Origin of the sequence: Streptomyces roseifaciens, assembly GCF_001445655.1 — a bacterium.
Classification (GTDB): domain Bacteria; phylum Actinomycetota; class Actinomycetes; order Streptomycetales; family Streptomycetaceae; genus Streptomyces; species Streptomyces aureoversilis.
This window is the reverse complement of the sequence record NZ_LNBE01000002.1, coordinates 859,626-1,090,311: the sequence shown is the minus strand read 5'-3', so window position 1 is coordinate 1,090,311 and position 230,686 is coordinate 859,626. Positions and strand designations below refer to the sequence as shown.

Sequence of the window (230,686 nt, the reverse complement as noted above, 5' to 3'; positions counted from 1 at the left end):
GCCCGGCCGCGTCCCGCATGTACCGCACGGGCGATCTCGTGCGGAGGCGTTCCGACGGGTCCCTCGATTTCCTGGGCCGGGCCGACGACCAGGTGAAGATCCGAGGATTCCGGATCGAGCCGGGTGAGGTCGAAGCCGTGCTGTCCGAGCACCCCGGCCTCGCCCAGGCCGCCGTCGTCGCCCATGAGCACCGGCCGGGGGACACCCGTCTCGTCGCCTACGCGGTGCCGGTGAAGGCGGCCGGACCTGCGAGCGAGGAAGCGAGCGAGGAGCCGGCGGAGACACGAACCGAGACACGGACCGACACGCAGGCCGCGGCAAAGGCCGACGCGAAGGCCGGCGCACATGCCGAAGCACAGCAGGTCGGCGAATGGGAGTCGATCTACGACTCGCTCTACGAGGACGCCGCCGCGCACCAGGCCGGGTCGAACTTCGCGGGGTGGAACAGCAGCTACGACGGTCAGCCCATTCCGCTGGCCGAGATGCAGGAATGGCGTGCCGCCACGATCGAGCGCATCCTGTCGCTACGGCCCCGCAGGGTGCTGGAGATCGGCGTCGGCACCGGGCTGCTCCTGGGACCGGTGGCCCCGCAGTGCGAGGAGTACTGGGCGACCGACTTCTCCGCCTCGGCCATCGAGGCGCTACGGGCACAGGTCGACCGTGACCCCGGGCCGGCCGGGCGGGTGACGCTGCGGCACCAGCCGGCGCATGTCTTCGACGGCCTGCCGGCCGGTTTCTTCGACACCGTGATCATCAATTCGGTCGTGCAGTACTTCCCCAGCTCCCGCTATCTGGTCGAGGTGCTGCGGAAGGCGACGGAACTGGTGGTCCCCGGCGGGGCCGTGTTCGTCGGCGACGTCCGCAACCTTCGCCTCCAGCGGTGCTTCCACACCGCCGTTCAACTGCACTCCCCCGACCCCTCGAAGGATGCGGCCCGCGTCCGCCGAGCGGTGGAGCAGAACGTGGCGCGGGACAAGGAACTGCTCGTCGCCCCGGAGTTCTTCACGGCACTGCAGCACGCGGTCGCCGGTGTCGACGGCGTCGATCTGCGCGTCAAACGCGGCCGGCACCACAACGAGCTGACCCGGCACCGCTATGACGTCGTACTCCACAAACAGCCCAAGGCTCCCCACACGCTGAGCGAGGCGCCCCGCCTGCACTGGGGACAGGACGTCGACGGGCAACGGGGGCTGCAGGAACTGCGCGAGCATCTGTCCGCCCGGCGCCCCGGCCGGCTGCGGCTCGTGGGAGTCCCCAACGCCCGCCTGTCCGGTGAACTCGCCGCGATGCGCCTGCTGGACGACGGCAGCGAGATCGACGTGCCCCTGCATCAACTCGCCGATGCCGAGGGGAAGGGCCCCGACGCCCACCCCGGCCCCGTCCCCTGCCCCGACCCCGACCCCGAAGCCTTCCACGAACTCGGTGCAGAACTCGGCTACTGGGTCGCCGTGACGTGGTCGGGCACAGACAGCCACGGCACCCTCGACGTCGTCTTCCTCGACGCCGAACACGCCACGTCGGCGACGCCCGTGGACACGTACGTGCCCACCACCACCGAGCACAGGGAACTCTCGGCCTACACCAACGACCCCGACGCCGGCCGGCGGTCCGCCGCCCTGGTCACCGCCCTGCGCTCGTACCTGCGGGACCGGCTCCCGGACTACATGCAACCGGCCGCCGTCGTCATGCTCGACGGCCTGCCGCTGACCACCAACGGCAAGCTCGACCGCGCGGCCCTGCCTGCACCGGACTTCGGCGCGGCGTCGACCGGCCGCGCACCGCGCACCGCCCAGGAGGAGCGCCTGTGCGGACTGTTCGCGGACGTCCTCGGCCTGTCCGCCGTCGGCGTCGACGACAGCTTCTTCGACCTCGGCGGGCATTCCCTGCTGGCCACCCGGCTGGCCGGCAGGGTCAGGTCGGAGCTGGGCATCGAGCTCCCGGTCCGCCTGCTCTTCGAGGCGCCGACCGTCGCGGGCCTCGCCGAGCGGCTCGGCACGACGCGTCCGGCCCGGCCGGCGCTGCGCCCGGTGGCCCGCCCGGAAGAGATCCCGCTGTCCTTCGCCCAGCGCCGGCTGTGGTTCCTGCACCGGCTGGAGGGCCCCGGCGCGACGTACAACGTTCCGCTGGCGGTCCGCCTGTCGGGCGTCGTGGACCACGACGCGCTCGCGGCGGCGCTGGCCGACGTGGTCGGCCGGCACGAGAGCCTGCGCACCACGTTCCCCGAGGACTCCGGGCGGCCGCGCCAGCTCGTCCTCGACGCGGCGGACGCCTCTCCGGTGCTGGAGGTCTCCGAGGCCGGGGCGGCCGACGAGGCGAAGCTGGCGGAGAAGGTGGCCGAGGCGGTCCGGTACGAGTTCGACCTGGCCACCGAGCAGCCGTTGCGCGCCTCGCTGTTCACCCGCGGCCCGCGGGAACACGTGCTGGTGCTCGTACTGCACCACATCGCGGGTGACGGGTGGTCGCTGGCGCCGTTGGCCAGGGACCTGGGCACCGCCTACCGCGCGCGGGTCACGGGCACCGATCCCGCGTGGTCGCCGCTGCCGGTCCAGTACGCCGACTACACGCTCTGGCAGCGCGAGCTGCTCGGCGACGAAGGGGGCGCACAAGAGGGCGGGGAGGGGACGGAAGGGGGCGAGGGAAGCCTGGCGGCGCAGCAGCTCGCGTACTGGCGGAACGCCCTCGCGGGCCTCCCCGACCACCTGGAGCTGCCCGGCGACCGCCCGCGCCCGGCAGTGGCCGGCCACCGAGGCGCCGACCGGACCTTCACGCTGAGTGCGGAGCTGCACCGGGGACTCGTCGACCTCGCGAAGCAGCACCGGGCGAGCGTGTTCATGGTCGCCCAGGCGGCGCTGGCGGCCCTGCTCACCCGGCTGGGCGCGGGCACGGACATACCGATCGGCTCCCCGATCGCCGGGCGCACGGACGAGAGTCTGGACGACCTCGTCGGCTTCTTCGTCAACACGCTGGTGCTGCGCACCGACACCTCCGGCAACCCGAGCTTCCGGACGCTGCTGGAGCAGGTCCGGGAGACCGACCTGGCCGCCTACGCCCACCAGGACCTGCCGTTCGAACGACTGGTGGAGGACCTCCGGCCCGCTCGTTCGCTGGCCTATCACCCGCTGTTCCAGGTCGCGCTGGCCTTCCACAACACCTCCGAGCCCGACCTGGACCTGCCGGGCCTGCGGGCCGAGGCCGAGGGCGTGCGGACCGGCACCACCAAGTTCGACCTCACCGTCGAGCTCACCGAGCGCCGGGAGGCCGGGAGCGGTGCCGCCGGCGGCATGGACGGCCTCGTCGAGTACAGCACCGACCTGTTCGACGCCGCCTCCGTACGGACCCTGATCAGCAGGTACCGGCGGCTGCTGGAAGCCGTCGTGGCCGACCCCGACCAGCCGATCGGCCGGATCGACATCCTCGGCCAGGAGGAGCGCGAGCACCTGCTGGTGAAGTGGAACGAAACCGCACGGCCCGTACCGGAGTCCGATCTGCCCACGCTGTTCGAGGCACGGGCCGCGCTCAGCCCCGGGGCCCCCGCCGTGGTGTCCGAGGACGCCGGGCCTGACCGCGCCGGGCCTGACCGCACTGAGCCGAACCGCACCGGGTCTGCCCACGCCGAGCTGACCTACCACGAGCTCAACGCCCGGGCGAACCGGCTCGCGCACTTCCTGATCGCGCGGGGTGCCGGCCCCGAACGCGTCGTGGCCGTTTCCCTGCCGCGTTCGGCGGAGCTGGTCGTGGCGCTGCTGGCGGTGCTCAAGACCGGCGCGGCCTACCTCCCCCTCGATCCGGCCCAGCCCGCCGAGCGGACCGCGTTCATGCTCGACGACGCGCGGCCGGTGACCGTACTGACCACCGCCGAGGGCGGGCCCGTACTGCCGCCGCACACGCCCCGGACGGTGCTGGACGAGCTCGACGCGGCCGGCGCCCTGGACACCTGCCCGAGCACCGACCCCGACCGGACGGACCGGCTCACCCCGCTCCACCCGGCCTACGTCATCTACACCTCCGGTTCCACGGGCCGGCCGAAGGGCGTTGCGGTCCCGCACACCGCGATCGTGAACCGCCTCCACTGGATGCAGGACGAATACCGCCTCGACGCCACCGACCGCGTCCTGCAGAAGACGCCCTTCACCTTCGACGTCTCCGTCTGGGAGTTCTTCTGGCCCCTGATCGAGGGCGCGACGCTGGTCGTCGCGAAGCCCGAGGGCCACAAGGACCCCGCCCACCTCGCCGGCCTGATCCGCACCGAACAGGTGACCACGGTCCATTTCGTACCGTCGATGCTGCACGCCTTCCTGGAAACACCGGCGGCGAAGGACTGCCGGACGCTGCGCCAGGTGTTCTGCAGCGGCGAAGCACTGCCGGCCGAACTGATCACACGGTTCCAAAGCACGTCGGACGCGCGGCTGTACAACCTCTACGGGCCGACCGAGGCCGCCGTCGACGTCACGGCCTGGGCATGCCCTCGGGACTTCACCGGACCCGTGTCGATCGGTACGCCGATCTCGAACACGCGCGTCCACGTGCTGGACGACGCCCTGCAGCTCGCACCGCAGGGCGTCGTGGGCGAGCTGTACCTGGCTGGACGGGGGCTGGCCCGCGGGTACGTGAACCGGCCCGGAATGACGGCCCTGCGGTTCGTGCCCGATCCTTTCGGCCCGCCGGGCTCGCGCATGTACCGCACGGGAGACCTGGCACGCCGCCGTCCGGACGGAACGCTGGAGTTCCTGGGCCGGGCGGACGACCAGGTGAAGGTCCGGGGCTTCCGCATCGAACCCGGCGAGATCGAGGCGGCGCTGGCACGCCACCCCGGCGTGGCCCGCGCCGCAGTGACGCTCAGGGAGGACGGCCCGTCGGGGCAGTGGCTCGTGGCGTACGTGGTGCCTGCCGCGCCCGCCGCCGGTGCCGCCGCAGCCGGCACAGGACTGCGGGAAGTGGATGCCGCGGGGCTGCGAGAACACGTGCAGGGCCTGCTGCCGGACCACATGGTCCCGGCTGCCTTCGTGGTGCTGGACGAGCTGCCCTTGCTGCCCAACGGAAAGCTGGACCGCGCGGCCCTCCCCGCACCCCATGTCACTCCAGCCCCCGGAGGACGGCCGCCGCGTACGCCCCGGGAGAGGATCCTGTCCGGCCTCTTCGCCGAGCTGCTGGGCGTGGCCGAGGTCGGTGCCGAGGACGGCTTCTTCGCACTGGGCGGGGACAGCATCGTCTCCATTCAGCTGGTGTCCCGGGCACGCGAAGCGGGCCTGGTCATCAGCCCTCGCGACGTGTTCCTGCACCAGACGGCAGCAGCTCTGGCCGCGGTTGCCGTCGACGAGAACGGAGTGGACGCCGAGCCCGGTCCGCCGCTGCTCTCGCTGACGCCGGACCAGCGCGACCGGCTGGCGGAGGCCTGGGGTGACGGCCCGTCGGCGCTGCAGGAGGTTCTCCCGCTCTCGCCCCTTCAAGAGGGCTTGCTCTTCCACACGCTGTTCGATCAGCAGACACCGGACGTGTACACCGTTCAGCTGGTCTTCGACCTCCAGGGGCGTCTCGACGCCGAAGCGCTGCGGGCGGCGGTGGCGGCGCTGCTGCGCCGGCACCCGAATCTGCGGGCGGGGTTCCTGCAACAGGATGCCGGTCAGCCCCTGCAGGTGATCCCGCACGAGGTGGAGTTGCCGTGGCGTGAGGTGGACCTGAGCAGCAGCGGCGACGGCCAGGAGCAGGAGGAGAAGCAGGAGGAGGAGCTGGCTCGGCTGGTGGACGAGGACCGGGCCCGGCGTTTCGATCCGGCGCGCCCACCTTTGTTGCGCTTCACGCTGATCCGGCGCGCTCCCGAGCAGCATTCCCTGGTGTTCCTGAGCCACCACCTCCTGATCGACGGGTGGTCGCTGCCGAACCTCGTCCAAGAGCTGTTCGCTCTGTACTCGCGGCGCGGGAACGACGCCGGCCTGCCGCCCGTCGTGCCGTACCGGAACTACCTGGCCTGGCTGGCGGGACAGGACCGGGGCGCGGCCGGGGAAGCCTGGCGGGAGGCGCTGGCGGGGGTGGAGGAGCCGACGTTGCTGGCCCCGGCCGGTGCCGGCGGTACGGTGACGCCGCCCGAGGAGGTGGTGTGGGAGCTGCCGGAGGAGCTGACCTCGGCGCTGGCGGGTGTGGCGCGTGGTCACGGACTGACGCTCAACACCGTGGTCCAGGGAGTCTGGGGAGCCCTGCTGGGGCGCGCGCTGAACCGGCACGACGTGGTCTTCGGAGCCACCGTCTCGGGTCGTACTCCGGAGATCCCGGGCGTCGAGGACATGGTGGGGCTGTTCATCAACACCCTGCCCGTACGCGTGCGCTGGGGCGCGTCCGAGTCGTGGTCGGACATGCTGGCGCGGCTCCAGGACGAACAGTCGAAGCTGCTGGAGCACCAGCATCTGGGGCTGGCGGAGATCCAGCACGTGACGGGGATGCGCGAGCTGTTCGACACCACCACGGTGTTCGAGAACTATCCCCTCGACACGGACGCCGTCCAGGCGGCCCTGGCGGACGTGCAGGTGACGGGTCTGACCGCCCACGACGCCACGCACTACCCGCTGACCCTCATCGCGTTCCCGGGCAGGAGCCTGCGGTTCTCGCTCGGCTACCGGCCGGATCTGTTCACGCCGGACGCGGCCGAGGAGATCGCGGCACGCCTCAACCGGCTGTTCGAGGCGGTGGCCGCCGACCCCGGACGGCCCATCGGGCAGGCCGACGTGCTGACCGCCGGGGAACGGCACCGGCTGCTGGTGGAGTGGAACAGCAGGGAACAAGCGGTGCCGCCGCCGGCGAGCAGCCTGCCGGAACTGCTGCAGGCGCAGGTCGCCCGCACGCCGGGAAAGGCTGCCGTGATCTTCCGGGACACCGCGGTGTCCTATGCGGAACTCAACGCACGGGCCAACCGGCTGGCGCGGGAGCTGGTCCGGCGGGGGATCGGCCCCGAGCAGGTCGTCGCCCTCCTCCTGCCCAGGTCGGTCGAGCTGCTGGTGGCCGTCCTCGCGGTGCTCAAGGCGGGAGCGGCATACCTGCCGCTCGATCCGGAACACCCGGCCGAGCGCATCTCCTTCATCCTGGACGACGCCGAGGCGGCGCTGGTACTGACGGCCTCCAAGGTGAAGGCCGGAGGTCCGGCGGGGGCTGTCGGTTCTGCGGCGGCTGGTGGTTCTGCGGGGACCGTGCCGCGCATGATGCTCGACCAACAGGACACCAGGGCTGTCGTCGACGGCTTGCCCGACGCCGACCTGTCCGACGCCGACCGGATCCGCCCCCTCTCGCCGCACCACCTGGCCTACGTGATCTACACGTCGGGTTCCACCGGCAGGCCCAAGGGCGTCGGCATGCCGTGTCATGGGCTGGTGAACCTGCTGGCCTGGCAGAAGACGGCCATGCCGACCGGCGAAGGCGCAGGCGAGGGTGAAAGCAAGGGCGAGGAAGGTCGTACGGCACAGTTCACGACGATCAGCTTCGACGTATCGGTGCAGGAGATCCTCGGGGCTCTGACGTCCGGTCGCACACTGGTGGTCACCACCGACGAGGTCCGCCGTGACGCCGATGAGCTCGTCCGCTGGCTGGAGCAGCACGAGATCAGTGAGTTGTTCGCCCCGAACCTGGTCGTGGACGCGGTGTGCACGGCAGCGGTCGAGCAGGGTCGGCGGCTTCCGGCGCTGCGGCACATCGCGCAGGCCGGGGAAGCACTGGCCCTGACGGATGCAGTGCGTCAGTTCTTCAGCGAGGGCACCCGGCTGCTGCACAACCACTACGGTCCCACTGAAACGCATGTCGCGACCGCGTACCACCTGCCGGAGCGCACCTCGGAGTGGCCGTCGGCGGCGCCGATCGGTGCCCCGATCCCCCATGCGCGGGTGTACGTGCTGGACGGCGGTCTGCGGCTGGTTCCGCCGGGTGTGGTGGGTGAGTTGTACGTAGCCGGAGCCGGGGTGGCACGGGGGTACGTGAACCGCCCCGGTATGACGGCTGAGCGGTTCGTGGCGGATCCGTTCGGCCCGGCCGGCTCGCGGATGTACCGCACCGGGGACCTGGTCCGCTGGACCCCCGAAGGCGAGCTGGCCTTCCTCGGCCGGGCCGACGACCAGGTGAAGGTCCGCGGCTACCGGATCGAGCTCGGCGAGATCGAAGCCGCCCTCTCCCACCACCCCGAACTCGTGCAGGCGGTCGTCGTCGCCCAGGATCGGCAGCCCTCGGGCAAGCGCCTCGTGGCGTACGTGGTACCGGTGGCCGGGTCCACCGTGGACTTCGCAGGCTTGCGGGACTTCGCCGGGCGTACAGCACTGCCGGACTACATGATCCCGGCCGTGTTCGTCCTCCTGGACGAGCTGCCCTTGCTGCCGAACGGAAAGCTGGACCGGGCAGCGTTGCCGGCCCCCGGGGCCGGTGCAGCGCCGACTTCGCGTGCTCCGCGCACGCCCCAGGAAGAACTCCTCTGCAGCCTTTTCGCCCAGGTGCTCGACGTACCCGAAGTCGGCGCCGAGGACGACTTCTTCGAGCTGGGCGGACACTCGCTCCTCGCCACCCGTCTGATCAGCCGGATCCGCTCGGCATGGGGTGTCGAGCTGTCCGTCCGCGCGCTCTTCGACGCCCCCACCGTCGCGGGCCTCGCCGAGCAGCTCTCCGGGCACTCGCGCACACGCGTCCCGTTGCGCGCGACGGCACGGCCGGAGGAAGTCCCGCTGTCCTTCGCGCAGCGTCGGCTGTGGTTCCTCAACCAGCTGGAAGGCCCGAGCCCGACGTACAACCTCCCTCTGTTCGTGCGCCTGTCCGGCGCAGCGGACGCGGACGTCCTGGAGGCGGCTCTGGGCGACGTCCTCCACCGGCATGAGAGCCTGCGAACGGTGTTCCCGGAGGCACAGGGCGTGCCGCGGCAGCATGTCGTCGCCACCCTGCCGCGTCCCGTCCTCGAAGTCGTGCGGACCGGCGAGGCGGACCTGGCCGCGGTCCTGAGGGCGGCGGCCCGCCACCCCTTCGACCTCGCCGCGGAGCTGCCGGTCCGGGCCTGGCTCTTCACCCTGGGCGCTCGGGACCATGTGCTGGCGCTCGTGGTGCACCACATCGCGGCCGACGGCTGGTCGCTGGCGCCGCTGGCGCGTGACCTCGGCGTGGCATACGCCGCGCGCTCTCAGGGCGAGGCGCCGTCCTGGCCGCCGCTGCCGGTGCAGTACACCGACTACACGCTCTGGCAGCAGGACGTGCTCGGCAGCGAGAACGACCCGGACAGCCTGATCTCCCGGCAGCTGGCCTACTGGCGCAGCGCCCTGGACGGGCTGCCCGACCAGCTCGGTCTGCCCACCGATCGCCCTCGGCCCGCCGTCGCCGGCTACCGCGGGGAGTCGGTCGCGTTCCGGATCGAGCCGGAGCTGCACCGCGCCCTGGTCTCCCTCGCTCACGGCAACCAGGTCAGCCTGTTCATGGTGCTGCAAGCCGCGGTCGCCGCCCTGCTGACGCGCCTGGGCGCGGGAACGGACATCCCCCTCGGCAGCCCGATCGCCGGTCGCACGGACGAGGCGCTGGACGAGTTGGTCGGCTTCTTCGTCAACACGCTGGTGCTGCGCACCGACACCTCCGGCAACCCGAGCTTCCGGACGCTGCTGGAGCGGGTCCGGGAGACCGACCTGGCTGCGTACGCCCATCAGGACGTGCCGTTCGAACGGCTGGTGGAGCTGCTCAATCCGGACCGGTCGCTCGCCCGCCACCCGCTGTTCCAGGTGATGCTGGCCTTCCAGAACACCCCGGAGGCCGGCCCCGAGCTCGCCGGGCTCGACTGCGCCCTCGAGCCCGTCGAGGCCGGCGTCGCCAAGCTGGACCTGACCATCAACGTACGGGAAACCAGGTCGGGCGACGGCCGCCCGGACGGCCTCGAAGGCAGCATCGACTACAGCACCGACCTGTTCGACCGGTGCACGATCGAGCCGATGGTGACGCGGCTGCGCCTGCTGCTGGAGGCGGTCACCGCGCATCCCGAGCAGCCGCTGGACCGGGTCGACGTGCTGACCGCGGAGGAGCGGCACCGGCTGCTGGTGGAGTGGAACGCCACCGACCGGGACGTCCCCGCCACCACGCTCCCCGAGCTGTTCGAGGCTCAGGCGGCCCGGACACCGGACGCGACGGCGGTGGTGTTCCAGGACGTCGAACTGTCCTACGCAGAGCTCAACGCCCGGGCCAACCAGCTGGCTCGGTATCTCGTCGGCCGGGGGGCGGGACCGGAAGCCCTGATCGGCCTCGCCGTGCCCCGCTCGGCCGAGATGATGGTGGCCCTGCTGGGGGTGCTCAAGGCCGGAGCCGCCTACCTCCCCGTGGATCCGGGATACCCGGCCGACCGGATCACGTTCATGCTGTCCGATGCCCGCCCTGTGATGTGGCTGACGACGCGTGCGGCCGCCGACGGCCTGCCCCGGACGGAGACACCGCTGATCGTGGTCGACCTGCCCGCGACGAGCGCGGACATCGGCCGCCGGGCAACGGGGGACCTCGGCACTGCGGAATGTGAGGCGGAACGCCGGGCGGACGGCGACAGGGCCGGTGCGGACCATCCGGCGTACGTCATCTACACCTCGGGCTCCACCGGCCGGCCGAAGGGAACGGTGGTCTCCCACCGCAGTGCCGGGAACCTGGTGCGCTGGGCCGTGACGGAGTTCGGCTCCGGGCAGCTGTCCCGGGTGCTCGCCTCGACGTCGCTGAGCTTCGACGTCTCCGTCTTCGAGATGTTCGGGCCGCTGACGTCCGGCGGAACCATCGAGATCGTGCGCGACGTGCTTGCCCTGACCGAGCGCCCCGGGGACCGCGGCTGGGCCGGCAGCTTGGTCAGCACGGTGCCGTCGGCCTTGTCGCAGCTCCTCGCCAACGACGTGAAGATCACGGCCGATACGGTGGTCCTGGCGGGCGAAGCACTCCCGGCCCGCGCCGTTCGTGACGTCCGCACGGCCCTCCCGGGCTGCCGCGTCGCGAACATCTACGGCCCCACGGAGGCCACCGTCTACGCGACGGCCTGGTACGCGGGCGACGACCCGGACGCCACACCGCTGATCGGCGCTCCGATCTCCAATGTGCGGGCGTACGTGCTGGACGGCGGTCTGCGGCTGGTGCCTCCGGGCGTGGTGGGCGAGCTGTATCTGGCCGGGGCCGGGGTGGCGAGGGGATACGTGAATCGCCCCGGACTGACGGCTGAGCGGTTCGTGGCGGATCCGTTCGGCCCGGCAGGCTCGCGGATGTACCGCACCGGGGACCTGGTCCGCTGGACCCCCGAAGGCGAGCTGGCCTTCCTCGGCCGGGCCGACGACCAGGTGAAGGTCCGCGGCTACCGGATCGAGCTCGGCGAGATCGAGACCGTCCTCTCCCGCCACCCCGATCTGCTGCGGGCCGTCGTCGTCGCCCAGGAGCACGAGCCTTCCGGGAAGCGCCTCGTAGCGTATGTGGTGCCGGTGACCGGGGCCACCGTGGACGTCGCAGCCTTGCGGGGCTTTGTGCGGAGCGCGCTGCCGGACTACATGGTCCCCGCGGTGTTCGTACTCCTCGACGAGCTGCCCCTGCTGCCGAACGGGAAACTGAACCGGGCAGCGTTGCCGGCACCCGGCCTCTCCGCGGTGCCGAGGAGCCGGGCCCCGCGCACGTCCCGGGAAGAACTGCTCTGCAACCTCTTCGCCCAAGTGCTGGACGCCTCCGAGGTGGGCGCCGAGGACAACTTCTTCGAGCTGGGCGGCGACAGCATCATGTCCATCCAGCTCGTCTCCAGGGCCCGTGCCGCCGGGCTGGCCATGAGCACCAAGGACGTCTTCCGGCACCAGACCCCTGCCGGGCTCGCGGGCGTCGTCGCCGCGAGCGAGGAGCACGGACACCCTTCGGATCTCGGTGTCGGCCGGATACCGGCCACACCGATCATGCACTGGCTGCGGGAGCAGGAGCAGCAGGGGCTCGCTCTCGACCGGTTCGGCCAGATGGTTCTGCTGGCCACTCCCCCGGGCCTGACCGGGCAGCAGCTGACCGGCGCCGTGCAAGCCGTCATCGATCACCACGATGCCCTGCGGAGTCGCTTGGAACGGTCGGCCGACGGTGAGTGGTCGCTGTACAGCAGCCCTCGTGGCTGTGTGATCGCAGCGGACCTGATCCGGTGGGTCGACGTCAGTGATCAGGACGAGCGCGCACTGGCCGGTGGGTCGGTCGCGGACGAGGCCCGTCAAGCGCGCGGTCGGCTGCGGCCCGGCGACGGGGTGATGGTGCAGGCGGTGTGGTTCGATGCCGGACCTGCCCGCCCGGGCCGGCTGCTGTTGGTGCTCCACCACTTGGTGGTGGACGGAGTGTCCTGGCGCATTCTGCTGCCGGACCTGGCTTCCGCCGCCGCAGCGATCGCAGCGGACCGCGTCGTGGACCTGGCTCCCGTACCGACGTCGTTCCGCCGGTGGGCCGAGCTGCTCGTGGAGCAGGCTCAGGAGCCGAAGCGCGTCGCCGAGGCGGCGTGGTGGGAACAGGTCCTCCATGATCCGGGTGTGCTGCCGGCCGGTCGGCTGCGTACGCAGGAGCGGTCCACGCGGTCCTTGGTGGTCACGGTTCCTCCGGGACGCGCAGTGTCCTTGCTGTCTGATGTGCCGGTTGCGTTCCACTCCAACGTCAACGACGTCCTGTTGACGGCTCTGGCCGTCGCGGTCCTGGTCTGGCATCAGCGCCGCGGAAAGGCCGGGGCGGAGCTGCTGGTCGATGTGGAAGGGCATGGCCGGGACGAGTTCGTTCCCGGTGTGGACGCGTCGCGCACGGTGGGCTGGTTCACCAGCCTGTTCCCCGTACGGGTCGACCTGCACGGCATCGACCTCGATCAGGTGCTGGCCGGGGAACAAGCCGCCGGTCAGGCACTCAAAGCAGTCAAGGAGCAGCTTCGGGCGGTCCCGGACCACGGCATCGGATACGGGCTCGCCCGCCACCTCAACCCGGACACGCGGAAACGGCTGTCACACCTGGCCGCTCCACAGGTGGGATTCAACTACCTGGGACGATTCTCCGCGGCGGACACCGGTGAGTGGGGCGTGGCCGAGGAAGCCGACGCCCTCTTCGACCCGGATGACGCCACGCTGCCGCCGGTCCATCACCTCGAAGTCAATGCCCTCGCCACGGACCGTGCCGAGGGGCCCGAGCTGGTGGTCTCCTGGACGTGGAACGAGCAGGCGCTGTCGGAGAAGGATCTGCACGAGCTCACGGACCTGTGGTCTCAGGCGCTGGACGCCTTCATCACCCACGCCGGCCGGCCCGGAGCCGGCGGCTGGACGCCCTCGGACCTCCCGCTGGTTTCGCTGGACCAGGCCGAGATCGACGCGCTGGAAGCGGAGTGGGGAGTACAGGAATGAGGAAGCCGGGTCTTCAGGACGTCCTTCCGCTCTCGCCGCTGCAGGAGGGGCTGCTCTTTCACGCGGTCTACGATGCCCGCACGCCTGATACGTACGCGGTTCAAGTGGCCCTCGACCTCGAAGGTGCACTGGATACCGGTGTTCTGCGTGCGGCTGCCGAAGGGCTGCTCCGCCGGCACGCGAACCTGCGGGCTGCCTTTCTCCAGCGCGGGGAAGGCCGTCCGGTGCAGGTGATCCCGCGTGAGGTGGTGCTGCCCTGGCGTGATGTGGACCTGAGCGACAGCAGCGATCAGGAGCAGGAGCTGGCCCGGCTGCTCGCCGAGGACCGCGCCCGACGCTTCGACCCTGCACGCCCCCCACTGCTCCGCTTCACCCTCATCCGCACCGGCCCCGAACAACACCGCTTGGTGTTCACCCACCACCACCTTCTCCTCGACGGCTGGTCACTCCCCATCCTCATGAGTGAACTCTTCACCCTCTACGCCCACAAGGGAGCCGACACCGCACTCCCACCCCCCGTCCCCTACCGCAACTACCTCACCTGGCTCGCAGCCCAGGACCGCGACGCAGCCGAGAAAGCCTGGCAGGAAGCGCTGACCGGCGTGGAAGAGCCCACGCTGCTTGCCGTGACCCATCGCAACGACCACTCCTCGGTGGCTCCGGAAGTGCTGCGCGTCGCACTGCCGGAAGAGTCGACGTCGGCGTTGGCGATGATGGCGCGCGGCCGCGGGCTGACGCTCAACACCGTGGTCCAGGGCGTCTGGGGAGTCCTGCTGGGGCGTCTGCTCGGCCGGAACGACGTGGTCTTCGGCGGTGTCGTCTCCGGTCGTGGGCCGGAGGTTGCGGATGTCGAGCACATGGTGGGGCTGTTCATCAACACGGTGCCGGTCCGGGTGCGATGGGGTCGGACCGAGTCGTGGGCGGACATGCTGGCCCGGTTGCAGGACGAGCAGTCGGGCCTGATGGAGCACCGGCATCTGGGGCTGACCGGGATCCAGCAGCTGATGGGGATGCGGGAGCTGTTCGACACCACGACCGTTTTCGAGAACTACCCCATGGATGCCTCGGCTCTGGAGAAGCTCGGCTCCGGTCTGCGGGTACGGAACGTCGACGCGAGCGACGGCACCCACTACCCGCTCAGCCTCGCGGTGATCCCCGGGCGCAGTCTGCACCTGCGCCTGAAATACCGGCCGGATCTGGTGGAACGGGACGCGGTCGAGGCGATTGCGGCGCGGCTCCGCCTGCTCCTGGAATCCGTCGTCGCCGATCCCGGGCGCCTCGTCGGGCAGAGCGACATCCTGACCGCCGGGGAACGCCATCGGCTGCTGGTGGAGTGGAACGACACGGCGCACCCCGTACCGTCGGCGAGCCTGCCGGAGTTGTTTCAGGAGCAGGCGGCCCGTACGCCCGAGCGTCCGGCCGTGCGTTTCGAGGACACGGCTCTGTCGTATGCGGAGCTCAACGCCCGGGCGAATCGGCTCGCTCACCACTTGATCGCGCGGGGAGTCGGACCGGAGGACGTCGTGGCGGTGGTGCTGCCGCGTTCGGTCGAGCTTCTGGTGGCACTGCTCGGTGTGCTCAAGGCGGGGGCGGCATATCTGCCGGTGGATCCGGCGTACCCGTCCGAACGTCTGGCGCTCGTGCTCGGTGACATTCGACCTGCGGTGGTCCTGGACGCCGCTGGAATGACCGACGACATGAGCCGGTACCCGGACGCGGATCCCGGCGACGCCGACCGTGTCGCCCCGCTTTCGCCGGCCAACCCGGCCTATGTCATCCACACCTCCGGATCCACCGGCGTCCCCAAGGGCGTTGCGGTGGAGCACCGGTCGCTGACGGACTATCTGGTCTGGGCCCGCGAGGCCTATCCGAGTGCGCGCGGAACAGTGCTCCTGCACTCCTCGGCGGCCTTCGACATGACTGTGACGGCCCTCTTCGTACCTCTGCTGGTCGGCGGCTGCATTCACCTCGCAGCGCTCGAGGAGGGCTCGCTTCCCCGAGAGGGACTGGTGGGGGCCCGGCCCACGTTCTTCAAGGGCACGCCGAGCCATCTGGCCCTGCTCAACGCCTTGCCCGAGGAGTTCTCCCCCACCGAGGAACTGCTGCTCGCCGGTGAGGCGCTGCTGGGCGAGCCGCTTGCGGAGTGGCGTCGCCGGCATCCGTCGGTGACGGTGTTCAACGTCTACGGTCCGACCGAGACCACGGTCAGCTGTGCCCAGTACCGGATCGCCCCCGGTGCCGCCCTGCCGCCGGGAGGCGTGCCCATCGGCCGCCCGATCGGGAATACGCGGGTGTATGTGCTGGACGGTGGCCTGCGGTTGGTACCGCCGGGTGTGGTGGGCGAGCTGTACGTGGCCGGGGCGGGGATGGCGCGGGCGTATGTGAATCGCCCCGGTATGACGGCTGGGCGGTTCGTGGCGGATCCGTTCGGCCCGGCCGGCTCGCGGATGTACCGCACCGGGGACCTGGTCCGCTGGAGCCCCGAAGGCGAACTGGTCTTTACGGGCCGTGCCGACGACCAGGTGAAGGTCCGCGGCTACCGGATCGAACCGGGTGAGATCGAAGCCGCCCTCTGCCGTCACCCCGACGTAGCGCGCGCGGTCGTCGTCGCCGAGGAGCACAAGCCCTCCGGGAAGCGCCTCGTAGCGTATGTGGTGCCGGTGCCCGGGGCCACCGTGGATGTCGCAGCGTTGCGGGGCTTTGTGCGGAGCGCGCTGCCGGACTACATGGTCCCCGCGGTGTTCGTACTCCTCGACGAGCTGCCCTTGCTGCCGAACGGAAAGCTGGACCGGGCGGCATTGCCCGCACCCGTGGCCGGTGCAGCGCCGGCCACGCGTGCTCCGCGCACGCCCCAGGAAGAACTCCTCTGCGGCCTCTTCGCCCAAGTGCTGGACGCCCCCGAGGTGGGCGCCGAGGACAACTTCTTCGAGCTGGGCGGCGACAGCATCATGTCCATCCAGCTCGTGTCCAAGGCCCGGGCCGCAGGCCTGGTCTTCTCCCTCCGCGACGTGTTCATGCAGAAGACTCCTGCGGCTCTGGCCCTGGCCGTGGCTGCTGCGGCGGACGGGAAGAGCGAGCTCGTCAGTGAAGGGCCCGATGCCGGCATCGGCCGACTGCCGCTGACGCCGATCATGCACCGGCTGCGGGAACGCGGGGGTTCGCTCGATCAGTTCCACCAGACGGTGCTCCTGACTGTTCCCGCTGATCTCGGCATGGCTCGCCTCACCGCGGCGGTGCAGGCCGTACTGGATCACCACGACGTGCTGCGGATGAGGCTGATCAGGCATCCGGACAGCGAGTGGCAGCTGGAGATCGCCCCACGTGCCACGATCACGGCGAGCTCCTGCATCCGCCGTGCGGACGTGACAGGGCTTGACAGGACGGGCCTGCGCGCGGCGATCGCTGCAGATGGCGCTGCCGCGGTGCGGCGGTTGGCTCCCGGCGACGGGGCGATGATCCAGGTGGTGTGGTTCGATGCCGGGTCCGCTCGTCCGGGCCGGCTGCTGTTGGTACTGCACCACTTGGTGGTGGACGGAGTGTCCTGGCGCATTCTGCTGCCGGACCTGGCTTCCGCCGCCGCAGCGATCGCAGCGGACCGCGTCGTGGACCTGGCTCCCGTACCGACGTCGTTCCGCCGGTGGGCCGAGCTGCTCGTGGAACAGGCTCAGGAGCCGAAGCGCGTCGCCGAGGCTGCATGGTGGGAACAGGTTCTCGACGGTCCGAGCGCAATGCTGGCCAGTCGGCCGCCCCAGGAGAACGACACGACGCGGTCCTTCGTCATGACGATTCCTCCGGCACGAGCAGCATCGTTGCTGGCGGACGTGCCGGTTGCCTTCCACTCCAACGTCAACGACGTCCTGTTGACGGCTCTGGCAGTAGCGGTGCTGGCCCGGCATCAGCAGCGAGGAAGGCCGGGGGCGGAGCTGCTGGTCGACCTGGAGGCACACGGCCGGGACGAGTTCGTTCCCGGTGTGGACGCGTCGCGCACGGTGGGCTGGTTCACCAGCCTGTTCCCCGTACGGGTCGACCTCCATGGCATCGACCTCGGCCAGGTGCTGGCCGGGAAACAAGCCGCCGGTCAGGCACTCAAAGCAGTCAAGGAACAGCTTCGGGCGGTCCCGGACCACGGCATCGGATACGGGCTCGCCCGCCACCTCAACCCGGACACGCGGAAACGGCTGTCACACCTGGCCACTCCACAGGTGGGATTCAACTACCTGGGACGCATCTCCACGGCGGACACCGGGCGGTGGACCGTAGCGGAGGAAGCCGACGCCCTCTTCGACCCGGCCGGCACCGACCTGCCGGGGCCGGCGCACCACCTCGACGTCAACGTCCTCGCCAGGGACGGCGCCCAGGGACCCGAGCTCGTGGCCTCCTGGACATGGAACGGACAGGCTCTGTCCGAGACGGACGTCCATGAACTCTCGGACCTGTGGTCCCGGGCACTGGACGCACTCATCACCCACACCCGCCGACCCGGAGCGGGCGGCTGGACGCCGTCGGACCTCCCGCTCGTCTCGCTGACACAGAGCCGGCTCGATCGTCTCGTCGAGTCCCGGGCGGAGGGGGCGGGCCTTGAGGAGATCCTGCCGCTGTCGCCGCTGCAGGAGGGCCTGCTCTTCCACACGGCATTTGATGCACAGGCACCCGATGTCTACGCCGTCCAGCTGATCCTCGGTCTCCAAGGACGGCTCGACGTGACGGCGCTGCAGGCCGCGGCGGCGGCGTTGTTGCGTCGGCACGCGAACCTACGGGCGGGCTTCTGGCAGGAGGATGGGGAACACCCCGTGCAGGTGATTCCACGTGAGGTGGTGCTGCCCTGGCGTGAGGTGGACCTGAGCGACAACAGCGATCAGGAGCAGGAGCTGGCCCGGCTGCTCGCCGAGGACCGCGCCCGACGCTTCGATCCTGCACACCCCCCACTGCTCCGCTTCACCCTCATCCGCACCGGCCCCACGCAACACCGCTTGGTATTCACCCACCACCACCTGCTTCTCGACGGCTGGTCGCTCCCCATCCTCATGAGCGAACTCTTCACCCTCTACACCCACGACGGAGCCGACACCGCCCTCCCACCCGCCATCCCCTACCGCAACTACCTCACCTGGCTCACAGCACAGGACCACGACGCAGCCAAGAAAGCCTGGCAGGAAGCACTGATCGGCCTGGAAGAGCCCACGCTGCTGGCTACGGCCGGCTCGGCCGGCGGAGCAGTCCTGCCCGCCGAGGTGACGGGTGAGCTGTCGGAGACGCTGACCGCGGCATTGATGACTTGGGCTCGCCGGCACGAGTTGACGCCCAACACCGTCGTCCAGGGCGTCTGGGGAGTCCTGCTGGGGCGCCTGCTCGACCGGCGCGACGTGGTCTTCGGCGCCACGGTCTCCGGCCGCCCGCCGGAGGTCGCCGGTGTCGAGGACATGGTGGGTCTGTTCATCAACACCTTGCCCGTACGCGTGCGCTGGGACGAATCCGAGTCGTGGGCGGAGCTGCTGACCCGGCTCCAGGAAGAACAGTCGGCGCTGCTGGAGCACCAGCATCTGGGCCTGGCCGAGATCCAGCAGCTGGCCGGTGCGCGCACGCTGTTCGACACGACCACCGTGTTCGAGAGCTATCCGGTCGACAGCGGGGCGCTGGAGAAGTCCGGTCCTGCCTTGCGGCTGGTGGACATCGAAGCCGCCGACGGAACCCACTACCCCCTCAGCCTCGCCGTGATTCCCGGTCGCGGTCTGCGGCTGCGCCTGCAGTACCGGCCGGATGCGGTGGAGCGGGATGCGGCCGAGACCCTCGTGACACGGCTGCGGCTGCTGCTGGAGGCAGTGGTCACGCACCCCGGGCAGGCCATCGGGCACGTCGATCTACTGACTGCCGAGGAGCGGCTCCGTCTCCTGCCGAAGCGCGGCAATGCCCGAGCACGGCCCTCGGCGGAGCCCGATTCGAGCGGCTTGCTCCCCGCCCTGTTCGAGGCTCAAGCGCAACAGTCGCCCGCGGCCGCCGCCGTCCTGCACGAAGGCGTGGAGATCTCGTACGCGGAGCTGAATGCGCGGGCGAATCAGCTCGCTCGCGTGCTGGTCCGGTGCGGTGTCGGTCCTGAGCGGGTGGTGGCCGTGGCGCTGCCCCGGTCGGTGCATATGGTGACCGGCCTGCTGGCGGTACTCAAGGCGGGCGGCGTGTATCTGCCCGTGGATCCGGAGTATCCGGCGGAGCGGATCGCGTTCATGCTGGCCGATGCCCGGCCCGCCTGCGTCCTCTCCGATGCCGCGACTGCAGCGGTCCTGCCGGACCCGGGCGAGGTGCCCTCCGTACTCGTCGACCGGCTCGACCTCGACCGGGAGGACGCTCGTGACCTCACCGACGCGGACCGGCCGGGGCCGTTGTCCCCGGATCAGCTGGCCTATGTGATCTACACGTCGGGTTCAACGGGTCGCCCGAAGGGCGTCATGATGCCGGGCGGCGCGCTGGGGAACCTGCTGGCCTGGCATGCCGCGGCGGTGCCGGCCGGGCCTGGCGTACGGGTCGCCCAGTTCACCGCGATCAGCTTCGACGTGTCGGTCCAGGAGATCCTGTCGACGCTGGTGTCCGGCGCGTGCCTGGTGGTTCCTCCCGAGGACGTCCGCCGTGACGCGGCGGCCTTCGTGGCGTGGTTGCGGCGGCACGAGGTCGGCAAGCTGTTCGCACCGAGCCTGGTGATCGAGGCGCTGTGCGAGGCGGCTGCCGAGAGCGGAGAGCCCTTGCCCGCGTTGACGGACGTGGCGCAGGCCGGTGAGGCGCTGCGGTTGAGCGAGCCGGTCCGCCGGTTCCACCGGGGTGTACGGCGCCGGTTGCACAACCACTACGGGCCGGCCGAGACACACGTGGTGACCGCGTTCACCCTGCCGGGAGAGGAAGCGGACTGGCCGGCCGCGGCGCCGATCGGCCGACCGGTCCTCAACACCGGGGTGTACGTGCTGGACTCCGGCCTGCGGCTGGCGCCACCGGGCGTGGTCGGGGAGCTGTACCTGGCAGGCGCGCAACTGGCTCGTGGCTATCTGCAGCGCCCGGGGTTGACCGCCGGGCGGTTCGTGGCCGATCCGTTCGGCGGCCCGGGGACGCGGATGTACCGCACCGGGGACCTGGTGCGATGGAACGCCGCCGGGCACCTGGAGTACATCGGCCGAGCGGACCGGCAGGTCAAGGTCCGCGGGTTCCGCATCGAGCCCGGCGAGATCGAGGCGGCCCTCGCCCGGCACGAGGACGTCGGTCAGGCCGCCGTGCTGGCCAGGGAGGACCGGCCGGGCGACACGCGCCTGGTGGCTTACGTGGTGCCCGGGCCGGGACGGCAGGTGCGGCCTTCCGAGCTGCGTCGGCACCTGGCGGCACTTCTGCCGGATCACATGGTTCCTGCCGTCGTGATCGGGCTCGGCGCCCTGCCTCTGACCCCCAACGGGAAGCTGGACCGGGACGCCTTGCCGGCGCCTGAGACGGGCGCGCCGTCCGCCGGCGGGGTCCCCAGGAACTCCCGGGAGGAGGTCCTGGCCGGCCTGTTCGCCGAGGTGCTGCGATTGCCGTCGGTGGGGATCGACGACGACTTCTTCGCGCTGGGCGGGCACTCGCTCCTCGCCACCCGCCTGATCAACCGGATCCGCTCGGTACGGGGCGTCGAGCTGCCGGTCCGGGCCCTTTTCGAGGCGCCCACCGTCGCCGGACTGGCAGCGGTCGTCGACGCCGCCGAGAAGCCCTCTTCCGGCTCCGGCACCGACCCGGCGGACGGCATCGACTTCCGCGCCGAAGCGGTGCTCGATCCGGCGATCACGGCCGAGGGCTGCCGGCCCGCCGACCCCCGGGTGAACAGCGCTCCCCGGCACATCCTCCTCACCGGCGCCACCGGGTTCCTCGGCTCCTTCCTCCTCCGCGAGCTGCTGGACCGGACGGAAGCCCATGTGTGGTGTCCGGTGCGAGCGGCGGACGACGAAGAGGCCGGTGAGCGGCTGCGAGCCGGCCTGGCTGCGTACGGGCTCTGGGACGAGGCCCTGCGCGGGCGCATCGTCGCCGTGGCAGGAGACCTGGAGAAGCCGCTGCTGGGCCTGACCGAGGAGCGGTTCGCCCTGCTGGCGGACCGGATCGAGGTCATTTACCACAATGGCGCGCGGGTGAACATCGTCGACTCGTACGCAAGGCTGAAGGCCGCCAACGTCCTGGGTACCCGCGAAGTCATACGCCTGGCCGCCACCGAGCGCGTCAAACCGCTGCACTACATTTCCAGTTCGGCTGCCGCGGTGGGGCGGGACCGGACTCCGGACGTCGTCCGGGAAAGCCGTCGCGTTGCGCCGGATTCCGTGGCGGCGAACGGGTACGTCGCCACCAAGTGGGTGGCCGAGGAACTGGTGCGAGCAGCCCGGGAGCGGGGTGTCCCCACCGTCATCTACCGGCCGAGCCGGGTCAGCGGGCACACCGGCACGGGTGCCTGTACGACGGGGGACGCGCTGTGGACGATGGTCCGGGCCGTCATCGAGTTGCGTGCCGCGCCCGACCGGACCGTACGGGAAGGGATGCGGTTCGATGTCGACCTCGTGCCGGTCGACCATGTGGCCAGGGCGATCGTGCACCTCGGCCGGCAGCCGGAGTCGGAGGGCAAGGTCTTTCACGTGACCAATCCGGAGCCGCTGGGCTTCGACGCGTTGATCGACTGCCTTCGGCGGCTCGGCTACGACGTGGCGAGCCTGCCCTACGAGGAGTGGAAGCACGTACTCCTCGGCGCCGCCGACGGAAAGGCTTCGCTGGCCCCCGCCGCGCTGCTGGCACAGGGGCTGCAGGTCGGGGTCGCCAGCCCGCGCTACGACCGGTGCAACACGGAGCACGGTCTCGCGGGCTCAGGGATCACGTGTCCCGTCGTCGGCGACGACCTGGTCGCGAAGTACGTCGAGTACTTCGTCGGCACGGGGTTCTTTCCCGAACCGACGGCCGGAGGAGAAGGCGAAACGTTGCAACGTTGCACGCGAGGAAGGACAGGACATGACCAATCCATTCGATGACGACAACGGGCGTTTCCACGTGCTCGTCAACGACGAGGGCCAGCACTCGCTGTGGCCGGTCTTCGCGACCGTCCCCGAGGGGTGGTCCGTCGCCCTGGAGGACCAGGACCGGGCGACCTGCCTCGAGTACGTGGAGCAGCACTGGACCGACATGCGGCCCAGGAGCCTCGTCGAGGCGATGAACGCGGCGCCCCGGAAGGGCCCCGCCGCCTGATCCCTGTCCATCGTCGGTCATCCGGCGGCGCCGAGCGCGCCCTGCGGCCCGGCTCCGTCGAAGGCCTGCTTCCGAAGGGGTTCACTCACGCGTCCCCGAGGCCTCGCGCCGGGTGAAGCGGTGCCACCAGTGGCGGCGCCGGGGGTGGACGGCGCGGCCCAGCCTGCGGCCCAGGAGCAGATAGCCCAGCAGGGCGCCCGCGGTGTTGAGGAGCACGTCGTCGATGTCGAAGGCCCGGCCCGTGATGAGGGCGCCCTGGACCAGCTCGACCAGCAGCATCACCACCGCCGTGACGGCGGCGACGCGGACCGGTCCCCGGGCGCGCGGCACCAGTACCGGCAGCAGCAGACCGAACGGAATGCCCAGCGCTATGTTGCCGCCGATCTGCTTGACGGTGTCCCGGAAGGCCGGCCGGGAGAGATAGTCGCGGATGGAGTCGCCTGGGCGCAGATTGCTGTGCGTCAGCGATTCCGAGGCGGCGGAGGGTTCCAGGGTCAGCCGGGCCAGCACCACGCCGAAGGCCACCATCCCCGCGAAGGCCAGCAGCATGACCACGATGCGTAACGGCCGTGTGAGACGGCGCCCGCCGCCGGCCTCCGCACGGTCCTCGGTGTCCTTCTCGGCCTTGCTGTGCGGGTCCTCGCGCGCCATCACGCCCTCCGTCAGCATTCGCCTGCCTGCCTCTTCGGTTACCCCTGGCGGAATGCGGTACGCCCACGGGCCACGGATACGACCTGGTACGCCGGGCGCGTGTTGCACACCGCCGTGATGGGAGGTGTCCTGGTGGCAGACGGGAGCCGTGGCCGGGAGTCGCGACCCCAGGCGCCTCCCCGGCGCCGGGGGCCCCGCCCGGGCTGCGCCCGGCGGCCGATGTCCCCGCCCCCACGACCCGCGGAGGAGTTCCCGTGAAACGACACCGCCTCGGCGCAGACCCTGACACTCGTCGCCGACCGCACGTACCACAGCGTGTTCCGAGGCTGCGACGGAACCTCGTCCGGCCCCGGCTTCATCGCCTTCTCGAGCGCCCTCCTCGCCCGGGGCACCTGATCGCCCCGGCCCCGCCGGGTGACGCCGGTCCGCCGTGCGGCGGAGTCGGGTGGTCCGCGCGGGGGATGTGTCCCGGCCTGTCTGTCGCAGAGCCTTTCATCTGAAAGTGCGGCGGACATACGGAGGTTGTGGTGCCTGTTTCCACCAGCTCGCGGACACGTGTCGGTGCCGGGCAACCGCCCGATGCCCGTGCAGGGACGACGTGGTGGCGGCGATGGCCGGCGTGGGCGCCCCACGCCGCCCCCGTGTGGGGCGCGGTGTACGCGGTCGTTCAGACCGCCTGGGCGGCGATGGGGACCAGCGTGCCCGTGAAACCGCACGCGACCTACGCGCCGGCGGTCCAACTCGCGCTCGCCGCCCTCGCCGTGCTGGGCGGCGCCGCGGCCTGGGCCACCACCCGGCCGCTCGGCAGACCTGGTCGGGTGGTGATGTCGGCGCTGCTCGCCGCTGCCATCCTCGTCTTCGGGGTGGGCGCGCTGGGCGTGGTGATGATCGTCGTGGCGCTGGTGACGCTCTCCGGGATCGAGAGCGCCACCGGAGCGGTCCACACCCTGCTGAACGCAGCCGGCGCCGCCGTCCTGCTGATGGCCGTGGTGGCGTATCGCCGCAGGCGGCAGGGCAGCTGCCCGCGGTGCGGGCATCCGCATGCCGGGGCCGTCGACGCCGCGCCGGTCCACCCGGGCGCCTCCACGGCCTCGGCGCGGACCCAGGTGACGGCGTACGTCCTCATGTGCGGCCTGCTGCCGTGGGCGGGCGTCAAGACCGTCTGGACGCTGGGCGGCGACGCGCTGGGCGTCACGGCGGAGGGCTGGGGAAAGCTGAACGAGGACGCCGGGGCCGCCAAGGCGCTCGCCTCGGTCGGGCTCGACGTGTCGGTGATGGCCGCGCTGCTCGGGGTCTTCCTGCTGACAGGGCTGATGTACCGGTGGGGGATGGTCTTCCCCCGCTGGACGCTGTTCCTGTCCGGGCGCCGGGTCCCGCGCCTGCTGCCGCTGGTCCCGGCCTGGCTGACAGGCGGCGCCCTGTCGGTGTACGGGGTGGTCCTCAACGTCATGGTTCTGCTCAGCGTCACCGGGGTGACATCGCCTGTCGAGCCGAAGCCGCCGTTCGACACCAGCGCGTCCCTGACCTGGATGGTGTGGTTCGGCGGCCTGGCCTTCGCGGGCTTGGGCTTCGCCCTCATCGTGGCGGCCCGCTCCTACGCGGCCCGCACCCGCTACATCTGCGCGGGGGGGGGCGGAGGCGGCGGCCTGATGGCTGAGGCGGGTGTACGGCCGCGGGCCCGGTCGTAATTCGCTTGCCCTGGTCACGGATCAAAGCTGCACTGTGGCCGGGCACCGCGAGCCGTGGTGCCGGTATTTCGAGGAGGCAGCAGCGGCAATGGAGATTCGTTCCACGACCGATGAGGACCTTGACGTCTTCGTCGACACGGTCCATACCGCGTTCGGGCGCTTCCCGGAAACCCCGGTCGACGGCGGCGGGCTCTGGTGGTCGGCGCTCGAGATGGACCGCTGCCTGCTCGCCCTGACGGCGGACGGGCGGCCCGTCGGCACCGCCGCCGCGCACTCCTTCGAGCTCACCCTGCCCGGTGAGACCCTCGTCCCGGCCGCCGGGGTGACCGCCGTCGGCGTCCTGCCCTCGCACCGGCGCCAGGGCGTGCTCAGCGCGATGATGCGGCATCAGCTCACCGAGCTGCGGGCCCGCGGGGAGTTCCTCTCCGTGCTGCTGGCCTCCGAGGCCCCGATCTACGGCAGGTTCGGCTACGGACCGGCGACCTATACGGCGCAGCTGACGGTGCCGCGCCACAAGGCCGCCCTCGCCGTTCCCCGGGCGCGCGCAGTGGCCGATGCACCGGCGACCGGCCCGGACAACGGCTCGGTCGAGGTGCTGCGTCGTGCCGGGTGCGGTGCGATCCTGGAAGAGGTCTACGACCGGTATCGCCGCGCCCAGCCCGGCGCGCTGTCCCGGCCGCACCGCTGGTGGGCCTTGCGCGCGGGGCAGCCCCCGATCTCGCCGGCGCCGCGCTACGTCGCCGTTCACCGTGACGCCGACGGCGTCCCGGACGGGTACGCCAGCTATTCGATCGGCGAGCACCAGACGTTGACGGTCGACGAGACCATCGCCACCGACGACACGGTCTTCACGGCCCTGGCCCGGTTCGTACTCGGACACGACCTGGTCACTCAGGTCGTCTTCAAGCACGTCCCGCCCGACCACCCGCTGCGCTGGCAGTTCGCGGACTTCCGCGCCGCCCAGGTGAACGACGACACCGACTGGCTCTGGGTGCGGCTGCTGGACGTCCCGCGTGCGCTGACCGCGCGCGGCTGGTTCACGGACGGCGAGCTCGTCCTCGACGTCGCGGACCCGTTCCTCGGCGAGCACGGCCGCTACCTGCTGACCGTCCGGGACGGCAAGGCCGACTGCGTCCCGACGGACCGGGAGCCCGACCTGTCCCTGGACGTGAGCGACCTGGGCTCGGTCCACCTCGGCGGCACCGCCCCGAGCACGCTCGTGCGTGCCGGACACATCCGGGCCCACCGCCCGGGCGCAGCCGCCCTCGCCGACGCCCTCTTCCGCGCCGAGCGCTCCCCGCACTGCCTGCACTGGTTCTGACCGCGCGCTCGCCGACCCGGGCCCGGGAGCCGCTTTGCACCGTGGCGTGACCCGAAGTGCCCGCCCGGTGAGAGGCGGGCGCTGTCGTACGCCGTGGCATCAGGGCCTGCGGTACTCGCCCTTGGCGGACACGGCCTCGAAGGTGCACTCCTCGCTGATCGTGGTGGAGCTGCGGGCACCCAGCGACTCCCACGCCGTGGTGTGCCGCACGACCTGCCCCAGGACCCGGCAGGCGTAGACCATGCGGACCTGGCTGGCGGATCCCTTGCCCTTGCAGGTGACCCATACGGCGGTGTTGGCCCGGTGACCCTGACAGCTCGGCGGGGTCCATGCCTTCTCGGTACCGCTCGTTCCGGCTTGCGCGGCGGGGGCGAGGGCGAACCCGGCCGCGCCGAGGGAGAGGGCGGCGACGGCGGTGGCTACGCGTCTGAACACGATGGCTCCTTGTGCCTCAAGTGGAAGGTGAGCCTCGGCCCCGATGGTCCTCGGGGTGGCCCGGGACGAGCTTGTGAGCACCGGCGAAACCGGGTCAATGCCGTGGTCCGTCCCGGACGCGGAAACCGTGTCCGGCCTGGTGGCGGGCTTTGTCCGGGCCTTGTCCGGACAGGTTGGCCGGTTCGCGGATTGCGGCCCCGGGCGGCGCCCGGAACCATTCCGGCATGAGGGGGACGGGCAGACAGCTGCGCAGGGCACGCGACGCGGGCGAGTTCACGGACCGCATGCGGCGGCTCAAGGAGCGATCGGGCCTGACCTACCGGGAGCTGGAACAGCGGGCGCAGGACCGCGGCGAGGTCCTCCCCCGCAGCACCCTCTCGGACGTACTGCAACGCCAGTCCCTGCCCCGGCCGGAACTGCTCGTCGCGTTCCTTCACGTGTGCGGGGTGGAGGACGAGCGCGAGATCGCGGCCTGGCTGGAGACGCGGACCCGTATAGAGGGCGCGTCGGGCAGCAGGCGACGCCTCCGGTCCAAGCCGTTGGCCGCCGCCGTGGCCGTGATCGCCGTTCTCCTGCTGGCGGCGGGCGTGTGGACGCTGCTGCCCGACGACGAAGGGGAGGCACGTACGCCGGCCGCCGCGGCGGTTCGGGGCTGGGTGGAGATCCGCCCGGCCCGGGCCCCGCACCTGTGCCTGACGGAGGGGCGCGACCGCAGTGGGGCGTACACCAGTGCGATCGCCGCCCAACGCCCTTGCAAGGAGGCGAGGCCGCCGCACACCTACCTCAAGCCGGTGCACGACGGCCCCGACGCCCCGCACTACATCGAATGGCACCACCCGACACACGGCAGGGGTTGCCTGACGATCCGGCGCAGCGCCCCGGCGAAGGGCATGCTCGAACCTTGGGACGCGTGCACCCGCGCCAACAAGGACCAGCAGTTCCGCGTAGAGCCCGCCGGCACCGAGTCGCGCTACCGGCTGCGCGCGGAGTCCACGTCCCAGTGCATCGGCATCTCCTCCGACGACACCCGCCCGGAGGCAGAAGCCGTCGAGAAACGGTGCGCTGACGGACCGGAGCAGCAATTCCTGATCAAGAACGTGGCCTGACCGGCCCGGTCGCTGCGCGAAACGGCCGCTGCTGCCGGCGTTGACCGCTTCGGCCTTCAGTAGGTGGGACTGCCCGAGGGGACGGGCGCGACGGTGCGGTCACCGAATGCGGTCCACGGCCGCCAGCCGCTGCCGGGCCGGGCCTGTACACGGGTGCGTATCCGCCCTTCGGCGGTGACGGCGAAGACGTGCATCCGTCCGGTGGCGTCGACCGTGGCCGTGGGCAGGGCGGCGAGCCGGACGCCGGGTTCGCCGAAGTCGTCGGCGGGTTCCCAGCTGCCGCCGGGGGCGACCTGCCGGCGGTGGTCGAGCCGGGCGCCGCCGGGAGACAGGGCGAAGGCGTCGAGCCTGCCGTCGGCGTCGGCGACGAGCGCCGGGGCCGTGGCGGTCCAGCCGAACATCGGCTGCCAGCCGTCCCAGCCTCCGCTCGGCAGGGTCTGACGCCGGGAGAACGTCGCCACACCGGACGGGGCCGTCGCGGCGACGGTGAGCCTGCCGCTGCCGTCGCGTGCCACGCGTGGCGCAGTGCCGGCCGCGGTGCCGAAGCGGCTCCACTGCGCCCAGGGGCCGTTGGGTGTCTCCTGCCACCGGTGGTAGATCCCGGAGCCACCGGGCGAGAGGGCGAAGACTTCCAGCCGTCCGTCGGCGTTGGCCGCGACGACGGGCGGTGCGCCTGCGGGCCCGCCGAAGCCGCCGTCCCACGCGTCCCAGGTCAGCGATCCGGGTGAGGCCTGCCGTCGCCGGGCGACGGCGGTGCCGCCCGGGCCGAGCGCGAAGACCTCCAGTCTGCCGTCGGCGTTGCGGGCGACGGCGGGGGCTGCGCCTGCCGCGCCGCCGAACTCCTCCCAGTCGTGCCAGCCGCCGTCCGGCCGCTGCACCCGGTGGTGCAGGCCGGCACCGCCCGGGGCGAGGGAGAACACCTCCAGTCGGCCGTCGGTGTTGCGGCCGAGCGTGGGGACCGCCCCGGCCGACCCGCCGAACGGCTCCCACGGCGACCACGTGTCGGCCTGCGGGTCGAGCTGGACGCGTCGCAGTACCGAACCGTCGCTCGCGTCCAGCGCGAAGACGGTCAGCCGGCCGTCGACATCCAGTCCGGCGACGGGGTTGTCCACGCTCTGCCAGGGCGGTGGTGTGTCCCGCCACTGCAAGGGGGCGAGGTACAGCCCCTGGTGGAACCAGCCCGCGGCGCTCCCGTGCCACTCCTGTCCGTCGTGGACCACCTCGACCGCGTGACCGGGCACGTGGCCGGCGTATCCGCCGAGGTCGAAGGAGAACGGGTTCCGGGACGCGAACACGTCGGTGCCGTCGTAGCCGTTGCGGGGCCCGATGAACAGGTAGTACCAGCCGTCCCGCTCGACGACGAAGGGCGACTCGGTGACCGATACCGTCGCGGCGGTGGTCGCGTCGGTGAACGCGATTCCCGGTTCACTCCAGTGCAACAGGTCGTCGGAGCGCCGGAAGGCCACCACGTGCCGGCCGTCCTGGCCGGACAGTTCGGTGTAGAACATCACCCATTGTCCGGCGATCCTCACCACCATCGGGTCGCGGGCCACGCGCCCCCGGAAGAGCGGGCCTGTCGGGACCCGCGTCCAGGTGAACAGGTCGGCCGAGGTGGCGAGGTTGATCGCGGCACCGCTCCGGCCGCCGGCGGCGTAGAACATCCAGTACGTGCCGCCTGCCTCGATGACGTGCGGCGCCCACAGGTGTTCCTCGCCGAAGTAGGCCGGGTCGACGGTCAGCGCGTCGGCGTGCGTGGTCCACGGTCCGTACGGATCCGGGGCGGAGGCGTGGGCGAAGGAGACCTCGGCCGCGCTGTCGGGGGCCTGGCCGGCAGGCGCGACGGCACCGACGATGCCGAACAGGTGCCACCGGCCGGCCGCCTTGATCAGCGTGTGGTCGTTCAGGTAGCGCCGCCCACCGGGGGTGGACGGATCGTGGACGTGCGTGAAGGGCCCCACGCCGAGCCACGGGTGGGGCGGGGGCGGCGCAGCGGTGGCGACCGCGCCGCCCACGGCTCCCGGCAGCGCGAGTGCGCCCGCCGCGGCGCAGCCCTGGAGCAGACGGCGTCTGCTGATCGGATGCATGGGTCCTCCCGCAGGGGTGCCGCGGCCGGCCGGGCCTCGTCGCCCCGGCCGGCCGCGGGTGTCGGGTCATTTGACGGGCGGGCCGGCGGTGCTGTTGAGCCAGGCCCATTCGGACCAGGTGCTGAAGCCGGTCTGCCACCTGTGGTGGACCCCGGCCTGGCTCGTCCCGAAGACCTCGATGCGACCGTCGGCATTCGCCGTGGCGCTGATCCCGGTGCCGCCGGTTCCGAAGTTGTCCCAGTCGGCATAAGGAGCGTTCGCGCCCTTCTGCCAGATGTGTGCGGCGGTCTCACCGTTGATGGCGAAGACCTCCACACGCCCGTCGGGACTGCGGTCGCTGGTGAGCTGGGAATTCGCAGGGCCGTGCGTCGGCTCCCAGCCCGACCAACTGGTCGGTCCCGTCTGGTACCTGTGGAACACCCCTACCGGACCGGAGGCGAACACCTCCAGGCGGCCGTCCGCGTTGTGGTCGACGGTCACGTCATGACCGCCGCCACCGAAGTCCTCCCACTGTGACCAGCCACCATTGACAGCCGTCTGGTACTGATGCTGGAACGTGCTCCCATTGAGCGCGAACACCTCAAGGCGGCCGTCGACAGCCTTCTCCATCTTCACCCGGCTGTCGGCAGGACCACCGCCGGAAGGCTCCCAGGTCGACCAGCCGCTGTTCGGAGCAGCCTGATACCGGTGGAACACTCCCTTCGGCCCCGAAGCGAACACCTCGATACGGCCATCGGCGTTGACCCCGGCGGCCACGCTGTTCCCGCCGGTACCGAACGCCTCCCAGTCCGACCAGGCGCCGGACGGGGAGAGCTGATAGCGGTGCTGGGCAACGTCGCCATTGATCGCGAACGCCTCCAGACGCCCGTCGGCATTCGGCGCGATCGCGAGCTGCGCATTGCCGGGGCCGCCCAGCCGCTCCCACTCCGACCAGCCGCCGTTGACCTGGGACTGCCAGGCGTGGTGCACCCCGTCGGCCCCGGCCGCGAACACCTCCAGCCGGCCGTCGGCCGACCGGGCCGACACCACCCGGCCGGACTCCTGGGGGTACACCAACGGCGCGGGGCCGGGGCCCGGATGCCCGAGACGCGCCACCGCGGCGCGTGCCTCGTCCATGTGCCGCAGGTGATGGCCCATGACGTACGTGGACCACGGCTGCCAGTTCTTCCCCTCGTTGGAGATGCGGTAGGCCGCGTTCGCGTTGCACTGGGCGTCGTAGGCGCAGGCGTCGTCGACCTCCGCATGCCAGTAGTTGTTGATCTGCCACAGCCCGCGGTCGGTCGACGCGGGGGTGTTGCCCGTCGTGTTGGACGCGGACGGGTTGCAGCTCGACTCGGCCAGTGCGACCGCGACGGCGAGTTCCAGGGCCTCGCCGCGCCAGCCCGCGTTGTAGCCGACTTGGGCGCACAGGTCGCTCGCGTCCGCTCGTGCCGGTGAGGCGCCGGCGACCAGGCCCGCCGCGGCGAGCAGCGGAGCCAGGACCGACACGACGATACGGCGGCAGGCGCCTCCGGCCGGCGAGGCCGTTCTCGCTCGCCGGGAGCCCAGGATCGATATCAACTGCTGCCCCTTCAGGTGGCCGGTCATTTCACGGGGGGACCGGAGGTGCTGTTCACCCAGGTCCATTGCGACCAGGTGCTGAACCCGGTCTGCCACTTGTGGTGGACCCCCGCCTGGCTGGTGCCGAAGACCTCGATGCGGCCGTCGGCATTGGTGGCGGCGGTGATCTCGGTTCCGCCGGTGCCGAAGTCGTCCCAGTCGCTGTAGGGAGCGTTCGCGTCCTTCTGCCAGATGTGCGCGGCGGTCTCACCGTTGATGGCGAAGACCTCGACACGCCCGTCGGCGGTGCGGTCGCTCGTGAGCCGGGAATTCGCAGGGCCTCGCGTGGGCTCCCACTCCGACCAACTGGTGGGGCTCGTCTGGTACCTGTGGAACACCCCCACGGGCCCCGAAGCGAACACCTCGAGACGACCGTCGGCATTGTGGTCGACGGTCACGTCGTGACCGCCACCGCCGAAGTCCTCCCACGGCGACCAGCCGCCGTTGACGGCGGTCTGGTACTGGTGCTGGAAGACGTTCCCGTTGAGGGCGAACACCTCGAGCCGGCCGTCGGGGGCCTTCTCCATCTTCACCCGGCTGCCGGCGGGGCCACCGCCCGTGGGCTCCCACTCCGACCAACCGCTGTTGGGCGCGGTCTGATACCGGTGGAAGACGCCCACCGGACCGGAGGCGAACACCTCGATACGGCCGTCGGCGTTGACTCCGGCAGCGACGGTGGTTCCACCGGTTCCGAAGTTCTCCCAGTCCGACCAGGCGCCGGACGGCGTCAGCTGGTATCGGTGCTGGACGGTGTCGCCGTTGGCCGCGAACGCCTCCAGCCGCCCATCGGCATTGGGAGCGACCGCGAGCTGCGCGTTACCGGGTCCGCCCAGCCGCTCCCACTCCGACCAGCCGCCGTTGACCTGGGTCTGCCAGGCGTGGTGCACCCCGTCGGCTCCGGCCGCGAAGATCTCCAGCCGGCCGTCGGCCGACCGCGCCGACACCACCCGGCCCGACTCCACCGGATACACCAGCGGCGGGGGCCCGGGGCGTTGGCCCGGCGTGCACGGTATGGTCACGCCGCGTTCTGCGAGGTAGGGAACGGGGTCGATGCCATGATTCATGCTGGTGTCGCGTCGCACCCGCAGGTGGAGGTGGGGACCGTCGGCCTGGCCTTCGGCGCCCATGAGCGCGATGCGCTGACCGGCCGTCACCCGGTCGCCCACGGCGACGTCGCGACGGTACATGTGCCCGTACTCGGTCACCGTTCCGTCGGGGTGCAGGATGCGGATCCACTGTCCGTAGCCGTCGGCGGGACCCGAGTTGATGACCTCGCCGTCGCCCACGGCATGGATCGGAGTGCCGTAGTTGCTGGCGATGTCGATGCCGTCGTGATCGCGAGCGCCGCCGTAGGGATCGGAGATGAAGCCGACCGTCGGGCAGGAGGCGGCGAATCCGGCTGCCTGGGCTCGCGCGGCGGCCGGGGACGTCGTCACCAACGACGGCAATACGGTGACTGCCGCCGCGAGAACGAGGCGCAGCGCACGTCTGGAAAGACCGTCTAGCACGTGGCGTCCTTCCCCCTCGGGGTCATGTCGGAACGGACGGGTGAGGTACGGTCGCGGGTCGTCCGAGCGACGGCTCGCGCACCGGCGGGGTGGACGCTAGCCACGGCTGCCCGGTGAGGGCATCGGGAACGCTACGGGTTGACAAGGTTGCGCCCGCGGCGACCGGGGGCCGGGGGCCGGCGGATATTTGGTGGCCATCGCCACAAGATCCACTTACCCTCAGGGAAGATTTCAAGATCGTCTTCAGGAAAAGTGAGTTTTGTACATGAAGTTGACCCGCGTGTCGCTCCTCGTCGTCGCCGCCGCCATCGCGCCGGCCGTCCTGCTCTCCACCCCGGCGCTCGCCGCCGGTGCGGTGCAGGCTCCCGTTACGGCGCCGGCCTCGGCAACCCAGGGCAACACCAGCGACTCGGACAACCAGGTCGCCATCGTCCAGCTCGTCTCGAAGTACCCCGGCGCGGCGATGAAGGAAGGCGCCAGGGCCGCCCTCAAGGGCACCCCTGAGGACCGCGTCCGCTTCCTGGAGTCCGGTCAGTTCGTCGCCCGCGACTCGGACAACCAGGTCGCCATCGTCCAGCTGGTCTCCAAGAACCCCTCCCCGGAGTTCAAGGCCGCGGCGAAGAAGGCCCTCAACGGCACGCCCGAGGACCGCGTCCGCTTCCTCGCCGAGCACCAGTAGGACCTACCGGCTCCCCGAGCCGTGACACCTCTGAGGCCCGCAGTAATTACTGCGGGCCTCAGGTGTCGTAACAGGATCACGGCCTGGACTTCGGAGTGGGGCGCGCCTCCGCCACACGGGGGAGCCGGTTCCTGCTCGCGCGTGATTCCCGCTCGCCCACGGCCGACCAGAGTGGACGCATGGCGATCAGAGCGACGACTACGACGAGCCCGACCGGCCCCACAGCCCCCACAGCCCCCACATACAAGGCAAGTTCAGCCAGTGCGCAGCCGGGCCCGGCGGGCGCCACGGCGTCCGGCGGGACCGAGCACCCCGTGCCGCTCTGGGCGGAACGCATCGCCCGGCTCCTCCCCCTCCTCGCCCTGCCGGTGTGCCTGTGGCGGCTGCCCATCGGCTTCGACTTCCCGATGGGCGCGGACGCGGCCCCGATGTCGTGGACCCGGTGGGCCAACGTGTCCTACGTCGTCACGCTCAGCCTGCTGTCCGAGGCGTTCGCGCTGCTGTGCCGCGGCCTGGTGCGGCCGTGGGGCGAGGTGGTGCCGCGCTGGGTGCCGGTGCTGCGCGGCAGGCGCATACCCCCGTTCGCGGTGATCGTGCCCGCCGCTCTCATGGGGGCGCTCTTCACCGCACTGCTGGTCCAGTGGGTGCTCTGCACGTTCCACCTCACGGGCTTCTCCGATGTCCCGTACACCAGCGGGTGGTGGCGGCTACTGGCCGCCGTGGTCAGCGGCCTGATGGCGCTGTGGGGACCGCTGATCCTCGCCCTGACGTACGGCTACTACCGGCGCCGGTGCCGTACGGCCGCGTGAGCGCGGCCCGTCCTACCTCCCCTCAGGCACCCGCCCGGCCGGCTACCGGCGCCTGCGCACACGGATCCCGCGGCTGCTCCCTGTGACATCCTCGGTGACGTGACGAGCGAACCTGTCAAGGACGAGGAGTCCGGCGTCGCACCCGACGTCGTCGCGCCGGCCAAGGTCGTGGCCGCGTTACGCGCCGAGAACGAGCGCCTGCGCCACCAGGCGTCCACCGCGGCCGTGCTGGAGCGCGCCAAAGGCTTTCTGATGGCACGGTCGGGGTGCTCGGCTGCAGAAGCACACGAGGAACTGACCCGGCGGGCGCGAGCCGGCGGCCGCACGCTGACCGAGGAGTGCTGGATCGCCCTCGGTGACATCCCGCAGGCGCCCCACCCGCCCTTCCTCCCCGTCCAGGGCGTCACGGACGTTCCCGACGTCCCGGACCAGGGTTCCCCGGGGCCGTCCCGACCGACGCGTCACGGCCCGGCCCCCGCCGCCGCCGGGCAGGCGGCCGGGCAGGCGCTGGAATCCGGCACGGAGCCGCGCCCGCCCTCCCGCACCGCGCTCCTCGGCAACCTCAGCAAGGCACTCACCGGTGCCACCTGCCCGCAGGACGTCGCGGAACGGCTGCTGGACCACCTGGCCGGTTCCCCGGTCCGGGCCGACGCCGTCCTCCTCTTCTCCCTCACCGTGCACGACGCCCTGGAACTCGCCGGGCACGCCGGCACCGGGGCCGCGGTCGCCGCCCAGTGGCGGTCCGTGCCGCCCGTCGGCGGCATCGCCGCCCTGGACACGATCCGCCGCGGCGAAGCCGTGTGGCTGGAGGACCCGGCACAGGACGCACAGCGCTACCACCTGATCGGGCAGCCGCCGCAGAAATGGCGCACCCGCGCCTGGCTCCCGGTCACCACCGGCGGCAGGGTCACCGCGGCCCTCGGCGTCCTGCGCACCGTGGACGCCCCCTTCGGCGAGGACGTGCGCGAGCTGCTGCAGTCCGTCGCCCGGCTGTGCGCCGGGAGCCTCCGCGCAGGGGAGGTACGTCCGGGGCCGCTCCGGCTGAAGGGACAACCCGGTCCGTCCACGTGGTCCGGAAGGTCCGGGGCCCCGGAGGCGCCCGGAGGGTGCGCGCCGGCCGGGCAGCCCGTACAGCCCGGCTGCCCGGGAGGGCCCGAAGCCGGCACGACCGCACTCGTCCAGGCCGTCCTCGACGTCCTCCAGGGCCCCGCCATCCTCCTCACCCCGCTGCGGTCACCGTCGGGTGACGTCGAGGACTTCCGCATCGACGCCGCCGCGCCGCAATCCGTCGATGTCGCCGGCCGACGCGGCCGCCGGCTGGTCGGGCTGCGGGTCCTGGAGTGCTACCCCGCCGTGGCCGGCGCCGATGTCTGGCAGGGCTGCCTGCGGACACTCGCCACGGGGACGCCGTACGAGGGCGAGCCCTTCACCTACGAGGGGGTCGTCGCCGGCCTGCGGCAACGCTCCGTCTTCTCCGTCCGTGCAGTGAAACTCGGTGACGCCCTCGTGGTCACCTGGACGGGCCACGACGACGTCGCCCGGCAGCAGGCCCTGCTGGCCGACCTGCAGCGGCTCGGCAACCTCGGCTGGACGGACTGGAACCTCGTCACGGGCGCCATCACCTGGTCACCCCAGGTCCACGCCGTCCTCGACCGCGACCCGGAAGCGGGCCCGCTGCCCCTCGACGCCTTCCCCGGTGACGTCCTGCCCGAGGACGCCCCGGGCTTCACCGGCGCGCTCCGGCAGCTCCTGGGCGCGGGCACCCCCGTCGACCACCAGGTCCGGATCACGACGCGGGGAGGTGTCCGGCACCTGCGGGTCGTCGCCGAGGCGGTGCCGGACGCCCACGGCACCCCCGTCGAAGTGCACGGTTTCGTCCAGGACGTCACAGCGCATCGCACCGCCGAACTGGCCCTGACGGAGACCCGGCAGGCCGTCCTGGCCCAGCGCAACGTCCTGCAGGAGGAACGGACGGTCGCCGCCCGCCTGCAGCACGCCCTTCTGCCGCTGCCCGGGCAGTCGCTGAACCTGGGCGATCTGCGCGTCGACGTCGCCTACCTCCCCTCCCACGACGACATCAACGTGGGCGGCGACTGGTACAGCGCCCTCGAAATGCCGGGCGGCGGCGTGCTCTTCGCGGTCGGCGACGTGGCCGGACACGGCATCGACGCGGTGGCCACGATGGCCCAGCTGCGGTTCACGGCCAAGGGCATGGTCGTCACCGGCTCGTCGCTCACCGGTGCGCTGCACCGGCTCAACACCCTGCTCCTGCACACCCGCGACCACCATGCCACCGCCACCCTCGTGCTCGGCCGCTACGACCCCGCCGACCGCTGCCTGACCTGGGTCCAGGCGGGCCATCCACCGCCCTTGCTCGTGCGCCACGGGAAGGCGCAGTTCCTCTCCCCGCCCGAGGGCATACTGCTCGGCGCCACGCTGCGGCCCTCCTTCGACGAGGCCGTGTGCCGGATCGCACCCGGCGACCACCTGCTGCTGTACACCGACGGCCTGATCGAACGCCCCAGGGAACACTTGGACAAGGGGCTCGGCCGTCTCGCCCGCGCCGCCGAGACCGAACTGTCCACGGACGGCTCCGGCTCGCTCGACACCCTGCTGGCCCGTCTCCTCCCGGACGAACAGCGCGACGACGTGTGCCTCCTGGACATCCACCTGCCCGCATCCGCCTGACGAGCGATCTTCGCGAGGCTCCGGCGACGAATCCGGAGGAGGACCCCCGGGCGCCTCGCCGTCGCACGTGGCGTAGCCCTGCATCGCGGGCATTGCGTCGGCCGCCGTAGGCCGGGGCTCCGGATGCCCCGGCCTCGCTGCGCCGGGGTCTGGCCGCGCCGATCGACGCGTGCTACGAAGAGGCATGGCGACATCGAGGGACATGCCCGGGACGATCCCGGACGCCGCCCACCGGGTCGGAGCCCGTCCCCCGGCCGGGCAGGCCGCCGGGGCGTACGACGCGGTGATCGTCGGCGGTGGTCACAACGGTCTGGTCGCCGCCGCCTATCTGGCCCGCGCCGGACGCCGCGTGATCGTCCTGGAACGCCTCGGCCGAACCGGCGGTGCCGCCGTCTCCACGCGCCTCTTCCCCGGCTTCGACGCCCGGGTCTCGCGCTACGCCTATCTCGTCGGACTGCTGCCCCGAAAGATCGTGAAGGACCTCGGGCTGCGCTTCACCGTCCGCAGGCGCGCAGTCTCCTCCTACTCCCCCACCGTGCGCGGCGGGCGGCCCACCGGCCTTCTGGTGGAACGCGATCAGTCCCGCACCCGCGCGTCGTTCGCCCGGCTCACGGGATCGGACAAGGAATTCGACTCCTGGCAGCGGTTCCACGGCATGACCCGGCACGTGGCCGAGCGGGTCTTCCCCACCCTCACCGAGCCGCTTCCCACCCGCGCCGGACTCCGCGCCCGGATCGATGACCGGTCCGCCTGGGAAGCCCTTTTCGAGCGACCCCTCGGCGAGGCCATCGAGGCCGCTTTCCAGGACGACCTCGTGCGCGGCATGGTGCTCACCGATGCCCTCGTGGGCACGTTCACCCATGCCCAGGACACCACGCTGCGCCAGAACCGCTGTTTCCTCTACCACGTCATCGGCGGCGGCACCGGTGACTGGAACGTCCCCGTGGGCGGCATGGGGGCACTGACCGACGCCCTCGCCGACGCGGCCCGCTCCGCCGGCGCACACATCCTCACGGAGTGCGAGGCGACGCACATCGCCACGGACGGCCGTACGGCCGAGGTGACCTCCACACGGGGTGTGTTCGCGGCGCGGCACGTCCTGGTCAACGCCTCCCCGTACGAACTGGCCCGGCTCCTGGGCGAGGAGCCCCCGCCGCCGGCCGAGGGCTCCCAGCTCAAGGTCAACATGCTGCTGCGACGCCTGCCCCGGCTACGCGACACCGCCGTCGAGCCGCGCACCGCCTTCTCGGGGACCTTCCACATCAGTGAGGGGTACGAGGAGCTGGAGACCGCCTACGAGCAGGCGTCCACCGGCCGGCTCCCCTCCGCCCCGCCCTCGGAGATCTACTGCCACTCCCTCACGGACCCCTCCGTCCTCGGCCCCGCACTGGCCCGCGAGGGGTACCACACCCTCACCCTCTTCGGGCTCCACACGCCCGCCCGGCTGTTCACCACCGACCACGACGCCACCCGGGAGCGACTGCTCCGGGCCACGCTGGAACAGCTCGACTCCCACCTCGCCGAGCCCCTCGCCGACTGCCTGGCCGTCGGCAGCGACGGCCGCCCGTGCATCGAGGCCAAGAGCCCCCTGGACCTCGAGCGGGAACTAGGGCTACCAGGCGGCAACATCTTCCACTCCGCACTCGAATTCCCCTGCACGGACAACAGTGACGAGGTCTCGGCGGCCGCCCGGTGGGGCGTGGAGACCGCCCACCCCAACATCCTCCTGTGTGGTTCGGGCGCGGCACGCGGCGGCCTGGTCAGCGGCATCCCCGGCCACAACGCGGCCATGGCCGCGCTGAGCCACTGACCTCGCCGCAACGACCGCGCTCCGTCCCTCAGGACTGCGAGGCCGCCCGTCCGAGGGCCCGCTCGATGCGTACGGCCACATCGTGCCACGGGCGACACGGCACGACAGGCACCCCGTGGAGCGCGGCCTGGTCGGCGAGCCATTGTGAGTACCGGGCGCTGACCTGGGCTCTATGGGTCTGAAGACCGCTGTTCGGCTCGCGGGCGGCATAGTTGGCGGTGATCTGCTCCGGATCGTCCTCGTGCAGGAAGACGGCCCGTATGTCACGGCCGATCACCGCGCCTTCCTCTACGGCGCGGGCGGCGGCGGCCGGGGTGAGGTAGTCACCTTCGATGACCGCCGGCACGTCGATGGTCAACCGGTTGTCCACGACGCCGAGGAGGGCGGGCTGCAACGCGTCGGCCGTGGCGATCTGCAACTCCACCACACGGTCGACGTCGAGCACGGAGGTGTCAGGTATCCCGTCGAAGCAGTGCAGGCCGGGGTGCTGTTCAACAGTGGTGAGGCGTTGGACCGCGCTGACCACGTCGTCGAACTCGACCACGAACGCGCCGCTCGACCGCGCCAACCGGGCGGCGGCCCGGCTCTTGCCCACGCCCGAAGCGCCGCCGAGGAGAAGGACGTCCCACGATGAGTCGATCATGCTCAGACCGTATACGGACGGGGTTGGAAGAAAGGCCGGCGGCTGTTCCGACAAGACAGGCCCGCCGTCCGCAATATGGCAATGTCCCCTCGCGGGAGGGGACATTGTGGACTACTTGGCGCGCACCTTGCGGCCCTTTGGCGGCTCACATTCCTTCGCGGCTGCGATGAAGGGCTTGAGCGCATCATGGAGCTTATTCAGCGAGTCGGGCCCGAGCTCGATCTGGTAATACTGGACAGACGGGACCAATCTGGTTTCGAATTCGCTGCTTCCGTCCTCGTCGTCCTTCGCGGCCCCGACCCGCACGTCCATACCCGGAACTGCGAAGGTGTGCAGATGGACATCCCCGGTCACGGTCGGATCGAGGTCGTCGTAGGCTTCCACCTTCACCCATGTCTCCTGGGTGATGGACTGGTCTCCCACCGTCAATGTTCTGCCTCCCTTCCGCACACCCGTCTCACCTTGTCGCGATTCGTCTACCTCAATAAATCTGGTGCCCATCAGCGCCCCTTCTCAAGAACAATCAAATCCTATCCGCTGCTGGGGAGTTGCACTCAATCGGGAAGACGCCGGGAGGCCTCCACGGTTCCCGGACGTCCTTTGACTGCAGTCTCAATGGGTGAGTCGGCGGCAGCAGATGAGGGTTCGTTCGATGCTGGTGAGGGTCAGGAAGCAGCTGCGAAGACGAGAGGGCTTCGCCCCGTGATGCCTGCGGGGGTGCATGCGGTCAGAGCCAGCCACGCCGGGCCGCCTGGACGCCTGCCTGGAAGCGGGTCGTGGCGCCCAGCCGGGTCAGCAGTGCCGAGACGCGGCGCACGACGGTGCGGCGGCCCAGGCCCAGGCGCCTGGCGATCGCGTCGTCCGTGGCACCGCTGGCCATGAGTGTGAGGATCTGCCGGTCGCGGGTGTCGAGCTGCGGGCCGATGCCCGCAGCCGACACCGGAACGGCGAGCTTCCACAGGGACTCGAACACCTTGGACAGCGTCTGGAACAGGCCGGACGGGCGGACGAGGAGGGAGACGAGGCCCGGGTGGTCGTCGGCGACGACGGTGACCACCGCCAGGTCGCCGTCACGGATGGCGAGTTTGATGGGCGGGTCGTCCAGGGCCCGCGCCTGCTCTCCGGCCTCGATCATGCGCGCCATGTTGGGCCCCGCGACCGGGTCGGCGAACGCTGTGCCGTGGTAAATGGTGCGGTAGACGACTCCGGCGGCCATGCGCTCGCGCTGGATCGTCTCCTGCTCCAGGTAGTGGTCGGGCGTCCCGGAGTACGGCGGGACGTCGATGACCCGGAGCTCGTGGCGCGCCGCCAGCTGCAGTTGCCGGCTGATCACGAGCAGGCGCACGGAGTCCTCGACGACCTCCAGCGCGCCGTAGTGACCGGCTTCCCGCCGGGCGAACCGGTAGAGCTGCTCCAGCTCCGTGCCCGCCCGGCGCAGGGCCGACCGCAGGGCCGCGTCGCGCTGCAGCAGCACCTCGACGACCTGCGTGGGCGGCAACGCCTCCCAGAGGGCCTCCCCGGCGGCGGAGCCCGTCGCCATGACGATGTTCTCGGCGGCGAGTTCCTCCAGCACCGCCGTGACGGCGGACTCGCTCAGACCGGACCGGGCCGCCAGCCGCCCCAGGGGCTCGCCCGGATGGCCGACCAGGGACCGGTACACACGTCCGCGCTCGGAGGCCGGGTCCAACACGTCGTGCACGACTCTCCCCTCGCCGTACTCGAACGCCGGGCAACCCGACCACCGAACCTTACAGCGGGAGTGGCACACCTGCGCCAGTGGCCCAAGTAGGCCGCCTTGCCGTATGGCGCGGGGCCGGTCGCTGCGATGAGATTCCCGGTGTCCGGCCGAACCACTGTTCCCCGACACCCAGCCCACCGCGAGGACTCCGATGAGATCAGTCCTGCCCTCCTGGCTCCTGCCTTCCCGGCTTCCGCCTTCCCGGCCTCCCTTCCTTCCGCTGCCGCGTGTGCGGAGGGCGGTGGATGCCGTGACCGCCGTCGTCGCCGCCGTCGCCGTCGCGGTTCTCGTTCTGGTGGGCCTGCCGCTGCCGGCCGCCCACGCCGCCGAGGCCCCGGTCCCGCCCCCGATGCACGACGGCTTCGGCCTCACCCGGACGGGCCCGGTCACCGGCACGGCCACCAACTTCGTCGTCACGGTCACCACACCCCAGGTCGCCGGGGAGCACCGCATCCGCATCCTGCTCCCGCGCGACTACACGGCCGAGACCACCCGCCGTTACCCGGTCCTGTACTTTCTGCACGGCGCCTCCGACGACCCCGGCAACCCGAACCTGGCCTACCCCGCCCTCACCGCCGCCCAGTCGATGATCACCGTCATCCCCGACGGCGGCCGCCGCGGCTGGTACACCGACTGGCGCGACCAGGACACCGCCGCCGGCGCCCAGAACTGGGAGACCTTCCACATCAGCCAGGTCATCCCCTACATCGACGCCAACCTCCGCACCCTCACCGGCAAACAGAACCGCGCCGTCGCCGGCCTGTCCATGGGCGGCTTCGGCGCCCTCCACTACGCCCAGCGCCACCCCGGCCTCTTCGGCCAGGTCGCCTCCCTCTCCGGCGCCACCGACCTCTCCGCCAACCACCTCGTCATGCGCGGAGCCGTCGTCGCCACCCTCACCAACGCCGGTGCCGCGCTGTGCGGTTCCAGTGGCCCCACCTGCTCCCTCGACTTCGGGCCCACGGTCTCCAGCGACGCGATCTTCGGCTCCCCGTACCCGATACTCAACGCCGACCGGCTCTGGAACGAGGCCGACCCGTCCTCCCACATGGACCGCCTGGAGGGCATGGGCGTCGCGCTCTACACCGGGGACGGCAACGGCAACCCCGCCGAACCGGAGTTCTGGGTCAGATCGGCGGCGCAGCACGCCAAGGACGGCCTGGACCGGCTCGGCCACCCGTACCACTACGTCGACTACGGCAACGGCTCCGGCTGGGGCGGGGCGTGCGACGGCGGCCACAACTACGGCTGCTGGGCGCAGGACCTCGTGGACTACGTCCCGCGCCTGGAAGCGGCCTTCGCCTCCGCCGCCTGACCCGCCCGCAGCACCCCCGGAATCCCTTGTAGGGAAAGACGATTGAAGGGAAAGACGTTGTCTCTCGGGAAATGGTCGAGACGTACGAGGACGAGCGTGCTCGGCGCGCTCGGGCTGATGGCCGCGCTGCTCACGGTGGCGCCGCCCGCCAGTGCCGACGTGCCGGCGTTCGAGCTGCGTCCGCTGGTCCCGGCCGGCGCGGACTACGACCAGCGGCTCAGGGCCGAGGTCGAGTACTGGACCCTGGACAAGATGGCCGCCGCCGGCCTCAACCACGAGGACCAGGACGCGGCCCCGCCGCCGGGAGGCTGGGACGACCTCAGCAAACCGTGGCCGCGGAAGGCCGGGCTGATCTCCCGCACCGCCGGCAAGATCTTCATGGAGACCAAGGATCTGGACAACGGCACCGTCGCCCGGTCCTCGTGCTCCGGCAACGTGGTGACCGGCGCCAACGAAAGCACCGTGCTCACCGCTGCGCACTGCGTGCGCGTCCACACCCCCTTCGGTCTGGGGTGGGGGAACACGGTCGTCACCAACATGGTCTTCGTGCCGGGGTTCAACGGGGCGAACCTGCCCCGCCGCACCACCAGCACCGCACTTCCCGGCAAGGACATCGCGCCGTACGGGGTCTGGGGCGTGACGCGCGAGTTCTTCACCAAGACCTGGAGTGAGAGCGCCGACTGGCTGCTCGGGCACGACATGGCCGCGATCCTGGTGGACAACCCCGACGAGCCGCGGCCGATCGCCCAGGTCACCGGCGCACAGCGGATCGCCTTCGACCAGCCGCAGAGCCAGCAGCACCACGTATTCGGCTACCCCACCATCAACGAGCGCAACTACTACCGCCCCGGCAACGTGTCCTCGGGCCTCCAGCGCACCTTCGACGGCCGTTCCCTGATGGTGGCGCAGGGCACCTCCTGGGCGGACCCGGTCTACTACAGCGACGTGATGCGCGGCGCGCTGTCGCCGGGGACCAGCGGCGGCCCCCTGCTGGCCGGCCTCGACCCCGCCACCGGCGAGGGCGTCCAGGTCGGGGTCTTCTCCCGCTACGACGACCCGGGGCAGATCATCGGCATCATCGGCTGGCTGCAGGGCCCCAACCTGAGCTCCACCCACCTCGGTGCCGAGGAGCGGGCCGTCTACGACTTCGCCCAGTCGGCCGACCCGGCGGGCGGACCGTCGTCGGCCGGCGCGCGCACGTCCTCCGCGGGCACGTCCTCCGCGCACAAGGCCGCGCCCGCAGGCGCCGCGCCCCGCGGCACGAAGGGGTGACGGTGGGCGAGAGGAACCGCCGGAGCCCGGGTCGTGAGGACGCCGTGCACCGGAACTACGCCGACGCGATCCGCCGGCAGGCCGCCGACCGCTCCACCCGGACCCGCACGGCGGTGACGTTCGTGCACGACTTCGACGCCGCCGACGGCCGCACGTCCCTCACGTACGAGCAGCTGGACCTCCGGGCGCGGTCGATCGCGGCCGCGCTCCTCCGGAGGTGTGCTCCGGGCGATCGCGCGCTGCTGCTCCACCCCGAGGGGCCGGAGTGCGTCGTGGCCTTCCTGGGATGCCTGTACGCGGGCGTCATCGCGGTTCCCTCGCCCCTGCCCGGCCGGTTCCGGCCACAGCAGCGGCGCGTCACCGCCATCGCCACCGATGCGGGGACCGCCCTCGTCCTCACCAGCGCCGCAAGCCTGCCGGAGGTCACCGCGTGGGCGGAGAGCCTGAGCGGGGAGAGCCTGGGTGGCGAACGCTGCGGCGTCCTGCTCACCGACTGCCTCGGCACCGTGCCCCCCGACGCGGCCGGAGCACTGGTCGACACGGATCCGGCCCCGTCCCCGGCCCCGGCTCTCGACCACGACACCGTCGCCCTGCTGCAGTACACCTCGGGATCCACCGGCGACCCCAAGGGCGTCGTCGTCACCCACGGCAACCTCCTGCACAACGCCGACAGCATCCGGCGCGCGTTCGGCGTCGACCGCACCACGGTCTTCGGCTCGTGGATCCCGCACTACCACGACATGGGACTCCTGGGCATGGTCCTGCCCGCGCTCGCCCTGGGCGCGTCCTCCGTGATGATGGGTCCCACCGGATTCCTCAAGCGGCCCCACCGGTGGCTGCGCATGATGGACGAGTTCGGCGTCAACGTCTCCGCAGCCCCGGACTTCGCCTACGAGCTGTGCACCCGCAGAGTCACCGACGAGCAACTGGCCGGGCTCGACCTGTCCCGCTGGCGCATCGCCTGCAACGGATCCGAGCCGGTGCGGCCCGCCACCCTCACCGACTTCGCCAAGCGCTTCGCCCCGGCCGGGCTGCGGGCCGACGTCTTCAAGCCCAGTTACGGCCTGGCCGAGGCCACGGTCTTCGTCAGCACCCCCGCCGGCCGGGATCCGGTCGTGCGCCGCTTCGACGAGGGACGCCTGGCCGCCGGCGCCCTCGTCCCCGCCGCTGCCGCTGCCGCTGCCGCAGGGCCCGGCGCCGGGGCCGCCACCACCGAGCTCGTCTCCTGCGGCTACCCAGCCGACTTCGAAGTCACCATCGTCGACCCCGCCACCCTGCGGCCGGTGCCCGACGGGACGGTCGGCGAGATCTGGCTGCGCGGCGACAGTGTCGCCCGCGGCTACTGGAACGCCCCGGAGGCCACCGACCGGGTCTTCCGCGCGACGCTCGCGGAGCCTGTGGCCGGTGCCGGTGGACCCGCCGCCGGCGCCGCCGGGCCCGCCCCCGGCACCGGGCACCGCGCGGAGGGGACGGACCGGGCGGACGGCCATCTGCGCACCGGGGACCTCGGCGCCGTACTCGACGGCGAACTCTTCGTCACCGGGCGCATCAAGGAGATGATCATCCTGCGCGGCCGCAACCTCTACCCGCAGGACATCGAGTACGAGGTCCGCGACCGGCACGCCCCGCTGCAGGGCCTGTGCGGCGCCGCCTTCACCGTGCCCGTCGGCGGTGCCGGGGGACCGGGCGGCCGACGCGAGGACGAGGCCCTCGTCCTCGTGCACGAGATCCGGGGCCGTCACGGCCGCGCGGACCTCGAACAGCTGACCGCCTCGGTCAGGAACACCGTCTTCCAGGGCTTCGGGGCGCACCTGGGCGGCCTGGTGCTCGTCCGCCGGGGTACCGTCCCGCGCACCACCAGCGGGAAGATCCAGCGGCTGCGCACCCGCGAACTGCTGTGCTCCGGGGAGCTCCGGCCCGTGCACACCGCGCTCGGCCCGGCCCTGGCGCGCACCGTGCCGCTGAGCGCGGAGGACGCGACCGGCCGGGCCGGCGCGACACCGGAGGACGTGCGCCGTGTCCCATGACGACTCCGTGAGCTCACGCCACTCCATGAGCTCGCGCCGCTCCGCGGTCTCCGGCGGCCCGTTGGGCTCCTATGCCCCCGCGGTCTCCCACAGCCCCACAACCTCACGCATCCCCGCGACCTCCTACGGCCTCGCGACCACCTACGACTCCGTGATCGCCCTCGACGCCTTCCTGGACCGGCCCTGGGCCGGCGAGACCCCGTTCGCCCGGGCCGAGCTCTCCGCCCTCGACCGCCGGGAGGCGTTCCCCGCCACGGCCTGCGCCGCCCTCGACTCCTTCGGCCTGTGCTCCTTCTACGTGGACGTCCGCCACGGCGGTCGCATGCGCGACATGGCCGAGCTGGTCCAGCTGCAGCGCACCGTGGCGCGCCGTGACCTGACCGTCGCCGTCGCCCACGGCAAGACGTTCCTGGGCGCCGCACCCGTCTGGGTCGCGGGGGCACACGAGCAGGCGTCCCGGCTCGCGCGGGCCGTCCGCAGCGGCGGCGTCGTCTCCTGGGCCCTCACCGAACGCGACCACGGCAGCGACCTGCTCGCCGGGGAGCTCACGGCCCGCCCCTGCGAGGGCGGGTGGCGGCTCGACGGCGAGAAGTGGCTCATCAACAACGCGACGCGCGGTCGTTACCTGTGCGTCCTCGCCCGCACGGCGGACGCCGGCGGCCCCCGGGGCTTCAGCCTGCTCCTGGTCGACAAGACCCGGCTGGCGCCCGGCTCGTACCGCACCCTGCCGAAGGTGCGCACCCACGGCATCCGGGGCGCGGACATCAGCGGCATCGTCTTCGACGGGGCGGTCGTCCCCGGCACCGCGCTCGTCGGCGAGTCCGGCGCCGGTGTCGAGACGGTCCTCACGTCCCTCCAGCTCACGCGCACCCTGTGCACCTCCCTCTCGCTCGGCGCCCTCGACCACGGCCTGGACATCGCCGTCCGGTACGCCCGGAGCCGCGTCCTGTACGGGCGCACGCTCGCCGAGCTGCCGCGGGTCCGCCGCATCCTGGGGCGGGCCGCCGCCACCCTGGCCGTCGCGGAGTCGGTGGTGGACGTCGCGGCCCGCAGCATCCACACGCTCACCTCCGAGCTGAGCGTCGTCTCCGCCGTCACCAAGGCCCTCGTCCCGAGTCTCGTCCAGGACAGCCTGGACACGCTCGCCGAACTCCTGGGCGTGCGCGGCTTCCTGAGCGAGTCCTACGCGGACGGCGCGTTCGCCAAGCTGGAGCGGGACCACCGCATCGTGGCGGTCTTCGACGGCAGCACCGCCGTCAACCGCAGCCTGCTCGTCGATCACTTCCCCGCCCTGTCCCGGGCCTGGCGCAAGGGGACGGCCGACCGGGACGCCGTGGCCCGGACGGTGCCCGGCGCCCCCGTCCTTCCCTTCGACCCGGCGCGGCTGAGGATGCTGTCGACCCGCGGCTGCAGCCTCGTCCAGCTGCTCCCCGAGGCCGCCGGACGGCTGAGGCGCGCCGCCGGGGAGGGCCTGGTGCCGTGGGAGGCGTCCCGCGCGGCCGACGAGCTCGTCGCCTTCGCCGACGCGCTCCACACCGGTCTCGGCGAACAGAAGCGCGCTCCCCGCACCGTTCCGCAGGCCGCCTTCGACCTCGCCGAGCAGTACGAACTGTGCTTCGCCGGAGCGGCCCTGATCCACCTGTACCTGGCCGGTGCCGGCACCCCGCACGACGTCCTGCGGCTGTCCGCGGGCCTGGCGCTCGTCCTCAACCGCCTCGGCCATCCCCTCGGCGAGGCCCGTGCCGAGGCCTTCGACCACCTGGCCGACCGGCTGCTGTGCGAGCGGCAGCCGCCGCAGGCCGACGGCGCCCCCGCGCCCGCCAGGCCGGAAGCCACCGGCACGCCACCGGCTTCCGGCGGCACTCCACCGGCCCCGCCACGACGCGGGCCCGTACGAAGGGGCGTCTCGTGACCTCGACTCCCGCGGCGACCGCCTGCACGGACCGGGCGCACGCGCTCGACCGGGTCCTCGGCGACCCCGCCGACCCCGGCAACCCCCTCGGCTTCGCCGCCGTGCTCGCGGCCGACGAACGCGGCGAGATGCTCGCGGAGGGCGAGGAGGCCCTGGACGCGTTCGGCCTCAACGAGGAGTTCGTGCCCGCAGCGTTCGGCGGCCGCCTCACCCGCCTCGACCGGCTCGTCGACGTCATGCGCACCGTCTACCGGCGCGACCCCTGCCTGGGTCTCGGCTACGGCGCCAGTTCCTTCATCGCCGGCGTCAACGTCTGGACCGCGGGCGGCGACGACCACTGCCGGGCGGCCGCGGCCCTGCTGCGGGGCGGCGGGCGCATCGCCGTCGCCTACCACGAGCTGGCCCACGGCAACGACATGGCGGGCACCGAGTTCAGCGCCCTGCCGGGCAGCGACGGGACGACGCTCCTCCTCAACGGGCGCAAGGAGGTCGTCACCAACCTCCGGCGCGCCGAAGCGGTGGTGGTCTTCGCCCGCACGTCGACGGCGCGCGGCAGCCGCAGCCACTCCCAGGTCTACGTCGACAAGTCGCTGCTGCCTGCCCGGCGCGTCACCTACCTGCCGCGCTACCGCACCACCGGCATGCGCGGGGTCCAGCTCGGCGGCGTCGAGTTCCGCGACTGCCCGGTGCCCGCGCGCGCCGTCCTCGGCGGTGAGGGGCTGGGCCTGGAGACGGCCCTGCGCTCGTTCCAGGTGACGCGCACCACCCTCGCGGCCATGTCCACGGCGGTCGTCGAGACGGCGCTGGACGTCACCCTGCGCCACGTCCGCAACCGCCGCCTCTACGGCAGGACCGCCGCCGACCTGCCCCACGTGCGCTCCGTCCTCACCGGGGCCTTCGCCGACCTGCTCACCGCGGACTGCTTCGCCACCATCGCCACACGGGCGCTGCAGCTGCTGCCCGCCGAGACCGCCGTCCACGCCCAAGCAGTGAAGTACTTCGTGTCCAAAGCGCTCATGGACGCCGTGAACAGGCTCTCCTCCGTCCTCGGCGCCCATTTCTACCTCCGCGAGGGCCCCGGCGCGATCTTCCAGAAGCTGCTGCGCGACCTCCAGCCCGTCGGGTTCGGGCATGCGGCGCGCGCCGCCTGCCAGGTGTCGCTCCTGCCGCAGCTCCCCCTGCTGGCCCGCCGCTCCTGGCTCCGCGACGCCGCCGCCACTCCCGCCGGGCTGTTCCGGCCGGGGGCGGAGCTGCCGCCCATGGACTTCCGCGCCCTGGCCCTCACCGCCGGCGGACGCGAGAGCCTGAGCACCTCGCTGGCCAGGGGGCTCGCCGCCATGCCCGACGGCGACGGGCCCGCCCACCGCGCGCTCGCGGAGCACGGGGAGCACTTCGCCGCGGAGCTCGCCGCACTCGCCGGGGAGTGCTCGGTGCTCCGGCCCGGCGAACTGTCCGTCATGGCGCGGTCGTCCAGCTACGACCTCACGACGCGCTACGTGAACGTGCTCGTCGCCGCGGCCTGCTTCGGGACCTGGCGCGAGGCGTGGCCGGGCCGTGAGGCGGGCGCCATGGACTCCGGTCTCGCGGACCCCGTCTGGGCAGCCGCGGCGCTGCACCGGCTGCGTGCCCCTCTCGGCGCCGCGCCCCCCACGCTGCCGCCGTACCTGGAGGACGCCCTGTGGGAACGGCTGCTGCACCGGCACGAGCACGCGCTCGGCTACGGGCTGCTCCCGCGGACCCCGCGCACGGCCACGTGATACGGGCGGCGGCCGGCCCGCATGGCATCCCGGTGTCCCGCACGGCACCACTGTCCCCCACTGAATCCCGTGAAACTGAAACCCGTGAAAAAGGAGAGAACATGGCTGATCCGACGGCCGAGCACGGCAGACACGACAGACACGACAGAGACGCCCTCCGGGACTGGCTCCTCGGCCTGGTCGCCGAGCACGTGCAGCTGCCCCGCGAGGACATCGCGTCGCACGTCCCGCTCAGCGACTACGGCCTGGACTCCGTCTACGCCCTGTCCGTCGCGGCGGAGATAGAGGACCGCTTCGGCATCGACGTCGACCCCACCATGATGTGGGACAACCCGACGATCGACGCACTCGTCGAGGCCGTCACCAAGGAACTCGCCCAGGGCACGTGACCGGGACGCCCGCAACCCCCGCCCGTGACACCACCGAGTGAAGGGGACACGTGTCCGACCACCGTCATCGCCACCGTCACCACGACCTCACCGTCCTCCGCCCCGCCACCGTCGCCCAGACCGGCATCTGGGCCGCGCAGCAGCAGGCGCCGGACGACCCGCTCTACAACTGCGCCGTCGCCATCGCCCTCGACGGGACGCTCGACCACGACGCCCTGCGCCGCTCCGTGGCCCGGGCGGTCGCCGAGGCCGACACCCTGCGGACGCGCTTCCACGCCACAGACAACGGCGTCGGCCTCACCGTGGAACCCGCGGGTGAGACCGGGGAAACAGAGGAGGCGGGGAAGGGCCTGCTCGGCGTCGTCGACCTCTCCGGCCACGCGCAGCCGGAGGCCGCGGCCGAGCAGCTGATGGACGAGGACCTCCGCACCGCGACCGACCTGGCGACCGAGGCCCCCTGCACGCACGTCCTGTTCGTCCTCGGCCCCCAACGCAGCCTCCTCTACTTCCGGTACCACCACATCGCCCTGGACGGCTTCGGCCAGTACCTCCACTGCCGGCGCCTCGCCGAGCTGTACACCGCGTACGAGAGCGGGCGCGATCCGGCACCGTCCGCCGCCGCCCCGCTGGCCGGGCTGCTCGACGAGACAGCCGCCTACCTCTCCTCGCCGGACCGCGCCGCGGACGCCGCGTTCTGGCGGGACGAGTTCGCCGCACCGCCCCAGGGCACCCCGCTGACCGGGCGCGCCGCGTCCTCCGGCGGGACAGTGGGCGGCACCGCACTGCTCTCTTCCGAACAGCTCAGCACGCTGCTCGGCACGGTCGGTGCGGGCGTCGGCCGCTGGTCCGCCACGATCGTCGCCGCCACCGCGGCGTACACGCACCGCCTCACCGGCCACCCCGAGGTCATCACCAGCCTGCCCATGGCGGCGCGGCACTCGCGGGCCGCCCTCGCCACGCCCGCGATGCTGGCCAACGTGCTGCCGCTCCGGCTGCCCGTCGGCCCCGCGACGACCTTCGCCCGGCTCGTGGGTGAGACCGGGACGAAGATCCGGCGCATCATCCGGCACCAGCGCTACCCGACCGCGTACCTCCGCGCCGACCTCGGCCTGCCCGCCGGCTCGGCCGCCCTCGTCGGCCCCGAGGTCAACGTCATGGCCTTCGGGCGGGACTTCCGCTTCGGCTCGTGCGCGACCACTCCCCGGCAACTGCCCGCCGGCCTCATCCCCGACCTGGCCCTCAAGGTCTACCGCACCCCGGCCGGCCGGGACGGGCCCACGGGCGCCGGCCCGCAGGCGGACAGCATGAAGATCGAATTCCTCGGTAACGCCACGCTCTACACCGAGGACGACATCGCCACCCACCGGGAGCGGTTCCTCGCCTTTCTGGAGAGCGCGGCCGCCCGGCCGGACCGGCCCCTCTCCCGCCTTCCGCTGCCGGGGAACGGCCGGTGACCGCGGAAGGGACCGCAGCCGGTATCGCCGCCGGTAGAGCCGTCGGTAATGCCGTCGGTAATGCCGTCGAACTCGGCGGTCTGCGGAAGGCCTTCGGCGGCCGGGCCGTGCTCGACGGGCTCGACCTGCACATCCCGGCGGGCCGGGTCACGGCCCTCCTGGGCCCGAACGGGGCCGGCAAGACGACCACCGTGCAGATCATCACCACGCTGTTGCGCCCCGACGCCGGACGGGCCTTCGTCCTCGGCACGGACGTCGTCCGGCACCCCGGCCGGGTGCGCCGGCTCATCGGCCTGTCCGGGCAGTACGCGGCGGTCGACGACAAGCTGACCGGCTTCGAGAACCTCCGCCTGGTTGCGCGCCTGTACGGCATGCCGCGCACCCGGGCCGCGGCGACCGCGCGCGAGCTGCTCGAACGGTTCCGCCTTCACCACGACGCCGACCGCCCGGCCGGGACCTGGTCCGGCGGCATGCGCCGGCGGCTCGACCTGGCAGGTGCCCTCGTCGCCGCGCCACCGGTCGTGGTGCTCGACGAGCCCACCACCGGCCTGGACCCGCAGAGCCGCCTCGACACGTGGGACGTCGTCCGCGACCTCGTCCGCGACGGCACCACCGTGCTCCTGACCACCCAGTACCTGGAGGAGGCCGACCACCTGGCCGACCGGATCGCGGTGCTCGACCGGGGCAGGGTCGTCGCGGAGGGCACGGTCGACCAGCTCAAGGCGGTCACCGGCGGCGAGCGGATCGAGGTCGTCGTCGCCGACCCCCGCGACACGGAGGGCGCACGGCGGATCCTGACCGCCCGGGGAACGACGTGCTCGCCGGCGGACGGACGCGCGGGGCGCCTGGAGCTCACCGTCGGACCCGGCGAGGGCCAGCGTGCGCTCGCCGCCGTCGCCCAGGACCTGAACGCCGCCGGCATCCGGGCCCTCGACCTCGGCCTCCGCCGCGCCACCCTGGAGGACGTCTTCCTCACCCTGACCGGGACGTCACCGTCGGCCGACCACGGGCCCGACGGGACGCCACCGGACCCGCCTGCACACCGGTCCCGGCAGGCTGACGCCGGGCAGGCCGGGGGCCGCGGCCGGGACGCGGTGCGCAGGTGAACGCCCTCGCGCGCGTCGCCTCGGACAGCGGGGCCGTGGCCTGGCGCAACCTCCTCACCATCCGGCGCACGCCGGGTGCGGTCCTGGCGAGCACCGTGCAGCCCGTCGTGTTCGTCCTGCTGCTGGGATACGTCTTCGGCAGCAGCCTGGGCGGCGCCGCCTACCGCGAGTTCCTCATGGGCGGCATCTTCGTCCAGACCGTCGCCTTCAACGCCTCCTTCACCGCGGTCGGCCTGGCCGAGGACCTCCAGAGCGGGATCGTCGACCGGTTCCGCTCCCTGCCGATGTCACGCGTCGCCGTCCTGCTGGGGCGCACCGTGTCCGACCTGACGATGAACGCCGTCAGCCTGCTGGTCACCAGCATGTGCGGGCTCGCCGTCGGCTGGCGCGTCCACGGCCCGCCCCTCGACGCCGTCCTGGGCTACGCGCTGCTCCTGCTCTTCGCCTTCGCCATGTCCTGGACCGGCGCCGTCATCGGCCTGGTCGCCCGCAGCGCGGAGGTGGCACAGAGCCTGGGCCTGATCTGGCTGTTCCCGGTCACCTTCGTCTCGTCGGGCTTCGTCTCGGTCGCCGCGATGCCCCGGCCCCTGGCCACGGTCGCGGAGTGGAACCCGGTCACCGGCCTGGCGAACGCCACCCGCGCCCTGTTCGGCAACGCCACGCCCCCGAACCTTGCCCAGCCGGCCGGCTGGCCGGCCCAGCACGCACTCATGTACGGCACGCTGTGCTCACTCGCCATCATCGCCGTCGCCATGACGTGGGCCACGGCCCGGTACCGCAGAATCGCCCACCGCTGACGGGGCCGTCGGACGATCGCATAGCCGGCCGTCGGCGGCTGTGGTCGCCACCGCAGCGACATGTGCTGCTGCATCTGCCAGTACCCCTTGCCGACAAAGTGGTAGATTCCTTACCGAATCAGACTCGCAAGGCTCCCATCGAGGAGTGCTGCTGTGGCATCCGTCGGAGCGTCTCCACCAAGCGGGCTCGGCTGGAACCGTGAGACAGCGACACTCGCGCTGCTGTCGTTCGCCATGTTGATCGTCTCGCTCGACCAGTACATCGTCGTTGTGGCACTGCCCGACATCGCACGCGACCTGGGCTATTCCGCGCAGAACCTGCAGTCCGTGATCAGCGCCTACGCAGTCGCCTCCGCCGGTTTTCTCCTGTTCGGCGGACGCGCAGCAGACCTCGTCGGACGACGCCGGGTCCTGGCCACCGGCCTCGCCCTCTTCACCGGAGCAGCGCTTGCGGGCGGGCTGGCGACCGGCCCCGGGATGCTGCTCGTCGCTCGCGCGGTTCAAGGCCTCGGTGGCGCGCTGGTCTTCCCCACCACTCTGGCGCTCATCAACGTCACGTTCACCGAAGGCCGCGTGCGCAACCGCGCGCTGGGGATCTGGGGTGGCGCCGGTGCGGCCGGACTGGTGATCGGCGTACTCCTCGGGGGACTGCTGACCCACGCCTTCGGCTGGGAAGCGGTGTTCCTGGTCAATGTCGCCCTTGCAGGTCCTGCCCTGCTCCTCGCGTTCGCTCTGATCCCCAAGGACCGGCCGCGCGACAGAGGACGGGGATTCGACCTGCCCGGTGCGCTCAGCGTCACCCTGGGGGTCACGTCGATCGTGTTCGCCCTGGTTCAGGGGCCGGTACTGGGTTGGCTCTCACCCGGCATCCTCTTCGGCGCAGCGGCGGGACTCCTGCTGCTGGGCGTTTTCGCGCTCATCGAGCGCAACAGCAGCGACCCGCTCGTGCCACCGCGGCTGCTCACCAACCGCAGTCTCGTCACGAGCCTCGTCATCGCGTTCATGTTCATGGCGACGTTCGGCTCCGTGCTGTACTTCCTCTCGATCTACTTCCAGGAGATCCTCGGCTACGACGCCTTGAAGACCGGCGCCGGCTTCCTGATGCCGACAGCGGTCGTCGTCGCAGGGTCGACCACGGCCGGCCAGATGGTGACGCGATTCGGCCTCCGGCGCACGCTGCTCGGCGCTCTTGCCATCGGTGCGCTCGGCGCCGCCCTGCTCGGCTCGGCGATCTCCCCGGACGGCACGTACGCCTCGCTGATCCCGGGGCTCATCGCGCTCAGCATCGGCGACGGGGTCGTGTTCACCAGCATGTTCATCGCCGCCGGAACCGGTGTGTCCGACCGTGAGCAGGGCATCGCCTCAGGGGTCGCCTCCACCGGCTCGGGGATGGGTGCCGCTGTGGGCCTCGCCGTCCTGGTGCTGGTGGCGACAGCCGGCCTCGACGACGTTACGGGAGAGCAGCTGCAGGACGAGACGGCACAGGGGATCAGCACCGCCCTGTTCGTGGTGGCGGCGGGGATCGCGCTGACCTTCCTCGTAGCCTGGTCCCGGCGTGAGGAGAAGACGGCATCGGAACCGGCACCGTTGCCTTGTCAAGGCCGTCGCTGCTGACGACTGTTCGCCCCCCACAGCCGCCGCTCTGCCCGAGCCGGACTCCGGCGCCTGGTCCACACCTGCCGCGCACCACGTACAGCGACCGGCCGGCTGCGCGCCCTCTCCTCAAGGCTTGTCGAGCGGCGTCGCTGACGTCAGCAGGGCGATCTCCTCGGCACTGAGGACGAGGTCGGCGGCGGCCGCGGAGTCGCGGATCGACGCCGTGCGGCGCGCTCCCGGGATGGGGACGACGGCCGGGGACAAGGCCAGCAGCCAGGCGAGGCAGACCTGTTGTGGACTCACGCCGTGCTCACGGGCGACCTCGTGGAACGGCTCGTACGTCCCGTGTGCCGTACCTCGATCGTCCGCCACGGGGCTCTCCAGCACGCTTCTGGAGATGCCTCCGAGCGGGCTCCACGGCAGGAACGCCACCCCGAGTTCCTCGCACAGCCGCAGTTCGGGGGCGCTGTCGCGGACTGCCGGGGAGAAGCGGTTCTGTACGGATGCCAGGCGCCCGCCGAGTACGGCGTGGGCCTCGCGGATCTGGTCGGCGTCGACGTTGGAGATGCCGGCCGCGCGGATCTTCCCCGCGTCGAGGAGTTCGGCGAGGGCACCGACGGACTCGGCCCACGGGACCTGCGGGTCGGGCTTGTGGAGCTGGTAGAGGCCGAGCGTGTCGACGCCGAGGCGCCGGCGTGAGGCGTCGCAGGCGCTCTTGAGGTGTTCGGGCGTGCCCGTCACGGTCCATGAACCGTCTCCGGGTCTGCCGCGCCCGCCCTTGGTGGCGACCAGGACCGGTGTGGTGTCGCCGCCGTAGCGGGTCAGGGCGCGGGCGACGAGCGACTCGTTGTGGCCGGTCTCGTCCGCGTGCCAGTGGTAGGAGTCGGCGGTGTCGATGAGGGTGACTCCGGCATCGAGGGCGGCGTGGATCGTGGCGATGGCCGCGTCCTCGCCGGGCCGGCCTTCGATGGACAGCGGCATGGCGCCGAGGCCGATCGCGCTGACGTGGACATCACCCAGGCGGCGTGTGCGCATGGCGGGAACCTCTTCTCTGTACACGGGTGGTGAGGTTGCGGTGCGTGCTCGCCTCGCTGTGTGCACGAGCCTGCCGGAATGCGATCATCAGCAGAAGTGGTGACTTGCTTAACCCGTATGAAGGACAACTGATGATCGATGTCCAGCGGCTCCGTACGCTCCGCGAGGTCGCCCGGAGCGGCAGTTTCAACAAGGCCGCGGCCTCCTTGCTGCTCACGCCGTCCGCGGTCTCCCAGCAGATCGCCGCGCTGGAACGGACACTCGGCACCCAGGTCGTCGAGCGCAGTACGCGGGGTGTCTCCCTGACCGAGCCGGGGCGGCTCCTCGTCGAGGCCGCCGAGGCGATCTCGGCCGAGTTGTCACACGCCCGTGAGCAGATCGACCGGCTGGCGACGGGGCGTGCGAAGCTGACCGTGGCCACGTTCACCAGCGGTGGTCACCGGCTGCTGCCGCCGGTGCTGACCCGGTTCGTCGCCGAGCACCCCGAGGTGGAGCTGACCGTGCTGCAGAAGGAGCCGGAGCACAGCCTGCCGCTGGTGCGCGAGGGGCGGGCCGACATCGCGCTCGCCTATCACTTCGACGGACCGCTGCCGGTCCGGCCCGGTGACCGGTCCGGGCTGGACTGGGTACCGCTGATGGACGACCCGATGTCGGCCGTGCTGCCGGTGGGTCACCCTCTCGCCGACCGGGCGAGCCTGGACCTGTCCGAACTCGTGCAGGAGCGCTGGGTGATGGGGTGCATGAGGGCCCAGGCCTTCATGCACCGCTACGCCGAACTCGCCGGCTCCGAGTTGCGCGTCTCGGCCGCCACGACCGACTTCTTCTTCGCGCAGACCCTGGTGGCCGCGGGTGTCGGCGTCTCCCTCATACCGCGTATCGCCCTGGACCCGTCGGTCACCGGTGTGGCCGTGATCCCCATCGACCCGCCGCGCCCCGCGCGCTACATCGGCGTGGCCACCGCCGCCCGGCATCGCGGCCGGCCCCAGCCGCACGTCGAGGCGTTGTTGACCGCCCTGGTCCGGTCGGTGCCATAGCCACGCCGGCGCCCTGCGCCGCGCCCGCGGCGTCGTGCACCCGGACGCGGACGGCACCGTCGCGGATCTCCACGGATCTCCACGGGTACGGAGCACCCCTCGGGGGTCACCGGGGTTTCCGAGGGCGTGGACCTCTCCGGGCACGGGTCAGGCCGCGCCGGAGCCCTCCACGGCCTGAACGAGGCTCTTGGGGCGCATGTCGGTCCAGTGGGTTTCGACGTACTCGAGTGCCGCCTCGCGACCGGTCTCCTCGAGGACGGTCCGCCAACCCGCCGGAATGTCGACGAATGAGGGCCACAGCGAGTGCTGCCCCTCGTCGTTGACCAGAACCAGGTATGTGCCGTCCGGGTCCTCGAAGGGATTGCTGCTCATCCGGTCACTCCCTCTCAGCGAATACTGCCTCTTCAGCATGGCGGCCTCTTCACCATGGCGACGGAACGGCGGCGGCCGACGAAGGTCCCGAAAGCTGCCTGCCGAAACCGACCGCCCGAGCCCGTACGCCGTCCCGCTCTGCCGAACCCGACACACACCGCAGGCGGCACGGGACCAGCTCAACTGGCCCGCCTCGTCTACGCGATACGTCTCACCGAAGCGTTGCACATTCCCGTGCCCCGGTACACGGTGTCCACCTTTCTCCCCTCCCCGCGGTGGCATTCGACGTATCACGCCTCCCGGGACGGCGAGCGCAGCGCTCCCTCATCCGCACATCGGGGAGGTTTCGAGTAAACGTGAGATAGACCATATTACTGCGTCTTTACTCTCCCATTGCCTGCTGTGTTTCGATGGACCGGGCCACTTTGATCAACCGCGCACATCCGACGGCAGTCGCCGGCGTCACGTCGGCAAGACCGATAGGGATGCTCATACTCATGCCCGAACGCTGTCCTGAACTACACCTTTCCGAGGCTCAACTCGGGGTCTGGCTGGCGGAGCGTGCCAGGCACGGCCGTCCCGGTGCCTACCAATGGGCTGAATACCTCGTCCTGGACGGCGATGTCGACGTAAGCCTCCTGGCCGCCGCGGTCACCAGAGCGGCTGCCGACTGCGAGGCGGTCAACGTCCGCATCATCGAAGCGGCGGGTTCTTCACCGGTGCAACGGCTCCTCCGGGACCGGGAACACACCGTCGAAGTGGTCGACCTCCGGGGAGCGCCCGCACCGGACGCCGCCGCACTGGAGTGGATGCGGGCCGAGCTGGCCAAGGCCGGGGGCAGCGACACCGGGCCGCTGTTCCTGGGGGCCGTGCTGCGGGTGACCGACGACCGCTCGCTGGTGTACCACCGGGTTCACCACATCGCTCTGGACGGGGCGGGCATGGCCCTGTTCGCCGAACGCGTCGCCGAGGTCTACAGCTGTCTGTACGACGGGCGCGCCGTTCCGGAGAGCGGCTGGGCCGGACTCCGCCCCTTGGTGCACGCCGAGGCCGCCTACCGTGAGGCCGCCGAACGCACCGCGGACCGGGACTGGTGGCTGGAGCGACTGGCCGGGCGGCCGGACTTCCTGAGCCTCGGCACCCACGCGGCCGCAGCCACGGCCCGCTCGCTACGGCTGACCAAGGTACTGTCGGCCGAGGAGTTCACCGGTTTACGGGACGGTGCGCAACGACTCGGGCACCGCTGGACCCGGCTGCTCACCGCGGCGACCGCGGTCCACCTGCACGCGGTGACCGGCAGCCGTGATGTCGTACTGAGCCTGCCGGTCGCCGGCCGCCCGGACGGACTCGCCCGGACCGTGCCCGCGATGTCGGCCAACGTCCTCCCCCTGCGGTTGCACGTCGATCCGGCGGCCCCCCTCGGCACCCTGCTCGACCGGACCGGCGACGAACTGCGGCTGGTGCGCCGTCACCAGAGGTACCGGGGTGAGCACTTGCGGCGTGAGCTGGGCTATCCCGACGACGGCCGGAAGTTCTTCGGTCCGGTGCTCAACATCCAGCGTTTCGACCGGCCGTTGCGGTTCGGCCCGACGACGGCGACCGTCCACAACCTGCAGGCGCCGCCGTCCGAGGACCTCTCGATCGTCGCCTACGACCGTGGCGACGGTGTGCTGCGCCTCGACTTCGACGCCAATCCCGACAACCACGGCGAGGAGTTGCTGCAGGACGTCGCCGACCGCTTCCTGCACGTGCTGTGGCAGGTGGCGGAGGCCGACCGGGAGACGCCACCGGCGCGGGTGGCGGCGTCCACGGTGAAGGAGCGCCGGCACGTCGCCGCTCTCGGCACAGGTGACCGCACGGCAGCCGCGCCCGCCGGCACGGCCGTCGGCCGGTTCGCCGAACAGGCCTCCCGCACCCCCGACGCGGTCGCGGTCCGCTCGGCCGGGACCGGGGAGCGGCTGACCTACCGCGAGCTGGACGCGCGGAGTTCGGCGCTGGCCGCCGCGATCGCAGCGGCCGGCGCGGGCCCGGAGCAGACCGTCGCGCTGCTGCTCGAACGGTCGGTGGACCTGGTCGTCGCGGCGCTCGCGGTGGTGAAGGCGGGCGCGGCCTACGTTCCCCTGCAACGGGACGACGCGGTCGCCCGGCAGCAAGCGGTGCTGTCCGACGCGGGAGCACGGGTACTGCTCACCGACCGGAACACCGAGGAGGATCGCATCGTCGCGCTGGCACGCGATCGTGATGTGCGGCAGCTGGACGTACGGGCGCGAGGAACCGCGGCCGGGGAGCCTCGGTCGACGCCGGACGCGCTGGCGTGCGTGATGTTCACCTCCGGCTCCACGGGGCGCCCCAAGGGGGTTGCCATCACCCAGGGCAACCTGGCCGGGCTCGCCGCCGACCGGTGGTGGTCCGAGGGCGGCGCGGACCGGGTGCTGCTGCACTCGCCGCACGCCTTCGACGCGTTCAACCTGGAACTGTGGGTGCCGTTGCTGACCGGTGGCGAGGTGGTCGTCGCCCCGCCGGGGAGGCTGGACCCGGCCGGACTGTCCCGGATCACGGCCGCCACCGGGATCACCGGACTGTGGCTGACCGCCGGGCTGTTCGACGCGTTCGCCACCGAGGACCCCGCCTGTCTGGCCGGGCTGCGCCAGGTCTGGACCGGCGGTGACGTGGTGTCCCCGGCGGCGGTGCGCGGCGTGCGGGCCGCGCTGCCGGAACTCACCGTCGTCAACGGCTACGGGCCCACCGAGACCACGGTGTTCGGGACCAGGTTCGCCGTCGAGGAACTGCCGGAGGACGCCGGCTCGGTACCCATCGGTACGCCGCTGGACGGCAAGCGGGTGTTGCTGCTCGACGACGCGCTGCGGCCGGTGCCGCCCGGCGTGGTGGGCGAGGTGTACCTCGGGGGTGTGGGGGTCGCTCGCGGCTACCTCGGGCGGGCGGCCGCGACCGCCGAGCGTTTCGTGCCGGACCCGTCGGGTCCGCCCGGTGCCCGCGTCTACCGCACGGGTGATCTGGCCCGCTGGAACCTCGACGGCCGGCTGGAGTTCGCCGGGCGGGCCGACGGACAGATCAAGCTCCGTGGCTACCGGATCGAGCCGGGGGAGATCGACGCCGCGCTACTGGCCGAGCCCGGGGTGCGGCAGGCCGCGACGATCCTGCGCGAGGACCGGCCGGGAGTGCGGCGGCTGGTCTCCTACGTGGCCGCCTCGGGTGACACGACTCGGCTGCTCAGTGGCGTGGCGGACCGGCTGCCCCCGTACATGGTGCCGTCGGTCGTGGTGGCGGTGGACCGGCTGCCGCTGACCCGCAACGGCAAGCTCGACCGGCTCGCGCTGCCCGCTCCGGAGGCCGCGAGCACGGACGTGGCCAGGGCTCCTCGCACCGCCGTCGAGCACCGGCTGGCCGAGCTGTTCGGCGAGGTCCTCGGGCTGGAGAGCGTTCCGCTCGACAAGGACTTCTTCCAGCTCGGCGGCGACAGCATCAAGGCGATCCAGCTCGCCGGCGCCGCGCAGCGGGCCGGTCTGGCCGTCAGCACCCCGGACGTGTTCCGCACGCCCACCGTCTCCGCGCTCGCCGAAGGCATCGGAGCGGTGCCGGAGCCGGGACGCCGGATCGCGCTGGGTGACGCGGACGACCCCACGGTCCCGCTGACGCCCGTCATGCACTGGCTGCGCGAACGCGGCGGCCCGGTCGACGGCTTCGTCCAGTCCCTGACCGTGCGCACTCCGGCGGGCATGACCGAGGCGCAGGTGCGCGCGGTGGTGCAGGCGCTGGTCGATCACCACGGCATGCTGCGGCTGTCGCTGAGAGCGGTGGACGGGCTGTGGGCTCTGGAAGTGCTGCCGCGCGCCACCGTCGAGCTGAACCGGCCGGGCACCGTGCTCGACCCCGGGAACGGGCAGGTGGTCCGCGCGAGCTGGCGGGATCCCGGGCCAACGGAACCGGGCGAACTGACCCTCACCGTGCACCATCTCGGCGTCGACGGCGTCTCCTGGCGCATCCTCCAGGAAGACCTCCGCACCGCATGGGAGGCCGTCCGGCACGGGCGCACACCGCAGCTGCAACCGACGGGGACCTCCTTCCCCCAGTGGGCGAAGGCGCTGGTCCAGTACGCGCACCACCCGTCCGTCCTCGGGGATTTCTCCCGGTGGCAGGCGATACCCGAGGATCCCCCCGTCGCCGGCCGTGCGCTGGACCGCGAAGTGGACACCGAGGACACCCGCCTCCGGCACTCCGTCACCCTGCCGGGCGCGCTCACCGCGCGTCTGGTGACCGACGCGACCGCGGCCTTCGACTGCTCGGTGCACGAACTGCTGCTGACCGCGTTCGCGCTGGCCGCCGCCGACTGGCGGGAGGGTCCGGACGCGCTGCTGGTGGACCTCGAAGGCCACGGGCGCGAGGAATTCGCCGCCAACCTGGACCTGTCCCGCACGGTCGGCTGGTTCACGACCCTGTGCCCGGTGGTGCTCGATCCCGGCTGCTCCTGGGCGGACGCCCGCACGGATCCGGCCGCGCTGGACGGCGCGGTGGCCATGGTCCGGTCCTGCGTACGGGACGCCGCACGCGCCGGCCTGACCTACGGTCTGCTGCGCTACGGCAACCCGCAGACCGGTCCGGCGCTGGCCGCCCGGCCGTCGCCGCAGTTCGCGTTCAACTACCTGGGCCGGTTCGACGTCGGCGGCGACGGCGACTGGGCGGTGCCGGCCGACTCCTCGGTGCTCGGCCCGGACACCGGCGGAAAGCTGGCGATGGGCCACGCCGTGGAACTCGACACGGTGATCACCGATCGTCCGGACGGCCCCCGGCTCGTGGCGCACTGGTCCTGGCCGGGCGAACTGCTCACCGAAGAGCGGATCTCCGGGCTCGCACACCGGTGGTTCGACGTGCTCGAGGCCCTGGTGCGGCGGGGCCGCGCCCGGGCGACGGGTGAGCTGCCCCTGCCGCCGTTGGCGCAGGGACTGCTGTTCCACTCGCTCTACGACCACGACGGCACCGACCCGTACCTCGTCCAGTTCGTCTTCGAGCTCGGCGGAGCGCTGGACCCCGCCGCGCTGCGCGACGCGCTCCACCGCCTGCTGCTGCGCCATCCTCAGCTCTCCGCGGGCGTGCGGCACGGTCCGTCGGGGCGTCCGGTCCAGGTGGTCCTCCCGGACTTCTCCGTGGAATGGCAGGAGATACCCGCGCACGAGGACCTGGAGCGCTTCCTCGATGCCGACCGCAGGAGACGGTTCGACCTCGCCAGTCCCCCGCTGGTCCGCGCGGCCCTGCTGGCCCATGCCGACGCGCGGCACACCTTCGTCCTCACCACGCACCACCTCCTGCTGGACGGCTGGTCCATGCCGATCCTGATCAAGGATCTGTTCTCGCTCTACGCCGGCCACGAGCTCCCGCCCGCGACGCCGTACCGCGACTTCCTCGACTGGCTGTCGACGAGGGACTCCCGCGCGGACGAGGCCGCCTGGCGCGCGCTGCTGTCCTCCGTGGACGGTCCGACGCTGGTCGGCAGCGCGGGACGGCGCGGTTCGGCCGCGGCCCGCCACCGGCGGACAGCGGAGCTGGACGACGCCACGAGCGCGCGGATCGACGCCATGGCCCGGCAGCACGGGCTGACCGCCAACGTCGTCGTACAGCTGGCGTGGGCCGTCCTGCTCGGTGCCATGACCGGCCGGGACGATGTGGTGTTCGGTGCGACGGTCTCCGGCAGACCGGCGGAACTGCCCGGTTCGGAACACATCGTCGGCCTGCTGATCAACACCGTTCCGGTGCGGGTCCGCCTCGATCCGCGCCGGTCGGTCGCCGAGTGCCTCGCCGAGCTGCGCACCCAGCAATCGTCCATGCTGGACCACCAGCACGCCGACCTGACACGGCTGCAGTCGATCGCAGGGCACGCCGAACTCTTCGACACCGTCGTGGTCTTCGAGAACTACCCGATCGACGAGGACGCGCTGCGCGGTCTCGTGCCCGGTCTCGAACTGCGGGACGTCCAGGGCCGGGACGGCACGCACTACCCCCTGACGCTGATCGCCATGCCGGGCCGCGACCGCCTGCGGCTCCGCCTCGACCACAGCGCCGACCTGCTCGACGAGGAGGGAGCCCACCGCCTGCTCGATCGCCTCGGCGCGCTGCTCCAGCGGATCACCGCGCATCCGGAGGCGCGGCTGGGGCAGCTCGGTCTGCTGCTCCCGGACGAACAGGAGACATCGGCGGACACCGTCGTGCAGACGGCCCCGGTCGCCCTGCCCGCGCTGTTCGAGGAGCAGGTGCGCCGCCGGCCGGCGGCCCCCGCCCTCACCTGCGGGGACACCACCCTGTCGTACGGGGAGCTCAACGCGCGGGCGAACCGTCTGGCGCGGCTCCTCGTCGCGCACGGGGCCGGACCCGAACGCCTGGTGGCCCTGGTCCTCGGACGTTCCACGGACCTCGTGGTAGCGGTGCTGGCCGTGCTGAAGTCGGGAGCCGGCTACCTCCCTCTGGACCCGTCCCACCCGGAGGAGCGGGTGCGGCAGGTGCTGGCCGACGCCGCTCCCGTGCTCGTGGTGACCTCCGGGCCGCTCGCGGTGCCGGATGCGCAGATCGTGCTCGACGGCACCGATCCGGCCGCCGACTACCCGTCGGACGACCTCGGCCTGGCCGTGGACCCCGACAGCGTCGCCTACGCGATCTACACCTCGGGCTCCACCGGAGCGCCCAAGGGCGTCGTGGTGTCCCACCACAACGTCGGGCGGCTGCTCGCGGTCACCGACGCCCGGTTCGGTTTCGGTGACGACGACGTGCACACGCTGTTCCACTCCTACGCCTTCGACGTCTCGGTGTGGGAGCTGTGGACGGCGCTGGGCCGCGGTGGCCGCCTGGTCGTGGTGCCGGACGACGTCGCCAAGTCGCCCCGGGAGCTCCTGGCCCTGCTCGCCCGGGAGCAGGTCACCGCACTGAGCCAAACCCCCTCGGCGTTCTACCAGCTCATGCAGGCCGAAGCGGAAGCGGAGCCGGGCGCGCTGCCCGCGCTGCGGGTCGTCGTGTTCGCCGGTGAGGCGCTGGAACCCACGCGCATCCGCTCCTGGCACGGCCCCGGCCGGCCGAGGCTCGTCAACATGTACGGGATCACCGAGACCACCGTGCACACGACCTACGCCGAGCTGACCGACCCCGACGAGACCGCCGGTGTCATCGGCACCGCGCTGCCCGACCTGCGGCTGCACCTGCTGGACCACGCGCTGCGGCCGGTCCCGCCGGACTGCCCCGGTGAGATCTACGTGGCCGGCCCCGGGGTGGCGCGAGGGTACCTGGGACGCCCCGGGCTCACCGCGAGCCGTTTCGTCGCCGACCCCTTCGGCGCGCCCGGTGCCCGCATGTACCGCTCCGGGGACCTCGCGCGGCGCCGGGCCGACGGCACGCTGGAGTACCTGGGCCGGACGGATCACCAGGTGAAGATCCGCGGTTACCGGATCGAGCCCGGGGAGGTCGAGCGCGTCCTCGAACGGCACCCCGCCGTGGACCGCGCCGTGGTGCTCGCGGACGCGGATGCCGACGGCGGCCGACTTCTCTGCTACGCCGTGACGAAGGGGGAGCCGGCACCCGCCGAGCTGCGCGAGTACGCCCGGACGGTCCTGCCCGCGCACATGGTGCCCGCGTTCATCCTGCCGGTCGACGAGATCCCGCTGACCGGCAACGGCAAGCTGGACCGCAGGGCCCTGCCGCGACCGGAGTCCGCGGTGCGGGTGAGCCGCCCGCCGGCGACCGAGCGGGAACGGCTCCTGTGCGCGCTGTTCGCCGAGACGCTGGGGGTCCCCGAGGTCGGCGCGGAGGACAGCTTCTTCGATCTGGGCGGGCATTCGCTGCTGGCCACCCGCCTGATCAACCGCGTACGGGCGGAGACCGGCTCCGAGCTGAGCATCCGTACCCTCTTCGACGCCCCGGTCGTCGCCGACCTGGCGAAGCGCCTGCCGGAGCCGGCCGGCACCCCGCGTGCCGGGTTCGCCACGGCCGCGCGGCCGGAACGGATCCCGCTCTCCCCCGCACAGCGCCGGCTGTGGTTCTTCAGCCGGTTCGCCGGCCCCAACTCGGTCTACAACATGTCCTTCGCCGTCCGGCTGAGCGGCCCCTTGGCAGCCGGGCACCTGCGCGCGGCCCTCGGCGACGTGCTCGTCCGCCACGAGAGCCTGCGCACCACCATCACCGAGATCGGCGGCGAGCCGCACCAGCGCATCGGCAGCGCGGAGGAGCTGCCGTTCGAGGTGGTGACCACGTCGGAGGCCGAGTTGCCCGGCCTGCTCGCCGAAGCGGCGGCGCACGTCTTCGACCTCGGCGGCGAACTCCCGGTCCGGGCCGTGCTCTTCGAGACCGCACCCGAGCAGTACGCGTTGCTGATCCTCCTGCACCACATCGCCGCCGACGGCTGGTCACTGGCTCCGCTGGCCCGCGACCTGTCGACCGCGTACCGGGCACGCGTCGCGGGCGGGGTGCCACGGTGGACCGGCCGCCCCGTGCAGTACGCGGACTACGCCCTCTGGCAGCACGGCACCGACCTCGGCGCCGGCATCGCCTACTGGAAGGAGACGCTGCGCGGCGCCCCGGAGGCGCTCTCGCTGCCGTTCGACCACGCCAGGCCCCAGGTGTCCGCGCACCGCGGGGAGACCGTCGGCTTCACCCTGGACGCCGGCCTGCACGCGCGGCTGGGCCGGCTCGCACGGTCCACCGGCACCAGCTTGTTCATGGTGATGCACGCTGCGATCGCCGCGCTGCTGTCACGGCTCGGCGCCGGTGCGGACATCCCCATCGGCACACCGGTTGCCGGGCGGCACGACGAGGCGCTGCACGAGACCGTCGGCTGCTTCGTCAACACGGTGGTGCTGCGCACCGACCTCGGCGGGACGCCGACGTTCGCCGAACTGCTGGAGCGGGTCCGGGCCACCGATCTCGACGCCTTCGCCCATCAGGAAGTGCCGTTCGAGGCGGTGGTCGAGGCGGTCAACCCGCCGCGCTCGCTGGCCTGCCACCCCGTCTTCCAGGTGATGCTGGCCTTCCAGGACACGCCGCCCGCCGTGTTCGACCTGCCGGGGCTGCGCGTCGAGCCGGTCGCCGCGCCCGGCGGCGCCTCCCGCATGGACCTGCTGTGGAGCCTGCGCCCGCGCCACGGCGACCACGGTGCGGAAGCCGGCGTCGAGGGCGAGCTGGAGTACGACACCGAACTGTTCACCCCCGCCTCCGCCCGTCTGCTGCTCGCACGGCTGGAACGGCTGCTGCGGGCGGCGGTGGCGGAGCCCGACCGCCCGATCGCCGACCTCCCGGTCCTCGTCGCCGGCGAGCGGGAGCAGATGACCGTCCGCTGGAACGCCACTGCCCACGACGTGCCCGGGAGCACCGTGGCCGAACTGTTCGCGGCCCAGGTGCTCCGCGTTCCCGACGCACCGGCCGTACGGCACGGGGACACCGTGCGCACCTACCGGGAACTGTCCGAGCGGGTGGCCCTGATCGCGGCGGAGCTGAGGGCCCGCGGAGCCGGTCCGGGCAGTCTGATCGCACTGGAGCTGAGGCGCGACGCCGACCTGCCCGCCGCGCTGCTCGCGGTCCAGTCGGTCGGTGCCGCCTGGCTGCCCGTCGACCCCGCGCTGCCACCGCAGCGGAAGGCGGCGCTGCTGGCGGACGCCCGCCCCTTGCTGGTGGTGCGCCACGACGACGGGCTCACCGTCACCGCCGGAGCCCCGGAACCGGCGGTCGTGCCGCAGAACACGGCGTACGTGATGTACACCTCGGGCTCCACCGGGCGGCCGAAGGGCGTCGTCGTGCCCCACAGCGCGCTGACGAACCTGGTGCTCGCGCTGCGCGAGCAGCTGGCGGTCGGTGCGGCCGACCGGGTCCTGGCCGCCGCGCCCGCGGGCTTCGACATGTCCCAGCCCGAGCTGTGGCTGCCCCTGGTCACCGGCGCCACGATGGTGCTCGCCGGCCAGGGCGCGCTGCGCGAGCCCGACGAACTGTCCGCGCTGCTCGACCGGCACGGGGTCACCGTGATGCAGGCGACGCCGTCGCTGTGGCAGGCCCTCGTGGCCCGGCGGCCGGAGCGGCTGCGCCACGTCCGCGCGGTCATCGGCGGCGAAGCGGTACCCGCGGAGCTGGCCGGGGCGCTGTCCGGCCGCACGGCGTCGCTGCTGGCCTGCTACGGCCCGACGGAGACGACCGTCTGGTCGACCACCCACCCGGTCGGCCGCGCGGCGGGCGCCACGGTGCCGCTCGGGCGTCCCCTGTGGAACACCCGGTGCTACGTCCTCGACGCCCGGCTGCAGCCGGTGCCCCCGGGCGTGACCGGCGAGCTCTACCTGGCCGGCGCCGGCGTGGCGACGGGGTACCTGCACCGGCCGGGGCTGACCGCGACCCGGTTCGTCCCGGACCCCTTCGGACCGGAGGGGCACCGGATGTACCGCACCGGCGACCTCGCGTCGTGGACCTTCGACGGGGTACTGCGCTTCCACGGCCGGACCGACGATCAGGTGAAGATCCGCGGCCATCGCGTCGAGCTCGGCGAGATCGAGGCCGTGCTCGCCCGCCACGAGGACGTCGACGCGGCCGCGGTGGCCGTACACGACCGGAAGGCCGACGACCGCCGCCTGGTCGGCTACGTCGTCCCCGCCGGTGCCGACCTGCGCTCCGTGCGCGCGCACCTGGCCGCGCACCTGCCGGACTACATGCTGCCCGCCCGCCTGCTCGGGCTGGACGAGCTCCCCCTCAGCCCCAACGGAAAGCTGCTGCGCGACCGGCTGCCCGAACCGGACTGGGCCCCCGCAGGAGACCCGGCGCCTCCGGAGAACCTGAACGAGCACTTCATGTGCGGACTCTTCGCCGACGTGCTGGACCTGCCCCGGGTCGGTCCCGGCGACAACTTCTTCGAACTGGGCGGACACTCGCTCCTCGCGGCGCGGCTGACCGACCGGGTACGGGCCGTACTCGGGCTGGAACCGACGATCCGGAACGTCTTCGAGGCGGCCACCCCCGCCGCGTTGACCCGTCTCCTGAACCGGGCGTCGCCGGAGAACGGACCCACGCACCTCGTACCGTTCCGCACGGGCGGGCCGGCGGCGCCGGTGTTCTGCGCGCCCCCGCTCAGCGGGATCAGCTGGCTGTACGCGGGGCTGCTGCGGCACATCGACCGGGACCACCCGGTGTACGGCATCCAGGCCGAGGGGCCCGGCGGGGTGAGCGACCTGCCCGGCAGCGTCGAAGCGATGGCCGAGCGCTATGTGGACCTGATGCGTTCGGTCCGCCCCCACGGCCCGTACCACCTCGTCGGCTGGTCCTTCGGCGGGCTGGTGGCCTACGCGATGGCGGTCCGGCTGCACGAGCTCGGCGAGCCGGCCGGCTCGCTGTGCCTGGTGGACACGACCGCCGACGCCGCGGCCGCACCGGAAGAGCCCATCAACGACCAGCGCATCCACCGGGTGCTGCTGACGGCCGCGGGCCTGGACGACGAACGCTGGGCCGCGACGGGCCTGGACTTCGCCACCGTCTCGGCCCTGCTGCGCCGGGAAGGAAGCGTGTTCGCCCGGTTCACCGAGGACGACATCCGCCGTGTCATCGCGGTGTCGCGCCACCACGACAAGCTCGCGCGGGCCTACCGGCCCCCGCACTACCCCGGCGACGCCACCTACATCGAAGCGACGGGGGACGGTCCGCGCCCCGTCCCGAATCACGAACTGTGGCGGCCCCATGTCGGTGGCGACCTGACCGTCGGGCACGTCACCGCGCGCCACTACCGGGCGATGCAGCCGCAGCACGTGCACGAAGTCGGGATCCAGCTCCGCGACCTGCTGAGGAGGCAGCGTTGATCCGCACCGATTCCGGCGCCCTCGCCGGACTGCCCGCAGGCGCCCGGGTGGTGATCCGGCTGCCCAACGGCCGCGAACTGGCGGACGTGCTGCTCGCCTGCTTCGACCTGCGCCTCGTCGCGGTCCCCCTGCACCCCCGCACCACCGACCGGGCCGTCGCGGGCATCGCCGAGCGCGTCTCCGCGGCGGCTCTGGTGGACCTCCACGGGCTGCACCGCACCGGCCTGCCCGACGTCCACACGGCCCCGGACGACCTGGCCTTCATCATGTTCACCTCGGGCTCCACCGGCCCGCAGAAAGGGGTCATGCTCAGCCGGCGGGCCGTCCTGGGCAACGCCGCCAAGACCGCGGCACTGCACGGACTGACACCGGAGCGCCCCCACGGGACCTGCCTTCCGCTGTACCACTGCAACGCGCTGGTCATGTCGCTGCTCGGCACCCACCTCACCGGCACGCCGCTGACCCTGCAGGCCGCCTTCGACCCGGCCGGATACTTCGCGGCGCTGGACGCCGGCGGGGCCCGGACCGCCTCGATCGTGCCCGCCCTGCTGGCGGACCTGCTGGAGGCCGGCCCCGACTGGCCGGACGGCCTGGAATACCTGATCACCGCGGCCGCCCCGCTGACCAGCGATCTCGCCCGCCGGTTCCACCGCCGCTACGGCCCGCGCCTGCGGCAGGGCTACGGCCTGACCGAGGCGGTCAACTTCAGCTTCACCATGCCCCGGCTCGACGACGCCGGGTTCCGCGACCAGTACCTGGAGCACACGCCCCCGGTCGGGGCACCGCTGCCCGGCACCGAACTGCGGCTGGAGTCCGGCGAAGTCTGGATCAGAACGCCGGACCTGATGACCGGCTACTGGCAGGACAGCCGCACCACGGCGGCCGCGGTCACCGACGACGGCTGGCTGCGCACCGGCGACCTGGGCGAACTGCGGGACGGCCTGCTGGTCCTCCGGGGCCGCGCCGGGGAGCGGATCAACCGGGGCGGGGAGAAGTACTACCCACTCGACCTCGAGCACGGCTGGCGCGAGGCCGGTCTGTCCGGCCGGTTCGCAGCAGTCGCGGTGGACGAACCCACGCTCGGCCAGGACATCGGCCTGGTCGCCACGGAACAGCCGGTCTCCGCCGTGCGCGACCTGTACGAACGGGCACCGCTGCGGCCCTCGGCGATCCAGTTCGGTGGGTTCCTGGCGACTCCCACCGGCAAGCCCCGGCGCACGGCGATGAGCCGGGGCCTCGCCGCGCGCCGCCTGGCTCCCGCACGATACGAACGACTGCTGCGCCACGCCGCGGCCACCGCGCACGACCTGCTGCACAAAGGAGCCGACCACTCCGGCCTGCGCGCGCTTGCCGCGTGCACGGGGGACCGCCGCCCAGGGGCGGACGGCGAAGTCGTCTTCGGCGCCCTCGACTTCATGCGGGAGCACTGGCACGACGAGGACGATGCGGAACTGTCCCGGGCCAAGGCCCGCTGGCACAGGACACTCCTCACCGAGTGGCCCCTGGCAGTGCACGCAGAACTGACCGCGGACGTGGCGGCCCGCCACGGATTCGAGGGACCACCCGTGCCGCTGGGCACCGAGGCCCACTTCGGGGGCGGCTCGCTGCTCGTGCTCCCGCACGGGCCCGCGGCCGACGGCCCGGTGTGGCCGCTGGGCCCGCTGCTGTCCTTTCTGGACGGTTCCACCGGGGGTGGCGGTACGGATCGCTGGACGTGGCTGGCCCGGCTGCGCGACCGGGGATTCCCGGCCACGGGGTGCTCGGTACTGCGCGCCGGGCGACACGACCTGGGCGGCGTGCTGTGGGCACGAAAGCCGGATTCCGGACCGACCGAGCACGCTGGAGCGACTGAATGACACACAGCACCGAAACGACCGGACGCATGAAGCAGTCCCCCGACCACGAGGACGAGACCCTCGACGTCCAGCGGCACCAGGACCCCGGCAGGAACCAGCTGACTCCGGTGGTGCAGCTGCCACCGGACGTCGCCCTGGCCGTGGTCGACGCCCTTGCCGGTCTGGTCCGGGCGGCGCACCGCACGGAGGAGAAGAGCCCGACCCCGGCCGGTGCGCTCAAGCGGGCGCAGGAGTTCGAGGAAGGCGACGTCTTCATGCTGGAGCCCCCCTTCGAGGGCTTCTTCGCCGACCGATATCTGATGGACTTCTACGACACCACCGAACGCGACATATGCTCGCGCATGCACCTGCACACCGGGCTGCGGTTCGTCCGCATGATGACGGGGCCGGAGACCACGATCCGGGTCTCCAGCCTGTCCCCGATCACGGTGCGCCCGGCAGCCGAGGGCTGGACCGGTCCGCTGAGCACGTTCACCGACGTGCTGCCCGGCACCCCCACCGGAGTGCACCGGGACCGGCACAATGTGATCGTGCCGCCGAACTCCTGGGTGGACATGCAGATCCCGCGCGGAGTGTCACACCAGTTCAACGCGGTAGGACCGAACGCGGTGATCGACTCGGTGCACCCGGAGGAATCCATCGAGACGCTGCGCGAGGGAATGTCGGGGTACCGGATGATGGCGCAGACCATCTTCCTCGCCAAGGACAAGAGCCCGGCGACCACGTGCGCCGACATCATCAGCCCTCAGTCGGTCAGGGGGACGTCCGGCATGAGATGACGCCCGCGCTTGCAAGGACCGAGTCCCATGTTCCTACGCTCTTGCTGGACATTGACGCCGAGAGGGTGCGGACGCTGCTGGGTCGGACGAGGAGACCGCCGCCTCTGTGAGGCGGCGGTCACGCTCACGTCGTCCCGCGGCTGCACCGGCCGCAGTCCGGGTACGGCCGGGTACGCGGGCCGTGCGGCCGGCTGGATGCGGTCAGCTGGCGTAGCAGCGGATGTTGGTGATGACTCCGTCGGTCCGCTCGGGGTTGAACACCCATACGGTCACGGTGAGCTGGGAGTCGGGCTCGATGCAGTGGCCTGTCCTGGGGGGCTGGATGGCGATGGTGCCGTCGGAGCCGTCGCCCGTCACGGTGTACCAGTGGTCCGGGTTGCCGCCCTTGTTGAAGATGCTGCCCGGGGTGGTGACGTCGAACTGCAAGGTCCACTCGCAGATCCGGTTCCGGGTCGCCTGCAGGGTGAAGTTGTACGTCCAGACGTAGCCCTGCCAGTCCGGGGGCCAGCTCTGCTGGTTGGGGCCGGACTTGGTGTACCTGGTCTCGACCTGGGCGGGCCCGACCTGGGTGGTGACGGAACCCTTCTTGTCGGGCGAGGTGTTGGTGACGTTCCCGGTGTCGATCGCGGAAGTGGCGGTGATGCTGCCGGTGTGGCTCGGGTCGATGGTGCCGGTGAGCAACACGGTGGCCGTGCCCCCCTTGGGGAAGGCCGAGAAGGGCTGGGTGAACGTGCCGTCCGTCACCGTCCCCTGCTCGGCGACGACTCCGCCCGACACCCGGGATGCGTCCAGGACGACGCCCGTGAGCTGCTGGGTGGCGCCGGTGAGCTCGGCTTCCGGGACGGCCGACGGGCCGTTGTTCACGACCGTCATCCGGTACGTGATCGGCGTTCCCGCGTCGGCGTTCGCCGGGCCGGACATGGTGAGCGGCACATCGGCCTGGGCCGGGGGCGCCGTCACGGTGGTGGTGACGGAATCGGAGGAATGGGAGGAGGTGTTGGCGACGATGTCGGAGGTGATCGTGCCGTCGCAGGTGATGTCGCCGGAAGTACCCTCCCGGACGGTACCGTTCAGGGGAATGGTGGCCGAACTGCCGACCGGTAGGGTCAGCAGCTGGGTGTAGGTGCCGTCGTCGATGCCCCCCTGGCCGGCGGTCGCGCCGCCGGTGAGGACGAGTTCCCCGAGGGACGCGCCGGTGACTTCGCTGGGGATCTTGCCGTGGACCTTGGCGTCGGGGGAGGCGTTGGGGCCGTTGTTCCGGACCTTGACCGTGTAGCCGATCGGCGATCCGGCTTGCAGCGTCCGGGGGCCGGTCAGGTGCAGCGGCATGTCGGCCGGGAGGGTGACTTCGAGGTCGCGGATCTCGTAGTCGTTGGTGTTCGCGCCGGTCGCGGCCGACAGGCCGAGCTTCAGCGTCTCGGGGAGCGGGGCCTGCCCGCCGGCCGTGGAGAGATCGTAATCCTCGATCAGGGGCTGCCAGTTCTCGCCCTGACGGACCGCGACCGTCACCTTGTTGGAGATGATCGACAGGAGGACGCGGGTGGGGGACTCACGGGTGAGGCTGAGCGTCGGCAGAGCGGCGCCGCTGAGGTACTGGTAGCCGTCATAACCGTTCCCCGAGCCGCGGAGGACGGCGTGGTCGGGCTGCTGTCCCGGGCCGCCGTTGCCGGCCTGCTGAGGGTTGGAGAACGAACCGTACTGATCGATGCCGATGCCCACATACCCCTTGGTGACGCCGGGCACCTGATCCCCCTGCCCCTTGTGGTAGCAGGCGTAGCCCAGGGCTCCGCCCGGACCGCCCGGCTCGGTCCGGGCACTTCCGTCGATCAGGAAGAACGACATCCCGTCGGCGGGCGGGTTGCTGCCCCCGTAGGCCGCGAGGTCGAACTGCACCGAGATCCCGCTGTCGCTGGGGAAGGCGACGTCGAAGAGGGCGGTACCCGCCTGGAAGGTCCGCGCCTGGGTGAGGCTGAGCCAGCCCTGTCCGGTCATCCGTGCCGAGCCTTCGAGCCTCCAGTCGGCGGGGGTGGACGATCCGGCGAAGGACTGCCGGTAGGGGAAGATCGACATTTCCAGGACCTCCGTCCGATGCGCGGATTCGCATCCGCGTACACGTACGCGCTGTCAGCCGGACGCTATGCCCGGCTCGTATACGCGCACATCGGCTCCATCGCGCCATCGGCGGAGGAACGGCGCTATCAGGACAGGCCGGTGGCGCAGGCCGGACATGATGGTCCGGCACAGTGCGGCAAGGGGAGGGCCGTCCGGGAGCCTGTCCGGAATGCCGCGATCGATCGTTTCTGCAAAGCCCTCCTGTCGCAACCATGGCCAGGATGGCATGTCGTTCCCGGTGCCCGCTGCCGTCCTCACCGCCGGCCGGCCACGAACCCCGGAAGGACGCGGTCACGTCCGTCCCCCTACAGCTCTCTACAGCTCTCTACGGCCAAGGGCGTACGCGAGCCCGTTGCCCCGGCTGCACCCACCCGCTCGGCGAAGACGACCACACGTACCCATGCGGCCTGGCAGTATGCCGGTCATGTCGCGGCGCCGGTGGCTCTTCTTCTCCGTCTCGGTTCTCCTCGCGCTTGGCGGGGCCTTTCTCTGGCTCCGGCCCGAAGGGTGGGACCAGGCCGACAAGATGAGCAGTGTGGGCGGCTTCCTGACCGGTCTCCTCGGCATCGTGATCTCGCTCCGCCCGCAGAGGGAAGCACAGGGCGGGAGCCCCGATACCGGCGAACTCGCCAACACCCTGGCCGACGCCGTACAGGACCAATGGCAGCGCGAAGTGGCCAACCAGGGCCTGCACCGGTTGGCATCGCTGCCCGTGCGCTGGGCCGTCACCACACGCGCCGGCCTCCGCGACCATCCCGAGGCGGTCTTCGGCGCCGGTGCCACCGCCCGGGACGAGAGCAGCTTCTCCGGCACGGTCACCGATGTCGCCCAGCGGTACCTCTCCCTCCCCAGGCGACGCCTCGTCGTCCTCGGGGAGTCCGGCTCGGGCAAGTCCGTCCTCGCGGCCCGCCTGCTTCTCGACCTCCTCGACGAGCGGCAGGGCACCGGCCCGGTACCGGTGCTCCTCCCGGTCAGGAGCTGGGATCCGACCCAGGAGCATCTCGACGACTGGATCGTCCGCGAGCTTGCCTCGCTCTACTACGGCCGCCAGGACGCCGTACCGCGTCGGCTCATGCAGCAGCACGCCCTCATTCCCGTACTCGATGGCCTCGACGAGATAGCCAGGGCCTCACAGCAGCACGTCCTCGCGGCCATCGACCGCGCGACGGGCGGCCGCCGGCCCGTTGTCGTCACCAGCCGTGTCGCCCCCTACCAGGAGATGACCGAGGCCTCCAGCGTCCTCGTGGGCGCTGCGGTGATCGAACTCGCCCCGCTCGACGCCGACTCGGCCATGGCCTCCCTGAATCGGTCCGCACCCGTCGGCGACCACCGCTGGGCCCCGGTCGTCCACCACCTCAGAGCTCATCCGACCGGTCCCCTCGCCGAGGCGCTCTCCACCCCGCTCATGGTGTTCCTGGCCCAGTCCGCCTACGGAGGCCGGCAGGGCCCCGCCACCCTCGTCGACGCCGTTCAGCAGCTCGGGTCCCGCCAGGAGGTCGAACGCGCACTCGTCAGCTCCCTGGTGCCCGCCCGCTACCCGTCGTACCCCGACCCCCGCCACGCCCGGCCCCGCCACGCCTACACCGCCGAGGAGGCCGAACGCTGGCTGGGCCACCTCGCGCGGCACCTCCAGCACTCGGCCACCCGCGACCTCGCCTGGTGGAAGCTGGCGCACTCGGTTCCCCGTGCGGTACTCGGAACGTTCTTCCTCGTAAGCGGCGGACTCCTCCTCGGCTACGCGGCGGCCTCGCTCTTCGGCACCGGCGTCGGAGTCGCGGTCGGGGTCATCGGCGGGGCCTTCTTCGGGTTCGGCGGCGAACTGGTCGAAGCCGTGTTCCGTCTCTTCGGGCAACACGTCGACCGCTCCTGCCCCGTCCCCGTGCACGCGGTCCTCCACCACGGCGGACGCGCACGACTCCTGGCCGGGACCCTCGTCGCGGGCAGCGTCGGCGGTATCGGGTTCGCCTCCGCCCTCCTGGCGTGGCGGGGGCTGGGCGCCGCGTGGGGTTCGGTCGTGATCGTTCTCGCCGTCATCGTCTGCCTGGTGATGGTCACCGGCCTCGCCGACATCCTGCGAGGACCCGTGCGCCTGACCGAGCTGACGCCGAGATCGATACTCGCCGGCGACCGAACCACCGCCACCCTCCGCGCCGTCGGCCTCAGCGCCGGAGTGACCCTCGGCATCCTCGCGTTGACCAGGACCGAGGCCGGCGTCGTCTCCGCCATCGGTTTCGGCCTGGTCGCCGCGCTGTCCGGGTACGGCGACTCCGCTTGGGGGTTCTTCACCCTCACCCGCTGCTGGCTCGCGCTCACCGGCCGGCTCCCGCTCCGGCTGATGACCTTCCTGGAAGACGCCTACGACCGCGGAATCCTGCGTCAGTACGGCCCCGTGTACCAGTTCCGCCACCAGCGCCTCCAGGAGAGCCTGGCAGGCCCATGAAGAAGCCCTGAGGAAGCCCTGAGGAAGCCTCTGAAGAACGTGTCCTTGATCCTGGGCGTTCCCCGCCCGCACCGCACCGCACCGTCGACGATGCCCCCGACGCACACCCACGTCGCCTCACCCTGCCGGAGCCCGTCATGACCTCGAACCCTTCGCCCTCGCCGAGCCCCTCCCCCTCCGGCGGCAGGATGCGGCCGTGGGCCAAGAAGCTCGTCGGCATCGTCGGCGCCCTGGTCCTGGCGCTCGTCACCGCCGTGGTGGGCGCTTGGGCGGAGCACAAGCTCGACGAGGACGACTCCCCCGCAGCAGCGCCGTCCGCCGTGGCCGTAGAGCCGTCGGGCGCACTCCGGGATTCCGGAAAGCAGGCCGAGCCGCAGGGTGCCCCTCCGGGTGCCGCTTCCCCGCCGGAAGGGCCTGACCTGCACTGCCGGACGAGCGTCCAGGCTGTCGGGGCCGTCCAGTGGTGGCCGTGCGCGCGGGTGTGGAAGGACCGGATCGACTTCGGGGTCATGCTGCGCGGCGGGGAAGAGAGACGGACCGTCCGCCTGCGTTTCGGCTACCACACCGCGGTGCCCCGGCACTTCACCTCCTGCACGGCCGAGGCCGGTATGCAGGTCGAGACCGGGCCGGGCTCCGACACCCGCTGGGTCACGGCAGCGGGCTGCTCCGTGGCGCGCACCCCCGTCGCCGTACAGACGAAGGCGTGGGCGGCACCGGAGAGAGGCGCCTGGTCGGGCAGCCTTCTGTCCCCCACTCTGCATGTCCAGCCGGACGGATCGGTGGTCGACCCGTCCCGCGGGTGACCGCCCGAGGACGCCGAACCGGGGCTGCTGGGGCGCGCCTGCCGGTACGAGACGGCACCGCCACGAACGCGGGGCTAGGCCGTGTCTTTGGGATCATGAAGGGACGCTGAGTACACGGGGCACACCTGATCATTTCCAGCCAGGTGCCAGGCCGAGGCGGCCAGATCAGCGCAAACCACTCCGTGCGGAGCCGGGTGGCCCTAACGTGCGGGCATGGGGAAATTCACGACCACCCACGACCTCCGAGGCGCTGCGCCCGAGGCTTGGGCACTGCTCCTCGACGACGCGTTTATGGAAGAGGTGTACCTCCAGGATCTGGGATACCCGGAGTGGAAGGTAACTCAGCGTACGGAAGGCCCCGAGCAGACAACTCGCAAGGTAATGATGGAGCCCAGGCGTGAACTGCCCGTCCCGGTGGCGAAGGTGCTCGGCGCTGGCTATCGGGACGCCGAGGAGAGCACGTTCAGCACACCCACCCGCACGTGGAGTTGGAAGCGGGTGCCCTCGACTCTGGCGGACAAGCTGCGCCAGGGAGGCACCGTGCGCGTTGAGGAGGCCGGGGCCGACCTCAGCAAGCTGGTCATGTCGACTGAGATCGAGGCCAAGGTCTTCGGCGTCGGCGGGCTGATCGAGTCCACCTTCGAAAAGGTGTACCGGGAGGAAGCGGAGAGGATCGCGGCGTCCCTCTCCAAGCGGTTGGCGGCAGCTAAGGGGTAGGCAGCTTCTTTCGGATCAGCGTGCTGACCAGAGGAAGATGCCTGCGAGGTGGAGTCCGGCGAGATAGACGATTGAGGTCTTCTCGTAGCGGGTGGCGATGCCGCGCCACTGCTTGAGGCGGTTGATGCAGCGTTCGACGGTGTTGCGTTGCTTGTAGGCCTCGCGGTCGAAGGCAGGTGGCCGAGCGCCGTGACTGCCACGTCGCTTGCGGTGGGCCTGCTGGTCGGCGGGGACCGGAATCACCGCCTTGATCCCCCGTCGTCGCAGGTGGTCACGGATAGCGCGGGATGAGTAGGCCTTGTCGGCCAGGACCGCGTCCGGCCTGGTCCGGGACCTCCCGATGGGCCGCGACACCCGGACCTTGGCCATGACCTGCTCGAAAGCGGGTGCGTCTCCGGCTCGTCCGGGTGTGAGGACGAAGCACAGCGGGCGGCAGCGGCCATCGGCCGTCAGGTGCACTTTCGTCGTCAGGCCGCCGCGGGACCGCCCGAGGGCGTGGTCAACCGGCTCGCCGGCCGGGGCCCCTTTTTGCAGGCCCCGGCCGCATGCTGGTGAGCACGCACGATGGTCGAGTCGACCGCGACCACCCACTCCAGGTCCTCATCCGCATCGACCCGGGCCAGCAGAGCGGTAAAGACACGTTCCCAGGTGCCGTCGATTGCCCGGTTCCGCAGGCGCGTGTACGCGCCCTTCCACGAGCCGTACTTCTCCGGCAGGTGGACCCATTGCGACCCGCTCTGGAACTTCCAGGCGATCACATCGAGCACCACACGGTGATCACACCATCGACCACCCCGCTTCGGTGTCCGGTCCGGCAGCAACGGCTCAATACGCGCCCACTGCACGTCAGTCAACGGCACACCAGACCAACGATCAGATGATCCGAAAGAAACGGCCTAGGTCACGGGTTAGTACTCCAGGGAGAGATCGTGTCCTGAGCCGGTGTTCTTCGTGGGCCTGGTCATGGCTGGGCCACCTGAAGCCCACGACTGGGCAAGGGAGTTGAAGTTGGCGCCTGCTCGGGTGACGGCCGGTCAGGGCAGGAGCAGCAGTTTGCCGATGGTACGGCGCGACTCGAGGTCCGCGTGGGCCCGGGCCGCCTCGGCGAGCGGGTAGCGGCCGGTGATCCGCGGAGTGAGCCGCCCGTCCAGGATCAGGTCGAACAGCTCGCCGGTGCGCTGCAGCAGGGCCTCGCGGGTGGCGACGTGGTGGTGAACCACGGGGTAGGTCAGCAGGATGCTGCTCGGCAGGTCGGTGGGCCGCAGTGTCGGAACGCCCATGAAGGGGCCGTAGTAGGCGTGCACCCCATGGGGGCGCAGGGCCGCCTGGGAGGAGTGGAACGTCCTGGCGCCGCCGCCGTCGTAGACGACATCGGCGCCCTGTCCGCCGGTCAGCTCCCTGATCCGCTCCTCGAAGCCCCCGCCGGAGTGGACGAGCACGTGATCCGCGCCGGCCTCTTTCGCGACGGGGGCCTTCTCCTCGCGGGAGACCAGGCCGATCACCCGGCCGCCGCGCGCCCTGATCATCTGCGTGAGCAACTGGCCGACGCCGCCCGCTGCGGCGTGCACCACGGCGGTGTCGCCCGGACCGATCGGGTAGGTCTCGGTGCTCAGGTGGCTGGCGGTCAGGCCCTGCATCATCACGGCTGCAGCGGTCTCGTCACTGATGCCGTCGGGCACCTTGACCAGCGAGTCCGCCGGGACGGCCAGCAGCTCGGCGTAGCTGCCCGGGTGGTAGAACCAGGCCACCCGGTCACCGACGGCCAGGTCCGTGACCCCCTCGCCGAGGGCGGTGACGTACCCCATCCCCTCGGCGCCGAGGATGGCCGGGGCCGCCCAGCCCGGTCCGCCCTCGGCGCGGGCGCCGATGTCCATGTAGTTCACCCCGGCGGCGCCAAGCCGTACCAGTACTTCGCCGAGGCCGGGGGCCGGGTCCGACAGCTCGGTCCAGCGCATGACCTCGGGGCCGCCGTGCTCCTCGATACGGATCGCATGCATGGGATGACACCTTCCTGTACGGGCTCGTTGCGGGGGGGGGAACGGTCAGCACGTTAGGCAGCGGAAAATGGACCGGCAAGTCCAAAGATGACTTGCGGCATGCGAGTTGGCCGGCTGGCCTGCCCGCTCCCTCCCGGCATCTGCTCCTGCTCGCGGTCCTCGAAGGGACGCCTGTTCAGCCTCGGCGCTCGACGGCCTTCTCGCCGACGAGGGCACCGACTACTGGCGGTTCTGTTTGGCCCTGCGCCCTGCCCGACGACCCGGCAGAAAAGGAACAATCACTCGGTCGCTACCGGAGTGCGTACGCGCACTATCGCCGCCGGTGCATTATTGCAGAATTCGAGCTAGCGGAATTCTTCCGATCTGCGAGCTGCAGATCGGACCTCCAATCGGAGGGGCCCGATATCACTTCTGTGGAAGTGATTGACCCTGCTCGCCGGGCACTGCTACCAACAAGGGGTCCCCCAGCAGATGAGGAGCATCGGCATGCTGCGCATTGAGGTCAGTATATTCTCCGGCCGTCCCGACCCATCCTGGATCATCACCGACGGGAGCACGGTGAGGAATCTGTTATCGGACGTGGCCGATGCGGCGGAAGAAGTGGTGGGAATACCCGGAGCCGGGTATGACGGCCTGGGATACCGCGAAGTCGTGGTCTCCGCCGTCAGCGACGACGAGCCCTGGCCCGAGTCCGTACCCCGCAGTTTCGCCCTGGGCACCCTTGGCGCCCGAAACCCGGGCCGCTCGGCCGAGCTGGCCCGCCGGGTCGTGGAAGGCATGACCCGTCACGCGGACACGCGGTTGGCCGAGCACGAGCAGACCCCGCTCGGCGACGAGCTGCGCGAACTGCTGCTCGGCGAGATGGACGCCTTCGCGGCCGAGCCGCCGACCTGGACCCGGTCCCCGGAGCTTCCCGCACACCCCCTGCGCACAACCGCCCAGGAAATCGCACCGAGCGCCACCTGTTACATCGAATTCGGCGCGTTCAACCCCGGCTTCTGGAACACCCCGGCAGTCCAGCCCAACAACAACTGCTACAACTACGCGCGCAACATCCGCACCGACACCTTCGCCCAGCCCGGCCGGGCACATGGCGCCCAGACCGGGACCATGGCCTGCCCGAACGTCACCCAGGCCGCCCTCGCCGACGGTTTCGTCCGGCGCTTCCAGTGCCTGCCCGACAGCGAGAAACCCCGCTGGCTCACAGCCCTCGTCATCTGGCCGGGGCAGGACTACCACTGGTACAGGTTCCACAGCGGCAACTTCTGGGGCCACAAGCCCGGCAGGACACAGGCCCGGGACTACGACAACAGCGGCAACCGGATCACGAATCCGGAAACCTGCAACCGCGGCGGTTACCGTGATTTCTGCGGGTACTTCTATGCCGGACGCTCGGTCACCATCAGGTGAATCGTCATCAGGCGAGGAGGCCGGACGTCATCAGTCGAAGCCGAGCAGTGTGAAGAGCACATGAAGAGAGACCCATGCTGGTGGAAGTGGACCTGTTCAGCGGGCGCCCCAATCCTCGCTGGCGCCTCGATCCAAGGGCCGCCGAGGAATTCCGCACGCTGACGGCCGGTCTCCCACCTGCGGGGCCGGTGGCCCGGCCCCCCTCTCCAGGACTGGGCTACCGCGGCTTCACGGTCACGGACGCCGACCGCGTGATCCACATCTTCGCCGGCCGGGTGACCGAGGGGGCCACGTCCCGGACCGACCCGGACCGGTCCCTGGAGCACTGGTTGCTGACCCGGCTGCCCTCGTCACTCCGCCACCTTCACTCCGTGGTGGCCGAGGCGATCGAGGACGGCCGGGAGGGCTGAGGCGTCGGTAGCGCCGGGTTGGCGGTATCCGACCAAGTGGCCATCGACGCCGATACCCGGCCGGTCGTGGCAGCCGGTCGTGGCAGCCGGCCGCGTCCTCGGCGACGTCGGCTACCGCCGCGTTCGTGGCGCCGGTCTCAGCGGCTTGGTTGGCGAAGCCTGACGAGGGCGTGTGTCGGGCTCGTCCCTGCTCAGCGAGGAGGGCCGTCCAGGAGGTTGGTGATGAGCTTGCGCAGCCGCCCCTCGACGACCGTTTCGACGCCGTGGACGAGCTGGGCGCCGTAGACGACGGCGGTTCCGGCGGGCGGCGCGCTGGTCCAGCGGGTACGCGGGACGTCGTTCAGCCAGGCGGCTTCCGGCCCGGCGTCGTCGGCGATGTCGCGGGCGAAGCGCATACCGGGCAAGAAGGCGCTGCCCGGGCCCGCGGTGCGATCGGTCCATACGGCGTCGGAGGAGCAGGTGTCGACGTAGAACTGCCCGCCGCGTTCCGCTTCCTGGAGGTGGAAGGCCACCCGTGCAACGCGCTGCGGCCGCTTGTCCGGTTCGTGGACACCGTGCAGGTGCGGGTCGATCCGGTCGCCCGGGCCGAGGTCGTGGTAGTCCCACGGGGTGACTCCGGCAACGGACGGGAAGACCCGCCGGACGGCAGGCATGGCCCGCTCGATGCCGGCCATCAGGATTTCCTGTGCAGCCGCGGGCGGCACCATGCCCTCCCTGGGCCGCTCGGGGACCCATCCTGTCGCTACGAGGTGATCGTCCAGCAGCTTCGTCAGCTGGGACGTCTCGTCGGGCGTGAGGAAGCCCTCGATGGTGTGGACGGCCAGGGTCTCGGTCAGGTGAATCACGCGACAACTCACTCCTTCTCGCTGTACGGCGTGGAGCGTTGGCATCCGCATTTCAGTGGAGGGAGGGTGGGGATGCCAAGGGGATCGGCAGCTCTGCCAGGGGCAGTGGGGGCGCACGGGAGCGTGCGGTGGGGGCGCACGCTGCCCGGTCGTTCGAGCGGGCGCAGGACTCCCCGCCGAGGCCGCCCACGAGCCAGGGCCCCCGGGTCAGGGCCCACAGGTCAGGGCGTGAGGATCCGGGTGGCGAGGAGGATCCCGAGGGCGCTCGCGGCGTCGGAGATCGTTCCGTCCTCCACTCGCTTGAGGGCTGTCTCCAGGGGGACCCACTCGACGGTCATGTCGACCTCCGTGCAGTCACGCCGCAGTTGCCCCTCCTCCAGGTCCGTGGCGAGGTAGAGGTAGATCTTGGCCGCGGTGAGCCCCGCAATGGGCTGGGTCACGGACAGGAGCCGGAGCTCGCGTGGCCGCCAGCCGGACTCTTCTTCGCACTCCCGGCGGGCCGCGTCCTCCGGGTCCTCGCCCGGTGCGATGCCTCCGCCCGGAAGGAGCGGCATGCGGCCTGGGAGGTAACAGCTGTCCGTGACGATCGCGATGTGTCCGGCGGGGTTGACGGCGACGACACGGGCCCCGTCAGCGATGGTGACGTGCTCGTAGGTGCTGGAGTTGCCGTCAGGCTGGATGACTTGATCGCGGTGGAGAGTAAGGAAGGTTCCCTGGTGCGCGATCTCCGTGTCGAGCTTGATCCAGCCGTCGCCGGGCTCGTGTACGCGGCCCGAGCGCGCATAGGTCGCGAGAAGACCGGCGAGCGGTCGCAGTTGGAGGGCTGCCTGTTGCTGGGCCGACGCGAGCGCCGGGTACTCCGGCCATGCCCGCTCGTCGTCACCCCCAGGCGTCACCTCCAGCTGGCCGGACCATCCCTCGAAGGCCGACCGGAGTTCTCTTACCGTCCGGAGGGCTTTGCGGCCCCTGACGATCAGCTCCGCAAGGCACACCGACAGGGTGTGCTCGGCAACGCGCGACAGCACCTGGTCGAGGTGGTCGGCGGCGTCGAGGAGACGGCTGGGGATCTCTGCGTAGTCCGCGTAGTCCTCGTAGTGCGCGTAGTCGGTGAAGGCCAGTCGTGTGGAGAGCTCTACGTGTGCGTCCCAGGCCGCCGTGCGAGCAGCGTCGCCCGTCCACTGTTCGGTCATTGGCCGATGATATTGGCGGAATGCGCGTGACGGGCCCAACACGAGGTGCCCGACTGCTTGTACCCATCGGGCATGGTCGGGCCGGGCACCTGGTCGGCGGTCAACAGGCCGGTCCTCTTGTGCTCTTGGCTGAGCACAAGCGGCTGGTCCGGGTGATGGGACACGCTCGTGGCCCCTCAGTCGAGGCAGAACTCGTTGCCCTCGACGTCCTGCATCACGAGGCACGACTCGTCGAAGCCATCGGCACGCAGCAGTCGCACGCGTACCGCGCCGAGCTCGAGCAATCGTGCGCATTCGGCCTCGAGCGCGGCCAGTCGCTCTTCACCCACGAGCCCGGTGCCGACCCGCACGTCAAGATGCAGCCGATTCTTGACGACCTTGCCTTCGGGAACGCGCTGAAAGTACAGTCGCGGGCCCACACCTGAGGGATCGATGCATGCGAACGCTGCCCCCTGACGCTCGGGCGGCAGCGAGCGATCGAAATCGCCCCAGGTGGCAAACCCCTCCGGTGGCGGCGGTACGACGTACCCCAACACCTCACACCAGAAACGAGCGACGCGCTCAGGTTCCGCGCAGTCGAAGGTGACTTGGAACTGCTTGACCGATGTCATCGGACCATCATAGTGACGCGTGCTGTCCACCGAGACCCCGGATGCCTAGGAGTGGATGGACAGCGGCCGCCCCTACCTGCCCTCGGTGTTCGGCGGATTTGCGTCAGCGAGAACGACCCTTGCCCTCCTCGGGTGCGAGCTGAATGTATTCGTACTCGACGCCGTCCGGCTGGCGGGCCAGGAAGACCATTCCGGCAGGGCCCTCGAACGGCGGCATCGTCAGCTCGGCACCGTGCCGCAGCACGGCCTCACGGGTCTCGTCGAGGTCGTCGACGATCACCGGTCCGACCGTGCCGCGGTAGCGGTCCATCGCCTCCTGCGGGCCGGACAGCACGCAGAAACTGCCGATGAAGGCGATCTCGAAGCGGCGGAACCGCATCCGCAGGTCCGGCTTGCCGCCGACCAGTTCGCCGAGTACCGCCAAGGTGGCGTCGATGTCGGGGGTGACGGTGCCGGGCTTCACGTCACCCGCGAGCAGCAGATCGGTCGAGTGCTCGTCATTCAGCAGTTCGCCCATGGGGCATCCTCGGCATGGCGCCGGATCTAGCGCACCGAGGCGCGCTCGTCCGCCGTCGTGCTGTCACCTGGACGGCTGTCGCACGGCCTCCGCCGGGTTTCCGGGGCGGCGCGTTCCTGGCTGCCTTCCCCGGTACGGCGGGCCTCGCCGAGGACGTGGCGATCCACGACGGGCGGTCCCGGCGATGGCCGGGCCCGCCCGTCCGTACCTCAGGTCAGGATGTACGAGACGGCGTTCCAGCCCCAGCTGCCCGTGTCCGGGGTGTCCTGCTTGTAGTCGGGGCCGGCGGAGCCGCCGCCGTTGAGGTCGGTGTGGACGACTACGACGGTGTCGGCCGCGTTGGCCGCGACCCGGGCGGCCGACTCTCTGTCGGCGCAGGCCTGCTCTCCGGTCTGCCTCAAGGCCGGTGAGGGAGGTTGACCGAATTTCCAGGACGTCTTCGCCGCGACGACTGATCCGGGGGCTCACTCCGCAGTCGGCAGGGGCTGCTCGGTCCAGATGGTCTTGCCGGTGGGGGTGTAGCGGGTTCCCCACCGCTGGGTGAGCTGGGCGACGATGAACAGGCCCCGGCCCCCCTCGTCGTCGGCGGCGGCGTGGCGCAGGTGGGGCGAGGTGTGGCCGGTGTCGGCGACCTCGCAGACGAGGCTGCGGTCGCGGATCAGCCGGACGTGGACCGGCCCGCCGGAGGCGTAGCGGACGGCGTTGGTGACCAGCTCGCTGACGACCAGCTCGGTCGTGAACGACAGGTCCTCGAGCCCCCACTCGCCCAGCTGCCCACTGGTGACGGACCGGGCCCGCGCGACGCTCGCGGGGTCGGCGTCCAGCTCCCAGACCGCCACCTGGTGCTCGTCGAGCATCCGGGTACGGACCAGGAGCAGGGCCGCGTCGTCGTCCACCGGTCCGGGCAGCAGCTCGGCCACGGTGCGGTCGCAGAGCTCCTCCAGGGGGCGCCGGCACTCGGTGAGGACGCCGGAGAGCAGGCCGATCCCCGTCTCGGTGTCGTGGTCCGGGGCCTGGACGAGACCGTCGGTGAACAGGGCGAGCAGGCTGCCGGCGGGCAGCTGGAGTTCCACGCTCTGGAAGGGCGCGCCGCCCAGGCCCAGGGGCGGGCCCTCCGGGAGGCCCGGACGGCTGACGGCACCGCGGGCGGGGTCGACGAGGGCGGGCGGCGAGTGACCCGCGCGCGCCATGCTGCACCGCCCGGACACCGGGTCGTAGACGGCGTACAGGCAGGTGACCCCCAGGGCCTCGTCGCCGCCGGCCCCCGGCGTGCCCCCGCCACGGCCTTGCGCCCGCTCCTCGGCGACGCGCTCCTCGGCGGTCCGCCCGACCACGTCGTCCAAGCGCGCGAGCAGCTCGTCCGGGGCGAGGTCGAGCCTGGCCAGGACCCGTACGCTCGTACGCAGCCGTCCCATGGTGGCGGCGGCGCGCAGCCCGTGGCCGCGCACGTCCCCGACGACCAGGCCGACCCGGGAGCTCGACAGCGGGATGACGTCGAACCAGTCGCCGCCCACCCCGGAGCGGCTGTCGGCGGGCACGTAGCGGCTGGCCGTCTCGACCCCGGTCAGCGACGGCAGGTGGTGGGGCAGCAGACCGCGTTGCAGTTTGAGGGCGGCGGTGTGTTCTCGCGTGATGACCAGCATCAGGACGACGCCGACCAGCAGGGCGCCCAGGCCCACGACGCTCACCCCGCCGGTGTGCCCGAGGAGCGGCAGGTCGAAGGAGGTCGAGCCGTAGTCCGGGGCGGCGTAGACGACGAAGGCGGCGTAGCAGAACAGGCTGAGCATCAGGAGCCCGCCCAGCCCCGGAAGCACCCCCTTGAAGAGCAGGTCCCGGGGGCTGCGCGTGAGCCGCTCGCGGTAGAACCAGACGCAGGCGAAGCCGGTGAGGCCGTAGTAGAAGGCGATCGCGAGACCGACCGCGCTGATGGAGTCGGCCAGCACGTCGTGGCTGATCACGGTCAGCAGGACGAGGAAGCCGATGGAGACCAGGCCCATGCCGACGGTCGACCAGGTCGGGGTGAGGAACCTGCGGTGCACACGGGCGAAGTGCGAGGGGACAGCCTTGTGGGCCGCCATGGAGAAGACGGTGCGGGCCAGCGGCAGGATGGTGGTCTGGGTGGACGCGACCGCCGAGGTCAGCACCGTGAAGATGAGCAACTTGGTGAGGAACCAGCCGGAGCCCGTGGTGCCGAAGACGGCACCGCCCAGGCCGGAGAGCACGTCCCCGGAGTTGGCAGTGTTGCCCAGACCGGTGCCCTCGGTGCCGATCCCGGCGAACGCCTGCGCCGACGTCGCCACCAGGGCGTAGATGCCCAGCAGGAGCACGGTGGAGACGACCGCCGCCTGTCCGGGGGTGTGCCTGCTGTCGGCGGTCTCCTCGTTGACCGCGACGGCGGTGTCCCAGCCCCAGTAGATGAAGACCGCGGCGAGGAGGCCCGCGGTCAGCTCCTTGGCCGACGGCACGTGGAGGGGGTTGAACCAGGAGGCGGAGACGTGGATCGCCGTCGGCGGCCCGTCGGCGTAGACCCTGACCAGGGCGGCCACCGCGAACAGGATCAGCACCGCCACCTCGGCGCACACCAGCCAGCGCTGGAGGGCCGCCGACACCTCGATGCCCACGTAGCAGACCGCGGTCATCACGGCGATCCAGGTGACCCCCGCGACGGTGGTCCACAGCCGGTCCTCGGCGAGCGAGTCGAACCCCAGCAGCCGGAAGCCGTAGATGCCGGCGATCTCCGAGAGGTTCGCCATGGCGATGACGTCGGCGACGATGATGCCCCAGCCGCCCATCCAGCCGATGCGCGGGCCGAAGGCGCGGGAGGCCCAGGTGAAGGTGGTCCCGCAGTCGGCGTCGCCCGCGTTGAGCTCCCGGTAGGCGTACGCGATCAGCAGCATCGGGACGAAGGCCAGCATCGTCACGACCGGCGCCTGGAGGCCGACGCCCGCGACGATCAGGCCGAGCGTCGCCGCCAGGCTGTACGCCGGAGCGGTGGAGGACAGGCCCATGGCGACCGAGGAGAACAGTCCCAGGGCACCGGCCTTGAGCCCCTTCTCGCCCGCGCCGGGGCCGGGCGCGAGCGGCGCAGCGGACTCGACCGGACCACCGAAGAGCTTCACCCCTGCATTCATCTCCGCATCTCGCCTGGACAGCACGCGCCCCCGAGAGAGCCCATGATCGCCATTTTCCCCGTGGTCGATCAGGTCCGCCAGACGATGACGCGCCGGGCGGGTGCGGGCCGCCGTATGGGGTGACATGCGCGGCCGCTCGTCGCCTTCGCCCGCTACAGCCGCGACGGCCGGCCTCACAGCCCGCTCCGACCTCCGCTTCGCCGGGCCGACACGCCGCGGCCCGCCCGCACCCAGCGGTGCAGGCGGGCCGGACGTCAGCGGCCGGCAGAACCACCTCAGCCAGGTGCGACGGAGAACCGCACCGGCGTCATCGGCGAATCCGTGCGAAAGTGACCGACGTGTCAGTCCTGGCGGCCGGTCACCTCAATGAGGTGGTAACCGAACTGGGTCTTCACCGGCCCCTGGACCACATGCGTCGGGGCCGAGAAGACGACCGTGTCGAACTCGGGAACCATCTGCCCCGGACCGAACGAACCCAGGTCGCCGCCCTGCCGGCCGGAGGGACACGTGGAGTGCGCCTTGGCGAGCTCGGCGAAATCGGCCCCGGCCTCGACCTGCGCCTTCAGCTCATTCGCCTTGTCCTCGGAACTGACCAGAATGTGACGCGCAGTAGCCCTAGCCATTAGTTACATCCCTTCGAGTGCATATCAATATCGCCGGGAAGACGCTCCGAGGGACCTTCTCAGGTGCAACGCCTACGGCATCAACCTGCCGTCGATCCCCTCGTCTCCCGTAAGCGGCCTCATCGGACGGCCGCCAGCGCATCGTCTCATGTGCCACCCCCGCTGCCGGGCCACCACGCCTTCACTTGCGAAACCGGCCGGGCCCGGGCCGGCGCCCATAGGAGGTCGCCGGTATCCGGTGGCCTGTGGCCTGTGGCCTGTGGCGACATGCGCGGGGAGAAGCGATGGTGGGGGGAAGCTGCGGCGAGCAAGGCCCCTCCGACCACCCGGGAGGCAGTCATGCAGGACGTCACGACAGCTGCAGCACCGGCCGCCGGTCGCCCGGCCACCAAGACCTGGGCTACAGGGCGCAGCGGGAGCTCACCGGCACGGCGGTCCGGCCCAGGGGCGCCCTCGACGCAGCGTCGGTGTTCTCGCCTCCCCCGGGTCGATGGCGAGCGAACGGCCGGGCAGGACGACCCTGACGGGGTTCTTCCGAGTTCGGCACGCTGACGGTCAGTTGCTCGCCCCGCAGCCGTACCCCGATCCCCCATTGTCCCAGGTAGCGGATGGTGGCAGGAAAAAGCCGAACTCGGACAGCTCGGGGAGCGCCACCGGGTCGAGCCAGAGGGCGTCTTCCGTGGGTCTCCATCCCGGTCAGGCCGCGCTGCACCAGAGTCAGGGTGCCGGCCATCGCGCCGAGGTGGATGCCCTCGGCCGTGGTGCCGCCCTGGAGGGCGACGTCGCCCTCCAGGGCTTCCCGGCAGTAGTACCAGGCGTCGGCGCGGCGGGCCCGGGCGAGTACCCAGCCGTGGACCAGGCCGCTGAGGGTGGAGCCGTGGCTGGTGCGGCGCAGGTAGTAGTCCACGGTGCGGTGCCACGTCTCGTCGGTGAGCTCGTATCCGAGGCGGGCGAAGACGGCGGACAGCTCGGCCGGCGAGAAGAGGTATCCGAGCATCAGTGCGTCCGCCTGCTTCGACGCCTGATACCGGTTGACGGAGTCGCCTTCGGCCTCCAGGATGCGGTCCAGCCAGCGGATGTCGCCGTACTGTTCCCGGTAGCCGTCCCAGTCGAGCTCGGCCAGCTGCTCGTAGCCCTCGAACTGGCTGATGACGCCTTGGTGGAACGGTACGCGCAGGTAACGGGAGACGTCTTCCCACAGGGAGAGCTCCCCGGCGTCCAGGCCTCCGTGCCCCAGCAGCTCCTGCCGGCGCCGCGGCGGCAGGGGCGTCGTCCTTCACGAGGGAAGCCGGAAGCCGAAGTCCTGGGTCCGGGTGACCGCCCGCGGCACCTTGCGATCGACCGCGAGGGCCAGTGCCCGGGCGAACTCCGCTACGGAGTGCGGCGAGCAGGTCGACACCCGGGAGCGCGCCCCGGCCACGACCCCCTGAACCGCCGGCGGCACCCGGCCACGCGAGCACCGGATCCCGGAGAGCTGACGGGCTTCGGTCTCGCCGCCGCCCTGGGGTAGACTTGAAGAGTTCTTCAATTCACCAGTTGCCGTAATAGCCAAGTCATTTCGGTGTGGAGGTCTGGGTGGGCGGGTTCGTCGAGGCGGCGCGGGGTCGGGTGCGCCGGGCGCGTACGGCTCTCGATGCCGCGAAGGAAGCCGGGGACGCACACGCGGTGGCCGTGGCAGAGGACGAACTGGAGGACGCACTGCGTATCGCCGAGGCACATGGCGTGGAAACGGAGGGCGAGCAGTGACGAGGGCGCCGGTTCCGCTGTACCAGGCGAAGGCCGAGTTCTTCCGGATGCTGGGACACCCGGTCCGCATCCGGGTGCTGGAGCTGCTCCAGGACGGGCCCAGGCCGGTACGCGATCTGCTGGCCGAAATCGACATCGAGCCCTCCAGCCTGTCCCAGCAACTGGCGGTACTACGCCGCTCGGGCATCGTGACCTCCACCCGCACCGGCTCCACGGTCGTCTACGAACTCGCCGGCGGCGACGTGGCCGAACTCATGCGAGCCGCTCGCCGCATCCTCACCGAAATGCTCAGCGGACAGAACGAGCTCCTCGTGGAGCTGCGGGAGGCCGAGGCGGAGGCTTCGCAGTGACGTGGCGCCGCAAGGGCGCGTCGTCGCCGACGGCAGCGTATGCGGGTTCCTCTCCTGTGTGGCGGCGCATCCTGACGGTTCCGCTGGTTCCGGAGGCGGTGCGGCAGGCACGGCACGATACGACGATGGCCCTTTCGGAGTACGGGCTCCGCCCGGACTCGGCCTTCGCCGGCGCTGTCCTACTGGTGGTGAGCGAGCTGGTCGCGAACGCCGTGCGGCACGCAGCCGACCAGTCCCCCACTGCGGATGTGACCATCGCGGTCGGGGCCGGTCAGCTCGTCGTCGGCGTAGCCGACCAGGCCCCGCGCCTTCCCGTTCTGTCCCCGGCAGGGGTGGGGGACGGTCTTCGGACTGTCGCCGGCCTGGCCGCCGCCTACGGCGGCACGTTGAGCGTGGAACCTGCCGTGCACGGCTGCGGCAAGGTGGTGCTGGCCCGTTTCCGCGTCCCCGACAACCTGAGTTCCCGCAGAAGCGGCGCCGGTTCCCGTGCGTTTTGAGATCACGCACCTGCACGCCGCCGGAAGCCGGCCCCCACGCACAGCGGACGCGGACGGAATCCGCTCCGTTGCGGCCCGGGCCGCGCGGACCGGAGTGTGTGCACAGATGCGCCCCGCCGAAGCGAGAAACGCGCGGAGAGACAAGTCGCCCTGCGGGTCCTGGTCCACGTCTTCGTCACCCACCTCGTAGCCGGCTTCAATCGCCGGCAGGACGACTGTCAGACGACTGTCATGTCATCCCTCGCGTGTGTCGTTCCGGGTCTGCTCCTGCTGTGCGGGCGTCAGATCGGCAGGGAGATCCAGATGGTCTTGCCGCCGCCGTCGACGTCCCGCAGCACTGTGCAGCTGCCGCACAGCTCCGCGGTCAGCTCGGCGATGAGGCGGAGCCCGCCGGGGCCGTCTGCGAAGCGTGCCGGGTCGGGCTGGTGGGGGTGACGGTCGTGGACGCCGAAGGCGAGGGTCTCCGGACCGGCGGCGTAGGTGACGGTCACCTGAGGTGAGACGGCTGCCGCGTGCCGGACGGTATTGGTGACGAGCTCGCTGAGCATGAGCAGTGCCGGTCCGAAGGCCTGGTGGCGAGGGTTGATGCGCCAGGAATCGACGTAGATCATCTCGGCGGTACGGCGGGCCAGGGCCACCGACGCGGGCACGGTGGGGCAGACGAGCACGGACCGGAACGGCAGGGAAGCGGACAGTTTCATGAAGCCGTGGACCGGGTCGTGCCGCCGGAGGTGCCGGATGCGTCGGCGGCGTGGGCGAAGCGGAAGGCGGTCACGGCCTGCGGATGGATGCGCAGGAGTGTGTCGTGGGGGCCGTGGGCCCAGCCGGGGAGAGTGCGGCGGTAGTGGGCGGCTTCGTCCGGGCTGGTGACGACCTCGGCGAGGCCGCCGGCTGTCACCGCCCAGCCGGTCCCGGTGTTGGGGTGGAGGTGGTCGCAGTGGTAGGTGACGGTGACGCGCCCGAAGAGGGCTGCGCCGGGGGCCGGGGTGCGGACGATCAGGCGCCCGTACTCCAGTACGTGGCAGGCGGGGCGTACGGCGACGCCGTCCCGCTGCTCGTAGACGATGCGGCCCTGGGCGACACCGCCGAGCAGGTACCAGGCCTCCTCACCGGACACCTCGAACATGCGGCGGAGCGAGGGAGAAGTGGTCATCGGGAAGACTCCTCGGTGATCACGGCTGCGGGGGCGTGCGAGCGCGCCTGGGCCGGGACGGCAGGGGCGGTGGGCAGGGTTCCGGCGCTGCGCAGGTGGCTACGTGCGGCGGCGACGGCTTCGGAGGTGTCGGCGTAGTCGTCGCCCGTGGCGGCCCGGAGCAGGCCGAGGGCGCCTACGGAGTCGAGGACCCGGCGCCGGCCGGGGCGTATGCCGGAGGCCAGGACAGTGATGCCGCGCCGGTTCAGCTTGGTGACTGCGCCCTTCAGGACGAGGGCGCCGGTGACGTCGACGGTGGTCACACGGGACATGCGCAGGATCACCACGCGCCCGTCCGCGACCTCCGAGAGCTCCGGCAGGAAGCGGTGGGCAACGGCGAAGAACAGCGGACCGTCGATGCCGTACGCCACGATGTGCTCGTCCAGTAGCGCGTGTTCCCCGGCCCTGTGGTCGCCGGACAGGTCCGCCTTCAAGGAGACCTGGCCCTGATGGGCCTGCTCGGCCACCGCCCTCAGGGCGAGCGCGCCGGCGACGAGCAGGCCGATGATGACGGCGTACACGAGGTCCAGGGCCACGGTCGCGACGGCCGTGAGGACCAGCACCAGGCCGGAGGAGACCCAGAACCCGGGGGCGAGCGGCAGGGCCACGATCGCCACCGTCAGCCCGGCCGGCAGATCACGGCGTGGGCTGCGGCCCATGCCCGCCGGCTCGGCGCGGGCAGGCAGTACGGACCGCACCCGGGCCCCCGCCCGGGCAGGAGGAGAGTTCACCGAGCACCGGCCTCGACCTCGACGCCGCGGAGCTCCTCCAGCAGCTCGTTCTGTCCGCTGAGCATTTCGGTGAGGATGCGGCGAGCGGCTCGCATGAGTTCGGCCACGTCGCCGCCGGCGAGTTCGTAGACGACCGTGGAGCCGGTGCGGGTGGAGGTCACGATGCCCGAGCGGCGTAGTACCGCCAGTTGCTGGGACAGGCTGGAGGGCTCGATGTCGATTTCGGCCAGCAGATCGCGTACCGGCCTGGGCCCGTCCTGGAGCAGTTCCAGCACCCGGATGCGGACCGGGTGTCCCAGCATCCGGAAGAACTCGGCCTTCGCCTGACACAGCGGAACCGGCACGGAACCCTCAGCCTCTCGCCTCGCCGAGCCTCCTGCGCGGAGGCAACGCCTGACGCTGCGCCGGCGGCTACCTGCAGGCACAGCCAAACCATCATGTAGCGAATTGCAAAATTCTGCAATTCGTCATCCTTGCGGGCCCCGGGCTACAGTGGCCCGGTGATCGAGAACCTGCCTCCGTGCCCCGAATGCTCCAGTGCATACACCTACGAGATGGGCGCATTCCTGGTCTGCCCCGAGTGCGGCCACGAGTGGTCTCCCACGGCCGCCGATGCCGCGGGCGACACCGAGGGCGGGGTGATCAAGGACGCGGTCGGCAATGCACTCGCCGACGGAGACACGGTCACAGTGATCAAGACCCTGAAAGTCAAGGGCCACCCGACCGGGATCAAGGCCGGCACCAAGGTGCGCAACATCCGCCTCGTGGACGGTGTGGCCGGCCACGACATCGACTGCAAGATCGACGGTTTCGGCGCCATGCAGCTCAAGTCCAGCGTGGTCAAAAAGGCCTGACCAGATACGTCAGCACGCCTATTGGAGATCTTCCCGTGACCGGGCCGGGTGGCCTGCGTTGCTCTAGTCGTGATGCCCGGGCCGCCGCACGGGAAGGGCTGGTCGCCCTGTCGCGCCCGATGCCGGACGCTGCCCAGTGCGGTCAAAGGGGCAAGCCCGCAGACCCGTGGCCCGTGCCCCGTAGCCCATGGCCCGTGGCAATCCGCCCCCTCCGGGATCGCGCGGCGCGCTACAGCGCTCGAGGCGGCCTCACCCGCGAGCGGTGTTCCGGGAAGCGGACGGGACGGCGCATTCCCGGGTTCAGGAGGGCACTCTCCGAAGAGCATGGAGCGAACTTCAGGACCTTGCCGCCCTCAGCGCCCTCAGCGCCCTCCCCCGGACGCACTCCGCGCCTGCACATCCGACTTTCCACGGCGAGCAGGGGCAGACGCTGCCGCCTTCGGCGCCTCGGCGTGCGGCCCGTCCGGTGACAGGAGGGCTGCGCATGGGCCGAGGCGCCGGACGGCTTTCACAGGATGTACTTGAGGGTCCACTTCTGATTCGGCAGTCCCTGATTGTCGTTGGTCACGACGGGCGACTCGTTTGCGCCGCCCCAGCCGCGGTCGGGCTCAAGGACTCGGCCGAAGAGGTTCGCGATGCGTGCCGGGTCGGACTGGGTCGCCGGGTCGACGTACCAGAGCTGGTCGACGTTGGTGAAGCTGCTGTCGCAGGTCGACAGCCAGGTCGCCCAGCCGCTCGGGCCCTGCGCGTAGCCCGCGAGGCACGTGCCGTTCCTGCGGTTCACCATGTGGTAGCGGCCGCGGCCGTCGGCGACCAGGTCCCAGAGCTGGTACGCCTGCGTGGTGCAGTCCCACACCCGCACGCGGTCGTCACCGGACGGGAAGCCCATGCAGCGGCCGGTGCCTTGGTTTCTGACCTGGAACGGTCCGACCGCCGCCGGGGCCGCCGCCGCGCGTGCTTGCGGTCCGGCCGCCCCGGCGCCTGGGGCTGCAACCGCGAAGGTGGCGGTCAGTGCCGCCGCGAGCACGGCAAGTCGCTTGCGTGGACTCACGAGTTTCCCCCTGTCCGACTGTCCCCGAGGCCGTGAGCGCAGGCTCTCGCGCCGCACCCCGTTCGAAAGGGGTTTCGCCGTGAAACACCTCCATTGGGTGATGCGAGAGCCACTGTGGTGAGTGGCGACTCCCGCCGTCCGGCGGTGCAATCAGTGCGCAGCCCTGTTGCTTCGAGGGACCGCAGCGCCGGAGCCTCTCCGAGCGTTGACCGCAGACTGCTCTGCTGCCCAGCAGCCGGTGGATGCAGTCGCCGGTGAGCAGGCGGCTCCGTCCGCGAGGCCACTCCCGGCACATGTCTTGATCATCGCTGCCGAACGTGCGTGGCAGCGGGAGAGATCCCAAAGGACGCACGTCCGACGCCCGCTGCGCGTGTGCGTAAATTGAAGGCAAAAGGACGTCAAACCAGGAGAACACGCATGGAAGCGCGGACAGGACCCGAGTCGTACCTGGACGGGTACGAGCAGATCCTGACCGATGCGGCAGGCACGGGCCGCCGAGCCGACCGAACGCAGATCGACTCCCGGAGGGCGAGCGGCGAGCAGGCGGCGGAAGCCGGGCTGTCCCTGCGCTCCTGCGTGGCCGCACACCTCGCGGCCACGCGGCGGCACTGGCCCGCAGGGCACACCTCCGCAGCCGAAGCCGATCACGTGCTGGGCGCCGCGGAGCAGGCGATCGACGCGTTCGCGGAAGGCTACGAGCGGGCTCAGCGGCTGGCGGCACGTCAGGAGGCAGCGGACCAGAGGGAGTTCGTCGACGACCTCTTGCACGGACGGAGCCACCTCGGGCGGCTGGCAGAGCGGGCCGAGCGGCTCGGGCTGCTGCTCTCGTACGCCTACGCCGTGGCCGTGGCCGAGGGGGCGGAGCCCTACGACGACTTCCATCCGGTGACCCGGCAGGTCGGCGCTTCACTGGTCGGCCGGTTCGGCAGCCGGAACATCCTCATCACCACCAAGGACGGCCGGATCATCTGCATCGCTCCCGGCGACCAGACCGATGTGCTGACCTACTTCGCCGAGCAGGCCTACTCGGCGATCGCTTCCGGCGGCCGGATAGCCGTCGGTAGGGCCAAGGGAGGTGGCGGGGGCGTCGCGCACTCCTACGAGGAGGCCCTGTCCACGCTGGCACTCGCCGCGCGGATGGGTTTCGACGAGCCTGTGCTGAAGGCTTCCGACCTGCTGGTCTTCCCCGTGCTGGCCCGCGACCGCCAGGCGCTGGCGGACCTGGTCCACACGACGCTCGGACCACTGCGCCAGGCGCGCGGCGGGGCCCTGCCCCTGCTGGAGACGCTGACCGCCTACTTCGACGCCGGATGCGTATCGGCGGAGGCCGCCCGGACGCTCTCGCTCAGCGTCCGGGCGCTGACCTACCGGCTCCGGCGCATCCACACCCTGACCGGCTGCGATGCGGCCGACCCCGCACAGCGCTACACACTGCAGACCGCCGTCATCGGGGCCCGGCTCCTGGACTGGCCGGCGCAGTCCTGAACCAGCGCGGCACGCGTGCGCCGCTGCAGCTCATGGGTGAACCGCAGCGGCGCGGGCGCGTGGGTGATCCTGCCACCCTGTCCGGCTGTTACTCCGTGATCGGGATCTTGCCGTTGGGCGAGGCCGGGCCAACCGCCTCCACCTCGTCCCCGGCCTCGTCCGCGGCCCTGCCCCCGGCCTTGTCCGCGGTCAGGCCCCGGAGGAGACGGGTCAGGTCCACGCCCGTGGTGGAGCCGAGGAGTTCCATGCCCTGGGCGACGTTGTCGGCGACGGTACGGGGCAGCTTGCCGGCGCCGTCGGTGGAGATGACGGTCAGCTTGTCGATGGCAGCGAGCGGTTCGGCCGCCTTGCCGACCACCTGCGGCAGCACCTCTACGAGCATCTGCAGGACGGCGGCGTCGCCGTAACGCTCGAAGGCGTCGGCCTTCTTGTTCATCGCCTCGGCCTCGGCAGCGCCGCGGGCGGCGATGGCCGCGGCCTCCGCCTCGCCCTCCTGGCGGACGGCGTCCGCGATGGCCACGCGCCGGGCCCGCTCGGCCTCACCCTGCTTGGCACCCTCGACCGCCACGGCCTCGGCCGCCGCGATCGCCGCCAGGCGCTCGGCCTCCGCCTGCTTGACCCGGGCGACCCGCTTGGCCTCCGCCTCCTGCTCCGCCTCGTACCGCTTGGCGTCGGCGGGCTTACGCACCTGGGTGTCCAACTGGCGGTCGGTCAGAGCGGCCTGGCGCTCGGCGACCTTCTCCTGCTCGACCAGGATCCGCTGCTGCCGGTCCGCCTCGGCCAGCGGGCCGGCGGCATTGGCCTGCGCGGCCGCCGCGTCGGTCTCGGCCTTGATCTCCGCCTGCCGCAGGTACAGGGTCCGCTGCGCGACCGCGATCTCCTCCTCGGCCTTCAGCCGGGCCTGTTCGGCCGCCTGGCGGGCGTTGGCCTCGGCGATGTCGGCCTCCTGCACGGCCCGGGCGGCCTCGGGCCGGCCGAGGTCCTCCAGGTAGGTGCCCTCGGTGGTGATGTCCTGGATCTGGAAGGCGTCGAGGACAAGTCCCTGACCGGACAGGCTGGCCTCGGCCTCCTCCGCGACCTGTCCGGCGAACGCGGCGCGGTCACGGATGATGTCCTCCACCGACATGCGGCCGACGATGGACCGCAGCGCTCCCGAGAGCACTTCCTGGGTGAAGCCGACGATGCCGCCCTGCTGCTGGAGGAAGCGCTGCGCGGCGGCGCGGATCGCGTCCTCGGTGCCTCCGACCTTGACGATCGCGACGCCCTCCAAGTGCGCCTTGATGCCGCGCAGGGTCACCGCGCCGCGGACGGCGACGGGTATGTGCCGGCTGGACAGGTCGAGCACGTACCGCTGCTGGACGAACGGCACCACGAACACCCCTCCGCCGACCACGACCTTCTGACCGCTGTTGTCGGTGAACACCTGCCCCGTCTGCGGGTCCGTGGACTTCTTCCCGCGCCGGCCCGTGATGATGAACGCCTCACTGGGGCCGGCGACCTTGTAGCGGGTGACGACGACCAGGGCCAGCAGGACGAGGAGTACCACCACTCCTACGACCGCGGTGACGACTGGGCTCATGGAGAATCTCCTCTCCTGCCTCCCGAGGAGGGGCGGCAGGTCGTACTGGCAATCACATGGAAAGGGTGAGAGCGCGCTGTGTGTGCGTGCGGTGCGCGCGTACCGCGTGTGGGCGCTTCAGCGCTCGACCGCGCGCACGCTCACCGACGTGGACGACGGGGCGGCGGTGACCCACACCTCGGCGCCCCGGCCCAGCGGCGCCTCCGCCGTGGCGGCGTACTTCACCGGCTGCCCGGCCAGGCGGAGCAGCACCTCGCCGTAGCCGTCGGCCGGGATGGAGGTCACCACGGTGCCGGCGACCCCGACGAGGTCGTCCTTCGTGGGGGCGGCCGGGCCGCCGGAGCGCAGGAGGGCCCGGCTGAAGCGATACGTCAGCCAGCCGGCGCCCGTCCCCGCGACGGCGCCCGCGGAGGCCGCCGTTCCCGCCCCGAGTCCGGTGGACCCGAGCACGATCGCCCCCGTGAAACCGAGCATCGAGACGAAGCCCGCGACCACCGGAAGCGACAGCCACCCGTCGAGCAATCCGCCCAGGGCACCGTCGAAGGCGCTCTCCAGCACCCCGTCGAACACCAACGACAGGGCCAGGAGCACGATCCCCCCGATGCCGAGACCAAGAAACAAGCCCATGAGCACCTCGCCCGCCTCACTGACAACCCGCTGGACGGCGGCATCGTGTCAGGTGAAGCGGGCGACACACATTTCCTGGTTCCGGCAATCTTTACGCCTTTTTAACGCCCCTCCTGTACCACGGTCCTGAGGCCGGCCCGGGCGGCCCGTTCCTGAGCCGTCCACCCGAGCCCGCCGCGGCCGGTCGACGTCGCCGCGGTCTTCCCTCAGCTGACCCGGTCCCCATGCTGCCCGTGGCCCGGTTGTACGTGCGTGACATCCCCCTGCTGCGCCCACCGGGGAGGTCCGGGGCCGATCTGCTCCAGGTGCTGTGGTGCCCCTTCGACCACCCTCCGGAGACGTACATGCCCAGGACCGCGCTGTTCTGGTGGTCCGCGGCCGATGTCACCGACATCCTCACCTCACCCCCGGAACCGCCCGGTGGAGCGCGAGGAATACGTGCCCGAGCCGTGTCTGCTCGCGCCGGAACGTCCCCACACCGAGCTGATGCAGTAGTCGGCCGGACGACACCCGTTCGCGTCCTCACCACCGGACAGGCCGGTGACGCGCCTGCCTTCGCGCACGTGATGGCCCGCCTGCGCGTTCCCCGCCGACACGGACGGTCCCGCACCGGGCCGGACATCGTCCTGGAAGACAGCAACCATTTACCTGGCAGGACTGCATGCCGCGGGCATCTCCCTCCGAGCCGTCCGACGGTCCCAACGAAGCGGCCCAGTTCACGCCCACGGTGAGCTCGTCGAACAGGCGCTTCGCCGTCGGCGAGGTGAACGCGCGCTCCAGTTCGGCTCGGGCGATCCGCTTGCGGAACTCCCCTTCGTAGGGGGCGTCTCCGGCGTTGTGCATCATCTCGGTGATCCAGACCGCGAACGCCTGGTAGTTCCAGATGTGGCGCAGACAGGTCTCCGAGTAGTCGTCGAGCAGGGTCGAATCGCTCTCCCGGATCCGGCGGATGACGGCGCGGGCGAACACCTCGGTGTCGTGGAGGGCGAGGTTGATCCCTTTCACGCTCATCGGAGGGACGATGTGCGCCGCGTCTCCGAGCAGGTACAGCCTGCCGTAGCTCATGGGGCTGTACACCACGCTCCGAAGCGGCACGAGCCGCTTGTCGACGATCGGGCCGGTCGAGACGGGGGTGCCGAAGCGGGCTTCCAACTCGCTCCAGATGCGCTCGTCCGGCCATTGCGAGAGGGTGTCGTCGGTCGAGCGCTGGAGGTAGAGCCGACTGGCGTTCGCGCCGCGGGGGATGAGCCCGGCCAGGCCATGGGAGTGCACCGCCATGGCTGCGGGATCGGCCGGCACGTCGGCCAGGACGCGTCCACCACCTCGTCGAGCCCCCACTCCCGGAACATGCGCACTCCGTCGATGGTCCCGGCCCGTTGCCGTTGCTCGACGTATGCCCGGCTGTGCTTCTCCAGAACGATGCAGCCGATGCCGTTGCGCACCAGGAAATTGCCGAGCGTGAGTCCGGCGATCCCGGCCCCCACGATGGCGACGGCGGTGCTTCCACCTGTATCCACCACATGTCCGTGTCCCTTTCGCTACGCCTGTCGCCCGGTGTGGCGCGGCGTGCCAACCACCACTCTGAGCCGGGCCGCGATTCCCCCAACCGGCAAACAGCCAGCAGATACGGGAAAGCCGCCAATGTGGGGCACGGCCTGAACGTGAACCACAACCCGTCGGAAGCACACCCCCGGAGCCGGGGCCGGCCTGGCCCCCCGGAGCCACGACCGCCGGACGCCCGGGCCGAGTGCGGCTACGGCACGTCGCCGCGCAGATCGGCCTGGTAGCGGCCCGGGGCCTGACCGGCGATGCCGGTGAACGCCTCGATGAAGCTCGGCGGGTTGGACCACCCGCACTCCATCGCGGTGTCGGTCACGGACCGGCCGTTGGTGAAGTGGACCAAGGCATGGTGAATGCGCAGGACGGTGCGCCAGCGGTGGAAGCCCATGCCGAGGTCGGTGTGGAACAGACGGCTCAGGGTCCGCTCGCTCCCACCGTCCGTCCCAACGCGGCCAGGGTCGCGGTCCGGCCGGGATCGGCGTGCAGGAGGGCGATGACGGCCCACAGCCGGTCGTCGCGCGGTTCGGGCAGATGCAGGGACGGTTCGGGGGCGCCTGCGAGCTCGTCGACCACCACCGTGAGCAGTCGCCGGTCGGCCCCGGGGCGGAGCTCCGGTCGGTCGGTCAGCGCCAGGAGTGCCTCCCGCAGCAGCGGGCTCACCTCGAACACGCCGGGGTACTAGGCGAGTTCGTCGCACAGGTCGACGGGGATGTCGAGCAGGCGGACGTCGGTTCGGCCGTAGAAGCGATGGGAGTGGTCGAATCCGGGCGGCGTCCACGTCACCCGGTTCGCCGCGGCGATCCAGGTCCCGCGTTCGGTCGTGGTGGCGAAGGCTCCGGCGGCGGCGTACACCAGCTGGCCGTGGGTGTGGGAGTGGGCATCAAGGTGGTAGCCGTGCGAGATCCAGGCCGCACCACGGGGCATCTCCGCCGGTGGCGTCACGGGCGCTGGGGAGAGCGGGGAGGGTTGGCGGGTTTCCGGCATCGGCCGCCGGCGTACCGGCGGTCCGGTGCCTGCTCCCCCGGAGCCGGTCGGCAGAGCCGTCGAGACGGCCCTCGAATGCGGCGGGCTCGCCGAACGCCCCGACGAGTACACCGCAGTGGGCTCGATGCCCGGTGCCGGCACCCCCGTACGGCGGGTGTCAGGGGATCAGCACGATCCGCTGCCCCGCCACTCGCCGCCATCACGTCTCTGGACACGGTCCGGTCGAACACCGGCTTCGGCAACCGCCAAGGCCGGCACCCCCTGTTCCAGCACGCAGAGCTGCAGCGCAGCCAACGCCGTCCACCTCGGCCACGTGGCCGTCTTCGTCATCCTCGTGCGCGACGTACTGCAGCTCCCGCCCGCCGCGTACGGGGCGCTCGTGGCGGCCGGCACCGTCGGCGGGGTGATCGGTGGCGCCGCCGCGAGCCGCATCAGCCGCGCGGCGGGCGGGTTCCCACCCTCCTGGGCGGCCTCGTCCTCATCGGCGCCGCGGGGCCCGCCGTGGCCGCGACCGGCAACGTCGCCGTGGTCGCGGTGGCGTACGGCGCAAGCGGGTTCGCCCTCGTGCTCTGGAACGTCGTGGGGGTGTCCCTGCGGCAAGGCCTCATCCCCGACCGGCTGCTGGGCCGGGCGACGGGCGACTACCGCCTGTTCGCCTGGGGCACGATGCCCCTCGGCGCTCTGCTCTTCGGCATGCTCACCGAAGCCGCCGGACCGCGCACGGCCTTCGCGGCGGGCGGGGCGGCGATCCTGGCACTGGCCCTGGTCGTCGCGCCCGCCCTCTTCCGGGACGGCCGGGCACGGTACGACGGGCGGGCACTGGCGACGCAAGCCGGAACGACACACGACCGCCGCCGGCCACAATTCCCGCACCCTGCGTGCCCTCTTCGACCACGATGCCGAAGGCGACATCAAGTCGACCACCGCGGCCTACGAAACACCGGTCAGCGACCTGTTGTGGCACGCCACAGTCCCGGTATCCACACCGACGGAGGTCGTCGGCACCCTGCAGGACACCCCAACCACCGAAAACGCCCGGGCCCGCGGCACGTCCACCGGCATCACCTCGGCCACCATCGCCGGAGCCACCCGGCCACTACCCGTCGCGGGCTGGAAACACGCCCTCGACGGGCGCTGCATCACGTGGGAGGCTCCCGTCTCCCTTGCCGCTGGCGTACAAGTTCGATGCCTCCGCCCCCAGTAGATCAACGGCCCTCTTCCCACCTGGAGCATCTGGGGCGGTCACGCGGCCCACCAGCCGAGCTGGGCCCTCCGTCTGTCCACGAACGCCCTGGCAGCCCTCCTGCAAGACCTCACCTTCGAACTGCCCCATGGGCAAGGCAAGGGCCCCGACTGCCCCCACCGCCAACACGCTCGGCCGCCCCCGTCGCGGCACCCGCACTGCCCCCGCCCGCTCCGGACAGCAGCAGGGCGCACACCCGCCGGCGAACCCGAACAGAATCCGGCCGCACGGATCAAGAGGTTTTGGCATGCGCGTTCTGGCCAGGGCCGGCGTCTTGAGCCGGCCGCGGCAGGCTCCCTGGATCTCCTGCCGCCGGGTGACCGTCGCCGAATGAGGCTCTTCATCCCGGTGGCAACGATGACATCGCCCGCGCCGTGGAGTTCCCGAACAACATCGCATCCCCCACCCCGGGCCGGATCAGATGCATGGCCAGATACCGCCTTAGTGGCGGATTGGCCGGTTTTAAAGCCATGATGTTGCCGGGGAGTTAACACGGGGACATGATCACTGCTCGTATCAACCTGATCACTCATCCAGGAGCCGAGAAGTGATACGCAGAACCGCTCTCCGCACCCTCACCACCGTCGCCGTGACCGCGGCCCTCGCCCTGCCCCTCGTCCAGGGAGCCCAGGCGGCCACCCCGGCCACGACCGCCCCGGCGACCGCCGCCGCCCCTGGCACCCCTGGCGCCCGCGCCACGATCAACGCGCACGACGACAACCCCTTCCGCTGGATGGAACTGGACAGCCTGCGGGCCGACTTCCAGTTCATGTATCCCGCAGGCCACCGTGTGGGCTTCTGGTCCCTGGTCCTGACGGACGAAGTCGCGCAGCAGAAGTTCGAGGGCGGAAAGTTCTTCGTCTACGCCCCGGCCACGGGCGAGTTCAGCTTCTTCCTCGACACGGACATCGCCGTGCGCACGGTCGACCACCCCAGCCAGGTCCGCCTGGTCGACACCGAGTTCATGCGCTCCCACCCGCGCGTCGAGGTCCGCTACGGCGACCCGGACCACCCGGGCCGGGCCCGCGTCGTCGCCTCGGCGACGACGCTGATGTAGCTGAGCCGCCAGCCCCGCCCAACCCGGTCGACCCGGCCGACCAGCCCACGCCGGGCCGGCGACCGAGTCGCGCCGGCCCGCCCGGCGGCAACCACGGTCATGACCGGCGACGAGCGCGCCACCACCGCCACCTCCCGTATTACTGCCTCTCCTTCCGCCTCGCGGTGGCGGCCTTCCTGCCGTCGACAGCGACGCAGCACAGAGGGACCAAGGCCCTGAGTGGCGGCGGCCATCCGCAAACCCCCTCCATTGCGTCGCGCTCCAACATGCCCTCGTTCATGCGATTTCACCACAAGGGAGTTGTTGATTTCCATGCACAAACAGCGGAGATTCCTCACGTTCGCCACTGCGGGTGCAGTCATATGCACCGCCGGATTCATCCCGTCGGTCAGCCAGGCCGCCAGCAGTGGCGACAGGGAAGAGAAGGGGTCCTACGCCGAAACGCACGGCCTGACGGCGGATGACGTCAAGAGCATCAACGCACTCAACGAAAGCGCTCTGACTCTGGGGCAACCCGGCAAGCCTCCGGCGGAATTGCCTCCGAGCGCCAGCCCGTCCTTCCGGGCCCCCGTCTTCACCGACGACAGGGAAACCCCTCCAGCCGAGCCGCTCGAGAAGATGCCTGATGCGTACCGGGCCTACGGAGGTAGGGCCACTACGGTCGTCAACAACTACATACGCAAGTGGCAGCAGGTCTACAGTTACCGCGACGGCAAGAAACAGCAAATGACCGAAGAGCAGCGAGAAAAGCTGTCCTACGGTTGCGTCGGCGTCACCTGGGTCAATTCGGGCCCCTACCCGACGAACAAACTGGCGTTCGCGTCCTTCGACGACAACAAGTACAAGAACGACCTCAAGAACACCAGCCCACGACCCGGTGAAACGCGGGCAGAGTTCGAAGGTCGCATCGCCAAGGACAGCTTCGACGAGGGGAAGGGTTTCAAGCGGGCCCGTGATGTGGCGTCCATCATGAACAAGGCCCTGGAAACTGCCCACGACGAGGGGACGTACATCGACAACCTCAAGACAGAGCTCACGAACAGCAATGACGCCCTGCTCTACGAGGACAGCCGCTCGAACTTCTACTCGGCACTGAGGAACACACCGTCATTCAAAGAAAGAGACGGGGGCAACCACGACCCGTCCAAGATGAAGGCGGTGATCTACTCGAAGCACTTCTGGAGCGGACAGGACCAGCGGGGCCCCTCCGACCGGAGGAAGTACGGCGATCCGGAAGCCTTCCGTCCCGACCAGGGCACCGGCCTGGTCGACATGTCGAAGGACAGAAGCATCCCGCGCAGTCCCGTCAACCCTGGCGAAAGTTGGGTCAATTTCGACTACGGCTGGTTCGGGGCTCAAACGGAAGCTGATGCCGACCAGACGATATGGACCCACGGCGACCACTATCACTCGCCCAGTAGCGGCCTGGGCCCCATGCACGTATACGAGAGCAAGTTCCGGAACTGGTCTGCCGGGTACGCGGACTTCGACCGCGGAACCTACATGATCACGTTCGTACCCAAGAACTGGAACACCGCCCCCGCCAAGGTGAAGCAAGGCTGGCCGTAACAGAACCGGGCAGGAGGGCCGGGTCGCCCGGCCCTCCTACGTCCACACCCGCGGAGACGCACCACCCCGGTGATCCGCTGCGAGCAATCCCTCAGATGCATCCGGAACAAGGCGGTGTCACGAGTTCCCAACGACCTCCGGCGCACCAAGGCCATTTCGTCGACTGGCCCGGGGGCCTGGTCTTCAACTTACATTGGCACTTGACCGCTGCCGGGCCGTTGCCCTCGATGTCCTGGCCCAAGTACGGGCCATGACGCAGCGTTCGTGGGTCGCGGACAGCTCGCTGGACTGCCCATCGCTCCTCGCCTGGGCGGTGCTGGTGGTCCTGGCCGCCACCGGCCGCATCAACCCTGCCTCCGCCGACGCGACCGCTGTGGGCATGCGCGCTTGCGTCACCGCCCTCGGCTCAGCAGTCACCACCGGGGCTAGCCTGTTCGCCACGTCGTCGAGACCGGACCTTCGACGAACTCAGCGGCCTGGGCGGCTTTTCTGAGGGAAGTGGAAGCGGCAGACCAGTAAGTCTGGCAGATGGTGGGCAGATCTCGTCAGAACATCAAATGGAACGCAGAGGGTGGCACACACCCTCCCGAGGGGCGGGGTTGTTGGAGACACAACCTCACAGACGTCACTCCGCGACGGCGGCGCCGCCGGCTGGCGCGAAATGGCCTTCCCGCCTCCCCAAGGCGCGCAGCACTGTGAGGGTATGATCTTAAGGAGACGAGCATCTCTTGCCGGGGCTGCGCTGGCTCTCGCGGCCGGAACCACGCTGGCCGCCTCTCCGGCCTCGGCAGCGGCGGCGAAGTGTCCGTGGCCTAACGTGTGCTTCTACATGACAAGCAGCTCCTGGCCAGACGGTACGCCAAGCGCCATGTACAAGGATGTCACCAGCTACTACCAGAACCTCGGTTCCAACAGCCGGGGAGCGGACTGGGTGTACAACGCCCGCAATGACGACCGGGCCTGGCTTCGTTACGTAGTGAACGGCCAGACCCGGTACCACTGCCTAGCACCGCACTCCGACATCGGCTTCACGTCCAGTGCCACGGTGACCGGCATCAAGATCGAGACTGCGAAAGCCTGCTAAGAGGCGACTATGCCTCCCTTGGGTGGGCGCTGTGATAAGCAACGTCTCGCTCATACCCCAGGGCCGCACCCGATGGTCGCTCGCCTCCAGGGAGAACATCATCCTTAGCCCCAACCCACCAGCGAAGCAGTAATGCAGGCCGCCGGCCCGGCCGCCGGAGCCATCACGACGGTCCCGTCCGCGAGGGGCTCGTTGCGCCGGTCGATGAAACCACGCAGGCCACGGCCAGTCCCTCCGGCCTTCCCGAGGGACTGGCCGCAGAAGCCTCTCGCTCGGTCCATCCCAATTGATCTAGCTTCAGAAATTCCTCAGTGGGGCTTCAGAGCGCGTAGCAGTCGGCGAACCTGGGTGTGCCCCCGCCTCGGATCTTGCAGGACGAGGTCTGATGCAGGTCCCGGCCGTGGTAGCGACCCTCCGCGACGATCGTCACGTCAGAGTTGTACTGCCACCACCAGTTGTTCACGCGCGTCCAGGTGTTGGGAGTGTCGATCCACCCGGTGGCGACGAAGTTGCCGTGTTGATTGAAGCCCGAGACCAAGATGCGGTCCGCGTAGGTGGTGTGCACAGTGACCTGGAGTTCACCGGCAGCAGCGGCCGGTGTGGACCCCAGCAGGCCGATAGCGCAAAGGCTCGTGGCAGAAGCGGCAAGGGCCAGCGCTCTGAACTTGCTCGTCTTCATGAAGCTCCCTCCCAGAAAGGGGACACAGGCTCATCTACACGATGCCTGGCATCCGACCGCCAGGTTCTGTACTGGTTCCTCCCGGCAGCAGTGGCCCCCAGACACAAGCCAGCAGTGAACGAAGCTCTCCCGGGCTGCTGCTCTGCCCGAAAGGCACCGCCATAGCAAGTCAGGAGCTGCGCGAGGCGCTGACCGCCGCTGGCGCGTGGAGGAGGTCGTACAGCTCCCGCATGGTGTACTTGCGGATCGGCTTGTCCGGATCGATGAAGCCGCAGCCGGTGAAGATGCGGCCGTACCAGCCGTCCATGCTGTAGCCGGGGATCGTGAGCGCACCCTCGTTGAGCGACTTGGAGTCGTCGTAGAGCTGGGTGAGGTCGTTGTCCGAGACCGTGCCCCGGCCCTCGCAGCGCGGGCACATGCCGCCGGTGCGCTGGTAGGTCGCCTTCACTGCGGGTGGGCGTCGGTGACGGTGCCGACGGTGGAGCGGGGGTCGGCACCCAGCCGCTGCTGGTCGACGGTGATCGCGGTCGTCAGCCCGTCGAGCACGTCGACCTCGGGCCGCGCCAGCGTGGGCATGAAGCCCTGCACGAAGGCGCTGTAGGTCTCGTCGATCAGCCGCTGCGACTCCGCGGCGATCGTGTCGAACACCAGCGAGCTCTTGCCCGAGCCGGAGACGCCGGTGAACACGGTCAGCCGCCGCTTGGGGATCTCGATGCTGACGTGCGCCAGGGCCCCTGCCTCCGACCCGGCAAACCGGACCGGAGGCCGGGGGCCCGGTCCGTTAGCGGCTCAGGTCCCGGAACCGCTTCACTGCCAGCGGGAAGAACACCGCGATCAGGGCCACCGGCCAGGCCACTGCGAGGAGTTCTGCGTGGGTCGTGGCCCAGGAGTCGCCACCCGCGCCCGGGTTACCGAACAGACCACGTACTGCCGTGGCCGTCGCCGACATCGGGTTCCACTCCACGATCGCGCCCAGCCAGGACGGCATCGATTCGGGCGAGGCGATGGCGTTGGAGAGGAAGCTGACCGGCCAGACCAGGATCTGCACCGCCTGCACCAGTTCCGGCTTGCCCGCGACCATCGCCAGGTGGATGCCGATCCACAGCATCGCGAACCGCAGCAGCAACAGCAGTCCCACCGCGCCCAGGAAGGAGGCGAATCCTTCGTGCCGGCGCCAGCCGATCGCGTATCCGACCGCGATCATCACGGTCAGTCCGACCGCCGACTGCAGCATGTCCGCGACGCTCCGTCCGACGAGGACCGCGCCGGAGTTCATGGGCATCGAGCGGAACCGGTCGATGACCCCCTTGCCGAGGTCCTGGGTGACCGAGAGCATGGTGGTCTCAAGGCCGAAGGCCATGGTCATGGTGAGCATGCCGGGCACCAGGTAGGCCTTGAAGTCCCCGTCGATGCCCTGTCCGCCGCCGATCAGGTAGCTGAACATCAGCAGCATCATCACCGGGAAGACCAGGCCGACAATCACCTGCACGGGCTGGCGCGCCCAGTGGGCCAGTTCGCGCCTGGTCATCGTCCAGGAGTCGGCGGCTGCCCAGCTCAGCTTCGCACCCGTACCGTGCGCCGTGCTCACACTGTGGGTCGCACTCATGCGGGGTCCTCCTTCGTCAGGTGCATGAAGACTTCGTCGAGCGTCGGCCGGCGTACCGCGATGTCCTCCGCCTCGATGCCGGCCGCCTCCAGCGCCCGTACGGTCTCGGTCAGCGCGGCCATCCGGTCGGTGACCGAGGTGCTGATCATCCGCCGGTCCTCGTCCACCACCGCGCCACCGGGCAGGAGAGAGGCGGCGCGGGCCAGCTGGGCCGTGTCGTGCAGGACCACGTCGATGCGGTCGCCGCCGGTCTTGGACTTCAACTCGTCCGCCGTGCCCTCCGCGATGACCTTCCCGTGGTTGATCACCGCGATCCGGTCGGCCAGCTGGTCGGCCTCCTCCAAGTACTGCGTGGTCAGCAGGACGGTCGTGCCGCCGCCGACCAGTGAGCGCACCGCGTTCCACACCTCCGTGCGGCCGCGGGGGTCGAGCCCGGTCGTGGGCTCGTCCAGGAAGAGCACCTGCGGCTGGGAAATGAGGGACGCCGCCAGGTCGAGCCGCCGCCGCATACCGCCGCTGTACTGCTTGATGGCCTTGTTGCCGGTGTCCGCGAGCCCGAACCGGGCCAGGAGCTCATCAGCCCGGGCGCGGGCACGGCGCGCGCCGAGGTGGTAGAGGCGACCGAACATCTCCAGGTTCTGGCGGCCGCTGAGCTCCTCGTCGACGGCGGCGTTCTGGCCGAGCAGCCCGATCCGCGAGCGCACCTCATCGGCCCGGGTCCTCACGTCGATGCCCGCCACCTCGACATGCCCCTCCTCGGGGCGCAGCAGCGTGGACATGATGCGTACGGCTGTGGTCTTTCCGGCGCCGTTCGGGCCGAGAATCCCCTGGACGGTACCGGCTCGGACCGTGAGATCGAGGCCGTCGAGGGCCTGCTTGTCCCCGTACTTCTTCCGCAGGCCTTCGACGACGATCGCCAGATCGTAGTCAGTCAAAACACCCTCCTCAGCCGGTGGTCAAACTTGACTAGAGCTGCAAGGTAGGACGCCTCGGCGAGTTAGTCAAACTTGATTACATGGTGGAGGCATCCAGGGTTGGGCCTACTGGTCAAACTTGAAGAGTGGTAACCTAGTCAAAATTGTCTAGAGGAGAGACGTTCATGTCGGCGATCCGGCTGCTGGTCCTCGGCGCGGTCCGCCAACACGGACGGGCGCACGGCTACCAGGTGCGCAACGACCTGGAATTCTGGGGCGCCCACGAATGGTCGAACGCCAAGCCGGGGTCGATCTACCACGCCCTCAAGCAGATGGCGAAGCAAGGGCTCCTCCTCGCGCACGAGATCGAGCCGAGCACCGTCGGCGGCCCGCCGCGTGTCGAGTACGAGATCACCGACAAGGGCACAGAGGAGTACCTCACGCTGCTGCGCCAGGCTCTGACCTCGTACCACCAGAAGGTGGACATGCTCTCGGCCGGCATCGGATTCATCGTCGACCTGCCGCGAGACGAGGCCGTCGCACTCCTCAAGGAGCGAATCAGAGGGCTTGAGCAGTGGCGGGCCGGGGTCACCGAGTACTACACGCCGGAGAAGGGGCCCGAACAGCTCGGGCACATCGGCGAGATCATGAACATGTGGGTGCACTCAGCCGACAGCGAAGCGGAATGGACGCACAGCCTGATCGGGCGCATCGAGGGCGGCGCGTACACCTTCGCGGGGGAGGGTGAACCCTTCGTGGGCGTGCTCGCGGACGATGAGCTGAACCCCTACGCGACGGAACCGCACCCTGAGGACAACCGCTAGCGACACATCCTGGTGGCGGCGTCGGCATCGGTGTCACCGCCACTTGCGCACCAACAGGGCGGTCGGAGTGATGTCCAGGTCGTCGGGACGTGCGACCTTGCCGCTGATGCGCTCGAAGGCGTCCAGCATGCCGGTGCGGGCGTGGACCTCCAGCAGCAGCTCGGGGTGGTCCGCCTTCGGTGGCATCATCTGCACCGCGTCGTGCACCATCTTGTAGCCGGCGGGCTCGGAATCGGCTTCCAGCCGGTCCAGGCGGATCTTCCAGCCGGTCCAGGCGGATCTTCCCGCCGATGATGTCCACAGCCGCGTTCCCCGACAGCCCCTCGGCCACATGCCGGTACGTCTGCCGGCGGACCACCCGCTCGCGCTTGCCCCGTTCCGCGCGAGGGGCTGTGGCTGCTGCGTGACCCGGACGCGGTGCAGCTCCTGACGCTTGTGGTCCGGTCCCGTCTGAACGGCGCAGCCAGGGCCTCGTCTCCGTTCCCGGCCAGCCGCTGCTCGTCACCCCGGCTTCGCGACGGCAACACCGGTCAATCGGATGACGGCGCTCGGTGAAGTCCCAGCGGTCAGGCCGGATTCCGTCCAGGCGACCACGCCAGCAGTGATCCACCTCACAGGATGTCACAGCGATCGGTCACGCGGTGTCTTGTGGCCGAACCCCTTGGAGCGGAGGAGACACCATGAACAAAAACATCGATGTGGTCGTGGTCGGCGGCGGGTACGCCGGTGTCATGGCGGCCAATCGCCTGACGCAGCGCGACGACGTGACGGTGACACTGATCAACCCGCGCCCGGCCTTCGTCCACCGGATCCGCCTGCACCAACTGGTGGGCGGGACCCACGGCGCGGTCGTCAACTACCGGGAGGTCCTGGGCGAGGGCGTCCGGCTGGTGGTCGACGCCGTGACCCGAATCGACGCGGCCGGGCGCGGCCTGACGTTGGCAAGCGGAGGCACAGTCGACTACGACTACCTGGTTTACGCCGTGGGCAGTGGCAGTGCCGACCCGCGCGTGCCCGGAGCGGCCGAGTACGCCTACCCGATTGCCGACCTGGAGGAAGCGCAGCGGCTGCGGCCGGTCCTCGATGCCACGCCCGCCACCGCCCCTGTGACGGTGGTCGGAGCGGGCCCGACCGGTATCGAGACCGCGGCCGAGCTGGCGGAGCGGGGCCACAGCGTGACCCTGGTCTGCGGCGGGGTCCTCGGGCCCTACCTGCACCCCCGGGGCCGGCGCTCGGTCGCCAAGCGACTGGTCAGGCTTGGGGTGACTGTCCTCGACGGCCCCGGCGCGTCGGTGACGGCGGTGACCCGCGATGCCGTGCGACTCGGCGACGGCCGTGAGCTGCCGAGTGAGGTGACGATCTGGACCGCCGGATTCGGCGTTCCGGACTTGGCCGCGCGCAGCGGGCTGAGCACCGACGCCCTGGGCCGCCTGCGCACGGACGAGACGCTGACCAGCGTGGACGACGTACGCATCATTGCGGCCGGGGACTCGGCGGCGCCGTCGGACCTCCCCCTGCGGATGAGCTGCCAGGCCGCGATGCCCCTGGGCGCGCGGGCCGCCGACACGGTAATGGCTCGGATCGCGGGTGAGCGGCCCGAAACCGTCAACCAGTCGTTCGCTGCCCAGTGCATCAGCCTGGGCCGACGCGACGGCATCTTCCAGTTCGCCAACCGGTCCGACGTCGCGGTGTGGTTCAACATCGACGGCCGCCTGGGCGCGAAGCTCAAGGAGGCCGTTTGCGTGGGCGTCATCAAGCACCTGGCCGACGAGGCGCACAAGCCCGGCGCGTACCGCCTGCACCGCATCCCAGGCGGTGCCACGCGCCGGCAGCTGCTGCAGGCAAACGGCGGTGAGACGCCGGCCCCTGCTGATCAGGCTGCTTAGGTGGTCGAACCGTCCGATCCGATCGCAACGGATCCAGAACGCATACCGTGCGGCGACGCCCATGTCGCGGGGACGCCGCTGCACTTATGCGCTCATCAGCAGCCCTTTCAGCAACGAATCATGATCAACTTGGCGTGTCACAGCCGTGCGCCGAGTGGAGTCCCACTCTCGACCCCACCGACAGGCGGGTCGGACCGAACGGCCGCCAACGAAAGGGACCGTGCTGTGGATGCACGCTTGAAGACCTCCGAAGACCACGGCCGTCCGCGAACGGTTCGAGGTGTGAACGAGCATGCCGCCGACCCGGCGACCGAGAGTTTTGTCGCCCACCGCAACCTGCTCTTCACGGTCGCCTACGAGATGCTCGGATCGGCGGCCGACGCCGAAGACGTCCTCCAGGAGACCTGGCTGCGCTGGGTCAAGGTCGACCTGGAGCAGGTGCGCGACCAACGTGCCTACCTCGTCCGGATCACGACCCGCCAGTCACTCAACCGGCTGCGAGCCCTGACGCGCCGCAGAGAGGCGTACCTCGGCCCCTGGCTGCCCGAGCCGCTGCTCACGGCACCGGACGTGGCCGAGGACATCGAGCTCGCCGAGAGTGTGTCGATGGCGATGATGCTCGTCCTCGAAACCCTGTCGCCGACCGAGCGCGCCGTCTTCGTGCTGCGCGAGGCCTTCGACGTCGGCTACGACGAGATCGCGGCCGCCGTCGACAAGAGCCCCGCGGCCGTCCGGCAGATCGCCCACCGCGCCCGCCGGCACGTCGATGCCCGCCGCCCTCGCCAGGTGGCCTCCGCCAGTGAGACCCGGGCAGCGCTGGAGTCACTCCAGCATGCGCTCGAGACCGGGGACCTTCAGGGTCTCCTCAAGGTGCTCGCCCCTGAGGTCGTCTACATGGGCGACGGCGGTGGCCTCAAGCACGCTGCCCTGCGGCCGATCACCGGCGCCGACAAGGTGGCCCGACTCATCGTCGGCGGAACCGGCAAGACCCAACACACGATCGCCCTTGGCCCCACCGTGGTCAACGGCAACCCGGCCCTCATCGTCCATCTGGACGGCGAGCTCGACGGCATCATGACGATCCGTGTCGAGGACGCTCGGATCACCGGCCTCTACTTCGTCCGCAATCCGGAGAAGCTGTCCGGCGTCGAATCCGAGGTTCCGCTCACCCTGCGATGAATTCGCTATGGCGGGTGAGTCGGCCGGGTCCGGCGCCGGGACCTTGAGAGTGTCGAGTTCGGTGACCCCCGGCCCTGCGCGGCCACCACCGACGGATCGCCTTCCGCTGCACCCTCATCCAGACCGGCGCCGAGCCCTACGGCTTCCGCATCACCGAAGCCGAACGACACAAGCCCTGACGATCACGCCATGGGCCTTGCCTGCCTGGATACCCTCAGGTTCCCCACCGGCCCCAGAGGGTTTGCTGCCACCCGTCGGCGTCAGGGCCGGGACGGCCTACTGGGGGCAACGGACCCGGTGCGGTCTCGATCAAGTGCACCAACGACCATGCGACGCCATAGCAGTCATCCGGACCGAAGCAGCCGGCCAATGCATGCGCCTCCTCCGTTGTGACAGGCGTGGAGATGGCTTCGAGCTGCTTCACCCTCCGCTCGATCTCCTCCTCGTCGGCATCCCAATCGGGCAGAGGGCCCGCCACGACAAACGACTGAACTTCGGGTCTCATCCGCGAATGATCAGCTGCCGAGCACAGCCGGAGCAAGCGCAGGCATACCGCCGGACTCCCTGTCGCACTGCACCAACATGGGTAGCCGGACGGCTGCTGCCGACAGGCAGGGTCGACACCCTCGTCCGCTGCGGCGACGACACGGGCGGTGATCAGCGCAGCTGGGCAACGTAGGCAGGCGAGTCCAGGCGCAGGTCGGGTTTCTGCCCTGCCTCAGCCTGAAGATTCCCCGGCCACTGGCGGCTCCTCTCCCAGGAGGAAGTCTGTGACCTGCGATAATCCAGTGCATGGCACTGCTGGACATGATGGCCGAGGTCGGCACCACGGGAGGCATTGGTGTGCTGCGCTGCGGTGCGCCCTTGGCTGACATCGCCGCAGTGCTCGGCCCGGCGGAGGATTTGGGCCGGATCGATGAGCCCCACCTCGGCTCGCACAGGTTCTTTTACGGCGACGTCGAATTCATCGTCTGCCGCTGTCGGGTCGTGTCGGCGATCCACATCTCGACCTGGTACGACCGGCCCTTGAAACTTCCGGTCCCGGGGGCGAACACGGTTGTCTCCTTCCCGCCTCGCATGACGTATCGGCAGGTCACTTCTGCCCTCGACGCGATCGGATGCCCGTGGCGGCTGGATACCAGAGTGCCGGATACGCAAGTGACCGTGCTCACCGAACCAGCGGCCGACTCGTGGGCAAGCTTCACCTTCGCAAGCATCGAAACCAGCGACGACCCAGCACTCGACGAGCCGAGACTTTACTCGGTCGGCGCGTGGACCGTGCTCCACGAGTGCCCGCCCATTTCCGTGGACCCGCCGGATCACAACTCCGGCCTGTATTGAAAGCCATCTCGTTTGGGGCCGCCGTCTCCTACCGGTGCGGTTGGCGCCTCACATGCCACGGTCCGGGCCGTCCCAAACCGGGGCGTAGGCGTCGACGAGGACCGGTAATCGGACGGCAGGGCCACGCCGAGTTGTTCTTGGAGTCGATCCCAGGCGGACGCGTCCGCGTAACGGTTCTGGGCCGGTCCGAGCATCGCCATGGCGGCTGCCAGGTAGTCGGTCATGAGGCACCTCGTCGGTATGTGTGCCGGGCTCGGCGCTCCCCAGCAGGCCGGCATTGCGTTGCGTACTGTACGGATCAGGTCGGCATGATGTCCTCGCCAGTCAGGCCGCCGGTCTGCGGTAGCAAATCAGGGCAGCGGCGATTCCGGCGAAGACAGCCCGGCCGGTGGGTCGTCTGCTCAGTCCGCGCAGTGGGCGTATCGAAGTCATGCCCACGCCCCACGTAACCTCTTCCTGTGCCTGCACCCCATCTGCATCGCGTCGCCGTCCTCGTGCTCGAGGGTGCGAAGCCGCTCGATGTCGGAATTCCCGCGCAGGTTTTCACGACCCGCGCGAGCATGCCGTACGAGGTGCGGGTGTGCGGGGCGACACCCGGTCCCGTGACCGGCGGCGACGGCCTCGCGTACTACGTCGCCCACGGCCTCGACGCGCTTGCGTGGGCCGACATCGTCTTCGTCCCCGGCTACCGGTTCCCGGACCGCGACGACCCGCCGCAGGCCGTCGTCGACGCACTGATCGCCGCCCATGACCGGGGCGCGCGGCTCGCCGCCATCTCGACGGGTGCCTTCGCGCTCGCCGCCACGGGCCTGCTCGACGGCAGGCGCGCCACGACGCACTGGCACTACACGCGGGCACTCGAGGCCAGGCATCCGCTCGTCCAGGTCGACGAGAACGTGTTGTTCGTCGACGAGGGCAGCGTGCTCACCTCGGCCGGCGCCGCCTCCGGCATCGACCTGTGCCTGCACATCCTGCGCGGCGACCTCGGAGTGGCCGCGTCCAACCACGCGGCCCGGCGTCTGGTTGCGGCCCCCTACCGCAGCGGCGGCCAGGCCCAGTACGTGCCGCGCAGCGTCCCCGAGCCGCTCGGCGAGCGGTTCGCCGCCACCCGCGAGTGGGCGCTGCACCGGCTCGGCGAGCCCCTCACCCTCGACATACTGGCGCGGGAGGCGGGGGTCTCGCCGCGCACGTTCTCCCGGCGCTTCGTCGAGGAGACCGGCTACACGCCGATGCAGTGGGTGATGCGCGCCCGCATCGACCTGGCCCGCGAACTGCTCGAGCGCTCGCAGCGCAGCGTCGAACAGATCGCCGCCGACATCGGGCTCGGCACCGGCGCGAACCTGCGCCTGCACTTCCAGCGCATCCTCGGCACCACACCGAGCGAGTACCGGCGCACCTTCACCCGAGGCGAGTAACCCGCCCGGCACCACGTGGCGGGATCCTTTTGAACCGTGGCGATACCGCCACTGTCAGCGGCACCGGCCGCGAACGAGCATGGTGGCGAAGGGAAGGGACATCACTCATGACTCGCATCGCCATCAACGGATTCGGCCGCATCGGACGCAACGTGCTGCGCGCACTGCTGGAGCGCGACAGCGCCCTCGAGATCGTCGCCGTCAACGACCTGACGGAGCCCGCCACTCTCGCCCGGCTGCTCGCCTACGACAGCACGGCCGGCCGGCTGGGGCGCCCGGTGACCGTCGACGGGGACACCCTCGTCGTTGACGGCCGTCGGATCACGGTGTTGGCCGAGCGCGAACCGGCGCAGCTGCCGTGGGCCGAACTCGGCGTCGACATCGTCCTGGAAGCCACCGGCCGCTTCACCTCGGCGAAGGCCGCCCGGGCCCACCTCGACGCGGGCGCGAAGAAGGTACTCGTCAGCGCGCCGTCGGACGGCGCCGACGTCACGCTCGCGTTCGGGGTCAACACCGACGCGTACGACCCGGCCGTGCACACGATCGTCTCGAACGCCTCGTGCACGACCAACGCGCTCGCCCCGCTGGCCAAGGTGCTCGACGATCTTGCCGGTATCGAGCACGGCTTCATGACGACGGTGCACGCCTACACGCAGGAGCAGAACCTGCAGGACGGTCCGCACCGCGACGCCCGTCGCGCCCGCGCCGCCGGCGTCAACATCGTGCCGACCACGACCGGCGCCGCCAAGGCGATCGGCCTGGTGCTGCCGAACCTCGACGGCAAGCTGTCGGGCGACTCGATCCGCGTACCGGTGCCGGTGGGCTCGATCGTCGAACTCAACACGACCGTCGCCCGCGACGTGACGCGCGACGACGTGCTGGCGGCGTACCGTGCCGCAGCGGAGGGGCCGCTCGCCGGCATCCTCGAGTACTCGGACGACCCGCTCGTGTCGTCCGACATCACGGGCAATCCCGCCTCGGCGATCTTCGACTCGGCCCTCGCCCGCGTCGACGGCCGCCACGTCAAGGTGGTCGCGTGGTACGACAACGAGTGGGGCTTCTCGAACCGCGTGATCGACACGCTCGAGCTCCTCGCCACGCGCTGACCGGACGTCGGGTGGTGGCCCGGGGCCTCCTCGGGCCGTCCCTGAACCTCGCCCGGCCGGCCCGGTCCACCAGCGCCTCGGCGCGCCGCGTCAACGGCGTCGAGAGCGTCGAGGGCGTCGAGGGCGTCGAGGGCGTCGAGGGGCAACGGGAGCCGGTAGCCGTCGCCGAGCGGGTGCAGCACGGGCGCGCCCGGGCGTGGTGCAGCACCTTGCGCAGCCGGGGCGTACGTGCGGATCGTGGCCCGACGGCCGCCCTGGGCGGCTCGTCCCCCGGGGCGCTTCCACCAAGGCCGCCGCCGTGACGGTCGCCGGCGCGCAGCAGCAGGACGGCGAGCGCCGCCTGCTGCTGTCGGCTGCTGTCAGCTGTTGTCGGCTGCCCAGCGGCAGGCGGCGTCCCCGTCCCGGACGGGCACCGGTCCGGACATGGGCGCACAACGGAACGGACCGGGGGTGCGGTGGGTCAGCCGACGAAGCCCTGCGCCCACCAGTAGGTGCCGTTCGCGTCGATCGTCACGCCGACGCCGGTGTACTTGTGCTGGTCGCCCAGGATGTTCGCCTCGTGCGGCGGATGCTTGATCCAGGCGTCGACCACCGACCGGGCGTCCTTCCAGAAGCCGCGGGCGCCCGCAGCGTTCTCGGCGACCTCGCTGAACGGGCGCGGATAGCCGTACTTGCGGAGCGAGCCCATCAGGTCGACGTAGTGGCCCTGCTGCTGCCGACGGGCCTGCTCGTCGGCCTCGTCCTGGGCGGCGCGCTCGACGACGGGGTCGTATTCCAGGCGAGCTTTGCCGTGCTGCGCGCGGTAGTCGTTGACGAGGTCGAAGACCTGGCGCTGCAGCGACTTGGAGTCCGGATTCGGGTTCGGGTTCTGGCCGCCGTCGGAGAACTTCCAGACCTGGGACGCGGTGTAGTTGCAGCTGTAGAGCTGGACCGGGGTGCCGTCATTGGTGTTGCCGCCGCGCACGTCCAGGCACTTGTTGGACTGCGGGTTGACCAGGACGTCACCCTGGTAGCGCACCCACTTCTGAGCACCCGAGCCGTTGCAGTCCCACAACTGGACGGGGGTCCCGTCGGCGGTGCCGCTGGACGCGACGTCCAGGCACTTGCCGAACGCGGTCATCGTGGCGCCGATCTCACCGGGTTGCTCGACGTACATCCACCGCTGGGACTCCGTGCCGTTGCAGCCGTAGAGCTGGACCGGGGTGCCGTTGTCACGGACACCGCCGCGGACGTCCAGGCACTTGCCGGCGAGCCCGACGAGCGGACCGGCCTGCGCGGCCGCCTGCGCCGGTGCCGGCAGAGCGGTGACGCCTATTGCGGCCAGGGCGAGGGTGCCCCATATGTGGGACGTCTTGAGCAACTTGATGGGCGACTTCTTGGTCGACGTCTGCATGGGTCCCGTTTCCTCATTCCTCGAGTGACCCCGGGACGCGATGCGCCCGGGGTGTTTGCCTCGAGGAGGCTAGGAACCGGCGATCAACAAAGGATCGACGCCCATTTGGCGGGCCGTTGAGCCGATCAGAGTGGAATGCCCCAGCCGATGATCAGCGGCCGCCCGTGCTCGGCGCCGAGGAGGACCAGGGCGCCGACGCCCAGCCGGCAGAGGGCACCGCCCGCCGCCGGCCAGCCCCAAAGGGGGCAGGCTGTCAGGGCGCGCAGGACATGGCCGAAGAGGGCAACATCGCCGCCGGTGTCGCGCAGCGCAGCGTCCGCGCGGGCAAGAACGACCTCGCAGTCCCTCCACCGACGTCTACGCCTCCCGCACCGCCTCGACGACGCTGCGGACCGCGTCCTCCCTGGCCACCCGTGCACCTCCGTCGAGATGATGGGGAAGGCCATCGTCTTCGCACCCAGTTCGCCGACGGCTCGGAGCAACTCTCGGCGGCAAGGACGCCAGCAGGCCCGAGCGACCCTCTTCCACGCTCCACACCGGGTCCACGATATGGATGCCTCAGAGCGGTCATATACGACCGGCTACCTCTTCCTGCCGCAGCGGGCGGGCGCGCCCGCCGGTGGCAGTCGAAGGTAGGTCTGCAGGTCCTGGCCAGTGGTGAAGGAACAGAACGGATCGCGCGAATACGACAGCGTCATGCGGGCTCGGACGAGATCGCAGAAGGCGAACGGCTCAGCAATCTCGGTTGAGATCGGCCCAGCTATCAGAGACATTACGTCGTTAGGTCGGAGGCATGACGAGGACCCGAGTCGACCTCTACTTGGGCCCGCCTGCCTCTCCGCCTGGATCACCGCACAGTGACTGAACAGGAGTCCATCCGTGGCCAACACTTGGCAGACCGCCCCCGACGCTCGTGTCGAGGATCGAAGCAGGCAGGACCAACCGGATCACCCCGCGGCCTTCGACGACGCGGCGATACGCCAGGCCCGCAACTCCGCCGCGTTCTGGGCCGCAATCGGAAACTCCCGCGGCCACGAGGTGATCCGCCGGCGCAGCTTCCTCGCCGTGCTCGGCGACAAGCGCGCCGGGACACGCATCTTGCTGCAGGAACCCGACCTTGACGCGCACGAGCTCGCCGAGCTGACCGAGCTGGCCGGCCGATCGACCGGACCGGTGGATGCCGAGGATCCGTTCAGTTCCACCGACCTGAGTCACCTGGGCATGCGCAACTGGCAGATGCCGATCATGGTGCGCCCGCCCGGCCCCGTCCCCGCCCCCGCGATGGAGGTGATCCGAGTCCAGCGGACGCACGAGCTGCAGACTGCCGAGCAGATCCTGATCGAGGGCTTCGAGCTGACCAGATTCACCCCCTACCGTCCCGGCGAGATGTTCCCCACGGCACTCACCGAACAGCCAGGCGTGGACGTCTATCTCGCCGTCCTCGACGGCGAGGCGGTCGGAGCCGGTGTCACCGCCGTGCACGACGGGATCGGCAGCCACTACTGGGTCGGCACGTCGTCGGCGCACCGCTCCCGCGGCGCCGGGCGGGCCGTCATGCTCGGCTCGCTCGCGCCCATGGCGAACCTTCCGGTGACACTCACCGCCTCACGGCTCGGACGGCCGCTGTACGAGTCGCTGGGCTACACCGCCGTCACCTCGTCGACCTGGTGGGCCTCACAATGACCACCACCGAGGCGTGACTTAGCCCCCCGGCCGGCCCAGACACCACTTGCAAGGACGGACATGGCCCCCGTCCCAGCGGGCGGGGCGCCGACCGGGCGCCGGGGCGCACAACGCCGCGCAGTCTGCGGCCCAGACCGATCGCCACCGCCGTCCGGCCGTACGACAGCGAGCACGCCTACCGCGTCGGCGCGGCCGGGCTCGGGCAACAGCAGCCCGGCCGACAAAGGGCCTGCCAGAGCGCCGGGGCCCGCGCAGGCGCGGACGGCCGTCTGCACGAGCACGGCGCCCACGCCACAATCTCGTCCCCGACGCCCACGCCGTTCATGAGGACCACCGCCTGGCCGCCAAGATCCTGGGCCTGCGCCAGACGGCGATCCACCACGGCGCCTTCGCCCGCCGCGTCCCCGGCATCCTCACCGCACGCGGCCTGCTCGACGTCCAGGTCGATCCCCACACCCTGGTCATCAACAACACGCACGTCGACAACGCGATCGAGAACGGCCAGTTCCTGTACTCCGTCACCTACTTCCTCACCTCCACCACCGTGCCGACTATCCGGAGCTGACGGGTGAGCAGAGCCGGAGCAGGGCCTGGAGTGCTTCCGTGATGCTGTCGACGGTCCGGCCGGGTTGCGGCATGAAAGCGGGCCAGGTGCGTCCGTGCCGGATCCAGATGGTGTACAGCCCGGCGCGCCCTGGCGCCGATGACGTCGGCATCGGGGAATCCCCACACATCCAGACTGCGGTCAGGTCGCTGCCGCAGAGTTCGGCGGCCAAGGCGAAGATCCCGGGATCGGGCTTGCGGACATCCACTTCCTCGGAGATGCACCAGCCGTAGAGGTACCGGACAAGTCCGGTGTGTTCCAGCACGGCGCCCTGGGTGAGCGTCAGACCGTTGGTGACGACCCCGACCCGCCACCCGGATTCGCGGAGCCCTGTGATCTGGTCGAGAACGTGCTGGGGGCAATCGTCGGCCTCGACGATCCACTCGACGGCCGTCGTGCCTAGTCCCCATTCGCGGGTGAATTCTTCGACCCAGTGCCGCAGGCCCCGCCGTACGGTCCACGAGGGTGTTGTCGAGGTCGAAGGGCACCAACGGCGGTTTGCACTTCGGTCCGGTGACGGCCAATTGCGGGGGTCCCTCTGTCCCCTCGGTGCATGCACGAGAGGACGGTGTCGGCGGCATCGCCGCACTCCTGAGGAGTGTCCGACGGGTCGGTCCACGCCCACCGGACGCGGGTGGGACGGGTGAGGTGGGTATGCCCCCGCTTGTGGTCAAGTTCTGCCGGGTTACGGATCTGTCCCAGTCGGCGGCCGACGGTGTGCCCCAGCGCGAAGCGGCGCGGCACACCGTGTTCGGGCCCTGTTTCCCGCCCTGGAAGACGGCAGGGACAGGCTGCGCGAGGGACAAGTACAGGGCGGCGCTTACCCGGTGGGGGTGCGCGGGTCTCACGCTCACGGCCTGCCAGAGCGACGATGACGGCAAGGGGCAAAGCGCTCCGTCGTCCCCGCCTTCCGTGTCTTCCTCGGGCGGTGGCCCGGGCGCCGACGGCTCGGGTGCGGATGGTTCGGATCAGGGCGGTGGAAAGGACTCCGACGGAAAGACCCCCGCTGGAAAGGACTCGGCGAGCTCCGGTGGCCAAGGCGCGGCCGTCGGGACCGGCTCCAAGGAGAGCGGCAAGGCCGCCAAATGCCGCACCGATGAGCTGCAGGTCACGGCGAAGGACGGCACCATCGACGGTGATCCCGACGGCACCGTCGTGGTGGAGCTGAAGAACCGCAGCGGCCGCAGCTGCGCGATCTCCGGGTACGCGGGTGTCGATCTGACGACCAACGCGGGGTCGCTGTCCGCGAAGCACACTGGTGAGCAGGCCCCCTCGACCGTCCTCAAGGCCGGGCAGTCGACGTTCTTCGGCATCAACTATCCGTTCAACAAGTCGGGTGGCTCCGGCGTCCGTGTCACGGGGCTGCTGGTGACCCCGCCGAGCGAGACGAAGACGGTCCCCCTTCCTTGGCCGGGCGGGCGCCGCCACGTTGCCCGTCACGGACGGCTCCGGCTCCCCGGTGAAGGTCGGCCCGATCGGAAGCGCCGGTCAGGGCGGCTGATCCGCATGTCTTGAGGATGGCGTCACGTAATCCCTCGGACGCACCTCAGCTGACTTCCATTCCCCCATCTGGGTACCAACCCCCTGAAGCGCACTACTTCGCCGAGAACCTCGCGCGCGGCCAGGTCTCACATCTCGGCTGCGATCCGGGCTCCGTGAGACCCCCTCCGGCCGCCTCGCCGACGCCCTAACCCCGGCGGCCATACTGCTCGAGTCGGTCCCACAACAGGACCTGGGTGACGAGCTGCTGCTCCTGCGCCAGCTACTCGACACGGTGGCGCCGCCGGTGTAGTCCGTGCGCTCCTTCACGCCTCATTCTGCATGCGGCCTTGATTGAGTCGTCTTCCTCCGCGGCGGATCACCCCGCCAGGACACCGCGCCGGGTCCAGCCGACGGGCCCTCCTTGCAAGTGGAGACGGGCCTGCGGCCAGGGAGCAGGTGGTGACCGATCCGGCCGGGCGGCTGCTGTGGATCTCGCCCGTGTTCCCCGGCCGAGCCCACGACCTCACGGCAGCACGCACCCACCAGATCATCCGAATCTGCGAGCCCCAGAGCACCCCGGTACTCGCCGACCGCACCTGCCTGAGCTCCGAACCGTGGGTAACAGCGCCGGTCAAGCGACCGCCAGGCGGCGGCTTGATGCCCGGCCAACGGAGGAGGCCGACCTTGGGAGCGAGCCGTGACCCCGGACGCGGTGGGAGTTCACCCCGGTGCCCGTGTGGACGGGTGGTCCGTCCGGTGCGGTGTGATCATGAGGTGTATGAGCCCTCGTCTGTCGCGCCGTACCGGGATCATCGCCGTCTCCGTGGTGGTCGTCGGCGCCCTGGTGGCAGCGCTGATCGTCGTGCTGGCCGGCGGTGACAGCGAGGAGCGGGCGAAGGACCGGCCGACAGCTTGGAACATGCTGCTCCGGCGGAGCACCAACGAGGGGGTCACCAAGCAGCTCGCGCTGGACGCGTACGCCACCATGATCGGGCCCATTCCCGGGGGGCGAGCCGTCGAGGCCCCGGATCTGGGCACTACGTCCAGTTCGCCCGCCGTGCGCTGGCTGGGCGGCTACTGGGCCGATCTGTCCAGCGCTCAACGCGCCACCGTACGCACCCAGGTGTTCGGAGCCGGCAACGGCGCGGCGGGATCGGCCCGGGGTAGGGCGGCGGGTCCGGTGGCAGCGCCACCCGACCCGCTCAGGCCGGAACTCGTTCGACTGGTCAACAGAGTGGCCGCGGGCATGGCCGCGCGCTACAGCGACGACACCTACACGCTGAAATTCCTGCCTCTGACCGTGTCCACGTCCGACGACGTCTACACGAGGGTTCCGGATGCCTGGGCGACCGCTTCGGCCTCCAGGGACACCGACGAGGGTGAAGATCTAACCGCGTCAGCGGATGCGGAGAGCTGCAAGATCAAGTTCTGGAGACCTTTTCTGGAACGGTACCGGAGTCTCCCCCGGCCCCGTCAGGATAAGCAGATCCTCACCGCTGTCGCGCACGAGCTCTATCACTGCCATCAGTACTTGGTTGCCGGAGCCGATCGAGACCGGCAGAGCTGGATCAGCGAGGGTTCTGCCACTTGGGCTGCGCTGAAGTACGCGTACGGCGAGGCGGCCGAGACCGAGGGCAGCGGCTGGTGGGAAGCGTACTTCGATCCCATGCCTCCCAAGGAATCAAAATTGCTGTTCAAGAGGTCCTACGACGCGTTGGGCTTCTATGCGCAGATGGAGGAAACTCTCGGGTTCGCGCCGTGGCCGCGGATCGACCAGATGCTCAAGCTGTCGAACATTCCGGCGTTCCGGGCGGCAAGCCAGGTCACGACCGAGACGTTTCTTGCCGACTGGGCACGAGGATTTGTTGGCGATCGCCGGGCCGGCCCCGAATGGGAAACCATCGGGCCGGCGCGTGGATCGTACCGACCGCCGCCGCCCAGGATGCGCGCTCTGGGGCAGCGCATGAGCACCAGGATCCGTAACCCCGAGGTGGTCACGGCACGCTTCCGGCTCGGCTCCTCTGCCGAGGCAGTCCGCGTCAAGGTCAAGGGATACGGAGGCCTGCTCTGGCGCGGCTCGAGCAAGCCGACACCAGAACTTGTGGAAGCGCCGCAGGAGAAAACGCTCTGGTACTGCCTGCAGCCGGAACAGTGCTCCTGCACGGCGACCGGTCGACCGGACGCCAAGGAACTCACGGTCGCCCTCACCGGCGGCCTGGACAGCAGTCACTTCAAGGCGGAGGCAACGACGGGTGCGGAACTGTGCGAGCAGGGCGGTGCAATCGGCGGCACGTACGAAGGTCCGCTGCCGGACACACGCATCCACGTGCGCGTGGCGGACGCAGGCGATGGCGCGTACACCGTCACCATGACGAATTTCAGCAGCCACGGCCGCAGCGCTCAGGGCTGCCAGCAGGACTACGGTCCCCCCACCGACCCCGCCGAAGCCCGCGTACGCCCGGAGGGAAGCAAATTCCACGGCACGGCGATCTCCGTCAACGTCCACGGCAAGAGATGCTTCTACCAAGCACACGAAGTCGTCCTCGAAGTCGTTGACAGCAACACCGTCAAACTGTGCGACCCGGCTCTCGGGCCCACGTGCCCGTCCTACCGGCGCACCGGGCCCGATGCGACACCCACCCCCTGACAGCCGCGCACCTACTGCACCTTTCCTGGACATCACCTGCTCTCCGCACGGGGGACACAGCGATGAAGGGGCCGCACCGGGGCCTGGGGCCTTCGGTGCGGCGCAGGCCATCGCCGGGTGTACGGCTGCCCACTACGGGCTCGTGCCGGGCCCAAGGGGGTGGGGAAGGCGCCGTACAGCGTCGACCAGCTGGAGACCGTACGGGGTGAGGGTCTTGCCGTCGGCGGTGGTGAGTGACCGGGACGCTGCGAGCCAGGCGAGGACGCTGCCGGGCTGAAGTACGGTGCCAGGCCGGGGCATGCATGCCACGAGGCAGTCGTCGGGGCCGCATTCCAGGAGGCCGGGGCCGTCGTGCCGGCGTGTGAGGTTCTCGTTGCCGTCCAACCGGTAGATGCCGCCGGCGGGGACGGTGCTCACTTCGATCGCGGGTCCGGTATGCCGGATGACCAAGTGGGCGGCTTCCGCGGGGCGGCAGTCCGGCGTTGCGTGCACGTCCTGGCCGTGCTGAGCAAGAAAGTGCCGCAGCATCGTGGGTACGGTACCGTCCGCCAGTTCGAGTTCGCCCAGAAGCCAGGTGGAGCCCTGCAGACGGCAGTTGATCTCCAGTGCGGTCACGGCGTCGTCGCGGACCATGAAGTCGGCCCCGAAGGTCCCCCGGTAGCCCAGGGCGTGCAGCCCGTGTCCGATTCTGTCCATGGCTTTGCGGCACTCGGTGAGTACCGCTGCCGGCAGCAGCCGCACGGCGTGGAAGTCGTTGCCGCTGTACTGCCCGAAGACCGACCCCGCGCCGTCGACGCAGGTGATCTGTACGGAGGGCCGCAGGGTCTGAGGGGCGCCGTCGTTGGGGACGAAGCCGTGGACGTTCACTCCGATGCCGCCCACGTACTCGCTGACCAGTAGGCGTGGGCTCGGGGGCACGGCGCGGGCCGAGATCTCGTCGGTGACCAGATAGGTCCCGTAGCCGGCCTTGCCGCGGGGGCGCTGCACGACGAACACCGGGCCGATACGGGCCCGGAGCCGGGGGTAGTCGAGTTCGCCGCTGACCACAGTGCTGGTGGGCACGGGAACACCGAGGTGGCGGAACCACCGACGCATGGCAATCTTGTCCGTCAGTACCGCCGAGTCGGCGAGCCCGGGTAGGTGCAGGCGCATGCCGATGCGCTCCAGTACCTGGGGCCACGGGGGCGGGCACTCCTCGAACGACACCACCCTCAGCCGCCTGCCATGCCGATGTCTGACGCCGAAGTCCGAAAGCAGCGGCATCAGGTCGGAGGCACGCTCCACACGGGTGCGGGACCTCGAAGGCTCCCGGGTCCGTGTGTGTTTCTCCAGCGAGAACATCTCCACGTTGAAGTGTTCGGACCAGCCGGCGTCCGCCGCCTCGTCGGTGATGAGCGCCGAGAGGCAGCCCAGCCGCAGCAGCGGCAGAAGGCTGAGCGCACGGGGGCCGTACCCAAGACAGGGCACGGCACGCAGCAGGCGCTGGGCTTCCTTGATCACTTTGTCGGTCACGGAGTCTATAGATGCACAGGCCTCGGCCCTTTGAGCGGAGCCGTTCAGGTGAACATGACGGCGGTCCTCGCCTGGCCGCGCACGCCTTGGTCTTGGCGTCGAGAGTGTGGCCGTGCCCCGCCTGTGGCCATGAACGAAGGCCCGGGGCCACGCGAACGGCGTGGGCGTAGCGCGGGCGGCGAGAATGATGTCCGGCAGGTGGTACTCGTGGGCCTCGCGGAGCACCACGGCCTGGCCGTCGTCTCCGGCTGGGTTCACCGGCGACGTCGCCGTGGCGGTGGCGCCGGTGTCGGCTCTCATGCGGCAATTCAGTGGACGAGCATCTGGCCTGCACTCTGAAGCACCATGATTCCGTACAGCCACACGTCGGCGTCTCATGCAGGGCTTCAGTGCGCAGAGGTGTGCTTGGCTACTGTGCCAACAGCAGTCCAGCGGGTGGGGCGCACACCTATTGAAACGCGCCGACCGTTGCCTCCTCCGCCCCCGTGAAGGTGCAACCCGGGGGCCACCGCTCATGTCTCACCCCCTGAGAAATGCTCGACATCCCAGTCACGAGGAGGGGAACGACGTGACATCAGCCGTCCAGTTCACCCCGTACCTGGTCCGTCAGACCCGTCAATGGTGCCTCTGCCGTGGCTGACGGACCGCTCGCGGCTCTCTACCTCGCCCTTTGGGCGTCTCGTGGTGGCGGGCGAACCCAGCGAGACCAAATAGACGCGATGCTCGTGCCCCTCACCGATCTGGTGATGAGCCGGCTTGGTCGACACGCTCTGACCGCGCTGCTGCGTGATCCGTATGACGAGGGGGTACGGCACCGACTGGCCTACGGGATTGAGCAGGCGGCTCAGCATGACAGCGGCTTCGCTCATCATCTCCATGCCATGCTGAGGCGCCTTACCCGAGCAGGAGGAGAAGGGGCCCTTGCTGCCCTTAACTATCAGCCGATCCAGAGCAGCTACGGCAATCCCAGTCGAATGTCGGGCTGCTCCACGGGAGCTTGGATCGCGCTGATCGCATTGGCGGTGGCCGCTGCCCTGGTTTACTTCAGGTTGAAGTGACTGACAAGAACCATCCTGTGCCGAATGCGTTCAGACGGCACCCTTTCCGGCCATCAAGGCGACCGCGATATCCCGGAGTTCAGCCACCACCTCCAACGCCTTCTTCTTATCCCAATGCGGTCCACCGCCGGATTCCGGTGCGTCGTGGAGGACGCTGGACAGTGTGTTGAGCGGACAGCTCACGGATTCCTCATCCGGTACAGGCACGTTCACCCCTCCAAGAATTCCGGACATGGGCTGCTTCCTTTCTGGGTCTCTTCGCTCGCTGCGGGATACCGGAATACCGGACCTTTACCCGGGAGATCACGGGCGTACGAGAACTTTCAGGGCCTCTCGCGTCGACATGGCTCGGTAGCCGTCGGGCACCTCGTCGAGGCTCGTGGTGCGGTCGAAGACGCGGCCCGGCTCGATCTTGCCGTCGAGGATGTCGGGCATGAGCCTTTCGATGTAAGCGCGGGCAGGAGAGGCGCCACCCGTCAGGGTGACGTTGCGGAGCACCATGGCGCGTCCAACGGGTCCTTCCTCGTACCGGGGGACGCCCAGTCTGCTGACGACTCCGCCGTCAGTGACGACGTCGAGGGCGGTTTCCAGCGCCTGCCGGGAGCCCACGGCCTCGATGACCTTGTCGGTGCCGTCTCCGCCGGTCAGCTCCCGGATCCTCGCGACGCCCTCCTCGCCGCGCTCGGCGACGACATCGGTGGCACCGAACGCGAGCCCCAGGTCCGTACGGCTCGCGTGGCGGCCCATGAGGACGATCCGTTCCGCACCGAGCCGCGCGGCGGCGATGACGGCGCACAATCCGACGGCCCCGTCCCCGATGACGGTGACGCTGTCGCCCGGCGCGACGCGGGCAGTCACCGCTCCGTGGTACCCCGTGGTGAGAACGTCCGAGAGGGTCAGCAGCGAGGGCAGCAGTGGTGAGTCCTCCCCGACCGGGAGCTTGACCAGCGTGCCTCCGGCCAGGGGGACACGAACGGCTTCGCCTTGGCCGCCATCGATGCCGTTGAGGCCGTACAGGCCGACGCTCCGGCAGGAGGTATGGAGATCCTTGCGGCAGAAGTCGCAGGTGTTGTCGCTGAACGTGAAAGGGGTGACCACGAGGTCGCCGGCCTTCAGTCCTGCTGTCCGGGAACCCACCTCCTCGACGACGCCGAGGAACTCATGTCCCATGGGCTTGCCCTGCCCGGAGGCGGGCATGGTGGCGTAGGGCCACAGATCGCTGCCACAGACGGAGGAGAGCACCACGCGCACGATCGCATCGGTGGGCCGGCGGATCCTCGGGTCAGGACGCTCCTCCACGCGTACGTCGCCCGCTCCGTACATCACGACCGCGCGCATAGTCTCCTGATCTCCCTTTCACTGGTCGAATCTTTCGCCGGCCGAACTTTCGCTGGTCGAACCGGCCGCTCGAAAGGTTGGCATCCAGACGCTTCCTGGTCACGGATTTCACGAACAGAGGGACACCTACGGGAAATCGCGTTCGAGTCCGGGTGTCAACTGCCGCCTCGTCTGAGCTCTTTCCAGGCGACCACGCAGCGATCACAGTCATACTAGCGGCGACGACCAAGCAGCTTCACGCTATTCCGGTAAACCAACCCATCTCAATCGGCATGCCATCCGTCGGATTATCGGAGGTTTTTGTGACCTTGCCAGCTCACGAACCGGTGGCGATCGTCGGAATGCACTGCCGGTTCCCGGGTGACTGCGATTCTCCCGCCGAGTTGTGGCAACTGCTCATCGAAGGACGGAGTTTCCGTACGGGGCTGCCGAACAACCGCGGCTGGGACCTGGGACGCCTCACCCAACCGGACACGAGCGCCGCCGGAGTGACATACGTCCGGTACGGCGGGTTCCTGGATCGCGTCGGTGACTTCGACGCCGCCTTCTTCGGTGTGGGTCCTCGCGAGGCCACGGCCATGGATCCGCAGCAGCGGTTGCTGCTGGAGTGCGTGTGGGGGGCAGTGGAGAACTCCCGTACCGCGACGGGGGCGCTGCGGGGTTCCCGGACCGGGGTGTACGTGGGGATCAGCGACAGCCGCTATCTGTGCCGCCTGGGTCGACCCGAGGCGGATCTCGAGGCGTATCTGCCGACCGGTCTGTCGGTGAGCGCGGCGGCCGGGCGGATCTCGTACGCCCTGGGCCTCCACGGGCCCGCGCTCTCGGTGGACACGGCGTGTTCCTCGTCCCTTGCCGCCCTTCACCTGGCCACACGAGCCCTGCGTACCGGGGAGTGCGAGAGCGCGATCGTGGCCGGCGTGTGCGTCATGGCAGAGCCGGATGTCCTGGTGTACTTCTCCCGCCTGGGCGCTGTCACCGCGGATGGGCGCTGCAAGTCCTTCGCGGCCGAGGCGGACGGTTTCGCACCGGCGGAAGGTGTCGCCGCGGTGATGCTGATGCCGCTCGGCCGCGCCCGTGCCGAGGGCCGCCGGGTGCTGGCCGTCATCCGCGGCACGGCTCTGAACGAGGACGGGACCGGCGACGGGCTGACCGTTCCCAATGGCTCCGCCCAGCGCGCGGTGATCGCCGAGGCGCTGCGGGACGCAACGCTGCGCCCCGGGCAGATCGGCATGGTCGAGGCGCATGGAACCGGGACCCCGGTGGGCGACCCGATCGAAGCGGCCACGCTGCTGGACACATACGCCGTCGGCCGCTCGCCGGACTCGCCCGTCTGGGTCGGCTCGCTCAAGTCCAACATCGGCCACACGCAGGCAGCGGCCGGAATGGCCGGACTCGTCAAGGCGGTTCTGGCCCTGACCCACGAGGAAATGCCCGCCACTCTGCACGCCGTCAACCCGACCCCCGCGGTGGACTGGTCGGCCGGGACCATGCGTCTGCTGCACACAGCCCGCCCATGGCCACGCGGCGACGAACCGCGCCGGGCCGGTGTGCTGGCGTACGGGATCAGCGGCACCAACGCTCACGTGGTGGTCGAGGAGGCCCCCGAACCGCCCGTCCGCGCACGGCGTCCCGCGCGGCGGAACCCGGGGACGGTGGTGTGGCCCGTGTACGCCGCGACGGCCGAGGCACTTCCCGCGCAGGCCCGGGCGCTGGCGCGCCACGTGCGCGAGCACCCGGGCCTGGACGTGACGTCCGTGGGCCTGTCCCTGGCGACGACGCGCACACCGCTGCCCGAACGCGCTGTGGTGTCCAGCGAGGACACCGCGTCCTTGCTGGCCCGCCTCGATGCCCTGGCCGAGGGTCGGCAGACGGACGGTGTGGCGCGGTCACGAGCCACGGGTGGGCACGGGCACGGCCCTGTGTTCGTCTTCCCGGGGCAGGGCGCCCAGTGGGACGGCATGGGAGCGCGGCTGCTGGACGAGTCCCCCGTGTTCGCGGAGGCCTTCGCCCGGTGCGCGCGAGCGCTGGGCCCGTGGACGGACCACGACGTCGAGCAGGTGGTGCGCGCGGCCCCCGGCGCACCGTCGCTGGAGCGGGCCGAGGTGGTGCAGCCTGCGCTCTTCGCCATGTACGTGGCCCTCGCGGAGCTGTGGCGAGCGCATGGGGTCCAGCCGGCGGCGGTGATCGGACACAGCCAGGGCGAGATCGCGGCCGCGTGCCTGTCGGGCTTCCTGTCCCTGGAAGAGGCCGCTCGCGTGGTGGCCCGGCGCAGCCGGCTCCTGCGGGCGGTCACGGCGCGGGGAGCCATGGTGTCGCTTGCCGTTCCCGCCGCACGCGCCGAGAAGATTCTGGCGCCGTGGGCGGGACGGCTGGAGGTGGCGGTGGCCAATGGCCCGGCCGCGACCGTCGTAGCGGGTGACGCAGACGCCGTTGACCACCTGCTCGGGGTCTGTGCTTCCCAGGAAGTGTGGGCGCAACGGCTGCCAGTGGACTACGCGTCGCACAGCCCCCATATGGAAGCCGTACGCGACGACCTGCTCAGGGACCTCGCGGGCACGTGCCCGGCGGCCGGCGGCATCCCGATGTTCTCGTCGACCACGGGAGAACCGGTGGCCGAAGGCGAGCTGAACGCCGACTACTGGTACCGGAACCTGCGTCGGCCCGTGCTGTTCGAAAGGGCGGTGCGCAGGAGTCTGGAGGCGGGCTTCACACGGTTCGTCGAGGTCTCTCCGCACCCGGTGCTGACGGGGCCTCTGCGGGACATCCTCTCCGACGCAGGGATCGACGGAGGCGTGAGCGGCTCGCTGCGCCGTGACAGGGGTGGTCTGGACGGCTTCGCATCCGCCCTGGGCGCGGCCCACGCGGAGGGAGCCGACGTCGACTGGTCCACGCTGTACCCGGACGCCGAACCCGTCGATCTGCCGACCTACAGCTTCCGGCACCGGAACTACTGGCCCGCGCCCTCGCCACGTACTCCCGAACTCGCCTCGGCCGGCCTGGAGGACGGCGGGCATCCGTTGCTCCCGGCAGTGACCGACCTGCCCGACGGCACTGTGATGTGCACGGGGCGGCTTTCCCTGGACGCTCAGCCGTGGCTGGCCGATCACGCCGTGCACGGCACGGTCCTGGTGCCCGCAACGGGCATGGTGGAACTGTTGCTGTACGGAGCACGCCGCGTCGGCCGGCAGGCTCGGCTGGAGGACGTCCTCTTCCACGCCCCGCTGATCGTCCCGGACTGCGGCGTCGACATCCAGCTCCACTGCGCGGCCGAGAGCGACGGGCGGCACCGTCTCACTCTGTACTCGCGCGGCCACTCCGGTACGGGGCGGTGGACTCGGCACGCCGAGGCATCGACCGCCGACGCCGACGCCGCCCAGGCGTCTCCTCCCGTGCCCGTCCGGCCGTGGCCGCCCCACGGCGCGGAGGAGGGCGCGGCCCCCGACTGCTACCGGGCCCTTGAGGACAAGGGGTACGCGTACGGCCCGTGCTTCCGCAATCTCACCGCCGCCTGGCGGCAGGGCGGGACCTGGTACACCGAGGCGCGATTGGACGACGGTGCACAGCACAACGGGTTTGCCGTGCACCCGGCCCTGCTGGACGCGCTGTTGCACGGCCTGCTCGTGGACGGCGGACCCGAGCGGACGCTGCTGCCGTACGCCATCGGTTCCGTTGAGGTCTTCGCCGAGGGAGCGACCGAACTGCGTGCCTCCCTCACGGCCTCGGAGACCGAGTGCATCGGTCTGGAGGCCACGGATGCGGTGGGGCGCGCAGTCGTCCGGATCGAAGGCCTGCGGCTGCGGCCCACCACCGCGCTGAAGCTCCGTTCGGCGCTCGCCGTGGCGGACGCCACGCTGTTCACTCCGTTCTGGGACGTGCTCCCGGCACGGGAGGGAGTGGAGCCCGGCGCGGACTGGGTCGGTGCGGGCCCCGGCACCGGTCTGCCGGTGAGCCGTTCCTTCGAGGACATGGCCGCCGTGGCGGACTCGGTGGCGACCGGCGACCCCGTGCCGGGCACCGTGCTGCTCGACTGCCGGGACACCACGGGTGAGACGAGCGGTCGCAACGTATCGTCTGCTCTGGAGCGGCGCCTGACCCGCTTGCTGCACGAGGTGCGCACGTTCCTCACCCGCGACGAACTGAGCGGCGCCCGGCTCGCGGTGCTGACCCGCCGCGTCCATCCCACCTCCTTCGGGGAGGAAGTGCGGGACCTGGTGGGGGCGGCGTGCGCGGGGCTGCTGCGCTCGGTGCACAGCGAGTACCCCGGCCGGGTCCTGCTGATCGACACCGACGCGGGTGACCCGTCCCCCGCGGCGCTGGCCACCGCCGTGGGATCCGCGCGCCCCGAGGTCGCCGTGCGCAACGGCGGGATCCTCGTCCAGCGGCTCCGGTCCGCCCACGACGAAGGGCTCGCCCTTCCTGTCGAGGACGACCGGCCCTGGAGTCTGGTCCCGGCGGCCGGGCATACGCTGGAGGACATCCGAGCCGTTCCGGTCGCCGGCTTCCCCGACCGGGTGGAGGACGGCAAAGTGCGGATCAGGGTGCACTCCACAGGGATGAACTTCCGCGACGCCGTGATGTGTCTGGGCATGGTGCAGGGGAAAGGCATCGGGATCGAGGTAAGCGGCACCGTCGTGGAGACCGGCGTCGGCGTCAGCACGCTGCGCCCCGGCGACCGCGTGGCCGCCTCGCTGGTCCCACAGGCCCGAGGATACGCGCCACTTGTGGACGTGGACCACCAACTGGTGGTGCCGATCCCGGAGAAGTGGACCCTCGCACAGGCGGCCACGGTGACCGGGGCCTTCCTGACGGCACAATATGCCCTGATCGACCTGGCCGGCGTACGACCGGGCGAGAAGGTCCTCATCCACGCGGCCGCCGGAGGGGTGGGTATGGCGGCCGTACAGCTGGCACACGTCCTGGGTGCGGAGGTCTACGCCACGGCCAGCCAAGGCAAACAAGAGCTCGTCGCGGCCATGGGCGTTGCCCGGGGCCGCATCGCCGACTCGCGCACCCTGTCCTTCGAGGACGACCTGTTCCGGGCCACCGGCGGCACCGGGTGCGATGTGGTCCTGGGCAGCCTCTCCGGGGAGTTCGTGGATGCCTCCCTGCGCCTGCTCAGGAGGGGTGGCCGGTACCTTGAGATGGGGAAGACCGACACCCGCGACCCGGACGAGGTCGCCGCGGCCCACCCCGGCGTCACCTATCGCGCCTTCGACCTCGCCGATCACTCCGCGCCGGGTGTCGCGCTGCGGTGGCTCATGGGCAAGTTCCAGGACGGGGCGCTGACTCCGTTGCCCTTCCGTACGTGGTCGGTCCGCCAGGCACGCGACGCGCTGCGCTTCCTCAGCCGGGGCCTCAGCACCGGAAAGATCGTCCTGACCCAGCCCCCCGTCCTTTCCCCCGAGGGCACCGTGCTGATCACGGGCGGCACCGGCACCCTGGGATCGCTGCTCGCCCGTCATCTCGCGGACGTCCACGGCGTACGGCACCTTCTGTTGCTGAGCCGCCAGGGCGAACGAGCCACGGGCGCGCGGGAGCTGGCCGAGGAACTGTCCGTGCACGGCGTCACGGTGACCTTCACCGCCTGCGACGTAGCGGACAAAGCCGCGCTCGCGCAGGCTCTCGCCTCGGTCTCGCCCGAACACCCCCTGACCGCCGTCGTGCACGCCGCCGGCGCGCTCGACGACGGCCTGGTCTGCGACCTCACCCCCGAGCGTCTGCGGACGGTCCTGCGCGCCAAGGCCGACGCCGCGTGGCACCTGCACGAGCTCACCCGCAACGTCGACCTCAGCGTCTTCGTGCTGTACTCCAGCATGGCGGGCCTGGTCGGCACCCCGGGCCAGGCGAACTACGCCGCAGCCAACGCCTTCCTGGATGCACTGGCCCACCACCGCCGGCAGCAGGGGCTCCCCGCAGTCTCCCTGTCCTGGGGCCTGTGGCAGGAGACCAGCGGGCTGACGGCGGGTCTGGGGGCCGCCGACCAGGCACGCCTGTCGCGGCACGGGCTCAAGCCGCTGACGACCCGGCAGGCACTGGCGGGATTCGACGCCGCACTGGGCCTGGACCACCCGCATGTCGCCGTCACGGCACTGGCACGCCACGCGCCCGCACAGGAGCCCGACGGGCTGCTGGCCTCCATGTTCCGCCATCGCCCGGCCCCGACCCGGTCCACCGCCACCACGGCGGCGGACAGCGAGCACGAGCGTCTCCTGTCCCTGCCGTCCGAGGAACGGCTCTCTGCCCTCACCGACCTGGTCCGCGCCCAGGCGGCCGCGGTTCTGGGGCACGCCGGCAAGGAGAGCATCCGCAGCGATCAGTGCTTCCGCGACCTGGGCATCGACTCCCTCGGCTCGGTTGAGCTGCGGACCCGGCTGGCCCGTACGACCGGTGTCCGCCTCGCCGTCACTGCCGTGTTCGACCACCCCACGCCCGCGCGCCTGGGCGAGCACCTCGGCGGCCTGCTGGTTCCGAAGGCCCGGACGTCCGCCGAGAACGACGAAGACGGTTTCGTCACGGAAGTTCTGAATGCCTGGGCCCGAGGCGACGTCGAGGAGGGGCGACGACGGCTGAGGGAAGGCGCGACACGCCGCTCCTTCACCGGTCGCCACGAGCAACTGCACACCGGAGAGTGGGTACGGCTGAGCGAGGGACCGGCCGGTCCGGGACTCGTGTGCCTGCCGCCCTTCACCACCGCTCCGTCCTCGACGCCGTACACCACCCTGGCGGGGCTCTTCGACGGACGGCGCACGGTACGGTCCGTCGCCCTCCCCGGGGCGCTGGACGACGAGCTCCTGCCCGCCTCCATCCGTACCTTGACGGAAGCCTGGGCCGAGTTCCTCGCCCGGTCGGCGCCACCGTGGCCGTACGTCCTCCTGGGGCACTCCTCCGGCGGTCTACTGGCCCACGCGCTCGCCCAGACCCTCCAGGAGCGTGGCACGCCTCCTGCGGGGCTGGTGCTGCTGGATCCTCCGTTGCTTCGCTCGGCTCCCGAGCGCCTGGCCCGTGAACTCGCCGCACGGGTCAGCCTGGCCCGGTCGCTCGTCACCTCGGCCATGCTGACTGCCGCGGGCAATTACGCCGACCTGTTCGCCGACTGGACTCCGGCTCCGCTCGACGTTCCGACCCTGCTCGTCCACCCAGAGGACAGCAACCTGCCCGAGAACTGGCCGTGCCCGCACACGGCCTGCGCCGTCCCGGGCGATCACTTCTCCCTGCTCACAGAACACGCGGGACACACGGCGCAGTCGGTCGAGGACTGGCTGACCGCCCTGGAACAGTCCGCCGCACCAGAACACGCGGACCCTCACCGCCCGGCTCGATAGGAGACACCCGGTGAACACCCATCCGCCAACAGCCGATTCCGCGTCTGCCGGCTACCCGGATGCGATCCTGCGCGTCCTCTCGGAGTCGCCCGATCGAGAGGTGCTGATCGCCTCGGACGGACGCCGGATCACCGCCCGTACGCTTCGCGACGACACGTACCGACTGGCGCGAGCCCTTCACCAGCGGGGAGTCGGCCGTGGCGTGTCCGTGGCCCTCCTGACCGGCAACACCCCGGAAGCCGTTCAGGCCCGCTACGCCATCACGCTCGCCGGAGCCCGGCTGGTGTCCCTGTACGAGACGACCGACCCCGCGGCCCTCGCCGCGTTCCTCGACGGGGCCGGCTGCGCGCTGCTGCTCGTCGACCTCACACGGACCGACACCGCGAGGGCACTGCTGCCCCTGATCGAACGGACCACGGTGTGCGGCCTCGGCACCGACGAGCTCGGCGAGGACCTCCTCGCGCGTGCTACCGAGCACCCACCCGGTCCGTTCGCGGCGGCGGTCCGCCCCGAGGAGGACTGGAGTGTCGTGTCCACCGGCGGGACGACGGGCGGCTCCCGGGGCGTACGCATCGCCCACGCTGCCTACAGCGCCATGCTCGCGGTTCCCGTACCGGGGCTCGGGGACCCGCCCCGCCTCCTCGTGTGCACGGGATTCGTCTCCTCCACCGGCGCCCTTACCGACCTCACCCTCCTGCAGGGAGGCACGGTCGTCCTCCAGCCGTCCTTCGACCCCCGCGAACTCCTCGCCGCGATCGAGCAGGAGCGCGTGACCGTGATGTGGCTGCCGCCCCCGCTGCTCAGGCGGCTTCTCGACGAGCCCTCCCTGCCCACCACCGACGTGTCGAGCCTCGCCCGGATCATGTACGGGGGCTGCGCCGCCTCGGCCTCCCTGCTGCGGCGGGCCATCAAGGTCTTCGGCCCCATCTTCCAGGGGTGCTACGGGCAGACCGAGGCCGGCCCCATCAGCTCCCTGCTGCCGCACGAGCACGAGAGCGATCTGGCCGACCGCGACGGAGCCGTCTCCGTGGGGCGGCCGATGCCCGGTGTCGAGGTCTCCGTACGCGACCGGAACGGCGAGCCTCTGGAACCCGGACAGGAAGGTGAGATCTGGGTGCGCTCTGCAGTCGTCATGTCCGGCTACTGGAAACGCGACGGTCTCACCCGTGAGGTGCTGCGCCCGGACGGCTGGTTGCGGACAGGGGACCTCGGCCGCTTCGACGAGCAGGGCAAGCTGTCCGTCCTCGACCGGCTCACGGACACGCTGTTCGTGTCCGGAGGGGACCGGCTGGTGCGCGTGCACCCCGCAGACCTGGAAGAGCTGCTCGCAGCCCATCCGTCGATCAGTGAATGCGCGGTCTTCGGAGCGAGCGGTGCCGATCTGAGGGAGGAGATCCATGTCGCCGTGGTTCCCACCCCGGGCAGTCGAGTGGAGCTGGAGGAGGTCGGTGCCTTCCTCACGGAGCAGAAGGGGGCGCATTGCGCCCCTGCCGCGCTGCACACGCTGACGAGCCTTCCCCTCACTCCCCGGGGCAAGCCGGACAAGCGGGCACTGCGGAACAGCCTCGGCCTGGCGACCTCCCGACAGCCGGACCACAGTGCGACGGGGTAACGGAGCAAGGGAGAGGTCGGCGAGTGCCGGTCGATGCCCGGCCGGCCTGCGCGTGTCCAGGGACCCCGCGCGGTCCCTGGACGTTGCTCACCAGGAAACCGGCATCTCATGGACCCCGTAGTTCATCGAGTCCGAACGGAATCTCAGCTCTCCGAGCGGCCGGTCGAGGCACAGTCCGGGGAAACGACGCAGCAGCGCGGGAATGGTGACCTGGAGCTCCAGCCGGCCCAGGCTCTCACCCGGACAGCGGTGTGGCCCGTGTCCGAAGCCCAGGTGGTAACGAGCCTGTCGGCCGACGTCCAGTCGGCCGGGTTCCTCGAAGACCCGCGGGTCCCGATTGGCCACGTCTCCCGCGAAGATCACGCCGTCGCCGGCCCGGATGACGCCGCCCGACACCTCGATGTCCGCCGTGGCCACACGGCGTCGGCCGCTCTGCGCGACGGACAGGAAGCGCATGAGCTCGTCCACGGCGCGGGCGACGTCCTGCGGATCGCCGTCACGGACGCGCACGAGTTGGCCGGGGTGCTGGAGCAGCAGACAGGAACCGAGCGCGATCATGTTGGCGGTCGTCTCGTGTCCGCCCAGGAGGATCAGTAGGCCGTCGCTCGCGCACTGCTCACGGCTGATCCGCCCGGCGGCCATCTCGTGAGCCAGCACGCTCATCAGGTCGTCGGCGGGATCCTCGGCCTTGGCGTCGGCCAGGGCCGCGAGGTAGTCCAGAATCCGACGCCATGCCGCGGAGGCGACTTCGGCGCTGCTGTTGATGTCGGTCAGTGCGACGCAATCCCGCTCGAAGAACTCGTGGTCCGCGTACGCCACGCCCAGGAGCTCACAGATGACGCGTGAGGGAACGGGCAACGCAAAGGCAGTCATCAGATCGCAAGGCGGTCCCATCTCCTCCATCGCATCCAACGCAGAGGAAGTGATCTCCTCGATTCGGGGGACCAACGCCCGCATACGACGCGCGGAGAAGCCGGGGAGGAACCGGCGTCGGTGCTCACTGTGTTCCGCGCCGTCCATCCTCAGGAACGTCCGGGTCCTACCCGCCGCCTGGGAGCCCGGGCTGAAGAACGGATAATTCGGGTGACGGTCGTCCGCGCTGATCCTGGGGTCGGCGAGAAGCAACCGTTGTTCCTCGTAACCCGAGATCACCCAGGCCGTTCCCCCGTTCCACAACCTCACCCGGGGCAAGCCCTCCTGTTCGAGCCACCTCATGCGCTCCGGCGGCGGATCGAACGGCGCCTCGGGATCACGCCTGGAACTGAATTCCGGAAGACACTCTGCAGTGTGATCCATCCCGCCCCTTCAGCAGCAGACGAACATCCGACTTGGTGAACTGGACGACAGCGGAAAGAGGCGTCCTCCTCCGCTTCCCCCAACCCGAGAAGCAAGGGGAAGGGATTCGCCCTGTGCCATGCGACCGCACATTCCACTGACGATCGGCAGAGGAACGGCGGGAAGCGGCGCTGAAGTAGGTAGTCACCCTCAGGCTGTCGTCAGCCCCGCCATTCTTCCGCGCCGGCGAAGGCACGGTGCCGCGGCGTCAATCAGTCACTCGGAAGGGGGAGAAGCGGTCCGGGCGGCGGAGGCCGTCGAGCCCTTGGGCCATGTCGCCCCGAGACCATCGCAGGGGTCACCGCAGGGGCCATCGCAGGGGTCACCGTCCTCCTCACGGGTAGTGGCGAACCACCGGATCGAGCAGGCACCTACGCAGGCCGTCGGTGACCGCCTCGTCGGAATCGTCACCTGGAGACCTCTATCGACCCTCCGAACGAGTGACGGCATTGCGAATGCCGGAGGGACCTGGCGGGACACATGTCATGCTCGGGCGGGACGAGGGAGGACGGAGCGCGTCGAGCAGGAGGTCCGGGTGACGGCGTCGTTCAGCCGCGCCCCGATGTTCAGCCGCGCCCCGGTCCGGGGGACCGCCACGCCGGTCTTGCGCACCCCCATCCCGGCGTGACAGGAGAGTCCCGGTGAGCCGACCCATCCGCTCCGGCCTCGCTTCAGCAGACAACCCCTCCCCCGCGTCACCACGCCTGGGCCTGGTTCTCACGGTCATCGCCGCCGCCCAGCTGATGGTGGTTCTGGACTCCACCATCGTGAACATCGCGCTACCGGAGATCCAGCACGGCCTTGCGTTCTCGTCCACCGGCCTGCAGTGGGTGGTCACCGCGTATGCGCTCGCGTTCGGCGGGCTGTTGCTGCTCGGCGGTCGGGCCGGCGACATGTTCGGGCACCGCCGGACGTTCCTGGTCGGCATCGCCCTGTTCGCAACAGCCTCCCTGCTCGGAGGGCTTGCCGCTGTCCCCTCGTGGCTGGTGGCGTGCCGGGCCCTGCAAGGCGCCGGAGCGGCCATGGCCTCCCCGGCCGCCTTGGCGCTGATCGCCTCGACCTTCCCCGAAGGAGGACCTCGTAACCGGGCCATGGGCGTCTACGCCGGCATGGGCAGCAGCGGTGGCGCGATCGGCCTGTTGCTCGGCGGACTGCTGACCGAGTACGTCTCCTGGCGCTGGGTCATGTTCGTCAACGTCCCCATCGGGGCCCTCGTACTGCTGGTCGCCGCGCGCGCCGTGCCGAAGACCGCGGTCTGCCGCGGGCAACTGGACCTGCCCGGTGCAATCACCGCGAGCGGCGGCCTCGCCCTGCTGGTGTACGGCCTGTCCAACGTCTCCGGACACGGCTGGGGTGCGACGTCGACCCACGGCCCATTGATCGCCGCTGCGATCCTGCTCGCGGGCTTCCTCTTGATCGAACGGTTTGCCGCGCAGCCCCTGGTACCGCTCCACCTCTTCCGCGACCGCAACCGCTCCGGCGCCTATGCCATCATGCTGGCCATCGGTGCTGTCATGTTCGCGATGTTCTTCTTCACCACGCAGTACGAGCAGAACGTCCTCGGTTACAGCCCGCTCCGGTCAGGCGTGGCCTTCCTGCCCTTGACCGTGACCCTGGTCGTCGTGGCCACCGTGGTCTCACGGGTACTGGGCGACCGGACCGGCACCCGGCTCGCCGTCACCACCGGGCCCCTTGGTCATGACCGTCGGGCTGTTCTGGGCCACCACGGTGAACACCCACAGCAGCTACCTGGACCTGCTCGGGCCGTTCGTGATGACGTCTGCCGGTGTGGGCATCAGCTTCGTCCCGCTCACCCTCATCACCGTGGCCACGGTCCGGCCCGAGGATCGCGGCATCGCCGCCGCCCTGCTCAACGCCTCCCAGCAGATCGGCGGTTCATTCGGCCTGACGGCCCTCGTCACCGTTGCCGGCAACGCGGCCAGGGACTGGGAGCGCCGTCCCGGCACGGCCCGGGTGCCCGCTGAGGAGCTGGCCCATGCAGCCTTCACACAGGGCTACCACCAAGCCTTCCTGACGGCCGGTTTCATTACGCTGGCCGCGTTCCTGATCGCGACAGCCGCCATCCGCACCCGGCCCGAACCCGTCAGCAAGGCCATCGCCCCCGTGCCCGACCCCGGCTGACCGGCCCCTCCCCCGAGGTGGCGGGGCCGATCCGTTACGAGCTGGGCGACACTGGCCGGACCGCGCTCACTTACCGGGGCAACGTCGCCGCAGTGGCTAACGCCCGGCACTGAGCGCCCTCCAGCGACACGCCACGGAAGGGGCGTCGACGCCCGGTTTCCTCGCCGAGGGTCGGGCGAAGGCCAAGCCGGCGCCCGTATGCCGTGCCTGGAGTTCAGACCGGAAGGCCCGGGGTCGAGAGAGGGGAGACAGCGGTGTCTCAGCGCGTGCGGGAGTGGTGGGGCAAGATCCCCGATGGGGCCGGAGCGGTCTTGGACGGGATCGAGCGTCGCCACCAGGCCCTTGTGCTGATCGCGGCGTTCTGGCGGGATCGCGTATGCAACTGTCGCCGTCGTCAGCGTCCCGTCCCGGCCGTGAACATCTCTGCCCGCCGTAGCGGTGGGGCAGCGCCTCGGTGGGCGAACATTCCCCACTGCCGGGCTCGTGGGCAGGTGCCGGGCTGTCCCGGACACCTCCGGACAAGGGCTCTGGCCAGCCGGGACACGAAGCCGACTGTCCCGGACAGCCGGCACTGTTGTCACCTCTCGCATGCAGTCGCAACACTTCAGTCCTCCGGTCAGCCGGCCCGGCCTGAACGGCGCCAACGCTCGAAGGCGGGCGAAGCGCGGTGGCTCCTGCTGACCGGTACGCCTCTATGCGAAGGGAATCCGGCCATGTACTTACGACGTCTGGCTGCTGGCCTCGGAGTCGCTGCGGCCCTCGCCGTCGGCACCCCTGCACTCACTGCATCCCCGGCTTCCGCGGCCGACTGCTGGGACCCCAACGAGCAGTCCGGGGGGACCTACGTCAGGACGAAGAACGGCGACCCCGTCTACCACCACGGCCCTTACGGCGCCTGCCCCGGGGGAAGGGTGTACACGTGGTCCGTGAACCTCACCTGCCACTACCAGAACTCGGCTGGCAGCCACTGGTTCTACGCCCGCGACATCGGCTGGATCTACCACAGCTACCTGAGCATGAGCGGCAGCGAGTGGCCTGCACGCACCTGCACGCGCAGGTGGTGAGAGCTGCCCAGGCGTGCGGCGCTGGCGTAGGCAAGGCCCCGGAGTACGGGCCCCTGCGGGCGCAGTGCTGGTCCGGGTCGGCGTACTGGGCCGTCCCCCTGCATTCCGGGAAGAGCGGTTGTCTCAGTTCTCGCGTCGAGCAGTAAAGAGTGTGAACGTTCTGTATATGTTGAGCGCCGCTCAATTCCCCGCTCGTTGAGCCCACTATGACGCAACCGCCGCCCGGATACGGCCACCCCCAGCAGTCCCCGCCGCACCCGTATGCGCTGAAGCCGGCTCGGCGCTGGTGGCAGCACCCGGCGCTCGTCATCACGGCACTGGTCTTGTTGCCGCCCGGCGGCATCGCACTCGCGTGGCTCAGTCACTGGAGCCACACGAAGAAGATCACCGCCACCGCCCTCGCCGGCCTCTGGTTCATCACACCGTTCCTCGGCGACCCGCCAAAGGACCCGAAGGATGACGCCAAGCCGAAGGCCGCTGTGACCACCCCCTCCGCGAGCCCGACCCCCAGCGGACCACCCAGCCTTGTGGGCCAAAATCTCAAGACGGCCAAGGCCGCGGCCTACGACGCCGGGTACAGCACTATCTCGCACGATGCCTCGGACGACGACGCCAGGCAGTGGGACGACGACAACTGGAAGGTGTGCTTCCAGGCTGTCTCGGCCAAGAAGGCCGGCAGGATGCCCACGCTCGACTTCGGCGTGGTCCGCAACGAGTGGCCGTGCCCTGCGAAGGACGACGAGCCGATCCCCTACCCGAAGATGCCGAAGGCCGTCGGCCAGACCTTCGCGAAGGCGTCCGTGATGATCAAGCCGCTCGCTTTCAAGGCGATCGAGGCCGCCAGCGCCTACACCGACCTCACCCTCCCTACCAAGGTGGACGACTGGACAGTCTGCTTCCAGGAGCCGGAGGCGGGCGAAAAGATCCAGCACCCGAAGACCAGCACGGCGCATCTCAAGGTGACCGCGCCGGGCACTGCGTGCCCGAAGACGGAGTTCACCGAGCTGCACCCGGACCCGACGCCGCCCAGCACGGGCGATGGCGACTCTGATGACTCCAGCTCCTCGTCGTCCGACGGCTCCTCCAGCTCCGGCGGGGGCGGCAGTGTCGACACCGTCGCCCCCGGCGCCTACTGCTCCACTCCCGGATCGACGGGCGTCAACAAAAGGGGCGTCGTATACACCTGCAAGGGCCCTGGCCAGGAACGCTGGCGCCGCTGAGCACCGAGGCCCCCACCCGGAAGGCAGTCTCAAACGGTCACATAAGGAAGCATTCTATTCGGCACTGAACCACGAACAGCGGTACCCATGGCGTCTTCGACGAGGAGAAGGGCTGGGCGGAGAGCCGCTCGGGCAGCTGGAAATGGGCTTCGGATGGCCGTTGGCTGACCGTGTACACCAGGACGCAGGCGAAAGGGATCCAGAGACGGCGGTGGATCAGGGCGACGGCATACAGCGCCGTCAAGGGCCGTGCTGGGTGCCAGGTGCAGGCGGCGCGCTCCCGGGCCTCGAACCGGGTTCCGGCTGCCCTCTCCCGGCGGCAGCCAAGCCGGTACGGAGCCGGTTGCTCATGGGCCAGGGGTTCTCCCACGTCTTCCGGCTTCCCGTCCGCGCCCCGCTCAGCCGCCGACGGCCGGACAGGACCCGGACCGGGGCGGCCTTCCGGAGCGGGGCTGACCGCCATGCGCCCACCGGGCGGCCTGGGTGACACCTTCGATCGGCAGCGCCCTGATGTAGGTGCGGCCGTTCGACGAGGCCCCGGACGGCAGTCCTTTGCCACCGTCCGGGAAGCCTCCGCCCCGATCAGCCCAAGACCTTGATCACGAAGGTCGCTCGGTTGTTGGCCGGGTTCTGGTCGTCGTCGCTGGTCACCACGATGGAGCCGCCTTCCAGGTTGCCGGCGGGCCGTTCGGGCTTGATGTAGGCCAGGACCTGGGCGGTTACACGGGCGGACACGTCCTGCCCGGCCGGGAAGGTGCAGCGCACCCCTTGCATCCCTCTGACCAGCACGAACACCCTCGGATAGTCCCGAACGGGCGTTCCCGTGGCAGTCAAGACGGCCATGTCCATCTCCCTCGGCGAACGGGCAGCCGCTGTCTTGGATGACAGCGAAGCCCTCTACGCCTGGTGCGGCACGAAGGACAACTGGCGGTGTGATGCGCACCGGGCGATGCGGCGCACCGTCGGGATCGTGCTGAAGCAGGGCCGGGCCTGAAGGTGGGAGCGGTGGGGGCGCGGAGTGATCGGGGCGCGTGGGGCAGGTGCCTGGTGCGCTGGTGTCTGCGCCTGTGACGGCGTAAGTGATGGTCGCATTTGTGTGGTTGAAGGGTTGAGTCCCTGGAAGCAAGTGTTCCGGTCCGTTGTTTCGTTCCCGGCTTCACCGTTCACGTAAGGAAGTGTCATGAACTCCAATCTCCGTGTCGGTCTTGCCACTGCTGTGGGTGCCACGGCCCTCGTCGTGGGCGGAGCAGCGATCGTCGCGCCGGCCCCTTATGCCGACCAGGCGGCCTGTGCTCAGGGCGTGGCCAGGACCACGGCTCTGGGGCCCGGCATGTCACGCGCTGTCGGGCAGAGCGATGGGTGGCCCGGCTTGTGCCTGAGGGCGGCTGGGTCGCCCCACTACGCCGGGCCGCACGGCCCGGCGTTCCCATGTGCTCAGACGTTGGCCCCCGCCACTCTTTCAGGCGGATTGCATCGCCACTGGGTGTAGTCCGGGATGTTCCGGGCACTTCCGGGCTAGGTGCAGATTCCGCACTGAACTGAGTACTGACAGCAGGGGGTTCTTCATGCATCAGCAGGAGTTGTACGAACCGCCGGTGATGGTGGAGGTCGGTGACTTCGCCGATCTGACGCGCGGCGAGGCCATCGGGGCGCAGTACGAGGGTGGATTCCCTCCCTATGAGTGGTACTTGGGCCCCAGCTGAGGTCGGGGCCGTCAACCTATGCCCGGTGACGTGTGGTTCGCGGTCCTCCCGGACGGTGAATCGGGCGCGGCCGCTGCGCGACTGCTGCGCCCCTGGGCGACCGAGGCCGTCCCCCACCACTCCGGCCGGCCGTGGTTGCTGGGCTGCTGGCCGGACGGGCATGTGACGGTGGGCGCGGCAGGGGCGCGGCGGCTGGCGGTGATCGGGCGCTGCCCGGTCACCCCTGATGCGCTGTCCGCGCGAGCCGGCCAGGTCCGTGACCTGGCGGACGTGGAGCGGGCCGCCCAGGGCCTGACGGGCAGCTTTCATCTTCTGGCCTCGGTGGACGGCCGGGTCCGGGCCAGGGGCAGCGCATCCGGGGTGCGGCGGCTCTTCCACGCACGCGTGGGCGGGGTGGTGGTGGCCGCCGACAGAGCGGACAGGCTCGCCGTGGCGGCCGCGGCTGCGACGGGGGCCGGGCCGGGCGTGGACGAGGGGCTCCTGGCTCTTCACCTCCTGGCCTCGCATCCTCCGTATCCGCTGGACGAGCGGTGCGTGTGGCGGGGCGTACAGGGCCTGCGTCTCCATGACTGCCTGCTGATCGAGGCGGACGGACGGGCCCGTACACAACGGTGGTGGAGCCCTCCGGAGGCGGAACTCACCCTGACACAAGGGGTGCCCGCGGTGCGCGAGGCGCTGACCGCCGCGGTGCGCGCTTGCACGGCCGGCGGCGGCACGGTGAGCTCGGACCTCTCAGGAGGCCTGGATTCCACCAGTCTGTGCTTCCTGGCCGCCCAGGAGCAGGACCGGAGGCAGCCGGAGAAGGCCCGGCTGGTGACCCTGCGCTGGCAGAGCCTCGACCCCGACAACGACGACAACGCCTGGGCCGCACACGCCACCGCCATGCTTCCCGGCATCGAGCACGTGACACCCTCCGCCCGTGAATGGCCCCTGTGGTACAGCGGCTTGACGGATCTGACCGGCAGCACGGTCCCTACCGACGAACCGGGCCCCTGGGTACGCGACAGCGCCAGAATCGCAACGATGGCCCGTCTGATGACCGCCCGCGGGTCACGCCTGCACATGATGGGCGGAGGCGGGGACGAACTCTTCTCCGCGCTTCCCCCGCACCTGCACGATTACGTCCGAAGCCATCCGCTGGCGGCGTTCGCCCGCATCCGCACACACCGCGACTCCCAGCGCTGGCCCTTGTGGCCGCTGCTGCGCCAGCTCGCCGACCGCCGGACCTTCGCCCAGTGGCTGGCGGCCTGGGCGGACAGCCTCATCGAGCCGGAGCCGCCTCCCACCGCACCAGGCCGCCGCCGCGCCCCCTCGACGGCGTGGGGCATGGACCTGCCCATGCCCTCATGGGCGACCCCCGAGGCGGTCCGCACCGTGCAGAGCCTGCTCCGCGAAGCCGCCGGGACCGCCGAGGCCCTCGCGCCCCGACGGGGACAGCACGCGGCGCTCACCTGCGTACAGGCCGGCGGGCGCGGCGTCCGCCAGCTGGACCACGTGTTCTCCCGCAAGGGACTGGCGTACGCCGCGCCCTACCTCGACGACAACGTGCTCGAAGCGGCGCTCGCCATCCGCGTGCCCGAACGCAGCACCCCCGGCCGGTACAAACCAGTACTCGCCGCCGCGATGGACGGCATCATCCCCGACTCCGTCCTGCGCCGGCGCACCAAAGGCGAATACAGCGCCGACTTCCACCACAGCCTGCGCCACAACCGGGCCACGCTGGTAGAGCTGTTCGACGACTCACACCTCGCCCGGGCCGGACTGATCGACACCACGGCCATCCGCACCAGCTTGCTCGGGGTCCACCCCACACCGAACGCACTGCGCTCCCTCAACCCCAGCCTCGGCAACGAGATCTGGCTCCGTACCCGTGCCGGGAGCACCTGCCCACCGAGCCCCGCGGCCCCCCAAGGAGCATCGTGAGCCTCGCCCTGCGCCATGACGCCTGCGCGACGGACACCGGGGACGGCATGTGCTGCTAGACGAGGTCACCGGCCGGTACTGGCAGCTCAACGGAACCGCGGCCCTCATCCTGCGCACCCTGCTCGGCGGCGCCGCCCTGGCCGACACGGCGTGCAGGCTCCGCGAGGCCTACCCCCAGCTCACCGTCGAACGCTCCCGCAGCGACACGGCAGGACGCTCCTCGCTGACGCCGTGGTCGCCAGAGCGGCTTCGCCGCCGCTCTCCAGCCCCGCCACCCGGCGCCCGATGGTGCGTACCGAGATGCCGAGCTCGTCGGCCTTGGTCCGATAGCGGACCATCTTCGGCAGCGCCGGATCGTAGCCGGGACGCGGCTCGCCCTCGCCAGCCAACTCACGGCTGCCTGACCGGTAGCCGTAGAGAACCTCCCGGACGTGCTCGGCTCTCTCCGGCAGTTGCCGTCGTTCCTCAAGGCCCAGCCGGGACAGCACAACGGACGCCAGATCCATGTCGTCGGCCGAGGATGGTCCCGGCCCGTCGGCTGGCCCCGGCAGCGCCGGGGGCCCGCACGGCCCTGCCTCGCGCGCCGCCAAGGACGCGGTGCTCTCCTCGCTGAAGACCCACCCCGCACACCGCTCACATGACCAATCCGTACCCAAATGTCGAAATTCAACGCTGCATAGTCAGCACCAAGTCAGCACGGGAGTCAGCACCTGAGCGCCGGATCACCCCAATCACGACATTACTCCCTCGGGTATCGAGATCATGGCGACCTCCGACGAGGAGGTCGGCTCCCGTTCCTCGCGGGCTCTCTTCGAGGAGCGGGCCCGCGCCTGCGGCGCCGTGCTCGTCTGCGAGGGCACGGCCGAAGGCGGGGGCCTCGCAGACGGCTCACAAAAGCTGCGGCACGTTCGAAGTCAGGGGCGCGCTTGTGCAGGTGCAAGCTGCAACTGGTGACACCTGCTGCACCCCACCGGTGACTCAGCTATGCGCCTTCGCAGCCTGAATGCCAGGGCCGATTCCCGCCAGCGCCGGCGATCACCGTCTCGTTTCATTGAACCAGCAACCAATGACGAGGAGGATCCATGAACGGCAAGACGGTTCTGGTGACAGGCGGCAGCCGGGGCATCGGGGCGGCGATCGCACTGGCCATGGCCGAGGCGGGAGCCGATGTGGCCATCACCTACACGGCCAAGGAGGCGGCGGCCAAGGAAGTGGTCCGCAAGATCGAGGCAACCGGCCGCAGAGGGGTCGCCGTCAGGGCGGACGCGGGCGACGCCGGTGACGCGGCGGGCGCCGTCAACTGGGCGGTGCAGACACTCGGCCGGCTCGATGTGCTGGTCAACAACGCGGGCGCGGGCATCCTGGGCCCGCTGGGCGAGTTGACACCGGCCGACGTCGACCGCGTGCTCGCGGTCAACGTACGGGGTGCCTTCCTCGCCTCGCAGGCCGCAGCGGGCCACATGGGCCAGGGCGGCCGGATCATCACCATCGGTACCTGCATGACCCAGCGGGTACCCGGCCCCGGCGGAACGCTCTACGCGATGAGCAAGTCGGCGCTGACCGGGCTCACCAAGGCCCTCGCCCGGGAACTCGGCGAACGGGGCATCACCGCCAACATCGTCCACCCCGGGCCGGTCGACACCGACATGAACCCGGCCGACGGGCCCCACGCGGCCCCTCAGGCCGCGATGACGGCCCTCGGCCGGTTCGGCCGCCCGGAGGAGGTCGCGGCCATGGTTCTCTTCCTCGCCGGAGACGGGGCTGCCTACACCACCGGATCCGAGTTCTCCGTCGACGGCGGCCACGCCGCCTGATCGAGCCGGACAGTGCCCTGCCTCCCCGTCGCCTGGCCTTCGACGGCGGGAGGCAGGGCTTCGACCGTAGAAAGCCGCCTCCCCCAGGGGGCCACCACCAAGGAGTCTTGATGGAGAACAGGCAGGAGACCGGGCTGATCGTGCGGCCCGAGGAGGCCGAGTACGTAACGCTGCCGCACCGCGGAGGCTTCCGGCTGCTGGCCGATGCCGGCGATACCGGCGGGGCACTGGGTGCCAACCACCTTGCTCTTGGTGAGGGCGCCGACGGCGCACGGCCGCATTACCACGCGCTGTCGACGGAGCTCTTCTACGTACTCGACGGGAGGGTGGAGTTCCTTGTCGGCGAGGAGAGAGTGTCGGTGGGGCAGGGCGGCATGGTCGTCGTGCCGCCCAAGGTGGCGCATGCTTTCGGTGCCGCTGCCGGTTGCACCGCCGAGCTCCTGGCGGTCCTGACGCCGGGTGTCGACCGCTTCGGATACTTCCGGGCGCTGGGCCGTATCCAGCACGGCCTGGACTCCTTCGACAGCCTGCTGCCCGAACAGGCCCGTTACGACGTGCACTTCCTCGAAGCGGCAGCCTGGCGTCCCGCCCGGACCACGTAGCGGCTCGACAGCGCCCGACCCGGACTCAGCCCGCCCTTGGCGCCGACTGGTGATGATCGAAGGTGTGGACGCCCTCGACGAACCGGCGCCCGGGTCTCCCCCTCGCTCCTGCATGGCGGCAGCAGTGCGAAGTTCATGGCGAATCTGGACCACGAGGCGGTGACCTTCCCTTCGAGCGATGGAGTGCCCCCTGGAAGGCTCGGGCCCACCGGCAACAACGTCGAGGCGGACCTCGCCACGCCTCCAGCACCACATGCCGGGCCGCCGCGCCTCCCGGATCTGCGATGGGACGAGGTCGAAGATCGCATCTCCCACGGCTGTGCCGGTCGCCCCCTCGCCTACCTCGTCGACGATTCCGGCAGCGTGCATGCCGGGGATGTGGGGGAAGCCCACGGGGCTGATGTCCCGCAGCATCCCTGCGCGCAGGTGCCGATCAGAAGGGGTGACGCCCGTGGCGCGCACGCACCGCGATACAGACCTGGCCGGGCCCGGCGTGCGGCTCTTCAGCCGCCTCCATCCCGAGGACTTCGGAAACGCCGTAGCGGTGGTACTGCACAGCGAGCGCTTCTTGCGTGGGCGTGGACGGAGCGTTTCAGGGGCGTGCAGCGCGTGGGGAGCGGAACGCCCTGGTGCCCGCAACCGCACCACTCGCCCGAGTGCGCCGGGCCCGGTGAGGCTGGTTTTCGTCGCTGGTGGCCGGGAATCGTCGTTGCGGTGGGATTGCTGGGGCCGATGCACTCCGTCGGCCTCACCGGCTGGGCCATGCAGTCCATCAGCTGTTCCTGGAGAGACACGAGGCCCTGCCTGCAACTGATCGGAGGAGCTCTTTGCCTGCTGCGAAGGCTGGGAAGCGGTCCGAGGCCCGCTCCTTTGTGTCCAGGACCCTTTGCGGCCAGGGTGGAGGAACTCATGTGGGCGTCTTCGGCTGTTTTGAGCAAGATTCATCCGGCCTACTCTCTCCCGACCGGCTGCTGGAGGTGCTGCGCCGGGCAGGCATTCTGCCCGACGACCCGAGGATCGCCGAGACCATTGACAATCTGGAGCGCGCCCGCCCTGCCCGCTTACGGACCGAGCCGCTACTGCTGACTGTGGAGGAGTTCGCCGCCGCCACCCGAGGCAACCGCGGCATCATCGAACGGGCCGCCCGCGGGGAACTCGCAGTTCCTGATTTCCCGGCGCTGGTGGACGACCTCCAGCGCATCTACCAGGAGGTCCACGCCGATCGGACCGGCGCCGTCGCCGCGTACATTCCCCAGCTCGCGCGGGTGGACGCGGACCAGTTCGCCATGTCGGTGTGTACGGTGGACGGGCAGCGCTTTTCCATCGGGGACGCGGGTGTGAACTTCTGCCTGCAGTCGGTGTCCAAGACCGTCAGCTACTGCCTCACCCTGGAGGAGCACGGATCCGACACCGTCCACCGCCATGTGGGACGGGAACCGAGCGGGCACGGCTTCAACGAACTGACCTTCAACAAGGCGGGGCTGCCGCACAACCCGATGATAAATGCCGGGGCCATCATGAGCTGCGCGCTCATCCAGCGCGGCCTGGACGCCGCGGACCGCTTCGACTACGTGGCCGAGACCTGGAAACGCCTTGCGGGCGGGCGCAGCGTCGGTTTCAACAATTCTGTCTATCTGTCCGAGCGCAACACCGCGGACCGGAACTTCGCTCTCGGCTACTCGATGCGCGAACGCGGCGCCTTCCCGCCCGGCACCGACCTTCTGGCCACCTTGGAGTTCTACTTCCAGTGCTGTTCGATCGAGCTCAATGCACAGCAACTGGCCGTCGCGGCGGCCTCCCTGGCCAACGCGGGGGTGTGTCCGCTGACGGAGGATCCCGTGTTCTCCGCCCAGACGGTGCGCCACTGCCTGTCGCTGATGTCCTCGTGCGGCATGTACGACTTCTCGGGTGAGTTCGCCTTCACCATCGGCCTTCCGGCCAAGAGCGGGGTGTCCGGTGCTTTGATGCTGGTCGTGCCCCAGCTGATGGGCATCGCCATCTGGTCACCCCGTCTGGATGCCCAGGGGAATTCCGTGCGCGGGATCGAGGTCTGCCGGCGCCTGGTCGACTGCTACAACGTCCACACCTACGACCTGCTCACCGGCAACGGTGCCGAGTCCGGCAAACGCGACCCCCGCCTCAAGCGTCAGCAGAGTGCCATCGAAGGCATCGTCGGGCTGTGTTTCGCCGCCAGTCAGGGCGACCTCAGCGAGATCCGCCGCATGGCAGCCTGCAACGTCCCCCTCGGCGCCACCGACTACGACGGACGCACCGCCTTGCATCTGGCCGCGGCCGAGGGGCACCGGGAAACCGTGGAATTTCTGCTGTCCGTGGGAGTCGACCCGAAGCCGGTGGACCGCTGGGGCGGGACGCCCTTTGATGACGCCAACCGTTCCGGTCACCGGCAGCTGGCCCGGTTGCTCGCCGATGCCGCCGACACGCCTGGCCGGATCTGAGGCCGAGCCCAGGGTCAGTAGGCATGACGGAGGGCGACAAGGACGGGCAGCAGTTCGGTGGCCGGCGGCAGGCGCCGACCACGTGCGGTGAAGATATCCCACACGTGGCCGTCGGTCCGGTGGGCCGCCCCCAAGGTGACGGGCCAGGGAATGTCGGTGACGTCGTGAAAGATGACGGTGTCGCCAGAGACGCGGGGGTTACTGACGGTGCGGAGGGTGTGGAGCCACGCCCCGGTACGTCTGGCCGCCGGCACGGCCCGGCGGCGGCTGACCCGAATCACACGGGTGGCCACTCGATTGGTGCCAGCGCTTGTCGCTTGAGGTAACAGCAGCCGCCGAGCAGGTTGGACAGCTTCTCGACCGAGGGGTTCGGCCGCTCGTCACCGACCTGCGTGTGGAAGCCCTCGTGCTGGTGCGGTTCGGCCGTGCACTCCCCGACCCGATCCGCTGCCGGCTCCTGCTCGCCCTGCGCGAGGCCCCCGCCTACCCTTCCGACTTCGCCGATGCCCTCGGGATCTCCCGCACCCGGCTGTCGAACCATCTCGCGTGCCTGCGCGACTGCGGCCTCGTCGTGACCGCCCCGACGGCCGCCGCACGCGCTACGAACCAGCGGATCGACCGGAGGGCCTGCAACGGGTAGCGGCAACGCGCCCTTCCCGTAGTCGCAAGTTCTGCCGGATGCGGTTGCTCAGTCCTATCTCTCCCAGTGCGGCGGCGCCGACCGGTCTCAGCGGAACGCGGCGATATTGCGGGCGGCCCAGTCGGCGAACGGGCGCGGGGAACGGCCGAGGACCCGTTGGACGTCCGGGCTGACGCGCAGCTCGGCCGGGCTCGGGGAACCGAGGATGTCCAGGGTGTCCTCGGCGAGCTCCGCCGGCATGCTCCGGGCCATGGCGGTCTTGGCCTCGTCGCGGGTCAGGTCGTGAAACCGCACTGGCGAGCCCAGCGCGGCGGCGATGGCCTCCGCCTGCCGGCGCGGCGTGATGACCTCCGGGCCGGTCAGCTCGTACACGCCGCCGGCGTGCCGGTCATCCAGCAGGCAGGCCGCCGCGACCTCGGCGATGTCCGCCGGGTCGATGATCGGCACCCCGACGTCGCCGAAGGGAGCGGCGACGACCCGCTGTGCGCGGACGGACTCGGCCCACCACAGGGCGTTGGAAGCGAAGCCGCCCGGCCGCAGGATGGCCCACTCGAGACCGGACTCCCGCAACACGTCCTCCACCGCGCGCAGGGCGATCCGCGTCGGACCGAAGGGCCTGGTCGCCACGCCCTGCGAGGAGAGCAGGACGATCCGGCGAACTCCGCTGGCCGCAGCTTCACCGATGATGAAGGCCGGGCTGGCCCCGGCGGCGTGCATGTCACCAGGCAGCAGCACGAACAGTGCCTTCGCCCCGGCCAGCACGGGCTCGAGGCTGGTCGGCTCGGCCAGGTCGGCCGCCACATGGTGGACACCGTTCGGCACCGCCGCCGCGTGCCGTGAAACCGCCGTCACCTGCTGGCCCGCCTTGGCCAGCGCCCGCGTCAACGGCCGTCCCACATTCCCGGTAGCCCCGGTCACCACGATCATGATCAGCTCCTTGTTCCGACGTCCTCGGTGACCTTCACGCTAGGGACCGGGCTAACTTCTAGTAAGGACATACCTAGAGGTAAGCTCCCCACGTGACGGGAAGCGCGCAGCCCAGACGGCCCGAGGCGGGAGAGCGGTATGACGTGTTTCACACCGACTGCCCCGCGCGGGATGTGGTCGACCATGTGACCAGCAGGTGGGGGGTCTGGGTGTTGATCTCCTTGCGGAGCAACGACCTGCGGTTCTACGAACTGCGCGAGAGCATCCGGGGCATCAGCGAGAAGATGCTCGCCCAGACGCTGCGCGCACTGGTCCAGGACGGCCTGGTCTGGCGGGAGGTCGAGCCGACGACGCCGCCCCAGGTCACCTACGGGCTGACCGAGTTCGGGCGGGACATCGGCGAGCCGCTGGAGGAGCTGTTCGACCGGATTACACGGCGGCTGTCGCCGCGCGACACCGGATAGCGTGGTAGTGGCCGGCCACGAAGGCGCATCCATCGTGACCGAGCACCCTACGGCCCGAGGACCTGGTCTGGTCCGAGCGGGAGTACGGAGCGCGCCACAGCGTGCTCCGGCGGCGCATGGCGGGTGCGCCACCGGACCGAGCGGTCAGGCCTGCTCCACCGTCCACCACTGCTGAGGGGTGTTGGCGCACTCGTCCACAATGACCCTACGCTCTGCGCCGGGATCCCCGCCGCCTTCTGGCGTGGGGGCGGCGAGGCAGAGGTGGGTCGCCTCGGGTGGCGAAGGGGCGGGCAGGGGCTTGGGCGCCGCCGCCGCTTGCGTAGACGCTCCGAGAACATCGCCGAACGCGACCGACTCAGACCATAAAGAACAAGTCAGTGCACGGTCAGCAGGATGCAGCCGTTGCTGCCCCGGCCGCCGGCGTACCCGTGTCCTCCCCAGCTGCCGCCGCCACCGCCACCGCCGCCGTTCCCGGCACGGGGGCACCTGTCATCCCTGCGGTTCGCTTGGGTGCCGGGTCGGCCCAGTCCGCCCTCGCTGCCGTGGGCACCTGAGCCGTTGCGTCCGTCGGGGCCAGGAGCGAGGTTGCCGCAGCCTCCGCTGCGCCCGCCGGAACCATGGTCTCCACCGGCGCGCTGTCCCCCCTGGCCGCCTCCGCCTCCCTTGCCGCTTACCTGTCCCCGGAGTTGGACGCTGCTGCCGTTCGGGGCGACCTGGTAGGACTGGACGCCGGTGACTCCCCCTCTCTTGCCGTTCGCACCGCTACGACCGCTGCTTCCGCCGTCCCCGCCGGCGCCGCCCCGGCCCACGAGGATCTCGATCCTGTTTCCGCTCCCGCCGGTGATCGCGCAGTCAGCGTCGCCCCCGGCTCCCCCGCCTCCGCCTCCGTACCCCCCAGGGCCGTCGTACACCCCGCCCGCGCCGCCTCCGCCGCCGCCACCGGCCCCGATGTAGAACAGCTCGTGATCGCGGGTGCCGGCGGGCAGGATGCAGCTGTAGTCGCCGGGCGTGCTGTACGCGGTGGTCCCTTTGGCGCAGTAGGTCACCGACGGCTGCGCGGCGGCGCCCGGGGCCACCACGCTGCCCAGGACGAGCGCGAGAACAGGTCCGCCGATCACGGCGGCCCTGTGGATCCTGGTCACGATATGCATCCCTTCCTTCTTTCTGCTAAGCCTCCGGCTTGACGATGCCGTGCCGGCGGGCATCCCTACAGACCTGATCCCCCGTGAGAGCGATGGCTTTCACCCGGTCGAGAACGCCCGGGCCATCAGGCGCCCTCGACCGTGCGCTGCTCCGCCGCCTCGGCCTCCGGCGTCGGGGTCAGGGGCACCTTGGTGTCCACGAAGATGACCTCGCTGTCGATCCGGTCGCCCGGCTTGAGGTTCTTGGCCACCCGCTCCTGGAGTTGGGCGGGCAGGCCGTGGTGCAGACCCTGCGGGACGAGGGACATGGTGGCCGGGGCGATGGGCATGCCCAGAACCGTCCCGCTGTGGAAGAACGTGAACTCGTCGTAGTCCGCGTTGCGGTGGTAGGGCGGGAAGGGCTCCGAATCGGGCGCCGACTCGAAGGGGCGGGGCAGGAAGTTCCCCACCATGAACGTGGACGTGGCGAAGACGGCGTACGCGGACGGCATGATGTGGATGCGGTCGCTCATGACCGGCCGGTAGTCGCGGATGTTCATCTTGAACGGGAACAGATCGCCCGACCACCCTTCGACGTCGATCGGATCGGCGTCGAAGACGACGGTGGCGTATTCCCCCCGGATCCTGATCCGCACCGGCCAGGTGCCGTCCTCGTCGCGGCCGTCACCCAGCTCGTCGAGTTCCGGGGACGGTACGTACAGCAGCCCGGGGTCGAAGGGGGCACGGCGGCCGAACGCACCGGTGTCGGCGAAGCCCAGCTCCTCGGCCGACTCGACGACCAGGAAGTAGTTCACCGGGCCGGCCGGACGGATCCGGTACGTGACGCCCTTCGGCACCAGGACGTAGTCACCGGGCTCGTAGGGGACCGGCCCGAACTCCGTGTAGAAGGTGCCGGTGCCCTCGTGCACGAAGTACAGCTCGTCCCCGTCGACATTGCGCACCGAGTAGGGCATGTTCGCGCTGCGCCGGCTGACCCGGATGGCCAGAGCGGGGTTGTGGAACACGCGCAGCGGGCCGCCGCCGGGAAGAGCCCGGTCGGTGGGCTCCAGCGACTGCCCGTCGTAGGCACGGTTTCCCGCCCCGGCGCCGCGTGCTTTTGGTGGATCCAGGATCGCATCGGCCTGAGTTCCATGGGCCCCCTTCCCTCTCGCTCCGTCGGACTCCCTGCCCCGACGATGCACGCCGAAGGCCCCGCGCAGGAACGCCCTGCCGATACCCGTACGGGCAGGGAGACGATGCGCCCCGGGCCACAGCCCGTGAGCCGTGCCGGACCGATCGTCCGGGGGGCTATGCCTCGGCTTGCGGGGTCCGGGAGGCACTTGGGGCGTCGGGCACGGGACCCGCCTGCGGGCGCAGGAGGGAGTCGAAGGCCGCTGCGGTCTCCTCGTCACTGGGCAGCCAGAGCTGGAGCCAGTGGTTCGCCTCTCCGACGAAGAGGACCTCCAGCCGGATGTTCAGGTGCCCGGCCCCGGGATGCCAGAAGCGCTTGCCGCCCGGCAGTCTGGAGGCAACCGCGTAGGCCGCCCACCGCGACGCGAACCCGGGGACCTCGTGCACGTCTTCGACCAGGGCCCGGAACGCGTCGTCCGAGCCCCAGTCCGGCTCGGCGGCCCGTAGCCAGCCGACCGCCTCGTCCGCCGTCGCCGCCCACGACGCCTCGTCGAAAATGCGGTGCGCCATGGGGTGCAGGAAGTGGTAGCGGATGAGGTTGGGCGGGTCCGTGTCCAGCACACCCAGCGATGTGGCCAGCGTCTCCCATGACTGGTTCCATGCCACGACGTCGTAGACCGGCCCGAGCAGGCATGCCGGGGTGGGATCCAAGCGGTCGAGGAGATCGCGCACGCTGGGGCGCGGGTCGTCACCGACCGGCTGTGGTACGGGCAGGAGCGTGGCGCTGTGCTGTCTCAGGGCAAGGCGAGCGAGGTGCTGCTTCTCGTCACGGGACAGGCGGAGCGCGTCGGCGAGCGCGGCGAGCACCGCGCCGGACGGGTTGGTGTCCCGGCCCTGCTCAAGACGCTCCAGATACTCGACGCTCAACCCGGCGAGCATGGCGAGTTCGCCCCGGCGCAGCCCCGGGGTACGTCGCCGCCCCTGGGAGGTCAAGCCCACCTGCTCGGGCTTGAGCCCCTCCCAGCGCGAACGCAGAAACGCGGCCAAACTGTTTGCGTGTGCCGTCATACGTAGCGTAACCCCACTGGTTCCGGCCCTATGCCGCCCAGGGGGCGCGGAGCCCCCGGACAGCGCACTACCCCAAGCCCAGAGTCGACAGCCCTGGGGACATGCCACGGAACTGAGCTTGATCTCCACCCTTGTGCATCAACTGGGCCACACCGTACAGCTGTTGGAGGTCGAACAGATTGGCGATGGAGAGCATGACGGAGCGGTAGTCGCGGCCGCTCGACCGTGCCTACCCAGCGGCCTTCATGGACGCCATCAACGTGAAGATCCGGGTCCTGTCGACGATCTTGTGATCCGGACGGGCTGGGCTCATCGCGCGCGGCCCAGTCACTCGCACATCGACACCGTCACGGTCGCCGGTCAGGACCACATGCGCCGCGGGCGCCTCACGACGGACAGCAGCGCCCTCCTCCACGACGCCAAACAGACAACCCCGTCGACTCGCCGCCGCAGGGATCACCGCTGCCCGGGAAGGTCACCGCTCTTCGGACCACGACGAAGGAGGCAAACCACCACGAACCGTCACGCCCTGGTGAGGGCCACCCCCGACACTCGGGCCGGTATCCAGAACCATTCCCTCTCGGGCGAGATGGCATCACCCCTGAGTCAGGGCCTGTCTTCAGTCTTGATCATGTGACGGGGCGAAGGCGATCCCGCTGGAGGAGTTCCGTCGATCCGTTGCTGCGCCGAACCGGGGTGCGCCGTCACATCCACCGGAAAATAGTAGCCATGGACATAGTAGCCATGTACTCTATTTGGCATGAGCAAGGTTTCACCGGGCTCCACGCCCGGCTTCCTGGTATGGCGGCTCGCCAACAAGTGGCGCGTCGCGGTCGATCGCGCGGTGGCGCCGCTGGGCCTCACGCACGCGCAGTACTCGCTGGTCGCATCGCTGCACGGCATGCAGCGCACCGGTGAGCGGCCCAGTCAGCGCCGCCTCGCCGACCACACCGGCCTGGAAGCGCTGTACGTCTCGAAGCTGGCGCGCGCCCTGGAGTCGGCCGGCCTGATCGAGCGCACCCGCGATCCCCGCGACCCGCGCGCCGTACAGCTCGCCCTCACCGAGCAGGGCCAGGCTGTCACGCGGCAGGCCATCGACGTGGTCCAGGAACTGCACCAGCAGCTGCTGGAGCCACTCGGCGGCCTCGGCGCCCCGCGGACGCGCGCGTTCACCGACGAGCTGACGACCCTGCTCGACGCACCTCTCACTCCATCCCTGCCGAACGACCAGAGGGGAACACCATGACCGCCACCGCATCCACCACTGCACCCATCGCCGACTCTCGCGCCCTAGGCCTGGCTCACTACGCCGCCCGCGGCGTGCTGGAACACGTCCTGGCCCGGCACGGCGCCACGTTCCAGCAGCATGTCGCCCTACGCGCCGCCATCACCACCGACGCCCCACGGACGCCGGACGACCTCATCGCCCAGGTCCAGGGCTCCCTCAAGGCCGACCCGGCCGACATCCGTGCCACCCTCGACGAGCTGCTGGCCAAGCAGCTGCTCATCACGGACGGCACGCACCTTCGCCCCACGGACGCGGGGCGCGAGCTACTCGCCGCCGCCGGCGCGGAGATCGCCCCCGTCACCGCCCGGATCTGGGGCGGGATACCCGCCGAGGACCTGGCCGCCGCCGGTCGCGTCCTCGCCCTGGTCACCGAGCGCGCCGACACGGAGCTTGCGGCGCTGACCGACGATTTGAAACGCTGATGCGCTTCACCTCCCAACGTCATCGGATGGCGTCACCGAACAGTTCTTCACCGTCGACGAGATCCCCGGTGTGCTGTGGACGCCGGAAGACGCCGGCGGTGCTCGTCCTCTGATCCTCCTGGGCCTGCCACGGCGGCGGGCACCTCGGCAGCACAAGACGGCGCCCGGCACCGTCGCCCGCGCGCGCCGCTACCCCGCGAAACCGTGCTGCGCACCGTCGAGCTCGTGAAGCTCTGCCGGGCCGCCCAGGGCGCTCACGTACCGGCGGGAGGATCGGAATGCTGTCTCCAGCTCAGCCATGAGCCAATGGTAGTGACCACAGCTCAACACCACAGGAACTGTCAGCGGAATCGTCAGCCCACAGGGCGTCAGTCCTCCGGCAAACCACAACTCCACCGCCGGCCGCGACACGATCCGACTGAATCGACTTGTCCACAAGGCAGTATGACGGGGAAGATCTGCAAAATCGTTCAACTGGAGACCAGCAAAGCGGCCCCTCAACCCAACATCATGCGAGAGCCCCTTCCGGCGCTGGCTGATCCGGCAGCATCACTACGTCCCGTCTGGCTTGACGGTCAGTACGGCTGTCCCGCCGCCTCTGTGTTCGCGTCGGCGGCCGGGAGCTCCACGGTCCGCTCGGTGACCAGCGCGCCGATCGCCGCTCCGAGGCTCATCGGCTCGCGCCCGTCCCAGCGCACCGTACGGACCGGACGCGGTTTCTCGAAAGCGCGCACCGAGGCCGGATCGGGGCTGAAGATCACTACGGTGCCTGCCGCCACGGCCGCCAACTCCTGGTTGAGTGGCTCGCGGAGAAACTGGTGCGCACCGACTCGACCACGACCAGCGCGCGGGCTCCGGCCGCGAGATCGGCGTTGGTGCCCGGGCGCAACGCACCGTCCGTATACCGTCGGCCGTCGATGGCAACCGGCGGCGCGGCCCCGGGGAAGGCGCTGCCCGCCACACCGCGTGCACCAATGGCACGTCGCTGTCACGGTCCCGCACCACGGGCTCACCTGTGGTTGCGTTCACGGTGGTGATCATCAGGGCCGCTCCGGGCACGCGCCCGTACCGGGGATGCACAACACCATCGCATAGCGCCAACGGACTCACCAAGCACTGGCGCCAGGCCGCAGAACGATCACTCGCTTACCCGCCCGTGCCAGGCTGGAAGACACTCTCTACGGAAGGAGAATATCGTCGAAATCGGGGAGCGCCCGGGCCAGATAGGCCGCGTCGATCGGCTGCGGATCCGGTAGTCCTTCGACCAGACTCAGGAAGTTCGTACGGTCGTAGGTACGTCGATGAGCACCAAATCCCAGCAGGTGGCCGAACTCCTCTGCCACGTAGGACTCCAAAGAAGTCGGATTGGCGAGCTCCGGGACGAAATTGATCTTCAACCCTGGACAACCAGCCTCCAGGCCTTGAGCAAGGATCTCGAAGGTGGTGTTGTGTGGATGGGTGACGTGCACCGTTCGCACACCAGGGCCGCCGGGGACATCCGCGGCTCGGATCATTGCCTCGACCGCATAGTCAACTTGGAGCAGATTCAATCTGCCCTCGACGTCACCGGCCACTCGTAGCCACAACGCACCGGAGGAGGAATGCACAGATTTCACGTCAGACGCCGGGGTGCCGGCGTGGGTATGTGGTGAATTCCGTTGCCGCAGCAGCGTCTCAAGGAAACGGGCCAGGACACCGATGGGTTGGTCCGGTAGTCCAGCAGGCACGGCCTGGTCATCAATCAGCAGGGCGGGCCGCACGATGGTCACCCGCCGGTCTCTGCTGCTCGCCCATTGGTGGACCATTCGCTCAGCCGTGTATTTACTTTCCTCATACGGGGTCTGGAATCCTGACGCTTCGCTCAGGTCGCTTTCGAGGATGCACCCAGTGCGCCGACCGCCAGCCACGTACGCAGTGCTGATGTGGATCAGATGCGCTTCAGGCGCCAGATCGGCCAGTTGAAGGATCCGACGCGTGCCCATGACGTTGGTCTGGTAGAGCGGGGCGGGCCCGCGATGGAGGGACAATGCAGCCGCACAGTGCCACACCGCGGTCACGCCGAGGGTGATCTCGGAACGCTGCTGTGGGCTCAGACCCAGGTCGGGACGGGTGAGATCTGCCTGCAGGCAACGCAATCGAGAAAACGCATTCGGCGCCAGCACATTTCCTGAACCGACCCATTCGACCGCGGCTACGATGCGTTGGCGTAACCGGGTCGGAACATCCCTACCCAGAACGATAATCGGATCATCGCTCTCCGTCATGAGAAGCCTGCGCAAAAGACGACTGCCAGTAAAACCCGTAGCACCGGTGAGCAGCACGGACACGGTGAACACCTTCAAGAGGACGGACGAGACGGCTCACATCACAGCAGTTGGAACGCTTCGGCCACCGTACGTGGACGGAGGCGTTCTCCAGCACCCGAATCAACCATTTGAGTGAACCCCATCGGCGTTCCCATTGAGAGCTCATCTCATTTGGCGGTCCGGCAATAGGGACTGAGGGCTGCGACGACGCCTGAGGAGGCGAGGAGGTATCGGCTTCGCCCTCCAAGCAGCCGCAGGGTCCGCGGCAGTCGAGCCGTGCGACGCCGCGCAACTCAACGGCCCAGCGGTGCCGCCCCAGACGATCAGAGGGCTTCTGAAGGTTGGCGTTGGAGACGCCCAGGGCAAGAGGCAATCCGGCGCGCTCAGCGATCAAGTGGTCCTCCGAGTCGCACTTGCCCGAGCCGACGGGACTCAAGCCCGTGAACTCCCCCTTCTCATCGCGCACATGTGCACCGATTCAATCGCGCACCGCGACCAGTCAAGGTCAGCCCGGGCGCCGGGCTCATCCAGGACGAGGCGGCGCAGCTTCGCCCACACTCGGGCTTCGCTCCACTCGATGAAGCGCCGATGCGCGGTCGGGCCGGAAGGTCCGAAAACAAGAGGCAACTGCTGCCAGGCGCAGCCAGTCGTCGCGACGAACACGATCGCCGCCAGCACCTCGCGGTTGCCGTACCGCCGGCGACCCCCGCCCTGCCGGCGGACCGGGGCAGGCGGCACCACCTGCTCGAACAGCTCCCACAACTCGTCCGGGACCAAGCGATTCACCAGCGTCAACACGGTGGTCAGACTAGCAATCAAACCAAATGAGATGAGCTGTAATGACCTTACAAGCTTCTTTACGAGGAAACACCGCTCGACAGCGTGAGCGGGCCTGATGGCAAGGTACGGGCCCGGATGCGACGGGTTACTCCGGCGACTGGAAGGCCGTGTGCATGCAGCAGACCGAGGAGACCGCGACCGAGCGGGCCATTGCGATCGTGGGAGTTGCCTGTCGCCTGCCGCGTGGGATCGACAACCTCCACCAGCTCTGGGGAGCACTGGACGACGGCCGCGATCTGGTCTCGCAGGTGCCGCCGGACAGGTTCGACTCCGAGCGCTTCGTCGACATCGCAGGGCCGCGAACGGGCAAGAGCTATACCGAGGCCGGGGGGTTCCTCAAGGAAATCGCCGGGTTCGACGCCGGGTACTTCGGCATCTCGCCCAAAGAGGCTGACTACATCGACCCGCAGCACAGGCTGCTGCTTGAACTGGCCGCCGAGGCGCTGGACGATGCAGCCATCCGTCCGGCAGTCCTTGCCGGCTCTGACACGGCGGTGTACGTCGGGATCTCCGATGCCTCCTACCTCGCGCTACAGGATCCGCGCAAGGTAGGCGCCTACACCATGTCCGGGGCGGCCTCCTCGATTGCGGCCAACCGAATCTCCCATGCGTTCGATCTGCGTGGCCCAAGCATGGTGATCGACACCGCGTGCTCGTCGGCTCTGGTGGCGCTGGACCGGGCCTGCCGGACGCTGTGGGCGGGCACCAGCCGCGCCGTGCTGTGTGGTGGAGCCAACCTCCTCATCAACCCCCTGCACTACATCGGTTTCTCGCAGGCATCGATGTTGTCCCGGCGAGGGCGGTGCGCGGCCTTCTCGGCGGACGCCGACGGGTTCGTGCGAGCCGAAGGCGGTGGCATGGTACTGCTCAAGCCCTTGCCCGACGCTCTTGCGGACGGCGACCGAATCCATGCGGTGATCCTGGGCAGTGCAACCAACTGCGACGGGCACACAACTGGGCTGGCATTGCCCAATGCTCAGGCTCAGGAGGAGCTACTACGCCGGGCCTATGCCGAAGCTGGGGTCCACCCCGACGAGCTGGTCTACTTCGAGGCACATGGCACCGGCACCTTGGCGGGCGATCCGGCGGAGGCGACAGCAATCGGCCGTGCCCTGGGGGTGCGTCGGATCACCGGCGAACTGCCGATCGGTTCTGTGAAGACCAATGTCGGCCACCTCGAACCGGCCTCCGGCATGGCGGGGCTGTGCAAAGCACTTCTCGTACTCAAGCATGGCGCGGTGCCGGCGTCGCTGCACGGTGAGCCGGTCAACCCGGACATCGACTTCGCGAGTCTGGGCCTGGTGCCAGTGCACCGAAAGCGAGCGCTGCCGAGCTGTGCGCGGCCGGTGGTGGGGGTGAATTCCTTCGGCTTCGGCGGAGCCAATGCCCATGTCATCCTCACCAGTGCCCCCGCACCGGCCGAGTCGGGGCAGCCGACTCCACCCACCTCTGCTGATCGCCCGCTGCCTGTGCTCATCTCGGCCCGCTCGGTGCAGGCACTACGTGAGGCCACTGCCAACTTTGCCGAGCATCTCGCCGCGTCGCCCGCGGGGGACTTCTACGACCTCGCCTACACCGCTTGGCGGCGCGGTCGGCACGAGCACCGCGCTGTGGTTCTCGCGCAAGGTGCCCAGGAGGCCGCCCGGCAGCTGTCCGCACTTGTCTCCGACGCTGCTTCGGAGGACGGTGCGCTCCAAGATCAGCATGCGCCGGCGACCGGGGCAAGCATGCAGGCGGTTGCTCACGGGCGGGTGGCCTTCGTCTTCTCGGGGAATGGGTCCCAGTGGGCGGGCATGGGAGCCGACCTGTACGCCCACGTCCCGGTCTTCCGCCGCGCAGTTGACGAGGTCGACGCCGCACTCGTCCCGCGCTTGGGCTGGTCCGTGGCCCGCACACTGGCCCTTCCGCCCGCGCAGTGGCGGTTGGCTGCAACTGAGGTCGCCCAGCCCCTGCTGTTCACCGTGCAGGTGGGCATCGTGGCGGCCCTGCGCTCGCTCGGAGTGGCACCGGCCGTGGTGCTCGGGCACAGCGTCGGGGAGGTCGCGGCAGCCTACACCAGTGGTGCCCTGACCCTGGACCAAGCCGCCCAAGTGATCGCCGAGCGTTCCGCAGCCCAGGCCCCCTTGACTGGCAATGGCCGCATGGCCGCAGTCGGCATGGGCCCGCGGGAGGCCGAAAGCATCCTTGCTGCCTGCGGGGCGGGACTGGAGATCGCGGGGATCAACAGTGCCCAGGACGTCACTGTGGCCGGGCCCGCCGATCAGGTGGCCGCCCTCGGCCGGGATCTGCAGCAGCGCGGGGCGTTCTTCCGAGAGCTGGACTTGGACTATGCATTCCACAGCGCCGCGATGGATCCCGGTGAGGAGCCGATCCGCCAGGCGCTGACCGATCTGGCACCCGTCCGCGCTTCTACCCCTTTCTACTCAACCGTCACCGGCACCCTGTTGCTCGGGACCGAACTCGACGCCTCCTACTGGTGGCAGAACATCCGCCGTCCGGTCCGCTTCGCCACAGCCGTCGAGCTCGCCCGCGCCGACGGGGCCGATATCTTCCTCGAAATCGGCCCTCACCCGGTGCTGCGCACGTACCTGCGCCGGGCCGCCTCCGCTGACCGCCAGGGCCTGGTCGCGGTGCTGGCCACCCTGCGGCGGGACGGCGACGGGCCGGGTGCACTGCGCCACACCCTTGCCGGTCTGCTTGCCGCCGGGGCCCCGGTAGAGACGGAACACTTCTTTCCGCGTCCGGGCCTCATCACCGACCTGCCCGCCTACCCGTGGCAGCGCCGCCGCCACTGGGTGGGGACACCGCAGTCCTGGACCAAAAGCAGCGGCAGCGGACTCCTCGACCACCCACTGCTCGGCGAACGCCTGCCGGCCCCGCATCCCGTCTGGCTCGGCGCCATCGAGCCCGTCCTGGTCCCTTGGCTGACTGATCACCGCATCCAGGGATCCGCCCTCATGCCCGCCACCGGCTATGTGGAGATGGCCTTGGCTGCGGGGCGCATCGCGCTGGGCGCACCGGTCCAGGTCAACCACGTCCGGATCAGCAGCGGACTGGCCGTCGACTGGCAGGACCCCACAGCGTTCCGCCTTCAGCTCGCGCTGCGCCCCGAGGACGGCACGGTCACCATCGCCAGTACCGACGAGCACGGCAGCGCTTCGCGCACCCACGCCACAGCCTGTGTGCGCTCCCTCACCAGCCCGCGCCCGGCCCCCCTCGACCTGGAAGCCCTGAAGCTGCGCTGCCCCCGTTCACTGACCGCCGACGACTACTACAGGGAGCGGGCGGCCATTGGTTTGGAATACGGCCCCGCCTTCCGCGTGCTCGACGAACTGCACATCGGCGACGGCGAGGTCCTGGCCACCTACCACCACCCGGCCCCAGCCGATCCGTACGTCATCCACCCCGCCCTGCTCGACGGTGCCCTGCAAGCAGGAGTACAACTGCTCGCCGAACGTCTGGACGCCGGCCAGCTCTACCTGCCCGCCAGCATCGGCAGCGTCCGTTTGTGGGGCCCGGCAGCGTGCACCGGAACCATCCGTGTCCTGGAACGCTCCCGCACCGATAGCGAAGTGTGCTGGGACCTCACCCTTACCGATGACCAGGGCACTGTTACGGCTCAGATCGACGGGTGCCGCCTGCGCCGGCTGGCCAGCACGCGCGGCACCGACATCACTGTCCACCACACGGTGCTGCGCGCCGCTCCACGACTCACCCAGCATTGCGCTGTCTCCCCCCTGCCCTCACCACATGCCCTGCTCACTGCTGCCCAGCCGGAGATCGACCGGGCCCGCAGTGACCAGCGGAATGCCCACATGCCCCAAGCGATCGCCGCACTCAAGGAGTTCGCCTCCTTCCGCCACGCCAACGCTCTTGCGGCATTGCTTCCGCACCCGACCAGTCCCTTCACCATCGAGTCCCTCGAGGCAAACGGATTGCCCCCCGCCCACCGCCGCTGGGCCACTCACCTGCTCCCGCTCCTGCAGCGGCACAATGCGGCGAAATTGCTTGACGACGGCACCTGGCAACTTACCGCCGATGCATTCGGTGTCACCGACGCGGCCCGCCGATGCCTGACTGCCGAACCCACCTGCAGCACCGCGCTCGCCTTGGCTGCCCAGGCACCGCGCTACTGGGCTCGCTCGCTGGATCAAGCGGACGGCAGTGCGTACGCGGTCGAGCAGCTCGCCGAGGCACTTCCCCCGCACAGGCTGCGACACCGTATCGCCCGCGCCCTGCTGACCCAGATGGTGGCCGCGTGGCCCGTCGACCGGAGCCTGCGGGTACTCGAAGTCGGCGCCGGCAGCGGAAGTTTGACCGCAGCACTGCTTCCGGTGCTGCCTCCCGAGCGGACACGGTACTGCTACACAGACTTCACCGCGTCCAGCCTCCCCGCGGCCCAGGCACGGTTCGCGACCTACGATTTCCTGGACTACCGAACCCTCACCCCAGGCGCTGATCCGGCCGGTCAGGGCTTTACCCCGCACAGCTTCGACCTGATCGTGGCCGGTGACAGCCTCTTCGCGAGTCACGACCCTGAGCCAACGCTGCGCCGCCTGGTCACGCTGCTGGGACCGGGAGGGCACTTCCTGGGCTGTACCCCACATGACACGGAGCTCCTGGCACTCCTGCACGCCCCCTCCGACCTCGCCGACCTGCCGGCCCGGGATCAGTGGCCCGCGCTGCTGCGCCGGTGCGGCTTCACCGGGATCGTCCAGTCTGGCGACGCCCAGGACCCGTGTCGCGAGTGGCACTCCTTGTTTCTGGCCAGGCTTCCCGCCCACGACATCGCCATGCCTGTCGAACCGTCCACCAGCCCGGATTCTGCCTTCCTTGTGCTGACTGACGGGCAGCACGACGAGCCTCTGGAGCGGGCGCTCAGGACCTCTCTGACCGAGCGCGGTTGCCTACGTCTTCGCTCCGGTGTCATCAGCACCTCCGCCGACGAATGGGAGCGTCTGCTCTCCCAAACGGCGCCTCAGCCGCTCACAGTCGTGCTGCTGCTCGCCGCTGCTGACGACTCCGATCCCGCCGCTCAAACCGCCCATACAGCCCGGCAGACCGCGGCCTTGAGCTCCTTGGCCACAGCCTTCCGACGGCTGGGCGGCACCTGTCCCGTCCGCCTGCGACTGGTCACCCATCCACACTGCGGCGTTCCCACGCTCGAACGGGTAACCGATACTTCTCCCGCCGCCAGTTGGGGGGCAGCCCGAACCCTGGCCAACGAACATCCCGATCTGGATGCCCGCCGGATCATGCTGCACCGCACCGGAGATCCTGCGGCCGATGCCGACCGGCTGGTCCACGAACTGCTCGAGCCGGACGACGAGGACGAGGTCGTCCTCACCGCCCGTGATCGTTTCGTCCCCCGTGAGCGACAAGCGGCCGACGCACTCCGGCTCCGGCCACGGTCCTTGCCCTTCGGTCTGCGCGTGCACACCCCGGGACTGTCCTACGGGCTCTCCTGGCAGCAGATCGAAACTCCCCAGCCCGGACCCGGTGAAGTAGCACTGGAAGTCCGCGCGGTCGGCCTCAATTTCCGCGACGTCATGCAGTGCACGGGGCTGCTGCCGACTGAGATGATTGAGGGCACACCCTCCGAGAAGGGGCCCGGCATCGAGTGCGCGGGAATCGTTACCGCCTGCGGCTCTGGTGTGACGGCCTTCGCCCCGGGCGACCGGGTGCTCGGCGTGGCATCCGCTGCGCTCGCCTCGCACACTGTCGCCAAGACCCACAGTCTGATGCCGCTCCCGGACCATATGAGCTTCTGTGAAGCCGCGACGGTGCCGGTGGCCTTCATCACCGCACACTATGGACTGGGACATCTCGCGCGACTGCGCCCCGGGGAGACCGTACTCGTTCACGGTGCAGCCGGAGCCGTCGGGCTGGCTGTACTCCACTACGCAGAACAGCGCGGCGCCCGAGTCATCGCTACGGCCGGCAATGGTGTGAAACGTGCATTCCTCCGCGCGATCGGTATCGGACACGTTCTGGACTCCCGCACCTTGGACTTCGCCGAACAGGTTCGTGAGATCAGCGACGGCCAAGGCGTCGACGTAGTGGTCAACTCCCTTGCCGGGGAGGCCATCGCCCGCAGCCTGGAGTTGCTGCGACCCGGCGGGCGGTTCATCGAGCTGGGTAAGCGTGATATTTACGAGAACAAGCCGCTGTCTCTGCACCCGTTCAACAACAACATCGCCTTCTTCGGGATGGACATCTCCCCTCTGCTCAATGACCCGGGTTTCTGCAAGCAACTCTCCGCCGAGGTAATCCAGCAGATGCAGGGCGACTACCGCGGGTTGCCGCACACGGTGTTCCCCGCCGCCCGGGTCCATGAAGCACTCCAGCTTCTGCAGCATTCTCGCCACATTGGCAAGGTCGTTGTCACCTTCGACGCGCTCGACGAGTCACCGCTGGTGGAACCCGCCCCGGTCGGGCTCCGTCTGGACACCACAGGCACCTATCTCATCACCGGCGGGACCGGTGGATTCGGCGCCACCACCGCTTCCTGGCTCGCCCACTGCGGCGCGCGACACCTGGCCTTGGTCAGCCGTCGCGGGATGGACGCCCCTGAAGCGGCCCCGCTACTCGCCGCCCTGGCCGAACGTGGCGTGCATGCCACCGCACATGCCGTCGACGTCACCGACGCACAGTCGATGCACGCCCTGGTGGCCGAGATCGACCGCAGCGGCTTCCCGCTACGCGGCGTGGTCCACGCGGCCATGGACCTCGATGACGCCCCGCTCGTCGAACTCGACCAGGAACGGATCGCCGCGGTACTGGCCCCCAAGATGACCGGGGCATCAGTCCTGGACGTCCTCACCCGCGGCCGGGAGTGCGACCTCTTCTTGCTCTACTCCTCCGGCTCCGCAATGCTCGGCAACATCAAGCAGGCCCCCTACTGTGGCGGCAACCTCTACTTGGAGGCCCTCGCCCGGATTCGCCGCCAGGACGGCTTTCCCGGGCTCGCCTTGGCGTGGGGTGCGGTGGCGGGCACCGGCTATGTCGCGCGCACCGGGATGACCGAGGCTCTGGCCGGCCTCGGGATCGACCTGCTGGCGCCGTGCGACGCGTTCGCCACGGCCGAGCGACTGTTGACCCGGGATTACGCAGTCGCCGGTGCGGGCCGTTACCGATGGTCCCGAACTGCGGTGCTGCCACAGACTGCCCGACCTCGGTTGCGCGGCCTGATTCCGGCGCCCACTCGCGAGGGCACCCCCAGTCGGGAAGAGGTTCTGCAGAGCCTCCGGGGAATGCCAGTGGAGGCTGCGTTCGCTCACCTCGTCGAAGAGCTGACCCGGATGATCGCCGAGACGCTCCATATGAACCCCGATGATCTCGAAGCCCATCAACGGCTCGATGCCCTCGGCATGGACTCCCTCATGAGCACCCAGCTCCTGGCGGCCTTGCACCATCATTATGACGTCGAGATTCCTCCGATGGAGGTTCTCGGCAGCGGTGGAACCATCTCCGGATTCGCCCAAATCATCCAGGTACGACTCGGACTCGGCAGCCGCGCCGATGCAGGAGCCGGGGTGCGGTCGAAAAATCACCAAAACCCGTCCTACCCCTAATAGCTGACGGAGCCCGTCGACGCCGCCGAACCAGCTCTTCACTCATTTTGCCAGCATGCGCCTTGTCGACCCGCCGTAGCCAGGCGCCGCACTCACGAGCGGAGAGCATTTTTCATATGCTCGGCGCCAAACCGGTGCAGCACTCTTGCCCATACCGCGGACCGCTACGGACAGGCGCGGTCCGGCATGAAAGGTTGCGTGGAGATGCGAAGCGGAGTACCTCGCCGCTCATTCTTGGGAATGGGTCTGGGACTGGGCCTGGGGGTAGGCATGGACTTACCCCCAGGCACCGAAACCCCAAGCGCTTGGGCTCACACTCATGGAGCAGCTGCTTCTGGTCGCACCGAGTACCCGGCAATCGTAATCGGGTCGGGTTTCGGCGGGGCCGTATGTGCACTCCGTTTGGGACAGGCGGGAGTGGACACTCTCGTGCTGGAACGTGGCCGGGAATGGACAACCGACCCCCATCGGGCGGTCTTCGGCTCGCAGTTGGACTACAGCAGGAAGATGTTCTGGTTCCGACCGATTGCGCACTGGCCCTTGGTTCTCCCCTTTCCCATGGGCCCCTACGCAGGCATGATAGAGGTTTCCAACGAACGGGGCATCGATATCGCATGCGCAGCCGGCCTGGGCGGCGGATCGCTGGTCTACACCTGCGCTACTGTGGCGCCGCCGCGGAAACACTTTGAGCGGATCTTCCCCGATGGAATCACATATCGAGAAATGGACTCCGTCTGGTATCCCAAAGCAGCCGCCATGCTCCGGCCGAGTGTCATGCCAAACGACATCTATGCGTCAGCACCATTTACTCATTCTCGAGTCTGGGACAAACACGTAGGCCGAGCCGGCTACGAACCGGTCAAAATGCCATCGACGTTCAATTGGGAAGTCATCAGACAGGAACTTCTTGGCACGGCCCGAGCCTCGGCGATCGCAGGCGAGAGCGACTTCGGATGCAGCAACGGTGCCAAAAACAGTCTCACCGTCAACTACCTACCTGCGGCGCGAGCCACTGGTCACGTGACCGTGCAGACCCTCTGCGAGGTCGAATCCATCGGCCTGGGCCGCCCAGGGACGTACACGGTAACGGTCCGGCACATCGACACAAACGGTTCACTTCTGGAAAAGATTCAATACAGTTGCAAATGGCTCTTCGTATGCGCCGGAACACTCAATACGAATCGCCTGCTCGTCGCCGCCCGGGACACAGGCGAGTTGCCGGCCCTCGACGATTCGGTCGGGGTCGGGTTCGGAGACAACGGCGACCAATTCATCGGCTACGGCTACATCGGCGAAGGCGGCCCATCTCAAGGAGCGCCCAGCGCGTCCACCATCTTCACAGAAGAGTTCGTACTGCCTATCCGTGCAGAAAATTGGCACCTCATGCAGCTCGGTCAATTGCCCGGAATCATGACCTTGACGATGACAGCCGATCCGGATCCCGCAAACAGAGGAAGATTTTCCTATGATTCCTCGACTGGTAAGGTCACCCTCTCCGACTGGTCGGGAAAGAGTGACGCCGCTGCGCAAGCTGCATCCGGCTTCATTGACAAGGTAATGAACGCCAACAGCAACACAATTCCAGCTGCCATCAGGTGGCCGTGCACATTCACGCCTCACCCATTGGGCGGTTGCGTTTTGGGGAAAGCTACGGACCTCTACGGACGTTTGAGAGGCTATCGCGGACTCTACGCAGTGGACGGTTCGCTCATCCCCGGCAATGTAGGTGGCGCTAATCCGTCGTTCACCATCACCGCTCTCGCGGAGCGCTGCATTGCCGACATTATCGCACGGAAAGGATGACACTCATTGCTTCAATTTGGGCCAGTGACGGTGCATTGGAGCGTGCTTATCACGAGCCCCGCGTCCAGAGCGTTCAAGTGACCTACCCGGCCAGTACGCCTCTCACCGCCGTGGCCACCTTGGCCCAACGACCTCCCCGCGCGCCGGGTGAGGCCTGGCCGGGACCCGAGGCCGTCCTCAAGCTCCGGGCACTCAGCAGCAACGGCGACTTCCCGGCGGATGCCCTGGGCATCGGACAGCACGTGCAGCTTGCTGCCCTTCTTGACGCGATCGACCGGGTTCGGCCACGTCAGCGATCCCCCCTTTGGCGCGAACGGAGGCCGCGTCGACGATCGCCGAGGTCCAGTCCACCTCGCCGTGGGCCCCGAGTTCGTCCAGCACCGCCCGGTGCAGCCGACGCCACAGGCCGGCCTCGGTCCATACCGTGAAGCGGCGATGCGCGGTGGCGGGCGACGTGCCGAACGACGGCAGCAACGGGGCGTCCGGCTCCCAGAGTTCATCAGGAACCAGACGCTTCGATAGATCAGCACCCACGACCGGCAGCATGCCGCACGAACGTCAAGTCACGTGAGACAACCTCTAAGCCTTGATTGGTGCGGCCGACCTGGCGGCCTGCTCGATCTTCGCGCAGTAGGCTGCACGGGCTTCCCCGTCGATCTGCTCCTCGTGTTCGGCGCGCAACCCGGTCCGGCCGTCGAGGCCCTCCCGCAGGATATCGGCGTGCCCGGCATGCCGGATGGACTCGCCGAGGACATGGACCATGATGGCGAACAGGTTCGTGTCGGCATAAGGCTCCGGCCACCATGGCACGTGGCCGGGGGCATCGAGGGGAAGCTCGTTGATCGTCGCGTCCGAGTGTTCCCACGTGCGCCGGTAGAGCCCGATGATCTGATCGCGGGTCTCGTCCTCGGCCGCCCACAGATCGCTGCCGTTGGAGTCCTGCCACCGGGGCAGCGGTTCCGGGGAAGGGCGGTCGAAGACCTCGCCGAAGTACCTGGCCTCGACGGTGGCCACGTGTTTGACCAGGCCGAGGAGGTTGGTCCCGGTCGCTGTCAAAGGCCGACGGGCGTCGTATTCGGACAAGCCGTCGAGTTTCCAGAGCAGCGCCTTGCGGTCCCGCCGCAGTCTCCCGTGCAGGTTGTCTTTCGCGAATTCATCCATCATGCGGCATGAGCCTGCCATGGGCTGCTCGTGGTCTCAAGATCCCGTACGTGGTCCGCAACGACTGGCAGAGCCGAGGCCTGGCCATGGCCGCCGCCCTGACCTGCTACAAGAAGCTCGCGAAACTTGCCACGTGAGACAACCTCTCAGTTGGCCAAGGCACAGATAGCGACCCGCCCTGTCGACTCGACCTTGCGGCCGGGAAACGTCGGTGGCGCCAACCCTTCCTTCGCGATCGCAGCCATCGCTGAACAGGCTCTCGCGGGCATCATCGCCGCAGGCGGATGAGGGGACTGCGGTCGGTGTACGTCGGCGAGAGCCCGGCCGGCGACGAAGCTGTGAGGGAAGATAACGCAAGCCTCGGGCCGGGTCAGCGATAGAGCACGAAATCCATCACGCGCCAGGACTGGAGTCCCTCCTCAGTCAGGATCGCCACTCCCGCGTACACACCTGGCCGCACCTCACGGATCCAGTCCGTGACGAGCCCGCCCGTGTCGCGCCGGTAAGCGATACGGATGGCCTGGCGGCCATCGTCCGGGTAGGTGGCATAGTCGACCTCGCCGTCAAACACGCGCAGGTCCAGACCCATGACCGCATTGACGTGACCCCCGCGCTCGTCGGTGTGGAAGTCTTTGCCGTGGTACACCGCACCGGCCAGCAGACCGAACGCCCGGTCGGCAGCCGGCTGCCCGCACGCGGTGCACCTCAACAGCTGGCCGCGCATAAACCCGTGGGGCATCCGGCCCGCGGGAGCCTGCGCGAAGAGCGTGTCGAACGCTGTGCGGCTACACCTCTTCAGTTCCTCGATGGCCTGCTCTCCGTCACTGCGCATGGTGCACTGTTCCGCGGCAGCACCCTTGCCCGCGAGTGCCGCACCCTGGGCAGACGTGGCGGAGAGGGAGAGCGCAAGGAGGGATCCGAGGGCGAAGGCAAGTGCGGTGCGGCGGCGTCGAACCGGGCGAATGGCACGTGTGATGTTCATACCTGGAACAACGGCTTCAGGGCCACCGCGTCACGGGATGCCAGGCATGAATTAACACGGGGTCAGCATGGCAGTACTGAGAGCAACAACCTCGGCCTTCGGTCCGCGCGCGACACCCTCGAAGCGTGAGGTGTCTCGCGCATGACCGCTCCGTAAGGACGGGGCAGTCGCCCCGATCTGAATTGTGCTCTGGAGCACGACGACGCTGACCTCAATATCCCGTCGGTGTAGGCAAGTTCGAGTAGAGTGTCAGCCGATCCGAGCCCGTAGGGGTGCGTATAGAAGCGATCCGAAGGAACTCATCGCGCTGGCGGTGTTCCTGTTCGGAGGCAACGACACCGAGCGCCGTCTGTCGTGCGAGTACGCCTTCCACTTCTGCCTACGGCGTCAGGGTCCGACCACACTCTGTGGCTGACGGAAGACGCGGTGCGGGTCATAGCGTCGCTTGATCTCGCGCAGCCGTGGAAGATTCTCCGCCCAGTAGGCGTGCGGCCAGTCGGAGTCTTCGGGCTCGGGGAAGTTGACGTATGCCTCGCCGTTCGAGAACGGTGCGATCGCGGAGATGGCATTGTCAGCCCACGCCCGGCCGGCCGCCGCGTCGGCGGCAATGTCGGAACTAAGGGTCTGCTGGGCTCCGAAGTCGAGGTGGACGGTCGCGGTCCGATGGACGTACGCCGTGCTCGTACGAGGCACCTGGCCGGCGCGTCCGGCGACACGCATCGCGCCGGCGACCCGCGACTGGCCGGGGCGACGATCGGCGTCGAATGCGTTCAGCAATCGGTCGATTCCCGTCAGCGGCATCGGCCGGTCGAAATACCGGCCCCGTGCCACCTGCAACGCGGGGCGCGGCAGCCGTCCCTTGGCTGGATCCGAGAGGTGGGCAAAGGGGCGCAGCAGATCCTCCGCCGCCGGGCGTGGGGGCATCGTGGCGGCCAGCGCCCACCAGGTCAACATGGCCTCCCGGTACGACTGCGGGACGACACCGTTGACCAGGGGGCGCACGGGGACGAGATCGAGCAGCTCGGCAAGATGGCGGTCCAGCGGGGCCGGCGGGCCGGCCCAAACCCCGTTGACAACGACAAATGGCACCGCATTCGGCGACTCATCGGCGCGGAGCAACACCACCGAGCTGCCGAGCGCGTCAGGACGATCGGCCTGCCAGTGCTGCCAGGCTGCGATAACACGGTCCGCAGCGTCGTACGGCCATGCCACCAGGTAGCTGACCACTTGGCTCAGCGGAACCGGGTTGACGGTCAGGCGCGTAACCACACCGAAGTCGCCACCACCTCCACCGCGTAGTGCCCACAGCAGATCAGGGTGCTCGTGTTCGGAGGCGGTCACCACCTGGCCGTCGGCGAGGACCACCTCGGCGCTCACCAGCCGGTCGGCTGCTAGACCGGCATAGGGGGTCAGCAGGCCCATTCCCCCGCCGAGGAGGAAGCCGCCCGGGCAGACGGTGGCGCACAAGCCGGTAGGCATGGCCAGTCCATGGGGCGCGAGCTTCTCCAGCGTGTGACTCGAAGTGTTGGCAGGCCCAATGTGAACGGTGTGTGGGTCGATCACAGCCGTCTCAGGGTGAAGACGGGACAGGTCCAAGATGAGTCCGGAACCGGTGGACCAACCACGCAGATGGTGCCCGCCGCTGCGGACCGATAGCGACAGCGCGTGATCCTGTGCGAACAGCACGCCACGTTGCACGTCGGCGGCTGTCGCGGCCAGCAACAGGGCGCGGGGACGGATGTGGTCGAACTCCTTGGTGTTTGCGTGTTCGAGCCTGAGGTAGTCGGGGTCGCCCGGCAGGACCAACCGACCGTCCACCAGCCGGCGCAACCGCTCGAAGGCCCTGTTCAGACCTTGTTCAGACGCGGTGGCCACAGCAGGATGCGCCGCCGCCACCGCAGCACTCAGGGAAGCGGCCGAAGCCACGCGGAGGAAGGTGCGCCTGGTCGAGCTCATCGGGGATCGCTTTCTGTCGACGTAATGGACGGAGATGTGGCACAGGTGAGGAACTCGCTCATCTGGCGCCGGTAGGCCACCGGAAGGTCAGCCCCGTCCAGCACCGCGGCGACACATCGCGTCTGCACCGCGATGGCCTCCTGGGCGGCGTCACGAGCGCCGGACTCCTCCAACAAGTCCAGCAGCTTCTCCGGGCAGAGCGAGTCGGGATCAGGTGCATCGAGGAGAGTGACCAGCTCCTCCCCCGCGAGCGTGCCTGAAGAGGCGGCAAGCAGCATCGGAAGGGTCCGCTTACCTCGTGTCAGGTCCGAGCCAATGGCTTTACCAGTACGGGCGGTATCGCCCCACAGACCAACCATGTCATCGGCCATCTGGAATGCCCGGCCCAGGGTCGTGCCTGCTTCGTGCAAGGCATGGGTGGGCTGTGTGAGCCCCAACAGACGGGATCCGAGCGAAGCGGCACATCCGAACAGTGCGCCGGTCTTCCCATCGGCCATCCGCTGGTAACGCTCCAAGGTCACCTGCCGTACCGGCAGCCGTTCCAGCGCCAGGTCCTCCGCCTGGCCCGTGATCATCGCACCGAATGTGGCCAGCAGGTGGTTGAGCGCCGCCGGTATGGCAGGGGCCGTCGTGACAGCCACTGCCGCCACAGCCTCGGCCAACAGGGCGTCGCCTGCGAGTACGGCGCGTCCGGTGCCGAAGGCGGCCCAGGCCGCCTGCACGCCGCGGCGCCACTCGTCGGCATCCATGATGTCGTCATGGAGCAAAGACGCCTGGTGCAGCAGCTCTACTGCCACCCCCACTGCGACGGCGATGTCATCTCCGCCTCCCACGGCGTGAGCCGAGCAGACAGCCAAGGCCGCTCGGACACGCTTTCCTGTGCTGCGGATGGTCCCATCCGGTCGCTGGTTCGCCGCCATGCCCCATCCGAGATTGTGACGGCAGATTCGCGCAACGTCCGGATGCAGGCCGTCAACTACCCGGCGCAACCGCGGCTCCACCAGTGATCGGCTGTAGTTCAGCACGTCGTCGAGCGAGGCGTCAGCGGCTAACGGGAGCGAGGAGCTGGTGTCGAGCATGGCGGAGGGTCCGTCCTTACGCGTCCGGGTGATGAGCAGACGACCGTTCAGCGCCGGAGCAATACGGCGACAGCAAAGGCAACCAGGAGACAGACCGGCTGCAACGAGGCACGGTTGAACATCTTCATCGCCATCCGTGGTCCCGGATCGCACATCAGGCGAACAGCAGGTGCCAGCACTGTGCCGGCGGTGGCGAGCACCGCGCCTGCCAATCCGACCGGTCCGAAGAACGACCATCGATGGACTGCCAGCCCGACCGAGGCTGTCGCGGCGAGCAGCGAGCAGCCGCAGGCGAGGATGCTCGCGGTGCGCAAACCGTAGACGACGGGCACGGTACGGATGCCGAGGTGCACATCCTCGTCAGCGTCCGCCATGTCGTTGACGATGTTGCGCCCACCGACCTCCCAGGCGATCATCCACACTGCCAGTAGGAGCAGCGGCACCACCGGCCGCTGGACCGGCATCGCGAAGGCGCCCGCAAGCGCCCCCGCCGCGACCATCAAACCGGACAGCACGAACTTGTACTGGCTGACCGTTGCGAGGAGGCAATAGCCGATCTGCAACGCGACAGCAGTGGCGAACAGCACCAGGCACATCGGCTCGAGTGCGGCGCACAGAGCCGCGGCGAGCACCGCCAGGCCCCCCACCCATACCGCCGCAGCGAACATCGACAGCTGCCCGCGAGCCAGCGGGTGACGCGCGCCCGTGCTGTCGAGGTCGAACCCGTCGTAGGCACGCTCGTGAGCGAAACGCCGCCGGTCCAGGCGGGCGTCCATCAGATCGTTGGCGGCGAAGACCGCGACGTAGCCGGCGAGCGCCGCCAGCGCCATCGTGAACAGCCGAAGCAGGGAGGGGCGGTCGGTCACGATCAGCGCGCCGATCAACGGCTGGGCCACGCTCAGGCCTGCCTGCGTGCCGCGGGAGAAGCCATACAGCACCCGGAGGCGTTCGGTCACCAGTCTCACGCACGGCTCCGGGTGTGACAGGAGGGTTCACGGCTGTGGTGCGTCGCGGCGATCGTAGGGCGAGCGGGCAGTGAGCCGAAGCCGGCGTAGGCGTGGGCGAAGGCGGTCGCCTCGGGACCCGGTTCGGCGATGCGCCGGATGCGGGCCAGCCGCAGACGCAGAGCGAACTGGCGCTCCTGCGCAGTCCCCTCCGGAAGGTGAAGAAGGTGGAGGAGTTCCTCGGAGAAGGACTGTGCCTGCCACGCGGCGTCGATGCGCCGCGCGCTGTATCCGTCGAGGTCGGCGGTATCGCCGCTACCGAGGGCGGCGATCAATGCCTGTCCCAGGTCAGCGGCGTCCGCGATGGCAAGGTTCATGCCCTTCGCCCCGGACGGCGTCAACAGGTGAGCGCTATCGCCGGCCAGAAAGACGCGTCCGTAGCGCAAGCGTCCGCACACTCGGCTGCGCATGCGCAGCATCCCGCTCTCCACCACTCGGACGACGCGGGGCCGGCACGCACCAGGTTCCAACCGCGCGACCAGCTCCCGCATGATGCGCTTGTGCGACCACCGCCCGAGATCGTCGTCGGGGGCCACTTGCAGGTACAGGCGCGCCATGTCACCGGAACGCGGCATGATCCCCGCGAATCCCGCCTCATTGACGCAGTACAGCACCTCATCCACCGGCCGTGCCACTTCGGCAAGCACCGTCAGCCAGTCGTACGGGTAGCGGCGAGACAAGTATCGCGCCGTATCTCCGGGATCGCCGGGAACCGACTGCGCCACGCGACCATTGACGCCGTCGCACCCAACGACGTAGTCGCACTCCACATCGAGCCCCGCAGTGCGTACCCTCGGCCGGCCACCGCCACTCGGCTCGACAGCGGTCACGCCCTGCTCGAACCGTGGCGGGCAGCCCGCTTCGACGAGCCTGCCGATCAAGTCACGAACGAGCTCCTGCTGCGGATAGATCCAGTGGTGAGCCCCGCCGGCGAAGTCGGCGTAGTGCACGGGTACGCGTTCCCCCAGACACTTGATGTCACATCGGCCGTGCCGACGCGCCTCTGCCAGGAGACGGTCCGCCAGCCCTTGCTCGCGCAGGTACGCCACGACCCGGTGCTCCAACAGGCCGGCACGGGCCCGCTGTTCGATCCAACTACGAGACTCTCGCTCCAACAGGCATACGCCGATGCCCGCCTGGTGCAGCACATTGGCGAGCACCAGCCCGGCCGGCCCGGCGCCGACGACGGCAACCTGGGTTCGCACTACGCAGGTCACGTCACCTTCCCAGCTGCGGCGCACCGCGCGTGCGCAACGGCCGACGGCACAACCCGGGGGCTGAACACCTCGTGCACAGTCATCAGCGGCTGGTTACCGTGCCACAACACATATGTCTTGAAGGCGGCCTGGCCACCGGGGGGCATCCGCCAATCCTGGCATCCTGCATCCACCACGGTGCGGCGGTAGCCGGTTCCCGCAGCGTGCAACGCCTCACCGAGCGGCGCGGTAACGTCCGCCACACACTGTTCCGCTCGAGCCGAGACGTCCACACGCGCAACAACGTCATTGACCGACACCACCCTGTCCGAGGTGGCCAGCATCGAACGCCGCACCAGCACGTCACCATCGACGACGCCCAGCAGTCCAGCAGCTCCAAGGGGTGCCGAGGCGATCGGCAGCCGTCTGTTTCGCGCACACCGGACCGACACCGGCTGACCGAGCAGTGCCCACAGTAGCGTGGTGGTCAGGCCCTCACTGCTGAGCAACATTCTCGTCATAGGCGAGACGAACCGGTCGATACGCGTGGCGAAGTCACCCCTGTCCCTGTTGCAGAACTCGACACCGCCGGGCAGTGGAAGCGCGGACAAAGGCATGGCTCCTCGTGGCGTGCGGATTTGCGAGCACCACTCGACATCCGTCGAGGCTCCGGGCCAACGCCGGACATCCTCCCGATCCGGAGACATGCAGAAACGTTTCGGATTACTGTTTGTCACACCTTCAAGTGATTGCCGGGCAGGCTCGTACCTCACCGGCCAACTCCTCGGGCAGAATGGGCCGTTGACCTATCTGATTCCAAACGTTGGTGTAACTCACCAGACCAGGAGGTCACTTGACGACACGTACCACGCGCGCCACCGAACAGACAACGAGCTTCTCCGGTCCGGCAAGGAGCACTGCACTGGTAGCAACCCTGGGCCTACCCCAGACAGGCTGTGACAAGGACGAATGACTCGCCCAGTGGACCGCACACTCCGCAAAGTGCGGAACCCCGGCTCCTCGCGTATCCCGCAACCCCGCCAACCGTCCGGGACTCCTCGGCTCACGGCCCTGCGACAGTGTGCACGGCTGGCCTATCACCATCCCCGACGGCTGCTGGTCGCCCTCGCGACCACCTCACTCTTGCTTTCCTTGCTCGGCGCCATCGTGGGTACGGGATTTTCACCCGGCGGATACGATCCCGCAGGCGCCGACTCGGTACGTGCCGACGCCTATCTCAACCGCCACTTCCACAGTGGAACGCCCGACGTGGCGATCCTGGCCACATCAACGGCACAGGTCAACACCCCCACCACACGGCAAGCCGGTCTGCGGCTCGCCCGCACCGCGGCCGACCTCCCCGGAGTCTCGGCGGTGCAGTCCTACTGGACCACCGGTGATCCTGCCCTTCGCTCCCACGACGGCCGCACCGGACTTCTCTTGCTTCACCTCTCCGGGAATTCAAAGCGCATCCACGACACCGCCGCGACCGTCCTGCCGACTCTCGACGCCGTGGCCGGACCACTGCGCCTGGCAGCAACGGGCCCCGTGCCGACCGAACGTGATGCCGAGCAGATCACAAAGGCCGACCTGGTTCGCTCCGAACTGCTTGCCGCTCCTGTCGTGATGGTCCTGCTGCTGGTCGTCTACCGTTCCGCCGTTGCGGCCCTCCTGCCGGTCGCGATCGGCGCCGCATCCGTCGCCGTGGCCACCGCGGCGCTGCGGCTCCTAGCACTCGTCACCCCCGTCTCAGTCTTCGCGCAGAACATCACCACGGCCCTCGGCTTCGGACTCGCCGTCGACTACAGCCTCTTCCTGCTGGCCCGCTACCGCGAGGAGACGGCCACCGGCGCCGATCCACGGCGCGCGCTCACCACCACCCTTATCACCGCAGGGCACACCGTGCTCGTGTCCGCCACGACGGTCATGCTCAGTGCCTGCGGCCTGCTGGTCTTCCCCATGTACTTCCTGCGCTCCCTCGGATTCGCCTCGATCGCCGTTGTCGCCTGCGCCACTGCCTTCACGCTGCTGGCGGTACCCGCTCTGCTGGTGGTGGCAGGCGACCGCGTGACACGGACCGGTCGATACCTGCGTCGCAGCCCGACGAAGCAGGAGGACCGTTGGTACCGCATGGCCCATTCCGCGATGAAGCGCCCCTTCGTCGTCGTCGCCACCACCACCGTCCTACTGCTGACCCTGGCACTCCCCTTCGCCCAGGCACACTTCGGTCGCTTCGACGACAGGCTCCTGCCACCCACCGCCCAGGCACGGCAGGCCGGCACACAGCTGCGGGCGCAGTTCCCCCCGCAGACAGTCAACCCGATCAACATCGCGCTCCCCCACACCACCGCAGGATCGGCTGGGGCCCGCGTCCTTGACGACTACGCCCGCAGGCTCTCGCGTATCCCCGGCGTCGCCGGCATCGAGACGGCGACAGGCAGCTACCGGGCGGGGAGACACCGTGCGGATGTCCTTCAGCCGCGCATGTATGCCGGGCCGTCTGGCAGCTGGCTGCGGGTCATCACAGCCCCGGGGGCGAAAGGAACCGATCCACAACGCCTGATGGCGAAACTGCGAGCTGTACCAATCGGCCGGCAAGCCTGGGTGGGAGGGCCGGACGCGACGCTATCGGACACGAAAGCGAGCATCACCGATCGCCTGCCATGGGCGTTGGCAATCCTCATCGGCAGCGTGTTCGCCATGATGCTGCCGTTCGTGCGCAGTGTCCTCGCCCCGTTCAAGGCGGTCATGCTGGCCGGGCTCAGCCTCACCGCCTCCTTCGGATCCATGGTGTGGATCTTTCAGTTCGGGCATCTGCACTGGCTGCTCGGCGACTTCCCAGTTACCGGATCAATCGATTCCAACCTACCCGTCCTGTTGCTGTGCGTCGTCTTCGGCCTGGCCACCGACTACGAACTGTTCATCCTTGCCCGCATCAAAGAACGGTACGAAGCGACCGGTGACAACAACGAGGCCGTTGCTTGGGGAGTGGCCCGCAGTGGCCGCCTCGTCACTGCTTCGGCACTGACAATCGCCTGCGTCTTCGCCGCCATGGCCACCTCCCACATGTCGCAACTGAAGATGGTGGGATTCGGCACGATGCTCGCGGTCCTCCTCGACGCCACCGTCGTACGCATCGCCCTTCTGCCCGCGCTCATGCGTCTGGCCAGCCAATGGAACTGGTGGTGGCCATGGCCGGGCGTACGGCATGCCCCACGAGCCGGGGATACTGATCACCATCGAGGTGGCTATCGCGACGGCCCGTTCGCATAGCCCTGCCCAGCCCCCACCGCACAGAGAGGCAGGCTGCGCCCTCGCAGAAATCCCCCTCGACCCCGGCCACCAAGCAATGCGGGAGGCAAGGGGCGATCCGACCAAACCCGCAGTCAGATCAACGCCATCGATCAATCCGGACCATTCCCGAGCCGGCAATCCTGCTAAAGCCCTGAGGGCCACCGAGGAGGGGCGAGGCATTACGCGCCCCCCTGTTCCTGTGAAACTCCACGACGTCGGCTTGGCCGCCACGGGCAAAGGTCGCCCCAACGTCCGACGAACGTTCACGTGACGCGGCCTGGTTCGAGACGCATTCGACACTGGAGGTTGAAGAACGGATCAGTCGGCCCACACCCGCACCAGGCAGCGGCCGGCGTGCGGTGGGGGTGGGTCGGTGAATGAAGTCCTGCCGTGCAGGATGGCCATGTTGTCCACCAGCAGCAGGTCACCGCGGCGGAGCCGCACGCGCAGGGCCATGCGAGGGTCCGCCAGGACCTCGTCGAAGGCATCCAGAGCGGAAACCTGAGCGGTGGACAACGGGATTCCGTGCTCTTGCTGGCCGCGGGTGATCCAGTACCGGTTGTACTGCACGTGTAGACGACCGGCGCTGCGCCGGAAGACGGGGTAGATGTGTTCGAAGTCCGGCCCGCGGCCGAAGTGGAAGTCCTGGTAGAGGTCAGGCAGGACATCCGGTCGGGTCCTGAGCAGTACGTTGTGTACGGCGTGGCCGCTCACCAGCACCGACTCGCCGCCGTGGCGCGCCGGGCGGATGCACAGCATGCCCAGTAGCCGTGGAGGTCCGGGGAATTTCGCCCGGTCGGTGTGCAGGGCGAGGGCTCTCTCGGGGCGGTGCGGACGTGCCGGGGGTGCGGGGGCGGGGGCCGCAGCCGTCACCAGGTTGTCGCCCGGGTGGTCCGGGTTCACAGGGCGCACGTTGCCCAGCGGTGTCACGAACCGCCGACACACCTCGACGCACTCTTCATCGGTCAACGTGTCAAGGTCGAGGCCGCGTACCACCGCCAGCCCGGGACCGTGGCTCAGGTACTGCGCGGCCCGGGCCACGGGATCGGCACCATCCCGGCCTGAGGGCGCGTCGCCGGTGGCTCTCCCGGGTGCCCGGGCGAGCAGCGGAGGGTGTAACGGGACCAGCCAGTCCCGTTCTTCCAGCGTCGCGCCCTGCCACGCGGAGGGTCCCGCGGCCGCCACCGGTGTGTCCATCAGCGGGCTCCTTCCGGTCTTTCGGTCCCTTGTCACCGCCGGTTGGATCGGACCAGACATACGTCAGGGTGAGGTCACGTGATCTCCCAACGCTGGATGGCGAGGAAGGCTGCCACGGCGCGTTCGGTGCGATGCTCGTCGGCCCCGGTGGTCGGGATGACACTGAGGTGGTCGCAGTCGGAGCGGTAGAGAGGATACTCCTCGCCGGCCTTGCGATGTCCGCTGATCACCAAACGGTGCCGCCCCAACCGTTCGAAACCGTTCGCTGGAGTCGACGCCTTTGCGGGCGATGCGGCCCGCCAACCCGCTTGCCCACCAGCTGTTTCCGCTGGTGGGGGACGTCGTAGGCCCCTCGTTGGGAGAGGGCGTGCTCCCTCCGGGAAGGCAGGAAGGCGGGAAGGCAGGAAGGCGGGCAGGCGTCTCAGGGGCGGACCATTAGGCCCACTGTGCCGAACGCGTGCGACGCCCCGTACTGCTCGTCACCTCGGAAGGTGGCGACGTAGCCGTTGGTCAGAGTGCCGGCGCTCGCCGTGCCCAGGCGGAGGGGTCCGATGCACGCGGCCTCGCCCTCTGCGCCGGTGACGGCGCGGCAGATCTCGCTGCCGTCGGGGGTCGTGAACTCCACACGCTTACCCCTGAGCGGCTTGCCGGTCTCGGCGTCGTACAGAAAGGCCCTCGCGCCGATGGAGGGCGGGAAGAGGTTGGCGTTCGCGTTCTGGGTGGAGATGCGCGTCGCGTGCGGTTCACGGGAGCCGTGCTCCCCGTGGGCCGAGGCGGCTTGCGTGCAGGACAGGACCGTGGCGGCGGCGAGGACCGCGGTGCCGAACCAGGACCGTACGGACATGGGGTCTCCTTGAGCGGCGGGTTCGGAGCTGAATGATCTGCTCCTCATACTGTTCGCCTAACGGTGCGATGCGGCGGAGGTTACGGGGCGAACGGACCGGGTCGGCGCGGCGCGCGTCCGGCCAACTACTTGACCGAGTAAAGGGATTGACATGACGGGCGCCAGTTCTACAGTTCCCTCGTGCTGTATTTGCTGGCGCTGCCCCCAACCGACTCCGTCACCGAGGGTTATCTCCCGGCTGCCGCCCGGCTGGGGCTCGACGTCACGCTGCTCACCGACGCACCCGAAGCGCACCGACGGGCCTACGAGGGGCGCGGCGGGGACGCATGGCCCCGGATCGACATCGTCCCCTGCGAGGTACGCGACTTCCGCGAGGTGATCGCCCGCATCGCGGCGCTCGACCGCCGACCGGAGGCCGTGTTCACCAACAGTGACCACCTCCAGGTGCAAGCGGCACTCGCCGCCGACTGGTTCGGCCTGCCGGGCAAGGACTGGCGGGCCGCGCTGCTCACCAAGAACAAGGCACAGATGCGGCGGGCCCTCGCCGAGGCGGGGCTGGAGACCGTATGGAGCGCGGAGTTGACCCGGCCCGGGGACGCGGAGGATGTCCGGCCGCCTTTCCCATGTGTGGTCAAACCCCGCGAAGGGGTTGCCAGTGAGGACGCCGAGCTGGTCGAGGACCGCGCGGAACTGCTCCGCCACTGCCAGGACGTGTGGTCCCGGCGGCCCGGCCTGCCCTTGGTCGTCGAGGATTACCTGATGGGGCCGTTGCTCACCCTGGAGACCCTGGGAGATGGACGCGCCCTGCACATCCTCGGCTCCTTCCATGAAGTGGATGTCGTGCCACCGCACTTCGTCCTGCGGCGCGCCGATCTGCTGCCCGCGCCGCCCCGGACGCACGTGGAGCAGGTCGTCGCACGGCTCGAGGCCCTCGGTGTCGGGTTCGGCGCCTGCCACACAGAGTTCGTGGTCCAGGGCGAGCGGGTCCGCGTGATCGAAGTCAACTACCGCTCCGCCGGCGACCAGGCCGACCTCGGTCTCGCCGAGGCGCTCGGTATCCCCTTGTTCGAGCACGTCCTCGGCGCCCACCTCGGCCACCTGCTCCCGGCCGACCTCGGCGCACGGAGCGCGGGGCGGCTGCTCCGTATCGAGACCGTGCATGCCGAGCGCGCCGGAGCCCTCACGTCCGCACCGGGGCCCGTGGAGTGGGACCGGGACGGGGTGCGGCTGGTCTACCGGCCGCAGCGCAAGATCGGCGAGGAGCACCCCCTTCACCACTCCGACCGCGACCACCTCGGCATCATGCGGGCCACCGGACCCGACCAGGACCGGATCGGACGTGTCGTGGCAGCGTTCCTCGCCGCCCATCGCTGGGAGATCGTGTGACGGCGGAGGAGGACGAAATCCTCGCCCGAGCCCTCGGCGCCCTGCTGCGGGAAGACCCGTATGACCTGCGCCCCGGGGCGGTCGTCGAGCGACGGCCCGACGGCGACTGGCTCGTCCTTCCCGAGGTGGACATTCCCGTACGTCCCGACGGCTTCCAGTGCGAGATCCGGGTTCGCCCGGTCCCCGGCCTCGGTGCCGTACTGGACCGGCTGCGCGAGGGCGTGGCCGAGCAGGATCTGCCGGGTTTCGACGCCTTCCGTGCCGAATGCGACCAGGCTGTGGCCATGGTCCGGCTGCAGTGGCGGGAGCGGTCGCGTGTGGTCGCGAGGCTGGCCGAGGAGCACGGGCCCGTGAAGGAGTGGAAGGGGGTGCGGGGTTCCCTCGCATTCGAGGCACTGGCCGCCTTCCGGGACCATCCGGTCTACCCCACCGGTCGGGTGCGCAACGGTCTCGACGAGCGCCAACTCCTCGCATACGCACCGGAATTCCGGCCTGTGTTCGGCCTGCGCTGGCTCGTTCTGCCGGGTGAGGCGCTGACCCTCGGACGGCGGGCCCGGCTGCCGCGCTGGTGGCCGACCCCCGCCTCCCTCGGCCTGGCCCGGTCCGGCGACGGGTACCTCGCGCTGCCCGTCCACCCGCTCACCGCCGAGGGCCCCCTCGCCGAGGCCGTCACCGCCGCCGGCCTCGGCGGCAGCGCGCGGCTCGCCGAGACGACGTGGCCGGCCGTGGTCCCCACGCTGTCCATGCGGACCGTCGCCGTCGTCGACGACCCCGGCGTCCACATCAAACTTCCCCTGGCCACGTCCACCTTGGGACTGCTCAACCGGCGCACCATCAAACCGGGTGTCCTGCCCGGCGGCGAGTGCGGGCAGCGACTGGTGGCGGAGATCGCGGCCCGTGAGCCCCGCTTCGCCGACGCCGTGCTGTTCACCGATGAACGCACCCACCTCGGCGCGGGCCACGAACTGCTCGCCGCGCTGGTCCGCCGCTACCCGTCCGGCCTCGACGACGCCCATGTGGTGCCGGTCGCCGCCCTGCTGGCCACCTGCCCCGACGGCCGTCCCGTCGTCGACGTGCTCGCCGAATGCCACTACGAGGGCTCGGCGGCCGCGCTGCTCGACGCCTACCTCCGGCTGCTGCTGGACTGGCACACCACCCTCTTCTCCTATGGCATCGCGCTGGAATCGCACCAGCAGAACACCTCGATCGTCCTCGACGGCCACGGCGGCCTCCCCCGGATGCGGCTACTGCTCAAGGACAACGACGGGCCACGCGTGCACCCTGCGCGCCTTGCCGCACGGATCGGCGAGGCGGCAGCCGCCGGCCTGCTGGGCTTCACCGACCCCCGAGTCCTCGTCACCGACGACGGCCCGCTGGCAGACCTGTTCACGACCGTGACCGTTCATCTGTGTGCGGCTGCCCTTGCCTTCGAACTGGCCGAACGCGGCCGGGGCCCGTTGAACACCTGGCTGGGGCTCCTCCGGAACCGGCTCACCGAAGCCGTCGACCGGCTTCCCGCGGGACCGGCCGCGGTGCTGCGCGCCCGGGTGCTCAAGGCGCCCCGGCTGCCGATCAAGGCGATGGTCACCGCCGGAACGCTGTTCAGCAAGAACCGCTCGGGGGCCGTGGACATCAACAAGTTCTACGTCGACGGGCCCAACTACCTGCTCCCCACTGATTCAGGGCGGCCGGCATGACCACCGTCCCCGGCCCACAGCATGTTGTCCAAGTCCGCGGTACACACGACGGACCACCCGCTGACCAGCGACTCCTCCTCGGTTCCGGTGATTCCGATCGACGCGCGGTCAGGGGGAACCCGGTCCGCCATGGGGGTGAGACGAGGCGGCGAGGCGGCGAGGCTGAGCCTTGCGCACATGAGTACACGGACGCTGGAGCGGCCGGCGGCCGCGAGCGTTCGAGGACCTGGTGGTGGCCTCGCGGACGGCCACTGGACGCGCCGCGGCGGGGGCCACCCAAGCGTCACCGAGGAGATCCGGGAGGCGATCTTCGCCGCCCGGTGGGAGTGCCCGCGGCACTCGCGGATCAGCATGGGGAGGTGTCCGGGGTCGCGGGCGGGACTCGTGAGTCGACCGGTGGGCTCCGAGACGAGCTCCTGCTCAGACCCGGGCGATGGTCACCGTGGTGGGGCCGGAAGCGGAGGTGAGGCCTTGAGGGGTCAGACAGGCGGCTTGTCGGGAGGCGAGCAGGGTCACCTCGGTGACGACGGTCGCCCCCTTGAAGACGCCATCGGTGATGGTCCCCGTGCTCACGGTGACGATGTTTCCATTCGGCCGTACGGCTGCCAGGCTGTGGATCGAGGCAGTCGACGTCGTTCCGCCGGGGTCGCCGTGATGGGGGGACATCTTCCCCTTGCGCTCCCCCTCGCCGTTGCCCCAGTGGAAGGTGAGGGTGCCGCCGGCGGGCCCCAGGAGGCAGGACAAGGCGCCGGTGGAGTCTCCGCCGAAGGCCGCGGAAGTGAACCTGCTGTCCGTCGAGAGAGGGCATCCGACGACTGCCTGGGACGTGACGGAGGTGGCTCTCGGCGTGAAGGTCAGCCCCGGTGCGTAGGAGGCGGCGACGGTGCCGGCGCATGTCAGGAGGGCGCCGGTCGGCCGGTCGTCGGCATGCGCCGTCTGGGCCGTGGGCGTGAGCGTCGCCGCCATGACGGCGACCACCGCGGCGAGTCCGTGGGATTTGCGCGATCCTGTGGTGTTCACACGGTCCCTTTCCTCGGTCCTTGGTTCTCGGGTGCGGTGCGGTGAATGGTGACGGTGACGGTGCTCTGCTGGTGGTCCGTCGCGGTGTAGACGCGGCCTTCGTTGGCGACTCCGAACGGGGCCAGGTCCACCAGGCCGCGGGTCAGGTGGGCTCCCTCGACGCGGACCTCCGCGACCTCCGGGCAGGCGTCCAGCACGGCGGCGCCCAAGTGGTGGAAGGTGTGCTGACTGGAGCGGCTGGCGTGCTCGCCGAAGGCCTTGACGACGGCCTGTTCGGCGCGAGCACGGCAGTGGCGGTGGTCGGTGCCCGTCCCGGCGTGCCGCCAGGTCACGTTCATCCGGGCGCCGAAGACCCGGTCGGTGACGGCCTGTGTGGTGGTGTAGGCGTCGCGGGCGAAGCCCGTGAACGTCGCGCCGCCGGTCGCGAAGAGTTACATGTTCAGCAGGCCACTGCGTACGACGGGTTCGCCGTGACGCGTGAGCGTGAGGTGAGCGTGATCCTGGTGGCGGACGGGGGCGGAGAAGTGCTGGGCCGAGGTTGTCGGCGGGTCGGACAGGAGCGGGGAGAACTCGGAGGCGATCAGGCGCACATCGGCGGTCCGGACGCGCGTCGTCGCGGTGAGGAAGCGCTCGGCAAGCGCGAGCGCATACGATTCGGGCTCCGACGCCGCGTGCTGGGCGCCGATCGCCAGCACGGAGTTGCTGATCGAACTCACGGGGATGAGACGGGTGTTGTCTCCGTCCCTGTAGACCTCGGGGTGGTCCATCAGCAGGCGGACGTCCGCCCGGAACCGGCGTACCCGCTGCCGAGTGCCGGACCGGTCCACGAGGAGGAATTCGATTCCGCATTCGCCGTAGGCGTGATCGCCGATGGAATGGCCCATCGTTCTCCGTTCGGCTGGACGACGAGAGCGCGAACGTGCCGGAGTCACCTTCACAGGAGCCTCTCGGACGGTCAACGGGTCACATGTAAGTAGGCAAATAATCCCGCCCGTGAATCCATCGGCCGGTCCGAGCCGGTCTGGACACGTGCGGTGGCGGATGTCAGCCTGGACCGGCCATCGGAAGGACGCACAGAAGGAATTCACTGTATGGCCGGCGCCACGCCCTTGCCCGAAGCGGTTCAGGTGGCCGTGGTCGGCGGCGGGCCCGTCGGTCTGCAGTTGGCCGGGGAGCTGGGTCTTCGGGGTATCAGCTGTGTCGTGCTCGAACGGGATGTCCGGCTGCCGCAGGCGACCCGCGCACTCGTCCTGCACTCCCGGACCCTGGAATTCCTCGACATGCGCGGAATCGCCGAACCCTTTCTCGCCCACGGGCACCGCTACCGGCACTACCCCCTGGGTTCCGAAGGGTCCGTCGCGCATTTCGCCGCCCTGGACAGCCCCTTTCCTTATGCGCTCGCACTGCCTCAGCACCGCACCACAGCGCTGTTGGAGGAATACGCCCTCAAGAACGGCGCGCTCATCGCCCGCGGGGCGGAAGTCACCGGAATCAGTCAGGACGAGGAAGGCGCCGAGCTGACCGTCCGGCGTGCGGGCGGTGTGCGGCGGATACGTGCCGACTACATCGCCGGGTGCGACGGCGCGCGAGTGCCGTGCGCCGGCTGTCGGGCATAGCCGCGTCGCACACCGTGCACCCCTACGACGTCATTTCGGTCGACGCACAGCTCGACTTCGAGCCGCAACAGCCGTGGAGCCGATGGGGCCCGGACGGCATGGTGCTGCTCCTGCCGTTCGGCGACGGACGGTGGCGCGTCATCCTCTACCCCTACCGTCGCCCCGAGGCCGGTGACGCACGGGCCGACGCCCCCGACGCGGCCTGGGTCCAGGCGCTGCTGTACCGGATCGCCGGCCGCGAGCTCGCGCTGCACGAGGTCGAGTGGCTCAGCCGCTATCGCTGCGAGCACCGCCACGCGGCCCGGTACCGGCGCCACCGCGTCGTGCTGGTGGGCGATGCCGCCCTTGTCCACCCACCCACCGGCGGCCAGGGCCTCAACACCGGCCTGGCCGACGCCATGAGCCTGGGATGGCGCCTCGCGGCGGCGGTCACCGAGCCCCGCCACGAGGTGCTGCTCGATGCCTACGCCGAGGAACGGCGTCGCTCCGCCACCCACGTCATGCGGCTCACCGCCGCCATGCTCCACTTCAACGCGCTGCCCTCGCCCTGGGGGCACGCACTCCGCGCCGTCGTCCTCACCGCCCTTCGCCCGCCCCTCCCGCGACGACGCCTCGCCGCTCGCCTGGCCGGCCTGCCTGCCTGCCTGCCTGCCTGCCTGCCTGCCGGGGAGCGCCGCACGGCGCGGCACATGCGTCCGCAGCGGCGCGCCGGCCCCCGATGTGCCGCTGCTGGCCACGGCGACCACCGCCCCCGGCAGGCTGTTCGAGACCCTCAGAGCAGGCCGTCATGTGCACCTGACCTCCACCCGTGGCACGCCGGATGCCCGAGCGCCCGGCATCACGATGCCCATGGTGACCGTCCGGTCCGCCGCCGGCCGGCAGCCGTGCATCGTCCGTCCGGACGGGCACTATCTGTGAGTCCCGGATCTGTGCATCCCGGATCTGTGAGTTCCGGCCCACCGGACGACTCCCGGGCCCGGGCGGCGACGCCCGGCCGCGTACCGTGTCTCGCCCCCTTCGCCTGCCACGCGGCACTGCTCTGCGGAGCGCTCGCCATCGCCTCCGTCACGGCGGCCGTGCCCGCGGTCGCGGCCGACCTGGAGATGAAGCCCGTCCAGACCCAGTGGTTCGCCGCCGCCTATCAACTCACCTGTGGCCCTCTGCAACTCGGGGTGAGCCACTTCGCCGATCGGTACGGTGCCCGCCGTATCCTGCTCGTCGCCCTGGTCATCTTCGCCGCGGCAAGCCTGCTGGCCACTGCGGCAACCACCACCGCCGTCCTCATCGCCGCCCGACTGGTCCAGGGCGTCGGCGGTGCCGCCGTCTCGCCCGTCAGCCTCGCCCTGCTGCTCACCCTGCGCGGGAGAACGGAGAACGAGCCGCATGCCGTCGCGGGGTGGGTCTCCACCGCCGCCGCGGCCGCCTGCCTCGGGCCGGTACTGGGTGGCCTGCTCACCAGCCTGCTGGGCTGGCGGGCAGCCTTCGGCGCCCTCGCCCTTCTCGCGACCGTCAGCGCGGGCTGCGCCCTTCACGCGCTCGGCGGCCCCGGACCCTCACCGACATCGCCCCGGCAGGCTATGGACGTCGTCGGAATCGCCCTGTGCACGGGGGCCGCTGTCACCGCGCTGATCACGCTGACCGCTCCGACGGTAACCGCTTCCGCACCGGTACAGGCATCGACCGGGCTGCTGACCGCGACATTGACCGGCCTTCTCGTCCTCCGGACGCGACGTCACCCCCAGGGTGCTCTGGACGCCGGGTTGCTGCGGCAGGCGGTCACGCGCCGAGCCCTGCTCGTCTTGCCGGCACTCTTCGGCGCGAACTCCGCCTTCACCTTCCTCACGTACTTCACTCTGACCCGCGCATACGGTCTGAGTCCGCTCTCGGCGGCGCTCGTCGCACTGCCCGCCGCGGCCCCCGCCGTCCTCACCGCGCGCCTGGCCGTCAAGCGGACCGGTGAACACCGGGACGGCGGTGCGGCAGGCGCGACAGCCGTGAAGGTCAAGCCTGGCGCGACCATCCGGGTCGTCGCGCAGAAATAGGCCACCTCAGAACCCCGCACCCACCTGTGCCCGCTCCTGTCCGGTGCGGGCACAGGTGGGTGCAGGCGGACGACGCTGCCGACGACATGGTGTCCGCACGCCAGGCGCATCCATCGTCGCGGGGTCCTGACCTCGGGAGTAGCCGTGTCACCCGTTCCTCCTTCGCACCAGCCGTGCACTGCACCGCGCCGGCCGGCAGCGGGGCCTCGTCTTCAAGCTCCTCGTCTTCAAGCTCCTCGCCTTCGGCATCCTCTCCCGCGCCCTGGACGCCTCGCGCTTCTCACCATCCGACGCCAGGCTGGCTCACCCGCGGCAGCGACCACGTCACCTGAAGCTGCACTCTCCGCCACTCAGCAGCCGTCTACGCCCGAGCGTCACGGACCGCTACTTTGCGCCGGTGCCCGAGCTGGCACTACGGGGCCGAGACGGCCCGCACCGCTTGGACTTCGACACACAGGACTCGCCCCGACGGCCCGCTCGCCTTCGAGAGGGACGACCTCCGGCAGCGCTTCCAGACTCAAGCGCTCCAGACTCTGGAGACCGGATAGCCGGCAAGATCGATCACACCGGCGACCGCCCGTACCAATGCTCCCCAAGGCGATCCCGTACCGAGGCAGCGCTCCTACACGCGGCCCCGGCTCCCGGCCGGGACGCATCCTGCGTCGGGGCGAATCCTCAGGAACGAGGCTCGCGAGTGCGCCAGAACTGATCGGTGTACGGGCCGAGCTCTTCGACCTCCAAGGTTGCCTCAGGCTCGTGTGCGCCTTCCTTGGGGGAGACGACGAGACCGGTGTCGAGCGCGGAGGCGATGACGAAGTCGGCCTGGGCGGAGTCGGGATAGATCAGCTTCCACAGCGACTGGTCCGTGCTGTTGGACTTGAGGAAGACGACCGGCGTGCCGGCTGTGGGCTTCTCCAGGGTCAGGTAGCGCTCGAACTGGGCGTTCTTGATGCGGTAGGTGTGCTCGTGCCCCGACACCGGGAGGAAGATCCACTGGCGGGTCCTGTCCCCGGCAGAGGCCCAGCCGCTCCTCCACAGCCGCACTTCCAGGTCCTGGTCGGCACGGCCCTGCGGGGTGATGTGCAGGCCGCTGGCCGAATGCACGATCAGCTGCGGGGTCTGAGTGGGTACGGGCTTGACCACCATCAGGCGGCTCCTCCTCGTCAAATGGCCGGTGTGGCGAGCTGATCTTGGCCGCAAGCCACCGACCGGGCAAGAGAGCCGGGGGCGATTCCGGCCATCTGCGTCCCGCCTTCTGACCACCGGCTCCCGGCCGAGCGAGTCTGCCTGAGCCGCCGGGCAGTCAGGTCCTGGTCCGTGGCCAAGCCAGCAGCCCGGATCGTGCGTCCGGGGATGATGCCGAGCCCCATGGGCGTCCTCCTCCAGTCCCGGTTCCGCCCCTGGTTTCGCGGCAAGGTCGGCCCACCGAAGAAGGTGGCGACGGTGAGGCTCCTTGATCACGTGTCCATCCTCAGGTGGACACGACCTCGAGGTGGGCAGGGCGCGAGAGGGACCAGCCACCGGCCCATCCTCTGGCCGCCCGGGCCTTGCTCGATGACGCGGCTGCCCTTCCCACCGCGATCGCCCGGTTCGGCCCAGCGGGTGGTGGATGCTTTCCAAGGTGCCCAGGTCGGCAGCACGTCGGCGCCCTCGCTCAGCTCAGGGATGGTCAGCCGACCACACCACTGCTCCGCGTAACACCGCCCCAGCAAAAGACGTCGGCCGCGGCACGCCCTGGCGCAGGTCGCCCCGAAAGAACATCACCGCCGCACCGAAGGCTGTTGAGCTTGATCCTCTCGCCCGGTAAACAAGGGCGCCTGAGGTCTGGCGCCGGTCACCTTCTAGCCGCCGGCCTCAGACGCCGTCAAGGCAAGGCGCCCGGCCAACCCGCCGTCGATCCACGATCACTCGATTGGCCAGCTCACCGGCGGTTCAGAGGCGACCAGTGGGCTGAGACCGTGGCCATGATCCGGTCAATTGACCATGGGATCGCATCTCCGCTGCCGGCAATGGGGAGGGTGGCGCTTGATCAATCCTGCCGGAGCGCTTGAGGAAGGAACCGGTCGTTCATGGCGCGACGGGCACACGTACAAGGTTCCACAGCGGCAGGAGTCATCTGCACCCCTGCGCCCGGCTGCACACTCAGCCCCGCGCCCGCTTTCACGACACCCGCTCCTGAGCCGTACCGGACGCCGGTGCCCGGCCGTGCCTGCACGGCCAGGGCCGGTCGCCCGCCGTCGATCTGTGAGGCCTCATGAATCCCTGGACCGGCACGCGCAACTCGCGCCGCGGGCCCCTGGCCGTGGCGCCGGCAGCCGGCGCCTGGCCGGGGCTCGGGCACATACCGGCCCTGTTGCGCTCCCCATTGGACTTCGTCACCTCTCTCGCCTCCGCGGGCGACCTGGTCGAAGTCCGTTTCGGTCCACTGGCCGTGTACGCCGTCACCCATCCCGATGTGGCGCAGCAGCTCCTGGTCACCCGGGGTCGTGACTTCGAGCGCGGCCGCCTGTTCGAGAAGATGAAGCCGTTCTTCGGCGACGGGCTGGTGACCTCCTCCGGCCGGGTCCACCGCCGGCAACGCCGCATGCTCCAGCCGGCCTTCCACGCGGAGCGGATCGCCGGTTACGCCGACGCCATGACCGGTGCCGCCGAATCCTTGGCCGGTGTCTGGAGGCCAGGCCAGCGCGTCGCCCTCGACCGGTTCCTCAACGAGCTCTCCCTGGACATCGTCACCCGCACACTGTTCAGCACGGACATCGGCGTCCGTGCCGCCGCACGGATCCAAGCGGCGCTGCCGGTGCTCTCCCAGGGCGTGATGGTGCGGGCCATGCTGCCCGACTGGTGCGGCAGCATCCCCGTCCCGCCGAATCGCCGGTTCGACGAAGCCGTCTCGCGTCTGCGCCACGCCATCGACGATGTCGTCGCGTCGTACAGGGAGGCGGGGGCGGACCGCGGAGACCTGTTGTCCATGCTTCTCGCCGCGCGGGACGAGGACGGCCGTGGTCTGAGTGACCGGCAGATCCGTGATCACGTGGTGACCTTCGCGATCGCCGGGATCGAGACCACCGGCGCCGCACTGGCGTGGTTCTTCCACGAGCTGGCCCGGAATCCGGAAGTCGAGCGACGTCTGCACGCCGAACTCGACGATACCCTCGGCGATCGTCCGCCACGGGCCGACGACCTCCCCGCGCTGCCCTTCCTCGGCCGGTGCGTCACCGAGAACCTGCGCCTGCACTCGGTGTGGCTGCTCTCCCGGCGGGCCGTACGGGCGACAAAGCTCGGCGACCACGAAATCCCCGCCGGCACGGAGATCATCTACAGTCCGCACGCCCTGCACCTCGACGCCCGCTGGTTTCCCTCCCCCCGCCGCTTCGACCCGGACCGATGGCTCCCGGAACGCAGCAAAAACGTTCCCCCGGGCGCGTACATCCCCTTCAGCGGCGGCGCGCACCAATGCATCGGCAGAAACTTCGCCCTCACCGAGATGACGCTGGCCATCGCTTCCATCTCCCGGAACTGGCGGCTGCGCCCTGTTCCCGGTGTCCGCGTACGCCCCGTGACCAGGGCCGACGTCCACCCCAACCAGCTGCCGATGACCGTCCATCCACGCCGGCCCGCCTCCCGGATCCGATGACGCCGGCACCTCGACCAGGAGAAATACCATGGCCCTTGGGCTTCCCCCGGAACTGCTGCGACAGGCTTCCCGAGCCCTCGGCAGCGTCCTCACGCCCACCACACCCGTGTCGATTCAGCGCCGTGTCAGCGACCTGACCTGCGGACTGCTGCGACCACCGCGCGGAAGTCTCATACGGCGAAAATCCGTCGGCGGAGTACCGGGCGAGTGGATCCAGCCCCCTGGCCTGCCGTCCGCCGGTGACGGTGGGAGCCGGGGCGTGCTGCTCTACCTCCACGGCGGCGGGTACGTGACCGGGTCGCCCCGCACCCACCGTGCCGTGGTGGCCCGGCTGGCCGCACATCTGCGGATGCCCGCGTTCGTCCCGGACTACCGGCTGGCCCCGGAGCACCCGTACCCCGCCGCCCTGGAGGACACGGTCGCCGCGTACCGGGGCCTACTGGCGGCAGGATTCGCAGCCCACCGGACCGCAGTGGCAGGGGACTCGTCGGGTGGCGCCTTGGCACTCGCCGCAGCCATGGCGTTCCGGGACGACGGGACCCCGCTCCCCGCCGTCATCGGGATGTTCTGCCCGTGGCTCGACCTCACGCTCAAGACCGCATCACGCCTCAACCCGATCCCGAAGGATCCCCTGGTCATTCTGGACCAGCTGAGGCAGTGGGCCGCCGCGTACGCTCCCGCGAACGCCGCGGAACCCACTGCCTCGCCCTTGCACGGCCGGTTCCACGACCTGCCCCCGATCATCGTGCACTCGGCAGGCGACGACCCGCTGGCGGCGGATGCCGACCGCCTGGAAGAGCTTGCCCGAGAACAAGGCGCGTCCCTCGACCACACCCGGCACCCGGGGCTCTGGCACGGCTTCCACGTCCTCGCGCCCGTGATGACCCGGGCGGACCGGGCCGTGCGGCAGTTCGGCCAGCAGCTCCTGGCCCACATCGCGCCACCTCCCCGGGTGGCCATCGTCGGGGCGGGCGTGTCGGGCCTGGCCATGGCGGCCACGCTCAAGCGCGCGGGCATCGGCACCTTCACCGTCCACGAGAAGGCAACCGAGCCCGGCGGCACCTGGAGAGACAACACGTACCCGGGTCTGACGTGCGACATCCAAGCCCGCGCCTACTCCTTCTCCTTCGCACCCAACGCCGACTGGAAGACGCTCTACGCATCCCAGGCCGAGATCCAGGAGTACCTGCAGCGTGTGACGGACGACCTGGGCCTGCGTCCGTACCTGCGCCTCGGCTCGGAGATCGAGCAGGCCCGCTGGGACGGCCGGTGCTGGCAGCTGCTGACCACGGATGGCCGGCGGGACGAGGCCGAGGTCCTCGTCAGCGCGACGGGGTTTCTCCACCACCCGTCCCTGCCGGGCATCCCCGGTCTCGACACGTTCGCCGGCGCCGTGTTCCACTCCGCCCGCTGGGACCACTCCGTCCCGCTGGCAGGCCAGAAAGTGGCCGTCATCGGCAACGGGTCGAGCGGGGTTCAGATCACCACCGCACTCGCCGGGGTCGCCGGACGCCTCACCCTCTTCCAGCGCACACCCCAGTGGATCATGCCAACGGTCAATTTCTCCTATCCGTCGTGGGTGAAGGCGGCTTACCGTCGGCTGCCCGGACTGCACACGGCCTCCTACCGCTTTTACCAGGCGCTCATGGAAGACTTCTTCGCCTCCGCGCTCGTCGGTCCGGGCTGGCAGCGGCAAGCTGTGGCAGCCCTGTGCCGGCTCCACCTCCGCCACGGCGTGAAGGACCCTGTCCTGCGCCGCCGCCTGACTCCGGACTACGCGCCGATGTGCAAACGCCTGGTGCTCTCCGCCGGCTTCTTCCGCGCCATTGGGCGCGACGACGTGGAGCTGGCCGACACCGGCATCGAACGCGTGGAACCACGCGGCGTGATCACACGGGACGGCACTCTGCACGAAGCGGACGTCATTGTTCTGGCGACCGGGTTCGACACGCACGCCTACACACGGCCGATCACGATCACCGGGACCGACGGCGTGACCCTCGACGATGCCTGGGCCAGGGGACCGTACGCCTACCGGACGGTCGCGGTACCCGGCTTCCCGAACTTCTTCATGCTGTGCGGGCCCCACAGCCCCGTCGGGAGCCAGGCCGTACCACCCATCGCCGAGGCACAGGCAGGCTACGTACTGCGCTGGATCGAAACGCTCCGGCACACCGGCATCACTGCCGCATCGCCGACACCTCAAGCGACAGCCCGGTACAACGATGCGCTGCGCGCCGCCATGCCCGGCACCGCATGGACCAGCGGCTGCACCAGCTACTACCTCGACGCCCACGGCCTCCCCGAGCTCTGGCCCTGGATGCCTGAGAAGCACCGGGACATGCTGCGCACCCCCGTACTGGACGACTTCACCGTCCATGGCGGGACGGCACCGGCATGACCGGCCGGCCCGCCCCGGCCACTGCTGGCAGGACAGCGGCGATCCGCATTCGGCACGTGTACGAGCGCGAGCACGAGGCACTGCGCAAGATCACAGGACTCGACATCCTTCCCTGGCAGGGGTCGTGTCACGCCGCCGCAGCCGATGCCGAGGCGGCAACCCAGGCATGGCTGCGGAAGCACGGTCTCGTACGCAACGAGCGGCACGGGGACAGGGCGCGCCGCGCCCGGTACGCCTGGCTCATGGCACGGTGCCACCCGCACGCCGACCGGCAACTCCTGCAGACCCTCGCCGATTTCATCGCCTGGTTCTTCATCTTCGACGACGCTCACTTCGACCGCACCCGGCCCGATCCCCAGCACGTCATCACCGCCATCTCCGCCGTTCTTGGCGTCCTCGAATCCGAGACCGCCACCAGCAGCCCCGTCTTCGGCGAGGCAGCACTGGCCGGCCTGTGCAAGCGCTTCCGCCGGCAGATGCCCGGCGAACAGTACGAGCGCTATGCACAGGCCCTGCGCCTGTACGTCTCCAGCGTGGCCGTCCAGACACTGGGGCACCTCGACGACCGCCCCGTCAGCCGGCCCACCTACGAGACGGTCCGCCGCTACATCAGCGGCGTGGAGGTCACCCAGGCACTGATCGACATCAGCAGCACGGGGGCGATGACCGCCGACGAGTACTACCGGCCGGACGTACGCGCGCTGAGCCGCCGCATGAACAACATCGTCTCCTGGCTCAACGACATCCACAGCCTCGCCGTCGAGTCCTACCAGCCCGGTTACTTCTGGAACATGCCCGCCCTCCACGCGCTGGACAGCGACAGCCTGCTGGACGGCGTCCACATCACCGAACGGCGCGTACGCGACGAGGTCAGGGCCTTCGACACGGAAGCCGCTCGGATCGAACAACGAGCGAGCCCCGAACTCCAGGGCTACGTCGAAGGAATGCGCCTGTGGATGCGCGGCTACTGCGACTGGGTCGCCCACGACTCCCAGCGCTATTCCTCCACCCACGCGCCCCACGACGGCACCGACACAACAGACACCACTCAGGAGGATGGCCATGGCCCCCGCACCCACCGTGCCCGACGCCCCCGGAGCTCTGCCCCTCATGGGCCACGCGCCGCGTCTGCGTGACCCTCTGGGCTTTCTGACCCGCACCGGCCTCGTACGTCACGAGGGCTTGGCCCGGCTCCGGGTCGGCCCCTTCAGTGCCCTCCTGGTCTGCGACCCCGACCTCACCCACCGGATGCTCGTCGAAGACCGCACCTTCGACAAGGGCGGCCCGCACTACGACCGGGCACGGGAATGGCTCGGCAACGGGCTGGTGTCCTGCCCGCACGGCGTCCACCGCCGGCAGCGCCGGGCCGTCCAGCCGGCCTTCCACGCCGACCGTATGCCCGCCTACGCCCGGGCCATGGCCGAGCAGATCTCGTCCATCACCGATCGCTGGCACGAGGGCCAGGTCCTCGACGTCCTCCCCCAGTTGAAAGCGATCACTGCACGAGCGGCCATCGCGACGATGTTCGCCGACATGCCCAGGAACGTCTCCGTGCCTGCCCTGATCCACGAGTTCGACCTGCTCGTCGCCGGCGTCTACCGCCGCATGTGGATGCCCGCTCCCTTGGACAGGCTCCCGGTCCTCGGCAACGGCAGGTACTACCAGGCCCGCGATCGCGTACGCCGCACCATCGGCCGCATCATCGACACCTACCGCACCCGCGGCACCGACAACGGCGACCTGCTCTCCTTGCTGCTCGCCTCCGGCTCCGCAGAGGGCGGCCGGGCCGTGCCCGACGAGGAAGTCATCGACCAGGTCATGACGTTCTTCGTCGGCGGCACGGAACCACCCGCGGTAGCTCTGTCGTGGGCGCTCCATCTGCTGACCCAGCACCCGAAGGTGGAAGAGCGCCTGCACGCCGAGGTCGACTCCGTCCTCACCGATGCCGGCACGGGCGCGAGTTTCGCCGACCTGCCCCGGCTACGCTTCACCGAACAGGTCATCACCGAAGCGCTCCGGCTCTACCCGCCCCTGTGGATGGTCACCCGCACCACTACCACCGACACCGAGCTGGGCGGACACCACGTCAAACAGGGCACCGTCCTCGTCTACAGCCCATACCTCATCCACCACCGCCCCGGCCTCTACCCCGACCCCGAACTCTTCGATCCCGACCGCTGGGGCGACGACTCCCCCACCAAACCGCGTAAGGAAGCGTTCATCCCCTTCGGCGCCGGCGCCCGCAAGTGCATCGGCGACACCTTCGGAATCGCCGAGGCCACCCTGGCTCTGGCCACCATCGCCCGCAGCTGGCGCCTTGAGCCCGTACCCGGCAGGAACGTGCGCCCGTCGGCGCTCAGTGTCCTCAGCCCTGGCGGACTGACCCTGAAGGTCAGGAGCCGCAAACTCCGCTAGCGCTCTGGCCGTGTAGGTTCACCGGGTTGCGTTCAGGCCGCCGTGGCGAGGGGGCGGCCGCCCTGGCGGAGGCCCTTATCGCTTCGGATACGAGCACGTTCCTTGAATTCGGCGGTCAGGACGCCGCGGTAGCGGGCGTTGGCGTTGCGCCAGCGAAGGTAGGCGTGCAGCCCCAGGTCTGCCTGGTGTGGTTAGGGTGGTGGGAGTCGGCGATGATGAACTGTCTCGGCGGGCCGAAGTGGCCCGGGGAACCCAAGGGTTCAAGGCCGTCCGAGGCGGGGGCGGGGACCATCGAGAGAAGCTTCGGCTGGATCCTGCGCCGCTCCGCCTCACTGCCGTCGGTGAGACGGTGGACGTTCGGTCGACGAGGTGAGGTGTTCCGGGGCAGCAGCCCACGTCGATTGCCGACGAACGAAAGGGGACTCGACCGCGGCCCTGCGGCTGAGATATGCCACTGTCGACCTGGGCGACGCGGTATTCGAGTATCCGCTGAACATCACGGCTCGGACCGCCCCCTACACTGCCCCGCCCGACCGAAGGGTCCTTGGCAGAGGGACTGCTGGTCGGCAACGGTCCAGCCTATGGCCCATCTCACCGGCCTTGCCGTGCACCAGGCACCGGCCGCCTCCGATTCCTCACCCCGGGGACCACGGCGTCCGCTCCACGGGGCGATCCCGCGTCCGCGCGGTGCGCCAGGCCCTCCGGCTTCGCCGCGCTCCGTTCTCCCAGGGGAAGGACCAGTACCCGCAGCACGGTTGGACCGGGACCGGGCTGCCGGCGGAACTCTCCGATGTCCTGCCACCCCCAGGACCGGAAGGCAGCACAGGCCACACGGTCGGCCTGCTCCACCAAGGTGGCACCGAGCGATGCCTGATGGCTGGTGAGCAGCCGCTCCTGAAGATGGCCGGCGAGACCGCGGTCGCGCTCATGCGGATGGACCACGATCTCGGTGATCGCGAAGACCTGCCCGGATGCGGTGAGCTGCTCGACGTGCTGCGGGAGCGCCCCGGAGAACCCCTGCCACCAGGAACCGTCACGCCGCACGGGAAACCCGAAGACGCACCCCACCAAGGCCGGCGCATGCCCTGCCTGCGTGGCTTCCGCGATCATCATGTCGAACCCGGGCCGACGGACGTCATCGGCAAGGCGCCGCAGGAAGCTCACGCGGCTGCGGTACTCCTCACCGGGCTGCGTATCGGCGGACTCCACGTACAGATCCGCCAGGTCCTCACGCTGGCCCTCGGCCTGCCAGCGGCTCAGCCCACGCAAGTACACCCCGCCTCCCGCCGACGGCGCGTAATCCTCCAGCCTCTGGGCCTGCCCCGGCCCGGAGCGGGCCGTCACAGCACACCACCCACGACAACCGGCATCAGAACTCCCCGTCGGCCGATGGCCTCGTAGTCGGGGGAAGGCTGTGGTGGCGGAAGGCCTCTACCGGGGCGTTCCTGCAGGAGAGGCTCCGCAGGGGCGGCCGGGATGCCGAGGAGCAGGGGGCCGGTGCCGGTGAGGGTGAGGATCCGGACCAGCGTGGGAGGCGGGTAGTGCAGACGCAGGGACCCTCCGGCCGCGATGGTGCGGTGCGAGGCACGGAGGAAGGCGTTGAGGCCGCTGCAGTCGCAGAAGGTGACAGTGGTGAGATCGACATCGATGGTGCGGATGCCCTCGCACAGGCACCGTTCCAGCGTCTTGCTCACCAAGGGCGCCGAGACCTGGTCGATCTCGCCGGCCAGGGTGATCAGCGCCCGGTTCTTCTTGTCGTGCCGGTAGACGTTCAGCGTCGGAAGGGCGGGCATGGCGCCTCGGTTCAGGAGACCGGCCGGGGCAGTGCCAGGTGAGGGTGCCGGGCTTCGGCACTTCCTGCTCTGCTCCCGGGTCATGGCTTTCGGGCAAGCAAGCGAACCGCTGATCCAGCAGCCCCTGTTCCAGGGCCGAGGGCCCAGCTGGTTCCCTGCAGGGGTGCCCTGAGCGAAGGGACGAGCAGTCCGCTCCCCACGGGCACCGTGTGCCGAGCAACAGCGTGCCGCCGGGGTCTGGGGCGTCCACTCAGCAGCATAGACCCCGCTCCCGCCCCAGGAAACGGCCGCAAGCCGACAAGTTTCCCACCGTCAGCCGGTCCTCAACGGCCGAGGAGACGGTCCAGGACGACGTGCCCTGATCCAGCCCAGGGACTCCGGCTCAGGTCAGCAGGGGTACGGGCGTCCAGCTGATGCAGGCTCATCCGGGCCTGCCCCAGGGCATTCATGCACGCACCGCTCACGCATTGCTCACGCACTCTGCCCTCATCTGCGACTACGGGAAGACTCCCTAGTCGGGACGACAGGATTTGAACCTGCGCCCCCTTGACCCCCAGCCAAGTGCGAGGCCACCATATCCCCGACAACCAGGGCAAATTACCGTGACAGTTCGTCCGGTAACGTTCCGGTTATCCAGTTACGTGCGTGACGTGTGGTCCCCGAGTGGTCCCCAGGATCTCCACCACCTCGGCCGCCTCCCTCAGTTCAGGGATTGCCAGCTGACCACAAAGCCAGCGTAACGCCACCCGAGACAAACCGTCGAACGCTGGCACCAGACGACGGCCTCCACGGTCAGCGAGGATCTCGCCCCGGCGGTATGGGCGCCAGACGGTTTGGAGAGTGAAGGTGGTCCGTCCGCGGGCTTCGGTGGTTGTTCGCCCAGTTGTCGCTGCGGTCCTCCTCGGGGATGTCATCGGGTTTGGGGGTGCAAGCGCACCGGCCTGTGGTGCGGTTGTGTGCGCCTGGTGTGCTCGCGTGCGCCGTCGTCGTGCCGAGGAGGCGCCGTACCACTGGTATGGCCGGCCGAGAAGCATGAAGCGCGTCGTGGGTGGCTTGTGCCGGTTGGTCGGCGGATAAGGGGCGGGGCAATGGTGCTGTGGTGTGGGTGGAATCGGGTGGTGTCCGCTCTTGCGGTTGTCATGGTGTCCGGGCTGACGCTGGTCTCCATGCCCGGGGCGGCGGTCGCGGATCCGGGCGGTGGGCACGACCGTACGCAGGCGGCGATGGACGCCGCGGTGCGGGTAGGCGTCCCCGGCGTCCTGGTCGGTGCCTATGACGGGAAGAGCTGGTGGGACGGGGCGGCCGGGGTCGCCGATCGCACCACCGGGCGGCCGCCGCAGGCCGGTGATCACTTCCGCGCGGGCAGTATCACCAAGACGTTCGTGGCCACGGTCGTCCTCCAGCTGGAGGCGAAGGGCCGGCTCCGTCTCGACGACACGGTGGAGAAGTGGCTGCCGGGCATGGTGCGCGGCAACGGCAACGACGGCAGCAAGATCACCATCAAGCAGCTGCTGAACCACACCAGCGGCCTGTTCGACTACACCAAGGACCACCCCGCCGCGAAATGGGGTACCAAGCAGTGGCTGGACCACCGGTCTGACACCTTCAAGCCCGAGCAGTTGGTGGCCCTCGCCGTCTCCCATCGCCCCACCCACCAGCCCGGCGGGCCCTACAACTACTGCAATACGGACTACGTCCTGGCCGCCTTGATCATCGAGAAGGTCACCGGCCACTCCTTCGAGAGCGAGCTGCGGCAGCGCATCATCGAACCCCTCGGCCTGACAGGCACGGTCCTGCCCGGTACGGACAAGACGCTGCCGAGCCCCCACGGCCGGGGCTATACCGAGTTTCTCGAAGAACCGGGCGTCCTCCACGACGTCACCGAGTACAACCCCTCCTTCATCCGGGGCACGGGTGACCTCATCACCACTACCGGTGACCTCGACCGCTTCCTGGCCGCTCTGCTAAGCGGCAGGCTCCTGCCTCCGGCTCAGATGAAGGAGATGACGACCAAGGTTCCCGGCTCCAACTACGGCCTGGGGCTCGCTACCTGGCGTACTGCGTGTGGAGTGGAGGTGTGGGGGCACAACGGCGTCTGGGCCGGTACCGAGGCGTGGACTGTGGGCACCCGTGACGCGAAGCGCCGGCTGAGCCTGAACTTCAACAACGGGCTCTTCTTCGGCCACGAAACGCTGGTCGGCGACATCGTCAACGCGGAGTTCTGCCCGCCACCAAACAGCCGGTGATGGCCCCGGACTGTCTCTGACCCCAGGGGAAAAGCAGCTGTCCGTCAGGCTCGGGCCGGAAACCGAGAGGCCGCCCTCTGGTGACGCCAGAGAAGGTAAGCTCTCATAAACGACCCTTTGCCGGAGTAAGATCAAAAATCGGCCGCCGGGACCCTGTTGATCTTGGATTGGTTCTCAGAACCCGTTCTCACGTAAAGAGGCGAGCCGCCCCCTTCTGAGAAATGTTTGTGACAAGATCCGAGCCCATGACGGGCTCTCAAGAGCCTTCCCCAACGGACGCGGACGAAAGTCGAGCGCCATTCCTGCCCCCGTTGCGGCGCCGAGCCCGGCTCGCCGTGCCGCTCGCGCGGCGGCGCCGTCGCCGGCACCTACCACACCGGCCGGTTCGCCAAGGCGCCCCGGCTCGCCAAGCTCCTGCGGGTGCCGACCCCGGCCGACCGGGGCCCGGGGCAGTCGTGGCGGCCCGGCACCCCGCCCCCGGCCGACCCGGACACCCCGAGCGCGGACATCCGCATCGGGTACGCGAGATGCTCGCACCTGAGCCAAGAGCTCCAGTCCCAGCTGGATGCCCTGGCCAAGCACGGCATCCCCACGGCGTCCACCCGCTCGGCGGCGCGGGTCTGCAGCCGAGCCGGCTGCCGGGATCGACGGTCGGCGGTCGGCGGTCGGCGGTCGGCGGTCGGCGGTCGGCGGCCCAGCGCACGGATGGCCGCATGCCGGGGGCGTAGCCGGGGTTGGGGGAGGGCGGCCATGTATCCACTGGCCGTTGTCACGGGGTTCGGCGGGTCGTCCGGATGCGTCGGCTTCCACCGCGTCCCGTTGAGGAGCACCGAACGGGCGATGCCCCATCTGCGGAGCGGGTGCCAGAGGCACGGTGGCGGCGGCGCTGACGGCCTGAGTCGGACGGAGCCTGCGGGTCGTACCGGACTCGCCGCCACTGCCTCCCCCGCGAACTCCGGTGGACCATACAGGAATGATCTTGCAGATCAGGTTTCGTGTGGCGTGTTCGTGGCGAAATACTTCAACCATGGGCTTATCACCGGTTGCCGGTCATCCTGCTGTCGCTGTCTTCCGAGAGCCCCGAGGCGGGCGGCCCGTACCGGTGTTGGGCCCACGGGTCGATGCTGAGGCGAAGCGGGCCGCGCGCGTGCTGGCTGGGGTGCCGACCCATGCCAGACCGGTCGAGCGCACCCTCGCGCTGCGGCAGGCTGCCAAGGTCGCCGGTGAGTTGGCGGCCGCGCTGTCGGATCTGGCTCCGGCCTTGGTCGGTGAGGGACTGCCGGCGGAGTCGACCAGTCAGTCGTTCTTCCGGGTCCGTGAGCGGGAGCTGTCGGATCAGCAGGCTGCCCTGCACGGTGTCCTGGTCATCCACCGCGGTCTGGAGGATCTGTGTGATGCTCCGCTGTCGGGTTCCGACCTGGCGCTGGAGGTGACCGGGATGCGGCAGTCGGTGCTCGATCTCACCGGCGCGGCGCCGGGCGCAGACCATGATTCTGTCCCGCCGGTGGCCGCCCCCGAGGCCGGGGCGGGATCGTCGTCGGAGAGTGTGTGGAGTGCTCGGTGGCTCATCGGTCACCAGGTCCATGTCCTGTTCAACATTTGCGCTGCGGTCGCCGTGGCCGACGCCACCCGCTCTCTGCGGCTCGGCGACGGCGATGCCGCGCTGCTGCGGCTGGCCGATGCGACGGCGTATGTGCGTGGATTCCCGGCGGCGATGGCCCACGCCAGTACGATCCCGGCCGACTACTACATGGCGGCGATACGCCACACCATGGCGCCTCCGTCGGTGGATATCCCGTTGAGCGGGCGCCAGCATCGCGGATACAAGCTGTTCCGGGCGGCGATGAAGGACCTGCTGGCGGTGGTTCCCGACTCCTACGAGCAGTTGGCAGCCCGCGCCCCGGAGCTGGCCGAAGCGCGGGGTGCTCTCCTGGAAGCCGACATCGTGGACGGTGAACGGCACGTCACCCTCGCGTACTCGATGGTGCATCTGCGTCGTTCCATCGCTCAGAAACCCGAAGGCCCCGACAACGCGGTCGCCGAACTACGGCTCATGCGCCATCGTCGCGCAGCCCAGTACGCCTCGCTGATCCGATTCGGGGACCACTACATCGCCGACGCCGTGGCCGGCCTGCGCCACTCGTGAGTGCGCGCGTCCGCCGCCCACGCCCCGGCAGGAGGCCCCTATGCCCGAGACGACGACCGACACCACCCAAAGCACCGTCCTCGCCGCAGACCGGGAACTCGATCCGGCCGATGCCGGCACGTGCGAGCGGCTGGCCCGCACCCTGTGCACCCGCGGGCACGACCAGGTTGACGACCCCGAGTGGGTGGCCCGGGCCCGGGACGCCTGGGAAGACCTTCCGCTACTGCTGCGCCGTGAGGTGCGCCGGTTCCGAAGGCATTCCGGCCCTCACGGCACCTTGGTGATCCGCGGCCTGCCCGTCGACCAGGCGGCCCTGCCCGAGACACCGGCCGTACCCGGCTCGGTCCAGCGCCAGGCCACGGTCCCGGCGGCGGTGCTCACCATGGTGGCCTGCGGGCTCGGCGAGCCGCTCGCCTACCTGGCTGAGAAATCCGGCGCCCTCGTGCAGGACGTCGTGCCCGTCCCCGGGCAGGAGACCTTCCACGGCAACGCCGGATCGGTGCCACTGTCCTTCCACACCGAGAACGGCTTCCACCCCCACCCACCCGACTATGTGATCTTCCTGTGCCTGCGCGCCGACCACGACCGGATCGCCGGCATGCGCATCGCCGGCATCCGCCGAGCACTGCCGCTCCTCACCCCGGCCGGCCGCCAGGCCCTGTTCGCACCGGAGTTCATCACCACACCACCACCCTCCTTCGGCTCCGGCGCTGCCGCAGGTGAGCCTGGTGTCGAGCCCCGACCGGTGCTGTCGGGAGCAGCCGAGGATCCCGACATACGCATGGCCCAACTCGTCACCACCCCGCTCACCCCTCGGGCCGCGGCGGCGCTGACCGAATTCGGCCGCGCCTGCGAGGCGACCGCCCGCACTCTGCGCCTGACACCCGGCGACCTGGTCGTCATCGACAACCGCGTCACCGTCCACGGCCGCACCGCCTTCCACCCTCGATACGACGGTGCAGACCGCTGGCTGCAACGCACGTACGTCACCACCGACCTGCGCCGCTCCCGCGACCACCGTCCCCACGACGGCCACGTACTCGCCCGCTGACCAGCAACATCTTCACCGTCACCGTGTTGCCGAGGAGAACGACCCCTCGGCCGCCACGCGAACAGGACCGCCAGGTGAGGGCGCCGGCATCCTCCTGTGACTCAGCGGACTCCCCAGTCCTCAGGGGGTCGTTCGACAGCCTGGGAGCGCAGTTGCTGGGCGAGACCCCCGTCGAAGAGGTAGGTCGCGCCGTTGGCGAAGTCGAAGACCGGTGTCGCCAGCACCGCGACGGCGTGGACCACCTCGGCAAGGGTCGCGTAACGCTGTAGAGGTACGTCCCGGACAAGGGCGTCGAGGTGTACCCCGTCGGCAGAAGTGGTCGAGGAATCGGCGATGGGGCCGATCGCGACGGCCCGCGTCGAGATGCGGCGCGGGCCGTACTCCAGGGCGAAGCTGCGGGTGAGGCTCTCGGCGGCAGCTTTGGCCGCGTCGTAGCCGGCCTTGTAACGGTGTGCCCGGGTGCCGCCGACCGAGCCGAGGACAAGCATGGCGCCCGGTACGCGATGGGCTGCCGCGGCCTCGGCAACCGTACGCAGGACCGCGTAAGTGGTCACCAGGTTGTCCTCGATCGCCGTACGGAAGTCGTCTATGTCGTTGGTGGCGATCCGGGCGAGGTCGGGTACCCGCCCGGCAGCGTGGAAGAGCTCCACGCGTTCAGCTCCGTCGACGAACTCGTCGACCAGCTGCTCGAAAGGCTCGGAGCGGCAGTCGACAGCGTGCCATCCCCTCACCGTGCCGGCGGGGGCCCCGGCCGGTTCGGAGTCGACGAGGAGAAGGCGTCCCGGCTGGGCGGCGAGGTGTGCGGCGAGCGGGCGGCCGATGAAGCCGGCTGCTCCTACAACGATGCGGTGGACCACCTAGGCCGCCAGGATTCGGTGGTAGAAGTCGCCCAGGGCGTCCGCTGCCTCGTCCCACCGCGGCAAGGTCAGCGCCCCCGGCCCGCTCGCCAACCGTTGTCCTTCCGGTGGGACCATCAGGGCTTCCTGCCAGCGCAGCACGGCCACATCGTCGTCCCACGGCTCCACGATCTGCCAGTCCTCGAGCGTCGGCCCGTAGGCGTCAGCTCCCACCGGCGGTGGTGACAAGATCCGGCGGCCTTGCTGCGCCGCGGCCACCAGCACGCCGCTGGACCACACCCGCTGGTAGGGCAGCGCAACCCAGTCCACCTGCTCCAGCAGCCGCACGAACTCGGAACCGGGGTGGAAACCCGGAAGGTAGCGGACACGGTCGTGGGCGGCCGCGATCTCCGTCAGGGTGTGGTGGGTGGCCGGATCGTCCGGGAAACCGGCGATCAGCAGCCGCTGCTCCCCTCTGGCGTGCCGGACGAACGCCTGCGCGAAGGCAGCGGTCCGCTTGTAGGGGCGCAGCCGGCCGAAGCAGCCGATCGTCGCGCCGTACGGGGATCCCCCTCGGCCGGGGACGAGTTGGGGGTATCGGGGGTGGGGCAGGTGCAGCGCCGGACCGGGCAGGCGACTGCGGATCAGGCGGGCGGTCAACTCGTGCTCCTTGGTGAAGAAGTGGGCACCGTGCGCGAGCGAGTCGACCTCGTCGATGAACGTCGCATTGCCGTGTGTCCCCTCTTCGTGAGGGGCGAGGTCGTGCACCGTCTGCACCAGACGCGTACCCCTGGCGGTGAGCTCACGCAGGAGGGCGATCGCCTCGGCGTCACCGAGCAACCTGGCGAGCATTTCAGGCCAGTGCATGTGCACGATGTCCGGCACCGCCCCTACCAGGTGGGCGAGGTCTCCGGGGACGAACCCCGGTTCGTCGCGGCACAGACCCGGGCGCAACACCACAGCCCCTCGTGCTGCGAGATGGCTCTCCTGGAGTGCGACGTAGTCGTTCCAGCCACAGGTCTCGGGTATCTGGAGCACGCGGAGCCCGGTCATCGCACCGCCGTTCCCTGCGATCCCTCTACGCGGCAGAGATCCCTGGATGCGGGAAGGGCCGGGGGTGACGGCACCGTACGGGTCATGAATCCTCCGCCGTGGATGGCAGTGCGCTTGACGTGTCCGTGATGAATGTTCACAGGTGAGGCGGCAGGTAGCGCCCCGGATCCGGGAAGTGACCGGATCCCACCGGCGCCGGCGCGCATGCCGAGTTTTCTCGACGGCGTTGCCGCGATCCATGCGCCGCTGCCGCCAGGCCGGAGAGCCGACGGGTACACCGTCCACCTCAGCAGTTCGCGGATCAGCCCAGGGGCCGGACTCGGCGAGCACGGCTGGTATGGGAGGTGGTGGTGGCGGGTAGGGCGCATCATGCCCAACATCCCCCTGGCCGGAGTGGCGCTGCGAAGGGTGCTGACGATCGTCGACCGGACGGCGGAGGGAGCGACAGAGTTGGCGACCGCCCTTCGGATCCGCCCGGATGACGCCGCCGCGATGCGCACCGCGCCGACGGGATGCGGTGGCGCTACCTGGACGAAGTCGTCCGTTCGACGAGTTCACCGCATTCCTCGACATCAGCCAGGTGATCGGTCTGACCAGCGGCTACCTCGGCGGCCGTACGAATGTCCGGGCACGCGACGAGGTCGGAAGGCCGATTCGGCAGGTCGAACACAGCATCAGCCGGGCCCAGCCCGCCTATCTCGCGCTGTCCCCACGGCCGCATCTCTGTGTCGGGCCTCGGCTGCGCGCGGCGAGCGAGTGCTCGTCAGGTGCGGGCGCACGTTGTGCGGTTCGGCCCACCTCCCGCCCGACGCCAGACGCTCAGCGCCCACGGCGGCTGCAAAGCGACGGTGCCCCTGGGCGGAACCGAGATCCGCACCAGTGCGGACCGGCCCGCCGCCTCCCCGGCCGCGTATAGACGTTCTACCTGGTCAACGGAGGTGCAAGCGGCGTACCAGCAGCAGACGATGAACCTTCATTGCAGCCATAGCCCCAAGAAACTTGGCTGACGCCGACCGGGATCGGATAGTCGGCGAGACTGGTGTCAGTCGTGACGGTCCGGGTGAACATCCAGCCTGGGGGATAGAGTCGGAGCGTCTCGGTAAGGATCCGACCGGTCAACTCCAGCCGGAAGCAAGTCCTCATAGGCAGGTGGGCAACCGGCCAGCACCGTGTCGACGTCGGCGTGCAAACGGCGCTCGATACCAGGATGCCGGGCCAGCAGGTACAGGGCCGATGTCAGCAGGCTGGCGGTGGTATCGATCCCGGGCCCGCACTCCACGCCTCGGGCAATCGCATCCACGGAAGAACACCTTCGCCCGCTCAGCAGCGGGATGATGCGCACCGAATGCCCTAGTTCAACGCTGCGTAGTCAGCACCAAGTCAGCACGGGAGTCGGCACCCGAGTGCCAGATCACCCTAATCGCGACATTACTCCGCGCCGGATTTCTAAATCGAGTTGAGTGATACGCCGGGCCCGCAGGGACCCCTCATGGGTGCTGCCCTCACACCCCGCCCCCGAAGTGTGGTCCCCCGCCACATAGGCCCCCGACCTGCATCTTCCTACGGTGTGGCGACGCAATGACGCGCCCCTCACCCACCCGGAAGTGATGACCATGGCCACCCCCTCCCCACACGCTCCAAATCGCGTGCGCGATGCCGCGTCACCGCAGTAGCTGCGGAAGCCGCGAGAGCTGTATACCTTGTCCGCGACCACATGGTCGGGGCGGTGGCGTGGCAGGCCTGGGCCAGTGTGACGAACACGGATTCCATCCAGCAGAACTTGTGCGCAGATGCTGTCGTGGCGCCGGCCCGTGACCGGAAGAGCGAGGGGGCGGCCCCTGCCGTCGCAGGCGAGGTGGACCTTGATTGTCAGCCCTCCCCGGGACCGACCGAGGGGGTGATCGTCCGGTTCGTCCTGCCGGTGCCTCCTCCTTTTCGGCCGGTCGCGGCAGCGTGATGATGGGCCCAGACGATGGTGGAGTCGATCTGGACCACCCGGTCGATGTCACCGGCGGCGTCCGCCCGGGACTGTATCTGTCGCAGGGCCTGAGTGAACACTCCGGCGATCGCGTAGCGGCGGAAGCGGGTGTAGACCGTCCGCCAGGGCCCGTAGCGTTCCGGCAGGTCACGCCACGAGATGCCAGTACGGATCTTGTAGACCATCCCGTTGATGACCTGACGGCCTGCCACCCTGGGCCGCCCGGTGACAGCCTGCGGTATCAACGGAGCCAGCAACTCTCACTCCCAGTCGGTGTTGGCGGTTCCGGGGCGCTCTTTCCCCCACGGCGACACGGGCCTGGCCGTATGGTGGGGCTCGGTATGCGGCGGGGCCCGTACCGGGCTCGGTGCGGTTCCGCCGCTCGACGGGGGCGTGAGGGGGGGAGGGGTTGCCTGTGCGGGGTGGCTGGCGCGCCGTTCTGGTCACCACGGTGCTGGTCCTCGCGGTCTTCGCCGGTGCGCTGTCGCTGCTGAGCTGGGACCGGGCGAACCAGGTGGCCGGGGTGGTCTCCGCAGTGGTCGGCGTGGCCGCCCTGGGGGTAGGCGTCTGCGCGCTGCTGGCCCCGTCCGGGAGCACGTCCGTACAGGTGTCCAGGACCGGGCGTGCTACGGCCACCGGCGGCGGGGACGCCAACACGGGCGCCATCGGCTCCTCGTCCGCCGGTGCAGTCTCCATCGGGGAGACCGGTGACGCACGGGCGGACGGCGGCAGCGCGAACACCGGATACCGGCGGCAGGAGTAGCGGCGCATCCGATGTTCTTCCGCAGCCGCGCCGCGGTGCGCAAGTCGGGCGGATCCTCCGCCGAGGGAGCCGGGGCCTTCGCCAACAGCGGCGTGATGATTGACAGCTCCGTGCAGGTGTTCGCGGGGCGCGCCGCCGTCTCCGGCTATCTCCTGCAGGTGGAACAGGCTCTTGCCGCCGCCGACTTCCAGGGGCGTGAGAGCGAACTCGCCCAGCTGGCCGCCTTCTGCGCGCACGGTGTCCCCGCAGACCGTCCCGGTGCCGGGTACTGGCGCTGGGTGGCTCCGGCGTGGGTGGGGAAGTCAGCCCTGCTGGCGCACTTCGTCCTGCATCCTCCGCCCGGCGTCGATGTCGTGTCGTTCTTCATCACTTCCCGCATGGCCGCGCAGAACGACGCCGCGGCGTTCTGCGAGGTCGTCCAGCGGCAGGTGTACGCCTTGCTGGGCGAGGAGGAGCCGCTGAGCACCCCCGCCACGCGCGACGAGCAGATGCTGCTCGCGCTGCACCGCGCCGCACAGGGGTGTGCGGCGCGCGGCCGGCGGCTCGTGCTCGTGGTGGACGGGCTGGACGAGGACCGCGGCGTGACCGCCGGTGCCGACGGCCACAGCATCGCGGCGCTGTTGCCCCGCGTTCCCCCGCACGGCATGCGGATCGTCGTCGCTGGCCGTCCGCATCCGCCGGTACCGGGGGACGTGCCCGCGGACCATCCCCTGCGGACCACGCGGATCGACCACCGGCTGGACCCGTCCCCGCACGCCCGCGCGGCACGCTGGGACGCGGAGCGGGATCTGCTGAGACTGCGAGACGGCGGCGGGCTGGGCTGGGACCTGGCCGCTCTGACCGTCGCGGCCGGAGGCGGGCTGAGCGCACCCGACTTCGCGGAGCTGACCGGGAGCCCGGCGCGGCTGGTCGAGCGCGAGCTGTCCGCGGTGAACGGCCGCAGCTTCCGTCGCCGCTCCGGGCACTGGACGTCCGCGGGTCCGCCCGTCTTTCTCCTCGCGCACGAGGAGATCCGGCGCGGCGCGGCGGAACTGGTCACGGACCAGGAGCTGGCGGCCCACCGCAATCGTCTGCACCGGTGGGCGGACTCCTACCGGCGCGCCGGGTGGCCGGAGGGGACCCCCGAGTACCTGTTGCGCGGCTACACCCAGTTGCTGCGCGAGCAGGGGGACGTTTCCAGGCTGGTGGCGCTGGCCTGCGATACCCGGCGGCAGGAGCGGCTGTGGCGGGCGTCCGGGGCGGACCTGGAGGCGCTCAGCGCGGTGTCGGCCGTGTTCGACCTTGTGTTGACGGACGGCGGGCGCCGCGGCGATCAGGACGTGTCTGTGGCCCTGCGGCTCGCCGCCGCGCGGGACGGGCTGCACGATCGAGTGGCGCTTCTCTCCTCCGATCTGATCGCCCTGTGGGCCCGGTGCGGGCACCCGGCGCGCGCCGTTCATCTGGCCGAGTCGCAGCGCGACGCGTGGAACCGGGTGGCCGCCTTGAGCGCCATCGCCGGTGCCCTGGCCGTCGCGCGCCCAGATCAGGCGGCCGCTTTGCTCGACGGAGCGGACAGCACCGAAGATCGGGACCGCTTCCTGGCGGCGATCGCCAAGGGCCTGGCGGACTCCGGCCGGCCCGCCGAGGCCCTGCGCCGAGCCCGCCGCATCAGCAACCCGGAGCGCAGGGCGGAAGCTATCGTCGCCGCCGTGGGGGCCCTGGCCGAGGTGGGGAGGAACGCCGCGGCAGCGAAGCAGGAGGCCGGGGCCCGGGGCGCCGATGCGGTCTCTTGGGCCATGGAAGCCGTCGACACGGTCATGGCGGTGCCCAACACCGTCTCCCGGAGCACCCTGGGCGCCTCGCTGGCCGCCGCGCTCTCCCGGCTCGGCGAGCATCGCCGGGCCCTGGCGCTGGCGGAGCGTGTCGTGTCCCGTTCGGCCGATTCCCGTGACGTGGTCCGGCGTGCGCAGTACCTTGCCCTGTTCGCCCGGGGGATGTCCACGGCGCCGGGACTCGCCGCGCAGGCCGCCGAGTTCGCCGTGACGTCGGCCCGGCTGGCGGCGGACATCGACGACCCCGACGACGTGGACTGGCTCTACCCCCACGTCGCCGCGGGCCTGGAGGCGACCGGGCACCACCAGCAGGCGATCGACTTGGTCAGCCGTTTCCTGAACGATCCGGAGGACGGCCTGGTCGAGATCGGCATCGCGGCCGCGGAAGCCGGTGACCTCGACCGGGCCCTGAAGCTCGCCGAGCGGATCAAGGAACCCATCTACCGGGCGCGCGTCCTCAACGCCGCCGGCAGGATGACGGCGGGGTCCCGTGACCCGGCGCGGACGCTGGGCCTGGCCCGGCAAGCCTGCGATGCCACCGACGAGGTGCCCTACCTCCACTGGCGAGTGACGCTGTCGGCCGACACCGCCGACTTCCTGCTGCGGGCGGGCCAGGAGGAAGCCGCCCACGCCGTGGTCAAGCGGGCGACGAACGTGGCGCGGAGGGGGCGAGGGCCCGGGGTGCGCACCCTCGTCAAGCTGGCCGTCGCGGCTGGCCGTTCCGGGCAGCGGGTCGAAGCGGCTCGCCTCATCCACCGCGCCGAGCAGGCCGCCGACGCGTCCGCCGGATACGCACGCGTCCTCGAGCTCGCGGAGGTGGCCGAGGGCCTGCACCACACGGGTCGCCCCGTGGAGGGGGACGAACTCCTGCGCCGCGTAATCCACGAGAGCCGGACCCTGGCAGATCCTGGGGAGCGCTCAGAAGGCTTGGAACAGGTGGCCAAGGCATTCGGCCGCGTCGATAAACCGGACGGAGCGGCAGGGCTGGCTCGGGAGATCCTGGACCTGGCAGGCACCGCCGACAGCCCTTCCCGCCGGCGCTGGGACACGTACGCTGCCGCCCGTGCGCTCCTCGCGGCGGGCGATATCGACGCGGCGCTCGGGCTGGAGGATGACCTGCCGGAGGACGCGGTCGACGAGTTCCTCACCAGCGTCGTGAAGGAGCTCGTGGACGCTGGTGATCTGGCCGCAGCAGAGCGGATCATCGACAGGCAAGAAGACGAGCGCGGCCTCGGCTATCTCGCGGCGGGCGCCGCAGCCACGGGGGACGTCGCCCGTGCCGCCGCGCTGCTGGAGGAGATCAGCACCGCTGTCCTGCGCGAGGCGGCCACGCCGGCCGTCGTCAAGGCGCTCTGCCAGGTGGGTGCCCGCACGGCGGCCCGCGCCCTGGCCGATACCCTCACCGCGCCCGAGCACTGCGGCAAGGCGCTCGCAGCGATCGCCCAGTCGCTCGGCCCCTGCCCACAGGGGCGCCTCGTGCTGGTCGAGGCGCTGCGTCGGGGCCCGTGGGAGCAGGTGCCTGAGGAGATCGCCGGTGTGGTGCCGGAGCACCTGTCTCTCCTGGCGGGCCTCGTGCCGACGGAAGGCTATGGTCCGCGTTCAAAGATCACCAGGCCGTGGATCACGGTGGGGTGATGCGCCGTCATGAACTCACCGACCGGGAGTGAGGGTTGCTGGCTCCGCTGATACCGCAGGCTGTCACCGGGCGGCCCAGGGGTGGCAGGCCGTCAGGTCATCAACGGGATGGTCTACAAGATCCGTACTGGCATCTCGTGGCGTGACCTGCCGGAACGCTACGGGCCCTGGCGGACGGTCTACACCCGCTTCCGCCGCTACGCGATCGACGGAGTGTCCTGATGTGGCCTGTGCCCCAGCCGGATCTCGACGCCCGCACCGTCTACACCACCTGCATATCCAAAGCCCGACCAGCCAAGGTCAAGCACCGCCTGCAGGAACTCGAGGAGGAGGTGGTCGCCGCGTCGGACAAGTACGAAAGGCAGCCGCCAACGCGGCCCTGCACAGCCTCCGGCCTTGGGGTACAGCGGTACAGCGGTACAGCGGTACAGCGGTTAACGCTAAGCCCCAAGGCCGACCTCCAGCGGCGCGCACCCCGTACCGCGCGAAGCGCTCCCCGCTCCGTGGGCGTCCTGCTGGTCGGCTGCGTGCCGCGCCCGGCCGTGCAACACCCACCCTCGTACCGCAGAAAGTAGCCGTCCCACTGGTCCCCTTTCCCTCTTCTCTCCACTGGACCCGAATAGGACAACGTCGGTTCCACTTTTTGGAGTTCGGCCCGACGCGGTGTATCGCCAGGCCGGGGCGGCTTCCCGGGATGATCCGGGGCCGTGGTGCCGGGCTGTCAAGCCGGGTGCACGTGCGAACTGCGCCGTTCCATTGGCACTGGCCAGCCGTCCGACGACCGGCGCGGGATGCGGGGTGCGGGTCAGGGGCTGGATATCGATGGGGCCCTGACCCGCGTGATTCGATCTGCGGTCTCCTTTGACCGACGGGGCCGGCGACCGCTCGTTCGACATCCGTGCATCACCCGCTCGACAGCACGCTGCCGCGAAGGGGAGGCGGCGGCCTCGGTAGCCTCCCGCGCCGCCCGGTGCGGGAGCCGAACGACGCGAAGAGGCTTGACCATTGAGCAGAGACAAACGTCCGCGGATCCCGGGGGCTTCGCGGACCACGATGATGCGACGGTGGTCACGACGGTGGATCACCGTCATGACCACCGTCCTGAGCGCGGTGGCGGCCCTGCTGGCCGTTCCGTTGACCGCTGCGCCGGCGCAGGCCGTGAACGGGGACGGCAGTTCGGCGTTCGCCTCGTACAACATGGACGGCACCAACAACGGCGCTCGGTGGACCTCGGAAGTGGCGCCAATGGCCAGACGGAACCCGCTGGTGGCCCTGCAGGAGGCCGGCTCCGGGCCGCCCTCGCCGGCGACCCGGGACGCCGGCGACCGCCGCACGATCGACATCGGGCCCCGCTCCCACAACCAGCCCAGTACCGTCACGTACACGCGCTGGCGGGCCGGCCGGGACGTCTACCGCTATGTGTACTTCCTGCAGACCGACGCCCGCAGGGTCAGGCTTACCGGCCAGGACGTCTGGATAGGCGGCCGGACGAACCTGGCGACCGTCAGCGACACCCCGGCCGACGAGGTCCGGGTGCTGGAGAACCCGGCCTACGACCCGGACCCGTCCGCCCCGAACGACGCCTACCGGTCACGTCCACTGCTCGGCCTGCGGTTCGGGAACACCTGGTACTGGAACACCCACGCACGCGGCGGCGACGTCCAAGGACTGCTTCGCCAGGTCCGCGACTTCGCCGCCACGGACACTGCCCACCCCAACTGGGCCCTGGTCGGCGACTACAACCTGGACATCCTCAACCGCAGCGACGCCGAGGCCCGCGACCAGTCGCTGCACCTGCGCTCCGACGAAGCCCTGCTGCGCACCAATGAACCGACGTACATCAACGGCACCAGGCTGAGTGAGCTGGACTACGCGGTCACCCACGGCCTGCCCGGCGGCTTCACCGCGACCCGCCCCGATGGCGCCGGAGCCGACCACTCGGCGGTGCTCTTCGGCCGGACGCCACCGCTGCCCCAGCCGGCCGTCCCGTCACACGCCTTCTCCATGGAGCTGTCCACACCGACCGGTGCCGTGATGCAGGAGAACGCGGACGGCACGTACGGGCTCGGTGCTCCCGGCCACGGCAACAACCAACTCTGGAACATGTACACCAGCGGCGCGTACACCCGCTTCCTCCGAGGCGCCAGCGGGAACTGCCCCTCTGTCGCACTGGACGCCCACAGGGACGTGGACTCCCGGATCGTCGCTGGACCGTGCGACGACCCGCGGGCGCGGTGGACGCTCACCGACCCGGACGAAGACGTGTGGTGGAACGAGGACAACGGCGGACCGCAGCGGTGGCGGAACGTAGCCGTCCCCGAGCTCTGCCTGACCCCGTCCAACAAACAGGTGACCGCTACGCCGTGCGCCGATGACGCCGGCCAGCTCTGGTGGGACAGCGCCGCCGAGCTGCCCAAGAACTGGCCGACGGCCGCCGGCAACGTGCGCCTGGAATCCGCCTGGCTCGACCACAGCCGACTTCGCCGCAGGGGCAACGTGTCCGGGACCGGCACCTACACCGCACCCACGCCGTCCAAGTGGTGGTGGATCTACTGGCTGCGGCAGGAGCGCATCGACTACGGCTGGAACATCGAGCAGATCAGCCCGTACGACAACCTCGTGCGCTTCAAGAGCCTGGACGGCACCAACCAGTGCCTGGGCGCTCGCGATGAGCATGCCACCTCGCTGACGGATGCCGTACTGCGGACGTGTGACGAATCGCGCGGCGTCGACGGGGCTGGCCAGCGCTGGCAGGCCGAGAACTACGCGGACGGCACCGTCCGCTATCGCAACGAAGCCAACCACCTGTGCCTGCTGGGCCCTGACGCCGACAGGGGCAACGTCCGCATCGCCACGTGCAACGACATCCCGGCCGAGCGCTGGAGGGTAGTGAACCCCTGAACTCGTGAACCCCACCGGCCCGCCCGGGCCGACGTACGGCCGGCCCAGGCGGGCCGGTTCCCCTACGGGCCCGGCCGCCTGCGGTTCCGCATTGCCCGACACCCTCGCCTGCCGGGCCCCGGGAGGGGTCAGTGGCCGCTGCGGTGGTCGTAGACGGTGAGGGACAGGGTCTTCGTCGCGGCCTGGGCACGTGCGGCATCCAGGCCCTGGTCGACCGCTTCCAGGGCTGCGGCCGCCGGACCCCGTACGGCCAGAGGCAGGCCGTCGTAGGCGGAGACCCGGTAGGCCACCGTGCGACGGGCCTCCCGCTCCTCACTCACTCACCCCGTCAAGAACGAGGGGAAAAACCGGATACCGCGTCCGCACGGGCCTTCGCCCAGACCATGGAGCACCTGACCTCCGGCCGGTCCGCAGCGTGGTCGCGTCGGCTGCGAAACGATATCGGAAACTATCTGTGGTCGTTCTATGGGGGACTCATCGACCAGCTCGCCCACCGCATCCCCCCTCCCCGCCTACCGCCGCCAGCGCGCCGTCACCATCGCCGCATACACGTGGCTCGACCTGGTCGAAGTCTCCGTCGGCATCGACCTGCCCGGAACCGTGCACCGCCTGTCCAGCTTCCGCGACCTGCGTGACGCCGCCAGCGAGTACGTCGGACTGTGCAACGACATGTGGCCCCTGGAACGGGACCAAGGGGCGGGAGGCTTCCACAACGCGATCCTCCTCGCCCAGCACCACCAGGAGCTCACGCTCCAAGAGGCCGTGGACCAGGTCAACGACGTGCTCACCGGCTGCGCCCACCTAGCGGCCCAGGACGTTGAGGTTGCGGTGCTTGAGGGGGGAGGCGGGCGATGTCCTCACCTGGGGTCTCGTGGCCCTCCGCGCGGAGCTGAGTGACGGCGGCGTCGATGTACCGGGTCGTCCAGAGCACCACGGCGTTCAAGACCAGGCCGAGCGAGCCGAGCTGGTCCTCCATCCCGTCCCTGTACGCTTGGTGGATGGCGCCGCGCTTGCCGTGGCACACCTCCCGGGCCAGCTTGTGCCGCGACTCCTGCACGGTGAGCTGCCGGTTCATCTGCCGCCGGTAGGTGTCATCGACCGGGTCCACCATCCGCAGCAGGTGCTCGGTCTTGGCGATCCGCCCGTACTCGGCGAACGCCTGTCCTAGCGGGGTGGGGTGGCCCTCGCGGCCGAACATCCGCAGCAGGTCGTAGGCGCGGCCCTGGTTGGTGACCAGGGAGCCCGCGACCCGGAGCATGTCCGGCCACCACGTGGCGATCTTCTTCAGGGTTCACCCGGTTCCGCGCGAGCGGCTCCAGCACCCCGTACGTCCCCGTCTCCACTCCGGGCATCGTCGCCCGCCAGAACCGCTGGTCGTCCAGGTCCTTGAAGCGGGGGCTGAGGTTGTAGCCCAGGATGCGGAAGATCCCGAACACAATGTCGGAGTAGGAGGCGTTGTCGGTGGCCACCATCTCCGGCTTCACCCCGCCGTCCAGATTCAGCAGCGCGTCCAGGATGTGCAGGGAGTCGCGCGCGGCGTGCCCGGCACGCCCATCTGCCCGATCCCGGCGACCTGGTCGTTGACGGCGTTGAGCCAGGTGATGCCGCGCTTGAACCCGAAATACTTCGGCGACGGCGCGGAGCTGATGGTCCGCACCGGGACCACGAACCGCAGCCCGTCGACCGAGGCCAGCAGCCCATCCCCCAGCACGCGACGATCGCCACCTCGGACTGGGCCTTGATCAGCATCGCGTTCGCCGCGGCGATGGTGTCCGCGCGCAGGTAGAACTGGTCGACGTGGACCAGGCGGGCACGGATAAGGGCCTCGTAGCCGGGGTTGGTGACCGGGGTCATGCCGATGTTGCACGCCTCGCTCACCAGCAGCGCGACGACCGAGGTGGTGAGGTCCTTCATCCGGGTGGTGCCGTCCCCCAGGTGAACGAAGGCGTCGAGGAACTCAGTCCAGAAGTGGACCTCGAACAGCAGGTCCGGCAGGTCGATCTTCGGGAGCATCTTCTCGACTCACTCGCGCAGCCAGGCCAGCGACTTGGGCTCACCGAGTTCGCCCAGTTTCTCCACGTTCAGCTTCACCCGGCCGTTCGGCAGGACGTCGAGGGACACCCTCGCGTCCTTGCCCGCCGACTCCAGACGCTCGACCATCTGTTTCCAGCCCGCGTCCAGGGCCCGCACCAGCTCCTCCAGGTGCTCCTGCACGGGCATGTCCAGGCTCAGCCCGGCCAGCACGTCCTCGCGCACCGCGTCCCACGCCGCCCCGTCCAGGAGCCGGGCCCTCGGGTCGGACCAGCGGTGCGAGGGCGAGGCGGCACCAGCTTGTCGTCGACCTCGCGCGGCAGCAGCGGCTTGTCCTTCACCCGCCGCCGGGCCAGCGCGGGCAGCCGCTTAACGATTTAGCTGACGATACATCAGGAAAGTCAGCATCAGCACCGCCACCGACCTCCAGAGTCCGCCAGAGCACGCCAAGATCAACCACTAGCTCCACCGCGGCTGACCAGAGCCAACAGGTCAGCAAAGGGTGAGCAAGGGCCACACGCCGGTCCCCCCGCACTGCTACGACCTACAGGCCCACTTCAACTGCGGACGCGTCGAAGACGCGAGCAGAGGGCAGTGGTGCAGCACCGGCTCGTTCCTGGTCGGCGTCGCAGGCCCCGGCTCTGACGTGTCAGGGGGTGTGCTCCTCTCCGAGAACGGCCTTGCCCAGTTCGGGCGTGAACTGAAGGTATTCGTACTCGACGCCGCCCGGGTGGCGGGCCAGGAAGACCATTCCGGCGGGGCCCTCGAAGGGCGGCATCGTCAGCTCGGCGCCGTGGCGCAGCACCGTCTCCCGGGTCTCGTCGAGGTCGTCGACGATCACCGGGCCGACCGTGCCGCGGTAGCGGTCCATCGCCTCCTGGGGCCCGGACAACACGCAGAAGCCGCCGGTGAAGGCGATGTCGAAGCGGCGGAACCGCACCCGCAGGTCAGGCTCGGCACCGACCAGTTCGCCGAGGACCGCCAAGGCGGCGTCCATGTTGGGGGTGAGTACACGGGAGTAGGTTTTGAGGATCACGGGTCTGCCTTTCGGGTCAAGAACGTTCTTCTGACGTCTTCGGGGATTCAGGAGGCCGCTACGGCGTCCGTCACGGGTGCGTCTCGCAGCACCGCGAGGGCCTGCCGGGCCACGAGGTCGGTCTCGCGGAAGCCCAAGGCGTTCGTGCGGGGCCTGCTGAAGGCACCTGCGATGCGCAGGGTGGTGTGCGGCCCCAGCGCGAACAGCCGCGGATCAGTCTCGCCGGCGCCGTCGATGACCCGGCCGCCGATGCCGGAGGTGTGGATGCGGCCGGTCGGCACCGTGCCACCGCCGGTGAGCACCTCCATGCCGAGTCGGCCCCGGCGGTGCAGGGCGCGCACCAGGGGGTTGGTGGTGTGCTGGATGTCCGGTCCGGGCAGCCAGGCGTCGACGAGGGTGTCCGCCACGACCGTTCCGGACGCGAGCGGGCTGCCGCCGAGGAAGCGGCCGCCCCGCTCGTCGGGCTCCACCCGCATGTCGGGTCCGACGAACGACACGATCCCCGCACGCTCCAGGGCGAGCAGCTCGCGCAGCCGCGGGGCGGGCGGGCCGCTGCCGAGATGGCTGAAGAAGCTGAACCACCAGCCGTCGACGTCCTCGACCTGGGAGGCGGCGTCCAGCTTGCCGGTGGCCGCGGCCAGCGACATGTGCCGGAAGACCGACAGCATCGCCGTGAGGGCGCCGAGGTCGGCGCTGTACTGCGGGTCGGCGCACCGGGCCAGCACCGCCTCGACGTGGGCGCGCACCTGTCCGGCCGGCCCGCCGGCGGCACGGAGCCCGGTGAGCGGGCGGTCCAGCCGGTCGAGGTCAAGCCGGTCGCGCGCCTCGGGCACGGCCTCCTCCAGCAGGGCGGTCATCTCACCGCTCGCCCAGGACGGCCCGGCGTAGCGCTCGGCGAACTCCTCGAACGGCATCCGTACCCGTTCCGGGTGGCCGGTGAACAGCTCGGTGTAGTACCCCCAGCCGATCTCCTTGGCCACCATCGGCCACAGATCGGGCCAGAACCGTACGGGGGCGGGCCGCCGCGCGAGCCGGTCGATGTTCTCGGGGGTGAAGAACCGGGGCAACTGGGCGGGTTCGCCCTGCAGCGCGTACCCGGCCTTCGGCCGGTAGGGCACGCCACGGCGGGAGCCGACGTGCAGCATCGGTTCGGCGCCGGACGGACGGTAGGTCAGGGTGCCATCGTTCGCGCTGTCGAACCGGCCGCCACGGCCCTCGGTGAGCAGCGCCAGCAGGTCCATGAACGCCAGGCCGAAGCCCCGTACCAGGACGGTCTCGCCGGGGGCTATGTCCGAGAGGTCGACGTCGGCGGTGTACGCGGGCGGGTAGTACTTGCCGCCGTGGCGGCGGGCGAACTCCGCGGTTTTGCGCCCGGATGCGCCGGGCTCGGCGTCCAGGTGCCCCACGGTGAGCACGACGGCATCGGCCCGCAGCGGTTCCGGCTCGTCCCGCAGCACGAGCATCTGCTCGCCACCGTCCCCCTCGGTAAGGTCGAGGGCTTGGGTGACGTGCACGCGCACCTCGACCGTGGCGGGGCGGGTGTCCAGCACCCGCCGGAAGCACCAGCGCAGGTACGCGCCCTGCAGGCGCCGTGTGTGGAAGGTCGTGGGAGTGCCCGTGCGCACCTCCTCCGCCAGGTCGGGCGGGACGTCGGCGTCCAGCTCTCCCGCCCGCACCTGTGCGACCCACTCCGCCAGCGACGGGCCCGGCCGCGTGGGCCCCTCGCACTGCACGGTGTCGTCGGTGAACATGGTGACGTCCTGTGCTCTGGAGTTCATGAGCAGCAGGGACGACTGGTCGTCGCGCCAGACCCGGCCCCCGCCCGGTGGGTGGGGGTCGACGAGGTGTACGACGAGGCGGCGGTCGCCGAGCAGTTCCGGAGCGCTCGCGCAGACGCGTTCGAGCACCCCGATTCCCTTGGGGCCGGCGCCGACGACGGCGAGGACGGCCGGGCGCAGCGGTGTCATGCGGACTCCACTCGTGGGCTGGTCGGCGGAACCGTTCGCGCGCCGGGCGCGGAGGGCGGGTCGCCGCTACGGCGCCCGGTCGCGGAGAGCAGTTCCTTGGTGTACGGGTCGCGCGGGCGGGCGAACACCTCGGTCGCCGCCCCCGCCTCCACCACCCGGCCACCGCGCATGACCAGCATCCGGTCGCTGATGTGGTGGATGACGCCGAGGTCGTGGGAAATAAACAGCATGGCGACGCCGAGGTCGTGCTGCAGCGAGGTCAGCAGATCGAGGATCTGCCCCTGTACCGTCACATCGAGCGCGGACACCGGCTCGTCGCACACGATGACCTCCGGGGCAGGTGCGAGCGCCCGGGCGATGTCGACGCGCTGGCGCTGCCCGCCGGAGAGCTCCCGCGGCCGTCTGCCCAGCACGCCGGCCGGCAGGCCGACCTGGTCGAGCAGCTGCACGACCCGGGCGCGGCGCGCGGCACCTTTCAGGGGCACCGCCTGGCCGATCAGGCGCTCGACGGTGAGCCGGGGGTCGAACGAGCCCAGCGCGTCCTGGTGGATCTGCTGGATCCGCCGGCGCTGCTGCCGCCTGCGGCGTTCGGGGATGCCGCTCCAGGGCTGCCCGTCGAAGCGGACCGATCCCCCGTCCGGCTCCTCCAGGCCCAGCACCATGCGCGCGGTGGTGGTCTTGCCGGATCCGGACTCGCCGACGACCCCCAGCACTTCGCCGGCGCGCAGTTGGAAGGAGACCTCGCGGACGGCGTCGTGCAGGTCCCCGTCGGAGGAACGGAACCGCTTGGTGAGGCGATCGGCCTCGACGAGGACCCGGCCCGTCGGCGGGGCCGCCGTGACCGTCCGGACGGGCGGGGCCGTCACCCGGGGCAGCGGGTGCCAGCACACGAACTCGTGTCCGGGGCCGGCTTCGGCCGTCCCGGGCAGCTCGCGGGCGCAGCGCGCGTCGGCGGCCGGGCAGCCGGCCGCGAAGGAGCAGCCGGCCGGTTCGGGGGTGTGCCCGGCGGGGGCCGCTGCCGACAACCGGGTGCCCCGGCTCTCTCCGGTCGGAGCCGCCGCGAGCAGCGCCCGGGTGTAAGGGTGCCGCGGGTGGCGCAGGACCTGCCCGGTCGGCCCGCGCTCGACGATCCGCCCGCCGTGCATCACGGCCACGCGGTCGGCGGCCCGGGTCACCACGGTCAGGTCGTGGCTGATGAGCAGGATCGCCATGCCGGAGGCCCGCAAGGTACCCAGGAGGTCGAGGACCTGGGCAGCGACAGTGGCGTCCAGTGCCGTCGTCGGCTCGTCCGCGACCAGCAGTTCCGGACGCCCGGCGACGGCCGACGCGATCAGTGCCCGCTGCCGCAGGCCCCCGGACAGCTCGTGCGGGTACTGTCGGGCGCGGCGGGCGGGTTCCGGCACACCGACGTCCTCCAGCAGCGAGAGCACCCGGGCCCGTGCCGCGGGGCGCCGGACGTCGTCGTGGGTGCGTACGGCCTCGGCGACCTCCGCGCCGACCCGGCGCAGCGGGTCCAGGGCGGCCATGGCGTCCTGCAGGACCAGCGAGATGCGCCGTCCGCGTACCGTCCGCCACCGCGACTCGTCGAGTCCGAGCAGGTCCAGATCGCGGAAGGCCAGCCGCCGGGCGCTGACGCGGGCCCGGGCGCCGGTCAGGCCGACGAGCGTGCGGGCGGTGGCGCTCTTGCCGGATCCGGACTCGCCGATGAGCGCGAGGCACTCCCCCGGCCCGATGTCGAAGGAGACGCCGCGCACGGCGTGCACGCGTTCGGCACCTTTGCCGAACACCACCTCGAGGCCGTCCACGACCAGGTGCGGTGGGCTGGCGGGGTTCACAGGTCATTCCTCCCGGTGAAGCGCGACCGCAGGCGGCGGCCGGCGACGTTCACGGCGATCACGGTCAGGGTCACGGCCGCCCCGGGGAAGACGTCGACCCACCAGGCGACGGCGAGCACGTCCTTGCCGTCGGAGAGCATCGCGCCCCAGTCGGCGGTGGGCGGCTGCACCCCGAGGCCGAAGAAGCTCAGGGCGGACGAGTACAGCAGCGAGGTGCCGAACCCCACCATGGCGAAGACGATCAGCGGGCTCACCACGTTGGGCACGATGTGCCTGCCGATCACGGCAGACCGCCGCAGACCGAGGGCGGTGGCCGCCTCCACGTATCCCGAGCGGCGCACCACCAGCACCTCGGCGCGGACCAGCCGGGCGTAGAGCGGGACGAACGGGATCGCCACGGCGACCGCCACGTTCACCGTGCCCGGCCCGAGGACCGCGATGACCAGCAGTGCCAGCAGCAGCGAGGGGAGGGCCAGCAGCACGTCGGTCACGCGCATCAGGACCTGGTCGAGGAGGCGGCCGCCGAGCCCGGCCAGCAGTCCGAGCGCGGCGCCGCAGACGACCGCCAGGCCGGTGGCCAGCACCCCGAGCACCAGTGCGGGCCGGGTGCCGTACAGCACCCGGGTGAAGACGTCGCGCCCCAGCTGGTCGGTGCCGAACCAGTGCGCGGTGCTCGGCGGGCGCAGCACGTGCGCCAGGTCCGTCGCGTTCGCGCCGGTGCCGGTGAACAGTCCGGGGTCGATCGCCACCAGGACGATCAGGGCCGGCAACAGGGCGACGGCGGCCTTCGCGGGGTGCCGGATCGTCCTTCTCGCGGGCGCGGCACCCACCGGGGTGGTGTCCAAGGTACTCACGCGGCGGCCTCCTTGACGCGGACGCGGGGGTCGACGGCGAGGTGCAGCAGGTCCACCAGGGCCGAGGTCACCACGAACACCCCGCTGGACAGCACGATCACGCCCATGATCACGGGGAGGTCGCGGGTGGTGACGGCCTGCAGGACCAGGGCTCCGATGCCGGGCCTGCCGAAGACCGTCTCCACCGGTACGACTCCGCCGAGCAGCGAGCCGACCAGCCAGCCGGTCAGTGTCATCAGCGGCACCGCGGCGTGACGGTAGGCGTGCCGCAGCAGGACGGCGGTCCGGCTGAGCCCCCTGGCCCGCGCGGTCACCGCGAACGGCTCGGCCAGGGCCGTCTCCAGACCCTCCCGGAGCACCTGGGAGAGGATCCCGGTGACCGAGAGGGCCAGGGTGATCGCGGGCAGCACCAGCGCGGACAGATCCCGCGCGCCCGCCACCGGGAAGATCCGCAGCTGGAACGAGAAGACGCTCAGCAGCACGATGCCCACCCAGAATTGCGGTGCGGCGGTGATGACGAGCTCGGCGGTGGAGACCGCCCCCCGCACGGTCCGGGATCTGCCCGCGGTGGCGACCGCGGCCAGCGAGGCCGCCAGCAGGGCCAGCAGGAGACCGGCCGCGGCCAGCTCTGCGGTGGGCCAGAGTCTGCTGCCGATCAGCTCGCCGACGGGCTGCTGCAGCTGGTAGGACTCGCCCAGCCGGCCGTGCGCGAGGTCGTTGAGGTAGCCGAGGTACTGCACCGGCACGGGACGGTCGAAGCCGAAGTCCGCGCGCACTTGCTCACGCAGCGCCGGCGTCGCCATCGTGTTCGGCCCGAGCAACCAGTCCACGGGGTCGCCGGGCAGCGACTGCAGGGCGAGGAAGCCCAGCGTGGCCGCTCCCCAGACTACCGCGACCGCCGCGAGCAGCCGCTTGCCCACCGCCCGTGCCGCAGCGCCTGCCCGTGCCGCGCCGGCCCGTGCCGGCGCGGTCCGGGCCGGCGCCGGTGCAGCCTGTTCCGGTGCGGTCTGTGCTGGTTGACGTGTCGTTGCCATCATGCCTTCCAGGCCCCGTGGAACATCAGCCACGCGTTCACGTCGAAGGCGACGCCGTGCACGTCGCGGGAGAAGCCGTTGATGGACGCGGGAACGTAGAGCGGGAGCACGGCGCCGAGGCGCAGCACCCGCTGCTGGGCCCCGGCGTAGGCGGCACCGCGCACCGCCGGGTCCGCGGTGGCGGCGCCGGCGTCGGTGCTGCGGTTCACGGCGGCGTCGTCGAGGAGCGACACGTCGGTGCCGGCGGGCGGCCGGTGCGCTCCGTTGAAGAACAGCCGCAGCAGGTCCGGGTCGGCCCCGGCCCAGCTGACGCTGAACAGGTGGTACTTGCCCGCGGCCAGCTTCGCGTTGTATTCGCCGGCGGTCAGGTTCGGGTGCAGCACCTCGATGCCGATGCGGGCCAGGTCGGCCTGCACGGCCTGGTCCAGCAGACCGCGCTGCTGGCGGCCGGCGCCTGCGGGCAGGGCGGGCCAGTACAGGGTCAGCCGCCGCCCGGCGCGGGTGCGGTAGCCCTGGGCGTCGCGCCCGGTCCAGCCCGCCTGGTCGAGCAGGCGCCCGGCAGCCACGGGATCGTGCCGCAAGGAGCCGTTGAGGGACGGGTCGTAGAACGGGGTGGCCGGTGACAAGGGGCCCCAGGAGCGCTCGTACTGGCCGAAGTAGACCGCTCCGACGTCGAGGCCGACGTTGACGCCCTGCTGCACGGCCAGGCGCACCCGCTGGTCGTCGAGCGGCGCCGCGGTCGTGTTCAGGTGGATGCCGTAGGTCGCCCCGGGCTGGTCCCTGCGCATCAGGGACAGGTTCGAGTCCGCCTCCAGGGTCTTGACCCGGATCGGAGGGATGCTCCGGGCGCCGTCGATCTGACCACTCGACAGCGCCCCGACCCGGGTGGAGTCCTCCGGGAGGATCCGCAGGACCACGGAGCGGAGGCGGGCCGGGCCCTGGTGGTCCGCCGTGCCGGGCGCCCAGGCGTAACGGGGGTTACGGGTCAGCACGATGCTCTGGCCCTGGGTGTAGCGGGTGAAGGCGAACGGCCCGGTCCCCACGTCCGCCGGCCCGCCCGCGCACAGCTCGCCCGCGCGCTCGGCCAGCACTTTCGGCGAGTAGAACCCGAGGTAGGGCGTGCCCGCCGCGCGCAGGAACGACCCGAACGGCCGGGAGAAGTCGACCCGCGCGGTGTGGCTGTCGACGACGGTGGTGCCCGCGTAGGGACCCATCAGGTTCACCGCGTACTGCGACTTGGTGCCGGGCGCGACGATGTGGTCGAAGTTGGCCTTCACGGCTTCGGCGGTGAACGGAGTGCCGTCGGTGAACGTCACCCCGTGCCGGAGGTGGAAGGTGTAGCTGGTGAAGTCCGGCGACACCGTCCACGACGTGGCCAGCCACGGGTGGAAGCCGTGTCCGGCGTCCTCGGACACCAGGGAGTCCAGCACGTTGCGCTGGATCTCCGCCGCGCTGTCGGCGGAGGTGGCGTGCACGTCGAAGCAGGCCGGCACGGCGTCGATGCCGAAGGTCAGCGTGTCCCCGGCATCCGGTGCGGCGGAACCGGAACCGGCCCGCCCGCCGGCACCGCAGCCCGCGACGAGCACGGCAACCGCCACGACGGCGGCGCCGATGCGGGGCAGCCTGTGCGAGCGGACGGGACAGGCTCCCTCGTTCCGGTCATTCGGCATGCGTGGCGCCGAGCCATGTCCGCGCGGTGGACACCACCGCTGCACCGTCGGTGTCGGCGAGCTTGCCGGCCACGAAGTCCTCCGAGAACGGCGAGGTCTGCACGCGGAACGGCGGCGCCGGGTCGGTCAGTACGTCCAGCACGATCGCGGCGACCTCCTGCGGGGTCTGCACCGCCGAGGCGATCATGCGGGGGACGTGCTGGAGGTAGTTGCGGAAGGCGGGCCCGTAGTCACCGGCGCCGGCCAGCATCGCGGGTCGGTCGACGGGGATGTTGGCCACGAAGGACGACGACACCGGGCCCGGCTCGATGACGGACACCCTCACTCCGACCTCGGCGGCCACGGGCGCCAGGCTCTCCAGGTACACCTCCGTCGCGCCCTTCGAGGCGCAGTAGGGCTCGTTGAACGGCTGCCCGGCGACCCCGTAGGCGCTGCCGACCGTGACCAGCCGGCCCCGGCTGGCCCTCAGGTGGGGCAGGGCCGCCTGGGTGACCGCGATGGTGCCGAAGAAGTTGACTTCGAAGGCGGCCCGGATCTGCTCCATCGACAGCAGTTCCAGGGTGCCGACGCTTCCCACGCCCGCGTTGTTCACCACCGCGTCCAGCCGGCCGTACGCCGCCAGCACCTCCGCCACCGTTCCGGCGATGGACGCCTCGTCGGTGATGTCGAGGCGGCGGACGTCGAGTTCGACGCCCGCCTCGCTCGCGGCCGTCCGCAGGGCGTCGGCGCGCCCGGGGTCGCGCAGCGTCGCCACGACGGTGAACCCCGCCCCGGCGGCGGCGACCGCGGACGCCAGCCCGATCCCGGACGACGTTCCGGTCATCAGCACGACGCCGCACGCCGGCCCAGCCTTGTCCTTCATGTCTTTTTCCACCCTCATCTGACGTCGTGCAGAAATGCACGCCCGGGCCGTACCGGATTACGCAATGAAAAGAAAACAATTTGCACGGCCGACGCTAACAAGGCGCCCCGGAAGGCGACCACCCCAGATCGATTCCGTTAAGGATGCGTCTTGGCCCGGAAAAAATAGGGGTCCCACTGGGGTTGCCCGGACCCGGCCACGGCCACGGGCCTGGCACCCGGGTCCGCAAGGCGCCCGGCAACCGCCCACCAACACCTGCCCTACAGGCGGTAAAGGCATAACAAAAAACCGGACGACCGATATAAAAACCACCCGGGCAGAATCCGCAAAAAGGGACCCAATGCAGCCGGTGTAACGTGAAACATGTGCCCTTGTGACCTTAGTTACAGGCGCGTTCACGCCGCGCTTGCTACCGTCTCGGAGTAGTTTTTACAAGCCCCCGCATTCAGCGGATATACGGTGCCTGGCCCACTCGGGCACCACCGGATGCGCGTGAATCTCCGCGCGGGGCTGGGGCTCCCAGAACAACGGCGTTCCGGGGCCGCCCGCTTCACGAC

Annotated in this window: 155 protein-coding genes and 20 pseudogenes (1 of these 175 running past the window's edge); 90 read left to right on the top strand and 85 right to left on the bottom strand. The window is 70.2% G+C overall.

The window, feature by feature from the left end; translation table 11 throughout:
- The 3 genes in view from AS857_RS06080 to AS857_RS06070 are tightly spaced (each overlapping or abutting the next) and all read left to right on the top strand, a layout consistent with a single transcriptional unit that may run on beyond the window.
- Positions 1-13,343, top strand: the 3' portion of a protein-coding gene (locus AS857_RS06080) for a non-ribosomal peptide synthetase (RefSeq protein WP_160330192.1). 2,518 nt of this gene lie to the left of the window's left edge; 13,343 of the gene's 15,861 nt are visible here — the last part of the coding sequence; its start codon lies off the left edge, out of view; its stop codon occupies positions 13,341-13,343.
- Entirely contained in the window at positions 13,340-22,354 is a 9,015-nt protein-coding gene (locus AS857_RS06075) for a non-ribosomal peptide synthetase (protein WP_058042040.1), read from the top strand. Before AS857_RS06080 ends, AS857_RS06075 begins: the two co-directional genes overlap by 4 nt.
- Positions 22,335-22,568 (top strand): MbtH family protein, encoded by a 234-nt coding sequence (locus AS857_RS06070; RefSeq protein ID WP_058042039.1) that lies wholly within the window; start codon positions 22,335-22,337, stop codon positions 22,566-22,568. Before AS857_RS06075 ends, AS857_RS06070 begins: the two co-directional genes overlap by 20 nt.
- 81 nt (positions 22,569-22,649) lie before the next feature.
- On the opposite strand, the gene AS857_RS06065 is transcribed toward AS857_RS06070, so the two are convergent.
- Entirely contained in the window at positions 22,650-23,219 is a 570-nt protein-coding gene (locus AS857_RS06065) for a VanZ family protein (protein ID WP_245699603.1), read from the bottom strand.
- Between the two features lie 698 nt (positions 23,220-23,917).
- On the opposite strand from AS857_RS06065, the gene AS857_RS06060 reads away from it, so the two are divergent.
- Positions 23,918-24,907 carry a hypothetical protein gene (locus AS857_RS06060; RefSeq protein WP_216823950.1) on the top strand — a complete coding sequence of 330 codons (990 nt, stop codon included), beginning with the start codon at positions 23,918-23,920 and terminating at the stop codon, positions 24,905-24,907.
- A gap of 88 nt (positions 24,908-24,995) precedes the next feature.
- Positions 24,996-26,228, top strand: a complete 1,233-nt coding sequence (locus tag AS857_RS06055) for a GNAT family N-acetyltransferase (RefSeq protein WP_058042038.1) — start codon at positions 24,996-24,998, stop codon at positions 26,226-26,228.
- A 99-nt stretch (positions 26,229-26,327) separates the two neighbouring features.
- Here AS857_RS06055 and AS857_RS06050 read toward each other — a convergent pair whose 3' ends face one another.
- A complete protein-coding gene (locus AS857_RS06050) occupies positions 26,328-26,663 on the bottom strand; it encodes a hypothetical protein (RefSeq protein ID WP_058042037.1) in 336 nt (111 codons plus the stop codon).
- Positions 26,664-26,887: 224 nt separating this feature from the next.
- On the opposite strand from AS857_RS06050, the gene AS857_RS06045 reads away from it, so the two are divergent.
- Positions 26,888-27,769, top strand: coding sequence for an XRE family transcriptional regulator (locus tag AS857_RS06045; protein ID WP_058042036.1), 882 nt, complete (start codon positions 26,888-26,890; stop codon positions 27,767-27,769).
- Positions 27,770-27,825: 56 nt separating this feature from the next.
- Here the strand turns inward: AS857_RS06045 and AS857_RS06040 are convergent, their stop codons facing one another.
- From AS857_RS06040 to AS857_RS06030, 3 genes are all read right to left on the bottom strand, one after another.
- On the bottom strand, positions 27,826-29,853 hold the full coding sequence (locus AS857_RS06040; RefSeq protein ID WP_058042035.1) for a DUF8189 domain-containing protein: 2,028 nt from the start codon (positions 29,851-29,853) through the stop codon (positions 27,826-27,828).
- A gap of 66 nt (positions 29,854-29,919) precedes the next feature.
- Positions 29,920-31,341, bottom strand: coding sequence for a DUF8189 domain-containing protein (locus AS857_RS06035; RefSeq protein WP_420823911.1), 1,422 nt, complete (start codon positions 31,339-31,341; stop codon positions 29,920-29,922).
- 95 nt (positions 31,342-31,436) lie between these two features.
- Positions 31,437-32,960 (bottom strand): DUF8189 domain-containing protein, encoded by a 1,524-nt coding sequence (locus tag AS857_RS06030; protein WP_058042034.1) that lies wholly within the window; start codon positions 32,958-32,960, stop codon positions 31,437-31,439.
- A gap of 265 nt (positions 32,961-33,225) precedes the next feature.
- Here AS857_RS06030 and AS857_RS06025 point away from each other — a divergent pair, with 265 nt between their 5' ends.
- The 4 genes from AS857_RS06025 (at position 33,226) to AS857_RS06010 (ending at position 38,946) form a co-directional block, all read left to right on the top strand.
- The gene (locus AS857_RS06025) at positions 33,226-33,639 is read left to right on the top strand and encodes an ALF repeat-containing protein (protein WP_058042033.1); all 414 of its coding nucleotides are present in this window, start codon (positions 33,226-33,228) and stop codon (positions 33,637-33,639) included.
- Between the two features lie 314 nt (positions 33,640-33,953).
- Positions 33,954-34,448, top strand: a complete 495-nt coding sequence (locus AS857_RS06020) for a hypothetical protein (protein ID WP_058042032.1) — start codon at positions 33,954-33,956, stop codon at positions 34,446-34,448.
- 99 nt (positions 34,449-34,547) lie between these two features.
- On the top strand, positions 34,548-37,136 hold the full coding sequence (locus AS857_RS06015; RefSeq protein ID WP_058042031.1) for a SpoIIE family protein phosphatase: 2,589 nt from the start codon (positions 34,548-34,550) through the stop codon (positions 37,134-37,136).
- A gap of 202 nt (positions 37,137-37,338) precedes the next feature.
- On the top strand, positions 37,339-38,946 hold the full coding sequence (locus AS857_RS06010; protein ID WP_079110101.1) for a phytoene desaturase family protein: 1,608 nt from the start codon (positions 37,339-37,341) through the stop codon (positions 38,944-38,946).
- Between the two features lie 28 nt (positions 38,947-38,974).
- Here the strand turns inward: AS857_RS06010 and AS857_RS06005 are convergent, their stop codons facing one another.
- From AS857_RS06005 to AS857_RS05995, 3 genes are all read right to left on the bottom strand, one after another.
- A complete protein-coding gene (locus tag AS857_RS06005) occupies positions 38,975-39,589 on the bottom strand; it encodes an AAA family ATPase (protein WP_058042030.1) in 615 nt (204 codons plus the stop codon).
- A gap of 111 nt (positions 39,590-39,700) precedes the next feature.
- Positions 39,701-39,979 (bottom strand): hypothetical protein, encoded by a 279-nt coding sequence (locus AS857_RS06000; protein ID WP_144440737.1) that lies wholly within the window; start codon positions 39,977-39,979, stop codon positions 39,701-39,703.
- A 337-nt stretch (positions 39,980-40,316) separates the two neighbouring features.
- Positions 40,317-41,288, bottom strand: coding sequence for a helix-turn-helix transcriptional regulator (locus tag AS857_RS05995; RefSeq protein ID WP_058042028.1), 972 nt, complete (start codon positions 41,286-41,288; stop codon positions 40,317-40,319).
- Between the two features lie 280 nt (positions 41,289-41,568).
- On the opposite strand from AS857_RS05995, the gene AS857_RS05990 reads away from it, so the two are divergent.
- The 10 genes from AS857_RS05990 (at position 41,569) to AS857_RS05945 (ending at position 54,970) form a co-directional block, all read left to right on the top strand.
- A complete protein-coding gene (locus AS857_RS05990; RefSeq protein ID WP_245699601.1) occupies positions 41,569-42,642 on the top strand; it encodes an alpha/beta hydrolase in 1,074 nt (357 codons plus the stop codon).
- A gap of 96 nt (positions 42,643-42,738) precedes the next feature.
- Positions 42,739-43,914, top strand: coding sequence for a trypsin-like serine peptidase (locus tag AS857_RS05985; RefSeq protein ID WP_058042027.1), 1,176 nt, complete (start codon positions 42,739-42,741; stop codon positions 43,912-43,914).
- A 2-nt stretch (positions 43,915-43,916) separates the two neighbouring features.
- Positions 43,917-45,941 carry a fatty acyl-AMP ligase gene (locus AS857_RS05980; RefSeq protein WP_245699600.1) on the top strand — a complete coding sequence of 675 codons (2,025 nt, stop codon included), beginning with the start codon at positions 43,917-43,919 and terminating at the stop codon, positions 45,939-45,941.
- Positions 45,931-47,853 (top strand): acyl-CoA dehydrogenase family protein, encoded by a 1,923-nt coding sequence (locus tag AS857_RS41095; protein WP_058042025.1) that lies wholly within the window; start codon positions 45,931-45,933, stop codon positions 47,851-47,853. The genes AS857_RS05980 and AS857_RS41095 overlap by 11 nt, the downstream gene beginning before the upstream one ends.
- The gene (locus AS857_RS05970; protein WP_058042127.1) at positions 47,850-49,610 is read left to right on the top strand and encodes an acyl-CoA dehydrogenase family protein; all 1,761 of its coding nucleotides are present in this window, start codon (positions 47,850-47,852) and stop codon (positions 49,608-49,610) included. The genes AS857_RS41095 and AS857_RS05970 overlap by 4 nt, the downstream gene beginning before the upstream one ends.
- Before the next feature lie 101 nt (positions 49,611-49,711).
- Positions 49,712-49,999, top strand: a complete 288-nt coding sequence (locus AS857_RS05965; RefSeq protein WP_058042024.1) for an acyl carrier protein — start codon at positions 49,712-49,714, stop codon at positions 49,997-49,999.
- A 50-nt stretch (positions 50,000-50,049) separates the two neighbouring features.
- Positions 50,050-51,453: a condensation domain-containing protein gene (locus tag AS857_RS05960; protein WP_058042023.1), complete on the top strand. Its 1,404-nt coding sequence runs from the start codon at positions 50,050-50,052 to the stop codon at positions 51,451-51,453.
- Between the two features lie 23 nt (positions 51,454-51,476).
- On the top strand, positions 51,477-52,559 hold the full coding sequence (locus AS857_RS05955; protein ID WP_079110125.1) for an ATP-binding cassette domain-containing protein: 1,083 nt from the start codon (positions 51,477-51,479) through the stop codon (positions 52,557-52,559).
- Positions 52,556-53,356, top strand: coding sequence for an ABC transporter permease (locus AS857_RS05950; RefSeq protein WP_058042022.1), 801 nt, complete (start codon positions 52,556-52,558; stop codon positions 53,354-53,356). The genes AS857_RS05955 and AS857_RS05950 overlap by 4 nt, the downstream gene beginning before the upstream one ends.
- Before the next feature lie 153 nt (positions 53,357-53,509).
- Positions 53,510-54,970 (top strand): MFS transporter, encoded by a 1,461-nt coding sequence (locus AS857_RS05945; protein WP_245699599.1) that lies wholly within the window; start codon positions 53,510-53,512, stop codon positions 54,968-54,970.
- A 108-nt stretch (positions 54,971-55,078) separates the two neighbouring features.
- Here AS857_RS05945 and AS857_RS05940 read toward each other — a convergent pair whose 3' ends face one another.
- Positions 55,079-55,987: an aldo/keto reductase gene (locus tag AS857_RS05940; RefSeq protein WP_058042020.1), complete on the bottom strand. Its 909-nt coding sequence runs from the start codon at positions 55,985-55,987 to the stop codon at positions 55,079-55,081.
- Between the two features lie 131 nt (positions 55,988-56,118).
- Here AS857_RS05940 and AS857_RS05935 point away from each other — a divergent pair, with 131 nt between their 5' ends.
- Positions 56,119-57,021, top strand: coding sequence for a LysR family transcriptional regulator (locus AS857_RS05935; RefSeq protein WP_058042019.1), 903 nt, complete (start codon positions 56,119-56,121; stop codon positions 57,019-57,021).
- A 147-nt stretch (positions 57,022-57,168) separates the two neighbouring features.
- Here the strand turns inward: AS857_RS05935 and AS857_RS05930 are convergent, their stop codons facing one another.
- Entirely contained in the window at positions 57,169-57,393 is a 225-nt protein-coding gene (locus tag AS857_RS05930; protein WP_058042018.1) for an MbtH family protein, read from the bottom strand.
- Between the two features lie 497 nt (positions 57,394-57,890).
- On the opposite strand from AS857_RS05930, the gene AS857_RS05925 reads away from it, so the two are divergent.
- Genes AS857_RS05925 through AS857_RS05915 form a run of 3 tightly spaced genes read left to right on the top strand, consistent with a single transcriptional unit; the run spans position 57,891 to position 71,844 of the window.
- On the top strand, positions 57,891-69,209 hold the full coding sequence (locus AS857_RS05925) for an amino acid adenylation domain-containing protein (RefSeq protein WP_160330191.1): 11,319 nt from the start codon (positions 57,891-57,893) through the stop codon (positions 69,207-69,209).
- Entirely contained in the window at positions 69,206-71,065 is a 1,860-nt protein-coding gene (locus AS857_RS05920; protein WP_216823949.1) for a class I adenylate-forming enzyme family protein, read from the top strand. The genes AS857_RS05925 and AS857_RS05920 overlap by 4 nt, the downstream gene beginning before the upstream one ends.
- A complete protein-coding gene (locus AS857_RS05915) occupies positions 71,062-71,844 on the top strand; it encodes a hypothetical protein (protein ID WP_245699598.1) in 783 nt (260 codons plus the stop codon). The genes AS857_RS05920 and AS857_RS05915 overlap by 4 nt, the downstream gene beginning before the upstream one ends.
- Positions 71,845-72,045: 201 nt before the next feature.
- Here the strand turns inward: AS857_RS05915 and AS857_RS05910 are convergent, their stop codons facing one another.
- Positions 72,046-73,914: a lectin-like domain-containing protein gene (locus tag AS857_RS05910; RefSeq protein WP_058042016.1), complete on the bottom strand. Its 1,869-nt coding sequence runs from the start codon at positions 73,912-73,914 to the stop codon at positions 72,046-72,048.
- A 466-nt stretch (positions 73,915-74,380) separates the two neighbouring features.
- On the opposite strand from AS857_RS05910, the gene AS857_RS05905 reads away from it, so the two are divergent.
- The 3 genes from AS857_RS05905 (at position 74,381) to AS857_RS05895 (ending at position 77,916) form a co-directional block, all read left to right on the top strand.
- Positions 74,381-76,396, top strand: a complete 2,016-nt coding sequence (locus AS857_RS05905) for an NACHT domain-containing protein (protein WP_160330190.1) — start codon at positions 74,381-74,383, stop codon at positions 76,394-76,396.
- A 137-nt stretch (positions 76,397-76,533) separates the two neighbouring features.
- The gene (locus AS857_RS41090) at positions 76,534-77,199 is read left to right on the top strand and encodes a hypothetical protein (RefSeq protein WP_245699597.1); all 666 of its coding nucleotides are present in this window, start codon (positions 76,534-76,536) and stop codon (positions 77,197-77,199) included.
- A gap of 213 nt (positions 77,200-77,412) precedes the next feature.
- Positions 77,413-77,916, top strand: coding sequence for a DUF2505 family protein (locus AS857_RS05895; RefSeq protein ID WP_058042014.1), 504 nt, complete (start codon positions 77,413-77,415; stop codon positions 77,914-77,916).
- A 15-nt stretch (positions 77,917-77,931) separates the two neighbouring features.
- On the opposite strand, the gene AS857_RS37285 is transcribed toward AS857_RS05895, so the two are convergent.
- Positions 77,932-78,776, bottom strand: a protein-coding gene (locus AS857_RS37285) for an IS5 family transposase (protein ID WP_173864721.1) whose coding sequence is annotated in 2 segments (ribosomal slippage) — positions 77,932-78,449 and positions 78,449-78,776 — 846 coding nt in all. Because the reading frame shifts where the segments join, the coding sequence is not laid out codon by codon here.
- A 174-nt stretch (positions 78,777-78,950) separates the two neighbouring features.
- Entirely contained in the window at positions 78,951-79,913 is a 963-nt protein-coding gene (locus tag AS857_RS05880) for a quinone oxidoreductase family protein (RefSeq protein WP_058042012.1), read from the bottom strand.
- Positions 79,914-80,336: 423 nt separating this feature from the next.
- Between AS857_RS05880 and AS857_RS05875 the strand changes: the two genes are divergently transcribed.
- Together AS857_RS05875 and AS857_RS05870 are read left to right on the top strand one after the other, a co-directional pair.
- Positions 80,337-81,323, top strand: a complete 987-nt coding sequence (locus AS857_RS05875; RefSeq protein WP_144440736.1) for a hypothetical protein — start codon at positions 80,337-80,339, stop codon at positions 81,321-81,323.
- A 74-nt stretch (positions 81,324-81,397) separates the two neighbouring features.
- The gene (locus AS857_RS05870; protein WP_058042010.1) at positions 81,398-81,733 is read left to right on the top strand and encodes a hypothetical protein; all 336 of its coding nucleotides are present in this window, start codon (positions 81,398-81,400) and stop codon (positions 81,731-81,733) included.
- Positions 81,734-81,924: 191 nt separating this feature from the next.
- On the opposite strand, the gene AS857_RS05865 is transcribed toward AS857_RS05870, so the two are convergent.
- From AS857_RS05865 to AS857_RS41085, 9 genes and pseudogenes are all read right to left on the bottom strand, one after another.
- Positions 81,925-82,578 carry a hypothetical protein gene (locus tag AS857_RS05865; RefSeq protein ID WP_058042009.1) on the bottom strand — a complete coding sequence of 218 codons (654 nt, stop codon included), beginning with the start codon at positions 82,576-82,578 and terminating at the stop codon, positions 81,925-81,927.
- Between the two features lie 221 nt (positions 82,579-82,799).
- On the bottom strand, positions 82,800-83,768 hold the full coding sequence (locus AS857_RS05860) for an NUDIX domain-containing protein (protein ID WP_058042008.1): 969 nt from the start codon (positions 83,766-83,768) through the stop codon (positions 82,800-82,802).
- Positions 83,769-83,944: 176 nt separating this feature from the next.
- Positions 83,945-84,379 (bottom strand): VOC family protein, encoded by a 435-nt coding sequence (locus AS857_RS37280; RefSeq protein WP_079110097.1) that lies wholly within the window; start codon positions 84,377-84,379, stop codon positions 83,945-83,947.
- A 103-nt stretch (positions 84,380-84,482) separates the two neighbouring features.
- Positions 84,483-84,896 carry a VOC family protein gene (locus AS857_RS05850; RefSeq protein WP_058042007.1) on the bottom strand — a complete coding sequence of 138 codons (414 nt, stop codon included), beginning with the start codon at positions 84,894-84,896 and terminating at the stop codon, positions 84,483-84,485.
- A gap of 209 nt (positions 84,897-85,105) precedes the next feature.
- Entirely contained in the window at positions 85,106-85,297 is a 192-nt protein-coding gene (locus tag AS857_RS05845) for a hypothetical protein (protein ID WP_058042006.1), read from the bottom strand.
- Between the two features lie 63 nt (positions 85,298-85,360).
- Complete coding sequence (locus tag AS857_RS37275) at positions 85,361-88,027, bottom strand: SpoIIE family protein phosphatase (RefSeq protein WP_079110096.1); 2,667 nt, start codon at positions 88,025-88,027, stop codon at positions 85,361-85,363.
- A 341-nt stretch (positions 88,028-88,368) separates the two neighbouring features.
- Entirely contained in the window at positions 88,369-88,650 is a 282-nt protein-coding gene (locus AS857_RS05835; RefSeq protein ID WP_058042004.1) for a peptidylprolyl isomerase, read from the bottom strand.
- Between the two features lie 420 nt (positions 88,651-89,070).
- Positions 89,071-89,914, bottom strand: a pseudogene (locus tag AS857_RS05830) (glycosyl hydrolase family 65 domain-containing protein); the annotation flags it as partial.
- 21 nt (positions 89,915-89,935) lie between these two features.
- Positions 89,936-90,055: pseudogene (locus AS857_RS41085) on the bottom strand (2-hydroxyacid dehydrogenase); the annotation flags it as partial.
- A 170-nt stretch (positions 90,056-90,225) separates the two neighbouring features.
- Here AS857_RS41085 and AS857_RS40285 point away from each other — a divergent pair.
- From AS857_RS40285 to AS857_RS42290, 4 genes and pseudogenes are all read left to right on the top strand, one after another.
- A complete protein-coding gene (locus AS857_RS40285) occupies positions 90,226-90,396 on the top strand; it encodes a hypothetical protein (RefSeq protein ID WP_173864720.1) in 171 nt (56 codons plus the stop codon).
- The gene (locus AS857_RS05820) at positions 90,393-90,746 is read left to right on the top strand and encodes an ArsR/SmtB family transcription factor (protein ID WP_275477347.1); all 354 of its coding nucleotides are present in this window, start codon (positions 90,393-90,395) and stop codon (positions 90,744-90,746) included. The genes AS857_RS40285 and AS857_RS05820 overlap by 4 nt, the downstream gene beginning before the upstream one ends.
- A complete protein-coding gene (locus tag AS857_RS05815; RefSeq protein ID WP_245699596.1) occupies positions 90,743-91,243 on the top strand; it encodes an ATP-binding protein in 501 nt (166 codons plus the stop codon). The genes AS857_RS05820 and AS857_RS05815 overlap by 4 nt, the downstream gene beginning before the upstream one ends.
- A 96-nt stretch (positions 91,244-91,339) precedes the next feature.
- Positions 91,340-91,429 (top strand): annotated as a pseudogene (locus AS857_RS42290) (DUF6126 family protein); the annotation flags it as partial.
- A gap of 95 nt (positions 91,430-91,524) precedes the next feature.
- Here the strand turns inward: AS857_RS42290 and AS857_RS05810 are convergent.
- The 4 genes and pseudogenes from AS857_RS05810 to AS857_RS05795 form a co-directional block, all read right to left on the bottom strand.
- Positions 91,525-91,944: an ATP-binding protein gene (locus AS857_RS05810; RefSeq protein ID WP_058042002.1), complete on the bottom strand. Its 420-nt coding sequence runs from the start codon at positions 91,942-91,944 to the stop codon at positions 91,525-91,527.
- Entirely contained in the window at positions 91,941-92,396 is a 456-nt protein-coding gene (locus AS857_RS05805) for a pyridoxamine 5'-phosphate oxidase family protein (protein WP_058042001.1), read from the bottom strand. The genes AS857_RS05810 and AS857_RS05805 overlap by 4 nt, the downstream gene beginning before the upstream one ends.
- A pseudogene (locus AS857_RS05800) lies at positions 92,393-93,010 on the bottom strand (STAS domain-containing protein); the annotation flags it as partial. The gene AS857_RS05805 and the pseudogene AS857_RS05800, both read right to left, overlap by 4 nt.
- Before the next feature lie 152 nt (positions 93,011-93,162).
- Entirely contained in the window at positions 93,163-93,510 is a 348-nt protein-coding gene (locus tag AS857_RS05795; protein ID WP_058042000.1) for an ArsR/SmtB family transcription factor, read from the bottom strand.
- 156 nt (positions 93,511-93,666) lie between these two features.
- Between AS857_RS05795 and AS857_RS05790 the strand changes: the two genes are divergently transcribed.
- A complete protein-coding gene (locus AS857_RS05790) occupies positions 93,667-94,020 on the top strand; it encodes a zinc ribbon domain-containing protein YjdM (RefSeq protein ID WP_058041999.1) in 354 nt (117 codons plus the stop codon).
- A 508-nt stretch (positions 94,021-94,528) separates the two neighbouring features.
- On the opposite strand, the gene AS857_RS05785 is transcribed toward AS857_RS05790, so the two are convergent.
- Positions 94,529-95,071, bottom strand: a complete 543-nt coding sequence (locus AS857_RS05785) for an RICIN domain-containing protein (RefSeq protein WP_144440735.1) — start codon at positions 95,069-95,071, stop codon at positions 94,529-94,531.
- A gap of 417 nt (positions 95,072-95,488) precedes the next feature.
- Here AS857_RS05785 and AS857_RS05780 point away from each other — a divergent pair, with 417 nt between their 5' ends.
- A complete protein-coding gene (locus tag AS857_RS05780) occupies positions 95,489-96,556 on the top strand; it encodes a PucR family transcriptional regulator (RefSeq protein WP_058041997.1) in 1,068 nt (355 codons plus the stop codon).
- Positions 96,557-96,644: 88 nt separating this feature from the next.
- On the opposite strand, the gene AS857_RS05775 is transcribed toward AS857_RS05780, so the two are convergent.
- The 4 genes and pseudogenes from AS857_RS05775 to AS857_RS05760 form a co-directional block, all read right to left on the bottom strand.
- Positions 96,645-98,135: a flotillin family protein gene (locus AS857_RS05775; protein ID WP_058041996.1), complete on the bottom strand. Its 1,491-nt coding sequence runs from the start codon at positions 98,133-98,135 to the stop codon at positions 96,645-96,647.
- 117 nt (positions 98,136-98,252) lie between these two features.
- Positions 98,253-98,762 carry a hypothetical protein gene (locus AS857_RS05770; RefSeq protein ID WP_058042119.1) on the bottom strand — a complete coding sequence of 170 codons (510 nt, stop codon included), beginning with the start codon at positions 98,760-98,762 and terminating at the stop codon, positions 98,253-98,255.
- A 714-nt stretch (positions 98,763-99,476) separates the two neighbouring features.
- Positions 99,477-100,282 (bottom strand): annotated as a pseudogene (locus AS857_RS05765) (FAD-dependent monooxygenase); the annotation flags it as partial.
- 233 nt (positions 100,283-100,515) lie between these two features.
- Positions 100,516-101,246, bottom strand: a pseudogene (locus AS857_RS05760) (AraC family transcriptional regulator).
- 1,850 nt (positions 101,247-103,096) lie between these two features.
- Between AS857_RS05760 and AS857_RS05745 the strand changes: the two are divergent.
- The 3 genes from AS857_RS05745 to AS857_RS37265 all read left to right on the top strand — a co-directional run bounded on the left by AS857_RS05745 (position 103,097) and on the right by AS857_RS37265 (position 106,259).
- On the top strand, positions 103,097-103,606 hold the full coding sequence (locus tag AS857_RS05745) for a hypothetical protein (RefSeq protein WP_058041993.1): 510 nt from the start codon (positions 103,097-103,099) through the stop codon (positions 103,604-103,606).
- Positions 103,607-103,918: 312 nt separating this feature from the next.
- Entirely contained in the window at positions 103,919-105,175 is a 1,257-nt protein-coding gene (locus tag AS857_RS05740) for a protein-glutamine gamma-glutamyltransferase (RefSeq protein ID WP_058041992.1), read from the top strand.
- A gap of 868 nt (positions 105,176-106,043) precedes the next feature.
- Complete coding sequence (locus AS857_RS37265; RefSeq protein WP_058041991.1) at positions 106,044-106,259, top strand: hypothetical protein; 216 nt, start codon at positions 106,044-106,046, stop codon at positions 106,257-106,259.
- A 319-nt stretch (positions 106,260-106,578) separates the two neighbouring features.
- On the opposite strand, the gene AS857_RS05730 is transcribed toward AS857_RS37265, so the two are convergent.
- From AS857_RS05730 to AS857_RS05710, 4 genes and pseudogenes are all read right to left on the bottom strand, one after another.
- Positions 106,579-106,938, bottom strand: a complete 360-nt coding sequence (locus tag AS857_RS05730) for a hypothetical protein (protein WP_144440734.1) — start codon at positions 106,936-106,938, stop codon at positions 106,579-106,581.
- Positions 106,939-107,143: 205 nt separating this feature from the next.
- Positions 107,144-107,667: pseudogene (locus AS857_RS37260) on the bottom strand (excinuclease ABC subunit UvrA); the annotation flags it as partial.
- Positions 107,668-107,719: 52 nt separating this feature from the next.
- Positions 107,720-108,544, bottom strand: coding sequence for an ABC transporter permease (locus AS857_RS05715; RefSeq protein ID WP_058041987.1), 825 nt, complete (start codon positions 108,542-108,544; stop codon positions 107,720-107,722).
- Complete coding sequence (locus AS857_RS05710; RefSeq protein ID WP_058041986.1) at positions 108,541-109,479, bottom strand: ATP-binding cassette domain-containing protein; 939 nt, start codon at positions 109,477-109,479, stop codon at positions 108,541-108,543. Before AS857_RS05710 ends, AS857_RS05715 begins: the two co-directional genes overlap by 4 nt.
- A 164-nt stretch (positions 109,480-109,643) precedes the next feature.
- On the opposite strand from AS857_RS05710, the gene AS857_RS05705 reads away from it, so the two are divergent.
- Positions 109,644-110,282 carry a PadR family transcriptional regulator gene (locus AS857_RS05705; RefSeq protein ID WP_058041985.1) on the top strand — a complete coding sequence of 213 codons (639 nt, stop codon included), beginning with the start codon at positions 109,644-109,646 and terminating at the stop codon, positions 110,280-110,282.
- 33 nt (positions 110,283-110,315) lie between these two features.
- Here the strand turns inward: AS857_RS05705 and AS857_RS40590 are convergent, their stop codons facing one another.
- Positions 110,316-110,615: a hypothetical protein gene (locus tag AS857_RS40590; protein ID WP_144440733.1), complete on the bottom strand. Its 300-nt coding sequence runs from the start codon at positions 110,613-110,615 to the stop codon at positions 110,316-110,318.
- 347 nt (positions 110,616-110,962) lie between these two features.
- On the opposite strand from AS857_RS40590, the gene AS857_RS05700 reads away from it, so the two are divergent.
- The 6 genes from AS857_RS05700 to AS857_RS05670 all read left to right on the top strand — a co-directional run bounded on the left by AS857_RS05700 (position 110,963) and on the right by AS857_RS05670 (position 117,511).
- Complete coding sequence (locus AS857_RS05700) at positions 110,963-112,168, top strand: NAD(P)/FAD-dependent oxidoreductase (RefSeq protein WP_058041984.1); 1,206 nt, start codon at positions 110,963-110,965, stop codon at positions 112,166-112,168.
- A 282-nt stretch (positions 112,169-112,450) separates the two neighbouring features.
- Positions 112,451-113,347, top strand: a complete 897-nt coding sequence (locus AS857_RS05695; RefSeq protein WP_058041983.1) for an RNA polymerase sigma-70 factor — start codon at positions 112,451-112,453, stop codon at positions 113,345-113,347.
- 792 nt (positions 113,348-114,139) lie between these two features.
- On the top strand, positions 114,140-114,688 hold the full coding sequence (locus tag AS857_RS05685; protein ID WP_058041981.1) for a hypothetical protein: 549 nt from the start codon (positions 114,140-114,142) through the stop codon (positions 114,686-114,688).
- Between the two features lie 458 nt (positions 114,689-115,146).
- Positions 115,147-116,103, top strand: a complete 957-nt coding sequence (locus AS857_RS05680) for a GlxA family transcriptional regulator (protein ID WP_058041980.1) — start codon at positions 115,147-115,149, stop codon at positions 116,101-116,103.
- A 107-nt stretch (positions 116,104-116,210) separates the two neighbouring features.
- Positions 116,211-117,209, top strand: a complete 999-nt coding sequence (gene gap, locus AS857_RS05675; protein WP_058041979.1) for a type I glyceraldehyde-3-phosphate dehydrogenase — start codon at positions 116,211-116,213, stop codon at positions 117,207-117,209.
- A 14-nt stretch (positions 117,210-117,223) separates the two neighbouring features.
- Positions 117,224-117,511 carry a hypothetical protein gene (locus AS857_RS05670; RefSeq protein WP_144440732.1) on the top strand — a complete coding sequence of 96 codons (288 nt, stop codon included), beginning with the start codon at positions 117,224-117,226 and terminating at the stop codon, positions 117,509-117,511.
- Positions 117,512-117,669: 158 nt separating this feature from the next.
- On the opposite strand, the gene AS857_RS38590 is transcribed toward AS857_RS05670, so the two are convergent.
- Positions 117,670-118,602, bottom strand: a complete 933-nt coding sequence (locus tag AS857_RS38590; protein ID WP_058041977.1) for a CAP domain-containing protein — start codon at positions 118,600-118,602, stop codon at positions 117,670-117,672.
- A gap of 879 nt (positions 118,603-119,481) precedes the next feature.
- On the opposite strand from AS857_RS38590, the gene AS857_RS05655 reads away from it, so the two are divergent.
- Together AS857_RS05655 and AS857_RS40585 are read left to right on the top strand one after the other, a co-directional pair.
- The gene (locus AS857_RS05655; RefSeq protein ID WP_245699595.1) at positions 119,482-120,285 is read left to right on the top strand and encodes a GNAT family N-acetyltransferase; all 804 of its coding nucleotides are present in this window, start codon (positions 119,482-119,484) and stop codon (positions 120,283-120,285) included.
- 46 nt (positions 120,286-120,331) lie between these two features.
- Entirely contained in the window at positions 120,332-120,850 is a 519-nt protein-coding gene (locus tag AS857_RS40585; RefSeq protein ID WP_216823948.1) for a hypothetical protein, read from the top strand.
- On the opposite strand, the gene AS857_RS37245 is transcribed toward AS857_RS40585, so the two are convergent.
- Positions 120,837-121,448, bottom strand: a complete 612-nt coding sequence (locus AS857_RS37245; protein ID WP_160330188.1) for an HAD family hydrolase — start codon at positions 121,446-121,448, stop codon at positions 120,837-120,839. The two genes, AS857_RS40585 and AS857_RS37245, sit on opposite strands and share 14 nt — an antisense overlap.
- A gap of 278 nt (positions 121,449-121,726) precedes the next feature.
- Here AS857_RS37245 and AS857_RS05640 point away from each other — a divergent pair.
- From AS857_RS05640 to AS857_RS05635, 3 genes and pseudogenes are all read left to right on the top strand, one after another.
- Positions 121,727-122,390, top strand: a pseudogene (locus tag AS857_RS05640) (DUF4232 domain-containing protein); the annotation flags it as partial.
- Between the two features lie 437 nt (positions 122,391-122,827).
- Positions 122,828-123,250, top strand: coding sequence for a transposase family protein (locus tag AS857_RS42285; protein ID WP_420823910.1), 423 nt, complete (start codon positions 122,828-122,830; stop codon positions 123,248-123,250).
- Complete coding sequence (locus AS857_RS05635; protein ID WP_058041973.1) at positions 123,150-125,018, top strand: hypothetical protein; 1,869 nt, start codon at positions 123,150-123,152, stop codon at positions 125,016-125,018. The genes AS857_RS42285 and AS857_RS05635 overlap by 101 nt, the downstream gene beginning before the upstream one ends.
- Before the next feature lie 132 nt (positions 125,019-125,150).
- On the opposite strand, the gene AS857_RS05630 is transcribed toward AS857_RS05635, so the two are convergent.
- Positions 125,151-126,530 (bottom strand): ATP-grasp domain-containing protein, encoded by a 1,380-nt coding sequence (locus AS857_RS05630; RefSeq protein WP_058041972.1) that lies wholly within the window; start codon positions 126,528-126,530, stop codon positions 125,151-125,153.
- A gap of 719 nt (positions 126,531-127,249) precedes the next feature.
- Between AS857_RS05630 and AS857_RS39450 the strand changes: the two genes are divergently transcribed.
- On the top strand, positions 127,250-127,588 hold the full coding sequence (locus tag AS857_RS39450) for a hypothetical protein (RefSeq protein ID WP_144440731.1): 339 nt from the start codon (positions 127,250-127,252) through the stop codon (positions 127,586-127,588).
- Between the two features lie 30 nt (positions 127,589-127,618).
- Here the strand turns inward: AS857_RS39450 and AS857_RS39445 are convergent, their stop codons facing one another.
- On the bottom strand, positions 127,619-127,822 hold the full coding sequence (locus AS857_RS39445; protein WP_144440730.1) for a hypothetical protein: 204 nt from the start codon (positions 127,820-127,822) through the stop codon (positions 127,619-127,621).
- Between the two features lie 69 nt (positions 127,823-127,891).
- Complete coding sequence (locus AS857_RS05620) at positions 127,892-128,926, bottom strand: zinc-binding dehydrogenase (protein ID WP_173864719.1); 1,035 nt, start codon at positions 128,924-128,926, stop codon at positions 127,892-127,894.
- A gap of 302 nt (positions 128,927-129,228) precedes the next feature.
- On the opposite strand from AS857_RS05620, the gene AS857_RS05615 reads away from it, so the two are divergent.
- Positions 129,229-136,248 carry a type I polyketide synthase gene (locus AS857_RS05615; protein ID WP_216823947.1) on the top strand — a complete coding sequence of 2,340 codons (7,020 nt, stop codon included), beginning with the start codon at positions 129,229-129,231 and terminating at the stop codon, positions 136,246-136,248.
- Between the two features lie 10 nt (positions 136,249-136,258).
- Positions 136,259-137,860: a class I adenylate-forming enzyme family protein gene (locus AS857_RS05610; RefSeq protein ID WP_058041969.1), complete on the top strand. Its 1,602-nt coding sequence runs from the start codon at positions 136,259-136,261 to the stop codon at positions 137,858-137,860.
- 87 nt (positions 137,861-137,947) lie between these two features.
- Here the strand turns inward: AS857_RS05610 and AS857_RS05605 are convergent, their stop codons facing one another.
- Positions 137,948-139,156, bottom strand: a complete 1,209-nt coding sequence (locus AS857_RS05605) for a cytochrome P450 (RefSeq protein WP_058041968.1) — start codon at positions 139,154-139,156, stop codon at positions 137,948-137,950.
- 680 nt (positions 139,157-139,836) lie between these two features.
- Here AS857_RS05605 and AS857_RS37235 point away from each other — a divergent pair.
- From AS857_RS37235 to AS857_RS05585, 4 genes are all read left to right on the top strand, one after another.
- Positions 139,837-141,180, top strand: a complete 1,344-nt coding sequence (locus AS857_RS37235) for an MFS transporter (RefSeq protein WP_079110091.1) — start codon at positions 139,837-139,839, stop codon at positions 141,178-141,180.
- A complete protein-coding gene (locus AS857_RS39820) occupies positions 141,170-141,337 on the top strand; it encodes a hypothetical protein (protein ID WP_160330187.1) in 168 nt (55 codons plus the stop codon). Before AS857_RS37235 ends, AS857_RS39820 begins: the two co-directional genes overlap by 11 nt.
- A gap of 713 nt (positions 141,338-142,050) precedes the next feature.
- Positions 142,051-142,401: a hypothetical protein gene (locus tag AS857_RS05590; protein WP_058041965.1), complete on the top strand. Its 351-nt coding sequence runs from the start codon at positions 142,051-142,053 to the stop codon at positions 142,399-142,401.
- Positions 142,402-142,607: 206 nt separating this feature from the next.
- The gene (locus AS857_RS05585; RefSeq protein WP_058041964.1) at positions 142,608-143,621 is read left to right on the top strand and encodes a hypothetical protein; all 1,014 of its coding nucleotides are present in this window, start codon (positions 142,608-142,610) and stop codon (positions 143,619-143,621) included.
- A 582-nt stretch (positions 143,622-144,203) separates the two neighbouring features.
- On the opposite strand, the gene AS857_RS05575 is transcribed toward AS857_RS05585, so the two are convergent.
- The gene (locus AS857_RS05575; protein WP_216823946.1) at positions 144,204-144,464 is read right to left on the bottom strand and encodes a hypothetical protein; all 261 of its coding nucleotides are present in this window, start codon (positions 144,462-144,464) and stop codon (positions 144,204-144,206) included.
- Here AS857_RS05575 and AS857_RS39815 point away from each other — a divergent pair.
- The 4 genes and pseudogenes from AS857_RS39815 to AS857_RS41065 all read left to right on the top strand — a co-directional run.
- A complete protein-coding gene (locus tag AS857_RS39815; RefSeq protein WP_216823945.1) occupies positions 144,463-144,615 on the top strand; it encodes a hypothetical protein in 153 nt (50 codons plus the stop codon). The genes AS857_RS05575 and AS857_RS39815 overlap by 2 nt on opposite strands.
- 571 nt (positions 144,616-145,186) lie before the next feature.
- On the top strand, positions 145,187-145,324 hold the full coding sequence (locus AS857_RS38575; RefSeq protein WP_107105498.1) for a lasso RiPP family leader peptide-containing protein: 138 nt from the start codon (positions 145,187-145,189) through the stop codon (positions 145,322-145,324).
- Between the two features lie 18 nt (positions 145,325-145,342).
- Positions 145,343-147,247 (top strand): asparagine synthase-related protein, encoded by a 1,905-nt coding sequence (locus tag AS857_RS05570; protein WP_058041961.1) that lies wholly within the window; start codon positions 145,343-145,345, stop codon positions 147,245-147,247.
- Between the two features lie 49 nt (positions 147,248-147,296).
- Positions 147,297-147,392 (top strand): annotated as a pseudogene (locus AS857_RS41065) (PqqD family peptide modification chaperone); the annotation flags it as partial.
- Positions 147,393-147,426: 34 nt separating this feature from the next.
- Here AS857_RS41065 and AS857_RS40225 read toward each other — a convergent pair.
- Complete coding sequence (locus AS857_RS40225) at positions 147,427-147,753, bottom strand: hypothetical protein (protein WP_058041960.1); 327 nt, start codon at positions 147,751-147,753, stop codon at positions 147,427-147,429.
- Positions 147,754-148,329: 576 nt separating this feature from the next.
- On the opposite strand from AS857_RS40225, the gene AS857_RS05560 reads away from it, so the two are divergent.
- The gene (locus AS857_RS05560; RefSeq protein ID WP_058041959.1) at positions 148,330-149,061 is read left to right on the top strand and encodes an SDR family oxidoreductase; all 732 of its coding nucleotides are present in this window, start codon (positions 148,330-148,332) and stop codon (positions 149,059-149,061) included.
- A gap of 110 nt (positions 149,062-149,171) precedes the next feature.
- The gene (locus tag AS857_RS05555; protein ID WP_058041958.1) at positions 149,172-149,663 is read left to right on the top strand and encodes a cupin domain-containing protein; all 492 of its coding nucleotides are present in this window, start codon (positions 149,172-149,174) and stop codon (positions 149,661-149,663) included.
- 220 nt (positions 149,664-149,883) lie between these two features.
- Here the strand turns inward: AS857_RS05555 and AS857_RS42280 are convergent.
- Positions 149,884-150,180 (bottom strand): annotated as a pseudogene (locus tag AS857_RS42280) (alcohol dehydrogenase catalytic domain-containing protein); the annotation flags it as partial.
- Positions 150,181-150,574: 394 nt separating this feature from the next.
- On the opposite strand from AS857_RS42280, the gene glsA reads away from it, so the two are divergent.
- Both glsA and AS857_RS05540 read left to right on the top strand, forming a co-directional pair.
- Positions 150,575-152,119, top strand: coding sequence for a glutaminase A (gene glsA / locus AS857_RS05550; protein WP_079110090.1), 1,545 nt, complete (start codon positions 150,575-150,577; stop codon positions 152,117-152,119).
- 388 nt (positions 152,120-152,507) lie between these two features.
- Positions 152,508-152,746: pseudogene (locus AS857_RS05540) on the top strand (ArsR/SmtB family transcription factor); the annotation flags it as partial.
- 100 nt (positions 152,747-152,846) lie between these two features.
- Here the strand turns inward: AS857_RS05540 and AS857_RS05535 are convergent.
- Positions 152,847-153,686: an SDR family oxidoreductase gene (locus AS857_RS05535; protein ID WP_058041955.1), complete on the bottom strand. Its 840-nt coding sequence runs from the start codon at positions 153,684-153,686 to the stop codon at positions 152,847-152,849.
- A 92-nt stretch (positions 153,687-153,778) separates the two neighbouring features.
- On the opposite strand from AS857_RS05535, the gene AS857_RS05530 reads away from it, so the two are divergent.
- Complete coding sequence (locus AS857_RS05530; protein ID WP_058041954.1) at positions 153,779-154,150, top strand: winged helix-turn-helix transcriptional regulator; 372 nt, start codon at positions 153,779-153,781, stop codon at positions 154,148-154,150.
- Positions 154,151-154,524: 374 nt separating this feature from the next.
- Here the strand turns inward: AS857_RS05530 and AS857_RS39810 are convergent, their stop codons facing one another.
- The 3 genes from AS857_RS39810 to AS857_RS05515 form a co-directional block, all read right to left on the bottom strand.
- Positions 154,525-155,292 (bottom strand): glycine-rich domain-containing protein, encoded by a 768-nt coding sequence (locus AS857_RS39810; RefSeq protein ID WP_063804184.1) that lies wholly within the window; start codon positions 155,290-155,292, stop codon positions 154,525-154,527.
- A 125-nt stretch (positions 155,293-155,417) separates the two neighbouring features.
- On the bottom strand, positions 155,418-156,296 hold the full coding sequence (locus tag AS857_RS05520; RefSeq protein WP_245699594.1) for a homogentisate 1,2-dioxygenase: 879 nt from the start codon (positions 156,294-156,296) through the stop codon (positions 155,418-155,420).
- A gap of 283 nt (positions 156,297-156,579) precedes the next feature.
- The gene (locus AS857_RS05515; RefSeq protein ID WP_245699593.1) at positions 156,580-157,449 is read right to left on the bottom strand and encodes a helix-turn-helix transcriptional regulator; all 870 of its coding nucleotides are present in this window, start codon (positions 157,447-157,449) and stop codon (positions 156,580-156,582) included.
- Between the two features lie 781 nt (positions 157,450-158,230).
- Between AS857_RS05515 and AS857_RS05510 the strand changes: the two genes are divergently transcribed.
- The 3 genes and pseudogenes from AS857_RS05510 to AS857_RS41050 all read left to right on the top strand — a co-directional run.
- Positions 158,231-158,716 carry a MarR family winged helix-turn-helix transcriptional regulator gene (locus tag AS857_RS05510; RefSeq protein ID WP_058041951.1) on the top strand — a complete coding sequence of 162 codons (486 nt, stop codon included), beginning with the start codon at positions 158,231-158,233 and terminating at the stop codon, positions 158,714-158,716.
- Positions 158,713-159,180: a hypothetical protein gene (locus AS857_RS05505; RefSeq protein WP_058041950.1), complete on the top strand. Its 468-nt coding sequence runs from the start codon at positions 158,713-158,715 to the stop codon at positions 159,178-159,180. The genes AS857_RS05510 and AS857_RS05505 overlap by 4 nt, the downstream gene beginning before the upstream one ends.
- Positions 159,180-159,379 (top strand): annotated as a pseudogene (locus AS857_RS41050) (alpha/beta hydrolase); the annotation flags it as partial. The gene AS857_RS05505 and the pseudogene AS857_RS41050, both read left to right, overlap by 1 nt.
- A 376-nt stretch (positions 159,380-159,755) precedes the next feature.
- On the opposite strand, the gene AS857_RS41045 reads toward AS857_RS41050, so the two are convergent.
- The 3 genes and pseudogenes from AS857_RS41045 to AS857_RS39805 form a co-directional block, all read right to left on the bottom strand.
- Positions 159,756-159,959: a hypothetical protein gene (locus AS857_RS41045; RefSeq protein WP_058041949.1), complete on the bottom strand. Its 204-nt coding sequence runs from the start codon at positions 159,957-159,959 to the stop codon at positions 159,756-159,758.
- Positions 159,960-160,358: 399 nt separating this feature from the next.
- Positions 160,359-161,507 (bottom strand): SDR family oxidoreductase, encoded by a 1,149-nt coding sequence (locus AS857_RS37210; RefSeq protein WP_160330185.1) that lies wholly within the window; start codon positions 161,505-161,507, stop codon positions 160,359-160,361.
- Positions 161,508-161,823: 316 nt separating this feature from the next.
- Positions 161,824-162,284, bottom strand: a pseudogene (locus tag AS857_RS39805) (transposase); the annotation flags it as partial.
- A gap of 155 nt (positions 162,285-162,439) precedes the next feature.
- Between AS857_RS39805 and AS857_RS05485 the strand changes: the two are divergent.
- The gene (locus AS857_RS05485; RefSeq protein ID WP_058041947.1) at positions 162,440-169,900 is read left to right on the top strand and encodes a type I polyketide synthase; all 7,461 of its coding nucleotides are present in this window, start codon (positions 162,440-162,442) and stop codon (positions 169,898-169,900) included.
- A gap of 186 nt (positions 169,901-170,086) precedes the next feature.
- Positions 170,087-171,703: a GMC oxidoreductase gene (locus AS857_RS37205; RefSeq protein WP_079110088.1), complete on the top strand. Its 1,617-nt coding sequence runs from the start codon at positions 170,087-170,089 to the stop codon at positions 171,701-171,703.
- Between the two features lie 192 nt (positions 171,704-171,895).
- On the opposite strand, the gene AS857_RS37200 is transcribed toward AS857_RS37205, so the two are convergent.
- Entirely contained in the window at positions 171,896-172,249 is a 354-nt protein-coding gene (locus tag AS857_RS37200) for a hypothetical protein (protein ID WP_079110087.1), read from the bottom strand.
- A 33-nt stretch (positions 172,250-172,282) separates the two neighbouring features.
- On the bottom strand, positions 172,283-172,867 hold the full coding sequence (locus AS857_RS05480) for a DinB family protein (protein WP_058041946.1): 585 nt from the start codon (positions 172,865-172,867) through the stop codon (positions 172,283-172,285).
- A gap of 5 nt (positions 172,868-172,872) precedes the next feature.
- Here AS857_RS05480 and AS857_RS41840 point away from each other — a divergent pair, with 5 nt between their 5' ends.
- Positions 172,873-173,001, top strand: a complete 129-nt coding sequence (locus AS857_RS41840) for a hypothetical protein (protein ID WP_257548903.1) — start codon at positions 172,873-172,875, stop codon at positions 172,999-173,001.
- A gap of 233 nt (positions 173,002-173,234) precedes the next feature.
- Here the strand turns inward: AS857_RS41840 and AS857_RS05475 are convergent, their stop codons facing one another.
- From AS857_RS05475 to AS857_RS05450, 6 genes are all read right to left on the bottom strand, one after another.
- The gene (locus AS857_RS05475; protein ID WP_144440728.1) at positions 173,235-173,846 is read right to left on the bottom strand and encodes a hypothetical protein; all 612 of its coding nucleotides are present in this window, start codon (positions 173,844-173,846) and stop codon (positions 173,235-173,237) included.
- Between the two features lie 387 nt (positions 173,847-174,233).
- Positions 174,234-175,772 carry an FAD-binding oxidoreductase gene (locus AS857_RS05470; protein WP_160330182.1) on the bottom strand — a complete coding sequence of 513 codons (1,539 nt, stop codon included), beginning with the start codon at positions 175,770-175,772 and terminating at the stop codon, positions 174,234-174,236.
- 26 nt (positions 175,773-175,798) lie between these two features.
- The gene (locus AS857_RS05465; RefSeq protein WP_063804163.1) at positions 175,799-176,881 is read right to left on the bottom strand and encodes a polyprenyl synthetase family protein; all 1,083 of its coding nucleotides are present in this window, start codon (positions 176,879-176,881) and stop codon (positions 175,799-175,801) included.
- 47 nt (positions 176,882-176,928) lie between these two features.
- Positions 176,929-177,846, bottom strand: coding sequence for a UbiA family prenyltransferase (locus AS857_RS05460; protein ID WP_245699591.1), 918 nt, complete (start codon positions 177,844-177,846; stop codon positions 176,929-176,931).
- Positions 177,843-179,102, bottom strand: coding sequence for a 4-hydroxybenzoate 3-monooxygenase (locus AS857_RS05455; RefSeq protein WP_063804162.1), 1,260 nt, complete (start codon positions 179,100-179,102; stop codon positions 177,843-177,845). Before AS857_RS05455 ends, AS857_RS05460 begins: the two co-directional genes overlap by 4 nt.
- A complete protein-coding gene (locus AS857_RS05450) occupies positions 179,099-179,698 on the bottom strand; it encodes a hypothetical protein (RefSeq protein WP_058041943.1) in 600 nt (199 codons plus the stop codon). Before AS857_RS05450 ends, AS857_RS05455 begins: the two co-directional genes overlap by 4 nt.
- A 535-nt stretch (positions 179,699-180,233) precedes the next feature.
- On the opposite strand from AS857_RS05450, the gene AS857_RS05445 reads away from it, so the two are divergent.
- A complete protein-coding gene (locus AS857_RS05445) occupies positions 180,234-182,354 on the top strand; it encodes an MMPL family transporter (protein WP_160330181.1) in 2,121 nt (706 codons plus the stop codon).
- 339 nt (positions 182,355-182,693) lie between these two features.
- Here AS857_RS05445 and AS857_RS05440 read toward each other — a convergent pair whose 3' ends face one another.
- The 3 genes from AS857_RS05440 to AS857_RS05435 form a co-directional block, all read right to left on the bottom strand.
- Positions 182,694-183,572 (bottom strand): TauD/TfdA family dioxygenase, encoded by an 879-nt coding sequence (locus AS857_RS05440; RefSeq protein ID WP_058041941.1) that lies wholly within the window; start codon positions 183,570-183,572, stop codon positions 182,694-182,696.
- A 74-nt stretch (positions 183,573-183,646) separates the two neighbouring features.
- On the bottom strand, positions 183,647-183,805 hold the full coding sequence (locus AS857_RS39800; RefSeq protein ID WP_160330180.1) for a hypothetical protein: 159 nt from the start codon (positions 183,803-183,805) through the stop codon (positions 183,647-183,649).
- A gap of 188 nt (positions 183,806-183,993) precedes the next feature.
- On the bottom strand, positions 183,994-184,416 hold the full coding sequence (locus tag AS857_RS05435; RefSeq protein WP_058041940.1) for a hypothetical protein: 423 nt from the start codon (positions 184,414-184,416) through the stop codon (positions 183,994-183,996).
- A gap of 180 nt (positions 184,417-184,596) precedes the next feature.
- On the opposite strand from AS857_RS05435, the gene AS857_RS05430 reads away from it, so the two are divergent.
- Entirely contained in the window at positions 184,597-185,802 is a 1,206-nt protein-coding gene (locus AS857_RS05430) for an ATP-grasp domain-containing protein (RefSeq protein ID WP_058041939.1), read from the top strand.
- Positions 185,799-187,499, top strand: a complete 1,701-nt coding sequence (locus AS857_RS05425) for an IucA/IucC family protein (RefSeq protein WP_058041938.1) — start codon at positions 185,799-185,801, stop codon at positions 187,497-187,499. The genes AS857_RS05430 and AS857_RS05425 overlap by 4 nt, the downstream gene beginning before the upstream one ends.
- A gap of 420 nt (positions 187,500-187,919) precedes the next feature.
- Here AS857_RS05425 and AS857_RS05420 read toward each other — a convergent pair whose 3' ends face one another.
- From AS857_RS05420 to AS857_RS05410, 3 genes and pseudogenes are all read right to left on the bottom strand, one after another.
- Positions 187,920-188,519, bottom strand: coding sequence for a hypothetical protein (locus AS857_RS05420; RefSeq protein WP_058041937.1), 600 nt, complete (start codon positions 188,517-188,519; stop codon positions 187,920-187,922).
- Positions 188,516-188,926, bottom strand: a pseudogene (locus AS857_RS05415) (hypothetical protein); the annotation flags it as partial. The pseudogene AS857_RS05415 and the gene AS857_RS05420, both read right to left, overlap by 4 nt.
- Positions 188,927-188,950: 24 nt before the next feature.
- Complete coding sequence (locus tag AS857_RS05410) at positions 188,951-189,403, bottom strand: tunnelling fold family protein (protein WP_058041935.1); 453 nt, start codon at positions 189,401-189,403, stop codon at positions 188,951-188,953.
- Between the two features lie 207 nt (positions 189,404-189,610).
- Here AS857_RS05410 and AS857_RS42275 point away from each other — a divergent pair.
- A pseudogene (locus AS857_RS42275) lies at positions 189,611-190,584 on the top strand (FAD-dependent monooxygenase); the annotation flags it as partial.
- Between the two features lie 51 nt (positions 190,585-190,635).
- Entirely contained in the window at positions 190,636-192,177 is a 1,542-nt protein-coding gene (locus AS857_RS41835; protein WP_420823916.1) for an MFS transporter, read from the top strand.
- A 675-nt stretch (positions 192,178-192,852) separates the two neighbouring features.
- Here the strand turns inward: AS857_RS41835 and AS857_RS05395 are convergent.
- Positions 192,853-193,323, bottom strand: a complete 471-nt coding sequence (locus AS857_RS05395; RefSeq protein ID WP_058041932.1) for an RICIN domain-containing protein — start codon at positions 193,321-193,323, stop codon at positions 192,853-192,855.
- A 1,108-nt stretch (positions 193,324-194,431) separates the two neighbouring features.
- Here AS857_RS05395 and AS857_RS05385 point away from each other — a divergent pair.
- The 4 genes from AS857_RS05385 to AS857_RS05370 all read left to right on the top strand — a co-directional run bounded on the left by AS857_RS05385 (position 194,432) and on the right by AS857_RS05370 (position 200,627).
- Positions 194,432-195,811, top strand: a complete 1,380-nt coding sequence (locus AS857_RS05385; protein WP_079110083.1) for a cytochrome P450 — start codon at positions 194,432-194,434, stop codon at positions 195,809-195,811.
- Positions 195,812-196,070: 259 nt separating this feature from the next.
- Positions 196,071-198,212, top strand: coding sequence for an alpha/beta hydrolase fold domain-containing protein (locus tag AS857_RS37195; protein WP_160330179.1), 2,142 nt, complete (start codon positions 196,071-196,073; stop codon positions 198,210-198,212).
- Positions 198,209-199,348 carry a terpene synthase family protein gene (locus AS857_RS05375; RefSeq protein ID WP_144440727.1) on the top strand — a complete coding sequence of 380 codons (1,140 nt, stop codon included), beginning with the start codon at positions 198,209-198,211 and terminating at the stop codon, positions 199,346-199,348. Before AS857_RS37195 ends, AS857_RS05375 begins: the two co-directional genes overlap by 4 nt.
- Positions 199,275-200,627 carry a cytochrome P450 gene (locus AS857_RS05370; protein WP_058041929.1) on the top strand — a complete coding sequence of 451 codons (1,353 nt, stop codon included), beginning with the start codon at positions 199,275-199,277 and terminating at the stop codon, positions 200,625-200,627. Before AS857_RS05375 ends, AS857_RS05370 begins: the two co-directional genes overlap by 74 nt.
- A gap of 32 nt (positions 200,628-200,659) precedes the next feature.
- Here the strand turns inward: AS857_RS05370 and AS857_RS41030 are convergent.
- From AS857_RS41030 to AS857_RS05360, 3 genes and pseudogenes are all read right to left on the bottom strand, one after another.
- A pseudogene (locus AS857_RS41030) lies at positions 200,660-200,868 on the bottom strand (IS630 family transposase); the annotation flags it as partial.
- 350 nt (positions 200,869-201,218) lie between these two features.
- The gene (locus AS857_RS41025; RefSeq protein ID WP_063804161.1) at positions 201,219-201,971 is read right to left on the bottom strand and encodes a hypothetical protein; all 753 of its coding nucleotides are present in this window, start codon (positions 201,969-201,971) and stop codon (positions 201,219-201,221) included.
- Positions 201,968-202,420 (bottom strand): STAS domain-containing protein, encoded by a 453-nt coding sequence (locus tag AS857_RS05360; RefSeq protein ID WP_063804160.1) that lies wholly within the window; start codon positions 202,418-202,420, stop codon positions 201,968-201,970. Before AS857_RS05360 ends, AS857_RS41025 begins: the two co-directional genes overlap by 4 nt.
- Positions 202,421-203,538: 1,118 nt before the next feature.
- Here AS857_RS05360 and AS857_RS05355 point away from each other — a divergent pair.
- From AS857_RS05355 to AS857_RS05340, 4 genes and pseudogenes are all read left to right on the top strand, one after another.
- A complete protein-coding gene (locus AS857_RS05355; protein WP_245699590.1) occupies positions 203,539-204,666 on the top strand; it encodes a serine hydrolase domain-containing protein in 1,128 nt (375 codons plus the stop codon).
- Between the two features lie 333 nt (positions 204,667-204,999).
- Positions 205,000-205,794: pseudogene (locus AS857_RS42270) on the top strand (hypothetical protein); the annotation flags it as partial.
- A gap of 31 nt (positions 205,795-205,825) precedes the next feature.
- Positions 205,826-206,812 (top strand): hypothetical protein, encoded by a 987-nt coding sequence (locus AS857_RS05345; protein WP_245699589.1) that lies wholly within the window; start codon positions 205,826-205,828, stop codon positions 206,810-206,812.
- Between the two features lie 40 nt (positions 206,813-206,852).
- Complete coding sequence (locus AS857_RS05340) at positions 206,853-207,863, top strand: TauD/TfdA family dioxygenase (protein WP_058041925.1); 1,011 nt, start codon at positions 206,853-206,855, stop codon at positions 207,861-207,863.
- A 101-nt stretch (positions 207,864-207,964) separates the two neighbouring features.
- On the opposite strand, the gene AS857_RS05335 is transcribed toward AS857_RS05340, so the two are convergent.
- The 6 genes from AS857_RS05335 to AS857_RS05325 form a co-directional block, all read right to left on the bottom strand.
- Entirely contained in the window at positions 207,965-208,720 is a 756-nt protein-coding gene (locus AS857_RS05335) for an SDR family oxidoreductase (protein ID WP_058041924.1), read from the bottom strand.
- Positions 208,721-209,752 (bottom strand): glycosyltransferase family protein, encoded by a 1,032-nt coding sequence (locus tag AS857_RS05330; RefSeq protein ID WP_058041923.1) that lies wholly within the window; start codon positions 209,750-209,752, stop codon positions 208,721-208,723. It abuts the gene before it with no gap.
- 921 nt (positions 209,753-210,673) lie between these two features.
- Positions 210,674-210,895: a cytochrome P450 gene (locus tag AS857_RS41830; RefSeq protein WP_275477346.1), complete on the bottom strand. Its 222-nt coding sequence runs from the start codon at positions 210,893-210,895 to the stop codon at positions 210,674-210,676.
- A complete protein-coding gene (locus AS857_RS38550; RefSeq protein ID WP_275477350.1) occupies positions 210,795-211,031 on the bottom strand; it encodes a cytochrome P450 in 237 nt (78 codons plus the stop codon). The genes AS857_RS41830 and AS857_RS38550 overlap by 101 nt, the downstream gene beginning before the upstream one ends.
- Positions 211,032-211,163: 132 nt before the next feature.
- Positions 211,164-211,619, bottom strand: coding sequence for a transposase (locus AS857_RS42265; protein WP_420823915.1), 456 nt, complete (start codon positions 211,617-211,619; stop codon positions 211,164-211,166).
- A 2-nt stretch (positions 211,620-211,621) separates the two neighbouring features.
- Complete coding sequence (locus tag AS857_RS05325; protein ID WP_058041922.1) at positions 211,622-211,987, bottom strand: transposase; 366 nt, start codon at positions 211,985-211,987, stop codon at positions 211,622-211,624.
- 158 nt (positions 211,988-212,145) lie between these two features.
- Here AS857_RS05325 and AS857_RS05320 point away from each other — a divergent pair, with 158 nt between their 5' ends.
- From AS857_RS05320 to AS857_RS05305, 4 genes and pseudogenes are all read left to right on the top strand, one after another.
- Positions 212,146-212,493 carry a hypothetical protein gene (locus tag AS857_RS05320; RefSeq protein WP_107105497.1) on the top strand — a complete coding sequence of 116 codons (348 nt, stop codon included), beginning with the start codon at positions 212,146-212,148 and terminating at the stop codon, positions 212,491-212,493.
- Between the two features lie 11 nt (positions 212,494-212,504).
- On the top strand, positions 212,505-215,939 hold the full coding sequence (locus AS857_RS05315; protein ID WP_063804159.1) for a hypothetical protein: 3,435 nt from the start codon (positions 212,505-212,507) through the stop codon (positions 215,937-215,939).
- A gap of 60 nt (positions 215,940-215,999) precedes the next feature.
- Positions 216,000-216,152, top strand: a pseudogene (locus AS857_RS05310) (transposase); the annotation flags it as partial.
- An 876-nt stretch (positions 216,153-217,028) separates the two neighbouring features.
- The gene (locus tag AS857_RS05305) at positions 217,029-218,840 is read left to right on the top strand and encodes an exonuclease/endonuclease/phosphatase family protein (RefSeq protein ID WP_245699586.1); all 1,812 of its coding nucleotides are present in this window, start codon (positions 217,029-217,031) and stop codon (positions 218,838-218,840) included.
- A gap of 128 nt (positions 218,841-218,968) precedes the next feature.
- Here AS857_RS05305 and AS857_RS39435 read toward each other — a convergent pair whose 3' ends face one another.
- Positions 218,969-219,160, bottom strand: a complete 192-nt coding sequence (locus AS857_RS39435) for a hypothetical protein (RefSeq protein WP_144440726.1) — start codon at positions 219,158-219,160, stop codon at positions 218,969-218,971.
- Positions 219,161-219,305: 145 nt separating this feature from the next.
- Between AS857_RS39435 and AS857_RS42260 the strand changes: the two are divergent.
- Positions 219,306-219,569 (top strand): annotated as a pseudogene (locus AS857_RS42260) (terpene synthase family protein); the annotation flags it as partial.
- 75 nt (positions 219,570-219,644) lie between these two features.
- Here AS857_RS42260 and AS857_RS41020 read toward each other — a convergent pair.
- From AS857_RS41020 to AS857_RS05260, 8 genes and pseudogenes are all read right to left on the bottom strand, one after another.
- A pseudogene (locus AS857_RS41020) lies at positions 219,645-221,180 on the bottom strand (transposase); the annotation flags it as partial.
- A gap of 340 nt (positions 221,181-221,520) precedes the next feature.
- Complete coding sequence (locus AS857_RS05290) at positions 221,521-221,907, bottom strand: VOC family protein (protein ID WP_058041920.1); 387 nt, start codon at positions 221,905-221,907, stop codon at positions 221,521-221,523.
- Between the two features lie 47 nt (positions 221,908-221,954).
- Positions 221,955-223,874: an FAD/NAD(P)-binding protein gene (locus AS857_RS05285; RefSeq protein WP_058041919.1), complete on the bottom strand. Its 1,920-nt coding sequence runs from the start codon at positions 223,872-223,874 to the stop codon at positions 221,955-221,957.
- Entirely contained in the window at positions 223,871-225,709 is a 1,839-nt protein-coding gene (locus tag AS857_RS05280) for a dipeptide ABC transporter ATP-binding protein (protein ID WP_058041918.1), read from the bottom strand. Before AS857_RS05280 ends, AS857_RS05285 begins: the two co-directional genes overlap by 4 nt.
- Complete coding sequence (locus AS857_RS05275; RefSeq protein WP_216823941.1) at positions 225,706-226,563, bottom strand: ABC transporter permease; 858 nt, start codon at positions 226,561-226,563, stop codon at positions 225,706-225,708. Before AS857_RS05275 ends, AS857_RS05280 begins: the two co-directional genes overlap by 4 nt.
- Positions 226,560-227,483: an ABC transporter permease gene (locus tag AS857_RS05270; protein WP_058041917.1), complete on the bottom strand. Its 924-nt coding sequence runs from the start codon at positions 227,481-227,483 to the stop codon at positions 226,560-226,562. The genes AS857_RS05275 and AS857_RS05270 overlap by 4 nt, the downstream gene beginning before the upstream one ends.
- 113 nt (positions 227,484-227,596) lie before the next feature.
- Positions 227,597-229,267, bottom strand: coding sequence for an ABC transporter substrate-binding protein (locus tag AS857_RS05265; RefSeq protein ID WP_058041916.1), 1,671 nt, complete (start codon positions 229,265-229,267; stop codon positions 227,597-227,599).
- Positions 229,257-230,129: an SDR family NAD(P)-dependent oxidoreductase gene (locus AS857_RS05260; protein ID WP_058041915.1), complete on the bottom strand. Its 873-nt coding sequence runs from the start codon at positions 230,127-230,129 to the stop codon at positions 229,257-229,259. The genes AS857_RS05265 and AS857_RS05260 overlap by 11 nt, the downstream gene beginning before the upstream one ends.
- Between the last annotated feature and the right edge of the window lie 557 nt (positions 230,130-230,686).

Bases quoted from the DNA above. Each gene is read 5' to 3' on its own strand.
- AS857_RS05450 (WP_058041943.1), bottom strand. From the start codon at position 179,698: ATGCCTTTGTCCGCGCTTCCACTGCCCGGCGGTGTCGAGTTCTGCAAC.
- AS857_RS06025 (WP_058042033.1), top strand. From the start codon at position 33,226: ATGAAGTTGACCCGCGTGTCGCTCCTCGTCGTCGCCGCCGCCATCGCG.
- AS857_RS39815 (WP_216823945.1), top strand. From the start codon at position 144,463: ATGTCCATCTCCCTCGGCGAACGGGCAGCCGCTGTCTTGGATGACAGC.
- AS857_RS05555 (WP_058041958.1), top strand. From the start codon at position 149,172: ATGGAGAACAGGCAGGAGACCGGGCTGATCGTGCGGCCCGAGGAGGCC.
- AS857_RS05925 (WP_160330191.1), top strand. From the start codon at position 57,891: ATGCCCGAACGCTGTCCTGAACTACACCTTTCCGAGGCTCAACTCGGG.
- AS857_RS41835 (WP_420823916.1), top strand. From the start codon at position 190,636: ATGCGGCTCACCGCCGCCATGCTCCACTTCAACGCGCTGCCCTCGCCC.
- AS857_RS05305 (WP_245699586.1), top strand. From the start codon at position 217,029: ATGACCACCGTCCTGAGCGCGGTGGCGGCCCTGCTGGCCGTTCCGTTG.
- AS857_RS37265 (WP_058041991.1), top strand. From the start codon at position 106,044: ATGTACAAGGATGTCACCAGCTACTACCAGAACCTCGGTTCCAACAGC.
- gap (WP_058041979.1), top strand. From the start codon at position 116,211: ATGACTCGCATCGCCATCAACGGATTCGGCCGCATCGGACGCAACGTG.
- AS857_RS05775 (WP_058041996.1), bottom strand. From the start codon at position 98,135: ATGAGCCCAGTCGTCACCGCGGTCGTAGGAGTGGTGGTACTCCTCGTC.
- AS857_RS41090 (WP_245699597.1), top strand. From the start codon at position 76,534: ATGACCTCGAACCCTTCGCCCTCGCCGAGCCCCTCCCCCTCCGGCGGC.
- AS857_RS05435 (WP_058041940.1), bottom strand. From the start codon at position 184,416: ATGTCCGTACGGTCCTGGTTCGGCACCGCGGTCCTCGCCGCCGCCACG.
- AS857_RS05590 (WP_058041965.1), top strand. From the start codon at position 142,051: ATGTACTTACGACGTCTGGCTGCTGGCCTCGGAGTCGCTGCGGCCCTC.
- AS857_RS37275 (WP_079110096.1), bottom strand. From the start codon at position 88,027: ATGAATGCAGGGGTGAAGCTCTTCGGTGGTCCGGTCGAGTCCGCTGCG.
- AS857_RS05910 (WP_058042016.1), bottom strand. From the start codon at position 73,914: ATGTCGATCTTCCCCTACCGGCAGTCCTTCGCCGGATCGTCCACCCCC.
- AS857_RS05620 (WP_173864719.1), bottom strand. From the start codon at position 128,926: ATGCGCGCGGTCGTGATGTACGGAGCGGGCGACGTACGCGTGGAGGAG.
- AS857_RS05505 (WP_058041950.1), top strand. From the start codon at position 158,713: ATGACCGCCACCGCATCCACCACTGCACCCATCGCCGACTCTCGCGCC.
- AS857_RS06055 (WP_058042038.1), top strand. From the start codon at position 24,996: ATGGAGATTCGTTCCACGACCGATGAGGACCTTGACGTCTTCGTCGAC.
- AS857_RS05835 (WP_058042004.1), bottom strand. From the start codon at position 88,650: ATGGCTAGGGCTACTGCGCGTCACATTCTGGTCAGTTCCGAGGACAAG.
- AS857_RS05880 (WP_058042012.1), bottom strand. From the start codon at position 79,913: ATGCATGCGATCCGTATCGAGGAGCACGGCGGCCCCGAGGTCATGCGC.
- AS857_RS06075 (WP_058042040.1), top strand. From the start codon at position 13,340: ATGAGGAAGCCGGGTCTTCAGGACGTCCTTCCGCTCTCGCCGCTGCAG.
- AS857_RS40225 (WP_058041960.1), bottom strand. From the start codon at position 147,753: ATGGATCTGGCGTCCGTTGTGCTGTCCCGGCTGGGCCTTGAGGAACGA.
- AS857_RS05485 (WP_058041947.1), top strand. From the start codon at position 162,440: ATGCAGCAGACCGAGGAGACCGCGACCGAGCGGGCCATTGCGATCGTG.
- AS857_RS05685 (WP_058041981.1), top strand. From the start codon at position 114,140: ATGGCACTGCTGGACATGATGGCCGAGGTCGGCACCACGGGAGGCATT.
- AS857_RS05780 (WP_058041997.1), top strand. From the start codon at position 95,489: ATGGAAGCGCGGACAGGACCCGAGTCGTACCTGGACGGGTACGAGCAG.
- AS857_RS05535 (WP_058041955.1), bottom strand. From the start codon at position 153,686: ATGATCGTGGTGACCGGGGCTACCGGGAATGTGGGACGGCCGTTGACG.
- AS857_RS05895 (WP_058042014.1), top strand. From the start codon at position 77,413: ATGGGGAAATTCACGACCACCCACGACCTCCGAGGCGCTGCGCCCGAG.
- AS857_RS05850 (WP_058042007.1), bottom strand. From the start codon at position 84,896: ATGGGCGAACTGCTGAATGACGAGCACTCGACCGATCTGCTGCTCGCG.
- AS857_RS05705 (WP_058041985.1), top strand. From the start codon at position 109,644: ATGTCGGCGATCCGGCTGCTGGTCCTCGGCGCGGTCCGCCAACACGGA.
- AS857_RS41840 (WP_257548903.1), top strand. From the start codon at position 172,873: ATGAGCCTGCCATGGGCTGCTCGTGGTCTCAAGATCCCGTACGTGGTC.
- AS857_RS39445 (WP_144440730.1), bottom strand. From the start codon at position 127,822: ATGTCCGGAATTCTTGGAGGGGTGAACGTGCCTGTACCGGATGAGGAA.
- AS857_RS05905 (WP_160330190.1), top strand. From the start codon at position 74,381: ATGTCGCGGCGCCGGTGGCTCTTCTTCTCCGTCTCGGTTCTCCTCGCG.
- AS857_RS05870 (WP_058042010.1), top strand. From the start codon at position 81,398: ATGCTGGTGGAAGTGGACCTGTTCAGCGGGCGCCCCAATCCTCGCTGG.
- AS857_RS05915 (WP_245699598.1), top strand. From the start codon at position 71,062: ATGACACACAGCACCGAAACGACCGGACGCATGAAGCAGTCCCCCGAC.
- AS857_RS05810 (WP_058042002.1), bottom strand. From the start codon at position 91,944: ATGAAACTGTCCGCTTCCCTGCCGTTCCGGTCCGTGCTCGTCTGCCCC.
- AS857_RS05375 (WP_144440727.1), top strand. From the start codon at position 198,209: ATGACCGGCCGGCCCGCCCCGGCCACTGCTGGCAGGACAGCGGCGATC.
- AS857_RS05605 (WP_058041968.1), bottom strand. From the start codon at position 139,156: ATGGATCACACTGCAGAGTGTCTTCCGGAATTCAGTTCCAGGCGTGAT.
- AS857_RS37205 (WP_079110088.1), top strand. From the start codon at position 170,087: ATGAAAGGTTGCGTGGAGATGCGAAGCGGAGTACCTCGCCGCTCATTC.
- AS857_RS06045 (WP_058042036.1), top strand. From the start codon at position 26,888: ATGAGGGGGACGGGCAGACAGCTGCGCAGGGCACGCGACGCGGGCGAG.
- AS857_RS05260 (WP_058041915.1), bottom strand. From the start codon at position 230,129: ATGAAGGACAAGGCTGGGCCGGCGTGCGGCGTCGTGCTGATGACCGGA.
- AS857_RS38590 (WP_058041977.1), bottom strand. From the start codon at position 118,602: ATGCAGACGTCGACCAAGAAGTCGCCCATCAAGTTGCTCAAGACGTCC.
- AS857_RS40590 (WP_144440733.1), bottom strand. From the start codon at position 110,615: ATGTGGCCGAGGGGCTGTCGGGGAACGCGGCTGTGGACATCATCGGCG.
- AS857_RS05440 (WP_058041941.1), bottom strand. From the start codon at position 183,572: ATGGACACACCGGTGGCGGCCGCGGGACCCTCCGCGTGGCAGGGCGCG.
- AS857_RS05340 (WP_058041925.1), top strand. From the start codon at position 206,853: ATGCCCGAGACGACGACCGACACCACCCAAAGCACCGTCCTCGCCGCA.
- AS857_RS37280 (WP_079110097.1), bottom strand. From the start codon at position 84,379: ATGACATCGGTCAAGCAGTTCCAAGTCACCTTCGACTGCGCGGAACCT.
- AS857_RS05930 (WP_058042018.1), bottom strand. From the start codon at position 57,393: ATGAGCAGCAATCCCTTCGAGGACCCGGACGGCACATACCTGGTTCTG.
- AS857_RS05560 (WP_058041959.1), top strand. From the start codon at position 148,330: ATGAACGGCAAGACGGTTCTGGTGACAGGCGGCAGCCGGGGCATCGGG.
- AS857_RS05715 (WP_058041987.1), bottom strand. From the start codon at position 108,544: ATGAGTGCGACCCACAGTGTGAGCACGGCGCACGGTACGGGTGCGAAG.
- AS857_RS39450 (WP_144440731.1), top strand. From the start codon at position 127,250: ATGCTCGTGCCCCTCACCGATCTGGTGATGAGCCGGCTTGGTCGACAC.
- AS857_RS05315 (WP_063804159.1), top strand. From the start codon at position 212,505: ATGTTCTTCCGCAGCCGCGCCGCGGTGCGCAAGTCGGGCGGATCCTCC.
- AS857_RS05370 (WP_058041929.1), top strand. From the start codon at position 199,275: ATGGCCCCCGCACCCACCGTGCCCGACGCCCCCGGAGCTCTGCCCCTC.
- AS857_RS05805 (WP_058042001.1), bottom strand. From the start codon at position 92,396: ATGACCACTTCTCCCTCGCTCCGCCGCATGTTCGAGGTGTCCGGTGAG.
- AS857_RS05700 (WP_058041984.1), top strand. From the start codon at position 110,963: ATGAACAAAAACATCGATGTGGTCGTGGTCGGCGGCGGGTACGCCGGT.
- AS857_RS05860 (WP_058042008.1), bottom strand. From the start codon at position 83,768: ATGACCGAACAGTGGACGGGCGACGCTGCTCGCACGGCGGCCTGGGAC.
- AS857_RS06005 (WP_058042030.1), bottom strand. From the start codon at position 39,589: ATGATCGACTCATCGTGGGACGTCCTTCTCCTCGGCGGCGCTTCGGGC.
- AS857_RS05730 (WP_144440734.1), bottom strand. From the start codon at position 106,938: ATGAAGACGAGCAAGTTCAGAGCGCTGGCCCTTGCCGCTTCTGCCACG.
- AS857_RS05480 (WP_058041946.1), bottom strand. From the start codon at position 172,867: ATGATGGATGAATTCGCGAAAGACAACCTGCACGGGAGACTGCGGCGG.
- AS857_RS06010 (WP_079110101.1), top strand. From the start codon at position 37,339: ATGCCCGGGACGATCCCGGACGCCGCCCACCGGGTCGGAGCCCGTCCC.
- AS857_RS05285 (WP_058041919.1), bottom strand. From the start codon at position 223,874: ATGACACCGCTGCGCCCGGCCGTCCTCGCCGTCGTCGGCGCCGGCCCC.
- AS857_RS41830 (WP_275477346.1), bottom strand. From the start codon at position 210,895: ATGAGGACTTGCTTCCGGCTGGAGTTGACCGGTCGGATCCTTACCGAG.
- AS857_RS05940 (WP_058042020.1), bottom strand. From the start codon at position 55,987: ATGCGCACACGCCGCCTGGGTGATGTCCACGTCAGCGCGATCGGCCTC.
- AS857_RS05740 (WP_058041992.1), top strand. From the start codon at position 103,919: ATGCACAAACAGCGGAGATTCCTCACGTTCGCCACTGCGGGTGCAGTC.
- AS857_RS05575 (WP_216823946.1), bottom strand. From the start codon at position 144,464: ATGGCCGTCTTGACTGCCACGGGAACGCCCGTTCGGGACTATCCGAGG.
- AS857_RS05265 (WP_058041916.1), bottom strand. From the start codon at position 229,267: ATGCCGAATGACCGGAACGAGGGAGCCTGTCCCGTCCGCTCGCACAGG.
- AS857_RS05510 (WP_058041951.1), top strand. From the start codon at position 158,231: ATGAGCAAGGTTTCACCGGGCTCCACGCCCGGCTTCCTGGTATGGCGG.
- AS857_RS37200 (WP_079110087.1), bottom strand. From the start codon at position 172,249: ATGCTGCCGGTCGTGGGTGCTGATCTATCGAAGCGTCTGGTTCCTGAT.
- AS857_RS05360 (WP_063804160.1), bottom strand. From the start codon at position 202,420: ATGCCCGCCCTTCCGACGCTGAACGTCTACCGGCACGACAAGAAGAAC.
- AS857_RS05410 (WP_058041935.1), bottom strand. From the start codon at position 189,403: ATGGGCCATTCCATCGGCGATCACGCCTACGGCGAATGCGGAATCGAA.
- AS857_RS05465 (WP_063804163.1), bottom strand. From the start codon at position 176,881: ATGCTCGACACCAGCTCCTCGCTCCCGTTAGCCGCTGACGCCTCGCTC.
- AS857_RS05965 (WP_058042024.1), top strand. From the start codon at position 49,712: ATGGCTGATCCGACGGCCGAGCACGGCAGACACGACAGACACGACAGA.
- AS857_RS05770 (WP_058042119.1), bottom strand. From the start codon at position 98,762: ATGGGCTTGTTTCTTGGTCTCGGCATCGGGGGGATCGTGCTCCTGGCC.
- AS857_RS05475 (WP_144440728.1), bottom strand. From the start codon at position 173,846: ATGAACATCACACGTGCCATTCGCCCGGTTCGACGCCGCCGCACCGCA.
- AS857_RS05635 (WP_058041973.1), top strand. From the start codon at position 123,150: ATGAGCCCTCGTCTGTCGCGCCGTACCGGGATCATCGCCGTCTCCGTG.
- AS857_RS05330 (WP_058041923.1), bottom strand. From the start codon at position 209,752: ATGACCGGGCTCCGCGTGCTCCAGATACCCGAGACCTGTGGCTGGAAC.
- AS857_RS05395 (WP_058041932.1), bottom strand. From the start codon at position 193,323: ATGGTGGTCAAGCCCGTACCCACTCAGACCCCGCAGCTGATCGTGCAT.
- AS857_RS06070 (WP_058042039.1), top strand. From the start codon at position 22,335: ATGACCAATCCATTCGATGACGACAACGGGCGTTTCCACGTGCTCGTC.
- AS857_RS05585 (WP_058041964.1), top strand. From the start codon at position 142,608: ATGACGCAACCGCCGCCCGGATACGGCCACCCCCAGCAGTCCCCGCCG.
- AS857_RS06065 (WP_245699603.1), bottom strand. From the start codon at position 23,219: ATGGCGCGCGAGGACCCGCACAGCAAGGCCGAGAAGGACACCGAGGAC.
- AS857_RS38575 (WP_107105498.1), top strand. From the start codon at position 145,187: ATGCATCAGCAGGAGTTGTACGAACCGCCGGTGATGGTGGAGGTCGGT.
- AS857_RS05570 (WP_058041961.1), top strand. From the start codon at position 145,343: ATGCCCGGTGACGTGTGGTTCGCGGTCCTCCCGGACGGTGAATCGGGC.
- AS857_RS05385 (WP_079110083.1), top strand. From the start codon at position 194,432: ATGAATCCCTGGACCGGCACGCGCAACTCGCGCCGCGGGCCCCTGGCC.
- AS857_RS05935 (WP_058042019.1), top strand. From the start codon at position 56,119: ATGATCGATGTCCAGCGGCTCCGTACGCTCCGCGAGGTCGCCCGGAGC.
- AS857_RS06040 (WP_058042035.1), bottom strand. From the start codon at position 29,853: ATGCATCCGATCAGCAGACGCCGTCTGCTCCAGGGCTGCGCCGCGGCG.